Consider the following 204,794-nt stretch of genomic DNA (forward strand, 5'->3'; position numbering starts at 1 on the left):
ACTCAAGCGACCGTCGGCTGAAAACAGAACGACCAAATGCAACAAACCCCGGAAAACCGGGGTTTGTCAGCAGTCTGTGCCGGGGCTTTGCCCCGGCTTTTTTACGCCTGTGGTAAGCTTGTGGGCCTGATCCTGCCAACACGCGCGCTACCATGTCTTTTGATACCACAGCACACAATCGCCAGCGTTTCTGCTTCGACGGCGTCGAGTCGGTGTGGCTGTTTGGCTACGGCTCGCTGATCTACAAGGTGGATTTTCCGTACCTGGAGCGGCGGCCGGCCCATATCGAGGGCTGGGTGCGGCGATTCTGGCAGGGTTCCCATGACCATCGGGGTACCCCGGAGGCACCCGGTCGGGTGGTCACGCTGATACCGCAGGCCGGCGCCCGTTGCCTGGGCATGGGCTACCGGGTGGCCCCGGCGGTGTTTGAACAGCTGGATGTGCGGGAGAAGAACGGCTACCTGCGGTTCCAGACGCCGATGACGTTTGCCGACGGCACCCGTGAGCAGAGCCTGGTGTACATCGCCACCGAGGACAACGCGGCCTTTCTGGGACCGGCGGACGATGAGGCGATTGCCCGCCAGATCGCCTCGGCTCATGGCCCCAGCGGCGCCAATGCCGAATACCTGCTCAACCTGGCCGCGTCCCTGCGGCAACTGGGGGACGACGATCCCCACGTTTTCACTCTGGCTGGCCTGTTGCCGGCGGTCTGAGTACCTTCAGCCCCGCCCCGACGCCATCCGGTACTGTGACGGCGTGGCGCCAAAGCGTTTGCGGAACGCCCGGCTGAACTGGCTGGGGTCGCCAAATCCACAGGCCAGCCCAACCGCGGTGATCTTGCTGCCCGGTGCCTGCAGCAGTCGTCGCGCTCGCAGCAGCCGCTGTTCCTGAATGTACTGATAGGGCGCGCAACCGAACGTGGCCCGGAACAGGCGGGCGAAGTGATAGGGACTGAGGTTGACCCAGCCGGCCAGGGTGGCCAGCGTCAGCGGCTGGTCCAGCTCGGCATCGATACGATCCTCCAACAGCCGCCGGTAACGCCGCGACAGCTGTCCCCGCACCTCTGGGGTGGCGCGCGGGGCGATGGCGTGGCGGCTGACCACCTGCACCAACAGCCATTGCGCCAGATGCTCCATCGCCAGTGCCTGCCCGGGCGCCTGCCAGTCGGTCATCGCCAGCAGCTGGCCGGCCTGGGCCAGCAGCGGGTCCTCGGCGTGGTAGCGTTCCTGCAGCTGCAGGTGACCCGGTTCGCAGTCCCAGGTCTGTTCGGCGCACTGGGCCAGGTCCCGGTCGTTGAAGTACAGGTGAACAAACTCGAACTGTCCCGAAATCCCCCAGGTTGAGCGACTGCCCGCCGGCAGCAGACACACCGCGCCGGAGAAGCCCCGGCTCACGGCGTGGCCGTTGACCAGCCGGCTGGCCCGGTCGCCGTGGCTGGTGTAGATGCTGAGGACGTGATGGCGGGGCCGTTCATAGTGCACCTGGCCCTTGCGGTTCTGCCACTGGGCCAGGGTCTGGCCACGGTCCAGCTCCAGCAAACGCTGCTGGTCGAGTCCGGCGGAACGCAGGACGTCGACAATGTCGAGCCGGGAGCTGGCTGGTGCCAGGGGGGAACAGGAATGGTCTTGCATAGCGGAGCCTCCGCAAGAATCATCCACGGAACCGCAGGATCTGACAAGCCCCGGGGATATCGGCGGTCGTAGACTGGCGGATTAGCCGTTAGGAGTGCCTGCCTATGCCCATCGCCCTGCATTATGGTTTGACTGTGTTGATCTGGGGTCTGACCTGGACCGCGATCCGTCTTCAGGTGGAAACCGCTGCCGTTGACCTGGCGGTGTTCTATCGATTCGTGATGGCGTCGGTGGTGGCCCTGGGGGTACTGGCGCTGTTGCGCCGGCTGCCGCGCCTGAGCCTGCGGCAGCATGGCTGGCTGGTGCTGCAGGGGCTGACCTTGTACAGCATCAACTTTCTGCTGATCTACCGGGCGGCGGAGACCATGACCAGCGGTCTGCTGGCGGTGGTGTTTTCCCTGGCGGCGCTGTTCAACGCCTTCAACGGCTGGGTGATCCTGCGCCTGCGACCGACCCGGCGACTGTATCCGGCGGTGGCGCTGGGTGTGACCGGGGTGGCGCTGTTGTTCTGGCATGACCTCAGCCTGGGCAACGCCACCCTGTCGAGCCTGCTGTTTGCCATGGCCGGAACCTTCTGGTTCTCCCTCGGCAACCTGATCAGCGTCAAGGTGCGGATGGCGGAGGTGCCGCTGCTGCCGGGCAATGCCTGGGCGATGGTCTACGGCGCGGTGTTTCTGGGCGGTTGGTGCCTGGTGCAGGGGGTGGAGTGGGTTGTACCGACCTCCACCACCTTCTGGGGGGCGACGGCCTTCCTGGCGATTCCCGGGTCGATCGTGGCGTTCTACTGCTACATTACCGTGATACAGACCCTGGGGGCGGACAAGGCAGGCTATGCCACCGTGCTGTTCCCGGTGGTGGCGTTGTCGGTGTCGACCTGGCTGGAAGGCTTCGAATGGACCACTCCGGCCATCGCCGGCGCCGCCCTGGCGCTGCTGGGTAATTGGGTGCTGTTCCGTAAATCCCCGTAGGTTCAGGTGCGTACGGACAGACGACAGGCAAGCCAGTAGCATGCACGCTTTAACCTGAAGGTAACCCGACCGATGTTTGCCGAGTTCTTCTCGACCTACCTGAGCAGTACTGTTCGATTCGTCTTCCTGCTGGCGCCGTTCTTCGTGGTGACCATGTTCCTGGCGTTGACCCGGGGCCAGCCCGCGGCTGAGAAGAACTCTATCATCCGGCGGGCCACCGTGGCGGCGCTGGTATTGGGGCTTATCCTGTTTTTCGCCGGCCCGGTGCTGTTCAATGCCATTGGCATTACTCTGAACTCGTTCCGTATTGGTGCCGGCTCGCTGCTGTTCCTGACCGCGATCAGCCTGGTCAATAGCGGTACCCGCAACCACGCCACCGGGTTGCCCCAGGAAGACCGCGACGACATCGCGGTGGTGCCGATGGCGATTCCGGTGATGATCGGTCCGGCCACCATCGGTGCCATTCTGGTGTACGGCGCGGAACTGAAATCGGTGCCGGAAGTGGTGGGTGGTGTGCTGGCCCTGGTGACGGGCCTGCTGTTGCTGGCGCTGTTGCTTTACCTGTCCGGCTACCTGGAGCGGATGCTGGGCAAGACCGGTCTCAACATCCTGTCCAAGGTCAGTGGTCTGATTCTGTCCGCCATGGCGGCGGAAATCGTGCTGACCGGCATCGCCGGCTTTATCAAATCGGCGGGGCTGGTCTAGCCGACCAGTTACCCCTCACCGACTTTCCATCATCCGTTAGCCATCCCCGCAGGGGCCTATAGCCCCGGTGCTCAGCCGGACGCGCCGTGATACTCACTGTCGGCGATGTAGTGGCTCTCGGCCCTGGCCTTGCGGCGATGCTGCAGGCCGATCAGGATCAGGGGCACCACGATCATCGTGCTGCCCAGCACGAACCAGGCGTCCGGTACCTCGCCGAACCAGATCCAGCCAATCGCCACCGCCCAGATCAGCCCGGTGTACTCGGCACTGGTGACCTGGTTGGCGTCCACCTGCTTGTACGCCAGCAGCACGGTGACGTTGTAGCCAAGGATAAACAGTGACGACCCCAGGGCACTGACCAGGATGGAAGGATCCCACTCGGCACCTTCCACCAGCGTCAGCACCGCAATGGCCGGCAACACCATCAGGTAGGTCAGGAACAGCTTGTGGACCGTGCTCTGGTCGCTGGGCAGCTTGCGCACCATCAGCGCGTTGATGGCAAGGGCGGCGGCAGACCCCAGGGCCGCGATAGCGCCCCAGTTGAACTCCATCGGCCGCAGGATAACGATGATGCCGAGAAATCCGCTGATCACCGCAACCACGCTCAGGGCGGTCAGCTGCTCCCGGAATACCAGCACCGACAGCACCATAACCAGCACCGGCGCGGCGTAGAAGATGGCATTGGCGGTGGCCAGGGGCAGGGCGCCGAGGGCCACGATCATGCAGAGGATGCCGCCGAGGTGGATATGGGCGCGGACAAAATGCGCCCGCCCGCCTTCAAACAGTTTGCGGTGGTTGATCTGCTTCCACAGCGGCAGCAGGAACAGCAGGGTCAGCGCACAACGCAGGAACGCGAACTGGAAAACCGGCGCGCCGGGCTCCAGCAGCTTGATGAAAACGTCGGAAATCAGAGCCAGGGCGTTGCCGATGACCAGGAGCAAGATGGCACTGCTGACGGTCTTTCCGGACATGATCGTTCCTCCATGATGGGGTGGCGGGTGAGCCTCTGAGTGCGGTGACGCTCGAAGTGCTGAGGGAGACAGTGTAGGGTGGGGCTATCATTGGATAAAATGATGTTTATTGATCTGGTATTAGGTTTTTAGATAATGAAGCTTCCTCCCCTCAAAGCCCTGCCGGTGTTCGAAGCCGTCGCCCGACTCAACAGTTTTTCACTGGCCGCGGAGGAGCTGGCGGTGAGCCAGAGCGCCGTCAGTCACCAGATCAAACAGCTGGAGACGTATCTGGGGGAGAAGCTGTTCCTGCGCAGTGGCCGTCAGTTGACCCTGACCGAGGATGGCAAACAGTACCTGGAGGCCGTGGGATCGGCGTTGTTGCAGATTGAACGGGCCAGTGAACAGATGCTGGGACGGGAGGAATCACGGCTGCGGCTGGCCTGCTTCAGCTCCTTTGCGGTGCGCTGGCTGATTCCGCGGTTGCCGGATCTGCAGCGGGCCCAGCCGCAACTGGACCTGGCGCTGGAGATGACGATCCAGAACCCGCAGCTGTCCGACCGGGTGGCGGACTGCTTCATCACCATTGATACCTCATCATCGGCGTTCAGCTACGAACTGCTTTACAAGGAGCGGCTGTTTCCGGTGTGCAGCAGCGACTACTGGCAACGGATCTGCCGGCAACTGGGGCTGGACCGGCAAGCCGGCGAGGACCGCGAGGGTCTGGCTCCAGAACAGCTGGCGGCCTTTCCGCTGCTGTCGACGCAAACCATCTTCAACCGCCAGGCCGGCGACTGGCAGGCCTGGTACGAAGTCGCCGGTATGGGCATTCCCGACAACGCCCGGATACAGCATTTCAGCCACATGCTGCTGGCCCTGGAGGCTGCCCGTTACCACCAGGGCATCGTCCTCACCAACGACTACATGCTCAGCACCCTGGAGGATGCCGACGATTTTGTGCGGCTGCCCTGCCACCACGTCATCACTGGCGACCGTTTCCACTTTGCCTGGAAGACCAGCCGGCGGCGGGAGCTGGGTATCCAGACCCTACGGCGCTGGCTGGTGGAACAGGCCGAGGCCGACGGTCTGCGGTGACCGTCATGCTGCCGCTGGCATTGGTGGCGCCGGGCTTTCTGCGGTTTTTCAGCGAGCTGGAACGATCATTACCGGAGCTTTACCGCACGGTAACCGTGGCGATGGCGGCAACCTGCTACCTTGAGGCCTTTCCGAATTCTGGCCTGCCGGAGGTCACCATGCCACCCCATTTGCGCCACTGCCTGGTTTGCCCACTGTTGCTGTTGCTGTCGTTGCCCGCCCTGGCCCTGCAACCGGGGCTGGCGCCCCCGGCGCCCAGTCTGCCGCCCGGGCTCCAGAAGGCCGCGCCCGGCGGTTCGGATGCCCGGGGCTGGACGCTGGAGCCGCCCCCGGAGGCCGGTGACAGCCTGCCGGATCACCTCTACCGGGGCGGCTACGTTCTGGATCTGGATGACCACCACCAGCGGGTGGCGGTGGAGGACCGTATCTACATTGTGTTGCGGGATACCCGGAAGATCCTCCGGGTGGTGGATCGGTAGACCGCGCTATTCCTCTTCCCGTGGTGGCCGTTCCACCACCTGTCGCTTGCCCTTGGCGCAGCGGGCCAGTTTCTTGATGCCCTCGGCGTCGAAGGCATCCACCCGAATCACGTCGTAGAGCGCTTCCAGCGCCTCCAGCAACAACGTCTGCTCGTCTTCGCGGATGATGTTCTGGGCCAGTGCCCAGTCCACCAGTTCCTTGCGCTGGTGCCCCATCAACAGCGCAATGGCATCCAGCTCATCCTCGTTGCGGCCGCGAATGGCGGTGTGCAGGCGTTCACGCATGTCGTGGGTTTCGTTGGCCAGGCGATAGGCGTTGAGCACCCGGCCCAGTGGGTCCTCCGGGTTGTCATTGACGTAGCAGCCCTGTGCGAGCCGCTGCCGCAATGGGGTGTCCCGGACAATGCTGGCGGCAACGTCGGTGCCGAGTTCGTCCTCCGGCCCCTTGTTGCCGATGGTACCGAGGGGGAACACCAGCAACCGCAGGGGCCAGCGCAGCAGCGGTACCGGGTAGTTGCGGATCAGTTCGTGCATCTGCCGCTGGAGGTCCCGCAGGCAGGTTTTCAGGCCCCAGGCCACCAGCGGGCGCTGGTCCGGCGGGTAGCCCTCTTCGTGCCACTGCTTGATGATCGCGGAGGCGTAGTACAGCTGCACCAGGCAGTCCGCCATCCTTCCGGACAGCCGCTGGCGGGCTTTCAGACCGCCGCCAACGCTGAGCAGGGTGACGTCGGTCAGCAGCGCAAAAGCCGCCGAGAACCGCACCAGCTGTCGGTAGCAGGGCTGGATGTCGCCCTGGCTGGGGACAGACTCCAGGCGACCCCAGGTCAGCGCCGAGACGAACGCCCGCAGGGCATTGCGGGTGGTGTGGGCAATGTGGCGATAGAACACGCCGTCGAAGTTGCGGACTGCCTGCTGCTGGTCGTCCAGACCGGCGGCCTCGATCTCCTCGACAATGTAGGGATGGCAGCGGATGGCGCCCTGGCCGAAAATCATCAGGCTGCGGGTGAGGATGTTGGCGCCCTCAACGGTGATGCCAATGGGCACCGCCTGATAGGCGCGGGCCAGGAAGTTGCGGGGACCGGTGATGACGCCACGACCGGCCACCACGTCCATGGCGTGGTTGATCACCTCCCGCATCAGGTCGGTGTTGCGGTACTTCAGCACCGCCGACGGTACCGATGGCCGTACCCCCCGGTCCAGCATGCCGGCGGTGAGACGACGGGCGGCGTCCATCATGTAGCTGTACCCGGCAATCGGCTCCAGGGCTTCCTGGACCCCTTCAAACTGGCTGATGGAGCGACCGAACTGTTCCCGCACCAGGGCGTAGGAGCCGGTGGCCAGGCAGGCCACCTTGCCTGCCCCGGTGCCCAGGGCGGGCAGTGAGATGGATCGGCCGATGGAGAGACACTCCAGCAGCATGGTCCAGCCCCGGCCCAGCATTGCCTGGCCGCCGATGATCTGGTCCATGGGAATGAAGACGTCGTTGCCCCAGGTCGGCCCGTTCATGAACACCGTGTTCATGGGCAGATGGCGGGCGCCGGCGTTAACGCCGTCCAGATCCTTGGGCACCAGCACGCAGGTGACACCGATTTCTTCGTCGCCTTCCAGCAGACGCTCCGGATCGTAAACCTTGATGGCCAGCCCGATCAGCGTCGCCACCGGCGCCAGGGTGATGTAGCGCTTGTTCCAGGTGACTTTCAGTCCCAGCACTTCCTCGCCGTTCCACTGCCCCCTGCAGACAATGCCCTTGTCGGGAATGGCGCCGGCATCGGAGCCGGCCACCGGTGAGGTGAGGGCAAAGCAGGGGATGTCCTTGCCGCTGGCCAGGCGCGGCAGGTAATGGGCCTGCTGCTGCTCGGTACCGTATTCCATCAGCAGTTCGCCGGGGCCGAGGGAGTTGGGCACCATCACGGTGACGGCGGCGGACACACTGCGGGTGGAGATCTTCATCACGATTTCGGAGTGGGCGGTGTGGGAAAAGCCCTTGCCGCCGTGTTCCCGTGGGATCATCAGCCCGAAGAATCCGTTGGCGCGGATGAACTTCCACACCGGTGCCGGCAGGTCATAGTCTTCGTGGGTGATGGACCAGTCATTGAGCATGGCGCAGAGCTCTTCCACCGGGCCGTCGAGGAAGGCCTGTTCCTCTTCACTGAGATGGCCGGGCTGGGCATCGAGCAGCTTTGACCAGTCGGGCCGGCCGGAGAACAGTTCGCCATCCCAGTCCACGGTGCCGGATTTCAGCGCTTCGGCTTCGGTGTCCGAAAGCTTCGGCAACCTGCTGCGGACCCAGCACAGCAGCGGCCGGCTGATGCGGTCACGGCGCTGGTCCCCGGGGAACAGCACCACCAGACTCAGCGCCAGCAGGCCACCCCCCAGCAGGATGCTGAGCAGGTGCCAGTGATCGCAGATCACCCCCACCAGGGTTGCCACGCTCATCACCACGGCGGCGGTGGTACCTCCGACGCCGAGGTAAACCAGTACCAGGATGCTTAACAGCAACAGCACAATGCTCATCCGGAATCTCCTTCTTCGGGTTGTCGCACAGCCACGTTGTCGTTCATTCGGCCGATCGTCTCAGTTTGGCAGGGCTTGCTTGCAGCCTGTCATCCTTTCTTTACCACTCCTTTAATCACTTTTTTGTCACTCCTTGATTGACCCGTGACGGAGGCGTGACAGGCTGCGGTCGGGCTCAGCGGGTCTGGATGTTGCCCTGTTCGTCGGAGATGACGATTTCGACCCGGCGGTTCTGCTGGCGGCCGCTGGCGTTGTCGTTGCTGGCCTTGGGGTAGGCCTCGCCGAAGCCGCGGGTATCAATGCGGCCCGGGCTCACGCCATTGGCTGCCAGGGCATCCCGCACCGAGCCGGCCCGGTTCTCCGACAGCCGCTGGTTGAAGCCCTCGTCGCCGGTACTGTCGGTGTAGCCCTCAATCAGCACCCGGCGTTCGGGATAGGCTCGCATAAATTCCGCCAGCCGGTCGATGGTGCGTTCCGCTGCCGGTTTCAGGTCGGCCTTGCCCACATCGAACAATACATCGCCCAGGGTCAACACCATACCGCGCTCGGTCTGTTCGGCCTGCATGGCTTCCATTCGCCGCCGCAGCGCTTCGGCTTCCTCGGCGCTGCGCTGCAATTCCGACTGCTTCTGTGCCAGCTCCAGTTCCTTGCGTTGCAGCTCCAGCTGTTTGCGGCGTTCCTCGGCATTGGCCACTTCCGCCTCCAGCTCCGAACGCAGGCCCTGTTCCCGGGCGATCTCGGCATGGCGCAGGGCCAGGTAGGCGCGGTGTTCAACGCTGGAGGTGTCGGCGTCATCCTCCAACAGGGCCTGGGCCTCCTCCAGGTTTTTGCGGGCACTGCGAAGCTGGGTGGACGCGCTGCGGGCCACCGCCGGGTCGTTCTTGATCTGGTCGTAGAGAATCTGCGCCTCGTCGACCACGGGGTTCTGCTTGGGCGCGCCGGCACAGCCGGTCAGCAGCACCAGGGCACCGAGAGTGGCGCTGGTGATCAGAGTACGTAACGTCATGGTTGGATCTCCTGTTCCGGTGCCTACTGAGCAGCCTCGTTCATCTGGGTCCGCAGGGACTCGATGTTGCGGTTGATCTCATCCACCGCCTGGCGGGCCTTGGCGGTTTCCGAGCGGGCGCCGGCGAGCTGGGCATCGACTTCGGCCTGATGCAGCAGGCGGCGGGCGCGATCATGCTCTTCCCGGTCCAGCAGTTCGCGAGCATCGGCGATCTTGTTCTGGGCCTGGTTGAGCAGCACCGGCTCGTACTGGCGGGCCTGGGAGGCCTCGGCCTGTTCGATCGCCGAGGCGGCGGACAGCAGTTCGGAATCCGGACGGGGCCCGGGACCCGCACAGCCGGCAAGGACGACAGTGCAGCCCAGTGCAAAGGCCGCGGGCCTGAGAGTTCGGTAGGCGTTCATGGGGCGACTCCTTGTTGCGATGTAAGGAACCGTGACCACCACTCGCCGTCACCGCAGCGCGGCGACGACGGACTGAACAGGATGACGGGTCTTTCTACTATAGCAGCCCGTGTTTGTAATGCCCGGTTATAGCAGACCCGCGCTGAACACCAGCCCCAGGGTGATGGGCATGACCGCGAGGCTGCCGAGGTTGCCGATCAGCACCAGCGAGGCGACCCGGTGGGGCTCCTGACGGTACTGTTCTGCCACCATGTAATTGAGCACCGCCGGGGGCAGCGCGGCGAACACCCACAGGGTGGCGATCTGCAGTCCCGGCAGGGTCATCATCTCGATCAGCGGCCAGGCCAGGATCAGGCCGCTGGCGGGGCAGGCGATTGCGCCCACCAGTCCCAGTTTCCAGTCCGAGAAGTCAACATCCAGCATGCGGATGCCGAGGGTGAACAGCATCAGCGGAATGCACACGCCGCCCAGCATGTTGAGGGATTCGAGCATCCAGGACGGCAGCGCCAGGCCGCTGAAGTTCACCGCCAGGCCGGCGATGCTGGCCAGCACCACCGGAATCTTCAGCAGTTTGCGCAGCGGCTCGTGAGGGTTGAGCATGTGCAGGCCGACGGTAAAGTGCAGCAGCATCTCGACGATGAACAGCACCACGGCGGCCGGCAGCGCGGCCTCACCAAACGCCAGTACCATCACTGGGATGCCCATATTGCCGGAGTTGTTGAACATCATCGGCGGCAGGAAGGTTTTGGGGCTCAGCCCCAGTACCCGGCACAGCGGCCACAGCAGCAACCCCGAGCCCAGCACCACCACCGTGCCGGCCAGTGCCAGCCAGCCATAGTCCTGTAACGGTGCCTGCTGATCCGCCAGAACCGCGAACACCAGCATGGGCACGAATAGCTCCATGTTGAGGGTGTTGATGCCCTGGATGTCGGTGCTGCGAAAGCGGCCATAGAGCGTGCCGCAACCGGTGATCAGGAACACCGGCAACAGGGTGGCAAGAATCTGGGTGAGCATGGAGTACTACCGTTAATTGTTGGTGTTGTAGGGAAAACTCTTAGCTTCGCAACTGTTGCCGGGACGGGCAAGCCTGGAGATGGCGACCTGCCACCAAGGTCGAAGTCGCTGCGTGGTAAGGTGTCAGCAGATCCAGGCCACAGGAGATGCTGGCTACAGGAGCTACATCGTGGCGCAGAAGGTGATACTGAGGGGAAACAGGGGGAGACACCGAGAGTGACCAAGAGAATGACGCAGGATGCCAACGGCGTGTCCACCGCCACGTTCGATTCCGTGGTACCCCGTGCCGGCAGTGGCGCGGTCAAGTACGACGCCCGCAAGGCGGTGTTTGGTACCGACCAGGTGATTCCGCTGTGGGTGGCGGACATGGATTTCGCCACCCCGGCGGCGATCACCCGGGCACTGGCGCAACGGGCAGAGCACCCGGTGTATGGCTACTCGATGTTCCCGGAGAGTCTTTACCAGGCGATGATGGACTGGTTCCGGGAGCGCCACCAGTGGTCTATCGAGCGGGAGTCGATTGTGCTGGTGCCCGGGGTGGTGCCCTCCCTGCACGCCGCCTGCCTGGCCTTTGCCGGGCCGGGTGAGGGGGTGATTATCCAGCCACCGGTGTATCCGCCGTTCTACAGTGCCATTGAGCAGACCGGTCGGCGGGTGCTGGAAAACCCGTTGCAGCTTCAGGACGGTTGCTACCAGCTGGATCTGGCGCACCTGGAGCACTGTGCCGCTGACGCCCGGCTGCTCCTGCTTTGCTCCCCCCACAACCCGGTGGGGCGGGTATGGCAACCGGAGGAGCTGGACGCCATCCTGGCGATCGCCCGGCGTCACCAGTTGGTGGTGCTGGCCGATGAGATCCATGCCGATCTGGTGTTCCCGGACAGCCATCGCCATACCCCGCTGGCATTGCGGGCGGGAGCGGAGGATGCCCTGGCGACGGCGGTGGCTCCGAGCAAATCCTTCAACATTCCCGGGCTGGGGCTGTCGGCGCTGGTGGTGCCGGATCGTGACCGCCGCCAGGCGCTGGCGCGGGAGTTCGACCGCCTCCATGTTCGCCACTGCAACCCGTTCAGTGCCACTGCATTCGAGGCGGGGTATCGCCATGGCGGGCCCTGGCTCGATGCCCTGCTGGGCTACCTGCAGGGCAATCGTGACCGGGTCTGTGAGCGGTTGGCGGCGGTGCCGGGCATCACCGCCCACTGTCCACAGGGAACTTACCTCAGTTGGCTGGATTGTCGGGATCTGGGGCTGGATGATGCGGGCCTGAAGCGCTTCTTCATTCACCAGGCCGGTCTGGGCCTGAACCCGGGCCGCAGTTTTGGTGCCGCCGGCAGCGGCTTCATGCGGCTGAACCTGGGCACCTCCTGGGCCCAGCTGGACCAGGCCCTGGACCAGCTGGCGGCGGCGCTGGCGTCTTAGAACCTGACCGGAGACTAGTCCGCCAGTTCGGCGGATTCCGGGGTCTGGGCCTCGGCGCCGATGTGGTAGGCGGCAAAGCCTGCCATCACCACCTGATCAACCGCCATGCCGATCACCCGGCCATCCCGCGGCGCACGGATCGGGTGCTGGGCGTTGGTGATGGGGTCGGCGACGTAACCCAGTACCTGGCCCTGGCTGATGGTGTCCCCCAGCTCCACATCGCTGAACAGGATGCCGCCGTGCTCCGCCCGCACCCAGAATGAGTTGTAGTACACCGGTTCAGGCTCACCCCAGACAAACATCCGCGACACCATGCCCTGTTTTTCCATCAGGCTGTTGAGGCTGTGCACACCAGCGTTGATCTGGTGTTCCTGGATACGCAGGGATTCCCCCGCTTCCAGCGTCACCGCCTTGATACCGGCGTCCACGGCGGCGGTGCGCAGCATGCCGTCGGAACCTGAGGAGTGCACCACCGCCATGCGATCAAAGCCGCGGGTGAAGTCCGCCACGTCGGGGTTGTTCATGTCTGCCCGCAGCTGTGGCAGGTTGGTGCGGCGCAGGGAGCCGGTGTGAATATCCACCAGCATGTCGCAGTGACGAATCACCTGGTTGAACAGCGAATGAGCAATGCGGTCCGCCAGGCTGCCGTCGGTGCTGCCGGGAAAGTGCCGGTTGAGGTCGCGACGGTCCGGCAGGTAGCGGGTGCCGCGTTGGAAGCCCTGCAGGTTGACGATGGGAATGCCGATCACCCGGCCTGACAGGGACTCCGGGTCAAGGTCATAGACGGTGCGGCGGACGATCTCGATGCCATTGAGCTCATCGCCATGGATGGCGCCGGTCAGGCACAGGTTGGGGCCCGGGTTGGCGCCGTTGACCACCAGCACCGGCGTGGGCTGGGACAGGCCGGCAATCTGGATGCCCGGTGCCCAGGCCAGGCGGGTGGAGGTGCCGGGCAACACCTCGGCGTTGAGCAGGGTGAGGCTGGTGGCCTGGGCCGGTTCCGGTTCTGGCTCTGGCTCTGGCTCGGCGGCCGGCGTCTCCGGCTCCACCGTGGCGGTATCGGGGGTGGCAGTTTCGGCTGGCTGGTCAGCATCGGTGGCCGTTTTGGCTTCCCCGGTGTCGCCGGTGGCGGTCGCCGGGGCGGTTTCCGCCTCCGGGGCCGGCGGTTGCACTTCCGGCGGTGGCGCTACTTCCTTGAGGTCGATGTTGGGGGCAATCACCTTGCTGCTGGTGTTGCCATTCTCGCTCTGGGCGTCGGATGAGGCGTCGCCGGTCCCGGCCGGCGTGGCCGTTGCGTCTGCCTGAGGGGCATCGGTTTCCGCCTCCGGTTCAGCGTCTGCCTTGGGAGCTGAGGCCAGCGGCTGTGACTGCTCGATGTCGGTTACATTCTCGTCCTCGGCGATGTCCTCCACTTCGAGGGTTTCGTCCGGGCCGCCGGTGGTTTCGGCATGCAAACTGGCTGGCGCCAGCGCGGCCAGGCTCAGCCAGGTGAAGGACAGCAGCGGTAGCAGCGGGTGTCGGGTCATGGTGTGACGACGTGCTCCTGGAAAGTCGATGGGTTGGGTGATCCGGATCTCAGCTTTCCTAGCATAGTGAAGCCCCATGACACTGGGTATGGGGCTAACAGAATGGTAACGGCGGCACTGCCCGGTGATCGCGGCTAGCGCAGCTGCCAGATCTCTCCCTGCTGCTGTACCCGGCCGTCGGCCACCAGTTTCTCCAGATGCGCCAGCAGCGAGCGTGCGGCCAGGCCGTGGATGGCCGCGGGCACATCGTCGTAGGCATGGGGTGTCAGTGCCTTGAGGGTGCCGGGGCCATGATGGTGCAGCGCCTGGATGACCTTATGTTCACGACTGAGGCGGTGAGTGGTGAGGAAATCGATCACCAACGCCGGGTTGCCCATCAGGAAACCGTGGCCCGGAGCGATGTAGGCCAGATCCTCCTCCAGCAGACGGGCCAGGGACGTCAGGTAGGCTTTCATGTCGCCGTCGGGGGGGTTAATCACCACCGTCGACCCCTGCATGATGTGGTCGCCGGAGAACAGCAGGCCCTGCGACTCCAGCAGATAGCACAGGTGGTTGGAGGCGTGGCCCGGGGTGTGTAGCACTTTCAGTGGGCCGGCGCCGGTGGCCAGCTGGTCGCCGTCACGGGGCTGCCACTGGGGCTGGAAACCGGCGTCCTGGCTGGCACCGGCAGGTGCCGGGTAGCCCACCAGGCGGGCGCCGGTGCGCTCGTGCAGCACCTTCGCGGCGGGGGAATGGTCAAGGTGGGTGTGGGTCACCAGCACCTGACGGATCTGGCCGTCGGTCACCGCCAGCAGCCGCTCCAGGTGGTCGTCCTGGACCGGGCCCGGATCAATCACCGTGTAGTCCCCCGGCTGGCCCAGCAGGTAACTGTTGGTTCCCGGCCCGGTCATGACGCTGGGGTTGCCGGCGGTCAGGCGATAGACACCGTCGCCGATGGCCACCAGCTCACCCGGCTCGATGGTGGCCGAAGCGTGGCCCAGGCGGCCCGGGTCCAGCTTGCGAACCTGATCGTAGGCCGGGGTACCGCTTTCCACCATGATGGTGCGGTCGCCCTTGCGGGCGGGCCAGGCACGGTCGTTGCTGGCGGCCGGTGGGTTGGCGCGGGCGTAGGCGATGGCGTCGTCGGCGCTGGCAAAGGCGCACAGTTCCCGCAGGGTCTTGAGGGTGGGGGCGCTGAACAGCCGGTCGCCCCGGCGATGGTCGGCCAGTGCCTGGTGAGGGTCGAGCCAGAGGTGGTCGATGGTTTCAGCACCGTCGTGCCGGGCCGCCTGCGCCGGTGCCCGGGCCAGGAAGAAACGGGTATCGAAGCGCCGTGGCGCCCCGGCCGGGGTCACCCAGTGGCTCAGGTAGGCCAGGCGGTCCAGGGGCAGTGACAACGCCAGGTCCTGGCACAGTCGGGCAAAATCCAGCTCACCGCGGCAGACTGCCTGGCGCCGGCTTAGGGCCTGCTGGTAGCGGTCGGTCGTCAGCGGCTGGCCCTGGCGGTCGGTGGCCAGCAGTACGCCGGCCTCCTCGAAACTTTCGCGAATGGCCGCGATCAGGTAATCGGCGCCGCCGCCGTCCAGGCTCATGGTCTGGTTGATGGCGGTGTCGTCGTAGCCTCCCGGGGTGTGGTTACCCAGATGATGGTGGTCGGCGCGGTCGCTGTCATCCACCGCGCCCCCGGGAAAAACGTAATAGCCGGGCAGGAAGGCGGCATCCCAGCTGCGTTGCAACAACAGGACTTCCAGGCCTGTGGGGCCATCCCTGAGCAGCGCCAGGGTGGCGGCCGGTCGAATATCCATGGGGCTCTCTCTATCTTTTTGCCGTCCGAACCGGAGCGGCACAGCTTTTGTTACTTTTGTTATGGGGAGCTTCTGATTGACTCCCGGTCCCTGTTTTACCACAACCATCATCGGGGTGGGCAGGGTGAACCCGGGTAGGGGGCAGGGTATGATGATGTCTTTCCCGAGCAAGCGACGAGGATGGCCGTGGCCCGTATCCAGCTAGAGTTTCCCGACGACGTATTCAGCTTTGAGACCGCCATGCCGGTGCGCATCACCGACATCAATGGTGCCCGTCACCTGGGCAACGACGCCCTGATTTCCATGCTGTCGGAGGCCCGGGCCCAGTTTCTGGCCCACCACGGCATTGAAGAAACCGACAACCAGGAAGTGGGCATCATCGTGACTGACCTGGCGACCATGTACCAGGCCGAGTCGTTCTTTCCGGAGATGCTGCGGTTCGAGGTCGGGATGATGGACTTCAACCGCTACGGTGGCGACATTGTGTTCCGGGTCAGCAAGCGGGAAGGCGGCGAGGCGGTGGCCCTGGCCAAGTACGGGTTTGTCTTCTTCGACTATGGCGAGCGTCAGGTCACGCCGATGCCGGCCTGGTTCCGATCCCGCTTTACCGCTCTCTAGTCCGCTATCAGGTGGCCGCTGAGCCGGCGGTGCGGGCCGTCAGGGCGTTCAGCCCGGCGCGGTAGAACTGATAGGCCATCAGCCCCGCCAGCAGGTTGCCTGCCAGAGCCCCGGTCATCAGGCCGGTGATGCCCGCCAGCTGACCGCCCAGCCACAGCAGCGGCAGGAAGCACAGGAACAGGCGCAGGGTGGACACCAGCAGCGCCCGCATCGCCAGCCCCAGGGCGTTGCACACCGACACCATCAGCATGCAGATGCCCAGGCCGGCGTAGCTGAGCGGCACCCGTACCAGATAGCTCTGCAGTACCGTCTGCACGCTGGTATCGCTGCTGAACAGTTGTGACACCAGCCCCGAGGCGGCCAGCCACAGCACCCCGATCACCAACTGCCACACCACCACAAAGCGCACCGCCAGCCGCACCAGGCGCCGGATCTGCTCGAGGTCACCGGCGCCCAGCAGTCGGCCGATCATCGGCGGCATCGACATGGTCAGCGCCAGCACCACCACGATGGAGAAAAACTCCAGCCGCGTGCCCAGCCCCCAGGCCGCCACCGCGGAGGCGCCAAACCCGGCGACCAGGGCGGTGGCCAGCATGGCGGCCAGCGGCGGCATCAACTGGCTCACCATCGCCGGGGCCATGATCCCGCCGAGCTGGCGCAGGGCGTTGGGCAGCGACAGACCGGCGAGGTCGAACCTCAGCCAGCCCTGGCTCAACAACCGGGGGTAGATGGCCAGGCAGCCGATGGCAAAGGCGGTGACCGTGGCCAAAGCCGCACCCGGCAGGCCCCAGCCGAACACGAAAATGAACAGCGGATCGAGGGCGATGTTGAGCAGGCTGGTGACCATCATCATGATGCCGGGCAGCTTGGTGTTGCCGTGGGAACGGCAGACGCTGTAGCCGAAGTACAGCATGGCCCCCAGCCAGGCGGACAGCAGCCAGGGCAGCCAGTAATCACGGATCAGTGGCAGCAGGTGGGCGTCGGCCCCCAGCAGCGTCATGATCGGGTTTCGTACCAGCCACAGGGCCAGGCACAGCGCCAGCACCATCACTGCACCGACCACCACCACCAGACCACCCAGGCGCTGGGCCCGGGCCTCGTCGCCGGCCCCCAGGGTGCGGGAGATGATGGCGGTGGTGGCAATCCCCAGCCCCACCTGCAGGCCGATGACCAGCTGCTGCATCGGCAGAGTGAAGCCCAGGGCCGCCAGAGGATCACGACCGAGCTGGCCGATGAAGGCGCTGTCCACCAGCTGGAACGTCATCAGCGACAGTACGCCGAACAGCATCGGCCAGGTCATGGAGAACAGCTGTCGGGGCAGACTTGCGTTGGAGGGCATGGTCACGGGAGTACGGCCGGTGGCATTAAGAAAGGGGCCATTATAGGGAGCGAAACGCCAAATGCCGAATCCGGCGGGGCGGCGTTTGCCAGGTACGGGTGGGTGGCGTCCCTGCCGACTGATGGCCGGCAGGGACGGGGTATCACAACGCCTTGAGGGCGGCGTCGTAATCCGGCTCGTTCTTGATCTCTGACACCAGTTCGCTGTGCAGCACCTTGTTGTGCTCATCCAGCACCACCACCGCACGGGCGCAGAGCCCGGCCAGCGGACCGTTCTGGATCGCCACACCGTAATCCTGCTGGAAGCTGTAGTTGCGGAAGGTGGACAGGGTAATCACATCCTTCAGCCCCTCGGCACCGCAGAAGCGGGCGGCGGCAAAGGGCAGGTCGGCAGAGACCACCAGCACCACGGTGTTGTTCAGGCCGCTGGCTTTTTCATTGAACTTGCGGGTGGAGGCGGCGCAGACGCCGGTGTCGAGACTGGGGACGATGTTCAGGACCTTGCGCTGGCCGGCGTAGGCGTCCAGCTTGACCTCCTCCAGGCCCTGGCTGGTGAGGGTGAAATCGGGCCCGGTATCGCCCGGGGCGGGGAAACTGCCGCTGATGTCCAGCGGATTGCCGTCCAGTGTTACGTCGCTCATGGGAGGCTCCCTGTAGCTGAGTGGTGACCCCGCGCGGGGCCGTTGGCTGAGACTCCCTTACTTGTAGCCCATCGCCGCCGGTTCGTCACCCCTGCTGGTCAGTTTGTGCGGCCTCAGCCCTGGGCTTCCGCTGTCGGCTCGAAACCGGGGGCGGGGAATCGCTGCACCAGCAACAGGTACACCACCAGGGCCGCCAGCGCCGCGATGGCGATGATCGAGGCCATCACCAGCGAGGTACCGGTGTGGAGATGGCCGACCAGGGCACCGACGCAGGCGGCCACCGTCATCTGTACGAAACCGAACAGGGCGGACGCCGATCCCGCCATACGGGGGAAGTTGGCCAGCGCTCCGGCCATGGTCTGGGGCAACACCATGCCCACCCCGGTCATGAAGATGGCCTGGGGGATGATCACCGCCCAGACGTTGAACACTTCCGCCATCGCCAAGCCGGCCATCAGCGAACCGCCGGCGACGGCGATCCCGAGCCCCCGCAGCAGCAGCTGGTCCGGCACCAGACGATGGCTCAGGCGCATGGCGGTCAGGTTGCCGGTGATGTAGCCGGCCACCATGAAGGCGAAGAACAGGCCGAAGTGCCGTGGCGACACCTCCAGGAAGTCGATCAGCACGAACGAGGACCCGGACAGGAATGCGAACAGGCCGGAGAACACCAGAGCATTGGTCAGGGTATAGCCGAGGAAGCTGATGTCCGAGGCGATGCTGCGATAGTTGTGCCAGAGGCTGCTCAGTCGCAACGGTTGGCGGTATTCCGCTTTCATCGGTTCGGGGATGCCGAAGGCCACCACCACCGTCATCACCAGGGCATAACCGGCCAGGGCGAGGAAGATGGAGGCCCAGCCCAGGGTGTCGAGCATCAGGCCACCGAGGGTGGGAGCAATGGCCGGTGCCAGCGCCATGATGCTGGCCAGCAGTGCCATGATGCGGGCGGCGTCCCGGGGAGCGTAGATGTCTCGAATGGCGGCACGACCCAGCACCGGGCCGGTGGAACCGCCCAGGGCCTGGAGGAAGCGGCACAGGGTCAGGGTCTCGATGTTGGTGGCCAGGGCACAGCCCAGGCTGGCGCCGGCGAACAGCACGAAGCCGGCAATCATCACCGGTTTGCGACCGAACCGGTCCGCCAGCGGGCCACACAGCAACTGGGCCAGGGCAAAGCCGGCCATGTACACGCTGAGGGTGAGCTGGACCTGATCGGTACCCGCCGCCATGGCCTCCCCGAGGGCGGGCAGCGCGGGCAGGTACATATCGGTGGCCAGGGGGCCGAGGGCCACGGCGGCGGCCAGCAGCACGGTGGTCCAGACGCTGGTAAGTGCGAGCATGGGTATCCTGAATAGCAAGTTGGGGTGACGCCAGGGCGACCGGAACCGTCATTGGGTCGATGAGGCCACAGTCTAACGCCCCGGCGTAGCAAGATAACGACCGCTGGCTGCATATCACCTATGAACAAAATCGATCAGTTGGTTTGAGGCCTCTCAGGGATGCTGGCGCGCCAGTGGCTCGGCTACCGCGACCAGTTGCTGCCGCAGCCAGCGATGGGCCGGGTCATCCTGGTTGCGCTGGTGCCACAGCATCAGCAGGGAGAACGGCTTGTAGTCGAAAGGCAGGGGGGCGGTGGCGAACGGCTTCAGCAACTGGTTCGCCATGCGGCTGGGGGCGGTGGCAATCAGCTCGCTGTCTTGCAGAAAGGCCGGCAAGCCGGAAAAGTTCGACACCGTGACGTCCACCTTGCGTTCCAGCCCCCGAGCGGTGAGGGAGCCTTCCAGGGCGGTGCGTTCGCCGGCGCCGAAGAAGATACCGATGTGGTGGGCCTGCAGGTATTCCGCCAGGGTGGCGGGAGGCTGACGGCGCCGGGCGTCGTAGAACATCACCATGCGATCATCCAGCAGCCGGCGCTGGATGATGTCGCTGGCCGACGGTGGGTGGGGCGAGATGATCAGGTCGCAGACATCCTTGCGCAGCATGTCGGCACTGGGGATGCCGGAGGGGATCACCTGCAGGTGAATGCCCGGCGCTGCGGTACGCAGCGCTGCGGCCAGGGGGGGCAGCAGCAGGTCGCGCTGGTAGTCGTTGGCGGCAATGGTAAAGGTGAACTCAGCCTGGCCCGGCTCGAAGGGCGGTCCGGAGGCCAGCGCCTGCAGATCGTCGAGGATCTGTCGCACGTTGGGCCCCACCCGCAGGGCGTAGCGGGTAGGAGCGATGCCCCTGCCGGACTTGACGAACAGCGGGTCCCCCAGCACCTGACGCAGCCGCTCCAGGGTATGGCTCACCGCCGACTGGCTGAGGCCCAGCCGTACCGCGGCCCGCGAGACACTGCCTTCATCCAGCACGGCGATGAACACCCGCAGACTGCGGGCATCCAGGTTTAATGTATCGATGGGATTCATGAGTCCCAGTGTAGGGGAAAAGCGACCGGCGCTGAAGGTGTCAGTTCGAGCGCTGCGCCAGCCATTCCGCCATGTCCAGCCAGCTACTGGACGGAGCCTTGCTGCCGGCGAGGATGCCCATGTGGCCGCCGGGTATCACCCGGAAGCTCTTGTCGGTGGAGCTGACGTGGTCCATGACCCGCTTGGCGGCGCCGGGGGTGGCCAGGGTGTCGCTGTCACCGGCGATTGCCAGCAGGTTTGCGCTGACGTTCTCCAGGCGGGCGACGTCGTCGCCGATCTGGATCTCCCCCCGGGACAGCTGGTTGTCGATCCAGATCCGCACCACCGTGTCCTGGATGATGCCGCCGGGGTAGGCCACCATGCGGTCGAGGAAGGCGGAGGTCGTGGCATGGTTGCTGACAAACTCGCGATCGCCGAGGCGCACCACCAGCTCCCAGTAACCCATGACGCTGCCGATGGGGTTGGTAAGCTTGAAGCCGATGGTGTTGGCCCAGCCCGGGGTGTGGAACCAGTGTGGCTGGAGGTCATGGAGCCGGAAGCCGGTGCGGCTGCGGACCACCTCGGCGACGCTGGAGATGCGCTGGTACAGCAGCCCCATCAGGCCGGAGGCGTGGCTGTCGATGGGCGAGCCCAGCACAATGGCGTTGCGGATGTGCTGGTCGCGGCTGAGGGCCGAGTAGAACAGGGTGAACATGCCGCCCATGCTCCAGCCGTGCAGCGACAGTTCCTGCTCGCCGCTGTGCTGGCGCACCCGGTTGAGGTACTCCGGCAGCAGTTCCGCGACATAGGTGTGCATGTTGTAGTGGCTGTGCTCACGGGTGGGCACACCCCAGTCGATCAGGTACACCTCAAACCCCTTGGCGCGCAGGAAGCGGACCAGGCTGCGTTGGGGAAACAGGTCGTAGATCAGCATGTTGACCGCCAGTGGCGGCACAATCACGATCGGTGTCCGGTGTGACTGGTGATTGACCTCGATGGTCCGGTCGCCGAGTTCGATGTGGTCTTCGGTCAGCGGCGGGTAGTAGCGCAGGCTGACCAGGCCGTCGCTGTGCAGGGTCTGGAACGGTGTCTGTCCGGCCTGCACCAGGCTGGCGGCGCGGAATACCCGGTCAAAGGCGTTGCCGGCATAGAGGGCGGACTGGCGGCCCAGGCCGGCGGCCCGCTTGAGGGTGGACTGGATCAGGTTTGGCATGCTCGGGTCCGTTGGCGCGTGAATCGTGGTAATCGCCGAGTATAGGAGGGTGGCGTCGGGGCGCCATGGCACAAGTGTCTCCGGCCTCGGGCACATCAGTCACCTTGGGCCAGCACTGCCCAAGCCCTGCCGGCGTTGTTATCATGCGCGCCGGAGATGGAGTCCGGCGGCGATCCGCACGGCGGCTCCCAACATCAACAACAACACGGATTCTCACCCATGCTCAGCTTTTTGCCTGCCCCGGTAATCGGCGTTATCAATGCCCTGCTGCTGGGACTCAACACCCTGTTCTGGTGTCTGCTGCTCTACATTCCCGCGGTGTTGAAACTGATTGTGCCGATCCACGGTTTCCGGGTGCTCTGTACCCGCCTGATCATCTGGATATCGGAATCCTGGGTCGCCTGCAACACCGGCTGGATGAAGCTGACCCACGCCACCGACTGGCGCATCAGCGGTGCCGATCAGCTGCAGCGTGAAGGCTGGTACCTGGTACTGTGCAACCATCAGAGCTGGGTGGACATCCTGGCCATGCAGCGGGTGTTCAACCGCCAGGCACCGTTTCTGAAGTTTTTCCTCAAGAAGGAGCTGATCTGGGTGCCGGTGATCGGCCTGGCCTGGTGGGGCCTGGATTTCCCGTTCATGAAGCGCTATTCCCGGGAGTACCTGATCAAACACCCGGAAAAGCGTGGCGAGGACCTGCGTGCCACCCGGGCGGCCTGTGAGAAATTCCGCTACACCCCGGTGAGTGTGATGAACTTTGTTGAGGGCACCCGCTTCACCCCTGCCAAACATCAGCGCCAGAAATCCTCCTACCAGAATCTGCTGACGCCCAAGGCCGGCGGGGTCGCCTTTGTGCTGGATGCCATGGGCGATGCGATGCAGACGCTGGTAAACGTGACCATCGCCTACCCCGGCGGGGCACCGACGTTCTGGGATTTCCTCTGCGGAAGGGTGCCGTCGATCACTCTGGAAGTGGAGACCGTGGAGATTCCCGCGGAACTCAAGGGGCGTGACTACGCCAACGACGCCGAGCACCGTCGCAACGTCAAAGACTGGCTGGCGGGCCTGTGGCAGGCCAAGGACCGCCGTCTGGCAGAGCTATTGGGAGACCGCAGCGGGGACTGAGTTGCCCTCAGTCCCGCCGGTCGTCGTCCTCTTCCACCTCATCCGGGTGGTCCTGCTTGAAGCGTTCCCAGTCCTCCCAGTCAAACGGGGTACCGGCGTGGGGGCGCTTCAGATGCTTGGCGTGCTCCATTGCGTTGTGGCGCAGGCTGTGGTCACGCTCTTCCTCATCCTTGTCGAAACCGTACTTGCGCAGAAATTCATCGGGGCTCATGGGCATCGTGGATCACCTCGTCTGGTGTGCTCACTTCTACTCTTACGATGCGCCTGGCCCCGCTGGATTTCAAGCGTTGGTGCCGGTGGACTCGGCAGCTGCCTCGGTGGTGTCGGTCGCGGCCGTTTCCACCAGACGGAACAGGATCTGCTTGCGGGTCAGGTCTACCTCGGCGAGGGCCACCGTGACCGGCTGTTCCAGCTGGAAGGTGCGGCCGTTCTTGTTGTGCACCAGACGCAGGGTCACCGGATCAAAGCTGTACTTGCCCTCCAGACCCTTGCAACTGACAAAGCCCTCCAGACCGTTGCTGTCCAGGCGCACAAAGAAGCCGGCGGGAATGGTACGGACAATGGTGCCACTGAGTTCGGCGTCACCCAGGCTGGGTGCGAACTCGCACTTGAGCCAGTTCTCCAGGCTGTTGGCGGCCTGGCGGGCGGTGATCTGGCTGCGCTGCAGGGCATCGAGCTGGTCGGCGTCGAGGGCCGGGGCCGGCTGCTGCCACAACGCCGCCTTGATCAGGCGGTGAACGTGGAAGTCGCTGTACTTGCGCAGCGGTGAGGTGAAGGTGGTGTAGGCCGACAGGCCCATGCCCTGGTGTGGCGCCGGCTGGAACGACAGCTCCACCCGGGCCAGCTGGCGGGCAACGATGGCCTTGACCGGAACCTCGGCGTCTAGCCCTTCGCTGCGCTGCATCAGCGTACGGAAATCCTCGGCCTTGGCCGGGTCCAGATCCGCCAGTGCGGGGGCGAAGTTGCCCAACAGGGTGCGAACATTGTCCAGACGGTCTTCCCGCAGGCCGGGGTGGGTGATGAACAGACCGCTGTCCTGCTGGCTGAGGAAGTCGGCGGCGCAGCGGTTGGCGGCGACCATGCATTCCTCCACCAGACGATGGGCTTCGGTCTGCAGGGCCGGCTCGATCTGGCGGATGCGCTTGTGTTCGTCCAGGCGCAGGCGGAATTCCGGCCGGTCGCTGCTGAGCAGGGCGTGTTCTTCGCGCCAGCGCCGCAGTGCAGTGGCGGCCTGGTGGAGCTGGTCCAGGCTGGTGGCGACGCCGTCGGCGAGGGCCCGGGTATCGTCACTTTCGCGGCCTTCAAGTACCTGTGCCACCAGCTCGTAGCTGAGCTTGCCGTGGGAACGGATCACCGCCTGACGGAAACGGTAGTCGCTGACGCTGCCGTCGTTGTTGACCTGCAGATCACACACCAGCGCCAGCCGGCGGCTGTCGGGCATCAGTGAGCACAGGCGAGTGCTGATGGCATCCGGGAACATGGGGCGCGGTTCGCCAGGGAAATAGATCGCAGTGGCACGGCTACGGGCTTCGAGCTCCGCCGGGCTGCCCGCCGCAATCAACGCGGTGGGATCGGCAATGGCGACGGACACGGTCCAGCCGGTGGCGTTGGCTTCCGCCATCAGGGCGTCGTCCATATCCTGGGTGCTGGGGCTGTCGATGGTGACGTAAGGCTGCGCGGTCAGGTCTTCGCGGTCACCGGTCTGGGCTTCCACCGCCTGCTCGTCCAGCGCCTCGGCCTGTTGTTCGACGGCCTGGGGCCAGGCATCGTCCAGATCAAAGCTGGCCAGGGTGAATGCCCGTTCCAGTCCCGGATCGCCGGCCTGGCCGATGATCCGCAGAACCTTGGCCTGACCTTTGCCATCCTTGATCGGATGCTTGTGGATGCGACAGTAGATGTAGTCGTCCGGCTGGGCGCCTTTGCGCTCCTTGGGCGGGATGAAGATCCAGCGATTGATGCCCGGGGTTTCCGGCACCACAAAGTGGCCCTTGCCCTTGACCAGGTAGCGGCCGACAAACGTGGTCAGCCCGCCGGACAGCAGTTCGTCCACCGCACCCTGGGTCTTGCCCTTGTCGTCCTGGGTCTCGGTGACATTGATGCGGTCACCCGGCAGCACCTTCTGCATCTCTTCCGGCGGCAGGAACAGGTCCCGGCCTTCGTCCAGGGCAACAAAGCCGAAGCGGCCGTTGGTGGCTTTGACGGTGCCGGGAAAGACAACCTTGTTCTGCTTGATATCGGTCTTGAGCTGGCGCAACTGGGTGAGCGCATCGGCATTGAGCATTGGGGGTATACCTGGCTGGACTGGCTGGATGACTTTGGCCGGAGAGTATACCGTTTTCCATCCCCAGCGTCAGACAGCGGCGCCTGAAATTGCCGCCATCCGACACCGGTGTGAGCTCAGGGGTAGCTGGCAAACACCCGGCTCTGGCCGTCATCATTGAACAGCAGCACCTGGTAGGCATCGCGCTGCTGGCCCACTTCCATGCCCGGGGAGCCCAGTGGCATGCCGGGGACGGTCAGGCCGCGGGCGTCCGGAGCCTGGGCGAGGAGGCGGTGGATGTCACTGGCCGGGACATGGCCTTCGATGACGTAGTCGTCGACAAAGGCGGTGTGGCAACTGGCCAGGGCCGGGGTCAGGCCGGCGTTGGCCTTGATGCGGTTCATGGCGTTGGAATCGATGGCCTTGACCTCAAAACCGTTATCTTCGAGATGACGCACCCAGTCGGTACAGCAGCCACAGGTCGGGGATTTGTACACGGTCACCTCCGGTGCCTCGTCGGCATGGCTGTGACCGGCAAGCATCAGGGTACTCAGGCCCAGGGCCAGGCTCAGTCGTTTCATCAGTGTTTGCCTCGTTGCTGGGGGGCGGAATCGGATTTGCCGGCACGGGGTGACAGCCAGAACCACCAGACGATGGCGGCCATCAGGGCCAGTCCTGCGGTATTGACCAGAAAAGTCGTCATCAGTTTCTCCCTGGTTTGCCCGGGCGGAACAGCCGCAGGCGGTTGGCATTGGTCACGACGGTAACGGACGACAGCGACATCGCCGCCCCCGCCAGAATCGGGCTCATCAGGATGCCCCAGACCGGGTACAGCAGGCCGGCGGCCACCGGGATACCAAGGCTATTGTAGAGAAACGCGCCGAACAGGTTCTGGTGGATGTTGCGGATGGTGGCGCGGGAGATCGCGATGGTGTCGGCGACCCCGTGCAGGGACCCTCGCATCAGCGTGACGGCGGCGCTTTCGATGGCGACATCGGTGCCGGTGCCGATGGCGAAGCCCACGTCGGCGGCGGCCAGCGCCGGGGCATCGTTGATGCCGTCACCCACCATGGCGACCCGGTGGCCCTTGCCCCGCATTTCTTCGACGATGCGGGCCTTGTCCTCCGGCAGGACGCTGGCGCGGTACTGGTCAACGCCGGCACTGCGGGCAATGGCGGCGGCTGTGGACTCGACGTCTCCGGTCACCATCATTACCTGGATGCCCGCGTCATGCAGCCGACGGATGGCGGCGGCGGAATCGTCCTTGATGGCATCGGCGACCCCGATCACCCCCAGCGGCTGATCACCGAGGGTGAGAAACAGCGGGGTGCCGGCGTCATTGCTGATGTCGCGCTCGGCGTCGGTCAGCGCGCTCAGGTCCAGACCTTCCTGCTCCAGCCAGCGGCGGTTGCCAAGACGCAGGGGCTGGCCCTGATAGCGGCCGGCAACGCCCTTGCCGTTCAGGGCCTCAAAATCCGTCACCTCGGCGAAACGCTGACCGGTGTTGTCGGCTGCCTGTACGATGGCCTGGGCCAGTGGGTGCTCGGAATGCCGTTCCAGGCCAGCAGCCAGGGCCAGCAACTCATCGTCGCTGCCGGTGAGGGCGTGGCTGTGAGTGACCGTGGGCTGGCCGCGGGTGATGGTGCCGGTTTTGTCGAGGATCACCAGGTCCAGCTTGCCGGCGGTCTGCAGGGCTTCGCCCTGGCGAATCAGCGCGCCGTATTCGGCGGCTTTACCCACACCCACCATCACCGACATCGGGGTCGCCAGGCCGAGGGCGCATGGGCAGGCGATGATCAGTACGGTGGTGGCGGCCACCATCATGTGGACCACGGCGGGCTCCGGCCCCAGGTTGTACCAGAGCAGCGCAGAGATCACCGCAATCAGCATCACCGTTGGCACAAACACCGCCGAGATCCGATCCGCCAGACGGCCAATGGAGGGCTTGGCGCCCTGGGCTTTCTTCACCAGCCGGATGATCTGGGCCAGGGCGGTGTCGCTGCCGACCCGGGTGGCCTGATAGACGATGGCGCCCTGGGTGTTGAGGGTGCCGGCGGCCACGGTATCGCCGATGGTCTTGCTCACGGGCATCGGTTCGCCGGTCAGCATGCTCTCGTCGATGCGGGTCTGGCCTTCGCAGATGTCACCGTCCACCGGCAGTTTTTCACCGGGGCGGACCCGGATGCGGTCGCCGACCACCACTTGTTCCACTGGCAGATCCACTTCCTCGCCGTTGCGGATCACTCTGGCGGTGCGGGCGCGCAGGTCCAGCAGCCGGCGCACGGCCTCGGAGGTCTTGCCCTTGGCGCGCAGTTCCAGGGCCTGACCCAGGTTGATCAGGCCGATGATCATCGCCGACGCCTCAAAGTAGACGTGGCGGGCCGCCATGGGCAGCGCCTCGGGCACCAGCGCTACGGCCATGGAGTAGAACCAGGCGGTGCCGGTACCAAGGGCGATCAGGGTATCCATGTTGGCGTTGTGGTGGCGGAACGCTTTCCAGGCGCCGGTGAAGTAGTGGCCGCCGGTACTGAGCATCACCACCAGCGTGGTCAGGCCCAGCAGTTGCCAGGTGGTCTGGTTGGCGGCGGAGATGGTCATCGATCCAAACCCCATGCCCCAGACCATCAGCCCCAGACCCAGCCCGAGGCTGACCGCCATCTTTGCCAGCAGGCTGCGATAACGCTGGCGCTCTTCGGCCTGACGGCGTTCGTCGTCGCGGTCCGGGTCCTCAATGGGGCGGGCGCCGTAGCCGGCGCTTTCCACGGCGGCCACCAGGGCATCGCTTTGGTCGCTGCCATAGACGTCGGCGGTGCCATCAGCCAGGTTCATGCGGGCCTGGGTGACACCCGGCACCGCCAACAGGGCCTGCTCGATGGTGCGGACGCAGGAGGCGCAGGTTGCACCGCTGACCGCCAGCTGGAGAGCAACTTCCTGCTCCGGCGCGGGCTCTGCTGCTGGCTCGGTCTCTGGACTGGTCTTGTTGGACTCGACGGATTTGGCAGCCTTGCAGCAGCTGGAACCTGTCCGTTGAGCGGGGTACCCGGCTTCGGTGATGAGCCTGGCGGCGGCGTCCGGATCGGTGCCGGCGGGCAGTTGCACCGTCTGTTGTTCCAGGTCGATGGTGACTTGCTCCGGGTCGGCGACCAGCTCTGCCAGGGCCTTGCGGATCTTGCGGGCACAGCCCTGGCAGGAAGCGCCGGAGATGGTCAGTTGTGGACGGGGCTGGCTGAGATCAGTCATGGTTCAGCTCCTTGCTGGACACCGGGGTGGCGCTGGCCGTTGCGGGGCCATCGGCATCGTCCCAGTGCTCGATCAACTGGCAGATGGTGTGGCCATCGGGAGTACCGTCGGGCATCGCCTGCCAGGCTTTGAGGGCGGACTGCATGCGGTCCCGCAGTCGCTGCAGTTCGGCGATTTCCTGCTCGACGTGATCCAGGCGCTGCTCGAACACCTCACGCACCATCGGGCAGGGTGAGTGATGATCGTCGGCGCGATGCAGGATGGTCTTGATTTCCGGCAGCGAGAAGCCTAGCTGGCGGGCCTTGCGGGCGAAGCGCAGCCGGCGCAGGTCGTCAGCGTCGAATTGCTGGTAGTTGTTGGCCGGGTTGCGGCTCGGGTTAAGCAGGCCTTCCCGGGTGTAATAGCGGACCGTGTCGGAGCTGGTGCCGGCGGCCTTGGCGAGTTCGTTGACCTTCATGGGCAATCCTCATCGCAGAGCGGGGGCCGTCATCGGCCCCTGGATGAGGATACCTTAAAACCTGTGAGCTACTCATGGGTCAAGGGTCAGGAATGATTCTGGCGGGCCCTGAGGAAAACGCCGCAGTGGCGGCACTGGTCAGGCGCCATCAGTTTGGCCTGCCAGCCGATCTTGACGCCGCAGGCGGGGCAGGCCAGTCGCAGCTGCAGGATGATGATGGGGGTGACCAGGGCCGCCAGCAGCAACCCCAGAGGTCCCCAGCTGTCACCACTGGACAGGCCCAACTGGCTGCTGAAAATCAGCACCACGATAAGGGCAAAGAAGGCGAAGATGAAATAGCCCTGGTTGCAGGCTTCCCAGCGGCGCAGGCGGCGGTCTTGTTCGGCGGTCAGGTATTGATTGGGCATGGTGCTTCCGTCGGTGTCTGACAGGGGATTGTGTGAGGTTGTACCGACAGATTCAATCTTCGGTTCACAGGATGGATTCTATTCGCTGACCAGCAGGCCCTCGTCCCGCAGCATCTGTTCCAGCAGCAGCGGCTGGATCGGGCGGCTGATCAGGTAACCCTGGGCCAGGTCGCAGTGGTTGTCTCGCAGGAACTGCAGCTGGGCGTCGGTTTCCACCCCTTCGGCGACCACTCGCACGCCCAGGTTGTGGGCCAGGTTGATCACCGCCCGGGTGATGGTGGCGTCGTCCCGGCGTTCGGTGACGTTGGTGATGAAGGAGCGGTCAATCTTCAGCAGATCCACCGGAAAGTCCCGCAGGTAGGCCAGCGAGGAATAACCGACCCCGAAGTCGTCGATGGCCAGGTGCACGCCCAGCTCATGCAGCCGCACCAACTGGTTACGGTTGTGTTCGATGTTCTGGATGAAGATCTCTTCGGTCAGTTCCACCTCCAGCCGGCTGGCCGGAACCTCGTGGTGGCTCAGGGCACGCTGGATGGTGTCCACCAGATCGTCCTCGTCGAGCTCCCGCCCTGAGAGGTTGATGGCGATGCGCAGATGACTGAGGGGGCCGTTGCGCCACTGAGCCAGCTGGCGACAGGCGGCATCGACCACCCAGCGGCCGATATCGGTAATGCGGCCATTCTCCTCCGCCAGGGGAATGAATTCGAACGGCGGGATCATCCCGCGATCCGGATGACGCCAGCGGATCAGTGCTTCGGCGCTGTTGACCCGACCGCTGGTCAGGTCGAGCTGGGGCTGCAGATGCAGCTCGAATTCGTCCTGGGCGAGGGCCTTGTTGAGGTCTTTGTCCAGCTCCAGGCGGCGGAGTTCCCGATCCAGCATGCCCTCGGTGTAGAACTGGTAGCCGTTGCGGCCGTTTTCCTTGGCCCGGTGCAGGGCGATGTCGGCGTTGCGCAGCAGTACATCGCCGTCGAGGCCGCTCTGGGGATAGATGGCGATGCCCATGGTGGCGGTGATGTGGTGGGTCTGGCCCTGGATGGCAAAGGGCTCGGCAAAGCATTTCTGGATCTGCCCGAGCAGGTGAATCACGTCGTCGATTTCTTCGACGTGCTGCTGGCATACCATGAATTCGTCGCCGCCGGAATAGGCCACCATCACCAGTTCGTCACTGAGGGCGTTGAGTCGGCTGGCGATTTTCACCAGTAGCTCGTCGCCAAACTGGTGGCCGAGGGAATCGTTGAGCATCTGGAAACGGTCCAGATCGATCATCAGCAGGGCCAGCTGGTGCTGTTGCCGCTCCGCCAGCATCAGGGTATGGGACAGGTCTTCCATGAAGAAGCGGCGGTTGGCCAGACCGGTGAGCGGGTCGGTGGACTCCAGCCGGGCCAGGTCCTGCTGGATGACTTCACGCTGGTGGATTTCCTGTTCCAGGGTATGGCGGGTTTTGAGCAGATCCTGATTACGTTTGAGCACCAGTTGCACCAGCAGCCCCAGCAGGCTCATCAGCAACCCCATCACCAGCAGGGTCACGAAGGTCACCCAGGGCAGGCTGCTCTGGTGCTGGTCCAGCCAGTGGGTGGTTGGTGTCAGGGTCAGTTCCCAGGTGACGTTGGCCAGGGGAATGGTCACGGTGTGGCTGTACTGGGAGCGGACCGGCGCGTCCGGACTCAGACGGTACGCCGGGCGGCCATTCTCGACGATATCCACATGGAACTGCTGGCGCACCCGGTCGGTCAGCAGCAGGGTGGCGAGGCTCTCCATCCGGAACACCCCGGCGATAAAGCCGCGGTTGTCCTCGCCGGCACCAATGGGGGCGTAGATCACCAGACCGGTGCCCCCCTGTTCCAGCTCGATGATGCCGGTGGTGTCCATCACCCCCTCGGTGGCGGCGTTTTCCAGTGCGGTGCGACGGGCTTCGGAGAAGGCGACGTTGAAGCCGATGGCGGAGCGGTTGCCGTCGAGCGGCTCCAGCCAGCGGATGATGAAGTTGCGGTCGATCCATTCGATGGCCTGGTAGACGTCAAAGTCGTCCAGGTAGTGGCGGGCATCCTCGCGCCACAGTCGTTCTTCCATGATGGCGGTGGCGGCCTGGCGGCTGGCCATGCGGTCAATGGCGTCGATGTGGGCGCGAAAGCGGGTTTGCAGTTCCCGCGACATGGCATCGGCCTCGGTGGCCAGCGCGCTCTGCAGTTGTTGTTGCTGTTGTTGGTCGGAGCCCTGTTTGAGGGCGATGGCGGTGATCAGAAACAGCAGCAGAACCAGGGCGGGCAGGGCCGGATTGAGCATCACGGCGGCAAGCTGTTGGGATCTTGGTCTGGGGAATTGCACGGAAGGCTCCACACCCGTGGGCTCAGGCGCCCTTACTCAGTCTGCTCAGGGGGCTGACGGGTCCATCCCGGCTTCCCGGCCTGCCACTGTCCCGGTATCGGGACGGTATCAATCAATCGTTGCCCTGAATCACTGCCATCAATCGATCACTACTATTATAGGACATCTAGTATAAGACAACTCGTATAGGACAACTCGTATAGGACAACTCGCGTACAGGGCACAAGCGTTGTATCTATATAAGATCAAACAGTTAGAAGTCGCAACCGTTTTTTGACGGGATTTTGATACGACGTGTAAGGTGCTATCCGGGTGTGGTGTCCCGCTGCTCCAGTCCCAGCCGGGGAATTTCCCGCTTGGGGCAGCGATCCATCACTACCGTCAGCCCGGCCGCCTCGGCACGGGCGGCACCGGTCTCATTGATCACGCCAATCTGCAGCCACAGAGCGGGAATGCCCAGTTCGATGGCCTCGTCGATCACGGCATCGGTGCGTTCTGGGGCGAGGAACACATCCACCAGGTCCGGACGGCACGGCAGCGACGCCAGATCGGTGGCGACGGTTTCGCCCAGCAGCGGCTCGCCCGCCAGCCGCGGGTTGACCGGCAGTACCCGGTAGCCCTGCTGTTGCAGGTACGCCATCACCTCATGGCTGGGGCGCTGGGGTTTGTTGCTGGCGCCCACCAGGGCAATGGTGCGCACGGACTGCAGCAGCGATCGAAGCTGCTCTGGCTGGTTACTGGGCATGGTCAGTGGTCCCGATGGGCCTCCAGAGAAACGGATACCGATTCGGCGTAACGTAACGCATGGGGCTTGTCGATTTCCACCCGCGCCCAGCACACCGGCTGGTGGTCCATGACAATCGCCAGCACCTCATGGGTCAGGCGCTCCAGCAGGGCGAAGCGGTTGCCGTCCACGTGATGGATGATCTGCTTGGTGATGGTGCGGTAGTTCAGCGCCGATTCGATTTCGTTACGGTGGATGGCATCGCTGGCGTCGTAGGTCAGACAGACGTTGATGCGGACATCCTGCTGGTTGTTGATCTCTTCGTCCTTAATGCCAATGTAGGTTCTCAGCAGCAGGTCTTTAATACGGACGGTGGCCAGTTGGCTGACATCGGATACGGCCATGGTGTCTCCCGGGTTAGCGTTTTTGGATCAGGGTAAGGAATTCGGTGCGGGTGGCCTGGGACTGACGGAAAGCCCCCAGCATCACCGACGTTTTCATCAGCGAGTTCTGTTTCTCCACGCCCCGCATCATCATGCACATGTGCTGGGCTTCAATGACCACTGCGACGCCGCGGGCGCCAGTCACCTGCTCAATGGCTTCGGCGATTTCGCGGGTCAGGTTTTCCTGGATCTGCAGGCGCCGGGCGTACATGTCCACAATGCGGGCGAATTTTGACAGCCCCAGAACCTTGCCCTGGGGCATGTAGGCGATGTGGCACTTGCCGATGAATGGCAGCAGGTGGTGCTCGCACAGGCTGTAGAGTTCGATATCCTGGACCACCACCATCTCATCCATGGTGGACTCGAAAATGGCGCCGTTGACCAGCTCATCGAGGGTCTGCTGATAGCCGCGGGTGAGGAACTGCATGGCCTTGGCTGCCCGCTTGGGGGTGTCCTGCAGGCCTTCACGCTGGCTGTCTTCGCCCAGGTGTTCGATGATCTGGCGGTAGTTGTCGGTCAGTTGGTCGAGTGAGTCGGTCATGGCCGTGACGGTGTCCTGTCTGTCGTTGTCAGCTCTACAGCTTAAGCGAAACCATTCGCGGGCTCCATGCAGGAGCTGCTTATTAATTACGGTGCTCCGGAACAATCCGACCACGCCAACAGGGCCTTAATTGGCAAAATGCCTCTGGCAATGATGACGTCACATGTCCATTGGACTAAAGTGGCAGCTTAACAATTGTTCGGGGAGAGACTTGATGGAACAGGAATTTCCCGTCGTTCTGGAGCGCAGCCCGGCCCAGGCCGATGCCCTGACCCTGGAGGCCTGGCAACAGGGTGGCAAGTGGTTCCGTTACGACGGGCACGCCATTTTCAGCCGTATGGAAGGTCAGGGCGAAGATCTGGTGCTGGTGCACGGCTACCCCACCGCGAGCTGGGACTGGTCCCGGCTATGGCCGTTGCTGGTGCCCCACCATCGCGTGCTGACCCTGGACCTGCTGGGCTTCGGTTTCTCCGACAAGCCGCCTCACCACAAATACTGCATCGAAGACCAGGCCGACCTGATGCAGGGCTGGCTGGAGGGGCTGGGGGTGTGCGAGGCTCACCTGCTGGTGCACGACTATGGCTGCAGTGTGGCCCAGGAGCTGTTGGCGCGGGAGCAGGAAGGCCTGCTGCCGTTCCGCATCGCCAGTGTCTGTTTTCTCAATGGGGCGCTGTTCCCGGAAGTCCATCGGCCGCTGCTGATCCAGAAGCTGCTGGTGGGGCCGATGGGAGGGCTGGTCAGCCGGGGGCTGTCACGACGCACCTTCGACAGCCAGTTCCGGCGTCTGTTCGGGGGCCGGCACTGGCCGTCCCAGGCGGAGCTGGACGACTTCTGGCAACTGCTTACCTACAACAACGGCCGTGGCATCCTGCACCGGCTGATCCGTTTCATGGAGGAGCGTCGCTGCCACCGCAACCGCTGGGTCAGTGCGTTGCTCAAGGCCGACCAGCCGATCAAGGTGATCTATGGCCGCTCCGATCCCATCTCCGGCGTTGCCATGTGCCGGCGGTTTCAGGAACTGGACGCCAACGTTGACAGCCTGGCGCTGCGGCGGGTGGGGCACTACCCCCATTACGAAGCTCCGGTGGAGGTGTTCGAGGCCTATCAGGCGTTCCGTCAGCAGCGCGACTGATCAGATCGGCGTGGCGTCCGTGGGCAGTCCGTTCCGGCGATTGACCAAGTCGCGGCTGCTGACCATCCGGTTGCGGCCCTGCAGCTTGGCCTGGTAGAGCGCCTGGTCGGCGCGATTGAGCCAGGTGGACCAGGTCTCCCCCCGTTTCACCTCGGTGACGCCAGCACTGGCGGTGACCTGGATTTCCCGCAGGAACGGCGCCGCGCTGATGTTGCCAATCAGTTGCTGAGCCAGCTGTTCCGCATCCTTCTGTCGGGTCTCCGGCAACACCAGCATGAACTCCTCGCCGCCAATGCGGAAGGCCTGATCGCTCTCCCGCAACCGCTTGCGAATCCGCTCCGCGACTTCCTTCAGCACCTGATCGCCCGCGACATGACCCCAGCGGTCGTTGATGTGCTTGAAGTGGTCCAGGTCCAGCAGGATCATGCTGGATACCCGCTCGTACCGTTCCCGCATCTGGATCTGGCTGTTGAGGATGTCCGCCAGTTGCGAGCGGTTGAGGCAGCCGGTCAATGGGTCGGTGGTGGCGAGGTGGATCAGCTCTTCTTTCAGCCGACCCACCAGCCAGGCAAACACCAGAACAAACACGCAGGTCAGGCCCAGAGAGAAGGTGATGCGCCAGAACGCCGGCTCCGGAAAGGTGAGGAAGGAAATGCAGGCCATGATCGCCACGAACACCACGTTGCAGGCGGTGGATTCCCGCAACGGCAACAGGAAACAGCAGGCGGCGATGCCGGGATAGGCCCAATAAAGCCCGGTGTGGCCATTGATTGCGGTGGAGTAGGCGGATGACGTCAGCGCCAGCAGCACAAACGGCCAGCCCCGCAGGAAATACACTTGCCACCAGCGCAGACAGACGATCACCAGCACCGAGTTCAGGCTGAACAGTGCCAACAGAATGGCCAGCAGGGTGTGATCCTGACGCCACTGCACCAACACCAGGGGGGCCACCGCGATCAGGGCCCAGAAATGGATGTGGTAGATGATCTGGCGACGGAATCCGAGGATCACCAGGGTGGGGTTGGTGGTTGCTTTGGTGAATGCAACGTTTGGAAACGCCAAGGGATACTCCTGACTGTCGGTTGTGACACCCTCTTCCGCGCTGAGGGCTCGCGATGAGTCTAGCACGGCCTTGGAGGGTGGACGATGTTTGAAATGGCGCTGGTTCACGGTCACAAAGGCCGGGCAACGGTCGCGTTGAGTCGTGTTGATCAGTGCGACCGGGCCGATGGTGGCGTAGCAGGAACCGTCTTTGCTTGGTTACACTCGTCGGTTAACCTGGAGGAAGTGATATGACCGCAATTCATACCCGGCCACCGGCGCTGACCGTTCGTGCCGGTCGGCGGGCCCTGGCGCGTCTCAAGGCCGAGCCGCTGACGCCAGCGGACGTGCACGTGGTTCCCGGCGCTGCCGGTGGTCCCAAGGCCCTGGGGTTGACGGGCCTGGATAAGGCAATTTTCGGCGACTGGCTGCCGCGGGCGCCCCAGGAAAGGGCATTGATCGGTTCGTCCATTGGCAGCTGGCGGTTTGCCGCGGTGGCGTCCAGCGACGACCCCAAGGCCCAGTTGGCGACGCTGGCGGAGCTTTACACCTGCCAGCGCTTCTCCAAGGGGGTCAGTGCCGCCGAGGTCAGCCGTAAGAGTGTGCAGTTCCTGGAGCAGTTGCTGGCGGGGCGAGAGGACTTCCTGCTCAACCATCCCCATTACCGCCTCAACATTGTGGTGGTGCGCAGCCGTGGGCTGCTGGAGCACGATAGCCGTGGGCGTCTGGGTCTGGGGCTGATGAACGCCATCAGCGCCAATATGGTGAGCCGCCGGCACCTGGGGCGTTTCATGGAGCGGGGCATTGTCCACGACGCCCGCCTGCCGCTGCCGATGGCCAAGCTGGTGGATTTCCCCAGTCACCAGGTGGAGCTGAATCGGGACAACCTGTTGCCGGCCCTGCTGGCGTCGGCGTCGATTCCACTTGTGATGTCCGGGGTGCGCAACATTCCCGGTGCCCCGGAGGGCGTCTACCGTGACGGCGGGCTGCTCGACTACCACCTCGACCTGCCCTACGAGCAGCCCGGCGTGGTGCTTTACCCCCACTTCACCGACCGGGTGATCCCGGGCTGGTTCGACAAGTCCCTGCCCTGGCGCCGTGGCGACGCCACCCGGCTGCAGGATGTGCTGCTGATCGCGCCTTCGCCGGAGTACCTGGCGTCGTTGCCAGACCGCAAGCTGCCGGACCGCAAGGACTTCGAGCGTTACCTTGGTGACGATGCCGGCCGTGAGAAGGCCTGGCGGGGCGCGGTGGCCGCCAGCGATCAGCTCGGCGAGGAATTCCTGGAACTGGTGGACAGCGGTCGCCTGAAGGACGTGCTGCGGCCGCTGGAAGGGCGTTAGTCTTCCCTGGCAGGGCTGTGCCGCGGTACGGCGCTGAGGCGGTATCCGGTGCAACCGTCGACCGGATGCAGTTGGGCCAGCACCCGTACCGTGACCGGGACGGGCTGGTCGTCAGCTCCCAGCAGGTCCAGATCAATGCGTTGCATCTGCCGCTCTTCCCGTGCGGCTTTCAGGGTGGCGATAAAGTTGTCCCGGTAGGATGGCGCAACCCGTTGCAGCAGTGAGTGTCCACTGAGCTCGGCCACCGCAATCCTCAGCATGTCGGTGGCGGGCTCGGAAACAAACCCGATCCGCAGGTCTTCGTCCAGCTCGCAGACAAACCCACCCACCAGCCGGACCAGGTCACGGCTGCGGTCGCCGCTTTCCGCCAGTGCCTGGTGCAGAATGTGTTTTTCCACGCCAATGTTGTCGAGGCGCTGAGTGAGCTGTTGTCGGCTCTGATCCGCCAATGCCCGCTGGCGCTGGTCCCGGCGTCGGCCTGCCAGCAGCCAGGCCACCAGTATCGCCGCGAAGGCAGAGCTGGCCAGCCCCACCAGCCAGATGGTTTGCCGGCTGCGGGCGGTGGCCTGCTGGAACAGCCCGTGGGCGGGCACGGTGGTGACCATCCACTGACGGTTACCGACCCGGACCTCGGTACGCAGTGTCTGTGCGGGCAGGGCTTCACCCGACAGCGGGTATTCGAACAACGGGGCTTTGGTGTGCTGGGTCAGGTCATGGACCTTGACTCCCAGCTGGGCGGTGAGTTGACCGCCAAGGGTGGCACCCAGCCAGCGCTCCGGGGTGATGGCGACGGCGATCACCTCGTTGCCGGAGGCGGGCACAAACAGTCGAATGGTCTGGGCCGGCGTGCCATCGAGCTCCAGGCTGGCCAGCGCGGTGGCGGTGAGGGTCTGCTCGCTCAGGGTAGTGGCCAGTTCCTGTCGCCACAGCGGCACCGAATCGGCGAGGATGCCGGCGGTGGTGCCACTGGTGCTGCGGGCCAGGGCCCAGCGTACCACCAGGTACTGGTCGCTCTCGGGAGCGGCATCGTCCGTTGCTTCGGACTGCCAGTCGCGGAAGCGTACCGGTTGCTGGGCTTCCTGACTGAGCTGGGCCTCGATAAGGTCCCGCAGGGCATCGGGGATGCGGCGAATCACCTCCACGCCCCGGACATCGGGGTACTGTTCAAGGAAGCCGGTGGCCTGGTGACGAAACTGCTGTAGCGAGTTGATCCGGGCGTCGGCCAGGCGGCGGGCGCTCTCCTGCATCAATGCCAGGCGTTGTTCCAGCACCAGGGTATAGCCCAACTGCTGGGCCGCCAGCCAGCGTTCGGTCTGGCGGCGGGTATCGTCCCGACTGCTGACATCCACTTGCCAGGTCAGTAGGGCGCCGGCAAGCACCAGCGCCAGGGGTAGCAGAGTCAGGGGGGACAGCAGGGGTTTGATGCGCGCCAGGCTCATGGTCGTCTCCGGAGAATCCTTTCTCACTGTAGACCAGGCCTCCGGGCTAGGGAAATGGCGGTGGCGCGGTTCAGGTCCGGGGCTGGCGCACCACGCCGTAAACCAGCACGAACAGGGCGAAGGCGGACACCACCACCGATGGCCCGGCAGGGCTGTCGGCAAACCAGGACAGGCTCAGGCCTCCGGATACCGCCAGCATGCCAATCACCACCGCCAGCAGCACCATCGCCTCCGGGGTCCGCGCCAGCCGTCGGGCGGTGGCGGCGGGAATGATCAGCAGCGCGGTGATCAGCAGTACGCCGACGATCTTCATCGCCACCGCAATCACCAGTGAGAACATCAGCATCAACGCCAGCCGCAGTCGTTCCACCGGAAAGCCTTCCACCCGCGCCAGTTCCTCGTGGATGGTGGCCATCAACAGGCCGCGCCAGAGCCGGTACAGCAGGATCAGAATGAGGGTGGCGCCGCCGTAGATCCAGCCCAGGTCGTTGCGGCTCATGGCCAGCAGGTCGCCGAACAGGTAGCCGCTGAGATCCACCCGCACCTGGGGCATGAAGCTGAGGGTGACCAGGCCAATGGCCAGGGCGCTGTGGGCGAGGATGCCCAGCAAGGTGTCAGTGGCGAGGGTGCGGCTGCGGGCCAGTACCACCAGCACCAGCGCCAGGGCAACGCAGGTGCCGGCAATGGCCAGGTTCAGCGGCAGCTGGAACAGGAAACCCAGGGCGATGCCCAGCAGCGCGGAATGGGCCAGGGTATCGCCGAAATAGGCCATCCGCCGCCACACCACAAAGCAGCCCAGGGGACCGGCAACCAGGGCGACGCCGAGGCCACCCAGCAGCGCCCGCCAGAAGAAATCGCCCAGAATCGCATCAATGAACGCCATGGTGACTGCAGCCCTCGGCAGGTTGGGACTCGACCACGTCTCCGTGAAGGTCGTGACGATGGTTGTGATGGTGGTGGTAGACCGCCAGGCTTTCCGCCACGGTCTGGCCGAAGGTCTCGATAAACGCCGGATCGGTGGAGATGTCGGCAGGGTAGCCACTGCAGCAGACATGCTGGTTGAGGCAGATGACCCGGTCGGTGGCGGCCATCACCAGGTGAAGGTCGTGGGAGATCATGATGACGCCGCAGTTGAGCCGGTCCCGGAGGGCGCGGATCAGGTCGTAGAGGGCGGCCTGACCGTTGATGTCGACGCCCTGGGCCGGTTCATCCAGCACCAGCAGGTCGGGGCTGCGGGCCAGGGCGCGGGCTAACAGCACCCGCTGTTTTTCACCGCCGGAGAGATGGTGGACCGAGGCCTCGAACAGGTGATCAACCCCGGTCTGGGCCAGGGCCTGGCGGCAGGTATCGGCGGACTCACCGGTGAGCATCAGAAAGCGGCGCACGCTCAGGGGCAGTGTCGGTTGCAACTGCAGATGCTGGGGCACGTAGCCGATGCGGGCCTCCGGTTTACGCCAGATGGTGCCGCTGGTGATGCGCTGGATGCCCAGTACCGATTTGATCAGGGTGGTTTTGCCAGCACCGTTGGGGCCGATGATGGTGACAATGTCCCCGCGGTTGAGGGTCAAGTTGATGTGGTCCACCACCGGCGGGCCATCGAAGCGGACACAGACGTCGCTCAGCGTTACCAGCCGCTCAGTCATCGTCGGTGTCCGCACGGCAGTTGGGGCACTGGCCGGCAATTTCGATAGTGGTGTCTTCAGGCTGGAAGCCTTCGCCGGCTGCTGCGCTGCGGACGGCGTTACTGACGTCCGGTGCGGTCAACTCCAGAGCGTTGCGGCAGTGCCGACAGATCAGGAACACACTGGTGTGGTGTTCGCCAGCGTGATTACAGCCGATGAACGCGTTCAGCGAGGCAAGACGATGCACCAGCCCGTGCTGCAGCAGAAAATCCAGCGCCCGGTAGACCGTGGGTGGCGCGGCGTTGTGGCCGTCCTCGGCCAGCGCTGCCAGCAGGTCATAGGCGCCCAGCGGTTTGTGGGATTGCCAGATCAGCTCCAGCACCCGCTCCCGGGTCGGCGTCAGCCGCGCGTTCTGCGACTGGCAGATACTGCGGGCGTCGGCCAGCGCCTGACTGACGCAGGCGGCGTGGTCGTGAGGGCGATAGGGCAAGGCGTTGCTAGACATGATGACCGCACGTTTGGGGAAAGATGAAACATTATAACATCCAGCCCTACGGTCGTCATGACAGCGTCGCCATCGTTCCCGATCAGTGGGTCCGCGCGGCTTCCAGTGCCAGCTGCTCGAGGTATTCCAGGTTGGGAATGCTGACGTGCTCGCCTTCCACGGTCACCATCATCAGGTCGGCGGGGCCGGCCTCGTCATCCACCGTCTGCACCTGATCGCTGGCCAGCCGGGTCTGGCTGGGAATGCCCTGGGTCACCACCGCCAGAAACGGCAGGCTGCCATGGTTCTTGCCAATGGTGTTGAGTACCGCAATACGGCCGCGGTTGCCGGTGGGCATCCGTGCCTCACCGCCGTTGGCGGCGTCATAGGAGATCACCGGCAGCCGCTGGCCCCGCCAGTCCAGGTCGCCCAGCAACCAGGCCGGAGAGTCGTCGCGGGCCTCAATGTGGTTGCAGTCGACAATCTCCGCCACCGAGACGTTGGGCAGCAGCAGTTGCCGCTCACTCATCGGGATCATGACGCAGGGGAGGATGTGGCTGGTGTCATTCATGGTTCGGTTCCTCAGGCGGAATCCCGTTGGTGCCGGCGCTTGAGCAGGCAGGATTCTTCAATGGTTTTGACGAGTTCACGGGCCAGTTGCGCTGGCGTCCCGGTAAAGCTGGTGCAGCCGGTTTCCGCCACCGAGTCCGGCATGGAGCTGTTGGCGCAGCTGGCGCTGTCCTGGACCCAGATGCGACCACCGTGGGCACGCAGCAGTGGCGCCGCGATGGCGCCATCGTTACCCATGCCGGAGAACAGGATAGCGTGACAGCGGGGGCCGAAGTGATCGCCGACGTTCAGCAACACCTGGTCGATTGAGGGACCATAGGGGCCGGGCCAGGGAGTGTCTTTCTCGGTCAGGGTTCCCTGATGGCTGAAGGTCCACTCATGGTCCACTGGCAGCAACACCACGTCGCCGTTGTTGACGGTCATGCCCTCCTCGGCGTGGCGGAGGCGGTAATGGGCGTGTCGCCCCAGCACCCGGGTCAGCACCTCGGTAAAGTTGCCGTCGATGTGCTGGGCGTAGACGAAGCCCACCGGCAGGCCGGCGGGCAGATGGTCGAGAAAGTCCTTGACCGCAGCAGGTCCACCCAGGGACGCGCCCAGTACCCAGACTTCCTCTGCCGGCCGGTCCTTGGCTCCGGGGGTGATCCAGTGCGGCAGTTCCAGGTTGTCGGCAGGGGCCGGGTCGGTGCTGGCGAGTTCTTCCAGGCTGTCTTCGGAATCCAGTTCCTCCAGCGACCCCAGGTGTTTCTCCAGCTTGTGCTGCAACCGCCGTTCCCAGCGGAAGTAGTCGGTGCCGCCGGGCCTGGGCGCCGGGTCGACGCCGAACAGTACCGGGGCGTCGGTGTTGCCCAGTAGGTGATCAAACAGTGCCGGATGGTCGGCCTCGTCCTCCAGGGTGATCAGCCACAGCTGCGCGTCGGGCAGTGGTGAGTACACCAGCAGGCGGCTGGGGTCGCCGCTGAAGCCGCCGGCCAGGCCGAACTTGGCCAGCGCCTCCTGCAGCCGGTGGCGCTGGAGAACGCTGTCGGAAACCACCGCCACCGTGGGACGGCCGCACCGGCTGGCCATCAGTTGTCACCGGTCAACCGTTCAATCGTGTCAAGCAACTCGGATTCCTGGAACGGTTTGCCCAGGTATTCGTTGACACCGATCGACAGGGCCCGCTCCCGGTGCTTCTGACCGGTTCGCGAGGTGATCATGCAAATCGGGGTGTCCCGGAGAGCCTCGTCGTGGCGTACAAAACTGGCCACTTCGAAACCGTCCATCCGCGGCATCTCGATATCCAGCAGGATGATATCCGGCCGGTGGTCCTGCAGTTGGGCGACCGCATCGAGGCCGTCTTTCGCGGTGACCACCTCCATGCCGTTGCGTTCCAGCAGGCGTGAGGTCACCTTGCGAACCGTGACCGAGTCGTCCACCACCATGACGACGGTTGCGCTCTCGTCGCGGCGGCCGGATTCCTGGGCGCCTTCCTGCTCGGCCAGACGCTGGCGCTCGGACAGAATGTCGGAACGGATCATCGCCGGCAGATCGAGGATCACTACCACGTTACCGTCACCGAGGATGGTTGCCCCGGATACGCCCCGGACTGAACTGAACTGCGGTCCGAGGGATTTTACAACGATCTCGCGGGAGCCCATCAGGCTGTCCACCTGCAGCGCCATTGGCTGCTCGGCGCCGCGCACCAGGATCACCGGCAGCGGCAGGGCCTGGCCCTGGAGCTTGGGCTGGTGGTCACTGTTGAGCAGGCTGCCGAGGTACTGTAGGCGGTACTGCTGGCCGGCGTATTCGTACATTGGCGCTTCCGGCTTGTAGTACTCCTCCAGCTCGTAGGTGCTGACCCGCACGATGCCTTCGATGGTATTCAGCGGGATGGCGTAGAAGTCCTCGCCGGTGGACACCATCAGGGCGCGGTTGACCGATACCGTGAACGGCAGGCGCACGGTGAAGGTGGTGCCACGGCCGACCGCCGATTCGATGTCGAGGGCGCCGCCCAGCTGCTTGATCTCACTGGCAACCACGTCCATTCCGACACCACGGCCGGAAATCTGAGTCACCTGCTGGGCGGTGGAGAAGCCCGGCTGCAGGATGAACTGCAGGATCTCACGATCGCTGAGATCCTCATCCTCCCGCATCATGCCCTGGCGCACCGCCTTGTCGCGAATCACGCTGGTGGGGATGCCCTTGCCGTCGTCGACCATCCGCAGTACCACATCACCGCCCTCACGGGTCAGTGACAGCACCACCTGACCGGTGTCGGGCTTGCCGGCGGCCTGACGGTCGGCGGGGGCTTCGATGCCGTGATCGAGGGCGTTACGCAGCATGTGCTCCAGCGGGGCAATCATCCGTTCGAGGATGTTGCGGTCCATTTCGCCCTCGGCGTTGCGAACGTCGAATTCCACTTTCTTGCCCAGCTCGCCGCTGATCTGACGCACGATCCGCCGCAGTCTTGGCACCATCGACGCGAACGGAATCATCCGCGTCTTCATCAGGCCTTCCTGCAGTTCGGTGTTGATGCGGGACTGCTGCACCAGCAGGGTTTCGGTATCGCGAATCCGGTCCGCCAGGGTTTCCCGCAGGTCCGCCAAATCCGATGAGGACTCGCTCAGGGCCCGGGACAGCTGCTGGATGGAAGAGTAGCGGTCCATCTCCAGCGGGTCGAAGTCGTCGCCGTAGTCGGGGCCATGCTCGCGCTCGGTGCGGAACAGAATCTGGGCCTCGGTCTCGATGTCCATCCGCCGTAGCTGCTCGCGCAGACGCTCGATGGTGGCGGCCATCTCGTCCAGAGTGTGGCCGAAATCACTGGTCTGCTGTTCCAGGCGGCCACGGGTAATACTGGTTTCCCCGGCCAGGTTGACCAGCTCGTCCAGCAGCGGCGCCGATACCCGGATCGACTCCTGATTGCCGCCACGGTTGGCGGCCTTGGCTTTCTTGGCCGCCGGCTGAGCCGGTTTGGGCGCCGCCGGTGCCTTGGCCTTGGCAGGCTTGGCCGGGACCTGGGTGGCTGCCGGCGCCGGCGCTGGCTGGGTTGCCGGCTTGGACGCGGGTGTTTCCGGGGTCGCGGCCTGGCTCTGCTGCTCGTAACGGTCGCGAACGTCGCCGACCTGGGCGACCAGGGCGTCGTAATCCCGGGTAATGGTCTGCCAGGTGGCCTCGTCCGGTGCTTCCCCGCCGAGCGCGATCAGCTGGGATTCCAAGCCATGGGCCTGATCCCCCAGTTTTGGCAGCTGCGACAGGCGAGCGCCGCCCTTGAGGGTGTGAAGTACCCGCTGGGCTTCCTGGTTGAAGTGGTTATTGGCCGGCTCCTTGTGCCAGTCGGCCAACAGTTGCTCGAGCTGATCGATCAGCTCGCCGGCTTCTTCCAGGAAGATCTCGATCACTTCCAGATCGGGCGCGTCGTCGTCCTGGGCGGTGGCGTCACTGGGCGCAGACACTTCGTTACCGCCGCGGACCTCACTGAACGCCTCCAGCAGGGTGGTTTCCGGGGGTGGCTGGTGGCCTTCTTCCAGGGTCGCCAGCATGCGCTTGAGGGCGAGGTTGGCACGACTGCTCAGTTGCAGCACGGTGTCCTGGTTGCCGGTACCACTGATCAGCGCTTCCAGCGTTTCTTCCCAGCCCTGGGCCAGATCGGCCACGCTGTCGACGTCCGCCAGGCGGGCACCGCCCTTGAGGGTGTGCAGTTCCTGCTGCAGCTGGGTAATGCCAGTGAGCTGTTCGGGCTCTTCGCGCCATTGCGCCAGGCACTCGTTGATGGCCTCGTGAATCTCCAGGCCTTCATCGAGGAAGATACCAATCAGGTCTTCGTCCACCGGCTCCAGATCCGTCACCGGTGACTGCTCGCGGCTGGCCGCGGCTTCGGTTGACGCGGCAGGTGCATCCTTCACCGAGGGAGCTTCAACCGGGGCACCGTCCATCACCGCACGGACCTCGGCCACCAGCTCCTGGGCTGGTGGGCAGGGCTTCTGGGTGGCTACCTGTTCCACCATCTGGGCCAGCCGATCGTGGCAGGCAAAGAGCAGGTTTACCATCGGCTCGGATGCGGCCAGGCGACCTTCCGCCACCTGCTCGAACAGGTCCTCCAGCACGTGGGTGAGGTCGCCAATGGCATCGACGCCGGCCATGCGGGCGCCACCCTTGAGGGTATGGACGTCACGCTGCAGCTCGGCGGCGATGTCCCGGTTGTCCGGGTTCTCGCTCCAGCTGTGCAGGGCACTGCCGGTGGAGTTGATCAGGTCGTAGGCTTCTTCCAGGAAGATGCCCACCAGTTCCGGGTCCAGCTCGGAGAGATTGAACTGGTCGTTGTGGGTCTCTTCCGGGATTTCCGCCGCTTCCGGTTCGGCCGCAGAGGCCGGCATTTCGGGGAGCTCCAACTCGATCTCGGTGTCCCCCACCGGTGCCGGGCTGTCGTCGCTGAGGGCATCACGCAGCGCCTGCAGCAGTTCCGGCGCAGCCGGACAGGCGCCCCGATCGGCGATGGTCTCGACAAAGGCGGCCAGTTGATCGTGGGCACGCAGGGCCAGCTCGGTGCGGGCCGGGGTCGCCGCCAGACGGCCCTCGACGATACGCTCGAACAGCGTTTCCATCTCGTGGGCGATGTCGGCAACCGGGGTAATCTCGGCCATGCGGGCGCCACCCTTGAGGGTGTGCAGCTCCCGCTGCAGTTCTTTCACCAGATCGGCCTGTTCAGGCTGCTCCTGCCACTGGTACAGCAGTTCGGCACTGGTGTTGATGATCTCGCCGGCTTCTTCGAGGAAGATCTCCGCCAGCTCCGGGTCCAGACCTTCCAGACCGCTGTCGCCGGACTCGGCGCTCTCGGTGGCTGCGGAGTCAGCGTCTGCCGCCCCTTCACCGGCACCGGGACCGGCATCAGCGCTGGCATCCGCATCGGGACTGGCTTGTGGTTCCGGCTGCTCGCCCCGCAGGTAACCCTGGATGGCGGCGATCAGTTCGTCGGCCGGTTCCGGGGACTGTTGCTGTTCAATGCCGTCCACCATGTTGGCCAGGCGGTCGTGGCACAGGAACAGCAGGTCGCCGAGGGTGTCATTGGCTGTCAGCTGGCCGTCGGCCAGGCGCTCGAACAGGGTTTCCAGCTCGTGGGCAAGATCGCCCACCGGGGCGATGTCGGCCAGCCGTGCGCCACCTTTGAGGGTGTGCAGGTCCCGTTGCAGGCCGCGCAACAGCTCGTTGTTGTCCGGCTCGGACTGCCACTGCTGCAGTGCTTCGCCGGTGCTGTCCACCAGGTCGCGGGCCTCTTCCAGGAAGATGGCTGCCAGTTCCTGGTCGTCGTCTTCGTCCAGTGCCGGCAGCTCCGGCAGCTCATCGTCCTGCTCCGGCAGGGTCAGCTCAAGGCTTTCGTCGATGGCTTCCAGGTCGCTGTCGAAGGCGTCGCTGAGTTCGTCACTGGCGGCGCTGTTCGCCAACTGCTCCTGCAGCTGCTGCAGTTGCGACATCAGCGCTTCATCCGGCACCGTCGCCAGGCCAGCGGCAACCTGATCCATCATATCGATGAGGTGGTCATGGCCGGCCTTGGTGGTGGTGAAGAAATCGGCGTCCGGTGTGACCTGGCTGAGTTTGGCGTGTTCGTAGACCGCGGCCAGGGAACCGGCCAGATCGGTGACGTCGTTGAGGCCAACCTCGCGCCCGCCCTGGGCCAGGTGTTGCAGCTCCTGGATCAGGGTGTCGAGACGGGCGTTCCGGTCCGGATGACCGGCCCAGTCATCGAGAATGTTGTCGGCATCCAGCAGGATGTCCAGCCCCTCGTTGAGGAACAGCTGCACCAGTTGTGGATCGGTCTTGGGTTTGACTTCGCTGACTTCGGTCTCACGCAGGTTGCCGACGGTGTGGGCCGCCAGTTGCGCCAGGCGCTCCAGGAAGTCGTCGGTGCCGGCCAGTTCCGCCTGCGGGTTCTCGCGGATCTGGGCCAGGCCCTGCATGATGAATTCGCAGGCGTCGGCCATCAGTGCCAGGGCTTCGCGGTCAGCCTTGAGATTGGCGGCACGGGCGTCTTTGACAAAACGTTCCAGCGGCGTAATGACCCGGGCGATGGGGTCGATGGACGCGGTGTGGGCGCTGCCCTTGAGGGTATGCAGCGCGCGGGAGACGTCGTCGGTGTAGCTGGCGGTGGCCTTGTCGCCGGCGGATTCGAGGAAGTCCTGCAGGGTTTTGAGGTGGGTTTCCGCCTCACTCTCAAAAATGTCCAGCAGCACCGGATCGGCCAGATCGTCTTCGTCCAGGCTCAGATCGCTGCCGTCCGCCGCCATGGTTTCCGCCGGCTCCTGCTCGTGCTCATCGTCGTCGGCGCCGGGCATGCTGCGGGTATCGGGGATATCACCATTGGCCAGGGCGTTGGCCCGGGACTCCAGCGGCGCGGTGTCGATCGAGGCCGGCCGGCGTAGCTCGAAATCTTTGACCAGACCGGGCACTTCCTCGGTGACGTCGGTCAGCAACCGGGCAACATTCTCGTTCATCAGGATGCTGCCATCGATGACCCGGTTGAGCATGTTCTCCACCGCCCAGGCCAGTTCGCCCACGGCGTTGGCGCCGACCATCCGGCCACTGCCCTTGAGGGTATGGAAGGCACGGCGGATTTCGGTGAGGGCGCTGCGGTCATCAAGCTGACGCAGCAGCATGGGCAGGAACTCACGGATGGTGTCGAGCACTTCCGCGGCTTCCTCGATGAAAATCTCGACAATCTCATCGTCGATCAGGTCGTCTTCTTCGGCCTCCGGTGCGCTGACGGTTGCGGCTTCCGCCTCGTCGGCGGTGTCCGGCTCGGTGACCGGGGCCTCGACTGTTTCGTTGGCGGCTTGCGGCGCTGCGGCAGGCGCCGTATCCGCGCTGATCTTGCTGGTGGTGGCAAGGGCTTCGGCGCGTTCAATCAGCCCGGCGACATCGCCGTCGGCTCGACCCTGGCGGAAGTCCTGGATCAGCTGGGGCAGGCGCTCGTTGACTTCGTCCACCAGGGTGAACAGGTCATCGCTGGCGCGGACTGTCTGGTCGATGACCCGATTGAGCAGGTTTTCCACCGACCAGGCCAGTTCCCCAAGGCTGCTGGCGCCCACCAGGCGACCACTGCCCTTGAGGGTGTGGAAGGCGCGACGGACTTCGGTCAGCGCTTCGTGATCGTCATGGTGCTGGCGCAGGCGAGGGTAATAGTTGCGGATGGTGTCGAGCACTTCCTCCGCCTCTTCCACGAAGATGGCAAGGATCTCGTCGTCCAGCAGTTCGGCGTCCGATTCCTTGGCCGTGGTGGCAGCCAGTGCTTCCGCGGGGGTTTCTTCCTCGCTATCAGCGGCTTCCGCCACCGTCGCCTCAGCCTGCCAGGTTGGCTCGGCGCCAACCGGGAAGCCCAGGCTGGCGAGGCTGTCGGAGGCGACGGAAAGAATGGAATCGCTATCGCCCATGCCTTCGGCCAGGTGCTCGAGGTAGTACTCGATGCTGGTGATGGCGTCGGCCAGGGAATCCAGTTGTTTCCAGTCCGGTACCTGTTTGCCGGTAAGCAGTACATCGGAGATGTAGCGTTCTGCGGACGCCAGCATGTCGGCCACCCGGTCCAGCGGCACCAGCCGGAGACCGCCACAGATGCTGTGCAGCAGTCCGGGAACGTGCTCGATTTCGCGCTGGTCCCATTGGGAGGCAATGAAATTGACCACAGCGGTCTTTACCTGCTCCAAGGTGTTGCGGGATTCCCGCAACAGGGCAGTGTTGGCTTCGCCCAGTTCCTGGCTGCCCAGGTTGAGGCTGCCACTGTCGGAGCTGGCTGGTGTCTCCACCGCCCGGTCGCTGTCGAGGCCGGCAAGGCTGGCTTCGACGTAGAGCAGGGCGCCGGCAATGTCCATCAGGGTGCCGTCATCGACGGTGGCGACCTGCTGGCTGAGTCTGCTGACCAGATCGATCTGGTCGTTGACCACCTGGCGGGGAATGCCCAGCCCCAGGACGGCGAGGGTGTTGGCCACCTGGCGCAGGCCGGGCAGCAGCTCACCGAGCTCGTCGTTCTGGCGGAATTCGGCGCGGACGAACAGGTCAAGCTGGTCTTTCAGCTTGGCCAGCTCTTCGTTGAGGGCGCTGACCACTGAATGAATCGCTTCCCGTCCCGGGCCGGAAACCCGGTGACGGGCTTCGGAGACGTCGTCTTCGGAGGGCAGGGCGTCGTCCAGCTTGAAGGTCTTGCGCAGTTCCCGGACAAAGGGCGTGTCCAGGCCGCGGGCGCGGGCGACGTAGTACAGCAGGTGCTTGAACATCGCTTCCGGCAGTGGCTGCTGGAGGATGTCCACGTGCTCTTCGATCAGTCGGCGCAGCTCGTTGTCCAGCTCCCGCAGGATGGACTTGGCCGCGGTGTTGACCGGGTTGTCGCCACTCTGCAGGGTTTCCACCAGGCCGCCGGCGGCGCGCCAGAGCTGCTCCCGGGGGGTGCGCTGGCACAGTTTCACCAGCCGCTGGATTACCTTCTGCAGGTAATCGAACTGGGCGCCGAGGTTCTCTTCGCGCACCACGCCGGCGAGGGCGAACTGGTACATCTGCCGCAGTTTGCGCAGATGGCCGAGCACCTTGGGGTCCTGCAACCGCTGCACCGCGCTGTCGGACACTGGCTGTTGCACCGGACTGAGGTCCGGTTTGAACAGCGAGGTGTCGGACAGCAGGGCCTCGCCGCGGGCAGCCCGCAGATCGTTCAGTAGTGGCAGCAGTACCAGCGGGAAGTCGTCCCGGCTGCTGCCCAAGTGTTCCAGGTATTGCGGTAGCTGCAGGATGGCCTGCATCAGCACTTCAACGGCGTCGTCGACGTTGGCCACGCTCTCATTGAGTACGGCGGTGGTCAGCTGTTCCATCTCTTCGGTCAACAGCGCAGCGCCGTAGAGCTCCACCATCTTCAGGGTGCCATGCACCTGATGGAGGTAGTTCAGGCAAAACCGCAGGCGTGCGGTGTCGTCGCGATTTTCGACGAATGCCTCAAGCGCCTGCTGACCCTGAATCAGCGTGTCCTGTATTTCTCCCCGAACCCAATCCAGGGCGATGCTGTCATGGTGATTGCCCATAACCACTCCGGTTATTCTTCGTCAGACTGGCGACGAATCCACGCCAGTACATTCTCCGAGGGAACCCGTTGCAGGCCAGGAGGCTGCCAATCGGTCAGCTCTCCCTGGCCGAGGACGAGTAAACCCCCGGGCGCCAGCCGCTCTGCTAGTCGTTTCACGATCTCCCGCCGCCGCCAGCGGCGGAAGTAGATCAGCAGATTCTGGCAGTAAATAATGTTCATGCCGTGCATGGGCGCGTGTTTCAGGTCCAACACGTTGAGGCGGGTGAAACACACCCGCTCCCGTATGCGTTCGACGATCTCCACGGAATTCCGCTCGGCGGGGCGGAAATACCGGGTTTTCAGCGCCTCATCCATACCCAACAGCTTGCGGGCGTTGAACAGTCCCCGCTGGGCCTTGTCGATGGCCGGTTTGCTGATGTCCGATCCGGTGATGCCAAACAATGGCGGCAATTCCAGCTGGTTCATGCTTTCGTTGAGCAGCATGGCCAGGGTGTACGGCTCTTCTCCGGTAGAGCAGCCGACACTCCAGGCTTCCAGCGGACGCTGTTTCAGCACTTCCCGCGGGCGGGTGAGGATGTAGTCCGCCACCAGCTTGAAGGCATCCGGATCACGGAAAAACCGGGTTTCCTGGACGGTCAGCCGGTCCACCAGAGTGGACCACTCGACCACGGCGTCCGGACTGGACACCACTTTCTCGTAATAGGCCTGATAGCTGCTGCAGCCGATCTCGCGCATGCGAATCCCGAGGTTGGTTTCGAGAAACGACTTGCGCTCGGGCGCCAGGGAAATGCCGGTACGGTGCTCAAGCAACGTCTGCCACTGGTCGAACTGCGCCTCGTCCATATCGGGGAGTCGGCGCATCGACCAGCTGCCGGGAGCGGTGGACAGGTCGTTGCGGGTGGCAGCCATATACCGTCATTCGCCCTGGTGCGGCAATCAGCTGACCACCGGCACGTCTTCCAGTTCTTCGGCTTCGTGCTCGGCGGACTCTTCCTCCGGCAGGGTGAAACCAGCCACCGAGGAACGCAGTTCGGATGCCATTTCCGCCAGGTTCCCGATCGATTTCGCGGTGGCGTTGGTACCGGACGACGTCTGCGAGGTGATTTCCTGGATGACGTTCATGGTGTTGGAAATGTGGGCCGCGGACGACGACTGCTGACGTGCGGCGTTGGAGATGTTCTGGATCAGCTCCGCGAGGTTCATCGATACGTTCTCGATTTCCTCGAGGGCGATACCCGCATCCTGAGCCAGGCGTGCACCACGGACCACCTCGGCGGTGGTGTGTTCCATGGAGATAACCGCCTCGTTGGTATCGGACTGGATCGTCTTAACCAGGGCTTCAATCTGCTTGGTTGCTGCGGAGGAACGTTCCGCCAGGCGCTGAACCTCGTCCGCAACCACCGCGAAGCCTCGACCGGCGTCACCGGCCATACTCGCCTGGATAGCGGCGTTCAGGGACAGGATGTTGGTCTGGTCGGCAATGTCGTTGATCAACGATACGATGTCACCGATCTCCTGGGAGGACTCACCCAGACGCTTGATCCGCTTGGAGGTTTCCTGGATCTGCTCACGGATGTTGTCCATGCCGCGGATGGTGTTCTGTACCACTTCCGCGCCTTTCTTCGCGATCGCAACCGACCGCTCCGCAACCGCGGAAGACTCGGCGGCGTTGGAGGATACCTGGTCGATGGACACCGCCATCTCGTTCACCGCCGCAGAGGCGCCGGCGATTTCCTGAGCCTGGTGCTCGGAGGCGTCAGCCAGGTGCATCGCAGTTGCCTGGGTTTCCTGGGCGGCTGAGGAGACTCGTACCGCGGTTCCCCGAATCGCCTGTACCAGGCCACGCATCTGGTCGATCGCGTAGTTGATGGAGTCGGCGATGGCACCGGTGAAGTCCTCGGTTACCGTGGCCTCAGTGGTCAGGTCACCGTCCGCGAGGTCGGCGAGTTCGTCCAGCAGTCGCAGGATCGCGTTCTGGTTCTGTTCGTTCTGTTCCTGGGTGGTGGACAGACGGTCCTGGGCTTCGCGGTAGATGGTGATACCGATCAGTACCACGATACCGATCATGCCGGCCAGGATGATGAAGGCCAGAGTCGGGCTGACCAGACGGGAGCCGGCATCGCTACGGAACTGGTCGGCCAGTACCGAGATGTCGTCCAGCAGGGTCTGGGAGTTCTGGAAAATGTCGCTGGCTGCGGTACGGACCTTGAAGAGGTCGGGAGAAGCTTCAAGGATCGCGTCTACGTTCTGGCGTACGAATTCGAACAGCTCAGATACGGCTTCCAGGCCGTAGATGGCGTCTTCATCGCTTACCATGGTGATGCCCATGGCGGGGTTACCGTCCACCTGGCCTTCCAGTACGCGACCGAACAGGCTGGCGTCGCGACCGAAGCGGTCAGCGGCGATAACGGCGTCTTCATCACCGGACAGTACGTTGTTGACCGAGCGCACGATCCGCTCTGCCAGCAGGGACTGGCGTTGGGCCAGGGCGATCTGTTCCGCCGGGGCGTCGTTGTCGAGCAGGATCTGTACGATGTCGTCGTACTCCACCTGCAGCTGCGGAATCGTTTCGTTCAGGGTCTGGGCGACCTGGTGCAGGCCGAGCACGGCATCCTGGGTGGAGAGGATGCTGTCAGCGTTGGCGCGAACCGCGTCCCATTTGGCCTGGACGCCACTGTTGGCGGCCAGCTCACTCGCCGGCAGGCCGGTTTCCGGGTTACCTTCGACGATGTAGCTCCAGAGCTGGGCAAACTCGTCACGGGAGCGGCGCAGCTGGTCGAAGGCTTCCTCGGTACCGCCGGCGGCCTCCGTGGCGTTTTTGGCGATCTCCTGGGACAGTACCCGCAGCTCCGCGGCGTGGGCGATGTATTCCTGGTCGTGCTGGCTTTCCCTGTTGATAATGAACAGGACCACGACGAGCAGGACGGTTAATGCGATCAGCGCCGCGATCAGGCCGGCAACCAGCTTGTTGCCTCCCTGTCCCATGCTGATACTTCCGGCTCTCTTTTTCATCTTCTGGCTCCCGGCCTTTTCGTTGGCAAGTTAGGTTCTGTGGTTAGCTGGATGGGTGATGGTGTTCCTGCCATTGCCATCACCACTGGGCAACATCCAGAAAGCGTTCGTCGTTAACCAGTCCGGTGGTCGAGAACACTTTCCAGGTCTCGTCGTTGCGTTCATAGCCTCCCTGAACGAAAGGCTGAACGACTTGAGGAACATTGCTCGGCTCGGCGTCGAAGCTGTCTACCGCGAAGTACTGCATGCCGGAGACGCCATCGACCACCAGGCCACTGAACACGTCGCCCTGTTCAATCACCAGTACCCGGCGTTCCCTGACGCTGCGGGCACTGCGTGGCAGATCGAAGAAATGGGCCAGATCGATCAGTGGCAGCAGGCGGCCACGGACATTGGCGGCCCCCATCATGAACGAACGAACCCCCGGTATATGGGTGTACCGGGGGACGTGAAGGATCTCGACCACTTCACCCATCGGGGCGACATAGCGTTCGCCGGCGAGGGTAAAACCGATGCCGTTCCATAGCTCTATGGCTTCCTGCTGTTCCGGCAGGCCTGCCGCCATGGAGCGGCTACGTTGGGCGATATCCGTCAGAACGGCAAAGGGGGCGGCCTGGGCGGACATGCTTACTCCATTCGAAGAATCAGGCGATCAGACTGTTGATGGTTTTGATCAGATCGTCTTCGTTCACGGGCTTGACCAGGTAACCCTTGGCACCCTGGCGGGTACCCCAAACCCGGTCGGTTTCCTGATCCTTGGTGGTAACGATAACCACCGGGATAGATGCGGTCTCCGGCGCACGGGTCAGCTGACGGGTAGCCTGGAAACCGTTAAGGCCAGGCATGACCACGTCCATCAGGACCAGGTCCGGGCTGTCGGAGCGGGCACGAGCCACGCCGTCGGCGCCGTTGTCGGCGGTCAGGACCTCGTGGTTGTGCTTCTCAAGGATGCTGGAGATCTTCTTAACCTCGGTGGGGGAATCGTCAACGATCAGAATGCGGGCCATGGTTTCCTCAAACTAGTTCTGGGTGTCAGCAGCGATCACTGTTCCGCCTGGGGAACGTACTGACGGATGGTATTGAGCAGTTCGTCTTTGCTGAACGGCTTGGTCAGGTACTGATCCGACCCGACAATGCGACCTTTGGCCTTGTCGAACAGGCCGTCCTTGCTGGAGAGCATGATCACCGGCGTTTTCTTGAAGGCAGAGTTGTTCTTGATCAGGGCGCAGGTCTGGTAACCATCCAGCCGGGGCATCATGATATCAACAAAGATGATGTCCGGTTGGGAATCGGCGATCTTGGCGAGAGCGTCAAAGCCGTCGGTAGCCGTGATGACTTCACAGCCCACCTTCTTGAGCAGTGTTTCGGCGGTTCGACGAATCGTTTTGCTGTCGTCAATCACCATGATCTTCAGATTCTCGAAGTTGTCATCCATTGTCCAACTGCCTTGCGCTCAATAACATGATTTGGATCGGGGTTTTAACACACTCTGGAAGGGTGATCTATAAGCCCCGCTTCTTTATAGAGTATCGATGGCCGGAGAAAAAGCATAAGTTTGTGACCAAATGTACCCATGACGCCCGGTTCACGCGCTGGCCCGATGCATTCACCGAGTGCATTCAGAATGCGGGTACACTACCATCTGTGCTCTCAGCATAGCACTTATTGTTGGCGCCGCTCTGCTGACCGGTTCCTGTTTTCGACAAACGATCTGAAGAGGCATTATGACAGTCCGACTCGGCATAGTAATGGACCCCATCGAGGCCATCCAATTCAAGAAAGACAGCTCCCTGGCCATGCTTTGGGCGGCCCAGCAGCGGGGCTGGCAGATCGAGTACATGGAACTGCCGGATCTATACCTGGCGGGCGGCCAGGCCCGAGCCCGGACACGGGATCTGACCGTGGCGATGGACCCGCAGGACTGGTACACGTTTGGTGACAGCCACGACCGGGCGCTGGGCGAGCTGGACGTGATCCTGATGCGTCAGGACCCGCCGGTGGATCGCGAGTTCCTGATGGCCACCTACATCCTGGAAGCGGCCGAGCAGCAGGGCGCACTGCTGGTCAATCCGCCGGCGGCCCTGCGGGACTGCAATGAGAAGCTGTTTGCCACCCAGTTCGACGATCTGACCCCGCCTCTGGTGGTCACCCGTTCCGCCGAACGGCTGCGGGCATTCTATGCCGAGCACGGTGACGTTATCATGAAGCCTGTGGATGGTATGGGCGGTCGTTCGATCTTCCGGGTGCGGGAGAACGACGCCAACCTGGGGGTCATCATTGAAACCCTCACCAACCACGGTGCCCACCAGGCGATGGCGCAGAAGTTCGTGCCGGAAATCAGCGACGGCGACAAGCGCATCCTGATGATTGAGGGAGAGCCGGTACCTTACGCGCTGGCGCGGATTCCGTCCCAGGGTGAAAACCGGGGCAATCTGGCCGCCGGTGGTCGCGGCGAAGGCCGGGAGCTGACCGCGCGGGATCGGGAGATCTGCGCCCGGGTTGCGCCGGTGATCAAAGACAAGGGGCTGATTTTTGTCGGTCTGGATGTGATTGGCGATTACCTGACCGAGATCAACGTCACCAGCCCCACCTGCATCCGTGAACTGGACGCAGCGTTTGGCATCGACATTGCCGGTCAACTGATGGATGCCATCGCCCGCCGGCTGGATGCCGGACGCCAGGCTGGCTGAACAGTCAGCACATTATATAGATGCAGGAACGCAGGAAGTACTGAGCAATGGCAGCGCAGGTCAGCGATTTCGATCGCTTCACATTTACCCTGTTCATGGCGCTGGCGTTTCACGCGGTGGTGGTGCTGGGCATCACCATTGCGCCGGAATCGCCGCGATCGTCGGCCCAGACCATGGAGATCACACTTTCCCAGTTTGACGATCAGCAAGCCCCGGAACAGGCGGATTTCCTCGCCCAGACCAGCCAGCAGGGCAGCGGCAGCGAGGACGAAGTGCGGGAGCTTACCAGCCCCCAGCCTTCCCCGATGAATCAGCAGGCGGAGCAGCCGGTCCAGCCGCAGGCGCCGGCCCGGTCCGAACCGGTCCGTCAGCAGCAGCGCCAGGTGGTGCAGACCCAGGGCGAGAGCCGGCGCCAGGTGGCTCTGGCGGAAGATGCCGAGCCGACGCCGGAGCCGGATCAGCAGCGTCGCAGCCTGATGGAGCGCAGCCTGGAGATCGCCAGCCTGGAAGCGCGTTTTGACGCCCAGCGCCAGGCCTACGCCCGCAAGCCGCGGGTGCTGCGGGTGACCGCAGCCTCGACCCTGCGTTCCGACAACGCCTGGTACGTGCAGAACTGGGTCAGCAAGGTGACCCGCATCGGCAACATCAACTACCCGTCGGAAGCTCGCAGCAACAGCCTTTATGGTTCACTGCGGATGCTGGTTTCTCTGCGCAAGGATGGCACAATCAAGGAAATCGCCATTCTCAACTCCTCCGGCAGTACCGTGCTGGACGATGCCGCGATCAATATCGTGCGGATGGCGGCGCCGTTCCCGGCCTTTACCGACAAGATGAAGGAGCAGACCGATGAGCTTGAGATTATCCGTACCTGGTCCTTCCAGCGCCGGGGGCTGACATCGGGATGAGCGAGACCACCGCGACAGAAACGTCACTGCGCGATCATTTCCTGATCGCCTCACCCTACCTGGAAGATCCCCGCTTCCACGGTACCGTCATCTATCTGTGCGAGCACTCCGACGAAGGCGCGCTGGGGCTGGTGATCAACCGTCCGCTGGAAATCCAGCTGGGAGAAATCCTGGAACAGCTGGACATGGAAGGCGGCGAGCTGGAACAGCCGGTGCTGATGGGCGGCCCGGTGCAGAACGAACGTGGCTTCGTACTGCACCGTCCGGGCAACACCGACTGGCAGGGCAGCATGCTGGTCAGCGACCAGGTCTGCCTGACCACCTCCCGCGACATACTGGCGGCCATTGGTGAGGGTGAGGGCCCCGGCGAGTTCCTGGTGGCTCTGGGTTACTCCGGCTGGGCCGAAGGCCAGCTGGAAGAAGAGCTGGCTGGCAACTCCTGGCTGACCTGTCCCGCCGACGCCAACATGATGTTCCAGACCCCCTGGCAGGACCTCTACAAGGCCGCGCTGGCCGGCATGGGCATTGACCTGAACCAGCTCAGCGAGTCCACCGGCCATGCCTGACCCCCGCAGCGAACAGGTGCTGGCGTTTGATTTTGGCACTCGCCGGATTGGTGTTGCCTTTGGCCAGCAGCTGCTGGGCACCGCTCGTCCGGTCACCATGCTGCCGGCCCGCGATGGCATTCCGGACTGGAACCTGATCACCCGGCTGCTGGACGAGTGGCGTCCCCAGCGCCTGGTGGTGGGCCTGCCACTGAACATGGACGGCAGCGAGAACGATATGTGCGCCCGGGCGCGGAAGTTCGGCAAGCGTCTGCATGGCCGCTACCATCTGCCGGTGGAAATGGTGGACGAACGACTGACCAGCTTTGAGGCCAAGGGCGAAGTGATGGCGGAGCAGGGCAGCCGGGACTTTGGCCGTCACGGCGTCGATGACCTTGCCGCCGTACTGATCCTGGAAACCTGGTTTAACCAACAGACAGACCGGGCACCGGACTGATTACCCTGTTCAGAGGCATCTTCAATTACCCAAGCGAGGCATCAATGACCGCACTGCTGAATATGGATGAGTTACTGGACCAGCTGGAGGCCGGGGTACGCAAGCACCTGCAGGACCGGCAGATCGAACGGCCGGCGCTGATCGGTATTCGCACCGGCGGGGTGTGGATTGCCGACGTGCTGCAGAAGCGCCTGGGCCTGGACGAGCCCTATGGTGAACTCGATATCTCCTTCTACAGAGACGATTTCAGCCGTCTGGGCCTGAACCCCCGGGTCAAGCCCTCGCATCTGCCGTTTGAAACCGAGGACCGGGACGTCATCCTGGTGGACGACGTCATCATGAGCGGCCGCACCATCCGTGCAGCGATGAACGAGATCTTCGATTATGGCCGGCCAGCGAGTATCATCCTCGCCACCCTGATCGACCTCGGCAACCGGGAGCTGCCCATTCACCCCGATGTGGTGGCCCAGACCCTGACCCTGAAGGAGTCCCAGCGGGTCAAGCTGCGGGGTCCGGACCCGCTGCGGATCGAAATGCGGGAGACCTGATGCCGCCTGGAGCGAAGGCAACCGGCGCCAGCCCCGCACGGGTGGCAAGACAGAACCGACACAGGCGACGACATGATCCCAAATGACCCATTCCCATCCCTGCAATTGACCGCCGCTGGCCAGCTCAAGCACTTCCTGACCCTGGACGGGCTGGATCGGGCGCTGCTCACCGACATTCTCGATACCGCCGATTCCTTTATTGAAGTGGGCGAGCGCCGGATCAAGAAGGTGCCGCTGTTGCGGGGACGCACGGTGGTCAACCTGTTCTTCGAGTCCAGCACCCGTACCCGCAGCACCTTCGAGCTGGCCGCCAAGCGGCTGTCCGCTGACGTGCTCAACCTGGACATCAGCACCTCCGCCACCTCCAAGGGCGAATCCCTCTCCGACACCCTGCTCAATCTGGAAGCCATGGCCAGCGATATGTTCGTGGTGCGCCATTCCCAGAGCGGGGCGCCTCACTTCATCGCCGAATCGGTGACCCCGGGGGTGGCCATCATCAACGCCGGCGACGGCCGCCATGCCCACCCGACCCAGGCGATGCTGGACATGCTGACGATCCGCCAGCACAAGGGCGGATTTGAGGGGCTCAAGGTGGCGATTGTGGGGGACATCCTGCATTCCCGCGTGGCCCGGTCACAGATTCGTGCGCTCAATACCCTGGGGGCCGAGGAGGTCCGGGTGATTGCGCCGGGCACCCTGCTGCCGACGGACGTCGAGGCACTGGGCTGCCGGGTCGAGTACGACATGGCCGCCGGCATGAAGGACCTGGATGTGGTGATCATGCTGCGGTTGCAGAAAGAGCGGATGGAAGGCGCGCTGCTGCCCAGTGAGCGGGAGTTTTACCGGCTCTACGGCCTGAGTCAGGACAAGCTGGCGCTGGCCAACCCGGAGTGCATCGTGATGCATCCGGGACCGATCAACCGCGGTGTGGAAATTGAGTCGGCGGTGGCCGACGGCCCGCAATCGGTGATCCTCAATCAGGTAACCAATGGCATCGCTGTGCGGATGGCAGTGATGTCGATGGCAATGAGCGGCCAGGTGGCCGAGCGGGGACAGAACCAGGCAGCAGGAGAACAGGCGTAATGACTCAGCCCCAAGGCACCCTTCGAATTATCCATGGCCGGCTGGTGGACGCCCGCGGCGACAGCGGGTCGCCGCAGACCCTGCTGGTCCGTGATGGCCGTATCGAGGCCGTGGGCGCGGACGCTGAACAGGGCCCGGCGGACCGGGTGCTGGACGCCAGCGGCTGTGTGGTCACGCCCGGTTTCTTCGATCTGCACTGCAACCTGCGGGAGCCCGGCAATGGCCAGAAAGGCAACATTGCCAGTGAAACCCTGGCCGCCGCCCATGGTGGTTTCACCACCGTCTGTGCGTCGCCGGAGACGTCACCGGTCAATGATTCCAGCGCGGTGACCCACGTCATCCTCGACGTCGCCGCCAGCCGGTCACCGATCCGGGTGCTGCCGGTGGGAGCGGTGACTCGGGGCCTGGCTGGTGACCTGCTCAGTGATATGGCGGGCCTGAAGAAGGCCGGCTGTGTGGCGCTGGGCAATGGTGCCCGGCCGGTGGCCAACGCCCGGGTGCTGCGCCGCTGCATGGCCTATGCCCGCACCTACGACATCCCGTTGATGATGACTCCGATCAACGAGGCGCTGGCGGCCGATGGCTATGCCCACGACGGCCTGGTGGCGTCCCGTCTGGGGCTGTTGGGCATTCCCGAGGTGGCGGAAACCACCGCGCTTATGGAACTTCTGCTGCTGGCCGAGGAAACCGGCGTACGACTGCACCTGGCGCAGTTGTCGTCGGCCCGCAGTGTGGCCATGGTGGCGGACGCCCAGGCCCGTGGCGTCGCGGTCACCGCGGATGTGGCCATGCATCAGCTGCTGTTCACCGAAGCGGCCCTGGCGGGCTTCGACAGCCGTTTCCACGTTCGTCCGCCGCTGCGCACCGAAGCCGATCGGCAGGCGCTGCTGGCCGGTCTGCGGGATGGTGTGATTGGCGCCATCGTGAGCCAGCACCAGCCTCACGATTCGGCTGCCAAGCAGGCCCCGTTGGGGGCCACCGAGCCTGGTTTGTCCACCATTGAGAGCGTGCTGCCCCTGGGGCTGCGGCTGGTGGCGGACGGCCAGCTGACCCTGAGCCAGCTGGTGGCAGCCCTCAGCCATGGCCCGGCTGCGGTTGTGGGTGAACAGGCCCTGCTGGCCCCGGGCCAGACGGCGGATCTGTGTGTGTTCGATCCGCGGGCACCGTGGCAGGCCAGCGATCACGCTCTGCGGTCGGCCGGCAAGCACGCCCCGGTGCGGGACCAGGTGCTGATGGGGGCGGTCCGCTACACTCTCCGCGAGGGTCAGGTGGTCTGGCAGGCGGTCGACTGACCCCTGCAATCGAGACCTTTCGCCGGCCGTCCCTGTCCAGGGGGCGGCCCTGTTGCCACCGCCCGGAATGAGGCAGGCGTTACGGGACGCCTGTCGAATACGTCACACTTTCTCTCCTTTTTGCCTCAACGCCCTTGAAGCCAGGCACCTGTGCCAACGTATTCTTTGCGGGGCCGCTCTAGGCTCGAACCGGAACAGGTCGGATGCCACCAGCGACGGTCGCCTCCCGTCCGGTGTCTCACAACAATAATCAGGAGTTATCCCGTGAAACCACGCAATGCCCTTCGCAGGGTGGTGGCGGCCTCCGCGCTGCTCGCCAGTCTAGCCCTGCCCGCCCTGGCGGAGACCACCGCCGAACCCATCGAACGCAGCTTCTGCGTGTTCGACCCCGTGGGCGCCAATGGCCCCCTGTTCGCCATCACCAAGACTTTCCAGCCGGTGGCCCTGCGCGAGGGTATCAAGCTGGAACTGCGCGCCTACACCGATGAAAAGGTGGCGGCGGAAGACTTCAAGGCCGGCCAGTGTGACGCCGTGCTGCTGACCGGCACCCGGGCGCGGGAATTTAACCGCTTTACCGGCAGCCTGGAAGCCATGGGGGCGGTGCCCGGTGAAGAGGAAATGCGACTGCTCTACAACACCCTGGCGCAGCCCAACGCCCGCCCGTTCCTTATCGAAGGCAACTACGAAGTGGCCGGGGTGTTTCCCGGTGGCGCGGTCTACCTGCACACCCGTGACCGCAGCATCGATACCGTCGAGGAACTCCAGGGCAAGAAGATTGCCACCCTCGATTTTGATGATGCCTCGCTGCGGATGGTACGCCACGTCGGTGCGTCGGTGGTGGGCGCCAACACCGCCAGCTTCGCCGGCAAGTTCAACAATGGCAGTGTCGATCTGGCCTATGCCCCGGCCGTGGCCTACACGCCACTGGAGCTCTACAAGGGCGTGAGCCCGGACGGTGGGGTGTTCAAGTATGCCCTGGCCTACATGAACTTCCAGGTCATCATCCACCGCGATCGTTTCCCGGAGGACGCGGGCCAGATGGTGCGCAATGAAGCGATCAAGCGCATCGATGAGGCCTACGAGATTATTGCCCAGGCCGAATCCGAAATTCCGCAGGACGTGTGGATGCTGCCGCCGGAGGCGGATGTGGTGGAGTACGACAAGATGCTGCGGGAAGTGCGGCTGTCGCTGCTGGCCGAAGGCGTCTACGACGAGCGGGCTATCAAGCTGATGCGGGCCATCCGCTGCCGGGTTGATGGCAGCCGGGCGGAATGTTCCTCCTGAATGGCATTGGGGCAGGGCGGGAACGGCCTGCCCCGACGGGACTCAGTTGACGGCGTCCTTGAGGGCTTTGCCCGGTTTGAAACCGACTGTGCGGGAAGCCGGAATCTGAATGGTGGCTCCGGTCTGCGGATTGCGCCCTGAACGGGCTTCCCGACTGCGGACGTTGAAGGTGCCAAAACCGATCAGGGTGACGTCATCCCCTCGGGCACTGGCGGCGGATATCTGGTCGGTAAAGGCGGTGATCACTTCACTGGCCTTCTCCTTGCTGAGTCCGGTCTGCTCCGCAATGGCGGCGGCGAGTTCAGGTTTGCGCATCAAAGGCTCCTTGTTGTTTTGCCGAGACCAGGGCGGAACCGTTCCACCCCGACAGATCAAGGTTTAGTGGAATCGCCGCCAAAGTCAATTACCGGCCCGGGCCCGGCGCTCACAGCAATGGCGCTTTGAGCGGCTGGTCTCATTAAAACATCTGATTTGCGACGATAATTCTTACCATTGTTACATCGTGTAACGAATCCTGCGGGTTCGCTGCATGGGCATGACTCCACAACGATCCACAACAACGATCCACAACAACAACGTAAAAGGTGATACAGCTATGACGGCTCTCCAGGGCTTCGTACAACGTTCCGGTCGCGGGTTTGCACGACTCCGCGGTGTGGCCGCCAGCGTCGCAGTCAGCCTGGCATTGGGTGGCTGTGGGGTGGTCAATAACATGATCTACAAGACCACTGGCGATGTCATGCAGGGCTTTGCCAAGAGCCATACCGTGCCCTACCTGCTGGAATCCCAGGATCTGGCCATGGGCTGTGCCATGAGTCAGGCCACCGCGCCGCTGCTGATGTCCTTCGGCCGGGTCACCTCCGAGCCGGACCAGCTGGCGGTGATGCTGTACCTCACCTCCGGCGCCTGCATCGAGGAGCAGGCGCGGGAGTACGAACTGCAGGGGCTGGCGCAGCTGCGGGCGATGTCGGCCGAGGGAGCGGAAGACGCCATGATCCGCCAGAAGCGCGCCTACGCGCTGGCTTCCGAGCGTTACTTCAAGGGCTGGCAGCACCACAACGCGTTCTATGGCAAGCCGGACGAGAGCGAATGCCCGGATTTTGACGAGGACCTGGACGAGTTCGTCTACTTCGCCGGCCTGCTGACCGGGTTGCAGGCGCTCAATGCCGAGATTCAGTCAACCTCCTCCATTGGCGTTCCCAAAAACGTCGGCTCCACCGTCGCCAGGGCCACCAGCTGTCTCGACAACGACAAGTGGTGGGGTGCCCCGATGGCGCTGCGGGCCACGGTCTGGGCGATGATCCCCGGTGCCCTGCCACAGGGTGAGGATGCCTTCCACCGACTGGAAATTGCTGACCGCCAGGGGGAACAGGCCGGCGTTCGCATCAGCCATGTGTTCCATGCCATGGCGGCGATGAACCGGGGCGACACCGAGCGCCTGCGGGGCATCATCCGCAGCCACGCCGAGTCCATCAAGGAAACGCCGTCCAGCGACCAGTGGCGCATGGTGGATGCCATGGCGACTCAACTGATTGTGGCGATGTCCGATCGCATGTGGATGGAGAATACCGGCCATCGCACACCGTTTGGCCAGCTCGGAACCTTCTGGGATGACCAGCCGGAAGCCACCGAAGTCATGGATCTGGATGATCTGCTGTAATTCCACGAGTCTGCCGAGTTCCACACTATGTCTGCACTAACCCTGAACCGCAGTGGCCGGGAGTGGTTTTCCTCCCTGCCGGCCTGCCTCCTGCTGCTGGCGGTCGTGCTGTTTTCGACCTCCAGTGACATTCACAACCAGATGCTTCGTCTTGGCGAGCAGTTCTGGACCGGTTACTACAAGCTGCGGGTGGACATTGCACCGCCGGAATGCAATCCCAGCCGGGACATCGATGCCGCGGTGGCGGCGGAACTGGCCAAGGAGAGCGACCTGGGGGATATGGCGGCGCTGCTGGGCAGTGTCGAGAAGGACCCGGCGGACGTCCGGCGCTCCATTGAGCGCTCGGTGGCGGACTGCCAGGCGAGTCACGCCAGTTACCAGCAGCTGCGGGATCAGCTGACACCAACGGTGAAGGCCTATCGGGCGGTGGAGCTGTTCGTCGCCGATGTCATCGCCCTGGGGCTGGAGTCCCAGCGCTATATCCTCATTGTGGTGGTGATGCTATGTGCAGTGACCGCCACCCTGACCCGGCACCACATCGCCATGCGGCCGATGGAGACCCGGCTCGACTACACCGTCTCGCTGACCCTGCAGACCATCGCCAATGCCATGCTGCTGGGTTCCAGCGTGATCTTCCGCCAGACCACACTGGCGTCCGAGGCAGCGGTGTCGGCGGAGGAAATGATGCTGCACAACCTGTGGATCACCGGCTTCGCTGCGCTGACCCTGGCCAGCCTGTACCGGCTGTTCCGGGTGCCGGCTGACCTGGCGGACGGTGGTAGCCTCAACAAGGCCCTGCTGGCGGTGCCGCTGTATACGGTGATGTGCCTGATTTCCGGGACCTATTTCGGACTGATCGGACACGCCTCGGGGATCGGTATCTACCTCGGCAAGATGATGGAACTGTCCGACATGTTCCTCAACGTCGGGCTCTACGTCTGGGTCGGGATGATGCTCAAGCAGACCCGGTTGGCGACCCTGGTGTTCAACGTATTCCGGCCCTGGCGTCTGCCGCCAGAGATGCTGGCGGTGGTGGCGGTCCTGGTGGCGGCGATACCGACGGCCTACACCGGGGCCTCGGGGATCTTCGTCATTGCTGCCGGTGCGGTGATCTACAGTGAGCTGCGGGCGGCCGGTGCCCGCCGTCAGCTGGCACTGGCGGCCACCGCCATGTCCGGGTCACTGGGGGTGGTGTTACGGCCCTGCCTGCTGGTGGTGGTGATTGCCTACCTGAACCGGGAAGTGACCACCGACGAGCTGTTCGGCTGGGGTATCTGGGTATTCGTACTGACGGCGGTGATGTTCACCGCTGTGGCGCTGGCGGTCAATCGCCAGAGCCGCTTCGAGCTGGCACCGGCCAGCGAGGCCTGGCCCGCCACCCTGGCGGCGCTGCGGTCATTGCTGCCATACGTGGCGGTGATTGTGGCGGTGGTGCTGTTCTATCGCTGGGCTCTGGACGTACGGATGGACGAGTTCTCGGCGCCGCGGCTACTGCCGGTGATCCTGCTGGCGATCCTGGTGTTTGAGCATATCAGCCTCAAGGGCCGCAGCCACCGCGATGCGGAAGGGCTGGAGGTCAACCACCAGGGCCTGGAGCGCAGTGTCCGCACCGCCACCAATGACACCACCGCGGAGATCGGTGCGCTGTTGCTGCTGCTGGGCCTGTCGGTAAGCATTGGCGGGGTGATCGAGCGCTCCCACCTGATGGAAACCTTCCCCCAGTCCTTCGACAGCGCCTGGTCGGCAATGCTGCTGATGGTGGTGATCCTGGTGGTCCTGGGGATGATCATGGACGCCTTTGGCGCAGTGATCCTGGTTTCCGCCACCGTGGCCACCATCGCCTACGGCAGCGGCATCCACCCGATCCATTTCTGGATGGTCACCCTGGTGGCGTTCGAACTGGGCTACCTCAGCCCGCCGGTGGCGCTCAACCACCTGCTCACCCGCCAGGTGGTGGGGGAAGCGGAGGTGACCGCGGCCCAGCAGGAAGGCGGCACCTTCTACCAGCGCCATGAGCGCATCATCATGCCGCTGATCGCCATGGGCCTGTCGTTGTTGCTGGTGGCCTTCGTACCCCTGCTGTTCTACTGACGGCTCAGCAGAACGCCTGCAGGCCGGTCTGTCCACGCCCAAGGATCAGGGCGTGGACATCGTGGGTGCCTTCGTAGGTGTTCACCGCCTCCAGGTTCATGGCGTGACGGATCACGTGGTATTCGTCGCAGATGCCGTTGCCGCCGTGCAGGTCCCGCGCCACCCGGGCGATGTCCAGGGCCTTGCCACAGTTGTTGCGTTTGAGCAACGACACCGCATCCGCAGACGCCTCCCCCTGATCCATCAGCCGGCCCAGTTGCAGCACCGCCTGCAGGCCAAGGGTGATCTCGGTCTGCATGTCCACCAGCTTCTTCTGCACCAGTTGATTGGCCGCCAGCGGGCGGCCGAACTGGTGCCGCTCCAGGGTGTACTGACGGGCCGCATGCCAGCAGAACTCGGCCGCCCCCAGCACGCCCCAGCAGATGCCGAAGCGGGCCTTGGTGAGGCAGCTCAGGGGACCCTTCAGGCCCTGCACCTGGAGCCGGTTCTCCTCCGGTACGAACACCTCGTCCATAAAGATGGAGCCGGTCTCCGAGGCCCGCAGCGAGAACTTGCCGTCGATGGCGGGGGTCTCCAGGCCATCGCTGCCGCGCTCAATCACGAATCCGCAGACTTCGCCGTCGAGCTTGCCCCAGACCACCAGCACATCGGCGATGGGGGCATTGGTGATCCAGGTCTTGGCGCCACTGAGCCGGTAGCCGCCTTCCACCGCCCGGGCCCGGGTTTCCATGCCGCCGGGGTCGGAGCCGTGATTGGGTTCGGTGAGACCAAAGCAGCCCACTTTTTCGCCGCTGGCCAGCAATGGCAGCAGCCGCTGTTTGAGGGCCTCCTGGCCGTAGCGCTGGATCGGATACATCACCAGCGACGACTGCACGCTCAGGGCGGAGCGATAGGCCGAATCCACCCGCTCGACCTCCCGTGCAATCAGACCGTAGCTGACGTGGCTGAGACCCGGGCCGCCGTACTCCTGCGGTACCGTGGCACCCAGCATGCCCTGTTCGCCCATCTTCAGGAACAGGTTGCGATCAAAGCGCTCGTGACGATTGGCCGCAGTGATGCCGGGCATCAGCTGCTGGTCGCAGAAAGCGCGGACACTGTCCCGAACCTGGCGTTCGGTGGTGTCGAGTTGGCGGTCGAATAGCAGCAGGTCGTCCCAGGGGGCAGCCATAATGAGGTCCTCTCGCGGTCGGTCGGATGTGGGGTGGCTGGCGTCTCGGCTTGGGTGCCGATTTGCGTGTCGACAGGGGGCCGGCCGCCAGCGGGTCTGGAGCTATCATAGCGATGCCGGCGGGGCCGGGGGAAGCGTTGGCTCAGGCCGCTGCGGTCTGGCCGCCGAGCAGGATGCGCACCGCGGTGCAGGCATCCTCGAGCTCCTCGTCGCGGGGAGGGCGTCCGCTGATGATGTCGCTGTAGAGACAGGACTCTGCCAGTCGCACGATAAAGTAAGCCAGGCTGCCAATGCCCATGGCCGGGGTCAGTTGGCCCCGATCCACCTGGTCCTGGAGGATACCGGCAAAGGCGTCCACGGTGCGGCTGTGCAGTGGCGACTGGGAGGAGGTGAGAATGCGCAGGGCGTACTCCGGGTCCTGGCCGATAAAGCGCTGCAGGGGCTGGGAGTGCAGCAGGGTGGCGTTGATGTGGCGATAAACGCCCACCACATAGTCGACGCCCTGGCCCGGGGTTCTGGCCTGGGCCTCCTGACACAGTTCGTTGTACAGGGTCCACAGCGCCTCGCCCAGCAGCTTGTCCTTGCTGCCGACCCAGCGGAACAGAGTGGCCCGGCCGATGTTGAGTTCCGACGCCAGTTCCGCCAGGTGTATGCGGCGGCCTTTGACCCAGTGGCGGCGGGCACAGCGGATGGCATCGGCAGGGGTCACCCGGGGCGGGGTTGGCTTCTCGGACACGCGAACCTCTTGTTGGACGTTGCTGGCATTGTAGCCACAACCGTCAGGCGCCGCCACGGTGGCACCTGGCGTGATGGATTTGTGAAGTCTGGCACTTACACTGTGTTCAGGGTGCCACCCCGCAAGCCAGTGAGAGACAACATGAGCCGAACGGTACTGATCATCGAAGACAATCCCGGCATTGCCCAGTTGGTGCGGATGCACGTGGAGGACCTGGGCATGACCGCGGTGCACGAACCGCGGGGAGACAGTGGGCTGGCGCGTTACCGCGCCGGTGGTGTCGACCTGGTGGTGCTGGACCTGATGCTGCCCGGGCTGGATGGCCTGTCGGTGTGCCGGGAGATCCGTCAGGACAGCGGCTATGTGCCGATCCTGATGCTGACCGCCAAGACCACCGAACTGGACCGGGTACTGGGGCTGGAAATGGGCGCCGATGACTACCTCACCAAACCGTTCAGCGTGGCGGAGCTGGCGGCCCGGATCAAGGCGCTGTTTCGGCGGGTGGATGCGCTGTCGGTAACGGCAGAGCCCGAGACCGCCAGCGACGTGATCGACAGCGACGGCCTGCACATCGACCCGACCCGCCGCAAGGTGCGCATTGCCGATGCCGAGGTGGATCTGACCGCCCGGGAGTTCGATCTGCTGTTGCACTTTGCCCGTCATCCCGGCCGGGTGTTCAGCCGGGCCCAGCTGCTGGACGCGGTCTGGGGTTACAACCACGAGGGTTACGAACACACCGTCAATACCCATATCAACCGCCTGCGCAACAAGATCGAGCGCGATCCCGCCAAACCGGACTTTATCCAGACGGTGTGGGGCGTGGGTTACCGCTTCCGGGACTGAATGATGGCCAAAACCCTATACACCCGCCTGGCCCTGGGCCTGTTCATGCTGCTGGTGACCGTCGGTGTGCTGTACAGCGTGATCAGCTGGTACTCGCTGCGGGGCTACGTCACCTCGGTCAATCAGCAGCTGCACCGTGATCTGGCAGCCAACCTGGTGCAGGACCGCAACCTGGTAGACGAGGGCCGGCTGAACCAGGCGGCGCTGAAGGAGCTGTTCGATCTCTACATGACCATCAACCCCTCCATTGAAATCTACCTGCTGGACCCCCGGGGCGAGATTCTTTCCTACTCCGCCGATCCCGCCAAGATCAAGCGCAAACGGGTATCGATGGCACCTATTCGTGCCCTGTTGGCGGACAAGGGGGCCTATCCGATTCTCGGGGATGACCCCCGCAGTCATGAGCGTCGCAAGGTGTTTTCGGTGACGCCGATTCCCTCGGCCCGTCAGCCGGAGGGCTACCTTTACGTGGTGCTGCGGGGTGAGGAATTCGATATGGCGGAAGTGATGGCCCGCAATGGTCACTTCATCGAGATGAGCGCCTGGGCGGTGGGCATCGCGTTGACGGTGGGGATGCTGGCGGGGCTGGCGGTGTTCCGGCTGCTGACCCGCCGCTTAAGCCGGCTCACCGGTCTGGTGGAGCGGTTCGAGACCGCCGACCATGGCCATCTGCCGAGTGAACGCTGGCAGCAACTGCGGCCGCAGGTTCGGGACGAGATTGATTACCTGGGGGTGGCGTTTGATCGCATGGCGGAGCGTATCGCCAGCCAGATTGACCAGCTGCAGGAGAAAGACGCCCTGCGCCGGCGCCTGGTGGCCCAGGTGTCCCACGACCTGCGTACCCCGCTGGCGTCGATGCAGGGCTATGTGGAAAGCCTGCGAATGAAGCGCCAGAGTCTCAGTGAACAGGAGCAGGAGCAGTTTCTGGACATCGCCCTGGCCGAGGGGCGACGACTGAGCCGGCAGGTGGACGAGCTGTTTGAGCTGGCGGCGCTGGAAGCGAAGGAGAAGCGGCCCCAGCCGGAACCGTTCCCGTTGCCGGAGCTGATTCACGACGTTGCCCAGAAGCACGGCGCCAGTGCCGCTGAGAAAGGCATTACCCTTGCGGTGGCCGGTATCCAGGCGATGCCGCTGGCCTACGGTGACCTGGGTATGACCGAACGGGTGCTGGACAACCTGATCGGCAACGCCATCGAATACAGCCCCGCCGACAGCCAGGTCACCCTGACCCTGGCCCAGCGGGATGGCCAGCTGGAGTTGGAGGTGCGCGACCAGGGACCGGGCATCCCCGATGCCGATCTGCCCCATGTCTTCGACGCCTTCTACCGCGGCGATTCCGGCAATGCGCCGGGGCATGCCGGGCTTGGGCTGGCGATCGCCAAACGCATCATGACCCTGCAGGACGGTGCGATCCGGGTTGCCAACCGGCCCAGCGGCGGCAGTGCCTTCACCATCACCCTGCCACCGGCGCACTGAACGGAAGCTGTGATGAATTCGTAACAAACCCCAGACGTTGCCGTGAATCTTTCCGGGCACAGTGACTCCAACCAGTAACCAGTTGGGTATGAGAGGTAACAGTATGAAACGCATTGTGCAGAGTTCCGCCCTGGCGCTTGGGCTGGCGGCCGCTGGCTGGGCCTTCAGTGCCAGTGCCCCCAACCCGCCCACCTCCGAGTACGCCCCGACCGACGAGGGGCTGGCCATTGCCACCTTCGCCGGCGGCTGCTTCTGGTGTGTGGAAGCGGGCTTTGAAAAACTGCCGGGGGTGGTGGAAGCCGTTTCCGGCTATACCGGCGGTGACGAGGCCAACCCCGATTACCAGCAGGTGTCCTCCGGCCGTACCGGCCACACCGAAGCGGTGCAGGTGTACTACGACCCCGAGGTGATCACCTATCAGGGGCTACTGCAGGGCCTGTGGCGGATGATGGACCCCACTGACGCCAACGGCCAGTTCGTGGACCGTGGCCAGCAATACCGCCCTGGCATTTTCTACCACGACGAGGCCCAGCGTCAGGCGGCGGAAGCGGCCAAGCAGGCGTTGATCGAGGCGGATCGCTACGACAGTCCGGTGGTCATCGACATTGCGCCGTTTCAGACCTTCTACGACGCCGAGGGCTACCATCAGGACTACTACAAGAAGAATCCGATCCGCTACAAGTTCTACACCTTCAATTCCGGTCGCTACCAGTTCATCGATGAAGTCTGGGGTGAGGAGCGCGAGATCGACTATGGTCAGTTCCGGCCCATGGCCGGCCCGGCCGAGGGATTCGACCCTGCCGGCTTCCAGAAACCCGGCGATGACGAACTCCGGCAACGGCTGACGCCGCTGCAGTACCGGGTCACCCAGGAAGACGCCACCGAACGGGCGTTCAACAATACCTATTGGGATGAGAAACGGGCCGGCATTTACGTCGATGTGGTGTCCGGCGAGCCGCTGTTTTCCTCGGACGACAAGTACAAGTCCGGCACCGGCTGGCCCAGCTTCACCCGCCCCATCGAGCCCGGTGTGCTGGTGGAGCGGGAGGACAGCAGTTTCTTCATGACCCGGGTGGAAATCCGCAGCCGCTATGCCGACTCCCACCTGGGACATGTCTTTGAGGACGGTCCGGCCCCGACGGGACTGCGTTACTGCATGAACTCCGCCGCCCTGCGCTTCATTCCCCGCGAACGCATGGTTGCCGAGGGTTACGGTGACTACCTGGATCGGGTGGCCGAACCGGGTGGTACCGAAATGTAAGTGGTGTCGCAGGGTGGGCCGACGTCAAACCGTGACGCGGCCTGCCCTCAGCGAATGCTTCCCTTGAGAATGGCCAGCCACCGTCCCAACCTGAGCATGTCCATCAATGCCGCCGCAACGTAGGTCAGCGCCGCGGCCTTGAGTACCTGGCGGGCGGCGTCGTGCAGCTCGGGCGGCAGGTAGTTGCCCTTGATCAGGATCGGCATAGCCTTGTTGAAGCTGGCGTCCCACTCCAGTGGCAGAATAACCAGCTGGATCAACACCGCGACCAGCATGGCGGCCACGCCGATCACCGCCGTCAGTAGCGCGGCATGGGGTACACGGAAAATGGCGACGACCAGCGGAATGGCGAACAGCAGCGTCACGGCCAGTCGCTGGATGGTGGTGGCCAGAGGCAGGTAGCGCTGCCGCAGTCGGGTAATCGCCTCCTGGCGGTGATACTGGATGGCGTGGCCCACTTCATGGGCCGCCACCGCGACGGCGGTGACGGAGCGACCGTGGAAGACCTCATCGGAGAGTCGCACAGCTCGGTTGGCCGGGTCGTAATGATCGCCCTGCGGGGTGGTTTCCACCGTCACCCCGTGGATCTCAAAGCGGTCGATCAGATGCTGAGCCAGCTCACCGCCGGTGCCGGGCATACTGGCGACGGGGGTGTCATGTTTGCGCATCACCCACCGGATCCACAGTTGCGGGCCGAGAATCAGCGACAGAACGAGTAGCAGGGCAAGTAGAAAAAGCATGTCCGTTGCTTCGTGGTGGAGGATGGCAGAGTATACCAGCCAGCGAGGACAATTCGGGGGTTCCTCGGAGACGATTCAATTCGAGGAGTGAGCGATGAACCTGCTGTTTGTCTGCACCGAGAACAAGCTTCGCAGTGCGACCGCAGAAGTCGTGTTCTCAGAGTATCGCGGTGTTAATGCGATTGGCTGTGGAACCAACAAAGATGCGCTGACTCCAATCAGCGGTGACTTGGTGGAATGGGCGGACGTCGTGTTCGTGATGGAGCCGGTTCACCGGCGCAAGATCGTGGATCGCTTTGGGGATTTGCTTCGGGGGCGGAAGCTGGTGTGTCTGGACATTCCCGATCGCTTTGAACGAATGGCACCCGAACTGATCCGGTTGTTGCGTGACAAAGTGGCCATGCACATTCGTTCCGTGACCAGCTGAGTCTTACGATCTGCTACACCAAGGTTAGGCCGAACCTACAACCACAAATCCCGGATCGGCGTCTCGGGGGTAAAGTGGTGCTGTAGCTGTGCCTGCAGCAGCTCCGCCGTGGCCAGGGCGTCGGTGAGGGCGTGGTGGGGAGCATAGTGGGGCAGGTGGTAGCGGCCGCGACTGTCGGCCAGGCGGATGGACACCGGTTGCTGGCCCAGCAGTTTTTTCCACCAGTTGGGGGTGCGATTGGGGTGCAGGTGCGCCTCGATGGCCATGGTGTCGATCACCGGGAAGGTGATGCCTTCCTGCAGCCGCCAGCGCAGGGCAACGTCCAGGAACGGCCGCTCGATCTGGCGGTAGTGCACCACCACAATCCGGCCCGCCAGCGCCTCCAGCACATCCCCCAGAATATCGTCCAGGTCCGGCGCGTTGTCGATATCGGAATGGGTGATGCCGTGGATGGTCACCGAGTCCTGTCGCAGTGGCAGCTTGGGCCGCACCACCCAATGACGGGACTGGGCACACTGGATGCGCTGGCTGGTGAACGGCACCAGACCGATGCTGACGATGGAGTGCTTGTCCGGATCGAGGCCGGTGGTCTCGAAATCCACCGCCACCATCGGCACCTCGCGGATGGGCGTCTCCGCCGCGGGCCAGTCGGCCTGGTAGAACGCCTGCAGGCGCGGGTCCCGGGCCATGCGACCGGCATTGGCCATGCGCAGCGGCCAGGGGGTGTCGGTGATTTCCTGCTGGGAGCGTTGAACCATGCCGAGACCTATTGCAGGTGCCGCCCGGCGGGGGCGTTGTAGCGGTAGCGCAGGAACTTCTGGGCACTGCTGACCACCTGGAAGGCGTCCTTGAGGTGACTGCGCTCAAAGGGCGACAGGTCTTCCGGTCGCACGTTGTTGTCGGGATCACGGCCATCCTCGATGGCCAGCGCCTGGTGGCGGATGCGGACAATGGCAATGAACTCGAGGGCGTCCCGCAGGTTCTCGGCACTGCCGTCCGGCAGCAGCTTGGTGTCGGCAATCGCCCGCAGCCGTTCAAAGGAGTTCTGGGCTTTCGAGCCACAGGCCAGGGCATGCACCCGGATCAGGTCCGAAATCGGCGCCGTGCCCCGGCGTTTAAGGTTGAATGTGTTGTTCTGCTTGCCGTCCTGTTCCATCACAAAGGTGCGGAAGAAACCCAGTGGCGGCGTCCGGTTGAGGGCGTTCTTGGCCAGGAAGGCGAGGAACCGCTGACTCTGGCTGGCTTTGCTGGCCACCAGGGTCTTCAGGGTTTCCGCCATTTCGGTGGCACCGTAGATGCCATCCAGATCGAAGAAGATGTTGCTGTTGAGCAACGCCTCGGCCTTGGGGTTGTCGATCCAGTCTGTGAAGTACTCTTTCCACACCCGCAGCGGTTGGCGCCACTTCTTGTTGGTGGCCATGATGTCGCCGGTGCAGTAGCTGTAGCCGCAGGTGGCGAGGCCGTCACTGACAAAGCGGGCCAGGGCCAGGAAGTAGTCATCGTGCTGCTCCGGGTCGAAACTGTCGTCCAGAATCATGGCGTTGTCCTGGTCGGTCACCACCAGCTGTTCGTCCCGGGCCATGGACCCCAGGGCCATGAAGCAGTAGGGCACCGGCGGTGGTCCCAGTTGTTCCTCGCCCAGCTCCAGCAGGCGTTGGGTAAAGCTGCGGCCGATGCCGGCCATGGCGCTGCCGATCATGTGGGAGTTGGCGTCTTCATTGACCATGCGCACAAAGCTGTCGCGAACGTCCTTGCTGACGCGCTTTAGCCCCTTGACGGTCTGTTGGTGGAAGATATTGCTGACCAGGAACACACTGCTCTGGGATTCGTACTTGATCACGTCCGCCAGCGAGATCACCCCGCGAGGCTCTTCCTGGTACTTGTCCATTACCGGCAGGTGGTGGACGTTGTTGTGCAGCATCAGCAGCATCGCCTCGAAGATGTAGGCGCTGGAGCGGATGGTGATGAGCCCGGTGGACATGATGTCGCTGATCGGGGTTTCCGACGGCAGCGCCTCAGTCAGCGCGCGGGTGCGGAGGTCACGGTCGGTGATGATGCCGGTCATCTTGGGCGGCGTGGCGGTTTCATCCATCAGCACCAGCGACGAGACGCCTTCCTCGGTCATGATCCGCGCCGCTTCCTGCAGACGGATGGTGGTGGAGGCGATCACCGGTTTGCGGCCGATCAGCCGGGTGACCTTGGCGGTCATCAGGTCGTTGCCTTTCTCCCGCCGGGAGATGGCAGTGCGCAGCCGGGTCTGGTCCTCGATCTCAACGAAATCGGCAAAGGTTTCGTCGGTTTCCCACAGTTTCTGGAACACCTCGGCCGGAATCAGGTAGAGCAGGGTGTCCTCGAGCGCCTGGGCGGGAAAACGCACGGTCTTGTTCATCATCAGCCCGAACTGGCCGAAGAACTCGCCCTCGCTGAGACGGTTGTACAACTCGCCGGAGCGGCGGTAGATTTCCACCGCGCCACTGCGGATGTAGAACAGATGGTTGCTGGGATCGCCAAATTGGGCGATCGGGCTGCCGGCGCGGTAGTACGCCACCTCAATGTGTGAGACAACCTCATCCACCAGGTCATCCTCCATCTCATCGAAGGGAGGGTACTGGATAAGGTGATTGCGGATTTCGATCAGTTCGGCCTGCATGGTTCCGTCCAGAGTCAGTCGCGGGTCCGGTTTGTAGGCAATATAGCAGTTGCGGTGTTCGGGTTCAGTCCGACCCGCACGGATTCAGGGAAAATACCCATGCAGGCAACCAGAACCCATGCCCTGGTGTTGGGGGGCATTCGCTCCGGCAAGAGTGCACTGGCAGAACAGCGGGCCACCGCCTCGGGCGGCCCGGTGACCTACATCGCCACCGCCACGGCTGGCGATGGTGAAATGAGTGAGCGCATCCGCCGCCATCGCCAGCGTCGCCCGGCGGACTGGGGGCTGGTGGAGTGTCCGCTGGCACTGGGGGCGGAGCTCACAGCCCAGGCCCAGGCCGGGGCACCGTGTCTGCTGATTGACTGCATGAGTCTGTGGCTCAGCAATCTGCTCCATGCCGGCGATGAGGTGTTCCAGCGTGAGCAGGCGGAGTTTGTGGACGCCGTTGCGGCCTATCCGGGCAGCCTGGTGATCGTCAGCAACGAGGTTGGCCTCGGCACCATCGGCATGGACCCGCTCACCCGGCGCTTCTGCGACGAGCTGGGCTGGCTCAACCAGGCCCTGGCGGCGTCGTGCGACCAGGTAGTACTGACCGTGGCTGGTCTGCCGATGGTGCTGAAAGGCGAGTGACCGGAACTCCTCAGAAGCGATGCTGGCCCCGGTCAATCTCCTGCTGGCGGGTCTGATCCAGACGGCTGTAGGTCTGGGTTCCTGGGAGCCAGACAAACACCGGATCGGCCACCTTGGTGAGGTCATAGCCCTGGGCTTTGAGCGGGGCCTTCTTGTGCTTGAAGGTGCCGGTCTTCTCAACGTCCTTGCTGATGCGCAGGAACACCGGCACCGCGTAGGCAGGTAACTGCTGGCGCAGGCTCTGCAGCAACTGGTCGAAATCGAAGGCGTCGAGGTTGCAGTCCAGGCGGATCGAAGCCATACCGGCGCGACCGTTGGTGCCCGGGATCTCCACCCCGTAGACCACCGATTCGCTGACGTGAGCGCAGCCGTCGGTAATCTGTTCCACCTCGGTGGTGGACACGTTCTCGCCCTTCCAGCGAAACGTATCCCCCAAGCGGTCGACAAACTGGGCGTGCTTGAAGCCGATGTCCCGCATCAGGTCGCCGGAATTGAACCACTGATCGCCCGGCTCGAACACATCCCGCAGCACGCTGCCCTGGGTTTTCTGCTGATCGGTGTAGCCGTGGAACGGGGTCTTGGCGGTGATCTGGCCGATCAGCAGGCCCGCCTCGCCCCGGGCGACGCGGATCATCCGGCCACGCTGGTCGCGCAGCGGCGCCTCCTGTTCCCGGTCGTACTTCACGATGGCGTAGGGAAACGGACACAGGCCAACCGTGTTGTTGAAATTCAGCAGGTTGGTAAACCCGATGTTGCCCTCACTGGAGGCGTAGAATTCCATCACCCGGGCCACGCCAAAGCGGGTTTTGAACGGCTGCCAGATCGAGGGCCGCAGGCCATTGCCCACCATGATGCGGACCTCGTTGCGGCGGTCCTCCGGCGATGCTGGCTGTTCCATCAGGTAGCGGCACAGCTCGCCAACGTAGCCAAAACCGGTGGCGTTGTGCCGGCGAATGTCGGCCCAGAAATTGGAGGCGCTGAAACGGCGGGCCATGACCAGCGCGGCATTCCCCGCCAGTACCGAACCCCAGCACACCGCCAGCGCGGTGGCGTGGTAGAACGGCAGGCACACATACAGGCGGTCACGGGCCGTCAGTTTGACAGCGGCGAAGCCGAACGAGCCGTAGGCCTTCATGAAGCGGCCGTGATTGAACACCACCGCCTTGGGCATGCCGGTGGTGCCCGAGGTGTAGATGTAGAAACACGGATCGTCGGCGCGGATCTCGTCAACGCTGGCGGGGGTGGTCTCGGAACACGGTGCGATCAGGTGTTCCAGATTCTGCCAGTCAATCGGCGGCTCGGCGCCGTTGCGGTACACCTCGGTGTCCGGCACGTAGTAGCAGTGCTCGCCGGGCAGCGATACCGCGTCTGCGACGTCGTTGTAGGCGCCGACCAGCTCCTCACCGACGATGGCCCGTTTGGGGGCAACCAGGTTGATGCTGTGGGCGAGCACCTTGCCACGCTGGGCGGTGTTGACCAGGGCGCTGACGGCGCCAATCTTGGCGCACCCGGCAATCACCGCGAGCAGTTCCGGGCGATTCTCCATCATCACCACCACCGCGTCGCCCTTGCGGATGCCGCTGGCGTGGAGAAAGTTGGCGATGCGGTTGGACCAGCGACTGAAGGCCTCGTAGGAAATCTCCCGCCCCTCGAACACCACCGCCGGCCCCTCGGGATTGCTGGCGCGGCAGCGCTCGAGGCACCGGCCGAGGCCAACCGCCCGGGTCTTGTCGGTGGTGTTGCCGATCCGCAGGCCTTTGACCAGGCCCGGGAGTCCGGACACCAGTTGCGGCACCTTGGCGGCGAGCTGGGGCAGGGTTATTACATCCTCGTGCTTCATCGACAGTCTCCTCGTTTGCGCTTTCGTCGGTCCCGGGCGGAGGCAGGTCTGCGCCCGCCGGGGCGTTGTTATGGGCTTGTTGTGATTGAGAAAGGGCGGGTTGTTGTTCTGGGGATCTATTCTAGGTCGCTGTTAACTTTGGAATTAATGTCGACTTGTCTTGTCGGGGTGGCAATTTGTCTCACGGTTGTGAACCAGGACGCGCGCCGGTCAGCGCCGTTGCGATTACCATGGTGTCTGGTGAAGATCGCGATAACCCCGGAGGCGTAGCTTGAAGGCAACAGAGTCGTTAACGGTTTCGTCGGTATCGGTGTTGGATCTGTATGAGTCGCTCCGTGACGAGGGTTACGTCGGTGAGAGTGACGTGGCCGACCTGCTTCAGGCCCGCTCGGCACTGCTGGATGTGGAAGGCCGCTGGCCCGCCGAGACGGTGGTGCGGCTCTGGCAACTGGCGATTGCCCGTGGCGCCAGCTGCGATGTGGGTCTGCGGGTGGGGGAGCGCCTCAACGACAATCACCGGGGCATGCTCTCCAACCTCATCATCAGCGCGAATACCCTGGGTGAGGCGGTGCGTCTGTTCCAGCGCTACCTGCCGGTGATGAGTCAGGTGGATACGGTGACGGTGCAACCGGTAGCGGCGGGCCTCAAGCTCAGCTACGGCTTCCGTGACTCACGTCTCTACAGCAGTGTGTCGGTGGCGCGCAGCATGAGTGCGGCGGTGGCCTGGGCCCGATACCTGACCGGTCAGCCGATTGAACCCGTGGCCGCTTACTTTTGCGCCGATAACGTTCGCCGGCCGGAAGAGTACCGCCGTGTGTTCGGCGATCACTGCCGCTTTGCGATGACGGAAGATGCGCTGGTGCTGGCCACTGACGACCTGCAGCGGCCGCTGCGTCAGGCCAATCACTACGTTCACACCATCATCCGCGATCGGGTGGAGGATGTGCAGAAACTGCTGGTCAGGGGCGACGGCCTGGCGGACGTGGTCCGGCAGGTGATCGCGGACGATCTGCACCGCGGTGGCGTGACCTCAGAGTACGTCGCCAGCCGGCTCAACATCAGTCGTCAGACCTTGCACCGGCGACTGAGCCGTGACGGCGTCAGCTTCCGGAGCCTGCTGGCGGACACCCGGCGAGAGCGCGCGCGGCGTTATCTGAAGCAGGGCGACGGCAAGATCGAACACCTCAGCGAGCTGCTGGGTTACAGCGAGCCGAGTGCCTTCTTCAAGGCGTTCCGGAGCTGGTTCGGCTGCTCACCCCGACAGTTCGCCCTGATCGAGGCGCAGCGGCGCTTATCCGGGCTGGAGGGCTGATCCTCACTCCGTTGACAGCGCTTCACCGGAATCGATCATGACCTGGTTGCGACCCTGCTGCTTGGCCCGGTACAGCGCCTGGTCGGCCCGCTTGAGCACGCCGTCCAGGGTGTCCTCGGCGCTGGCCTGGTAGCCGCCGATGCTGACCGTCACCGGCAGTGCCATGGCCCGTCCCTGCTGCTCGATGTTCACCCGCACCCGCTGGGCGGTGTGTTCCAGGGTGAGGGCGTCGCAGGGCGACAGAATCACCAGGAACTCGTCGCCACCCCAGCGCCCGGCAATGTCGTAGGGCCGCAGGCAGGCCCGCAGCCAATGGGCGACGTCGCAGAGAATGGCGTCGCCGGTCTGGTGACCACGTTCGTCGTTGATGGCCTTGAAGTGGTCCACATCCATCCACAGCACGCCGAAGCCGCTGCCCTGGCGGTAGGCCCGCTCGATTTCAGTGGCCAGGGCCTCGTCCAGCGCGCGGCGGTTGCCCAGGCCAGTCAGGGCGTCGATCCGGGCCAGTCGGTGTAACTCCTCGGTGCGGCTGGCGACCTGGGCCTGCAGGTCCTCGGTGGAGGCTTTCAGCGTGCTGGCCATGTCTTCGAAATGGCCGCTGAGGCGGCCGATCTCATTGTCTGGCTTGGGCAGGTTGCCAGTGCGGAAGTCGCCCTCACGCACCTGCTTGACCGCCCGTTCCAGCGCCACGATGGGGGTGAGCACCCAGCGCCGGACCAGGCCGTGGAACAACAGCAGGGATATCAGCAGCGCAGCCAGGAACACCGCCACCAGCGGCCACAGGTAACTCACCGGCAGCAGGGTGTCCAGATCCAGCAGGGTGATCTCGAACCAGCCGATGGCCGGCAGGTAGGCCATGCCCGCCAGGTGGCGGTGACCGTCTATGGTGACGAAGCTGCTGGCCACGGCGCCGCTGTCGCCGCCGCGGTTCTTCAGCATCTGCAGCATGCCCAGTACTTTCTGCTGATTCTCCGGCGCCTCGAACAGCAGATCCACGGTGTTCTTCTGGCCTTCGGGTTTGATGATGCTGGCAAAGTCGATGTAGTTGCGATCCCGATACAGCTGGATGGCGCCGTTGAAGTCGACGAACAGGGTGGTGATGCCCTTCTGGCCGATGTCGACAATGTCCTGCAGAAAGCGATCCAGCTCCAGGCCGGTGCCCACCATGCCGAGGATCTGGCCACTGTCATCGCGCACCAGCACATCAATCCACAACTTGGTGACCCCCAGTTCTTCGTCCGGGTTGACGTTGAGGTGGAAATCCCGGCCCTCCTCAATCAGCCGGAAGAACCAGGCGTCGTCCGGGTCGTTGGGGTCAAGCTGGTAGCGCAACTGCTGGCCACTGAACTCGTTGTTGGCGTTGTTAAAATAGTACTGCCGGTTCTTGCGCAGGGCGACGAAGTAGGTGTTGTCGCGGAAGTTGCTGCGGAAGCTCTCCATCTGGCGAATGGCGGCGGTCTTGAGGGCCGGGTTATCCGGCGTTGCGGCCCACTGCTGGATCGCCACCGAGTCCGCCATCTGCCGTGCCAGGCCGATTTCCCGCTCCAGCGACTGCAGCAATCGGGCGCTGTCGTAGCGTACCTGGATTTCGGCCACCTGTTGGCCCCAGCGCTCAATGATGTCCTGGGACAGCGCGCGGTAGGCCAGCCAGGAGGCGGCAGCGGCCACAACCAGCAGAGTGGTGGCCAAGGTCAGGATGCGGGCGTTGAGGCTCAAATGGTTCGTCCCCGGAAAATGCGGTTGTTTTCATCATAGTCCACGGTCTGGCCGCGAGTGGCCGACGGTTATGGCGAAAGTCGTGGCTGAGGCGATGGTTGCAATCGTGTCTGGATACGTGACGTAACGAAAGGCTAACGATTTCATTCCTGAAATAATAGTTTCATGTCGATTGATGCGGCAGAATTGGCCCTGACAGAACATGACAACTTGGTAAGGAATCCAGGCATTGAAACATAATAACGACACCAAACTGATGACACTGCTGGCGGCAGCGCTGCTCAGCGCCTGCGGTGGAGAGAGCGATTCAACGACAACGGACACGGCGCTGGATCAGCAGGTGCGGGCGCTGGCAGACAGCCAGGGCCTGACCGGTGACCCCAGTCAGGGGCGGGCCCTGCCCAGCATTGAGTCGCCCCAGGCCCAGCTGGGCATGCAGCTGTTTTTCAGCAAAGGCTTGAGCGGTACCCTGGACACCGCCTGCGTTTCCTGCCATCACCCGTTCCTCGGTGGTGGTGATGACCTGCCGCTGTCGGTGGGTGTGGAGGCAGACCTGCCGGACCTACTGGGTCCCGGGCGACTGCATTCCAGCGCCGGCCATCATTTCGACGGCGGCCCCACGGTGCCTCGTAACGCCCCCTCCACCTTCAACATTGCTTTTTACGACGATGTGCTGTTCCACGACGGCCGGGTGGAGAGTCTCGACAAGACGCCGGGCCTCAGCGGTGCCGGTGGTGGCATCCGTACCCCGGATTCGCCGTTTGGCGTGGCGGACCCGACCGCCGGCGATAATCTGGCTACGGCCCAGGCCCGTTTCCCGGTGACCTCGAAGGAGGAAATGCGGGGCTTTGAATTTGAGGCCGACGGCGATAACACCAGTGTGCGTGATCACCTGGCGTCACGGCTGCGGGGCGAGGTGGTGGCGTTGAGCGGCAACACCTGGCTGGAGGCCTTCCGTACCGGCCTGGAGCAGCCGGCGGCCAGCGCTGAGACGTTGATCACCTATGACAATGTGGCTGCGGCCCTGGCCAGCTACCAGAACTCCCAGGTGCTGGTGGACAACCCCTGGCGGGCGTTCCTGGCGGGAGATGATGACGCCATCGGTTCCGACGCCAAACAGGGTGCCCTGCTGTTCTTCACCGAGGTTGCCAATGGCGGCGCCGGCTGCAGCGGTTGCCACCAGGGCGATTTCTTCACCGATGAGCAGTTCCACGTGGTGGCAATGCCGCAGATCGGTCGCGGCAAGGGCGATGGCGCGGATGGCACGGACGACTTTGGACGCTTCCGGGAAACCGGTAATCCCGATGACCGCTACGCCTTCCGCACCCCGCACCTGCTCAACGTGGCGGACACCGGCCCCTGGGGCCACGCTGGCGGGTATGGCTCACTGGAGGCGGTGGTGCGCCATCACCTGAACCCGCGCCAGGCCATGGCCCGGTACGACGCCAGTCAGCTCGATCCCTCGATCCAGGTCAGTAACCTGCAGGCCAACACCGGGCGTGCCCTGGATCAGCTGGATGCGCTGCAGGCAGCTGGCAAGTCAAAACTGGTGACGGCGGCGCTGGATGATGACCAGGTGCAACAATTGGTGGCGTTCCTGAACGCCCTGACGGACCCCTGTGTCACCACCCCGTCGTGCATGGCCCAGTGGATCCCTGATGATGCCCTGCTGGACCCGGACAGCCTGCGGTTGCACGCCGAGTTTCAGTAACGCCGACGCTGTTGCGGTTGCGGTCTAACCGTGCCGCAACAGGCTCTGGTAGCAGCTGGTATCGGTGTGGTCGACCCGGACCTGGCTACGGCAGGCGTAGGGCACCGCCAGGCCGGCGAAGGAGCGGGCCAGGGGAATGCCCAGCACATCCGCCAGGATCATTCGGATGACCCCGCCGTGGCACACCACCAGCGCCCGCTGGCCGGCCAGTTCGGTGCGCCAGTGCTGCCAGCCCGCCAGCACCCGCTGCTGGAAAGCTTCCAGGGCTTCGGCTCCGGGCGGGGTATTGGCCACCGGGTTGTCCCAGAACCGGGATAAGCGGTCGCCATCGCGCGCCAGGATCTGCTCCGAGGTCAGCCCCTCCCAGTCACCAAAACCAATCTCCCGCAGCCGTGGTTCCACCTGCAGCGGCAGCCCGCGCTGTTGCGCGACCTCCTCGGCAAAGCGGATACAGCGCAGCATGGGTGACGCCACCACCACATCCCAGTGATCGTCCGCCGCCACCGCTGCCCGCATCTGCTGCCAGCCGGTGTCGCTGAGTGGGTCGTCCTGGCTGCCGCGGAATTTTGGTCCACCCTCGGGCTCGCCGTGACGCATCAGATCCAGCCAGGTGGTGATCGGGTCCATCGCCATGATCAGTCCTCCCGGTTGCTGACGCCGGCATCGCGGAACGTCGCCATGCTGTTGTGCAGGCTGCAGGCCGCCCGCAGCAGGTTGACCGCGACCGCGGCACCACTGCCTTCGCCGAGCCGCATGTCCAGATCCAGCAACGGCCTGGCCTCCATCGCTGCCAGTACCCGGTCGTGGCCGGGTTCGGCGGAGCGGTGGGCGAAGTGCAGCCAGGCCCGGGCACCGGGCCGTTGCCGTACCGCCACCAGGGCTGCCACCGAGACGATGAAACCATCCACCAGCACCGGAATGCGGCGGGCCGCGCAGCCCAGCAGGGCACCGGTGAGGGCGGCAATCTCCAGACCGCCGAGGGAGGTCAGCACCGCCAGTGGGTCGCGATTGTCACCATGACGCTGCAGGGCACGGCGGATCACCTCGGCCTTGTGGCTGACGCCGGCAGCGTCCAGTCCGGTACCGGGGCCGGCCAGCGCCTCCGGATCGTCACCCAGCAGCGCACAGGCCAGTACCGCGGCGGTGGTGGTGTTGCCAATGCCCATGTCGCCACCGATGAACAGCTGCGCACCGGCACTGGCGGCGCGTTCCGCTACGGCGTCACCGGCGCAGAGGGCGGCGGTAACCTGATCGTGAGTCATGGCCGGCTGTTGCGCCAGGTTGGCGGTGCCTGGCGCAATCTGCAGGTTGTTGACACCGGGCAGGTGTCCCAGGGGTTCCACCGTGCCCAGGTTGAGCACTTCCAGGGTGGCCTCGAGGTGGCGGGACAGCACGCTGATGGCGGCGCCGCCTTCGGCAAAGTTGGCGATCATCTGCCCGGTGACCGCCTGGGGAAACGCCGAGATACCTTCGTCACAGACGCCGTGATCGCCGGCAAACACCGCCATGTGCACCTGGTCGGCTCGCGGGCGGTGAGTGGCCTGCTGCGCCGCCAGGTCAACCGCCAGCTGTTCCAGCCGGCCCAGGGAACCGGGAGGCTTGGTCAGCAGCTGTTGGCGATCGAGGGCCTGTTGGCGATAGGCAGCGTCGGGAACAGGAACGGGGGAGGTCCAGCTTGCAGGCAGGGTCATGGCAGGTTTGCTTCCGGAAAGATGTAAACGATTGATGGTCGTATCCGTGCCGGGGAGTGTCAAGGCCGATCACCTCTCAGTTAAACTGGGCGACTGTTTCGCCTCCGGGAATTCCGCTGTGTTGTCGCTCACCGCCACCGCTCTTGCCTGTGTCATTGCCCTTGTTCTGGACCGTCTGTTGGGAGAGCCCCGACGCTGGCATCCGCTGGTGGGATTTGGCTGGCTGGCCGGGCGGCTCGAAGCCCGGCTCAATCGGCCTGGATCGGCGTCGGTTTGGCGGGGCCTGGTAGCGGTCCTGCTGGCGGTGGTGCCGCTGACAGCGGCGGCAACGTTGTTGTTTGTACTGTTACCGCCCAGCGGTCAGCTGGTGTGGGCCAGCGTGGTGCTGTGGCTGGCGCTGTCATTGCGGGGACTGACAGAACATGGCGAGGCGGTGGCGATTCCGCTGGCTGCGGGGGAGTTGGCGCAGGCGCGTTGCCAGGTGGGCCGCATTGTCAGTCGCCAGGCAGAGGCGCTGGATGACCGTGGGGTCGCGGCGGCGGCCACCGAATCGATGCTGGAGAACGGTGCCGATGCGGTCTTCGCCAGTCTGTTCTGGTTCCTGGTGGCGGGAGTGCCCGGGGTGGTGGCTCACCGGCTGGTCAACACCCTGGATGCCATGTGGGGCTATCGCAACAACCGCTTCCTTTACTTTGGCCGCGTCGCGGCGCGGCTGGATGATGCCATGAACTGGCTGCCGGCCCGGCTTACCGCGCTCACCTACACCCTGCTGGGCCAGTCGGCCACCGCCTGGCGCTGCTGGCGTACCCAGGCCGCCAGCTGGGACAGCCCCAATGCCGGACCGGTGATGGCCGCCGGTGCCGGCGCCCTTGCGGTTACTCTGGGCGGGCCGGCACCTTACGCCACCGGCATCAAGTCGCGGCCAGTACTGGGCACGGGTGGGCCTCCTTCGGCAGCCTCCATCACCGCCGCCATTGCCCTGGTGCGGTGGGGAACCTGGCTGTGGCTGGCTGCCCTGGTGCTGCTGGCGGCGATGGCGGAGTTCATGCAATGAGTGAGCTGCACCATGGTGGTCGCCTGAATCAGGCGGTCCGGGACTGGGGCATTCCCCGCGATCAGTGGCTGGACCTGTCCACTGGCATCAATCCGGTGGGCTGGCCGGTGCCGGCGCTGCCTGCGGCGGTGTGGCAGCGTCTGCCGGAGCCGGACGACGGTCTGGAGCGCCAGCTGCAGGACTGGTTCCAGGCGCCGTCCCGGGCCGCCCTGCTGGCCGTGCCCGGCAGCCAGTGGGCGATCGAAAGCCTGCCCCGGTTGCGGGCACCGTGCCGGGTTGGGGTGCCGGAGCCCGGTTACGCCGAACATCGTCACCACTGGGCCAGCGCGGGCCACCAGGTGGTGCCGGTGCCGCTGGCCCAACTCGATGAAGAGGACGACCGCTGGCTGGAGGCACTGGACGTGCTGGTGTGGATCAACCCCAACAACCCCGGCGGCCAGGCCTGGCCCGCCGCCGCTCTGCGGCGCTGGCATCGGCAACTGGCGGCCCGGGGCGGCTGGCTGGTGGTGGACGAAGCGTTCGCGGACGGCCAGCCGGCGCTGTCCCTGGGGCCAGCCACCGGCGTACCGGGGCTGGTGGTGCTGAAATCCCTGGGCAAGTTCTTTGGTCTGGCGGGGGTGCGGGCCGGTGCCGTGGCGGCTGATCAGGCGTTGATTGACCAACTGGCTGCTCGCCTGGGGCCCTGGGCCCTGAGTGGCCCGGCACGCTGGGTCATGGCCCGTGCGCTGGCGGACCGGCGCTGGCAGCAGGCAACCCGGCAGCGACTCGGGGCGGACAGCGAGCGTCTGGGGCGGTTGTTGCGGGAGCGGGGACTGACGGTGACTGGCCGCACCCTGCTGTTCCAGACGGTGCACTGTGCTGGTGCCGCGGAATTGGCGCAGCGACTGGCGGCGGCAGGCATTCTGGTGCGGGCGTTTCCGCCCTCCGCGGTGCTGCGGTTCGGACTGCCGGGCAAGGAAGCCGACTGGCAGCGGCTCGATGACGCCCTGGCCCAGTGGCAGGCAGAGACGCGCTAACGCGCCTCTGCCAGTGGTGACGTTTTACTCGTCGTCGATTTCAGTGAACGCCACGCCGGTAGGCAGCAAGGTGGTCTGGATGAAGGCCTGTTCGCTGTTGTCGGCGGTGGCGAGGATGCGGATGCCCGGGTTGTTGGCAGTGGCATCGGCCAGCCACAGGTTGCCTTCGGGGCTGAGTTCGATGTCGCGGTAGTCGCCACCGGCGTAGCTGGCGACAGTGGTGAACTCGATGGTGGCGGCGGACGGGTTGAAGCTCTGCAGCGTGGTGTTTTGCCAGTCGGCGTAGCTCAGCACGTAGCCCTGGGTGTCGCTGACGATCACCAGATCACTCAGCAGATCGTCGGTGTCGGCGTCAGCAATCAGCGGCTCAATGGCAAAGGTCTCCGGATCGATGCGGTCGACACCGGTCTGTTCCTTGGTGTCGTAGCTGCCGGTGTTCTTCACCAGAATACCCAGGTCTTCGTGGTACTGAATGCCGCCGGGGTTGCGACCAATCAGCGGAATGCCCTTGAGGCCATTCTCGCCCATGCCGGTGTCGATTTCAGTGTCAGTGTCGGTGTCGAACACGGCCACGTAGGCGGTGTTGGTGGGGTCGTATTCAGAGTCCAGCCGCTGCAGGGTGATAAACAGCTTGCCGTCCACCACCACGCCGGAGGCCATGTTGGGCGCGCCCTGGGTGTTGTCAGGCAGGTAGCCGGAGAGATCCAGGGTCTCGCCGGAGAAGAACTCGTCCTCGCTGGTGGCGGACGGATTCACGATCCACGCTTCGCTGGTGTTGTAGCGCAGCAGGTAGGCCTTGGTGTCGTTGACGAACACCAGGGCGTAGGGGTTGGAGGAGGCGGTGTCGCCGGCACTCAGGGTGGAGTACTGCCAGATCTCCTGGGCCGGGTTTGCCACGTCCACTTTCTGCAGGGTGTCGATGTTGAAGCGGCCAAAACGGTAGTAGTGCTGGCCGCGGGCGGTGACACCAATGTCGGAGCCGGTGGGGAAGTAGGCACCGGAAGCCACCGGGTCCGTCTCGCTCATGTCGATCAGTTCGACGGCGCCGGAGGTGAAATCAGATGCTACGGTGGAAACCACACCAACAAGGCGGGCGTCCTGGCCTGGCTTCAGCGGTGTGCTGTCGTCAGAGGAACCACAACCGGCAAGGGTCAGGGTGAGGGCAAGGCCGCCGGTGCCGAGCAGGCTGCGCAGGGAAATGGGTGTGTGCATGGATGTCTCCTTGGAATAGGTATCGTTAGAGGGTGTGTGTCAGATTGAGGAACCAGCTTCGGCCCTGGCCGGGGAAGCGGTTGAAGTCCTGGTACAGCTCGTCGGTGAGGTTACGGACTTCCAGGCGAACGTCGGTCTGCTGGCGGTTGTGCCAGGTGTGGCGCCAGCTGACGCCGGCGTTGACCAGCTGGCGGGCGTCGGCGGCCAGCAGGTTGGCGGCGTCATAGTAGAGATCGTCGTCGTACTGATAGGACAGGTCGACTTCGAAGGGGCGCAGCTGCCAGCGGCTGCTCACCAGCAGGGACTGGTGATAGACCCCCGGCAGCTGCTTGTTGTGACGATCCCGCACCGAGGCCGAGGTGTTTTCGGAATCCTGGACGGTGGCGTTGGCGGCCAGGCGCCAGTCAGGCGTCAGGTGCCAGGCGGTGTCCACCTCCACTCCCATCACGTCGGCGGACAGGTTGACGTAGCGGCCCACGCCACGGGCGTCGTAGATCGCTGCCACCGCCGGGTCCAGTTCGCGCCGGTACCCGGTCACCTCGATGTGACCCCAGCCCCGGTCGGTACGCACCGACAGTTCGGCATTGTTGGACTCTTCCGCCGCCAGGTCCGGGTTGCCCACAAACAGGCCTTCCTGGCCGTACCGCTCCTGCAGTGTGGGAACACGGACCTGCCGCGACAGATTGGCAGACACTACCCAGCTGTCGCCCAGGTAGCGGCTCAGACCGAGCTGCCAGCTGTGGTAGGCGTCGTGGCTGGAAACCCGCTTGGTGCTGCCGTCTCCCTGGCTTTCATCGGAGGTGTCGTTGACATCAAACCGCCGCAGCGACACCTGGGTGCGCCAGCGATGGTCGTCGCTCTGCCACTGGTGGCCGAGGGCGGTGGTGAGCTGGCGGCGTTCGCGCTCATCGGCGCGGTCGGTGTCCAGGCGGTCGTCCTGGTCGTAATCAAACTGGCTGATGTCGACGGTGGCACTGACGGTGTGGCTACCCAGCAGCAGGCTCGCCGTGTTCACCAGGCCCAGTCGTTGGCTGTCGGTGCGGACATCGGCGGTCCCCAGCCCAACCAGACCATCGCGATTGTCGTAGCGGTCGCTGGCATCGCTCCAGATCAGCCGGTGGCTGGTATGGAGGCGGCCATCGGCCCAGCCCTGCTGGCGGTAATGCAGTTGGGTGCGGACGGTGTGGCCGCTGAGACGGGCGTGGTTGTTGCGCCAGTTCTGGATGGTGGGCACGCCCTTGTCGTGATCACTCCACTGGATCAGGGCGTCCAGCGTACTGGTGTCGCTGATGGCCCAGCCCAGCTTGGTGCTGGCGTCGGTCTGTTCGTAGTCGGCATTGCGACGGGTGGTCTCGTGGCCGTCGTTGGGGTTGAACCAGTCGCGCTCATTGGGGTAGCGGAAGTCGTTGTCGCTGCTCTGACGATTTAGCGACACCCAGTAGTAGACATCGTCATGGCTGCCGCTGTTGAACACCCCGGCCTTGTCGGTGCCGTTGGCGCCGAGGCCCAGGTTGAGGCGGGTCTGGGTCTCGGTGTCCCGGCCCAGGGTTTCCATGATGACCACACCGCCGATGCCGGCGTGGGCAAACTGGGCGGGGGCGTTGCCGGGATAAACCTGGACCCGGCGGATGTCGTTGAGGGTCAGCTGGCTGATATCCACACCGCCGGTAACCGGGTCGTTCAGCAGCATACCGTCGACCACCACCTGCACCTGGCGGCTGGTGGAGCCCCGCAGCGACAGCGCCGAGTAACTGCCCAGACCGCCGCTCTGGCGGATCTGCACACCGGTCTGGTCCCCCAGGGCGTCGGCCAGAGTGACGGTGCGGTTGGCGAAGTGGTCCCGGTTGATGATCCGTACCGGGCCGGTGGCCTCGGTCGGATCAATGTCGGCGGCGGAATTGATTCGGGCCCCTTCCACCACGATGAACGGCAGTTCGTCGGCGAAAACGGGCAGGGCCGCTGCACTCAGCAGCAGGCCGGCAGTTAGACAACGCATATGGACAGCAGCACCCAGGGCAAGCCGGTCGATAGAACGGTGACGGCTCCGTGTGTCACCAACCAAACAGCTACCAACAGAGGCGGGTGCCGGCGTTCGCCAAGGCCACAACCCCGTGCCGCTGACCCTCCGTCAGCGGGCACTGATAGCCGGTAGCAGGCCGGTCTCCGGGCTTGCGGCTGGCCGAGGGGCCAGAGTACGATGCCTTCCCACAGAATGTCTGCAGTGGCTGGCTGATTGACCTATCGTACTCGTCTCAGGGTGTCCTGAGCCGCTCACCGTTGCGGGGGCAGCGTCGGTTTTACACCGAACTTCCCGGTTTCACTCCATGGTTGGGCCGCCGGCCCCTGTTTGGGCGGGTGGCGGCTGGAGCACCTGCTACGGATAGATTAAAAATTGGCAAAAATGATAAGGGGGCGGCTGGCTGTGAGTCAATGTTGGGCCTTTGAAAGGCATGGCAACCCGGGACGTCGGCGGGTGCATCAACGTGCGCTGCTGGTGCTGTTGATGCTGGTCTCCAGCCTGGTGCGGGCGGAGATCTGCGAGCGCGACGACCGTGGCCAGACACTGTGCCTGGCCCAGCCTGCGATGCGGATTGCCACGCTGTCGCCGGGCGCCACCGAGCTGGTGTTTGCCGCCGGTGCCGGCGACCGGGTGGTGGCGGTGGTGGAGTTCAGCGACTACCCGCCGGAGGCCAAGGCGATCACCTCGGTGGGCAACCACGGCCGCATCGACCTGGAAACCCTGGTGGCACTGAAGCCCGACCTGGTGATCGACTGGGTCAGCGGCAATACCGCCCAGAAGGACAAGCTCGACGTCCTCGATTTCCCGGTCTTTTCCATCGAACCCCAGACCTTTGAGGGGGTCTCTACCGCTCTGGAACGGTTGGGGCGGCTCGCCGGCACGGCAGCGGCCGGCCAGACTGCAGCGGATGACTTTCGCGATGGCATTGCCGATCTGGCCCGCCGCTACCGCGACCAGCCACCGGTGACGGTGTTCTATGAGGTCTGGGAAGAACCACTGATGACCGTCAGCGATCAGCAACTGATCGGCAAGGTGATCACCCTGTGCGGTGGCGACAACGTCTTTGGTGACCAGGACAGCCTGATCCCCCGCATTGATGTGGAATCGGTGCTGGCCGCCAACCCCGAAGCCATCCTGGCCGGCGGCATGGGTGAGGCCAACGACCGCTGGCTGGAGCCCTGGCGCCAGTACCCCGGACTGCTGGCGACCCAGCGGGACAACCTCTTCTTCGTGCCGCCGTCGCTGGTGCAACGGCCAACCCCCCGTCTGCTCGAAGGCAGCCGTATCTTCTGTGACCACCTGGAGCGTGCCCGTGGCCGTCGCTAGCCCTCGATTGGCCGCTGCCGGGCGGGTGTCGGGATGATCCAGCGGCGGGCCTGGTGGCCACCCTTGCTGGTGCTGGCGCTGGTCAGCCTGGCGGCGATGGTGGTGGCGGTGGGGCTGGGCAGCGTCAACGTGGCGCCGGCGGATACCCTGGCGGTGCTGGCGGGGCAGGGCAGTGAACTGCAGCGGACGCTGATCCTGGAGCTGCGACTGCCCCGGGTGATCGCCGCCTTTGGCACCGGCGGCCTGCTGGCGGTGGCCGGCGCGCTGATGCAGGTACTGCTGCGCAATCCCCTGGCCGATCCCTACATCCTTGGTCTGTCCGGCGGCGCCGCCCTGGGTGCGCTGCTGGCGATGCTGGTGAGTGCGGCGGCGGTGCTGGTGTCGGCGGCGGCCTTTGGTGGGGCTCTGCTGGCGACGTTGCTGGTGTTCGGTCTGGCCCACGGTCGTGGCAGCTGGACGCCGTCACGGCTGTTGCTGACGGGGGTGGTGGTTGCCGCCGGCTGGGGTGCGGCCATAACGCTTATCCTCGCCATCGCACCGGCCCAGAAGCTGCCGGGCATGCTCTACTGGCTGATGGGGGACGTCGCCTACGCCCGCCTGAGCTGGCCATCGGTGCTGGTGTTGGTGCTGACCTGTCTGGTGGTGTTGCCGCTCGGCCGCAGCCTCAACGTGCTGGCCCGTGGCCCGGTGCAGGCGGCCGCGCTGGGGTTGTCGGTGCGGCCGCTGGAATGGCTGGTGTACGTGCTGGCGAGCCTGCTGACCGCCACCGCAGTCACCACCGCCGGCAGCATCGGTTTTGTGGGTCTGGTGGTGCCCCACATCTTGCGGCTGGTGCTGGGCAATGACCAGCGCCTGATCCTGCCGGCCAGCGCCTTTGCCGGCGGAACCCTGCTGGTGCTGGCGGATACCGCCGCGCGCACGGTGATCGCTCCGGAACAGTTGCCGGTGGGGGTCTTTACCGCGCTGATCGGCGTGCCGATGTTCCTCTATCTGCTGCACCGGAGCCGCTGATGCAAACCCTCAACTGCCAGCAGTTGCTGATCGACATTCCCGGGCGGCCGTCCGGACGGCCGCTGGACCTGCGCATCGAGGCCGGCCAGGTATGGGGCATTCTGGGTCCCAACGGCGCCGGCAAGTCCACACTGCTGCATACCCTGGCGGGTTTGCGAAATGCCCGCTCGGGCCGGGTTTTTCTGGGTGAGCGGGCGCTGACTGACCTGCCGCGAAAACAGGTGGCCCAGCAGCTGGGCCTGGTGTTCCAGGAGCGCCAGGACGGCTTCCCGGCGACGGTGCTGGAGACCGCGCTGATCGGTCGTCACCCCTGGCTGTCGCCCTGGCAGATGGAAACCGCGGACGATCTGGCGCTGGCGGAGCGGTCATTGCAGCGCCTTGATGTCGACCACCTGGCGGATCGCCTGGTGAACACCCTGTCCGGCGGCGAACGCCAGCGGGTGGCGATTGCCACCACCCTGACCCAGTCGCCCCACACCTGGCTGGTGGACGAGCCCACCAACCACCTCGATCTGCACCATCAGGTGGCGGTGATGGAACTGCTGACGGAACAGGCGGCTGGCGGCTGCGCGGTGCTGATGTGCCTGCACGACCTCAACCTGGCCGCGCGCTGGTGCGATCATCTGCTGCTGCTGTTCCCCGACGGTGAGGCCTGCTGGGGCGAGGCCGCCAGCATGCTGGTGCCGGAGGCTCTGGAACAGCTTTACGACCAGAAACTGGCCACCGCCGAAGTGGACGGCGCCCCGGTGTATGTGCCGGTACGCTAGTCTCCCGACAAACACAGATTTTACGAACCCAGGAGAGTCCCGATGAAAGAACGCGCCTACGATCCCGAACGTCACGCCGCCCGCATGGCCGCCAAGCAGAAAATTATGCAGGAACGCATCGCCCGGGCCCAGAACGAAAAAGGCATCCTGCTGGTGCTGACCGGCGCCGGCAAGGGCAAGAGCAGCTCCGGTTTTGGCATGGTCGCCCGCGCCCTTGGCCACGGCATGAAGGTGGGCATCGTTCAGTTCATCAAAGGCTCTTTTACCACCGGCGAGCACACCTTCTTCAAGGACCTGCCCAATGTGGACTATCACGTCATGGGTGAGGGCTATACCTGGGATACCCAGGACCGGGAGCGCGATGTGCAGACCGCCGAGGCGGCCTGGGAGATCGCCAGCAAGATGCTCAAGGACCCCAGCTACGACATGGTGCTGCTGGACGAACTCAACATTGCCCTGCGCTACGACTACCTCAACCTGGATCGGGTGATGGACGATCTTCATAACCGCCCGGAGATGCAGCATGTGACCGTCACTGGCCGCTACGCCCCGGACGTATTGATCGAACTGGCGGACACCGTCACCGAAATGAAGCCCCTCAAGCACGCCTTCAAGGATCAGGGTGTGAAGGCCCAGAAGGGCGTGGAACTGTAACGCCATGACCACCCTGATGATCCAGGGCACCACCTCCGATGCCGGTAAAAGCACCGTGGTGGCCGCCCTGTGCCGGTGGTTGCAGCGCCAGGGCGTGGCGGTGGCACCGTTCAAACCCCAGAACATGGCCCTCAACAGCGCGGTTACCGTGGACGGTGGCGAGATCGGGCGCTCCACCGCGCTGCAGGCCCTGGCCTGTGGTGTGGAGCCCCACAGCGACATGAATCCGGTGCTGCTCAAGCCCCAGAGCGATTGCGGTGCCCAGGTGATCCTGCGGGGGCAGGTCTACGGCAATATGAACGCGGTGGACTATCACGCCTACAAGGCCGAGGCCCGGCAGGCAGTGTACGACGCCTGGCAGGCTCTGAGCGCACGCTACGATGTCATCATCGCCGAAGGCGCCGGTAGCCCGGCGGAGGTGAACCTGCGGGCCAACGACATCGCCAACATGGGGTTCGCCGAGATGGTGGATTGCCCGGTGCTGCTGGTGGGCGACATCGACCGTGGCGGCGTGTTTGCCCAGCTGGTGGGGACTCTGGAACTGATTTCCGAATCGGAGCGCAACCGTACCCGGGGCTTTATCATCAACCGCTTCCGCGGTGACCTGGCCCTGCTGGAACCCGGGCTGGACTGGTTGACCGAACGTACGGGCAAGCCGGTGAACGGCGTGCTGCCATACCTCCACGGCCTGGTGCTGGATGCCGAGGACTCGGTGGGCACGGCCAGTGAGCACCAGGCCGGTGCCCTGCGGGTGGTGGTCCCGGTGTTGCCACGCATCAGCAACCACAACGATTTCGACCCGTTACGGCTGCATCCCGGGGTGGAGCTGACGTTTGTCGGCCCCGACCAGACCCCGCCGCCGGCGGATGTCATCCTGCTGCCCGGCAGCAAGCATACCCGCGGCGATCTGGCCTGGTTGCGGGCCAACGGCTGGGAGGCGGTCATCGAACGTCACCTGCGGTACGGCGGCCATGTCTTTGGCATCTGTGGCGGTTTCCAGATGCTGGGACAGCAGGTTGACGACCCCGAGGGCCTGGAAGGTGAACCCGGCATCACCGCCGGGTTGGGCTGGCTGGATACCCACACCCGGATGGTGGCCGGCAAACAGCTCACCCGCGTTAGCGGTACCTTGACGGTTCCCGGCGCCGAGGCGCCGGCTGCGGTTTGCGGCTACGAAATCCACAACGGCGTTACCACCGGTGCGGACCTGACGCGCCCGCTGGTGACCCTGGCCGACAAGGTGGACGGCGCCATCAGCGCCGATGGCCGGGTGATGGGCACCTACCTCCACGGCCTGTTCGACGACCCCGCCGCCTGCGCCGCCCTGCTGGCCCACTGGGGGCTGCGGGACCAGGGCCAGGCTGTCGACTACGCCAGTCACCGGGAACGGCAGCTGGATCGGCTGGCGGACGCGGTGGAGGAGTGTCTGGATACCGACTGGTTGAAGCGGTTGTTGGGGGTGGCCTGACCGTGCCTGGGTATGCCGCACGGGGTCGGTAACACCGCATTTCGTCATCGTCTACATCTGCATGACAAGGGCAAGAACAGGGTTAATCAGAGGTTTCCTAAATGACAATGGCTGATCGGACATTGTCCGGGACTCAAGTCTACTGCCAACCGTAGTCAAGGTACTCAGGATTGACCGAGAACTCAGCCGCCCCGATGTCCAGCTCGGGGCGGGCAAAAGGAATCCGGAATTCACCCCAGTTTGCATCAAGGGCGCTGGCCGACGATTCTTGTATCCAGACGCCGGCATATAGATTGTCTCCCCGCAGGTAGCGATCATTGCCCACATCATTTCGTGTGATCGAGCCATTTTCCATTAACATCCAGGTTACTCGATTGCGCCCCCGCAGCGTTCCGGCGCAGTTTTCGGTGCCCATGGTCTTAAGTGAAAAGGAGCCGAATACAAATCCCTGGCGACTGATCCCTGAATTCCGGTGTTCATTGTCCACGCCAAAATCCAGCCGCTTCAGGTCGTGGCTATGCTCAACGTGGATGGTACCCTCCAGATTACAGTGCAGCGCTCCCCTCCTTAGATACCCTGAGACTAATACCTTGGTTTCTGCTTCCTCAACAGGGCGCACTTCGGTGAATCCGATATGCAAACGGTAATAGTCAGATCCCATATATCCCAGAAACTCCCCTTCCGGCTCAACCAGTTGGGCGAAAACCTCCGACGTCATAAAATCCGCATCGATTGCAGTGGTAAGGCGCTCCTTTTCCCAGGGGGCCATATCGAAAAAGACAGGGATGTCCTCTTCGGAATTAGCGTTACTCACTATGGAGGTAAGACCCAGAAACACGCCGACTAACACTGCGTAGACTGTCATATTTTTTGCACCCGCGAATGGTTGGAAGCTTTTTATCACAATCGATGCCCCGCTTTCGATCATGGCATTGTTCTGGGCCCTCCACCGCATTACTCTAATCGTTGGCTCGTTGAAACTAGGGAGGAAACATGTCAAAGGAGTTGAAAGCCTCATCCGTGAAAGTACAGGAGTTCCTGTCTCAGCATGGCCAGGACTTTGTGGTTCAACAGATGCCGGGCTCAACGCGTACGGCGGAAGAGGCCGCCGAGTCGATTGGTTGTACGGTTTCGCAGATAGCGAAGTCCCTGATTTTTAAACACGGCGAGACCGGTGAGCCCGTGCTGGTGGTGGCATCGGGTACCAACAGGGTGTGCACTGACAAGGTCAGGGAAGCGACGGGTATTGTGCTCAAGAAGGCCGATGCGTCGTTTGTACGAGAGAAAGTGGGCTACGCGATCGGCGGTGTTCCGCCCGTGGCGCATAATGCCTCGGTTCAAACCATCCTGGACCAGGACTTACACCAGTACAGCGAGATCTGGGCGGCGGCTGGAACACCGAACTCCGTGTTCCGACTGAACCCACGGCATTTGGGCGAGCTCACTCAGGGGCAGTGGGTAGACCTGGCACAATAGGGTTAGTCGCTCTCTGATTAACGATGCTTGTCCAGTTAATCCGAGGTTCCTTGATCCCCCAGATAGCCCTGAAGCAACGATTCCAGCGTGCCATCCGCAGCCAGTGCCTCGAACCCATGATTGAGCAGTTGCACAAGCTCTTCCGCTCCCGGGTATTGCCGGGAAATCATCATATGGAACTGATCTGCCTCCACCCCTGGAATGGGTTCTGCGGTCAGGCCCTCCCGCAGGTGATTCTGGCCAAGAGCCGAGAAGCCGGCGAGTATCTCATAGCGGGCAAGAAACGCATCGCAGCGACCGGCAAGCGTCTTGTTGACGACCTGATCAAAGGTGTTGGTGCCCTGATCCACATTTTCGTTCGCAACGCCAAAGCCCGTGTAGTTGTAGCCCCTGAGGCCACATAGCCTGTAGTTCATCAGATCAGCGGGCTCGCTGACATTCAGCCCATTCGGATAACGATTCCTGTCGAAGATATAGCTGGGCTGTACGGTGTAGTAAGGCTCCGTTAACAGGTAGGTTTGCGCCCGTTCATCACTGTACGAGGCACTCAATGCTATGTGATAGGCGCCGGTTTCGGTGAGTCCCGTGCAACGTGCCCAGGGCTGCATTTCCACCGTAAAAGACACGCCCGCGGGCGTGAGTATTCTCTCGAGTACATCCACGTCATAACCGGCGACCTCTCCGTCCAGTTCATAGGTGTAAGGTGGCCACCCTGCGCCGTCTCCACACACTCTGATCTCTTCGCCGTCCATCGCCAGCGCGTTCAGTGACAAGCCGGCGGCAAGCGCGATGAACCAACGGATAGGGCCCAGTGTCATAACAGCAACCTCCAACTCAACATGCGTTTACGGCCCACCCATTCCGAGGGCTGTCACCTTTTCTGTGTCAGTCAACCGATAGCAGTAAGGACACACTCTGCTGCAGGGAAAGTCCCGTGGCTCCTGTCAGTACCTAATCAACCGAGCGAAGTGATATCCTCTCGAACCGCTATCAAGTAAGCAAATCAAGCCTGAATGCCGAGATCCGGCCGGCAACCTTCAATTTGGAGTTTGAGCCTTACCCATGAAATTGATTGTACGTCTTTTTTTCCGCACCCTGCGCCTGGTCCTGACACCGTTCATGCTGCTCAGTGAAAAGCTCAGTACGCCTAAAAGCGTGACCCGCACCCCTGAAGAGCAGGCAGTCGTTGACCAGGCCAGCAAAGCTCTCGCGCTTTACCAGTTCAGTGCCTGTCCGTTCTGTATCAAGGTACGTAAGGAAATCGCCCGACTTGGCCTGAACATTGAAACCCGCAATGCCCAGCATGACCCCGAGCATCGTGCGGCACTGGAGGCCGGTGGCGGCCGCATCAAAGTGCCCTGCCTGAAGATTCGACAGGATGATGGCAATGAGCGTTGGCTGTATGAATCCTCCGAGATCAACGCATGGTTGCAGGAACGATTCGAGCCGAGTTAATCAGCAGTCGCTGATATTCGATCATTGGTCGAACTCCCCTCGGTTTATTGTTCGTTGCGCTCATCACTTGCCCGGGGAGTCGTTCGGACGCGCACGCGCACCCCGGCTACACGTTGACCGAATACTTCAGGTCACGGGCCTCGTCGCCGGTCATGCCGCGAAAGCCCCAGCAGTGGGCGGGTTGTTCCTTGATGGTGATTTCCACATCCACCGGTGAGATGCCGATTTCCGCCTGGATACGTTGGAACAGGGCCTTGATCAGCGCTTTCTGGGTGTCGGCGGTGCGGCCTTCCATCATGTTGATCTCGATCACCGTGTAGGCCGGTGTGCGGCCGCCGGGATAATAGAAGTCCTCGGCATCCAGGGGGATGAAGCGATGAGCCCGTTTGTCCTCAGGCATCCCCAGCACCGATTGCATGCAGTTGTGGATAACATCCGAGAGTTTGGGTTTGATCGGGTTGAGGTATTCCCGGATTCCGTAGATGACGATCACGTTGCCTCCTGGCGTTGTGTGGGTGTGCCCGTCGGGCGCCGGCGTTGAGGGCTAGCCGGCCTGGCCCTGCATCGCCCGCAGATCCTCAAGATCCACCGGGCGCGAGAGTGCGGATTTATAGCTCACCAGATCTTCCTTCATCATCAGGGGCAGCTCAAGCCCCAGCAACGTGACCGCCACACTGCGGCTCAGGTCGATGGACAGTGGTATCCAGCGCTGCCGGCGGGCATCGAAGATGCGGGGCTGGTCGGTGCTGCCCACCTCAATCTTGACGCCGCTGTGGACAAACTGCACGTAGGTCAGGTCCCAGCCTTCCTCGCAGTAGTGGCCGGCGGGTTTGGAGATGTGCGCGTCGCCATCGGCCACCACCGTCTGAAAATGCTCGCCAGGCACAAACAGGTCGATGTCGTTGAGTGCACGGCTGGCGCCATAGCCCCGGGCGGCCAGTCCACCGCAGATCTGGAAGGGGATGCCCCGGGTGTTGAGAAGGGTGACGATCCAGTACAGGGCCTGCCGATGCATGATGTGTCCTTTCTGAGGTTGCTTATCGTTCCGTCTGGCCTGCCGTGGCCCGCTCCACCACGCCGTCCCGCTCGGTCATTACCGCAATCACCTCGGCATCGCCGTCGCCTTCGGCGAGGTAGATGTGGCCAATCTCGCTGTTGAAGTAGGCGGTTTCCCGTTCTCCCAGGCTGATGTGCTCGCCATTTTCGAAATGGATGCGCACCCGGCCGGACAGCACCATGGTGAACTCCTGCCCCGGGTGACGGATGAAGTCATCGAACTCACTGAGGTCCCGGGCCATGATGCGGGCGTAAAGCGGGCTCATGGTGCGGCCGGGAAACTCGCCGGCAATGGGGTGGTACTCGTAGTTGCCGGTGCCGTAGCCGGTGGTATCGGCAATCCGGTTGACCACGGCGGTGGGCTGGTTGGTGCCGTCGGTGTCGCCGTCGTCGGGGGTGAATAGCTGGGACAGGTCGATGTGGAGGGCGCGGGCGGCGGCGGCGAGCTTGTCGTAGCTCACCGTGGCCTGGCCCAGCTCCATCTTGGACAGGGTCGACAGCGCGACCCCGCAGCGTTCTGACAGCTGCTTGAGGGTCAACTGCTGGCGTTTGCGATGGGCCCGGAGTCGGGCGCCCACCAGGGCCCGATCGATCAGCGGGTGGGCGGTCTGCGATGGGGGAGTGGTCATGGTGGCTGGTGCGGAGTCCGGTGGAGCATGAGGTGGTAGTTTATCCCGAGAGCGGCTTGACTCTAAAGTTCTCATATCTGATATTCTCTAATCAGAGAATTTATTAAAGCCACCCAGTGAGTGATAACCATGACTGAAAGCATAGTGCGATACCCCAGTGAACTGCCGTTTCCGTTCTCCCGGGCGATCCGGGTTGGCGGCTTCCTGATGCTGTCGGGCCAGGTGCCGATGACCACGGACGGCACCGTGGTGAAAGGTTCCATCCAGGAGCAGACCGAGGCCGTGATGAGCCGCATCGGTGACACCCTCCAGCATTGCGGTGCGGATTTCTCCCAGGTGGTAAAAGCCACGGTCTGGCTGTCTGACATGGCTCACTTTGCCGGCTTCAACGAGGTCTACCAGCGCTATTTCGAGGGTGCCCTGCCGGTGCGATCCACGGTCACCGCCGGGCTTGCTCTGGGGGTAGACGTGGAAGTGGAAGTCCAGGCCTGGGTCGGTGAGGCCTGATTAAGACGCGGCTCAGGGATCTCCAACAACAAGAAAAAATGGGGTGAAAACATGAAAGATGTGATCAGAATCGCCGGTGCCTTTGTCGGTGTGCTGGTGGGCGCCGGATTTGCATCCGGCCAGGAAATCCTGGTGTTCTTCGTCAACTTCGGCCTCTGGGGGCTGCTCGGAACGTTGCTCAGTGCGGCGGTGTTCGTGTTTCTGGGGATGGCGTTGGCGGGCATGGGCAGTCGGTTGCAGGCGCAGTCCCACAAGGTGGTGGTGGAGGCGATCTGTGGGCCCTATTTGGGCCGTTTGGTGGACGGGCTGATCACCTTTTTCATGTTTGCGGTCACTGTGGTGATGCTGGCTGGCGCCGGGGCGTTGCTGGAGCAGCAGTTCGAGTTCCCCGCAGCCCTGGGCAGTGCCCTGGTGACGGTGGCAGTGGTGGCGGCCGTGTGCCTGGACGTGCGACGGGTGATCACCCTGATTGGCGCGGTCACCCCGCTGTTGGTGCTGGTGTCCGTGGCTGTGGCGGCCTACGCGGTGTTCACCCGGGAGGCGGACACGGCGACGCTGGAAACGATCGCCTCAGAGCAGACCGCCGGCGCCCGTTACTGGTGGCTTGGGGCCTTGCTCTATGTGTCCTACAACATCGTTGCCGGTGTGCCGATTCTGGCGATCATGGGCGGCACCGCCCGCAACGAACGCACTGCAGCCTGGGGCGGTCTGTTGGGTGGCCTGGTGCTCGGTGGCCTGATGCTGGCTATTGCCCTGGGCTTGCTGTCGCGGCTGGACACGGTGGCCGGAGCGCCCATGCCGATGCTGATGCTGGTATCGGAAGTGTCGCCAATGTTGTCGCTGCTGGTGGCCCTGGTGATCCTGGGGATGATCCTCAACACCGCGGTGGGAACGCTGTATTCCTTCTGCGCGCGTTTTTTGCCGGCCGGTACGTCCCGTTTCCGTCTGGGTACGGTGGTGATCGGTCTGGCGGCCTATGGTTGCAGCCTGCTGGGCTTTGTCAGCCTGGTGGGTAAGGTCTACCCCATCTTTGGTTATCTGGGTTTCTTCCTGATGGCGGCCATTCTGGTGGCCTGGATACGCCAGCGGCGGTCACCGTTGCTGGCTAACCCTGACGATGTGAGAGCTACGTAATCGCTATGTCCCGTAACATTCTGGTCCTTGGCGCCGGCATGGTCGGCGTCTCGGTGGCCTGGCATCTGGTGCAGCGGGGTCATCGGGTGACCCTGCTGGATCGTTGCCAGCCAGGCCGTGAAACCTCTTTCGGCAATGCCGGCATCATCCAGCACGAGGCGGTACGCCCCTACGCGTTCCCCAGAGACCTGGCCACCCTGTTGCGGGTATTACCCAACCGCCAGGTGGATATCCGCTACCGGCCTTCTGGCCTGCTTGATGCCGCGGCGGCCCTGTTCCGCTACTGGCAGAACTCGGCGCCGGCCCGCTATGAACGGCTGGTGCCGGCCTACGCAGCGCTGATCGGTCGCGCCCTGGAGGCTCACCGCCAGATGATTGCGGCCACCAACAGCCAGCGGCTGATCCGTCGCCAGGGCTATGTGAAGGCATTTCGCACCGGTCGCGCCCTGGCGGAGGAAAGCCGTCAGGCGGAAACCATCCGGGAACGTTTCGGCGTTGCCTACCAGGCACTGGATGGTCGCGCTCTGGCGCGGCTGGAGCCGGATCTGGCGCCGGGACTGGCTGGTGCCATCCACTGGACCCAGCCCTGGACCGCAACCGATCCCGGTGGGCTGGTGGCGTCGTATGCCGATCACTTCCAGGCCAGTGGCGGTACGCTGGTGCGGGCATCGTTACAGAAACTGAGCCGTCAGGGTTCAGGCTGGCAGGCACAAACCGACACTGGAACGTTGCAGGCCGAGCAGGTGGTGATGGCGATGGGGCCCTGGAGCGCCCACTGGCTGGCGCGCCAGGGGCTGTCGGTGCCGCTGTTCGTTAAGCGGGGTTACCACATGCATTACGGTTGCCGGCCCGGGGCGTCGTTACGGCACTGGGTGATGGACGCCGAGGTCGGCTATCTGCTGGCGCCGATGCAGGCCGGCATCCGCTTGACCACCGGTGCCGAGCTGACCCGTGAGGACGCGCCACCGGACCACCGCCAACTGGTGGCCGCTGAAACCGTAGCCGGCCAGTTCTTCCCGCTGGGTGAGCGGCTCGATAACGAACCCTGGATGGGGGGACGGCCCTGCACCCCGGACATGAAACCGGTGATCGGACCGGCACCGGGGCAGCACGGCTTGTGGCTGGCATTTGGCCACGGTCACCAGGGCTTTACCCTGGGCCCGGTTACCGGCGAACTGCTGGCACAGATGATGGACGGCGATACGCCGGCGGTGGATATGAGCCCTTACCGGGCCAATCGTTTTTGATTGCGAGAGCCAATTCGGAGTTAATCGGCAGTATTCTGGTGGACAATTGGCGGTAGCTTGGCCACCAAGCCTTCGAGCTCCCGGGTGATTTCAATCAGCTCTTTGAGCAGTTGCGGGTTAACGTCCACCTGCCCCTCATACTCAGCCAGGTTGCGGGCCGCGTGACATTTGTCCAAAACACGCCACTTTGCGCTCGGAAGCTCAACGGTGTGCTGCAGACACTGGAAGACCACATAGCGGCTATCTGATCGGTAGCCATGCCAACGCAGAGCGGCCAGGGATAGGGCATGCGCTGCACTGTAGGCCAGTGCAAAGCGACTGTCTTCCGAAAGGCCCCTAATGCCAGCGTCTTGTAACTTGGTTTGTCCGGCTCTGAGCATGCCGGCGAACTCTTTGGCGTCTGGAGGCTCGGGCTTCAGTTTTCGGATTCGTACCAGGTTGTCGAGTGCGTCCATGCATCCGTCCTGTCGTTATTGTTTGAACTTCAGGTTGATTCGGGGTTGGTCCATGACCCGGGTGACGAAACTTTGCTGCTCTTCGATGCGTTTCGTCAAGTCATCGGGTGAGTACAGGGTAGGATTGATGGTGCGGCGCAGTCTTTTTTCGACAGGCTCCAGCAGCTCCATGATTGCACTGTAGCTCAGATCATGCCCAACCAGCATGAGATCCACATCACTGTCCGCGTGGGCTTCTCCCTTGGCGATTGAGCCGTAGATAAAGGCTTGCTCAAGGCTGGTTGCTATTGGCTGCAAGGCTGCGTGAATCAGGTCTGTGATTCCGAATGTCTTTTGTACAATTTGTGTCAGCTCATCGTAGATTGGATTGGCGTCGTTGGCCTGATAGTGAACCTGGTTTCCTCTTCGAGTTGTGTTCACCAGCCCTGAATCTTTCAGCTTGGCCAGTTCACGACTCACCGCGCCGCGACCGACCTGGGCCAGCCCGACCAACTCATTCAGGTAAAAGCTTTGGTCCGGTTGGCCATACAGCAGAGTCAGCAGGCGTTGCTGTGTTTTGGTGAATAGAGCGTCTCCGATACTGGTTGCTGACATTTTTGTATGTCCTTTAAGCCCTAAATTGGGGATTATAGTACCCAATTTGGGGATTGTCGGCCCCTTTTTGGGGCCGTTTGCCGGATCAAAGGCCCCTAGCCCGCCGCCATCAGCAGCAGCCACACCAGCTCAGACAGCACCACGCTGGCGCCGAGGGCATCCCCGGTATAGCCCCCGAGTTGACGCTTCAGCAGGCGCCCCCACACCAGTGCGGTGCCGGCGATGGCCAGCAGGGCCCACAGCACCAGATAGCCCTCCCAGGCACTGGCGATCAGCGCCACGGTCAGGGTGAAGAGGGTGGCGACCAGCAGCCGGTCGGCACTGAAGGTCTCGGCCACGGGCTTGCTCTTGCTGCGGTCCGGATCGGAAACGTAATCCAGATAGCGCATCAGCAGCAGTGGTGTCAGCCGGGCCAGGCAGGGAGCCAGCAGCAACGCCAGAGCGATGTGGGCGCTGCCCAGCAACAGCACCAGCTTGAGCCCCAGGGCCACCACCAGGGTGGCGGTGCCGTAGGTGCCAATGCGGCTGTCTTTCATGATCCGCAGTTTGTCCTCAACGGTGTAGCCGCCGCCAAGGCCATCGGCACAGTCCGCCAGACCGTCCTCGTGGAAACAGCCTGTGAGCCAGAGGTGGAACGCCAGCACCAGGGCAATGGCGATCACTGGACTCCAGAACTGACCCAGCAGCAGGAAAAGCCCGGCGTAGAGTGCGCCCAGCAGCAGACCCACCAGGGGGAAATAGAGGCTGCACTGGTTCATCAGTTGGGGGCTGTAGTCAATCCGCACCGGCATCGGGATGCGGGTAAGGAACCCCACGGCCAGCCAGAAGGCTTGCCATTCCCGCTGCAGGGTCGGTGAGGGTGAGGACACGGAGAACTCCCGTATGGTGGCTGTTGCCAGGCATTCTACCGGCAAATGGCCGCCGGATCAGGCTCCGCGGGCAGGCTGATCTGAACACACAGGCCAGACTGGCCATCGTCGCGGTCTGACAGCATCAACTGACCGCCGTGGCGGTCGACAATGCGTTGGGCAATGGCGAGGCCCAGGCCAGCGCCAGTACCCTGGCGCTGATCCAGGCGAACAAAGCGGCTCAATGCCCGTTGCCTCTGTTCTGGCGCAATTCCCGGTCCCTGGTCACAGAGTCTCAGTACCAGTTGGTTGTGGTCATGGCGGATGCTGGCCTGAAGTTCCGTTGCAGCCGGGCTGTACTGCACGGCGTTGGCCAGCAGGGAGCGGATCAGGGTTCCCAGCAGCACCGGATTGCCGTGGCACCAGCTTGGCTGATCTCCGCTATCCAACACCGGTGTGATGCCCCTGGCCATCGCCAATGGCGCTATGCCTGCCAGCTCGTCCGCCACCAGCTCCGCGAGGTTGACCGGTTGACGCTCCAGTGCGGCGTCGTGGTCCACCCGATTGAGCAGCAGCATCTGCTCCACCAGGTGGGACATCCGGTCGACGGAGCGAATCAGGCCGTCGTATTTTTCCGGCGCCTCGGCGCTGACTTTCTCCAGGTTCAGACGCAGGGCCGCCAGCGGTGTCCGCAGTTCGTGTGCGGCGTCGGCGGAGAACCGGCGTTCCCGGTCCAGGGCATCGTCGAGCCGTTGCAGCAGGCCATTGATCGCCTGTACCAGGGCCTGCACCTCTTTCGGAGCGGCGTGTTCGTCCAGCGGGTGCAGGCGCTCCGGGGCCATGTGCCGTAACGGTGTCGCCAGTCGTCGCAGTGGTCGCAGGCCCAGGCGGATCGCGAGCACCAGGGCAATGGCCAGCAACGGCAGCGCCACCAGCAGCGGCAGTACGTTGCTCACTGCCAGTTCCTCGCTCAGCTCCTGGCGAATGTCGTTGCGTTGTGCCGCCCGTATCCATACGCCGGTGGCGGGGTCCTGCAGGGTGAACGTGCGCCAGGCAAAGCCCTGGGACTCCGCCCAGGCGTAGCCGGGCCGGGGACTGAAACCGGTGTCGTGAAGCTGGGTGCTGAGGTACAGCTCGCCGTCGGCAGACCAGATCTGGAAGGCAATTTTTTTCTCATATTTGTGGCCGGAGCCGTCCGGCAGTATCTCCTCAAAATCGCCTTCCTGGCGAGCGCCCGGCGGCAGCGCCAGGGTGTCTTCCAGAATCTGTTGCATGGACGCCAGGGACTGGCTCTGAACCAGGTGGCGGACCAGCCCCTGGACAATCCGGGTACTCTGGGCCAGCTCGGCGTCGAACAGTTCCTCCAGTTCGTGGTTGCTCTCCACGTAGCTCCAGATGGCGGCCAGCCCGGCGATCACCAGCACGGTGGCCAAGATCAGCAGGGTCAGGGTTCGGGTCAGGGACATGGTGTGGACGCAACCTCCGTTGCTGCCTGGCTGTCCAGCAGGTAACCAACCCCCCGTACCGTGCGGATCAGCGACTTGCCTATGCGCTTGCGCAGGTGGTGGATGTGGACCTCCAGGGCATTGCTTTCGGCGCCGGCTTCCCAGCCATAGAGTTGCTCCTCAAGCCGCCGGCGGGTGGCGACCTGGTCGGGGTGGCGCATCAGGTAGTGGAGGATCTGGAACTCGCTGCGGGGGAGCGACATCCGGGTCTCGCCGATCTTGAGCAGGTAGTGGGCCGGGTCCAGGGCGAGGGCGCCCACTCGCAGTTCCAGCTCGGCCTGGCCCTGGGCGCGCCGGCTTACGGCCCGAATACGGGCTTTCAGTTCCGCCATCACAAACGGTTTGGTGAGGTAGTCGTCAGCGCCGGCATCCAGCCCCTGCAGTTTCTCCGTCAGGTCACCGCGGGCGGTGAGAATGATCATCGGCGTACCCACGTTCCGCTGCCGGCTGCGCCGCAGAATATCCAGCCCATCGACCCGCGGCAGGGTCAGGTCGAGGATCACCAGGTCAAAGTGTTCCTCGGCAATGGCTGCTTCGGCCTGTTGGCCATCGTCCAGCCAGTCGACGGCGTAATGATCCTCCCGCAGCATTTCGAGCATGGTTTGGGCCAGGAGGTGGTCGTCTTCCACCAGCAGGATGCGCATGGCGTGTTCCTCTAACAGCACAGTGACTCGAATTAACAGCACAGCTTTTCGAATTCTGGCACACAAACCTTAAGGTCGGCTTAAGGATTTGGCGGGCCCGGCTTAAGGCTGGGTTAAGCCCGCACCGCTAGCGTGGAAACCTGAAATGTTTCCAGAGGCCAGGGAGCTGCTGCGATGTCTGATCCGATGACCCTTTCCACCACCTGCTCAGTGCTGTCCGATGAGGTCCAGCCGCGTTTTCGTTGTGCCGGGCGCCTGCTGTGCGAGGTGGCGCCGGGCTCTGCCACCGAGGCCGCCGCGGTGGCGTTTATCCAGCGTCGCTTTCACCAGGCGTACGGGGCAATGCCGGCACTGCAAGTACCCCGCCTGCTGGTTCTGACCAGCCGCCAAGGTTCGTTGCTCGCCGCCGTCGGGGTCCGCCAGGCGGCAGCAGAACCATTGTTTCTGGAGGCTTATACCGGTCAGCCAATCGAGCAGCTGTTGCCGGGATCACCCCGGCCATCGCGGGAGACTGTGGCAGAGATAGCCCACCTGGCCGGCGTGGAAGCGGGCGTGTCCCGCTATCTGTTCCCGCTGTTGACGGTCTGGTTGCAGGCCCAGGGCTACCAGTGGATCGGCTTTACCGGTACCGACCAGTTGCGCAACAGCTTTGAACGCCAGGGTATCCAGACCCACTGGCTGGCACCTGCGGACCCGGCACGTCTGGCGGACGGTGGGCAGGGCTGGGGCCGTTACTACGATCATCACCCCCAGGCGATGGCCGCCGCCGTGGCAGAGGGGTACCGCAGCCTGGCCCGGCAGGGTGTGCTGCAGCGGGTACAGGCCTGGAATCTGGCTGACCGGGAGGCCCGCTATGACTGGATTGCCTGAACGGCTGGCCCGGTTGGCGGCCGAGCAGCCCGGTCGGCGGGCCCTGGAGTCCGCCACGGAGTGCCTGAGTTATCGGCAGTTGTGGACGGAGGTGACGGCCCTGGCGGCGCGTTTGCAGGCGCAGGACGGGCAACGTTTGGGGTTGGCGGGAGACAACAGCGTTAACTGGGTGTTGGCGGATTTGGCCTGCCGTCTGGCTGGCCGCGTCTGCGTGCCGATTCCCGGGTTCTTCTCCAGCGCGCAGCGGCAGCATCTGGTAGTCAGCGCCGGTCTGGACGCCATCCTCCAGGTTGCGGACACGGGCTCCGGCCAGCCGTTGCGAGCGGGCCTCTGGCTGCAGCCGGTGGCCAAGACCGGTGAGCCACAGGCGATGCCGGAGGGCACGGGCAAAGTCACCTTCACCTCCGGCAGTACCGGTCAGCCCAAGGGGGTTTGCCTGGCCCACCAGCAACTGGATGCCACGGTCGCTGCCCTAGCTCGCCGGCTGGAGGGCGTGGTGCTGTCGCGGCATCTTTGTGTGCTGCCCCTGGCCACCCTGCTGGAGAACATCGCCGGGGTCTACCTGCCGCTGTTGCTGGGCGCCACCGTGGTGTTGCGGCCCCTGGCGGAACTGGGGTTTCACGGCAGCAGCGCGCTGGATACGGCACAGCTGGTGGCCGCGCTGGCCGCGGAGCGGCCGGACTCGCTGATCCTGGTGCCGGAGTTGGCGATGGTGATCGTGCAGGCGGTGGCCGAGGGTCAGCTTGATCCCGAGTGCTTCCGCTTTCTGGCCGTCGGCGGGGGCCGCGTGGCGCCGGAGCTGATCCGTCGTGCCCGGGCCCTCAGCGTTCCGCTGTATCAGGGTTATGGGCTGTCGGAATGCGGCTCGGTGGTGGCCCTGAACGTGCCCGGTGACGACCACCTGGAACGGGTGGGGCGACCGCTGGATCACCTGTCGGTGAGCATCCGCGAGACGGGCGAGATCCTGGTGCAGGGGCAGGCCTACCTGGGCTACCTCGGCGAGCTAGCCAACCGTTGTGGGGAGGTGGCAACCGGGGATCTCGGTGCGCTGGACCAAGACGGCTTCCTGTCGGTGAGCGGCCGCCAGAAAAATCTCATCATCACCAGCTTCGGTCGCAACATCAGCCCGGAATGGCTGGAAAGCGAACTGTTGCAGACCCTGGCCGTGCGACAGGCGCTGGTGTTTGGCGACGGCGAGCCCCAGCCCTCGGCGCTGCTGGTGCCACGGCCGGAACAGACGCCGGAGGCAATCCGTGAGGCGGCGCAGCGGCTGAACGCCCGGTTGCCGGACTATGCCCGCCTGCGTTGCCTGTATCTGTTGCCCTGGTCACTCACGACCGATCAGGGCCATGTCACCGCCAATGGCCGACTGGTCAGGCAGCGCCTGCTCGCCGACCTGCCAACGCTGCTGGCCCCGGCCGCCCGGGTGTTGCTGGTGACGCCAGCGTCATCGTTTCCACCGGACGGCGACCCGTCGGCCGGACTTTCCATCCTTTCAGAGTGAGGAGTCTCACCATGGCATTTTTCGAAACCCTGCAAGCCGCCACCGCCGATGCGCGTCGGCACGTCACCGAAGCCCCGGTGCTGACCGCCATTCCCCAGGGCCGGTTCGATCTGGACAGCTACCGCTACTTCCTGACCCAGGCCTACCATCACGTCAAACACACCGCGCCGCTGATGATGGCCTGCGGTGGACGGTTGCCGGAGCGGCTGGAGTTCGTGCGCAAGGCGCTTGTGTCCTACATCGATGAGGAGTATGGCCACCACGAGTGGATACTGGCCGACCTGGCGGCCTGCGATACGGCGCCGGAGCCGGTGCGTCGGGGGCAGCCCGATCTGCCGATCCGGCTGATGGTGGCTTACCTCTATGACCTGATCCAGCGCGGCAACCCGGTTGGGCTGTTTGGCATGGTGCAGGTGCTGGAAGGCACCAGCATTGAGCTGGCCACCAGCATGGGGCAGATGATCCAGCAGCATCTGGGATTGCCCAACGAGGCCTTCAGCTACCTCTACTCCCACGGCGAGCTGGACCAGGACCATTTCGAGTTTTTCCGGACCCTGATGGATGGCATCACCGACCCGGACGACCAGGCTGCCATCATCGATACCGCGCGGATCTGCTACCGCCTGTACGGCGACATGCTGCGGGCGATTCCTCTGCCGGAGGTGAGCCATGCAGCTGCGTGATCGCACCTTCCTGTTGCTGGGAGGCACTGGTGGTATTGGTCGGGCCCTGATCGAGCCGTTGCAGGCCGCCGGTGCCCGCCTGGTGGTGGCCAGCCGCTCCCAGCCTGTATTGCCCCTGCCGGATTGCGACTGGGTTCAGCTCGATCTGGCGGCGGCGAACCTTGGCGCCGAACTGGCCCGGGTGTCGGAGCAGCATCCGCTGATTGATGGCGTCATCCATTGTGCCGGACAGAACCGGTTCTGCCGGCTGGACGCCCTGGCGATGGCGGACTGGCAACAGTTGATGGCGGTCAACCTGACCAGCGCCTTTGCCGTGTCGGCCCACTTTGTGCCGAGGTTCCGGGAGCGGGGGCAGGGGGGCATGGTGTTTGTTGGCTCGACCTTCGGCAGCATCGGCTTTCCGGGCTACAGCGCCTATTGCGCCACCAAGTTCGGCTTGCGCGGATTCACCGAGGCGTTGCGACGGGAGCTGGCGGACACCCCGATCGACGTCCTTTATGTGGCCCCCAGGGCCACCCAGACCGCGATGAATCCGGGGGCAGTGGACGCGCTCAACCAGGCCCTGGGCAATCGGGTTGATCCGCCGGAGGCGGTGGCCAGGGACATCGTGGATACCATGGCCCGGAGCCAGACTCGGCGTTTTCTGGGCTGGCCGGAGCGGTTCTTTGTGATGCTGAACGGTCTGTTGCCCCGGTTGGTGGATCAGGCCATGCGCCGGCAGCTGCCGGTGATCCAGCGGTTTCTGATGACGGAGGGTTCGAAATGAAGCGGTTGTTGGTGATCCTGGTAGTGGCGCTCTGGGCGAGCGCGGCGGTGGCGGATGAGTTCGCGGATCAGCTGCTGTCGATCCAGCATCGCTGGGCGGAGATCCAGTACCAGTTGCCGGAAAAGCAGCGGGAGGCGGCCTTTGAGCAGCTGGTGGCTGAGGTGACGAGCTGGCGCGAGGCCCACCCGCAACGGGCCGAGGCCTGGATCTGGCAGGGCATCGTGCTGAGCACCTACGCGGGTGCCAAGGGCGGACTGGGGGCTCTGTCGCTGGTGGGTGATGCCCGGGAGGCGCTGGAGCAGGCCCTGGCGCTGGACGGAACGGCCCTGGCGGGCTCTGCCCACACCTCCCTGGGCAGTCTCTACTACCAGGTGCCGGGCTGGCCATTGTCCTTTGGCGATGACGAGGAGGCCCGGAACCATCTGCAGGCGGCGTTGCGGCTGAATCCGGATGGCATCGATCCGAACTACTTTTACGGCGATTACCTGATGCAACAGGGCGAACCCGAACGGGCCCGGAGCTACCTGGAACGGGCTCTGCTGGCGCCGGCCAGACCGGACCGGCCCCAGGCGGACGCCGGCCGACGGCAGGAGATCCAGGCCCGGCTGGATGAGCTGATGGCCCGGTGAGTGAAAGCCGGGGCCGTTTCTTAATCGATAAACAGTTCCTTAGCTTTTTGTATGATCGATCTGGTGGATGACAAATATCGAGAAGCTCCGTTTCAGAGCGGTTATTTCAAAATGTTATAAATCTATAACCTTTTGATTGGCGTCCTGTCGGCGCTGATGGTTGTCTCTGATTCAGGTTGTTGCCATGTCGATCCAGCGTTTCCTGCCCTGCCTGCAATGGTTGCCCCACTATCACCGCGACACCTTCGCCAGCGACCTGGTCGCGGCGGTGGTGGTCACCGTGATGCTGATTCCCCAGTCCCTGGCCTATGCCCTGCTGGCAGGTGTGCCGGCGGAGTATGGACTCTACGCCAGTATCCTGCCGCTGGTGCTGTACGGCATCTTTGGCACCAGCGGGGCACTGTCGGTGGCGCCGGCGGCGGTGGCGTCGCTGATGACCGCGGCGGCCCTGCAGCAGCTCTTTGTGGCGGGCAGTCCGGAGTACCTGGCCGGGGCCATCGTGCTGAGTGTGCTGTCGGGCCTGTTGCTGGTGCTGATGGGGGTCTTCCGTCTCGGCTTTCTGGCCAACTTCCTCAGCCATCCGGTGATCTCCGGCTTTGTGTCTGCCTCCGGGGTCATCATCGCCACCAGCCAGGTGGGGCACCTGATCGGCGTTGAAGCTGCCGGCCACAACCTGCTGGGCATGGGGCAGCAGTTGCTGGGTCACCTGCACCAGGTGCACTGGCCGACCCTGGCCATCGGCGTGGCGTCGCTGCTGGCGCTGGTGGCGGCCAGGCGGGGACTGGTACCGGCGTTGGTGGCCCTGGGCCTTGGGCCGCGCAGTGCCGGTCTGGCTGCGAAGGCGGCCCCGGTGATGGTGGTGGCGCTGGCGACCCTGGCGACCTGGGCCGGGGATCTGGCCGGGGACGGTGTGGCGGTGGTCGGTCAGGTGCCGTCCGGGCTGCCGACCCTGGTGATGCCGTCGCTGGAGCCGGGGTTGTGGCAGCAGCTGTTCCTGGCCGCGCTGTTGATCGGCGTGGTGGGGTTTGTGGAATCCATTTCCATTGGCCAGACCATGGCGGCCAAACGCCGCCAGCGGATCGATCCGGATCAGGAGCTGGTGGCCCTGGGGGCGGCCAACCTGGGGTCCGGGTTTTCCGGTGCGATGCCGGTGGCGGCGAGCTTTTCCCGTTCCGCGGTCAATTTCGAGGCCGGAGCGGCGACGCCGGCGGCCGGGGTGTTCACCGCCATTGGCATCGTGCTGGCGGCGCTGTTCCTGACACCGTTGCTGACGGAGCTGCCGAAAGCTGCGCTGGCGGCGACGATAATCGTGTCGGTGTCCAGTCTGGTGGACCTGCCGGCGCTGGTGCGGACCTGGCGCTATTCCCGGGCGGATTTTCTCGCCATGCTTGCCACCATCCTGCTGACTCTGGGCCACAGTGTGGAGGCGGGCATCCTGGCCGGTGTCAGCCTCTCCATTGCGCTGTTCCTGTACCGCACCTCCCGGCCTCACACCGCGGTGTTGGGGCGGGTGCCGGGTACCGAGCATTTCCGCAACGTGCGCCGCTTTGAGGTGGAAACCAGCGAGCGCCTGGCGCTGCTGCGGATCGATGAGAGTCTTTACTTCGCCAATGCCCGCTTTCTGGAGGAAACGGTGCTGGAGCTGGCCGGTGAGCGCCCGGAGCTGCACGACGTGGTGATGGTGTGCCCGGCGATCAACCAGATCGACGCCTCGGCGCTGGAAAGCCTGGAGGCCATCAACGATCGTTTGGCGGACGCCAATGTGCGGCTGCACCTGTCAGAAGTGAAGGGGCCGGTGATGGACCGGCTGCGGCAGACCGACTTCCTGCAGCGACTCAGCGGCGAGGTGTTCCTCAGTACCTACCAGGCCTGGCGCAAACTGGCCGCGGCCTGATCGCAATGCCGCTCCTGGCCATCGCGGCCGTGGCACCGAATGGCGCTGAGACCGTATCATAGGGTGTTTCGAGTGGTTTCTTGCTGAACGGGATGTCGTCATGGGGATGACCCTGCAGATCTTTTCCACAACCCAACTGGTGGTCACGGCCGCGCTGTTCTGCCTGATTCTGGCTGCTGCGGTGCGTCAGGCCGACTGGGCCCGGCTGAAGACGGACCAGGCGCTGCAGCACAGTCTGTTCGGGGCCGCGGTGGCACTGGGGTTTCTGTGGCAGTTGCGGGCCGGGCTGTCGCCGGGGCTGACCATCCACATCTTCGCGATGACGGCGGTGACCCTGATGCTGGGCTGGCCACTGGCGGTGATGGCGGGGCTGATGGCGCTGGTGATCGTGGTGGTCACCGGTCGCGAGCCCTGGCAGCTGTTTGCCGCCAACGGTCTGATCACGGTGATGGTGCCGGCGCTGGTCAGTCACGGCATCATGCTGTGGGAGCGTCACAAGGACTTCCGCAACTTCTTTGCCTACATCTTCTTCTGTGGTTTTTTCGGCGCCGCCGGGGCGGTATTGGTGGCCGGCGGCACCATGGTGCTGATGCTGTGGTCGTCCGGTTCCTACAGCTGGGATGAGCTGGTGCACGAGTACCTGCGGTATTTGCCGCTGATCATGCTGCCGGAAGCCTTCGTCAACGGCACCGTGGTGTCCGGGCTGATGGTGTTCAACCCGGAACGGCTGCTGACCCTGGACGAACGCCGCTACCGCCGCTGAGGCGGGGTGGGGTAGCGCTGGCGCCAATCCCGGAGCCAGTGCAGGAAGTCGGCGGCGGGCAGCGGTTTGGCGATGCCATAGCCCTGGATCTGCTCACACCCCATCTGCCGCAGTACGTCGGCGTGGTCGAGGGTTTCCACCCCTTCGGCCAGCACCGGGCGCCGGAACTGCTTGGCCAGGAAAATCACACTCTCGACAATCGCCCGGTCGCTGGTGTCCGCCATCATGTTGCGGATGAAGCTCTGGTCGATCTTGATCAGATCGATGGGCAGGGCGCGGAAGTAGGTCAGTGACGAGTAGCCGGTGCCGAAATCGTCCAGCGCCACCTGGAAGCCCATGCCCCGGCATTCGCCGATCACGTTACCGGCCCGCTGCATGTCATCGAGGGCGGTGGATTCCAGCACTTCCAGGGTCACCATGGCAGGGTCCATCTCCGGGTGGTCCAGCAGGTGGCTGCGCAGGTAGTCGGTAAAGCCCGGGTCCATCAGGTGGTTGGCACTGATGTTGATGCTGACCTGGAGGTTGAGGCCGGCCTGTTGCCAGGCATCAAGCTGGGTCAGGGCGTTGCGGATCACCCACTGGCCCATCGGTACTTCCAGCTCGCTGCCGGTGACCACCGGCAGGAATTCCCCGGGGGACAGCAGACCATGGCGGGGGTGGCGCCAGCGGATCAGCGCTTCGGCGCCGATGACGGCGTTGTCCGCCATCTGCACCTGGGGCTGGTAATGCAGCTCCAGCTGGTCCTGGCGAATGGCCTCGCTGAGTTCTCCCAGCATCTGCAGCCGCAGTTCCCGGTGGCGGATCACGCCCGGGTCAAACCGATGGCAGCCGTCGCCGCCATTCTCTTTCACCAGGTACATGGCCTGGCCGGCGTGGCGGATCAGCCGGTCCGGCTCCGAGGTGTCTTCAGGGTAGAAGGTGACGCCGGCGCTGGCGGTGATGGACACCGTGGTGGGCCCCACCGCCACCGGGCCGCGTACCTGGGCCAGCAGCCGCTGGCAGGCCTCGAGGTCGTCTTCCAGATCCGGAAGCAGGAGCACGAACTCATCGCCACTGAGGCGGGCCAGGGTGTCTTCCTTGCGCACGGCGGCCTTGAGGCGCTTGGCGATGGTGGCAAGCACGTGGTCGCCGGCGGCATGGCCAAAGCGGTCGTTGATCTGTTTGAACTGGTCCAGGTCCAGTTGCATCACCGCCAGCGCGGTGCCGCTGCGATCCGCCTCCGCCAGCGCCCGGTACATGCGGGACGTCAGCAGGCGCTGGTTGGGCAGGCCGGTCAGGTCGTCGTAATTGGCGACCCGATCCATGGCCTCGGCGTGGTTCTTCAGCGCGGTGATGTCGGAAAACACCGCGACGTGGTACCACTCGTCGGGATGGTCCAGCTGTACCCGGTTGATGGACACCAGCTCGGTAAACAGCTCGCCGTTCTTGCGCCGGTTGGTGATCTCGCCCCGCCAGCTGTGACGGCGCTCAATGGCGCCCCACATGGCCTGGTAGAACTCCCGCGAGTGCTGGCCGGAACTCAGCACCGCCGGACTCCTGCCCATCACCTCGGCCTTGCTGTAACCGGTGATGCGGCTGAACGCCGGGTTGATGTCGATGATCCGGTTGTTCTGGTCGGTGATCATGATGGCATCGTGGCTGCGTTCAAACACGCTGGCGGCGATGCGCAGTTCGCGCTGGGATTCCTTCAGCCGGGTGATGTCGTTCTGGATTGCGATAAAACCGTCGTGGCCACAATCGTCCCGGTCCAGCGGACTGCAGTTGATGCGGAACCAGATCGGGTCGCCGTCGCGGGTGTAGTTCAGCACTTCCTCGTCAAAACCTTCGCCCCGGGCCAGGCCGTCCCGCATCCGGGCAATGGTGCCGGGATCGGTGCCGGTGCCCTGCAGCAGGTCACCGGGCTTGCGGCCGATGGCCTCCTCCTTGCTGTAGCCGGTGGAGCGGACAAAGCTGTCGTTGACCCAGCGGATGTGGCCGCCGCGATCGGTGATCAGCACCGAATTCCGGGTGTACTGGGTCAGGATGGCCAGGCGGTTGGGGCCAACGGACAGAAGGTCGGGCAGATCGTTGTCGGAGCGGTCGGTCATGCTGGGCTGAAGCCGTTGGGTTCGGTCTGAGCGGCAAAAAGGTACGGGATTCTATAGGGAATGCCATCCGTCCGAAGTCGTAAGGTGTACGTATTATGATCGAAAGTTGAGCTTAATCAATTTGATAGCACTCATTACCTTGACCGTACCAGAGGCTCCCAAGCAAAAAAGGCCCGTCGCCGGGGCGGCGCGGGCCTTTTTTCGCCTGCTGGCTTAGTTGGCGGCTGCGCGGGCCTGCTCCAGCCAGCCGTCGAAGGTGTCGCGGTGGCTGTCGATCCAGGCCCGGGTGTGGGCCTGGATGTCGCGCTGGCTGTCTTCGCCGTTGCGGATCTGCATGTTCTCGGCGCTGACGTCGTTGACCGACAGGGTCATGATCTCAAACAGCTTGGCGGCTGCCGGGTTGGCTTCGGCCCAGTCCTTGTTGGCCACAATCCGCTCGCTGTTGATTTCGAAACCGTAGTTCTTGCCGTTGGGCAGCTCGGTGTCGGCGCCGTTGGGGTTTGAGGAGAACGGCACTTCCAGCCAAACCACGTCCTTGCCCGGCACCAGGATGCCGGAGACCCAGTAGGGGGTCCAGGTGTAGTAGAAGATCGGATCGCCGTCCCGATAACGGGTGATGGTGTCGGAGATGATGGCGGCGTACTGACCCTGTTTGTGAGTGACGGTGTCACGCAGGTCGAAGGCGTCCAGTTGGTGCTCAATCACCCCCTCGCAGCCCCAGCCGGCCTGGCAGCCGGTCAGGTCGGCCTTGCCATCGCCGTCGGTGTCAAAGATGGCGGCGATTTCCGGCTTCTTGAAGTCCTCGATGTTGTCGATGTCGTGGGCTTCGGCGGTTTTCTTGTCGATCAGGTAGCCCTGGGCCGCGCCGCTGATGTAGTGGCCCTGACGGAAGAAGACGTCGTCGCCGCCGGCATTTTCGTACATGGCGTTGTGCAGCGGGTACCAGTTCACCGCCATATAGGTGGCATCACCGTTGGCGATGGAGGTGTAGCCGGCGCTGTAGTCCACTTCCTGGATCGGCTGAACGTCGTAACCCAGCTCTTTCAGGGCTTCGTTGACCAGCATGGTCTGGAAGGTTTCCTCGGCGATCGGGCTCTGGATCGCCTGGACCGTGACGCCCTTGCCGGGCATGGTGTCAGCCGAGACGTTGACGCTGATGCTGCCGGCGAGGATCGCTGCAGCCAGGGTAGCTTGCGTTTTCATCGTTCGTGCTCCTGCTCTTTGAGTGATTGGCGAGGCGGAAGTGCCGGCGTGTGGCGCCGGTCAGGCCTCTTTTTTATTTTTGATCAGTGCATGGATCAGCCCGGCCGGGCCGGACTCGTACCAGTGACGGACGCCGCGTTCGCGGGCGTCTTTGCCCAGCGCTTGGGTCATCCGGTCGAGGATGATGGCGAGGATAACGATGCCGATGCCGCCGACGGTGGCCAGCCCGATGTCGAGCCGGCCAATGCCCCGCAGCACCATCAGCCCCAGGCCCGGCACCGCAATCATCGAGGCGATCACCACCATCGACAGGGCCAGCATCAGGGTCTGGTTGACCCCGGCCATGATGGTGGGCATGGCCAGTGGCAGCTGGACCTTGAACAGCAACTGTCGCGGGCTGGCACCGAAGGAGCGCGAGGCCTCTACCAGATCCCCCGGCACCTGGCGGATGCCCAGGTTGGTCAGGCGGATCACCGGGGCCACGGCAAAGATGATGGTAACGATGACTCCGGGCACATTGCCGATGCCGAACAGCATTACGATCGGTACCAGATAGACAAACGCCGGGGTGGTCTGCATGGCGTCGAGGATCGGCCGCACCACGCCGGCAACCCGGTCGCTCTTGGCCATCCAGATGCCGGTGGGAATCCCCAGCGCCATACAGAACAGCACTGAGGTAATCACCAGCGACAGGGTGGTCATCGCCTGTTCCCAGGCGCCGATGGCCCCCATCGCGATCATCCCCACCATGGCGGCAATGCCAAGGCGCAGGCTGGAGAGCTGCCAGGCCAGCAGGCCGAACAGCAGCACCATCACCAGCGGGTGAATGCTCAGCAGGGCGGTGTCGAAGACCGTCAGCGCTAGGTCCACCGGCTGCTTGACCAGTTGGAAGAACAGCCGGAAGTTTTCCACCACCCAGTCGATGCCGGTTTCGACACCACCCTGGATGTCGAACCATTCGGTCTGGAACGGGTCGCTCCAGGTGTTCTTCGGGGCCTCCTGGAGTGCCGACTGGGACAGCCAGTCGCCGCCGGTGGGCTCCGGTTCGCTGCCGGCACTGCCCCAGGGGTCCGCCGCGCTATTGGCGTCGGTGGCGGGTTCCGTTGCCGGAGCGGTGACATCCGCCCAGGGGTTGGCGCCGGTGGAGGTGTCGTAGGGGACCGGCTCGTGGCCGGTGTCATTCTGTTGGTCTGCCATGGTCAGTCTCCCTCCCGGTCAAGGGCCTGTAGCAGGGAGGCCTTGGAAATCACCCCCAGGTACGTGCCGTTGTCGTCGGTTACCGGCAGGCCGCAGGGCGCGGCGGCCACGGTGCCAATGATGTCGTGTAGCGAGCTGTTGCCCTTCAGCGCTTCCACCTCGCTCAGGAAGGCGCTGTTGAGGCTGCCTCCGTTCTTTTCCGCTGCCAGCAGGGAATCCAGGGAGATGGTGCCCTGGTAACGCTGCTGCCGGTCGATCACATAGCCGAAGTCGCGCTCGTTCTGGCGCAGCCGTTCCAGTGCGGCCGGCACACCGGCACCCTCGCGCTCGATCACCGTCACCTGCTTGCGACGGGCGGCATCGGCCGCGGTGAACACGGTGGATTTGTCGACCCCTCGGAAGAACGACCGCACATAGTCGTCCGCCGGGTTCTTGAGAATCTCATCCGGTGTGCCCACCTGAACCACCCGGCCGCCTTCCATGATGGCGATGCGGTCACCGATGCGCATGGCTTCGTCGAGATCGTGGGAAATGAAGATCACGGTGCGGTCGGAGTCCTGTTGCAGCTTGACCAGCTCGTCCTGCATCTCGGTGCGGATCAGCGGGTCGAGGGCGGAGAAGGCCTCGTCCATCAGCATGATGTCGGGGTCGTTGGCCAGTGCCCGGGCCAGCCCCACCCGCTGCTGCATGCCGCCGGACAGCTCATCCGGGTAGCTGTTGACGTTGGCTTCCAGGCCGACCTGGGCGAGGGCGTTGCGGGCGCGTTCATGGCGCTGCTCCCGGGGCACCCCGGACAGTTCCAGGCCGAAGGCGGCGTTGTCGATGACATTGAGGTGGGGCATCAGCGCGAACGACTGGAACACCATGCTGATCTTTTCCCGCCGCAGCTGGTTCAGATCTTTTTCGGACAGCGAGGCGATGTCCTGATCGTCGATCCAGACTTCGCCGTCGGTGGGTTCGATCAGGCGATTGAGCAGACGCACCATGGTAGACTTACCGGAACCGGAAAGCCCCATGATGACGAATATTTCGCCCTCAAATATTTCGAAGGAGGCGTCCATGACGCCGATGGTCTGTTGGGTTTTTTCGAAGATTTGCTGCTTGGGGATCCCCTGGCGAACCATGGCCATGGCTTCATCCGGGCGATCTCCGAAGACTTTGTACAGGTTTTTGACTACAACCTTGGGCTTCATTGGGGATCACTGCCTTTGGGTTTTTTATTGTGTACGTAGCAAGAAGCGGACCTGGATCCCTCCCCATCCGGATAATTGCTTATAACTCTAATAGTAGCATGACGTGATCCGTCGTAATTTTCTATAGATGGACAATAGATCTCTAGTTCGGCGGTAGATCTCTGGATAGGCGATCAATCATGGCTTCCTGCCGGCAGATCATGACTTTTTACCCATAGGAAAGTCCGGAGGTTGTTGGCAAGCTGTGCTGGCGCATCAGCGCGATGGCCAGTTGCGTTGCATCTCCACGAACAGGAACGAGGCGCTCCAGGTGATCAGGATCAGGCCGGTCAGCGCTTCGATGCCGGTGAGGTAGCGGATGTGGCCGAACGGCTCGATGTCGCCGAAGCCGAGGGTGGTGAAGGTGGTGAAGGAAAAGTAGGCGCAGTCCATCAGGGTACCGCTGAAGTTGCCGGTCAGGTGACCCCAGGTATCGGCGTGGTGCATCAGGTAGTAGGCGCCAGCGAAGATCCACACCTCGACGGCGTGGGCCACCAGGGTACCGAGCACCGCCAGGGAAATGCGCTCGCGGTGAAAATGTTCACCAAATCGGGGCAGCAGGCGGCCCATTTCGTGCAGGAACTCGTAGTGCACTGCAACTACGATGACGACAATCAAGCTGTTGATCAATATGACCTGGAGCACGGCACTGGATTCTTTCTGGCAACAAAATACGTTCAGTCTAACATCCATCTGTCGGGTCGCCCGATCACTCGGCTGCAAATAACGACGTGCTGTTTTCCAAAGCTGAAGGGGCCGGCCGTGGCTCCACTGGATTTCAAGGAGTCCCCATGCGACGACGTCTGATCGCCCTCGCCATCCTGGCCCTGGGTATTGCCGGCTTTCTGCTGCTCAAGTACACCCGGCCGGAACCGGTCGAGGTCAAGGCCGAGGAGCGCAGCTGGCGGGTTGAAACCCAGACCGTGCGTCCCGCCCGTCATCAGCCGGAGCTGTCGCTCTACGGTCAACTGACCGCTCCCCGGCAGGTTACCCTGTCAGCGCCGGTGGCGGCGGTGGTGGCGGAACGCCCGGTGCAGGAGGGTGAAGCAGTCCGGCGCGGGCAGGTACTGCTGCGGCTGGCGGATGCCGACCTGCAGCCGCTGCTGGCGGACGCCGAGGCCGATGTCGCCGACAGCCGGGCGCAACTGACCTCGGAGCGGGTGCGTCACCGGGCCGATCAGGCCGCGCTGGAGAGTGAGCAGGACATCGTCGCCAACGCCGAACGTCAGTTGTCCCGCATTGCCACCCTGGTGGAGCGCAATCTGGCGTCCCGGGATCAGCTGGAGGCCGCCACCGATGCGCTGGCCCGAGCCCGGTTGGCGCTGGTGGCGCGTCAGCAGGCACTGGACGACCATCCCAGCCGGCTGCAGCGGTTGCAGGCGCAACTGCAACGGGCGAACGCCCGCCTCAGTTCGGTACAGCGGGATCTGCGGCGCAGTGAGGTGGTGGCGCCGTTCGACGGGCGGGTCACCAACCTGCAGGTGGCACCGGGGGATCAGGTCAACCGCTACCAGGCACTGCTGACGGTGTACCCCGACGAGGGCCTGGAGTTGCGGGCCCGCGTTCCCCAGGGCTATCGCCAGGAGCTGGCAGCGGCACTGGCCGAAGACACTCCGTTGCAGGCGAAGGCGGTGGAGGGCGATGCCCGCTTCCGTCTGGTGCGCTTTGCCGGCCAGAGCGACCCCACCGGCACCGAGGCCATCTTCCGGCTGCAGGGCCGCGCCGATGGTCTGCGTCCCGGTGCCATGGTGCCGGTGATTCTGCAGCGTCCCGCCGTGATCGACGCCGTGGCAGTCCCCTTCAGTGCGCTCTATGGCAACGACAGTGTCTACGTGGTCAATGACCAGGGGCGCATGCAGCGAATCGCCGTGACCCGCCTGGGTGAGCTGCGCCAGGGCCGGTCACGCCCCTGGACCCTGATTGCCTCACCCGAGCTGGCGGCGGGCCAGCAACTGGTGGTGACCCACCTGCCAAACGCCGTCAACGGCCTGCGGGTGGACGTGGTCAAGGGGGCGGATAGCTGATGGCCAATCGACGGGGTGTCATCGGTTTCTTTGTTCACCACCGGGTCGCCGCCAACCTGGTGATGCTGGTGATGCTGCTCGGCGGTGTGCTGGCGATGAGCCGGATGAACATCCAGTTCTTCCCCACCTTTGCCCTCGACATCGTCAGTGTGCGGGTGCCCTGGAGCGGGGCGTCCGCCGAGGACGTGGAGCAGGGCATCACCGATCCCCTGGAGCAGCGGCTGCGCAATCTGGAGGGGCTGAAGAAAATGACCTCCACCTCGGCCCAGGGCATCAGCAACATCTCCCTGGAATTCCATGAGGGCACCGATCCGATCCAGGCACTGGACGATGTCCGTCAGCGGGTGGACGAGTTCACCAACCTGCCGGTGGATGCCGAGGAGCCCCAGGTGGCCCGGATCGAGCGGTATGACCCGGTCGCGCGGCTGCTGGTGTTCGGCGATCTCACCGACGACGAGCGGCGGGCGCTGGCCTACCGTTTTGAGAACGAACTGCTGGACGCCGGCATCGACCGGGTGGACCTCAAAGGCCTGCCGGAGCTGCAAGTCAGCATCGAGATCCCGGCGGCCGAGCTGGACGGCCTGGGTCTGTCGCTGGACCAGATTGCCGACCGGGTGCGCTCGGTGTCGCGGGACCTGCCGGCGGGACTGCTGGGCCAGCAGGACGCCACCCGCGAACTGCGTTCGGTGGAACAGCGGCGAACCCCGGACGCCTTTGCAGCCGTGCCGCTGGTCAGCAGTGACCGGGTGCGCATTACCCTGGGGGACGTCGCCATTATCCGCCAGGAACCGCGGACCGGCCAGGTGATGCTGAGCCGCGATGGCCAGCCCGCGGTGGAGCTGTTGCTCAGCCGCTCGGAGGATGGCGACTCGCTGAAAGCGGCTGAGGTCCTGGCGCGCTGGCTGGAACGGACTGGTCCGACGCTGCCGCCGACGGTACAACTGGAGGTGTACGACGAGTCCTGGCAACTGATCGACGACCGCATTTCGCTGCTGATCAACAATGGTCTGGGCGGCCTGGTGCTGGTGATCCTGCTGTTGTACCTGTTCCTGCCGGGGCGGGTGGCCTGGTGGGTGGCCGTCGGTATCCCCACCGCGTTTCTGGCGTCGATGATCGTGCTGTGGCTGATCGGTGGCTCCATCAACATGATTTCGCTGTTTGCGCTGATCATGGCGCTGGGGGTGATTGTGGATGACGCCATCGTGGTGGGGGAGGATGCCGATGCCCACGCCCGCATGGGGGAGGGCTCTATGCATGCCTCCGAAGGCGCCGCCCGGCGCATGGTATGGCCGGTGCTGGCGTCGTCGCTGACCACGGTGGCGGCGTTCATGCCGTTGCTGGTGGTGGGGGGCATCATAGGCAACATCCTGCAGGACATCCCGCTGGTGATGATCTGTGTGCTGGCGGCGTCGCTGGTGGAGTGTTTCATTGTGCTGCCCGCGCATCTGCGCCACGCCTTTGTGCCGGCCGATCAGACCCCGAGGCGGCGACCGTCACCGGTGGCACGGCTGCGGGGCCGCTTTGAGCAGGGCTTCGAGCGTTTCCGCGAAGGGCCGTTCCGGCGGTTTTCCCGGTTCACCCTGCATTACCGTGGCGCCACCCTGTGCGGCGCGCTGGCGCTGGGGCTGTTCACCGTCGGGCTGCTGGTAGGCGGGCGGCTGCCGTTCAACTTTTTCCCGTCGCCGGAGCCGTCGATCTTCTATGCCAACGCCAGCTTCGTTACCGGCACCAGTCGGGCGACGGTGGACCGCTTCCTCGCCGAGATGGAGGCGACTCTCAACGACACCGAACAGGCCCTGGGCGGCAATCTGATCCTGCACGCCGTTACCAGCCACGGTCAGACCCTGGCGGCGGAGGGCGGCAGTCGTCAGGGCGATGAGGTTGGCGGGATTATGGTGGAGCTGGTGCCCTCGGACCAGCGCAGCGTCCGCAACCCCGAGTTCATTCGCGCCTGGCAGTCACGGCTGACGCTGCCGGCGGGGCTGGAGAGCCTCAACCTGGAGGCCCGCAATGCCGGCCCACCGGGCAAGGATCTGGCGGTGCGACTCACCGGTGACAACGCCGGTGAGCTGAAACAGGCGGCGGAAGCGTTGAACGAGGCCATTCGCGGTCTGCCCGGAGTACTGGACAGCGGCGACGACATGCCCTGGGGGCGGGAGCAGCTGATCTACGCGGTCAATCCTTTCGGTGACGCCCTGGGACTGACCACCGAAAGCCTGGGGCGGCAGTTGCGGGCGGCCTTCGATGGCCGCATTGCCCAGGTCTACCAGGACGGTCGCGACGAGATTGAGGTGCGGGTGCAGCTGCCACGGGACCAGCGTGAACAACTGGCGACGCTGTCGCGGCTGACGGTGCGGGTGCCGGATGGACGATTCGTGCCCCTCGACCAGGTCATGACACTGGATCATCGTCAGGGCTTCCAGGCCCTGCGCCACGCCGATGGTCAGTTGGCGGTGGAGGTGGGTGCCTCGCTGGACACCCGCATCAGCACCGCCGACCAGGCCAAGGAAAGTCTGGAGGAAACGGTGTTGCCGGAGCTGGCCAGCCGCTACAACCTGCGTTACAGCTTTGAGGGACGGCTGGCGGACCAGCGCGAGACGCTTGCGGACATGCGCACCGGCCTGGTGATCGGTCTGGGGCTGATGTATGTGGTGCTGGTGTGGGTGTTTGCGTCCTGGAGCCTGCCGCTGATCGTGATGGCGATCATCCCGTTTGCGTTGGTGGGGGCGCTGCTGGGCCACTGGATTATGGGGCTTCAGCTCACCATTTTGTCGCTGTTCGGGTTGTTTGGGCTGTCGGGCATCGTGGTCAACAACGCCATCATCCTGGTGACCTTCTACAACCAGCAACGGGCAAAGGGACTGACCATCCTGGATGCGCTCAACGAGGCGGTGGTGCAGCGGGTACGGGCGGTGGTGCTGACCTCGCTGACCACCATTGGCGGCCTGTTGCCGCTGCTGTTTGAAACGTCACTGCAGGCCCAGTTCCTGATTCCCATGGCGACCTCCATCGCCTTCGGCCTGGGGCTGTCGACCCTGCTGGTGCTGGTGGTGATCCCAGCGCTGCTGTCCTACCTGGAGCAGTTCCGGGTGTGGCGTCAGCAGCGCCGGGGAAGGCCGGCGGCCGTGGCGGAGTAACACCGCCACGGCGGGGGATCATTCCATTGAGGTGGCGCCGATGCGGTGAATGCTGACGTCGGCGCCGTTGAACTCTTCTTCCTCGCTCAGGCGCAGTCCGGAGATCGCCTGTATGGCGCCGTAGACGATCAGGCCACCGGCCAGAGCGATGGCGACACCGGCGAGAGAGCCGACGATCTGTGCCATCAGGCTGACCCCGCCAAGGCCGCCGAGGGCCTGCTGGCCGAAGATGCCGGCGGCGATGCCACCCCAGACCCCGCAGATGCCGTGCAGCGGCCAAACCCCCAGCACGTCGTCCAGGCGCTCGATCTTGGCCTGGGCCCACTCAAACAGGTAAACGAACAGGGCACCGGCAATGCCACCGGTGACCAGGGCGCCCACCGGATGCATCAGGTCCGAGCCGGCGCAGACCGCCACCAGGCCGGCCAGCGGGCCGTTGTGGATAAAGCCCGGGTCCTTGCGGCCCAGCAGCATCGACACCAGCACGCCACCCACCATGGCCATCAGGCTGTTGACCGCCACCAGGCCGCTGATGCCGTCCAGGGTCTGGGCGGACATGACGTTGAAGCCGAACCAGCCAACGGTGAGAATCCAGGCCCCCAGCGCCAGGAAGGGAATGTTGGACGGTGCGAACGCCACCACCCGGCCATTGCGGTAGCGACCGTTACGGGCGCCCAGCAACAGGACGGCGGCGAGGGCGATCCAGCCACCGACGCCGTGCACCACCACCGAGCCGGCAAAGTCGTGGAAGCCTGCACCAAACTGGGCCTCCAGCCAGGCCTGGAAGCCGTAGTTGCCGTTCCAGATCAGACCCTCGAAGAACGGGTAGACCAGGCCCACGATCAGCCCGGAGGCGATCAGCATGGGGTAGAAGCGGGCGCGTTCGGCAATACCGCCGGAGACAATGGCAGGAATGGCGGCGGCAAAGGTCATCAGGAAGAAAAACTTCACCAGATCATAGCCGTTGCCTGCGGTCAGCTCGCTGGCGCTGGCCATGAAGTGGTTGCCGTAGGCGACGTAGTAGCCGATAAAAAAGTAGACCACGGCGGAGATGCCGAAGTCGGTCATGATCTTGACCAGGGCATTGACCTGGTTCTTGTGACGGACGGTGCCGACCTCAAGGAAGGCAAAGCCGGCATGCATGGCCAGCACCATAATGGCGCCGATGAGAATGAACAGGGTGTTGGCACTGGCGGTCAGCGTGTGCACTGCGCTGGTGATATCCACGTGTGATCGCTCCTGAAGTTATAGGTTGCCCGTTTGACAGGCATTTTTTGGAATCAACGTGGAGAGTTGCCAGCAATTAGTGTTCCAGTTTGGCGCATTTAGCGGCAGAAGCGGTGGTTAACGCCAAACAATGGGGCAAGCTGGAATATTCGAGTGTGGAGACTCGCGTAATCTGCACCGGACTGGTGCGGTCCGGTGCGAAATGTCACGCCAGGGCTCTCTCTTGGTGCGAGCTTGGCGGGCTGGTGCGAGCCCGGTGGGTGCGAACCCGTACGCAGGGTTACCAGGTAAAGTCGTTGTTGTCCGCGGGCTCGGTGTCCTGATTGGGTTCTGCCGCCGGTTCAGGTGACGTTTGGGCCGGCTCAGGCGCCGGGGCTGGCATGGTTGTCTGGGGCGCCGGTTGGGGCCGGGGCTGCTCACTGTCGGTCGGCGAGATCGATTCCATGTCGGGTATCAGCAGGCCGGTGTCGCCGCTTTCGATCAGTTCCCGCAGACGGGCTTCCTCCTCCCGCATCGGCCCGGACAGGTCGATGATGATCTCCACCCGCCGGTTCAGCGCCCGGTTCTCCGGGCTGTCGTTGGCGGCCCGCGGCTGGGTGGCGGCGAGGCCCTTAACCACCAGCCGCTCCTGTTCCACCGCGCCGCTTTCCAGCAGCACATTGGCGACGGTGGCGGCTCGCACCGCCGACAGGTCCCAGTTGCTTTGGAATCGGGCACTGTTGATGGGCACGTTATCGGTGTGGCCTTCGATGGTGAGCTTGCCGGGAATGTCGGCGAACACCTCCGCCATGTCCAGCAGCAGGCCCTCGAATTCCCAGGTCAGCTCCGCTGAGCCTGACGGGAACGAGCCCCGCTCCTCAATGCGGATGATGATGCGATGCTGGTCCTGATCCTCTGCCAGTTGCACGCGGCCGTCACGGATGGCGTCGTCCAGTACCTCGGCAACCTGGGCGGTGGTCTCCGACATCTGCTGTTCGATCTGATCGTCGATCTGCTGCTGGATCTGGCTACGCAGGGTTGCCAGCTGCGGGTCCTGCTCCGAGGTGGTCTGTTTGACTTCGTTCACCAAAGTCGGTTCCGGGGGAGCCGGGGAGAAGGTGTCGAACACCGGACTGGTTCCCATAGGAACCTCCAGGGCCGGCACATCCCGCTGTACGCCGAAGGCTTTGGCCAGTTCACCGGCGATCTGCTTGAACTTCTGGGCGTCGATCTCGGAGAACGACAGCAGCAGCACGAAGAAGCACATCAGCAGCGACATCAAGTCGGCGAAGGTAACCACCCACGCCGGGATGCCCGGTTTTTCCTCTTCCGGTAGTTCGTCCATGGTTCCTACCCGGCAGCCTGCTCAGCGCCGTTGCCATTGCGGTCGCGTTTGTTGGGGGGCAGGTAGCTGGTCAGCAGCTGTTCAATGATGCGGGGGTTCTTGCCTTCCTGAATCGCCACCAGGGCGTCGATGTACAGCGACTGCATGCGGGCCTCTTCAGTCATCCGCAGGGTCAGCTTGTCAGCGATCGGGCCGGCGATCATGGTGGCGATCATGGCACCGTAGAGGGTGGTGAGCAGCGCCACCGCCATCGCCGGGCCGATGGATTTTGGGTCTTCCATGTTGGAGAGCATCTGCACCAGACCGACCAGGGTACCAATCATGCCCATGGCGGGAGCGACATCTCCCAGAGCGGTGAACACCTTGGCACCGGAGCGATTGTGATCCAGCGTCATCAGCCGTTCCTTGGACAGCAGCTCCTTGATGGTGTCGGCGGTCTGGCCGTCCACCAGCATCTGGATGCCCTGTTGCAGGAACGGCGAGCTGACCTCTCGGCCTTCCAGCCCCAGAACCCCTTCCTTGCGGGCCACCTGGGCGATCTCGATGATTTCGTCGATGCTTTCTTCGGTATCGGGCAGTTTGAACTTGAAGGCCCGGGCCGCCACCTTGAAGGCACCGAGGAACTGGCCAAAGCTGAACTTTGCCAGCACCACCAGCAGGCTGCCGCCTACCACGATCAGCAGTGACGCGCCATTGATGAACACGCCCGGGGAAACCCCGAGAATGATGGCAGAGGCGATAAGCAGGATGGCCCCGACCAGGCCAATAAGGGTGGCGAAATCCACGACAACTCCAAGGTTGGAAACACAGGGACAGAGCAAGGATAGTGCGCCGCCGGCCAGGCCGCAACGACCGGGCGTCGCCTTTTGGTGGAAGTGTGGCCTGGCGAGCGTCGTTTCAGCTGAGCCCGCGAACCACGGCGGCAGCGCCGGCAATGGCGGCAATCCCCAGGATTACCGGGCGTAGCGCGGTAAAGGGAATGCGGTGTACCAGCACCCCGGACAACAGGTAGCCGGCAAACACTCCCGGCACGGTAACGGCAAACAGCATCAGCTCCCGGGCCTGGATATACCCGGACAACACCAGGGCGACGATGCTGGCGGACGAAGCGAACAGGAAGAACGCCGACAGGTTGGCCCGCACCAGCGGCCCGGACTCGTTCTGGTAGATCAGCGCGATGGGCGGGCCGCCGACGGCAGTGATGGTGCCCATGTAGCCCGACGCCGCACCAGCCAGCACGCTGCTACGGGGCGACAGCGGTGGTCGCAGACCGGCGACACTGAGCCCGACGGCGGTGAGGATCAGTAGACCAAAGGCCAGCTCGAAGCCATCCGCCGACAGCACCACCAGGGTGCCCGCTGCCAGCAGGGTGCCCACCACATCGCCGCCGATGGCGAAGCGGACTTCGCGGAAACTGAGATTGGCGCGGTTGCGTAGCAGCAACAGCACCGTCAGCACCATGGCATTGAGGGTCAGCGGGCCGGGCACAAACAGCGGGCTGATCAGGAACAGCAACGGCGCCGACAGGGTGCCGATGCCATAGCCGGCGACGCCCTGCAGGCAGGCGCCGGCTGCCACCGCCAGGTTGGCCAGTACGATCTGCAGCAGGGTGACGTCGGTCATTGCGGCTGCTCGTCGCGCAGCTCACGCCAGGCGGCGTAGCGGTGAAGGTCGGTTTCCACCAGTTTGAGGCAGGCCGCCACCACGGTGGCGTCGTCCAGCAGGCCGAAGCCGAGGATCAGGTCCGGCACCAGATCCAGCGGGTTAAGCACGTAGAGCAGGGCGCCGGCGACCGCGGCGATGGTTTTCCAGGGCACCGCACGATAGTCCCCCCGCACGTAGTCCCGTACCATGGCAAACATCAGTCGGATGTCGGTGCCGAAGCGGGCCAGCTTGCCGCTCTGCTTGAGCTTTTTCTCAATGGCCTGTTGCCGGGTCAGCAAGTGGTCGAGGTCGGCGGCGCCAACTTGGGCGGCTTCCTGGTCCAGCTGCTGGCGGGCTTTCCTGGGATTGATGGGGTCGATGGGCGACACGGCGGACTCCAGAGTGTCAGGTGGCATTGATCGCCAACGGTTGCCGGCAGAGTATTGCATTGGAGGAATGATGTCACTGCACCGAAAGGCGAACCAGACGACCTACGACAACGCCCTGCAGGTGGAGGCCGAAGGTCTGGAACGGTTGCGTCAGGCCCTGGCCGGGGTGCCGGATGCCCGGGTGCGGATTCCGGTGGTGCACCGGGTGGATCAGCACTCGCTACTACTTGACCGTATCGACGCCGGCCCCGGATCGGCGACGAAGATGGCGGAACTGGGCCGGGACCTGGCCGGGATGCACCGGCTGCGCCAGCCCTACTATGGTCTGGATCACGACAACTACATTGGCCTGGCGCCCCAGCGCAACGACCCGGACCGGGAGTGGGGGCGGTTCTTTCTCGATCGTCGCCTCGGCGACCAGTTGGCCCGTATTACCGAGGCGGCGGTGAAGGCGGAGTTTGAGGCGGTGATCCGCCGCCAGCGTGACCGACTGCGGGCGTTCCTCAACGACCACTGCCCACAACCCAGCCTGCTGCACGGCGATCTCTGGTCTGGCAATGTGCTGTGTGACGCCACCGCGGCCTGGCTGATCGATCCGGCGGTCTACTATGGCGACCGTGAGGCGGACCTGGCGATGACCGAGTTCTTCGGCGGCTTTCCGGCCAGCTTCTACCACGCCTATGATCAGGCCTGGGCCCGGACCGGCGCCTACCCGGTGAAACGGGATATCTACAACCTCTACCATGCCCTCAACCACTACAACCTGTTTGGCGCCGGCTACCTGGGCAGCTGCCGGCGCGCGCTGGCGGTGATCGAAGGGCTGTAACGATCGCCTCAAGCCAGGCTGGACACCACCTGGTGGTCGACGCTCACGCCCTTGTCGACAAAGATCCGTTTGGCCAGACCGGCGCCGCGCCAGCCCTGGATGCTCAGGGTGGTGACCAGACCGCCAATCATCGCCCCCACCACACCACAGGTGAGAATGTCCTGACCGGTGAGGTAGAGCCCGTCAATGGCGGTCTTGGGGCGCAGCCAGCTCTGGTCGAAGCGTTCCGGGGTATGGTCCAGACCGTAGATTTCCCCGCGGCCGTAACGGCAGAACCAGGCGGTGGAGAGTGGCGTCGAGGTCTCGACATAATCCACCCGGCCCTGGAGCTGCGGTAGCTTGTCGTACAGCACCTGCATCAGCCGTTCGGTGATGGCGTGCTTGCGGGCCTCATAGTCTTCGCCGCGTTTGCCCCAGACTGTGCCTTCCCAGGCCTCGAACTGCTCGTAGGTACAGGGGGCCACGATTTCGATGGCGGCGGTGCCAGGGCAGCGGTTCTGGTAGTCCGGGTCCTTGGCGGACGGGAAGGAAATGTACACCACCGGAAACTCGCTGTCGGGATCGGCAAGGAAGCGTGCCACATTGGCGTCGTGGTGGGCGCTGGGGTAGACCCAGAAGTTGGTTTTCGGCAGCTCCAGTTCCTCAGCGGTGCCGCGTACGCCAATGTAGAGGCCGATGTGGGGCATCGAGGGCTCAATGTGACGGCGCTTGCGCGGATAGCCGCAGCGGCGGGCGGCCTCGGCCGGCAGCAGGGATTCGAAGGTGTTGATGACACCGGCATTGCTGATCACGATGGGGGCGTGAATTTCTTCACCATCGCTCATCCGCACGCCGGTGGTCTTGCCTTTGGAGACCATAATCCCGGCCACGTCGGCGTAGGTGAACACCTCGCCACCGCTCTGCTGGATCACCGGAATGATGGTCTTGGCCATCTCCGAGGCGCCGCCCACCGGGTAGTAGCCACCGTGGATGTAGTGCTTGGCGATCAGCGCGTGAATCATGAAGCTGGACTGTTTTGGGGGTACCCCGCAGTCCCCCCACTGACCTGCCAAAGCGCCGATCAGCTCCTCGTTGCTGGTCAGCTCGGACAGCACCTCGTAGGTGGTGCGGTTGAAACAGTCCGGCAGCACCTTGCTGAGGCCCTTGCCCAGCAGGGGTGCCACCACGCCCGGCGACAGTTTCGACAGGGTGTACCACTGCATACCTCCGGCGACCTTGCCCAGCAGGCGAATGTACTGATCAATGGCCTGTTCCTCGCCGGGGAATGCCTCGACCAGTGAGTCCCGGAAACCATCGCGGCCACTGCGCAGGCTCACCACCTTGTCACCCAGGAAGAAACGGTCGTAGCAGTCGTCCATCGGCGCCCAGCGCAGCTGATGGTCGGTGATGTAATCAAACAGCTTGCGGCCCAGGGTGTGGGGCGAGCCCATGTCACCGATGTAGTGCACCCCCACGTCCCATTCGTAGCCGTTGCGGGCATAGCTGTGGGTATAGCCGCCGGCGGTGTAGTGCTGCTCCAGCACCAGCACCTTCTTGCCCGCCTTGGACAGGCAGGCGGCGGTGGTCAGCCCGCCAATGCCGGAGCCGATGACGATGGCGTCGTAGGGCCCGTCGAGGCGATTGGCGCGATAACGCCGGCCGATGCGGATGGTGCTGGGTTTGAGTTTGGGGGTGGTCTTTACACTGTCCATGATGGCTCCTGTTGTTGTTATTGGTGCTCTGAGTTGCCTCACCAGCGGGCTTTGTCCCACATGTGGGGGTTGGCCCAGTGATCCGGATTGTTCCAGCGTCGGCGCGGGTTGTAGTGGTCGAGATTGTAGCTGTACAGGGTGAGTTCCCGGTCTCCGTCATTGACCAGCCCCTGGCGCTGGAAACCCAGGGCGATGAACTCACGGAAGGGCCAATCGTCACCGGCCGCGACCACGATGCGATGGGTGCCGTAGTTACGCAGTTGGCCTAACAGCAGCTCACCGGTTGTCTGGGGATGGTGCTCCAGGGTGTCGCAGACCAGGGCCAGGTCGGCGGTGCCAGGGAGTGGGAAGCCGTCGTTGGGGTGGGCGCTGTCGAGGCGGTAGTGGTGGCAGTCATCGTGCTGACGCTGCCAGGCGTCCGCCAGGTTGGCGGCGGTGGTGCCGCAGCTGACCAGGGCGTCGGGGTGGCAGTCCTCGATGATGGTGGCAAAGGCCTGCTGGATACTGGTCACGTTGCTCTCCGGGTGAAGGGTTGCTGCCGCGAGTACGGGTTTTGGACATGGTAACGCGACGTGGCGATATTACATACCGGAGTAGATCACGATTTCCATCTGTAACGCTATCGGCGTGCTGCGACGCTATTGGCCCGGGCTGTCGTGGTTTTCACGCTGGCTGCGATAGCGCCGTTCCGGTCGGCCGACGCTGCCGTAGCTCACCTCCGCCTGCAATTCACCGCTGCTGACCAGGTACTCCAGGTAGCGGCGGGCGGTGGTGCGAGAGGCGCCCATCTGTTGGCCGACGGCCTCAGCGCTCCAGTCGTCACCGCCGGCCACCACGTCGCGAATCTTGTCCAGGGTGAGGGCGTCGATGCCTTTGGGCAGGCGTGGTGTGGGCCTGCTGTCACCCTCCTGGCCGGCCCGGGGCAGCAACTGGTCCACCTCTTTCTGCGCCACCCGGCTCAGCCCTTCCAGTCGTTGCCGGTGCTGATGGTAGTTGGCAATGGCTTCTTCCAGCCGCTCAAATACCAGGGGCTTGAGGATGTAGTCGAACACCCCGCCCCGCAGGGCGCTGCGCAGGGTGTCCACTTCCTTGGCGGCGGTGATCAGAATCACGTCGCTGGCGCTGTCCGCCGCCCGAAGCTGGCGCAACAGATCCAGCCCGCTACCGTCGGGAAAGTGCACGTCCAGCAGGATCAGGTCCGGCGCCAGCACCTCGATCTGGTCGTGGGCATCGGCCAGGGAGTGGGCAATGCCACACAGCTCCACCTGGTCGATGCGGTCCAGGAACCGGCGCTGGATTTCGGCAATCTGGGCATCGTCCTCAACAATCAGCAGACGGTAGGGCATCAGGGCGGGGTCTCCGGGGGCGGCGACTGGGTGGATGACTGCTTGTGCAGATACAGTGTAAACCGGCTGCCGCCGGACTGCCGGTTTTCCACGGTGATGGTGCCGCCCCAGCGGTTGACGAACTGGCGCACCAGGAACAGGCCAATGCCATGGCCTTCGCTGGGCTTGCTGGAGACCCCGCGCTCGAAGATGCGTTGCTGCTGGTCGTCGGGGATGCCGGGCCCCTGATCGTCCACCTCGAAGATGAGATCATGGCCCAGATCGGTCATGGTCAGGCTGACGGTCCCACCGGCGCCGTGGTGCTGGCGGGTGGCCTCCAGGGCATTGTCGATCAGGTTGCCCAGCACGCTCACCAGCTGGTCCCGGGGCAGGGTGTCGGGCACGTCGGCCATCTGGCTGTCCGGATCGATTTCCAGTCGCAGCCCCATTTCCCGGGCGCGGTTGTATTTGCCCAGCAGGCAGCCGGCGATCACCGGGTCGGGCACCGCCTCCAGCAGCAGCTGGATCAGCGCCTGATGGTCGCTGACCTCGCTGCCAATCAGCGCCAGGGCTTCATCGCGGGCGTCGATCTGGATCAGCCCGGCGATGGTGTGCAGCTTGTTGGAGTACTCGTGGGTCTGGCTACGCAGGGTGTCGGCGTACTGGCGGATACGGGTGAGCTGCTGGCTGATCTGGTCCAGCTCGTCGCGCCGGCGGAAGCTGGACACCACCCCGATGATGTCATCGCCCTGGCGTACCGGCAGGCGGTTGACCACCATCTGCTGGCCCTGGAACCACACCTCCTCGTCAAAATCCGGCTCGCCGCTGGTCAGCACCGACATCAGGTTGTTCTCCGGCAGCACCCGGTTGATGGGCTGGCCGGTCAGCGGAAGCTCCGGGTCCAGCCCCAGGGTGTCGATGGCGGTCCGGTTAAAGGTGGTGATGTGGCCGTGACGGTCGATGGCGATGATGCCCTCACGAACCGACTGCAGGGTGGCTTCCCGCTCCTCGAACAGGCGGGCGATCTCTTCCGGCTCCAGGCCGAAGATGGCGCGCTTGAAGCGGCTGGCGATGATCACTGCGGCGATCACGCTGGCCACCAGCATCAGCCCCATCACCCCGTACAGCACCCACTGGTAGCGCTGGATGGTCGCCAGCACCTGGTCCAGGGCGTAGCCCACCGAGACGATGCCAACGATCTCGCCGTTTGCCGGGTCTACAATCGGCGCCTTGCCCCGCATCGAGAAGCCCAGGCTGCCCCGGGCCAGGGCAACGTAGCCTTCGCCGTCCACCAGTGCCTGTTGGCCATAGTCGCCGTCGTCGTCGCCCATGGAATGACCAAGGCGGTCCGGGTCGGGGTGGGCCAGGCGAATGGCGTTGTGGTCACCGATGACAATAAACAGGGCTTCGTTGGTGGCCGCCACCCGGCGACTGAGGCGGTTAAGCAGGGCCTGGTCACGGCTGCGAACGCCGGAAATGACCGCTGGCATGGCGGCGACGGTCTTGGCCACCATCAGCGCGCGCTGGCCGATCTGATCGTGCAGCGAATCGCTCAGGTAGTGGCCGGCAAAGCCGCCAATCAGCAGCGTTTGCAGCGCGCCCACCAGGCCCAGCGCGAGAATCATCCGGGTTTTCAGTTTGAGCTTGCGGAACACGGTATGGCTGGTCGGTTTTTGGTTTGTTGTGGTTATCCCTTCAGGTTACTCCAGGCATCAGGGAATTGCCCGTGAACAATATGACCAAAACGCCCGCAACGTTCTTTAAAGGCATTACGCCCACAAGCTTTCCGCCGTGGCTGATCACTATTTAACCTCGTGACTGACCCTGTCCCCCGGGCCGCATCGCTCGGCCCAGCCTCCGGGATGGCGATAAAAACAATTGTGAGGTGACAACGATGCTGATTAAACGAACCCTGTCCTTCGTGGCGGCCGCCGCCGTCAGTCTCCAGGCCCTGGCCTGGGAACCTTCCGGAAAAGTCGAATGCATTGCCCCGTCCGATCCTGGCGGTGGCTGGGACTTTACCTGCCGTAGCGCCGGCCAGGTGCTGCAGGAACTCGAACTGGTGCCCGGCTCGGTGCAAACCATCAACATGGCCGGCGCTGGCGGCGGCGTGGCCTACGCCCACACCGTGAGCAAGCGGCGCAGTGACGACAAACTGCTGGTGGCCGCCTCCAACGCCACCACCACCCGCCTGGCTCAGGGCCAGTTCCCGGGGATGGATGCTGACATGGTGACCTGGGTGGGCACCGTGGGGGCCGATTACGGGGTCATCGCGGTCAGCAAGGATTCGCCCTACCAGAGCCTGAACGACCTGCTGGCGGATATGAAGGCCAACCCGCGGTCGGTGAAGTTCTCCGGTGCCAGTGCCCGCGGCGGCTGGGATCACCTCAAGGTGCTGATCGCTGCCAAGGCCGACGGTGTGAGCAATCTGCCCCACATTCCCTACCTGTCCTACAACAACGGCGGTGAGGCCCTGACCCAGGTGGTTGGTGGCCAGGTGGACGCCTTCACCGGCGACATCTCGGAAGTGACCGGCTTCCTGGAGTCCGGCGACATCCGCGTGCTGGCGGTGCTGGCAGAAGAGCGCCTGCCGGGCCGTTTCAGTGACATCCCCACCGCCCGCGAGCAGGGCGTCGACGCCCTGGGTGCCAACTGGCGCGGCTTCTATATGCCAAAGGATGCCTCCGATGAGGCCAAGGCCTACTGGCGCAATGCCGTTGCCACTCTGTACGACAGCGAACAGTGGCAGGCGGTGATGGCGAAGAACGGCCTGATTCCGTTCCAGCCGGAGGGCGATTTTCGCGCCTTCATCGCGCGTCAGGTGGCTGACGTGGAGGCCCTGTCCCGTGAAATCGGTCTGCTGAAATGACCGCCCGCGGTGACCGAGTCCTCGGCCTGGTCCTGCTGGTGCTCGCCGTGGCCTATGGCTGGGCGGCACAGCAGTGGCCGGAGCCTTTCGGAGGCGCCGAGGCCGTGGGACCGGAGACGTTTCCCACGCTGTTGGCCATCGTGCTGGCACTGTCGAGCCTGTACCTGATGGTGAAGCCGGACCCGGACCAGGGCTGGCCCCTGGGCCGCACCGCCGGTGAGCTGGTGCTGGCGCTGGTGATTCTGGTGGTGTACGCCGCGCTGATTGAACCGCTGGGCTTTGTCGCCGCCACCACCCTGGCGGTGGGCTCGCTGAGCTGGCGCATGGGCGCCAAGCCGTCGACGGCGTTTCTGTCGGGTCTGGCCAGCGCCGTGGTGGTGTTCGTGGTGTTCAACTACGGTCTGTCCCTGAGCCTGCCCGCCGGGCCGCTGGGAGGTGAATGATGGAAACCCTGCAGTTTCTGATGGACGGCTTTGCCGTCGCGTTGACGCCCTACAACCTGATGTTTGCACTGTTTGGTGCCTTCATTGGCACCCTGATCGGCGCGCTGCCGGGACTGGGGCCGGCCAATGGCGTGGCGATCCTGATTCCGCTGGCGTTCACCCTCGGGCTGCCGCCGGAAACCGCGATGATCCTGCTGACGTCGGTGTACGCCGGGGCCATGTACGGTGGTCGGATCTCCTCGATCCTGCTGAACATCCCCGGCGATGAGCCGGCGATGATGACCTGCCTCGATGGCTACCCGATGGCGCAGAAGGGTCGGGCTGCCGACGCCCTGGCAATCTCTGCCATCGCCTCGTTTGCCGGCGGCCTGATCGGCACCATCGGATTGATCCTGCTGGCACCGGTACTGGCCCGGTTCGCGCTGACCTTCGGGCCGGCGGAGTACTTCGCGCTGTTCCTGCTGGCATTTGCCACCCTCGGTGGCATCACCGGCAAGAACCCGATGAAGACCGTGGTGGCCGCGACCCTCGGGGTGATGATCTCCACCGTTGGTATCGACATCGCCACCGGCACCCAGCGCTACACCTTCGGGGTGCTGGAGCTGTACGAGGGCATCGACTTCATCCTCGCCATTGTCGGCCTGTTTGCGATCTCGGAGCTGCTGTTCTTCATCGAGTCCCGCGCCGGGGCCGGTCGCAAGCTGATCCAGGTGGGCAAGCTCAGCCTGAGCCTGAAGGAAGTGATTGCCACCATCCCCACGCTGTTCCGTGGCGGTATCCTCGGTTTCATCTCCGGGGTGTTGCCTGGGGCGGGGGCTTCTCTGGGCAGTTTCATCAGCTACACCCTGGAGAAGCAGTACCTGGGCAAGAAAGCGCACTTTGGTGACGGCGACAGCCGCGGTGTGGCGGCGCCGGAAGCCGGCAACAACGGCGCTTCCTCCGGCGCCCTGGTGCCAATGCTGACCCTCGGCGTGCCCGGCAGTGGCACCACCGCGGTGCTGCTGGCGATGCTGATCTCCCTCAACATCACCCCGGGTCCACTGATGTTCACCCAGAACGCCGACATCGTCTGGGGCGTGATCGCGGCGCTGCTGATCGGTAACGTGCTGCTGCTGGTGCTGAACATCCCGCTGGTAGGCTTCTTCGTGAAGCTGCTGTCGGTGCCGCCGATGTACCTGCTGCCCGTTGTCACCATGGTGGCGTTTGTGGGCATCTACTCCATCAGCCACAGCACCTTCGACCTGTACTTCATGATCGCCTTCGGGGTGGCCGGGTATGTTCTTCGTAAACTGGACATCCCGCTGGTGCCGATCATCCTCGGCATGTTGCTGGGACCGGAAATGGAGAAGAACCTGGGCCACGCTCTGGTGCTCTCCGACGGCGACTGGAGCACGCTCTGGGGCTCGCCGCTGGCCATCGGTCTGTGGGCCTTCGCCGCCCTGGGGCTGGCGCTGCCCTACATCGTCGGCCCGCTGCTGCGCCGGCGCATGAAAGTGGCCATCACCGAGGGCCCGGAAAGCGACTGATCGCCACACGAGCGATCGTCCAGCCAACAACAGACTCTCCTTTGGGGCACACGGCGACCGGCCGGTGCCCCTTTTTTCTATGGTTCCTGAGCCGCGGTGCTCACGTTGAAGCGCTTTTCTGTTCACCTCCGGTCAAAAGTTCACAAGGCGTCAAATTCGCTGGATTCGGCCTTGATACATTGCCCCGTCGTTTGAGTTGTAACTTTGGGTGATGAGATGAAAGGACTGATTGGGATCGCAGCGGTGCTGGCGTTAACGGCCTGTGGCGGTGGAAGCGATACACAACCGGCGCAGCTGGTGGTAGAAACCGAAGGTCGCTGGTTTAACGGAGAACTGGTGTTGGCGGATGACGCCGGTAATGGACTGACCATGTCGGGGCCTGGCGACTACGACGTTGACATTCTTGATACGGGAACCCTAAGGGTTGAGCAAAACCCACCGGGGCTGATTTGCGGCATCGGCAACACCAATGGCCAACCCACGGTGACCTGTGTTGCGGTGTTCGACCATCGCTCGCAGTGCAATACCGGCACGGACTCGGATAAAGATGGGGTAACCGATTGCCAAGAGATGCTGGACGATGACACGGACCCCTGGGATCAGTTCGACCACAAGGGCATCAAACCCGGGCTAACGGTTTACCATTTCGGCGAGTGGCAGGGCAGTTCCCTGCTGATCAAAGATGGCCTCGGACGAGAGCTTGCCATTAGCCAGAAAGGTCATCACCAGTTGGGAGACCTGGACCTCAACTCGCTCTACGTCAAGGCGAATCCCCGAAATGCCTTCTGCGAATTGAAAGCGGTCGACGATTTTGTAGCTGTCAATTGCCATGACACTACCCTGTCGGCGGATGCCTGTGTGTTCAGTACGGACTCAGATGGCGATGGCATCAGCGACTGCCAGGAAAAGTTTGAGGATGGCACCGATCCATGGGACTCACTGGATCACAGCGGCAACCTGCCCGAACTGACGGTGCATCAGGTTGGTGAGTGGGAAGAGGGGTCCCTGGTGATCCGCGATGGCTTTGGCGGGCATCTTACTATCAACCAGGGTGGTCACTATCAGTTGGGAGAGCTGGACCGAAGTTCTCTGTATGTCAAAACCAATCCCCGGCAAACCTTCTGTGAGCTGAGAGCTGAGGACTCCCGCATTTTGGTCAGTTGCCATGACAAGACCATTGCTGCTGAAGCCTGTGTGTTCAGTACGGATTCGGATGGTGACGGTGTCACAGACTGTACTGAGTACTTCAGTGATGGCACCGATGCCTGGGACGCGGAGGATCACTCGGATGTACAAAGTTTCTTGACCATTCTGCAGCAGGGCACCTGGGGCCACGGCAGTCTATCGCTTCAGGACGCCCTGGGCGAAACAAGACACTACAATCAGGATGGCATCTACCCTTTGCGCGGGATCGACCTGGAAACCGCCGAAATCGTGGCGGCACCCTATGGCCTTTTCTGTACCTTAACGACCGCACCCAGGGAACTTACCGTTCACTGTGGTGACACCATTGTGGGTGAGTGCAGCCACCAGGTGGACTCGGATGCCGATGGGCTCAGCGACTGCGACGAATTTGAGAAAGGCACCAACCCTTGGCTGGCCGATACCGACGGTGATGGCAAGAATGACCTGATCGAGGTCAACCTCTATAGCCAGTCCAGTGGCATTCGCAACAATCCGCTGATTGCCAACACCCCCGAGTTGGGCGTGCAGATCGTCACCAAACCGAAAGCCACGATTCACTACTCGCAGGGGCAGAGTGTCAGCACCGGTGAGTCGACGTCGCAGGAAACCGCGTTCTCAGCCAGCCAGACCCGCACCACCGGCAGTGAGCGCTCGATCGAATATGCCAACTCGGAAACCCTGGCGCATGCCCATTCCATCGATGTTGGGCTATCCTTCAAGGCCAGCATTATTCCTTCGACAGAAGTCACCATCAGCAACTCCTTTAGCCGTGAACTCAATCACACCACCACGGAGGGAGCTGCGTTTTCCTACAGCGCGGCACAAAGCACGGAAAACTCGGCCTCTTACCAGCAGGCGGTTGATCGTTCGCAGCAGTCCAATGTGGATATGACGTCGGCTGAGCTCCAGGTGGGATTGCGTCTGAAGAATCTCAGCTTTACCGATTACAGTGTGGCTGACCTGGTACTGTCCGCCTACTGGATTGATCCGGCCAACCCCCACCGTCTGGAAACCATCGGTAATCTGACGTTCGACAACGCCGCTGATAAAGGCATCACCATGATCGGCAACTCGACCAGCGAACTGCTGATCTTCAGCATCACAGATTTGCCGCTGGACAAGGCGTTACGGATCATGCGGCGGTCGGAGCAGATCATGGTTCGTCCGGCCAGCTACGCTCTGCGGGTCGCCGATGGCTCCAATGCGTTGCTGGGGGATGAGGACGTCGCCGAGCGGACCGCGCGGGTGGAAATGGATTTCGGTGCTGGCGGGTTCGGTACCATCAACAAGCGGGTGGCCGTTAACCGTGGTGTTACCGACTTCACCTCTGCCTATGACATTCTCCACCAGGTATTTGGCATGCCCTTTGAGCAGGGGCGTCGCTCTTGGGCCAACAGTAACGGTTTGAACGCACCGACCGTTGAGAGTGCTCATGGACTGGTTGCGCTCAATGGTCTGGACATGAACAGTGATCTTGGGAGCTACTGGCAAGTCTCCCACGAACGGCTCACGGGTAATGGCTACGGGCAACGGGAAGTCATCAACTACAACCTGTTGGAGAGCGGTTACGATCTCCGGGATATTGAGGTCCACACAGGCGATGTGCTGGTGTTCAGCTACGTCACGGATACCGACCGGGATGGATTGACCAACCAGGTGGAAGCCAATATTGGCACCAGCTCTACTGACATAGATAGCGATGGAGATGGCATCAGCGATGGTCTGGAAGTGACCGGCTGGTACTACAGCACTGAACCGGATGGCCATTGCTACGGCAAGGCCGAGGTGCCGGACTATCGGATATTCAGTGATCCATTACTGGCCGATTCCGACGACGATGGGATCAACGACGGTGATGAGGTTCTCGACTGCACCGCCCCGTCCTTCAAAACGAACGTCGATGTTAGCGCTTCCGCTGATTACCTGAGTGAAGGCGATACCCTGATGCTGCAAGCGGACTCTACCCAGTTTCCACCCTCGGCGAGCTATACCTGGCAGTTGATCGAAGGGCCGCGAAATTCCGGTGGTGGTTTTGATCAGGTGGTCGAGGTCGCTACCGGTGCGAGAGTTCAGTTTGCGGTCAATGGTGTCGGCAAACAGCGTTGGCAGCTGTCGGTGGTTTCCGATGGCGAAGAGCGCCTGGCCGAAGTCGAGGTCCTGGTGGTGAAAGACATCGCCAAGGCAGTGTTTGTCGATACCGCCGCCGATCCGGGGGTAAAGACGGGAAGTTATGAAGCCCCCTATCCCAGCTTGGCCGAAGCGCTGGTAGGGGCGTCGGGGCCAAACGCGCGAACGGACATCTATATGGTGGGCAGCCAGCAACACGACCACCGCGGGGCAACGATTGACCTGAGTGAGGCGGTCAGTTTCTACGGCGGCTTCGATCAGGACTGGTACTACACCGGGGGTAAAACGGAACTTCAGCTACACAGCCCCGGATTACGCTATGCCGATGTCGATCCCTACGCCACCATTACTGTAAAAGGGATGAAACTCACCCAGGTGGATGCCGATCAAGCGGTCGCTTTGCAGGTTGATGGTGCCGGTGCCGGCCAGTTGAACATTGTCGACAGTGATATCAGCGCGGGTAATGCTACCGGTCAGGCCAAACTGTCAGCAGGCGTCGACAAACGTCAGGGGCTGAGCTCGTATGGCTTGCACCTGCTGGCGCCGGTGAAGGTTGCCATTACCAATAGCCGGATTGTGGCTGGTTCGGGAGCAACCGGTCTGGATGGTCAGGCTGGTCAGCACGGCATGGATCTCGGTGGCTATCTGGCCGGGTTCACCAAGAACAAGGGCCGAGGGGTGTGTAACAATCCTGTTCATCCTGATGGTTGGCGTCATGCTCCGGATGATATCCGGCACACTGACAAGATCTGGTGGGGGTGTGGACCGGATGCCGTGTGGGATTGGGGAAAAAGCGCTCGCCCGGCCAATGGCGGAGCAAGCGGTGAAAGTGCGCGCGCCAGCAATGACATTTTTAGTCATTACTACGTTCCGGCCAGTGGCGAGGATGGTGGACTCGGTGAGCCAGGCTCTGGTGGCTCAGCCGCGTGGGATTCTGGCCCCAGTTTTGGTGGCGTCGGTGGCGGCGGTGGCCAGGGCGGTACCGGGGGTTCTGGTGGCGGTGGCTCGTTTGCGATCTGGGCCAATAACCAGCAGGCCGGTGGAAGCGTCGTCATCGATATCCGGTCCGGGTCCAGAATTGTCGCCGGTGGTGGTGGCGATGGTGGTGCCGGAAAAATCGGCGGCAAAGGAGGCAAAGCTGCTGATGGTTGGGACGGTGGTGGTAAAGGAGCCAAAGGCGGGCATGGTGGCCACGGTGGTGGCGGTGTCGGTGGCACGGTTGCTGCGATAGCGTTGTCGGGCTCTGCCAGTGTTTCGGTTCATGATGCCCTGATTGAGACGAGTGCACCTGGCAAGGGTGGTTTTCATGCAGTGCCGCTGGTGACTGGAGGGGACAGGGGGAATGCCTTTTCCTACTACTACATTGATGCGGGTAATGGTTACAACCGGGTCAGCGAGTCAAGCAGCGTCCGTCACAACATAAATGGTGAGCCTTCAAAAAAGGAGAATGTGCAGTAGCACCATTCCTACAATGACGAGTTAACCCTTAAGGGCTTAGGTCCCCAAAGTGTTTGGGGACCTGGGGTCGAAGTCTGGCCCCAGCTTGCTGTAATCCCGGGGAGACATACCGACCTGTTCCCGAAAGGCGCGGCTGAATTGGCTCAGCCCCCGGAACCCGCAGGCCAAGGCAATGTCGGTCAAGCTTGCAAGTTCTCGAGTCTGGAGTCTATGACGCTGCTGCAGACAACGTTTGGCATAATCAATCCGGCGTCGCTTTATCTCCCGCCGCACGGTCGTCTGGTGCTGACGAAACAGACGATGAACGTAGGATGATGACACCCGCAGTGCCTTGGCCATCTTATCGACGGAGAAATCCGGGTCCGTGAAATTCTCATCAATACACTCGAGGTAGATCTGCCAGCGTTTCCCGGCCAGCGGGCGGCTTTCAATGGGCTGCTTGGTCAGACATGCGTTGAGCAGTTCCGCCACGGATAGCAGGTAATGTTCCCTTTCCGCCTCCGGAATATTGGTGATGGTTAATGGCAGTAATTGCAGATAGCAACGCAACGCCGAACCAACCGATTGGTGACCATTGATGATCTGGAGGTGCAGGTCTTTTCTGTTACGCAACGCCGGTGCGAGTTTGCTTCTAGGGATATGGCAGTTGATGGCTTTCCCTTGATTCATCAGGGCAAATGCAAATTCCTGCTGCATATCCAGCAACAACAAATCACCGGGACGTAACTGACGGCGTTGAAAGTTATGCTCAACGATTGCCCGGGAGCCGCTCAGACAGATCAGGACCAGATGCTGATAGTTGTCTGCCAGGTGTCGTTGACTACGCTGCACAATGTTGGGCTGAAACTGACTAGCACTGAGTAGAATGCCGTGTTTCCGGTCCTGGTAATAGCGGATGTTGGCATCAAAGTCACACGGGGTGGCAGCGTAATCATTGGCCGCTATGATGTCGCAATTGTAGGGCACAAACTGGGTTGCCCGCTGTTTCCAGAGCGACCAGCGTCTTGCCGCAGGCCATGTCTGACTGGAAAGTTCCGTATTTTTCACGAGCAGCGGTTCAGGTTTCTTGTTTGTCATAATTTATCCGTGAAACCGATGAATCAAATTCTTGGGCAGATGGCTCTGCCCTCCAGAGAACACTCCCCTTGTTTACCCCCAATCATACCCAGGGTTGTGGGGGTTACCAGCGATTGGCCATCATCAGTTGCCCTCGAAGGTCATCACGCTGGTGCCAGCCAACCCGCTTAACTCGATGCTGGAAAGTAGCATGTTTCAGATGGTCGTCTTCGCCATGATGGTGAGGGTGGCCCTGGCCATGCACCGCCGCCCCAGGCCAACCGGTGAGGATGTGCTGATTCGCAACGACGGGTCCGACTAGCGCAGGATGGGGGCTGGCCACCAACGAGCATCAACGGTACACCATCACTCACGGGTGTGGGCGTACAAGCCGCCAATCAGAACGAGCAATGGAAGGTTCTTGGTCAACGGTCCGAACGGGTGGGTCCAGAAACCGGGGTCGATGACGGTGAGCAGCAGGGTGTAGGTGGCGATGACCATCAGTTGAACCAGATAGCACGGTTTCAGCTTGCGCCCCGACAGCAGCCACAGGCCGATCGCCGCGTCCACCAGGCTGCCCGAATAGAGACACACGTCGGCGAAGGTGCCGGTGATACCGCCGCTGGCCAGTACCTGGTAGCCAATGTCCCTGGCCAGGAAGGCTGAGGTGACGGCGGTGAACAGCCACAGAAAGCTGAGGCTTAGGCGGGCGGCGAGGTGGAATCCGTCGGTCATCTAAACCACCGGCAACGGCTTGAACACCATCAGCCAGAACAGCACCACAATGGCGGCAAAGGCGGGGATGCCCAGCGCGGTCCAGTAGCGCATCAGGCGGTGGAACCCGGGAGCCGGCACGCCGGTGGTGAGGGCCTGTTCCGCCAAGGACCTGAGCCGGTACTGGATGGCAATTACCGGCAGCCAGCACAGCCCGATGAAGCCAAACAGCGACCCCACCAGCAGGAACCAGGCCGAGGTGAAGGCGTAGCCTAGCCGGTCCATCAGCAGCACACCAGTGACTGCCTGGGTCACCACCGCCGGTGCGGTAAACAGCCAGTCGGCCAGCACTACATGGCGAGTGGTCACCGCCAGGGCGGCAACGTTGCCTGATCGGTTGGCCATGAACATGAAGAAGGCGATGCCGGTCCCGGTGCCGGCCACCACCACCGCGCTGAGAATATGTACCAGTTTCAGCAGCAGGTAGTTATCCATCGGTCACCTCTGTTCGGTGGTGGATGGCCAGTGAGCGGATTTCCTGGTCAAACTCCGCCAGCGAATACAGGCCCAGGCAGGGCGTGGCGCCGCGGGTGGTGAGTGATCCGGCGATAAGTTTCCTGGCAAGAATGATGGTGGAGATGGTCGGAATGTACGGGCCTTCGCCGTTCTCGGCACAGAGTAGCCAGTTGATGTGCCTGGCCTGGCCGCTGTGGTCCCGCCCCGACAGGTTGATCTGCATGCCGCCAGTGTCGGTCCCGCGACGGATGAACCACTCGCTGGCGCGAACAATGGGCCGGGTGTAGGCCGACCAGTCCCTGACCAGGCCCACCTTCGCCAGCCAGGCCATCATCACCATGCCCAGGTGCAGCACGGGCAGCTCCAGCCCGGCCTGGAAGTGAACGGTTTTGACCGGACGATAGCGCTCGGGGAACAGTTCCAGATCGGGGATGTTGATATTGGCAAGCCAGCGTCGGCCGATGGTGGGGCCGAAATCCTGCTTCCGGGGCGCCATCCAGCCATACTGGTTGCGCCATTCACCGTCATCGAACACCGGAAACGGATGACCGGTGTAGGAAAGAATGCCGTGGACGGTCGCTTCACCCCGCTCAGCCTGGTTTCCGGGGGCAATGGCAAAATCGATGCGCTCAAGCTCCGAGAACTGGTCGGTGAAGTGATCGATTACCGCGGACGACAGCCCCGGCACCGAGCTGGCGCCGGCAACCACCAGCACATCACGGGCGCGGGCCTGGTCGTCCAGACTGTCGATGTCACACACGAAGCGGCGATCGTCCGCCAGGTCGATGTAGTGGCTGCCGATGGCAATGCAGGCCTGTGGCACCCGGTAGTCCTGTCCCTGGAACGGCCCGCCGGTGTGGATAACCAGGTCAGGCGCAAACGCTCGCAGGTCATCCACGAAAGACGCCCGATTGATGTCGAGCACCGCCGGCTCCAGGGTGGCCGGCGAGCCCCGGGCGGCCAGTTGCCGACACAACGCTTCTGCCTTGTCGGCATTACGGCCGGCAATCAGCAGGACGATGCCTGCTGTTCCCGACAGGTTCTCGGCAATGCGTTTGCCGAAGTTTCCATAGCCCCCGAGGATCAATACCCTGCGTAACGTCATATCTTTTTACACACTCTCGTATGTTTTCCAATGCCCAATACGGTAGCTTCCTATACCCGGCCGTTTGATCGAAAGCATTAGGGCACGCGGATAATTTCAGCTCAGGAGGCTCTGATTAATGTGTGTTTTTCGCAACACACATAATGACATCCATTTTACTATTTTCAGCTTGCATGCAAAATGGGATTGACGTGGCATACTCTTTGAACCCGGCTGCCGTCATTGCGGATTCAATCTGCTGTTTTGAAAAACCGGCCCCTTCGTCACTTTCATCTTTTAACCAGTCCCACTGGAGCAGGTGACCATCAACTTTAAGCAGTTGTTTCAGAAGTTTTAGCGTCGCGGGATAGTCCGTTACAAAGGCCAGTGAAGACGAAGCCACGATCAAGTCGAAATCTTGTTTCAGAAGGTCATTACTGTGAATTAGGTTTTGATTCAGCTCGGATGCAATAGTTGAAACATTGCTCAACCCTTTGTTTTTGAGGGCAGAAGCCATGTTGGGTGATGGATCAAGTGCAACTATTGACTTTGCTGACGAAGATAGCCGTTCTGAAAGTAACCCGGTGCCACAACCAAAGTCTAGGATGCGATATGAATCCGGGTTAACTTCTTGTCTCAGGGAGTTGTAGGCATTATCTGCATATTCAATGACAGCGGGATTGCTATCCCAATCAGCTGCGTAATTATCCCAGTTTTCGCTCATACCAAAAATACCTGCCCAAGCTCAATTTGCTGAGAAAACCCAGCGTGTGCACTCTATGCTGTTTTCTGTGATGTCCTTTTTCGTGACAAGCTCAAATCCAGCATCTTTTAGGAGATCTATTATTTTCTTTTCGTAGTCGCTTCTGGCTGGTAGGCCGCCGTCCTTTACGAGAACCAGTTGTCCTCTCGCTTTTAGGATTCGTCGAACTTCAGTTAACCCCTGTTCTTGATCCTTCCAGTGATCAAATGAGTCGAAAGCAAAGACGATATCAGCCAGACTATCTTCAACCGGAAGGTGCTCGGCCGAGCCCTCGCGAAACGTAATACGATGACTGGCTGGATGGTTCCCTGTTTGCTGTCTCGCAATCTCGATCATGCGAGGGACTGGATCGATACCGATCAACACTCCATCTGTTACGTAGTTGGACGCATGCCTTAAGGCACAGCCCGTGCCGCAGCCTATGTCAACTATGGTGGAGTCTGTAGCGAGATCTATGTTTTCAACTCCGAGCCGGTTTGTGGCGTACTCCCCATAGTTTTTTGCGTACCACTCGGCGGTTTCCGTATCCCACTGATTCATCTCTTGCGGCTCCATTTGGTATCTCAACAATGCCTCCCCGTTGTTGGCTCCATACTAACGATCCACGCTGGATTGTTGCAGGGACACTTCTTCAGTTTCCCATTTTTGCCCGGGAGATGGCCGCTGCAACGGTGGCTCGGGCCTGTGGGCTGTTCTTCCAGCAGGTGGTGCCCAGCATCGAGGCGACCCGTTCGGCGATCTCGCCGGCCTCACAGGTGGCCAGATCCGCCAGGGTGTCGATGCCGATCTCCTCAAACCGCTTCACCACGGTAGGGCCAACGCCTTTCACCGCCAGCAGCAGGTCTCTTTCTGAATCCGAAAACGCCATGGGTTTACTCCGAGTAATTGGGCGGAACGTAGCAATAATGCCCGGTGATGTGGTGGGAAAACAGCGGCTTCCCGGATCAATGTGGATCAAAGAACGTCCAGATGTTGTGCTTGCGGGCGTACCAGAGCATCAATGGAATTTCGATCACCAGGTAGGTCAGCAAACTGAACCAGAACCAGTTGACGGACCAGAACAGCAGGCTGAACTCCGTGCCGCTACCCCAGAACTTCGAGCCAGCCACCGCCACTGCGACGCCGCTGGCGATGAGATCGTTCACGGCGATCCGGTGGGTGTTGGCACCACAGAACCTTGGATAGACAAAGAAGTACGCGATGACAATGATGATCGCGTTGATGGTGAGTATGACGAATTCGGGTGTGTTCATACATTCGGCGTTGAGTGATGGTTGCTGCCGGATCTTATCAGTATTAACTGGCATCCTGCATAATCAGAGGCTCCTTATGGAATCGAGAACCCAGGCCCTGGTTGACCAGAGTGGACATAACGTTTCACATGGTCCTTCGCTGACTGCAAGGAAGATACATGCGGACTCCCGGAATCTCCTATTGTGATTGTGTGCTTCGACTGATCTTGTCGAATGGCAAGGCATACGAAAGAACGGTGGACGAGCTGAAGATTCTCTACGGCATTATCTCCGGTTCTGAGGTTCTCTCGAATGACTCTGTTTCTTTCCTTTTTCTGTTTGATTCGGAGGCCTGGCTTGTGCCGAAGTACACCAACGGTCTTCGCAGTGTGAGCACTGGGGCCCTGGCCAGGTTGCTGGTTGATAACAGCTGCGTGGTCTCCGTTGACTACCTACCCAGGCGTTGGAGGCGAGGTTTTGGGCCGTTTAAGGGAGTTGAGCCCAAATTTGGTGTTTACGAGGCGGCGGATGCTGTTTTCATTGAACACAATGCCCATGTACATCACGCACTGAACGCTTTGGACTATGTGTAGTTGTCGGTTCGGTCCAGCATCTTCATCAACAAGCCGGTGACACCAGAAACAGGCCAATGCTCTCGTAATCATGCACGCCGACGCCGTTGATTCCTTTTATCCTCAGTATCGTGTGGTTGCTATTCAGGGCTTCAGGGCCAGTGCGCCTGCGTTCCTGGCGCGCTCGAAGATCTGTTCCAGCAGCGTTGAAAACTCGGGATCGGCGGCGGTGGTGCGAAGCTGCTCCAGTGCATCGGCCGCCTGTTGCGGATCATCGCCGAGCTGCTCACTGATGGTGGCCAGTTGCTGGTAGTTGGCCACTCGCGCTGCCAGTCGCCGGGCGTCAAGATCCATCGCAATCCGGTAGGCCCGGTCGAGGTAATCCTGCAATCGGGAGGCGTCAACGCCGCTTTCTTCGCCATGCAAAAGCAAGGATCGGGCGGCCAGCAGCAATACCTGGGCGTGCTCATAGGGCTGTTGCAACCGGGCGATGACGGCCAGCGCCTGCTCCAGATAGCCGTGTTGTTCCTTCGGTGACAGTTCCGGGTGTTGCGCCAGGGTCACCAGGTTCAGGAACAGCGCGGGCTGATAGCCTTTGATGGTAAGGCGGCGTACCTGTGTCTGCAGTTCAGAGACCTCGGCGGGCAGGGCGGTTTCACCCAGCGGAAGCGCCGGAAAGCTGCCAATAAAGTGATTCGGTACTGGTTTGTCCGCCATCGCAACGCCCCCAGCGCCTATGCCCGATTGCAGGTCGGCAATGTGAGCCGACAGCCGATCCGCGAGCTGTGCCAGTGGGGTGTCGTGACTGGCGGAAGCTTTCGACGTCTTTACTGTTTGCAGCAGTCGGGCAGCCTGCGGCAGGTTGCCCCGTCGGTACTCGATCAGCGCGCGCCAGTAGCTTACAAAGTCTCGCAGTGTGGGTTCCGAATCCTGCTGCAGGGCTTGCTCGAAACGTGCATCCGCTTCGGCCCACTGGCCCAGATAAAGCTGGCAGACGCCCAGGTAGGCGACCGACCAGGCATGGCTGGCATCGATCTGGGCGGAGGCGCCAAAGTAGTAACGCGCCAGTATCGCCCCCTCGTTATTCAGCGCCTGCACTCCGCGTGCGTATTCATGCATGGCGCTGGGGATGTAATCGTAGCTGGGCAGGTCCGGTGTGCCGCCGTTGGGTTGGAGCTGGCGGTACAGTTCGCTGACTACGCTGGTCATCGACACCGCCAGATCCTGCCGCTCAATCCGGCCGGCAACCGGGTCGTTCTGTTGTGGTATCAGCTGGTACTCCAGGGCCTGCTGATCGTTCGCGAACCGCACTGTGCCCTGGATGGCCACATCAACCGACGTGTCTGCCAGTAACTGGCGTATTTGGGTCGGGCTGGCCTGGAGGTCACCGCTGTCGGTGAGCAATTGGCTGCTGATCTGGGCTGGTGTGATTACCTCCAGACCATCAATCAGCATCAGGTCACTGGCCATCATGTCCGCCAGGCCCAGCTCCACCCAGTTCATGGATGAGGTCCCGGTCTGGTTCTGGAACGGCAGCACCAGCACCGTCATGCCCTCGGCGGATGCGTCCTCCGGCGTTGGCTCGAACAGAACCACAATCAGTGCCACCAGCAGCAGGACAATGGCCGCGCCGGCCAGCAGTCCCGGCGGTATGTGGAGGCTGAGAGTGCGAAGGTTAAGCGTACGAAGGTTAAGAGTACGGAGGTTAAGAGTGTGGGGGGACGCCGCTTCCACCTCGGTCACCGGGCAGATCCACTGGAATCCCTGGTTGGGCACCGTGCGAATGTAGCTGGGAGACGCGGCGGCGTCGCCGAGCACCTTGCGCAGTTCGAGAATGCTTTGTGACAGCGAGTGTTCCCGATACTGGCCATGCTCCCAAAGGGTGCCCAGCAGCTCCTCTTTGCTGACGATGCGTTCCCGGTGGGTCAGCAGGTAGGACAGCAACTGGATGAGCTTATGGCGCAGAGCCACCGGCTCATTGCAGTCTTTCTGCCACAGGCGGCCGGCCTGGGGGTCAAACCGGAACCCCTCGAATTCGATCATGCTGGCTTCAATTCCTTCATTCGAATTACCGGCCGCTTCCAATGGGAGGCGAAGTAACTTATTGAATAATAATATTTTTGAGATGATTTTAAGGGCATTTTATACGAATTTTATTGTCTCAGGGAGGTGCGGATTGCCACGCTTCGGTCCGTTTTCAAATCCAACCGAAGAGGTCTGAATGATGAACGGATTACTGAAGAAAAGTCTTTCCTGTCTGGCGCTTGGCTGCACATTCGCTACCGTCCCTGTGGCCCAGGCGGCCGATGCACCGGCGATGGTTCTGGTGCATGGCGCCCATTTTACGGCAACCGCCTGGGAACGGGTTCAGGCACAGCTGGGCGATCGCATCGACAGCCATGCCATCGACCTGCCGGGGCGTAACGATCACTTCCTGCCGGAAAAAGTGTCACTGGAGCTGTCGGCGGCATCCCTGTGCTCCTTCATGTCGACCATCCCGGGCGACAAGGTTGTGGTTGCGCACAGCCAGGGTGGCGCGGTGGTGAATGCGTCACTGAGCCTGTGCCCGGACGAGAACATCAGCAAGCTGGTGTATGTCACGGCGGTGGCGCCCCTGGATGGTGAGGGCGTGTTCAGCAAACTGAGCGAGGCCGATGAAACCTATTACTTCGCGGGCGTGAGTTTCAACGAGCAGGCCATGCGGATGGATATCAGCAATCCCGACAGCTTCGCCAACAGCTTTGCCCAGGATGCCAATGCCGAACAGCAGCGATGGCTGAAACAGCAGGCCGTTGCCGAGCCGGCGCTGATCGGGGAGGGCACCATTGACCTGAACCGGGAGCGGTTTGAGGCGCTGGAAAAGTACTATGTGTTTGCCAAGCGCGACCAGATCATCTCACTGGAGTCCCAGCAACGGACCGCCGGCGATCTTGACCTCGCCGCCTCGTTCGAGATCGACAGCGGTCATCTGCCAATGCTCACCCACAGCAAGACCCTGGCAGACCTGCTGGTTCGGATCAGCGAGCGCTGACTTCTCAGGGACTCGATAGGGCTCGACAGGGCCGAAACATCGCTGGCAGTGAGAGCCTGCTCTCGCTGTTCAGCGATTCATTGTCGGGCTTTCAACCTGGCTGCGATGGACGGAGCCAGCACTGTTACTGCAAGCACCAGAGGCCAGAGATTGCCGTCTTTGAAGGTGTAGGGCATCAGCAGTTCTGCCCGGGATTTACCCTGCCACAGCCCGAATGAGAACTCGAACATCAGGGTCAGCACCAGCCAGCCCAGGCCAACCGCCAGGCGTTGCCAGGTTTGGCGCAGCCGCAGCCAGGGCAGCGATGCATACGCGACAGCAAGGATCAGCGCCGAGAGCAATACGCCGCTCAGGATCAGCGCACCGGGGGCACCAAGCCAGGGTAGCAGTACCGTCTCCCGCAATACGCCATTGGCCATCGCCAGGACCAGAATGCCAAGCCAGATGGCCAGTCCCTTGAGGATAACGGTTAGGGGCATTCGGTGTGTCTCCAGGCTTTTGGATCACCAGGCAATGTCGATCGGGGTGCCGACCTCGACCAGCGCCATGAACTCGTCCATCTCGGTGTTCGTCAACGCAATGCAGCCGTTGGTCCAGTTGAAGCGCTGGGTGATCGGTGCCAGCCAGCCCAGCCAGTTGCGCTGGCCGTGAACCATGATAAATCCGCCGGGCGAGACGCCGAGTTGCCCGGCATTGGCAACGTCGGCAGCGTTCGGGTAGCTGAAGTGCATCGCCCGATAGAACGCCGAGTCTTCTTTTCTGTAATCGAGGGTGTAGCGGCCTTCCGGCGTTCTTTCATCGCCTTCCTGGACTTTGTGTCCCTGCGGATTGGCGCCGAACGCAACGTGGTATTCCCTGACCACGACATCCCCTTCCAGGAGATACATTCGATTCTCCGACTTATCTACCCGGACCAGATCCACCGCGGCAAAAGCGGGTGTCGTCAGCCAGGCAATGAGCAACCAGGCGAGCGTTTTCATGGCTCCTTAAGGCTCCTGTGTTTCAAGCGCCAAGTAATGGCAGATGCTTCAGGCGTTGGTATTTCAGCGCCAGTTCGATGCAGTGGCGTAACGGTCTGTCGTCAGTATCCGACTGCAGCGGGATGAGTAGTGCCCGGTTGCCCTCGTACTCGAAGCCGCCCGGGTAGATTTCCCGGAAAGTCTCGACAAGCCTGGTCTGGCAGTGGAAGAACAGCTTGACGACGTCTGGCGATTTGGGCTTCCAATCGATCCGAATGGTACTGCCACCCTTCACACGGAAACTGGCCTCGCCCCACTTGACGGTTTCTTCGACCGCGCCGAGAGAGTGCGCTTCTGCCTCGGCAAGGATAAGACCTCGCACCCTCGCCAGCTGCTGCTGTGCGTCTGGCGGGTAGCTGGCAAACCTGGCCAGTATTTCAGGCGTCATCTTACCTCCGACGTTCTGGCTGTATCAGTTGGTCACGGAGTAGTCAGCCCGATAACAACCGTTCCAGCGATAAGAATCACCGTGCCCCCGGCCAAAAACAGTAAGAAGCGAAACAACTGCCGTCTCCCCAGCCGCTCTTTGCAGCGCCGGCACATTCTGGTGCTGCTGGGTGGAACGCCCGACTCCTGCAAATAGACGGCATTCTCGTGGGTAAGCGCGACACCGCAACTGGGGCAGATGCCGAGTTTGTCCGCCCTGTGTTCCCGCCAGAACTTGTAGCCGAGCAGTGCCACCACGGGCGAAAACAGAACCAGTAGTAACAGTTCAGTGTTCATGCGGCTCCACAGTTGATCATGAGTCGAACGCCCTTTCCTGACAAGAGTGTCTTGGCGGTCGTGAGATGGTGAATACGGTACCGGACCAGCGTTCCGATACCAACCCGATGCAGCGGCTCCCAAACTCCTCCAACCGTCCAGTTATTCCCGCCGCCACTAAACCAGCGGCCACCGGGATCGGTATACTCCTCCAAGGAGTCGGTCAGAGGCTCCTTAAACGCCCATCGCCATTGGAGATCGCCATGACCCAACGTACGCCACGGATTGAGGACGTGATTCCTGACGTCCGCGACGGCCTGACCCGGCTCGACCGCACGGTGCTGTTTGTGCTCAATGAGGCGCGGCGGGAGCGGCAGGATGGCTGGGTGCCCACGGCAATGTTGTACGGGCGGGTGCTGGAGTACGTCAACATCAGCGAAGCGGAACTCCAGGCCAGCCTGCAACGGCTGGGGGTGAGTTCATGACCCCGGACCAGAATGACCTGTGGTTCCTGCCCCTCGGCGGCACCGGCGAGATCGGTATGAACCTGAACCTCTACGGCCACGACGGCCAGTGGCTGATGGTGGACTGTGGTGTCACCTTTCCCCGGCCGGGGCGGGTGATTGCCGATGGCAGCGTCCACCGGGCCGGTGAGCCGCCGGTGCAGATGGCGGACCCGGCGTTTATCGCCGACCGTCGGGAGCAACTGGCGGGGCTGGTGATCACCCACGCCCATGAGGATCACATCGGCGCGGTGCCGTACCTGTGGCCGCTGCTGCAGTGCCCGGTGTACGCCGGCCGCTTTACCGCCGAGATCCTGCGGCGCAAGCTGGCGGAGTTTGATCTGCTGCACCGGGTGCCGATCATCGAAGTGGCGATGGGGGAACGGCGCCGCATTGGCCCCTTTGAGGTGGAATGGCTGGCGCTGACCCACTCCATTCCCGACCCCAGTGCGCTGATGATCCGCTGCCCGGCGGGCAACATTTTCCACAGTGGCGACTGGAAGCTGGACGATGATCCGGTGGTGGGCCATGGCTACTCGCCGAAGACCTTCCAGGCCCTGGCGGAGGAGGGTGTGGACGCCATGGTCTGCGATTCCACCAACGCCACCGTCAGTGGCCACTCCACCTCGGAGCGGGCGTTGCAGGAAGGCTTGCAGGCCGCGGTGGCCGAGGCCGAGGGCCGGGTGGTGGTGACCTGTTTCGGCAGCAACATTGCCCGTCTCCACACCCTCGCCGGGGTGGCCCGGCAGACCGGTCGTTACATGGGGCTGTTGGGGCGCTCACTGATCAACATGAGCGGGGCGGCACGGGCGACGGGGGTGTGGGCCGACGGCGACCGACTTATCAATTCCGCCCACCTGGGCTACCTGCCCCGCCATGAGGTGCTGGCGGTGGCCACCGGCAGCCAGGCCGAACCCCGCACCGCGCTGACCCGGCTGGCGGCGGGCAATCATCCCGATCTGGAACTGGAGGCGGGCGACCGGGTGATCTTCAGCGCCCGAGCCATTCCCGGCAACGAGGAAGCGATTGCGGCGCTGATTGCCAAGCTCGCCGGCCAGGGGGTCAGTGTGGTCACCGCCGAGGCTGCCAACCTGCCGATTCACGCCTCGGGCCACCCTGCCAGCGAGGAGCTGGAAGCAATGTACCGCTGGGTCCGCCCGACCCTGGCGATCCCGGTCCATGGTGAGGCTGAGCATCTGGCCGCCCACGCCCGGCTGGCGCGGGACACCGGCATTGCCAAGAGCCTGATCGGTCGTAATGGCGACCTGTTCATGGTGCGCCCGGTGCCTGGCATTCGCCGCCAGCTGGTGGCGACGGGACGCCTGGGGTTTCAGCGCGGCGAGCTGGTTCCGGTGGTCTGATGGCCGGCGGCCGGATGGTCGCTGGCCGCTGAGGCTCGCAGACCGATCAGCCACCACAGGCTGGCCATGGCCAGGGTGGCCAGCACCACACAGGTGCCGGCGGGCAGGTCCAGGGTGGCGGACAGTGCCAGTCCCAGGGCGTGACCGGCAAGACAGGTCACCACCGCACCGCCGCTGCGACCATGGCGGGCGCAGGCCACCAGCGGGGTGGCGATCAGGCTGACAAACACCACGTAGATGCCCGCCAGGGTCACCGCCACCGCCACCGCAACGGCGAACAGTGGCAGAAACAGCCGCTGTTGCCAGCTGTGGTTGAGACCGTGCTGCCACAGTTGCACCAGCAGCGCCATCAATGCCAGTGCCGGCAGTTGCCCGGTGGTGGTCCACAGCAGGTCACCGTCCAGGGTCTGGGCCAGGCGTTGGGCACCGTGGGGGTCCTGGCTGACCACCAGGGTGGCGAGGCTGGCGCCGAGCACATAGAGTAGGCCGATCAGTGCTTCCCGGTGCCGTGGCTGGTTGCGGACCAGGGTGTGCACCAGGGCCACGCACACCAGCGCGGCGGCCAGCGCCGTCAGCGGCAGGCCCGCCAGGGTCAGGCTGGCGGTTCCCCCAATCAATGCGCCCAGCGCCGCCCACTGGGCGATGGCCAGGTCGGCGAACACCACCCCCCGTTGCAGCACGGTGATGCCCAGAGGCACCAGCGCCAGGGTGATCAGCAAACTGGCTGTCAACGGTGCCAACAGCCAGCTCCACGCCATCATCTCAGCGCTCACCGGCGGTTGCCTCCATCGCCTCGACCAGTCCCTCGACAATGTGGCCAATCAGTGCTGCCAGGGTGTCGGTACCGGCCTCGTCGGTCACCGTGCCGGGCACCACCAGCACGGGCAGTTGCTGGCGGTCTGCCAGCCAGTCCGCCGGCCGCCTGTCCTGATGGCGGGCCACCAGGATTGCCAGGGCGCTCTCCAGTGCCGGATCGTTGGCCAGCTGATGCAGGTGGGCGGTGCTGGGGGGCAGGCCGGGTTTGGGTTCCAGATCCAGCGCGGCATCAACGCCCAGCCAGCGCAGCAGGTAGTGGAAGCTGCCGTGCTGCACCACCACCGCTTGGCCGGCGAGCGCGGCGGCCTGTTGGCGCCAGCCTTCCCGCGCCAGATTCCAGTTCACCCGCCACCGCAGCAGCCGTTGCTGGATGACTTTGGCCTCGCCGGGGAAACGCTGCTGCAGACGCTGCGCCAGGTGACCGGCAATCACCGGCACCGCGTCCGGGTCCAGGTGGATGTGGGGGTTGCCCTCGGGGTGGACGTCACCAAGGCTGCGGTCGACGTGCTGGTGGGGCTGGTGCAGCGGCACCGTTTCCGCCGCCAGCAGCAGCCCGGGGCCGCCGGGACGAATGTCCGGATTGGCGGCCTTGCGCAGCAGCGAGGGCAGCCAGCCGGCTTCCAGCGAGGCGCCGCTGCATACCGCCAGGTCGGCGTCCCTCAGGGCGGCGATCAGACTGGGGCGGGCTTCGATGTAATGCGGGTCCTGCCAGGCGGTGGTGGCGACGGTGAGGTCGGCCTCCGGCAGCAGGGCACGGGTCAGTACTGCCCACTCCGGCTCGCAGGCGAACACCGCAGGTCTGGCCTGGCCCAGCGCCGGGGCGATGGTCAGTACCAGCAGGGCCGGTGTCAGCCATCGCCGCAGCGAGCGCCAGGTCATGCTGCATCGGCAATCAGTAATCATGGGCACCGTGGGCTCCAAAACTCATGACGTACTGCACGGTGACGGTATTGTCGTCGGCTTCGAAGCCGTCCGTGCTCTGGTGGGTGTACTGCAGGCGCAGGGTGGAGAAGTGGGAGTGGGACCAGGCCAGCATCACTTCGGTTTCTTCCAGGGACTGGTCGTGGAAGTGATCACCATGGGCCTCCTTGAGATCCACTTCGCCGTAGCGCACGCCGGTGCTCCACTGCGGGGCGAACTGGTAGACCGCCGAGGCATACCAGCCTTCCTGGGTGTCGTCAGAGCTGGCGTAGCGGTTGAGGTCATCGGCGTAGAGGTACTCCCCGCTCAGCGTCAGCTGACTCTGGCGGGTGTTGCCCTGGGGCGCCCACTTCCACACCAGATCGGTGATGTAGAGGTTTTTGCCGGTGTAGCTGGCGCCGTGGCTGTGGCCGGCGTGGTCATGGCCGTGATCGTGGTCATGATCGTGCTCCGCGTCACCATCGCTGGCGACGTCGGTGAGGCGGTTGCGCAACCAGGCAAAGCCGGCCTGCCAGCTCTGGGACGCGGACAGGTCACCGCCAAGCTTGGTGCTGAGGGTGTAGACGCCGATGTCCTCGTCGCCGTCGGTGTCGCCCAGGCGGTCACCGGCCAGGGCCTCGGCGCCGACGCGCCAGTAGAAGGGGGTCGGCAGCAGCAGGTTGACGCGTACGCCGTCGTCAAAATAGTGGCTGCCCAGCAGCGCGCGGTAGGCGGCGGGACGCTCGACAAAGTCATCGGCGTGCAGGTGCTGACCGTTGAGGTAGCCGACCTGGGACAGGAACCGCCCGGCCCGCAGGTTGAGGTGCCAGGGCAGGCCGGTGGTCTGGATGTAGGCTTCTTCCAGGCCCAGCTCGGTGTCACCGGCGTGGTCTTCCAGCACCGCGGTCAGACGGCCTTCGAAGCGGTCGTCGATGGGCGATGACAGGGTCAGTTCGGTATGGCCCAGGCCAAAGCCTTCCTCACGGTGGGACAGTGCCTGCTCGCCACTGCGGTAGTAGCCGTCGAGGGTGACGCCGATGTCGGGGTTGAGTTCATTGGCCAGCAGGGCCGGGGAAGCAAAAGCGGACGAAAAAAGGGCCAGCGCGCTGGCGCCGGCGAAGTGACGCAAATCGGTCATGGTGGTGATGGCTCCGGTTGCCGCCGCCCCTGCGCGCTGGGGTGCAGGGAGCGCAGGGGTGGACGGTGGTATCAGTGGTTGTGGTCGTCGTGGCCGTGGTCGTCCTCGGCGAAGCCGAGCCAGGTAACGGCGGTGGCGGTGTAATCCAGGCTTTGGGTTGCCAGCAGTTCGCCGTCGTGACTGTCGATGGTCTTCAGGCTGCGCTCACCCGGCACCAGCACGTACAGGTGCTCTGCCGACGCGGTGATGCTGGGGGCGGCATCGTCTTCGCCGAAGGGCCCGGCGACGGTCACTTCGGCGACCTGTTGCCAGTCACCTTCGGCATCAAACAGCCGCAGGACGCCGTCGCTGCCAAGCACATAGAAGTGATGGCCATGGGGATCGAAGTCTCCGACCAGGGGGCGGACGCCCTGTGGCAGGCTCAGCGCCTGATAGGCCGAGGCGGCGTCGCCGGCCTCCGGGTCGACCACAAAGTACTGTTGGCTGGCGTAGGCGTAGGCCACCATCTGTTCCAGCGCCGGGTGGCTTCGAAGCGTGCCGATGCGGGCATCGTCTGCCAGCGCAGCGGGGTTGGCGAGCTTGCGGGCAGGCTGGCCATCCTGTGCCAGGTCGATCACCAGCAGGCCATCGGTGCAGCCGAACGCCAGGGCGTGATGGTTGGCCGCCGCGCCATGCAGGCCCGGACAGGTGAGGTCGTAGCGGGTTTCCAAGGTGAAGGCATCGCCGTCGAAGTGATAACGCTCCACCTCGGCCGGCAACGTGGTGTCGGTGATGGCGGCGTCGCGATAGGTCACAAACAGCTTGTCGTCCAGCAGCTTGGCAACGCCGTGCATGTTGTTCTCCAGATCCAGGCTGGCGACCACCTGACCGCCACCAATGCCACTGTCAGACAGCACGGAGACGCTTGAACTGGCGGCGTCGGAGCCGTCAAAGAACACCGCCGCGTGGTCGTCGTGGACAGTGTAGTGGGTGGGGCGGGTCGCGTTGAGGGTCAGCCCCACCCACTGCGGGCTTTCGGCGTAGTCGTGCATGTGGTCGCCGTGGTCCTCGGTGTAAAGACCGCCGTCGAGGAACGAAACCTTGTTGTCCTCGCGCTGGATGACCACCGCGTAGCGCTTGTCGGGGCTGCTGTAGAGCCGTGGCGTGCTGCCGTCGAGCGCAAAGCGATCAAGCTCGTCGCCGGAATCCAGATCCAGCACCCGCAGGTCGCCGGAGTCGGCATCGAACAGCGCCAGACGACCGGCAGAACTCAGGTCGGTGTGGTCGTGATCGTGGTCGTGGTCGCTGTGATCATTGTCCGAGTCGCTGCCGCCGCAACCGGCCAGCAGGGAACTGAGGGCCAGTGCCAGCAGGCTGTGGCGGGCGAGGGAAGACGTCAGTGGCATGTTATCTCCTTAATGTTATAACGTAACTTTCAGGGAACGTTTATGAGCAACGTTCATGAGTGGCTTGCAGAAGCCACTTTCAACGCTGCGTTCCGGGTGTTCACGGTCTGGGCTGTCATGTTCCGGAGGGGTGGCCGCGCCTTGCAGAATCGAGGCTGCTGGGCCATCCGCCCGGGTTTGGAAATGTCGGTGGCGTTCTTCTTCGCCATGAATGTTATGTTATAACGTTTTAATTGTGAAGCCCGTCTCCTTACCAGGGAGCGGACGCCCTAAGACGATAACGCGATGAGAGGAACCCCATGAGCCAATCCCCTGCCACTGCGCAACCTGTAGCGGATACCGACGCACGGCTGCCGGTAACGGTGCTGTCCGGATTTCTTGGTGCCGGCAAGACCACGGTGCTGAACCACATCCTTAACAACCGCGAGGGCCGCCGGGTGGCGGTGATCGTCAACGACATGAGCGAGGTGAACATCGACGCCAGCCAGGTGCAGCGGGAGGTCACCCTCAACCGCGCCGAGGAAAAACTGGTGGAGATGAGCAATGGCTGCATCTGCTGCACCCTGCGGGAAGACCTGCTGGTGGAAGTGCGCCGGCTGGCGGCCGAGGGCCGGTTTGATTACCTGGTGATTGAGTCCACCGGTATCTCCGAGCCATTGCCGGTGGCGGAGACCTTCACCTTTGAGGATGAGACCGGTGTCAGCCTGTCCCAGGTGGCACGGCTGGATACCCTGGTGACGGTGGTGGATGCGGTGAACTTCCTGACCGATTTCGATCGGGCCCAGTCTCTGCAGGAAACTGGAGAGCACCTGGGAGAGGAGGACGAACGCAGCGTCGCGGACCTGCTGGTGGATCAGGTGGAGTTCTGCGATGTGATCCTGGTGAGCAAGACCGACCAGGTTGAAGCGGCAGAGCTGGATCGCCTGCGGGCAGTGCTGCGGTCGCTGAACCGGGACGCGGAACTGATTCCCATCCAGCACGGAGCGGTGGCGCTGGATCGGGTACTGGATACCGGCCGTTTCAGCTTCGAACGCGCCGCCGAGGCGCCGGGCTGGCTGCAGGAGTTGCGGGGTGAGCACACCCCGGAAACCGAGGAATACGGCATCGGCTCGGTCACCTACCGCGCCCGGCGGCCGTTCCATCCCGCCAAGTTTTTCGATTTCCTGCACCAGGACTGGCCCCGGGGCCGGCTGATCCGCTCCAAGGGCTATTTCTGGCTGGCGTCCCGGCCGGAGGTGGCGGGGCACTGGAGCCAGGCTGGCGGTATGGCGCGCTACGGCCGCGCCGGGCTGTTCTGGCAGGGGGTGCCGGAGCAGTACTGGCCTGCGGATGCCGAGTCCCGCCAGGCCATTTTGTCCGGCTGGGAGGAGCCGTTCGGCGACCGGCGCCAGGAACTGGTGTTCATCGGCCAGAACCTGGACACCGAGTGGTTGCGACAGCGCCTGGATGACTGTCTGCTGGACGATGACCAACTCGCCGCGGGCGAGGCGTTCTGGCGCACCCTCAACGACCCGTTCCCGAGCTGGGATGGTGAGTGATTGTCCCTGCCCAGGTGATTAGCCGAGGGGAATGGTTAGCTTTGCTCATTGATTAAACGGCGCCGGCGGGCAGAATAACGGCCACAACTAAAATTTGGGTCACGCCTGCCGGCGTTCCCGATCAGGAGAGAAACTATGGCGATTTGGGCAACCACCCCGAACCTGGAGATGCTGGCGGCATCCAGTGAAAACACCGCGGTCAGCACTCTGGGTATCGAGTACCTGGAAATCGGCGACAACTTCGTTCGTGGCCGCATGCCGGTGGACCATCGCACCCACCAGCCCTTTGGCATCCTTCACGGCGGTGCTTCGGTGCTGCTGGCGGAAACCCTGGGTAGCATGGCTGCCAACTGCTGCATCCGTGAGTCGGGCAAGGTGGCGGTGGGTCTGGATATCAACGCCAACCACATCCGCTCGGTGGCTTCCGGCTGGGTTTATGGCACTGCCCGCCCGGTCCATATCGGCAGCAGCACCCAGGTGTGGGAAATCATCATCGAAGATGAGAACGAGAAGACCGTTTGTGTCTCCCGCCTCACCATGGCGGTGGTGGCGCGGCGTTGATGGCAACGCCCGCCAGCGCCGACTGCTCCTGCGGTTCCGGGGCCGCTTACGGTGACTGCTGCCAACCCCTGCATCAGGGCCAGCCGGCGGCCTCGCCGGAGGCGCTGATGCGTTCCCGCTATTGTGGCTTTGTGCTCGGATTGAGTGACTACCTGCAACGCAGCTGGCATCCGGACACCCGCCCGGCCCAGCTGGATCTGGCGGATTCCCCCGACTGGTGCGGCCTGCAGGTACTGTCCGCCGACAGCCAGGGCGATGTCGGTCGGGTGCATTTCCGGGCCCTGTACCGGCTCCCTGGCGGCTTCGGTTATCTGGAGGAGGCGTCGGACTTCCGGCGCCAGCAGGGCCACTGGTTCTACCTCAGCGGCACGCCCCACGAGGGGGTGCTGAAACCGGGCCGCAATGATCCCTGCCCCTGTGGCAGCGGCCGCAAGTTCAAGGCCTGCTGCCGATAACGTTCACCGCTAGGCGCGACCGGGTTGGCCCTGAAAGACTGCCGGGACGGCCCGGTTGTGAGGCTTTCTGGTTTGCAAATGTGAATGGGTGCTATTAGATTTCGCGTCTCTGATACCGCTGAGGTGACCCATGCCCTATTCACGAGATCCGTTTGTTCCAGGCCTGCCAAGGACGCGACTTGGCCTGATGTCGATTGCCCTGGTGCCTGCCGTGTTGATGACAACCGGCGCCCAGGCTGCCGAGGGGGACGCTGCGACCCAACTGCAGGCCCTGGAAGTGGTCAGTACCGCGCTCAAGGTGGACGTACCGCTGGTGGAGACACCGCGTCCGGCGGCGGTCGTGAGCGAGGAGGAGTTGGCAGAACGCAACGTACAGTCACTGGATGAAAGCTTCCGCTACCGGGCCGGGGTGCTGTCCGGCCTGTACGGCGCTGACAACGATACTGACTGGTTCCGAATCCGCGGCTTCGACAACTCCACCTACCAGGATGGCCTGCGCATCTACCGCGAAGGGTTCTATCAGTGGCTGCCGGAGCCATTTGGTCTGGAACGGGTGGAACTGCTCAAGGGGCCGGCCTCCATTCTCTACGGCGAGGCGCCTCCCGGTGGGGTGATCAATGCCATCAGCAAGCGGCCGACCGACGAACCCCAGGGGCTGTTGCAGCTGCAGGCGGGCAATCGCGAGCATCGCCAGCTGGGCGTGGATCAGTCTGGCGAGCTCAGTGACCAGGCCCGTTACCGCATCGTGGGAATGTACAAGTACCGCGAAGGCGATCTGGATCGTACCGAGAACGAACGCTTCTACGTCGCGCCCAGTCTGCAGTTCGATCTCGGCGAAGCCACCACGCTGACGCTGCTGTCGAGTTTCCAGAAAGACGACGCGGTGCCCACCAACGGTTTCAAGCTGCCCTACGGCACCCTCCAGAACACGCCCTATGGCAAGGTGGACCCGTCCACCAACCTGAGTGAGCCGGACTACGACCAGAACAACCGCACCCAGGCGTCCATCGGCTATGAGCTGGAGCATCGCTTCAACGACACCTGGACCGGCATCCAGAGCCTGCGTTACCAGCGTCTGGACGTGGACCTGCAAAGCACCTACGCGCTGATGGTGAACCCGGAAAACGATCGTGAAGCGGTGCGGGGACTCGTCTACCGTGACGGCCGCACCCGCAGCTGGACCGTGGACTCACGCCTGGTGGGCCGGTTCTACAGCGAGCGGACCGAGAACACCCTGTTGCTGGGCATTGACTACCAGAACCTTGGTACCAACGGCCAAGAGGCCGATCCGTTCCCGTTTGGGGCGCCGCTGGACATGTTTGATCCGGTCTACGGCAACTTCACCCCGGTGGCGGATGCCGATCTGCTGACCCGCGACATCGACAAGCAGCAGACCGGTCTCTACCTGCAGAACCAGCTGCGCCTGGATGACCGCTGGGTGGTGCTCGCCGGTGCCCGTTACGACCACGCCGAAACCGACAACCTCAATGCCAGCAGTGGCGCGATGCAGCGCTCTGATGACGAGGCGGTATCGCTGTCCGGTGGTCTGATGTACCTGGCAGACAATGGCCTGTCGCCGTACCTGAGCTACACCGAGTCGTTCCAGCCGCTGACCCGCACTGACGACGATGGCCGTCTCTACGATCCCCGCGAAGGCAAGCAATTAGAGGTGGGCCTCAAGTACGCTCCCCGTGGCTTTGACGGATACCTGACGGCGGCGGCGTTCGATCTGGAGGAGGAAAACTCCCTGGTGACGGCCCCCGGCGGTTTCCAGGTTCAGGAAGGCGAGCGTCGTTCCCGAGGTTTTGAGCTGGAAGGGGTGGGGTACCTGACCGATCAGCTGCAGGCGACGCTGGCGTATGCCTACACCGACACCGAGCGCAAGAACAAGGCTTCCGGTGACGAGAGTCGGGCCGCACTGATTCCCCGCCACCTGGCGTCCGCCTGGCTGGACTACCAGTTCCAGGGCCCGCTTGACGGTCTCAAACTGGGCGGTGGGGTGCGTTACGTCGGTGAGAGTGTCGATGGCGACACCGAGGTCCCGTCCTACACCCTGATGGACCTGATGGCCAGCTACGCGATTACCCCGCAATGGCTGGCCCAGCTCAACGTCAACAACGTGGCGGACAAGGAGTACGTTGCCAGTTGCGACTACTGGTGTTACTACGGTGAGTCCCGCAGCATCATCGGCAGCCTGAGCTACCGCTGGTAAGCTTGCGGCAGCAACCGATGAGCTGAGGGAGTGACGACGTGCTGCAGCCGATGACCGCATTCCACCGGGATCAGGAAGGCCACTGGGTGGCTGAGCTGGCCTGCGGCCACAATCAGCACGTCCGTCACGATCCTCCCTGGATCAACCGGCCCTGGGTGACCACCGGGGCCGGACGCCAGGCCCGTCTGGGCCAGTGTCTCGACTGCCTGAAATGCGATCGCCACGAACCTGCTGACCGGTCCGCCTGAGGCCCGTGCCCGCCCGCCACCAAGCATCTCCGCTGTGGCAAAAATTGCGACAGGTCAATAACCTGCGATTCTCCTGCCAATGCTTTGGTATCAATTTGTTCCCCGTTTTCAGGGCCATTTCCGGACAGATCGAGACAAAAAACCGTTTTGTTTCAGTTGCCTGCTAACGTTTCGCTGAGGGTCGCCCGTGTGGCGTCTGGCGCGAGCGTATTTTTCCGTTACAAACAATAACATCCGTCAAGGATGGGCCATGCATAATGTCGATAAAACAAAAGACTAGGGGCGCGGCTGATGCGCTCCCGGATTCCCGCGTGGAGAGACATTGATGCACTATCTGAACAGACTGCGTATTCGTTCACGTTTGCTGCTGGCGGTTATCGTGCCGGTGCTGATCACCGCCATGGCCGTGGCCTGGATCTCCGTCAGTCAGGTCCGTAGCAACGGTGAGGCGGAACTGGCCCGGCTCGAGCAGAACCTGCTGGATGCCCGCAAGGAAGGCCTGCGGGGCCTGATTACCTCGGCCCGGGAGCTGATCGAAGAGGTCAAGAACCGTCCCGGTCTCAGCACCGAGGAGGCCAAGCTGGAGGCCCGTGCCCGCCTCCGTTCGATGACCTACGAAAACGGCAACTACGTCTACGCCTACCGCATCAGCGACCAGTACAACCTGGCCTTCCGTCCCGATCCATCGAAAGAGGGGCCGAGCGACAATCCCAAGGTTCGTGAAATGGCCCAGACCCTGATCGCCAGTGCCCGTAACGGTGACGGCTTCTACAGCTACGACTGGCCCAACCCCACCAGTGGCGAGATCGAGCCCAAGGTGTCCTACACCATCCTGATTGATGACTGGGGCTGGATGGTGGGCACCGGTGTCTACGTCACCAACATTGACCGGGTGGTGGCTGCTGCCGCCGAGAAAGTGGATGAACAGGTGGCCGCGGCGCTGACCAACGTGGTCATCGCCACCCTGGCGGTGGTGGTGATTTCGCTGTTGCTGGGGGCCTTTGTCGGACGCAGCGTGACCACGCCGCTGAACCGGGTGATCGAGATCATGCGGGAAATTGCCGAGGGCGATGGCGATCTGCGTCAGCGCCTGCCGGATGAGGGAGACGATGAGCTGGCCGAGCTGGGCCGACGTTTCAACGCCTTCGTGGTGAAAATCCAGAACACCGTGCAGCAGGTGGGTGCTACCACCGATCAGCTGGCCTCCGCCGCCGAGGAGCTTAGCCGGGTGGCCCAGGAAACCCGTCAGTCGGTGCAGGAGCAGGGCTCGGAAACCGACCAGATCGCCTCTGCCATCAACCAGATGGCCGCCACCATCCAACAGATATCCGGCAATGCCAACGAGGTGGAGAGTTCAGCCTCCGACGCCGACCGGCTGGCCCGCGAGGGTGGTGAAACCATCACCAACGCCCAGGGCTCGGTCAACGAGCTGTCACGGGAGATCGAGCTCAGTGCCGGCAACATTGATGCCCTGGCGAAGAAATCCGACGACATCCAGCAGGTGCTGGACGTGATCCACGCGGTCACCGAACAGACTAACCTGCTGGCCCTGAACGCGGCCATCGAGGCGGCCCGGGCCGGCGAACACGGCCGCGGGTTCTCGGTGGTGGCTGATGAGGTTCGGCAACTGGCCAAACGCAGTGCCGAATCGGCGGACCAGATCCGTGAGATGATCGATGGTTTTGTCACCGAGTCCCGGGCGGCGGTGGAACGCATGCGCCAGTCTGAAAAACGCTCCGGTGAGACCGTGGAGCGGATTGATCATGCCGCCACAGCCCTGCGTACCATCGAGAACTCGGTCGGCCATATTCACGATCAGGTAACCCAGATCGCCGCCGCTTCGGAAGAACAGAGCCAGGTGGCCGAGGAGATCAACCAGAACGTGATCCGCATTGTCGATGCCGCCCAGCGCAGCGACACCGGCGTTACCCAGACCTCCGACGCCAGCCACGAACTGGCGCGTCTGGGCGAAAGCCTGCGGGAGCTGGTGGGCCAGTTCAAGGTCTGAGTTTCAACGCTTTCGGGCGTTTACCCCTGCCTTTGCCAGCGGCCCGTCCGGGCCGTTGGCCCTCGTTATCCAGAACGTCAATTAATGGCCTGATTTCAGGCTGTTGACTATGGTTAGTCGTAGGAATCAACAACGACAATACCTACGGTTCTGGAGTTCCCCCATTGATGAACGTGCTTACCCGACTTCGTATTCGCTACCGTCTGCTGCTTGGCGTCCTGATACCGGTGCTGGTCACCGCCTTGGTGATTGCCTGGATCTCGGTGGGGCAGATTCGCCACAACGGTGAGATGGAACTGGAACGTCTGGAGAAGACTCTGCTCGAGGCCCGCAAGGAAAGCGTCAAGGATGTGGTTGATACCGCCCGCTCCGTGGTGGAGGAGGTCATGGCCATGCCCGGACTGACCGAGGCGGAAGCCAAGCTGGAGGCCCGCAAACGACTTCGCGCCATCAGTTTCCGCAACGGCAATTATGTGTTTGCCTATCGTGTCGACGATCTCAACAATCTGGCTTACCGCCCTGACCCGTCGCGGGAAGGGCCCACCACCAACCCGGATGTGCGCAAACTGATCGAAGCCATCATCCAGGCGGCGCGACAGGGTGGTTACCATGGCTACGAATGGCCCAATCCGGCCAGTGGCGAAGTGGAGCCCAAGGTGTCCTATGCGGTGATTCTGCCGCAATGGAACTGGATGATGGGCACCGGGATCTATGTCACCGATGTTGCCGATGTGGTGGCCAAGGCCGCCGAAGAGGTTGAGGCGGATGTCGCCTCGACCCTGGTGACTGTGCTGATTGCGGCCCTGGTTGTGGTGGTGCTGGCGTTGCTGATTGGCCTGCTGGTGAGCCGCACGGTGACGGTGCCGCTGAACCGGGTCAGCGCCATCATGCACGAGATTTCCGAGGGCGAGGGAGACCTGCGTCAGCGCCTGCCGGACGAGGGCAGCGATGAGCTGGCGGAACTGGGGCGGGGGTTCAATGCCTTCGCTGGCCGTATCCAGGACACTGTGCGTCAGGTTGGCGCTACCACCGAGCAGCTGGCGTCTGCAGCTGAACAGCTCAGCCGGGTTGCGGCCCAGACCCGGCAATCGGTCCAGGAGCAGGGCTCGGAAACCGACCAGATCGCCTCGGCAATCAATGAGATGGCGGCCACCATCCAGCAGGTGTCTGGCAATGCCAGCACCGTGGAGAGTTCCGCCTCCGACGCTGACCGGCTGGCCCGGGAGGGCGGTGAGACCATTGCCCAGGCCCAGGGTTCGGTTAATGAGCTGTCAAAGGACATCGAGCTCAGTGCCGCCAACATCGACGCCCTGGCGAAGAAATCCGACGACATCCAGCAGGTGCTGGACGTGATCCAGGCGGTCACCGAGCAGACCAATCTGCTGGCGCTGAACGCGGCCATTGAGGCCGCCAGGGCCGGCGAGCACGGTCGCGGTTTCTCGGTGGTGGCGGACGAAGTACGGCAACTGGCCCAGCGCAGCGCCGAATCGGCGGATCAGATCCGGGAGATGATCGAGGGCTTTGTCAGTGAATCCCGCACCGCAGTCGAGCGGATGAAGCTGTCCCAGGCGCGCACCGGTGAGACCGTGGAGCGGATCGATCACGCCACCATGGCGCTGCGGACCATTGAGTCCTCGGTGGGCAGCATCCACGACCAGGTGACCCAGATTGCCGCCGCCGCCGAGGAGCAGAGCCAGGTGGCAGAGGAAATCAACCAGAACGTCACCCGCATTGTCGACGCCGCCCAGCGTAGCGATTCGGGGGTTAGTCAGACTGCTCAGGCCAGCGAACAACTGGCCAGCCTGGGGGAATCCTTGAAAGCACTGGTTGGCGAGTTCAAGACCTGAATCGACAAGGAGAAAATTGGCCAGCGCTCGGGCTGGCCGCCTATTGTACAGAGGCGTATAGGCGCCGGATGCCCGTAGCGGCAAAGGAGGACGTGTGAGTCGGATGTTATGGGTCGCGAGAGTCGGTGTGGTGATCGTGACCCTGATTGGGGTTCTGGTGCTTGATCACTTCTATAACGCGTCTTACGTCAGTCATCACCGGTTGGATGTTGCACGTCAGGTATCGCTACTCCGAGCAAGGCTTGAAGGCGTCATTAATGAAAACATCCAGACCGTTAGGGGGTTGCAGGCGGTTGTGGCTACAGAGCCTGATTTGGATCAACAACGCTTTGCCGAGGTAGCCAGCATTGTCATGACGCAGCGAATGGAGCTGCGTAATGTGGGAGGCGCACCCGATATGGTTATCCGCCTGATGTACCCACTGGAGAGCAATGAAGCTGCAATTGGTTTGGATTATCGGACGAATGTTGCACAGTGGCCAGATATCCGGCATGCAGCGGAATCAGGGCGCCTGGTGTTAGCAGGCCCGATCGAGTTGGTTCAGGGCGGCTATGGGTTTATTGGGCGAATTCCTGTTTTCACGACAGGCCCTGGGCCGGCCTCTGACCGGTTCTGGGGAGTGATCTCCGCAGTGATCGATCGCGATCGGCTCTACCAGGCGGTCGGCTTCCATAAGTTCAATGACCTGGATTTTTCGATCCGCCGTCTGACGCCAAGCGGTGAGGAAGGGGCAATTTTCTACGGAGACGAGACGGTATTTGAGCAGCGTCCGATTCAACAGCGTGTGTCTGTCCCGGGAGGACAGTGGCAACTGGCGGCGATACCAACAGGAGGCTGGCCCGCACAAGCTGATAATGTTGCAGCGTTTCGAACATTGCTGGTTGTTGCTGCGGCGGTGATTTTGTTGCCTGGCTTATGGCTGACGGTGTCATTGGCGCGGGAGCGCGCCAGCCAGCACCGGTTGCAGGCTCTGTTTGAGTTGGCCCCGCTGGGCATTGCCTTGATTGACGCTGAGGATGGCCGCTTTCTGGGTATCAATCAGGCGTTGTACTCCATGACTGGCCACGCCGAAGGTACTCTGGGGTCTTTGGGTATTGCCTCGTTGCTGGGGACGGAACAGCCCTGGCAGGGCTTGGCCCATCGACAGCGGTTTGGCCCCGAGGAAGTGCAGTGCCGCTGTCAGGACGGTGCTGGCATCTCGGTACTGCTGGCCGGAGCCAGGGTGCAGGAGGCTGATGACCATGGTCTGGTGTGGCTGGTGTTCCAGGACATTACTGAACAGAAACGGGTGGCGAGGATGAAGTCCGAGTTTGTTTCAACCATCAGCCATGAACTGCGTACGCCACTGACCTCCATCTCTGGCGCCCTCAAGCTGATGTCGGCTGGCAAGGCCGGTGATCTGCCGGAGTCAGCCCGGCCTCTGGTAACCATGGCAATTCGTAACAGCGAGAGACTGACCCGGCTGATCAACGACCTGCTGGACATGGACAAGCTGGTGGCGGGCAAGATGAGCTTTGAGATTGAAGTGCAGTCAGTGTCGGATCTGCTGGCGACGGCGTTGGATAATGTAGCCACTTATGCCCGCGAGCAGGAGGTACGGTTGACCAGCCGCCTTCACGGCGAAGTATGGGTGAGGGCGGATGAGCATCGCTTTCAGCAGGTGATGGATAATTTATTATCCAATGCCATCAAGTTTTCACCGCCCGGGGAGAGTGTGCGGGTGGCTGTAGATGTGCGCAATGAGGCCGTTACCATTTCGGTGTCGGATCGGGGACCGGGGATTCCGCAGTCGTTTCAGGGCCGGCTGTTTGAGAAGTTCAGTCAGGCAGACAGCTCCGATCGACGTGCGAAGGGAGGCACCGGCCTAGGGTTGGCCATTGCTCGCGGACTGCTGGAAGGCATGGATGGCAGCATTCATTTTGACACCAGCCCCCAGGGCACCAATTTCCACATTACCCTGCCACGAGCCGAGGCTCCTGTGATTGTGGATCAGGTATGATATTCCGCCGTTGAAGCGGCTCTCTCCAGCAACTGCCGTTGCTTGCGACTCCTGCGGGCACGGGCGGTGACCGTCGTCACCAGATAATCTGCTGCTACAGGTTTGGGCATGAATTCATCGCCTCCAAGCCCAACAGTCATCATTTTACGCCAGGGGTCGGTCTCTGCTGACATGAAGAGTATGGGCAGCGGATCGTTGACATCGTCTTCGCGGATGAGTGCAGCAAGCTCCGTGCCGCTGACATCGGGCATAAGCAGATCCAGAATCAGCACTTCTGGCTTGAACTCGGATAGCTGAACCAGCGTTTCCATTGGGCGATTGACAGTAAGTACTTTCATTCCCGCCCGGCTGAGCACGAGACCGTAGGCTGCCAGTGTACTGGGGTCGTCATCCACCAGCATGACCCGATAGGGAGACGGCGGTACCCGCAGTGTCAGCTCATCGGCAAGGCGTACCAGGTGACTGGGAATCAATGGCTTGGCCAGATACCGAGTGGCTCCGGCTCGTAGTGCCGCCAGTCTTGCCTGGATGTCTGTCATGGCTGATATGAAAACTACCGGTGGCAGGTTCTGGTACTGTTCCTTCAGGTTACTGATGATGTCTGCACCGGCGAACTGTGCGCCGTCAAAGCGCATGTCCATGAAAATAATGGCCGGTTCCGGTAGTCGGTCGAACAGATCCGCATAAACCATCACAGAGTTGAACACTTCCACCGTGTAGCCGTTTTTTTTCAGACTGTGCTGAATAAGCTCTACCTGCATGGGGTCGTCGTCGACAACGTGGGCAACTATGCCTCTTTGTCGTGCCCTATTGACACTTTGTTTGGTGCTGGAAACCGGGGTGTCCGAAAACATGCCCTGTTCAAACTGTTGTTGCAGCAGGTCGTCGGCCATTGTGATGAGTTGGGTGATTTTCTCCTGGGAGGGTCTGCCTGAGTTGCGAAAACTGTCATTGACCAACTCTGCCATGTCTCTGGCTATCAGGCTTACCCGAGAAACGCCGAACGTACCGGCAGCGCCGATCAGCTTGTGTAATCGTTGATGAAGAGTTTCCAGATTGGCCAGTACATCGGACATCTGCTGCTCCTGAACGCTGGTCGCAAGCTGGGCAATGATAACGCGGATTCCGTCGACCCTACTGGGTAGTTCCCGTAAAAAGCCCGACCGGAGATTATCCAATTGAGTTTGTATTGCGTTCAGTTCTGATGGGCCGGGTTTGTGACAATCATCCATGTTGCAGGCTCACAGAGGCACGTGGCTCGAGTTTATCAGTGGTTCTCTAAGCATAGACGAGAGGGGGGCAACTTGGCAGTCTTGTAACGTATCCGGCAAGCCCTTTTGGAACCCCTCCAGGATGGTTATCATGGCCGGTTCACCCGATGGACAATAAAAATCAACGAGGAAGCTATGAAACGACTCCTGCTGCTGGCCATCACCTGGCTGGCCCTGGCTGCCGCGCCGGCGGTTGCCGAACGCACCTACACTCTCAAGCTGGCGGAAACCTGGGGCCCCAATTACCCGATTCTGGGGGAGACTACCCGCAATATGGCGGCGATGGCGGAGACCATGTCCAACGGCCGCCTGCGCATCCGCATCGACTCCTCCAACAAGCACAAGGCGCCGTTTGGCATCTTTGACATGGTCAAGGCCGGCCAGTACGACATGGGCCACACCGCGTCCTACTACTACAAGGGCAAGATCCCCAACGCCATGTATTTCACCACCGTACCGTTCGGCATGATCGCGCCGGAGATGTACGCCTGGTTTTACTTCGGCGATGGCATGGCGCTGATGGAGAAGGTCTACGCACCCCACGGCCTGCTGTCGTTCCCCGGTGGCAACACCGGCAACCAGATGGGTGGCTGGTTCCGTGAGGAAATTACCTCCCTCGATGATCTCAAGGGCCTGAAAATGCGCACCCCGGGCTTTGCCGGCGAAGTGATGTCGGAGCTTGGCGTGGCGGTCACCAACATTCCGCCGGGTGAGCTGTACACTGCCCTGGAGCGGGGCACCATCGACGCCCTGGAGTGGGTAGGGCCGGCGCTGGACTTCAGTATGGGCTTTCACCAGATCGCGGATTACTACTATTCCGGCTGGCAGGAGCCGGGGGCCGAGGTGCAGTTTCTGATCAACCAGCGCAGCTGGGAGCGGCTGCCGGAAGATCTGCAGGAAATTCTCCGGGTCGCCATGCGCACCGCCGCCTATGACATGTACATCCAGAGCACCCACCAAAGTGGCGAAGCCTGGGCACAGATGAAGGAAGCCTACCCGGACGTTGCGCACCGCACCTTCCCGCCGGAGGTGATCGCGGCCCTGCGTGAGGCCACCGACCGGCTGTTGACGGAAGCGGCAGAGGCCGACCCGCTGGCCCGGGAGATCATCGATTCCCAGCACGACTATCTGCAGCAGGTGCGGCGTTGGACCAACATCTCCGACCGGGCCTATCTCAACACCGTGGCGCCGGTGGAATAATAGTCAATCGGAACGGCGGTCAGATTCCAGTTTTGGCCGCTGTTCCAGACAAGCTTCCAGGCTGGTGACGAGGACATCCAGTGAGGTCTGGGACTTGGTGAAGGTTGCTTCAACCTGATCCAGCTGATTGGGATCAAGCGACTTGCCGGAAAGTATCACGATATGAGCCTCAGGCTGGTGCAGGCTCATGTCCGGCAGCAATTGCCAGCCGCTGCCATCTGGTAAACCAATATCTAGGATAATCAACTGGAAGTTCAGGTTCTGGACGTGTTCACGGGCTTCTTCCAGGTTGGCAGCCCAGATCAGCTCGAAACGGTGGGCGGTTGCGGTTCGAATGACGCTGTGCAGATCCTGGTCATCCTCGACATGCAGTACCAGCGGACGCTCAGGTGGCTCTTCCGTTGAACTGTCCACGCTTGCCTGGCCTGATATGGCCTGAACGGGTGTGGCTACTGTCGACTGGGGGGCGCTGGACAGGGGTAAAACCACTCTGAATGTGGACCCCCGGCCCTCTTCGGAGTGAAAGCTGACCTGCCCTCCCATTCGCTCTACCAGTTCCCTGGTGATGGCCAGACCCAGACCTGTGCCGCCTTTGCTTCGTGTGTCGGAGGCATCGGCCTGGGCGAATCGCTGGAACACCCGGCTGTGGAACTGACTGGGAATGCCGCAGCCGTGGTCCTCAACTTCTACGGTGACATTACCTGTTGCAGGATTGACGTTGGCTCGTACTTCAACGGCTGCGTCTTCCGATGAGAACTTGATGGCATTGGACAGCAGGTTTGCCATGACCTGCAGCAGCCGTTCCCGATCAACATTGACGGTGATATCTGTAGCGCAAGGTTCAAGATCAATGGAAACCCGCCGCTCCTGGCCGTACGGTCGATTTTGTTCAACCGCTTCGGAGAGTAGTTGATCAAGGGGATGAGGGGTGATCTGGAACTCCATCTTGCCAGAGGCAATTTTTTGCAGGTCCAGCAGATCATTTACCAGATGGATCAGACGGGTGGCGTTCTTATCTGCAATCGTGAGCATGGGTTTGAGGGCAGGGGGAATCTTGCCGACGGTTTCGTTCAGCAAGAGTGACAGTGATCCTGAAATGGATGTTAACGGGGTGCGGAGTTCGTGGCTGACCGTAGAAATGAACTCATCCTTTAACTTATCCATGCGTTTACGTTCGCTGATGTCGAGTGCAACACCGACGTATCCTGTTGTTTTGCCTTCGCCATCTATGATGGCTGTTACGATCAGTGAAACCGGAAACCTGCGCCCATCGCGGTGGATGTATGTCCAGTCATGGATGTCTGCATGACCATCTGCTGTCCGGGCGGTAAACACATCGAATCCGGCAACCGGACGACCGAGCTGGTCGCTCAACTCCTGCCCTCGCTGCTGCATTTCCTGGGGATCGTGGATCAACGTGGGTGTGCAGCGGCCAACCATCTGGCTGGCGCTGTAACCAAGCATCTGCTCCGCTCCCCGGTTGAAAATGGTGATAATGCCGTCGGTATCAGTGGCAATAATTGATACTTCGGTGGCGGCGTTGAGAACACTGTCAAGCAGGATGCTGGTGTTGGTGATTTCCCGGGTTTGGTCATCAACCCGTTGGGCGAGAGCATCACGGGTCTCGCTCAGAGACTGGAAGGCTTCACCAAGCGCGCCGGACACATCATTCAAGGTGCTTGCGAGATTGTTGTACTCCCGAAAAAGGCTGCCAGGCAATTGGGGCCGCTGCCCTGTTGTAATTCGATGGGTGAGATCCTGACTGTGTTTTGTCAGTTTCACCAGAGGTCTGGTCAGCAGGGCGCTCAGGAACCAGGCTGCGACCGTGCCGCACATGACAATCGCAAACAGGCAAACCAGCAGCCGTAACTGGTTAGTGCGAATGCGTTCCACCAGGGGGGCTGCCGGCAGTTCAAGTATGACCTCGGCAATGCCCGGAGTGTCGTGAACAGGATGTCGGACATTGTAAGCGCCTGCCTGCCAGCGTTGCAGTGCATGCCTTGCATCGTCTGGCAGCCACAGTGACAGGCCATCCTCCCGGGGCATTGTGGTTCCGCCATTCAGCCCCAGACTCTTGACACTACCCTGACGGGCAAGAGGCTCTCCCTGCTGGTCAAGAATGGCAAGCCCCAGGTCGGGGCTGGTTTGTGATTGTCTCAGGTATTGGTCCAGAGGAATGCGGTTTTGACGGGCATTGCGTTGCAGTCGCTCCGCAAGCAGGTCGGCCTGCTGGTTGAGGCGCTGGGAAACGAACGATTCCTGAACGTCCTGATCGCGGTGTCCTTCAATAGCTATCGGTGTCGTGCCGGCAATCGCTATGCCGAGCACCAGGGTGACAAAAACCGTATCTGTGACTGCCAGTTTCGGTGTGTTCGACGGTGATGCTCTGTTTCCGCTAATGGCTTGAACAGCAATGAAAATAAGGGTTGCCAGTATGGCGTTCAGTACTCCGTTCAGGGACTGTTTCAACACGATCAAACCAGTCGTCGTGGCTTCGTTGCCCAACTGGTAATAGTAGCAAAACGCGATAAAGGGAATTCCAAAGACCAGCCAGTACAGCATGCTGGCGATGATTAGGTTCTGGCGCCAATGACGATGCAGAAAGCCAACCACCAGCACTTCCAGAATGCCATTAATCAGCACATATGGGTGACTCCAGAGAAAACCGGTGACGGCTCCGGCTGTGATGGCTGCGAGTACTGCCGTTGGCATGCCAGCCATCATCAGTGCCAGCATGGCAGCCGTCGAGCCGAAAATCAGATAGACATCGAACAGGATTGGTACGTGCAGAAGGTTGCCCAATGGCGCTACCAGTACCAACAGCACGCTTGGCCACAGTGAGCCTGGGGGGGCGCCAAATCGGGCGGCAATGCCATTCATATCGGTTCCTGCTGCAGTAACGAAAAGGTTCATCGTAGACTGCCTTTGCATTGCAGGCATGGCAAGTCTTGGGCAGCGCAGGCAGGTCTCTCTGCAAGCGTAGCAAATAAAAGCGAGAACAAACGGTTTGTTACGTGAGCAAGGAGGATTTCTGCCTGGGTCGTACTGACACTGACATTAATTTTTGGAAAAATAGGCGCCCGATTTCCGGACTCAATTGCAGTTCCTCACTCAATTGCGGCTCTTAAGGGTTCCGTGCCGATGCAACAGACTTTGCTTTCCCTCCGGAATGTCAGCAAGCAATTTGATGGCAAAACGGTACTCGATGCGCTCGACCTGGATATCCGGGACGGCGAATTTCTCACCCTGCTGGGGCCTTCCGGCTGCGGCAAGACCACCCTGCTGCGACTGCTGGGCGGTTTCGAGCATCCCGACAGCGGCACGTTGACGCTTTCCGGGCAGGACATCACCGACCTGCCGCCGGAACAGCGGCCCCTCAATACGGTGTTCCAGCAATATGCGCTGTTTCCCCACATGACGGTGTTCGACAACGTCGCCTATGGTCTGAAAATGGAGAAACGGCCCCGGGACGAAATCCGTCAGCGGGTTACCGAGGCGCTGGCGCTGGTGCAGCTGGAGGATTTTGCCGGTCGCAAGCCCCATCAACTGTCCGGGGGCCAGCAACAGCGGGTGGCGATTGCCCGGGCGGTGGTCAAGCGCCCCAAACTGTTGCTGCTGGACGAGCCGCTCTCCGCGCTGGACTACAAGTTGCGCCGGACCATGCAGATCGAACTCAAGCGGTTACAGCGGGAGCTGGGCATCACCTTCGTGTTCGTTACCCACGACCAGGAAGAGGCGCTGTCGATGTCGGATCGTGTCGTGGTGCTCAAGGACGGTCGCGTCCAGCATCTGGGCACGCCGCGGGAGATCTACGAGCGGCCGGCGAATCTGTTCACCGCCCGCTTCGTGGGGGAGACCAACTTCTTTCCGGGACGGCTGACCGAGGTCACCGACACCAGCATCACCGTGGCTATCTTCGGGCTGTCCCGTACCCTGCGCCGGCCCACCTTCCCGGTAACGGTCGGGCAGGAGGTGCATGTGCTGCTGCGGCCGGAGGACATCCGGGTGCTGGAGCCCAGTGACGATCATGGCTTCGTTGGCCATGTTATCGAACGCAACTACAAGGGCAGCACCCTGGACTCGCTGATCCGTCTGGAGAACGGTCTGGAGATTCTCGCCAGCGAGTTTTTCGATGAGGACGATCCCACCTTCGACTACCGCCTCGGGGAGCCGGTGCGGGTCAGCTGGGTGGATGGCTGGGAATGGCTGTTGCCGGAAGAACGGGACGAAGCCGAGGTACTGAACGACGACATCAACGCCGAGGCACCGGCCAGTGATGCATAACAGCCATCGCCAACCGTTCCGGACCGCGGTGCTGGTCCTGGTCTGGGGCTGGCTGCTGGTGCTGGTGCTGGCCCCCAACCTGCTGGTGGTGGGCACCAGTGTCCTGACCCGCGATCCCCTCAGTTTCCTGTCGCTGCCGCTGACGCTGGAGAATTACGCCCGGCTGATCGATCCGCTGTACCTGGAGGTATTTCTACACTCCCTGTACATGGCGGCGGTGACCACCGTCTGCTGCCTGGTGATCGGCTATCCCTTCGCCTGGGCATTGTCACGGCTGTCCAAACGCCAGCAGACGCTGCTGATCTTCCTGCTGATCGTGCCGTTCTGGACCAACTCCCTGGTGCGCACCTACGCCCTCAAGCTGCTGCTGGCCACCAACGGACTGATCAACAACGGCCTGCTGGCGATAGGCCTGATCGATGAGCCGCTGACCCTGCTGTACACCGAACTGGCGGTGATCATCGGCCTGGTGTACCTGCTGCTGCCGTTCATGATCCTGCCGCTGTACAGCGTGTTCGAAGATCTGCGGGACGAGCTGCTGCTGGCATCCCACGATCTGGGCGCCGGTCGCTGGCCCACATTTATTCACGTGGTGGTGCCGCTGACCCTGCCGGGGGTGCTGGCCGGGGTGTTGCTGGTACTGCTGCCGGCGATGGGGCTGTTCTTCGTGGCGGACATTCTCGGTGGCTCCCGTAACCTGCTGGTGGGCAATGTCATCAAGAGCCAGTTCCTCGACGCCCGGGACTGGCCCTTCGGCGCCGCGGCCAGCGTGTTGCTGACTGCCGCCATGGCGTTGCTGCTGTTTGCCCACCGCCTCAGCCGTCGCCGTCTCGGCGAGGAGGCTGAGGTATGAGCCGGTGGCTGCCCAAGGTGTACCTGGCGCTGGTGTATGGCCTGCTGTACCTGCCGATCCTGGTGCTGGTGGTGTTCTCCTTCAACCGTTCCCGCACCGGTTACAGCTGGGACGGCCTGAGCCTGCACTGGTACCAGTCACTGTTCAACAACCACGCCATGGTGCAGGCGATGTGGAACTCGCTGTGGCTGGCACTGGCGGCGGCGACGGTGTCCACCCTGATTGGCGCGCTGACGGCGCTGGCGCTGCACCGTTACCGCTTTCGCGGCAAGCGGGTGCTCAACGGCATGCTGTTCGTGGTGATGATGTCGCCGGAAATCGTGCTGGCGATCTCGCTGCTGGCGCTGTTCCTGCTGGTGGGCCTGCAGCTGGGGTTCGTCTCGCTGTTGCTGGCACACGTCACTTTTTGCCTGCCGTTTGTGGTGATCACCGTGATGGCCCGGCTTAGCGGGTTTGATGAGCGCCTGCCGGAGGCGGCCCGGGATCTGGGCGCCAGCGAGTTCACCATGACCCGCACGGTGTTGATCCCGGTGATTGCGCCGGCGCTGCTGGCGGGCTGGCTGCTGGGGTTCACCCTATCCCTGGACGATGTGGTGGTGAGCACCTTTGTCAGTGGTCCGAGCTATGAAATCCTGCCCCTGCGCATCTATTCCATGGTGCGGGTGGGGCTGAAACCGGAAGTGAACGCCCTGGGCACACTGCTGCTGGTGTGCTCGCTGATGATGTTGATGTTGTCCCAATGGATCCTCACTAGGAGCAAACGATGAAGAAACTGGCACTGGCCGGCCTGCTGGCCGTGACGCTGAGCGGCTGTGGTTCCGACGACCAGCAAGTGCTCAACCTGTACAACTGGTCCGAGTACATGCCCCAGGAAGTGCTGGACCGGTTCCAGGAGGAGACGGGCATCCGGGTGGTCTATACCACCTACGACAGCAACGAGGCGATGTACGCCCGCATCAAACTGCTGGACGACAGCGGTCAGTACGACCTGGCGGTACCGTCCACCTACTACGTCAACAAGATGCGTAACGAGGGCCTGCTGACCCCGATCGACCACAGCAAGCTGAGCAACTATGGCCAGCTGGACCCGGAGCTGACCAACCTCAACATTGATCCGGACAACGCCTACAGCATTCCCTACCTCTGGGGCACCACCGGCCTGGCCTACGACGCCAGCGATGTGGGCGAGGCGCCGGTCACCGCCTGGGCCGACCTGTGGAAAGACGACTACAGCGGCCGGGTGATGCTGACCAACGACATGCGGGAAGTGTTCCACATTGGTCTGCGGGTGCTGGGCTACTCCGGTAACAGCACCAACCCGCAGGAGATCGAAGCGGCCTACAACAAGCTGACCGAGCTGATGCCAGCGGTGCGCACTTTCAACTCCGACGCGCCGCGGATGCCCTATCTGGAAGGGGAGACCGACATTGGCATGATCTGGAACGGCGAAGCGGTGATGGGCAAGGCCGATATGCCGTCGCTGGAGTATGTGTACCCGCAGGAGGGGGTGATCGTGTGGCTGGACAGCTTCGTGATCCCCAAGAACGCCAAGAACGTCGATGCGGCCCACCAGTTCATTGATTTCGTCATGCGTCCGGACATTTCCGCGCTGATCAGTGAAGACATCGGCTACGCCACCCCGAACCTGGCCGCCCGAGAGCAGCTGGACCCGGCCGTGGCCAACGATCGCGCCAGCTACCCGACCGCGGTGGATCTGGAGCAGTCGGAATTCCAGGAAGATGTGGGCGACGAGGCGTTGCAGGTCTACACCAAGTACTGGGAGCTGCTGAAAGCGGGACGTTGATCCCCGTTAGCCCTATCGACTGGTAGTGCTATTGCATTTTATAAGGAAGTGAGTATCATTCTCATTTCGTCGGGCTGGCGGCGACACATCCGAGTGGGGGTGTGATGCCGATGGGTGTGATCGTCGCCAGCTGTCGATCCCGGGTCAGCATGACCGGTCACGGTCCGGCTGATGGCTTCGGGGCCTGTCAGGGACTGACCGGTACAGACTCAGGATTGACCGTCGTGATCTCCAGGGCGGTCGTTTTTCCGGCCTGCCACTCGTGTTTCTCCCCCGCCCGCCACCTGTGTTTTCGCCGCTGTTTTCTGCCAGCGTCAACAACGACTTCTTTTTCAGGGCTTCACAAAACTGTCATATTTGGTCTATAACGTCCTGATATCCATGGGGCGGCTCCGCGCCCGAATCGACTCTGGAAACAAGGATTCAGTATGGCCAGCACGTATCGGACAGCTCGCAAGACCGCCTGGGCCGCCGCCCTGGCGATGGGATTCATCTCCTCGACCGCGATGGCGGAGGAACTCCGACTGATCACCTGGGGTGGCTACGCCCCTGACGATGTGGTGGCCCAGTTCGAGGAAGAGACCGGCATCGATGTGCAGGTCACCCTCTCCAACAACGAAGACATGATCTCCAAGTTGCGGGCCACCGGCGGTGCCGGCTTCGACCTGGCACAGCCGAGTCAGGACCGCATCCTCGGCGTTCAGCGCCAGTTCAACCTCTACCAGCCCATCGACCTGGCCCGTATCGACAGCGACCGTATCCAGCCGTCGATGCTCAAGGCCACCGGTGAAGCCACCGGCATGAACGGCAAGGTCTACGGCGTGCCGGCGGTGTGGGGCACCAGCGGCCTGATCGTCCATGACGACGTCGCAGACACCGTGACCGATTATACCGACCTGTGTGACAGTGCCGTCGCCGGCGATGTGAGCTACCGCCTCAAGCGTCCGACCCTGATCGGCTTTGCCTTCGCCATGGGTAAGGACCCGTTCGCGGCCTACAACGACCGCGACGCCTATCAGTCCATTCTCGATGATGTCCAGCAGGCACTGATCGACTGCAAGGCCAACGTCAAAACCTACTGGACCGGCGGCGACCAGCTGCTGTCACTGCTGCGCACCGGCGAAGTAAAAGCGGCCATGGCCTGGGATGCCGGTGGCTGGAAACTCAACGCCGAGAACCCGGCGATTCGCTTTGTGGCGCCGGCGTCCGGTGCCCTGGGCTGGATTGATACCTTCGCGCTGCCGCGCCGGGCCGAGAACCTGGATGCCGCCTACCAGTGGATCAACTTCGTGATGCAGCCGGAAATTGCCGCCAAGATCACCAACCAGTCCGGCAATTTCACCGCCTCCGTGGGTGCCGATGAGCACGTTCGTGCCGAGCTGCGGGATGCCTACCGCACCAGCTTTGACGACGACGCCCTCAACAACATCAAGTGGTACCCACCGGTACCGCCGGGTCTCGAGGCGATGGAAGGTCAGGTGCTGGACCGCGTCCAGGCGGCCAACTGATCCATGGCTGATGCAAACGCGGCCACGGAGACGGCCGATCTGGTGTGTGACCGCCTGGTGCGCCGCTTTGGCGACACCCGGGCGGTGGACGAGATCTCCCTGTCGGTTCCGGCAGGCAGCTTTTTCTCCATCCTGGGGCCGTCCGGTTGTGGCAAGACCACGCTGTTGCGGCTGCTGGCAGGGTTTGACCGTCCCGACGACGGCGACATCCTGATCCGCGGCGAGCGCATGAACGAGGTGGCCCCCAACCGCCGGCCGGTCAATATGGTGTTCCAGCACCTGGCGCTGTTCCCCACCATGTCGGTGGCGGACAACATCGCCTATGGTCTGAAACGGCAGAAGGTGGCGGCCCCGGAGCGCCGCCGCCGTATTGCCGAGGTGCTCGAGCAGGTTGGCCTGCCGGGCATGGAGGACCGCAATCCGCAGCAGCTTAGTGGCGGCCAGCGGCAACGGGTGGCGCTGGCGCGCTGCCTGGTGCTGCGGCCGACGCTGCTGCTGTTGGACGAACCCCTGGGAGCGCTGGACCTGAAGCTGCGGGAGCAGATGAAGGTGGAGCTCAAACACCTGCAGAAGGCGTTTGGCACCACCTTTGTGTACATCACCCACGATCAGTCCGAAGCCATGGTGATGTCGGATCAGGTGGCGGTGATGCGCCAGGGCCGGTTCGATCAGGTGGCGTCGCCGGAAACCCTCTATCGCCACCCCGAGACCCCGTTTGTGGCCGGCTTCGTCGGTGACAACAACTGCCTTGCCGGCACCGTGGTGGCCCAGGACGATGGCCAGGTCACTCTGGATCTGGCCGATGGCAGCCGGGTGCGGGGCATGGCCGCATCTCCCGACCTGCAGCCGGGCCAGCCGGCGCAACTGTTTGTGCGTCCGGAGTCCCTGAGCCTAGTGGCGACAACCGCCGCAGGCGAAGCTGCGTTGCCGGCCCAGGTGGTCACCACGTTGTTTGATGGTGCCAACAGCCGGGTGGAACTGACCGCCGCCGGCCAGGTGCTGTTTGCGCGCCTGCCCCAGGACGGCTCCGCCCCCAGTCTGGATGCCGGCCAGACCCTGGCCCTGCAGTGGCAGCCATCGCTGGCGCGGGTGTTCGCCGGAGCCCCGGCATGACTCCGGGTGCCGGTCGATTGTCGCTGGCGTTGTTGCTGACGCCGTTCCTGCTGTGGATCGTCTTGCTGGTACTGTTGCCCCACGCCGAGATGCTGCGGGTGTCGTTCCAGGTGCGGGAAAGCTGGGACACCCTCGACTGGGGCCTGACCCAGTACCGCAACTTCTTTGAAGAGGCCTACTACTGGCGCACCTTTCTGCGCACCGGGTTGATGTCGCTGTTCACCACCGCGCTGACGCTGCTGGTGGCCTTCCCCATCGCCTGGTACATCGCCCGGCTGGCCCGGGGCCGCAGCCGGGGTGTGCTGTTTCTCGCCTGTCTGGTGCCATTCTGGGCCAGTGAGCTGGTGCGCACCTATGGCTGGATGATCCTGCTGCGGGAAAGTGGCGTGTTCAGCGCCCTGCTGCAGGGGGTGGGACTGGCGGACGGTCCGGTGGAAATGCTCTACAACGACGCCGCGGTCATCATCGGCCTGGTCTACAACGGCCTGCTGTTCATGGTGGTGCCGCTGGTAACCACCCTCGATGGCCTGGATGAAAACCTGGTGGAGGCCGGCTACGACCTCGGTGGCGGGCATCTCACCGTGCTGCGGGAAGTGGTGGTGCCCTGGGCTATGCCCGGTATAGTCTCCGGCAGCATCGTGGTGTTCATGCTGACCCTGGGCAGCTACCTGACGCCGATCCTGATGGGCGGCAAGGACAGTGCCTGGTTCACCCAGCAGATCTTCACTCAGTTCATCACCCGCTTCAACTGGGAGCAGGGCGCCGCGCTCGGGGTGCTGCTGCTGGTGCTGTCATCGCTGATGGTGTGGCTGGGGCTGAAGCTGACCGGCCAGTCGCTGCGCAAGGTCATGGGGTGATGGCATGATTCCCTCGGTACCCCGCTCACGTCTGTTCGATGGCCTCTACCTGGCCTATCTGGTGGCGTTCTTCATCTACCTGGCCCTGCCGCTGCTGGTGACCGCGGTGTTCGCGTTCAACGATGCGCCGTTCCCGTCGCTGCCCTGGCAGGGCTTTACCCTGGACTGGTATCTCGCCGACGGCGAGCAGGGCCGCACTGGCCTGTTCCACGACGACGGCCTGCTGTCGGCGCTGTGGGTCAGCGTCCAGGTGGCGTTCTGGGTCACTCTGGTGAGTGTCGCCCTGGGCTGCTTCAACGCGGTGCTGTTCGAGCGTCTGCAGTTCCGCGGCAAGGAGTTGCTGTACATCGTGATGCTGCTGCCACTGGTGATTCCGGGGGTGATCCTCGGGGTCTCCATCCTGGTGTTCTACAGTGGCATGGCCAATTCCGTGTCGATGCAGTGGCAGATCGAGCTGGACCTGTTTCGTCCCGGGTTGCCACTGGTGGTGATGGGGCAGGTGGCGTTCATCACCACCCTGTCGACCCTGGTGATCGCGGCGCGCCTGCGCAAGTTTGATCGCCAGCTGGAAGAGGCCGCCCTTAACCTCGGGGCCACGCCCATCGTGGCTTGGTTCACCGTGACCCTGCCCTGGCTGCTGCCCGCCATTGGCGGCGCGGCGGCCATGGCGTTCCTGATGTCGTTCGAGAACTTCAACACCACGGTGATGCTCACCGGCAGCGATACCCCGCTGACGGTGGCACTGTTCAACCGCCTGCGGGAAGGTTCCACCCCGGTGCTGAACGCGGTGGCGCTGCTGTTGATGGTGGCCTCCGCCGTGCTGGCGCTGCTGGCTATGGGACGGTCACGCCCGGGACACTAGGGCTGACCCGCGCCCCCAGGCGCCAGCTCAGCACCACCACCAGCGCCAGTCCGGCGGCCAGTGCCAGCAGCAGGCCGCTGTAGCCGCCGGCGTCCAGTACCAGCCCCGCCAGCATCGGCACCACGATGCGAGACAACGAGAACACACTCGACTGCAGGCCATAGTCCAGCGCGGTCCAGCCCGGGCGGGTGTGGTGCATCATCAGCCCGAACATCACGCCGGCTGCGGCACCCATGGCCAGTGCCACCAGCAAGGCGGCACCCTGCAGCAACACTGGGTGCGCCAGCCGGGTTGCGATCAGCAGGGCCAGGGTCGCCAGCAGTCCGGTCGCCGCCAGCAGCGGCAGCGCCCAGGCGGTGCCGATCCGGGCCACCAGCCGCGCGGCGGCGAGACTGGCCAGTGCCGCCAGGGCGCCGCCGGCGATCCCCACCACCGCGGCAATGCGGTCTGCGGCCAGGCCGTGATCCAGCAGCAGGGGCTTGAGGTAGACCCAGGCGGCCCCGATGAACGGAAAGTACAGCGCCACCAGCAGACACCAGGCTCGCCGCACCGGCGACTGAAAATACCCCCGCCAGCTTGCCCAGGTGGTGGCAGCCACCAACTGGCGGGTGGCGCTGCTGTGGTCAGCGGTCGGGGCCAGCCACAGCAGTCCCATTGCGCCCAGCGCCAGGCCGCCGGTCAGCAGCAGGAACGGCCAGGCCCACCCCAGTTGGTTGTGGACTAGCAGCATCACGCCGCCCCCCAGGATTGCCCCCAGCGACGTCGCCGCCGAACGGATGGCGCCGGCGCGCCAGCGTTCATCTGGCGGCAGCCGGCGAATGGCAAGGGCGTTGATGGGAATGTCCGCCCAGGTGCCCAGCAGACTGGTGATCAGCGCAGTGGTGAACAGCAGACCCCAACTGCTGCGGTCGATGGCCAATGCCGCCAGCGCCAGCAGCCCGAGACCGTAGCCGAGGATCAACACCAGGCTCCAGCGGCGGTAGCGGTCGCGCCCCGCCCCGAAACGGTCAATCGGGGTGGCGAGCAGGAACTTGATCACCGCCGGCAGGCCGGCGAGCTGGAACAGCCCGATTTCGGTGCCGCTCCAGCCTTCGGCGCGCATCACCAGCGGCAGGCCGATGTAGAGGTAAATCACCGGTGCGGTGAGCACCAGGTTGAGCCAGCCCACCAACAGCTGGAATCGCCAGTGACCGCCGCTCATGCCGGTCGTGTCCCGCTGTGCAGCCATAACGGCGCCATCGGGAAGCGGTGGCTGAGTGTCGAGCGGCGGTCTTTTAGCCCCAGTTGCCGCAGCGCTGCTTCGATGGCGCCCGGTTCCGGCAAATAGCGGCCCCGCAGCAGCATCGGACTGTAGAACGGCAGTACCGCCGCCGCCGCTTCGGCACTGGCGGGGCGTTCGGCGTGGGCGCAGATCAGTCGCCCGCCGGGCGCCAGGGCTTCCACCAGTCGGGCCAGCATCGCCAGGGGATCGGGCAGGAAGTGCAGCACCGAGGAACACCAGATCAGGTCGTAGGGGCCTTGCAGGTCATCCTCGTCGGCCTGTCCGCCCACCGCGGCCAGCCGCCCGGTCAGCTCTGCCTGGCGAATGTTGCCGGCAGCCACCGCCGCACTGGCAGGCAGATCGAACACCACGCCGGTCAGGCTCGGGTAGTGCTGTGCCAGGGCGATGGCCACCAGCCCGGGGCCGCCGCCGAGGTCCAGCAGCCGGGTTGCCGGTGCCAGCGGTGGCAGGGTGGTCAGGTGCTCCAGCACTGCCGGCACCGTCACCGCCCGCTGTTCGGCGGCAATCTGCTGTTGTGCCGCCCGGGCCCAGGCGGCCTGGGCATCCACCGGCCCCTGTGCCGGGGAGGCCGTGGCTTGCGGTTCCGCTTCGCCGCGCAGTCGCGCTTCCAGGTCCTGACGACTCTGGGCCAGGGCCTGGTGGCGGAACTGCCAGGCCTGGCTGCAATCGTCCGGGCTGTCGGGGCTGAAATAGCGGGCTGCCAGGGCGCTGCTCTGGTAGCGGTGGCCGTCGGGGCCGGGCCAGCGCTGTAGCAGGCCCAGGCCCCAGAGCTGGTCGAGCACCACCCGGGTGGGCTGTGACTGCCAGCCCAGCGCGGCGGCGAGGTCGTCGGCGGTATGCGGCTGCTGCAGTCGGTGGGGCAACTGATGGGCCAGTGCCAGATCGAGAGTGGCACCCTGGACGGCGGCGCCGGCGAGCTGCCAGTAAGGCTGCAGGGGATGGTTGTGGGACGTCGGCATGGGGAAGTCCTTGCGTAGTTGTTGAAAGATTATTGAGAGATTGTTGAAAAGTGGTTGGCATGGCGTTGTGGTCGTGGCGCCGGAGCCGGCGCATCAGGGTTGCCAGGTCAGCGCCAGACGCCAGCTGCGGGGTGGGCTGTACACCGTCACGAAGCCGTTCTGATAGCCCACGGCGTCGTAGTGCTGGTCGCTGAAGTTGTCCACCTGCAGGTCCAGTGACCAGTCGCCGAAACGGTAGCCGGCGCTCAGGTCGAGGCGACCGTAACCGCTGCGGCGATACTGGTTGGCGGCGTCCAGGTAGGTCTTGCTGCTGGCCAGCCACTGCAGCTGACCGTGCCAGCCCGTGGGGTGATCAAAGCCCAGACCCAGATGGCCATTGAGATCGGGGGCAAAGGGGTTGCGATGGCCGTCGTAACGGGCTTCGCCATCACGGAAGCGATCGAAGCGCAGGTGATTCCAGGCCAGCCCGCCCTGCAATGACCAGTGGTGGCTGAGGCGGTATTCCAGATCCAGCTCCAGGCCCTGGCCGCTGCCGGAGGCGGCGTTGGTGAGGTACATCCGGCCCGGTACAGGCATCTGCATGACCTGCATGTCGTCCACCGTCATGTGGTAGACGGCGAGGGCGTAGCGACCGCGCTGCTGGTGAAAGCGGCCCTTGGCGCCAAGCTCATAGGACCAGACCTGTTCCGGCTCGAACGCCGCCGGCCCCACTCCGGGCGAGATGGTATTGAAACCGCCGGCGCGCACCCCGTGGCTAACGCTGCTGTAGAGCTGGTGATCCGGTCGCCGGCGGTATTGCAGCGACAGTTTGGGGCTGAGGTGAAGCCACTGGTCCTGCTGGCGCTGGCCAGTGGCGAAGTGGACGCGGGCCTGCTGCTGTTCCAGCCTCGCTCCGGCCGCCAGGGCCCAGCGCTCCGCAATGGCTTGCTGCCAGTGACCGAACAGCGCCAGGGTGCGCTGGCTCTGGTCGGCCTGTTGGCGTTGGCTTGCCATGGGGGTGACCGCGAGGTTGTCGAGCGCGTTGTCCTGCCAGTCGCCGTAGAGGCCCGCGAGCCAGTCTGCGGTGCCGCTCTGGCCCTGCAGCCGCAGCTCCTGGGACCACAGTCGCAAGTGGTGGTCGCGACCGATCAGCATCCGCTCTGGGGGCTGGAAGTCGGTATCCTGGCGGACCTTGTCGCGGTAGTCGTTATAGGCGCTGATGCTGCGTAACTGCAGCCCGGGCGCCAATTCCTGATGCAGGTCCAGAGCCCAGGTTTCGCCGTGGGAGCGGTTCCAGCCGGGACTGTCGGAGGCAACGGCACGAGCGCTGGCCTGCCCCGGGCCCCAGAGGGCGGCGCCGTCATCATAGCGCTGGCGACTGTGGCGCAGCACCAGATCGGTGGTGTCTGTTGGCAGCCAGCGCAGCGATACATTGAGGTTGTGACGCTGGCGATCGTCCGCCTCGTCGCCCCGCAGGGTGTTGTCGATGAAGCCGTCCTGGCGTTGCCATTCGCCACTGATGCCGGCAAACAGGGTGTTGTCCACCAGCGGCCGGGCCAGCACCACACGGGCCTGTTGCTGATGGCGATCACCTGCGGCCAGGCTCAGGCGGCTGCGGGGCTGGTTGGTCAGGGGCCGGCTGTGGAGGGCAATCACCCCGGCCTCGGCGTTACGGCCGTAGAGGGTGGACTGGGGCCCCCGCAGCACTTCGATCCGTTCCAGGTCCAGCAGGCGGTTGTCGAACCCCTGGGCGGTCAGGGTGGGGACGCCGTCCACCAGTAGCAGGGTGGAGGTGGCAAAGCTGTTGAAGTTGGCGGTGAGCCCGCGCAGTACCGGTGAATGCACTCCGGACTGGCCGAAGGGCTGGAAAGCCAGGCCGGGCACCCGCGCCTCCAGCTGTTCAATAGTGTTGACGCCCTGCTGGCGGAGGACGTCCGCGTCGATGGACAGCACATTACCGGCAACGTCGTCGAGGTCGCGGGCGACTTTGTCGGCGGTAACGGTCACCGGTGGCAGGGCCAGCGGGGTGTTGCTGGCGAAGGTGCCAGGGCTGATGATCAGGGCCAGCAGGCCGAGGGTTATGGTGCGATGGCGATACCGTGGCGGGCTCATGATCGTCTCCCTTCAAAGTTGAATGCGCGGTTGAATGCGCGTTGGACCAAAGCTGAATGAGCGTTGGGAATCTGGAGGCGTCATTGTATGATCAGGATGAGATTCATTATCATTTGATTCGTATGCCAAACGGAGCAAGACGTATGCAATCCGGAAATCGGAGCCTGGCAGATGGTGAAGGTGGCGGTGGCGGTGGAAGTGGAGGTGGAGAGCAGTGAGCTATCGGATCGACAGCGGTGAGGCCATTGCGACGACTCGTCCCGGGGCCTGGCAACGGCGCTGCCTGCCGTCACGGGTCGGTGCCTGTGTGGTGGATCGGCTGGCGCTGGCGGACGGTGTGGCGCTGGTGTGCTCCGATTACCGGCCCCGGGAGGATCTGGTGGAGGTAAGTGAGCTGGCGTTGGCGGACCCGGTGGTCACCCTCACCGTCGGTCTGGAAGGTCGTTCCGGATATCGTGGCGACCAGGCCGACCTCGGTTTTGTGGCCGGCCAGACCACCGTGACCCGGTTCCAGCAGGCCCGCGGCGAGCGCCGTTACCGGGCCGGTGAGCGGGTACGGCAACTGCGGCTGATGGTGGCTGCCCCGGCGCTGGCCCGTTACCGGCTGGACGATTTGCTGGGTGGGCCGGGCAGGGCGGCGGTGCAGCAGCTGGAACAGGCGGCGACGCCGGTGCCGATGCAGCCGTTGGTGGCGCAGCTCGAAGCGCTGTACCGGCAGTCACCGGAACAGCGACTGGAGCTGGAGATTGCCGCCCTGAGTCTGCTGTCGGCGCAGGTTCAGCGGCTTGTGCCGCCAGCGTCTGTGGCGCGGTCGCCACGGGATCGTGAGGCGATTCGCCAGGTGCGGGCGTTGATGGTGGCTCAGCCGGAGCGGCCGTGGACGCTGGCGATGCTGAGCCAGGCGGTGGGGATCAATGAGGCCAAGCTGAAGGCGGGGGTGCGCGCCGAGTATGACACCACCCCGTTCCGGTTGCTCACCACCATTCGCATGCAACGGGCGCGGGAGCTGTTGCAGCAAGGCCATCCGGTGGCGACGGCGGCCTACCGCAGTGGCTACAGCCATCCCGCCAATTTCAGTCTGGCGTTCAAGCGCTTCTTCGGCGAGTCCCCGAAGGTGGTCGCGCAGCACCCTGACGACTGGCAGGTGAGTCACCGCTGAGGGCGTCTTCGATGTGAGCCGGCAGCAGCGCGCTATGGGTGATCCTGGGTCAGGTTCAGGATCAGGTGACCAGGCCGTTCCTCGATACCAAGCCGAATACCGCTTAATTGCTCGATCAGTGCCCGATTGGTGCGGGCATGTTCCGACAGCGGGGAGCAGGATAGCTCCCCACCACCGGCCACCAGCAGGGGCAGCATGGCCTGATCGGTGAGGTATTCGCACAGTGCCGCCTGGCTGGTGAGAAACCGCTGGACCCGGCGGGCGAGCCGGGCGGCCAGGGTTTCCGCCCTTAACCGGTGCTGACCCAGGGCGGTAAAACAGGCGTTCAGGCCGTCGAACGACAGGGTGTGACTGAGCTGGTTGCCGGGGCAGTCGGCGTCGGCGTGACGAATCGCATAGCGGCTGTCCGGCAGCGGGCAATGCTCACGGTAGCTGTCGATTTCCCGGGTGCCGATGGTGTGGCGGACGTTGCTGAGATGCGCAACCACCTCACTGTCACTGATGGCGGGCCGGCGATCGATGACGATGGGGGACAGGGTGCTGGGCTGGATATGGGCGACCCATTGGCCGCCGCCGGCGGGCATGTAGCCCCAGCGTTCCACCTCAATCTCGATGCTGGCCCCGAACCGCCTCAGCAGCGGCAGGAATGCCGCTTCCAGAAACGTCAGCGACGGTGCCATCGGGTTGTGTGTGCCCCCGGAAAAGCGCACCGTGGAGGGTTCGGCGGCCTGCAGCAGTGGCAGCACAATGGTCTGGAAGACCAGCGTGGTGCTGCCCGCGCTGCCGACATCAAAATGGTAGTCGCCGCCACGCACCGGGCCTGGCACGAAGCTGAGCCGGTCGGAGCCCAGCTCGGCCCCCTCGACGGTGGCGCCGGAGATGGCCTGCGCGGCGCGCACGCAGGCCAGGTGCTGACGCATCAGCCCGGGCTTGGGACGCTTGCCCCGGATGTGTCGGATCGACAGCGGGTGGCCGTGGAGCAGGGCGAGGGTCAGGCTGCTACGCAGGATCTGGCCGCCCCCTTCGCCCTGGCGACCATCAACGTCCTTGTGGTTGTTATGCATAGGGCCTCCAGTGTCCCGTCTGGCTAATGCCTTAGCCTACTGAGCTTTTGAAAAGCCGAAGAGCTAGGCGTGCTGGTGAAGGTTTGGTGGTTCCAAATCGAGACAGCAGAACGACGCTGTTCGGCTTTTCAGAAGCTCCCGAAGGGCTTGCCTCTGAGGACTCTGAGCCTGTGTTGCCAGTACTTGATGTGGAACCACCACACCTGCGCACTGGCGCCTTGGTCAAAGTCCTCAGAGGCAAGCAGTAGGCTAAGGCATTAGCCAGACGGGACACTAACCTTTCACGCAGACGACTTGCTTGAGTGTGTAGACAATCTCGACCAGGTCGCTCTGTGCCGCCATCACCGAGTCGATGTCCTTGTAGGCGGACGGCGTCTCATCCACCACACCTGCATCCTTGCGGCATTCCACATCCCGGGTTGCCTCACTGTGTTGCGCCACCGACACCCGCTTGCGGGCCTCGGTGCGGGACATGACCCGGCCGGCGCCGTGGCTGCAGGTGCAGAAGCTCTCCTGATTGCCCAGACCACGAACAATAAATGAGCGGGCGCCCATGCTGCCGGGGATGATCCCCAGTTCGTCCTTGCGGGCCGACACCGCGCCCTTGCGGGTCAGCAGCACATTCCGGCCGTAGTGGTGTTCACGGCTGACGTAGTTGTGGTGGCAGTTCACCGCTTCTTCTTCACCGATCACCGGGCGTCCCAGTGTGGCTGCCAGGGCATTCAGGGTGTACTGCATCATGATCTGGCGGTTCAGCCGGGCATAGTCCTGGGCCCAGCCGACGGCCTCGACGTAGTCGTTGAAGCTTTCCGCGCCCTCCACCAGATACGCCAGGTCCTTGTCTGGCAGCTGGATGAACATGCGCTCCATGTCCTTCTTGGCCAGTTCAATAAAGTGACTGCCGATCCGGTTGCCAACCCCCCGGGAGCCCGAGTGCAGCATGACCCAGACAGCCTGGTGTTCGTCCAGGCACACTTCGATGAAATGATTACCGGTGCCCAGTGTGCCCAGGTGGTGGGCGTTGTTGGTGTTCTTCAGCACCCGGTGTTTGTCGGTCAGTACTTGGAAGCGCTCCGCCAGTTGGGTCTGCCACAGCCTGGCGACCGCTTCCGGCAGCTCGCCCCAGGCCCCCTTGTCCCGCTTGCCCCGGGACAGGGAGCGGCCATGGGGCACGGCCTGCTCAATGGCACAACGCAGTGGCGCCAGGTTGTCCGGCAGGTCCCGCGCCTGCAGGTCGGTCTTTACCGCCATCATGCCGCAGCCGATGTCGACGCCAACGGCGGCGGGAATCACCGCGCCCAGGGTCGGGATCACCGAACCGATGGTGGCACCCTTGCCAAGATGGACATCGGGCATGGCGGCAACCCACTGGTGGATAAACGGCAGTGAGGCGATGTTCCGCAACTGCTGGCGGGCCTTGTCCTCAAAGGGCACGCCACGGGTCCAGCTCTTGATTGGTACGCCGCGCTCGACGGTGGTTACTTCGTAGTTCATGTCCAGCATCCTTGTTGTGATGGAATTGCTCCGGTGAGTATCAAATTGGATGCCAGGTCTTTCGATTTTATATAACTGATTGATTTTAGGTTGTTTGTTTCTTTTGCTTGCCGGTTGGAGGTGAAGTGAAAGTGATCCTTGAATGTTGTTTTAGATCATTTTCGATCAACCAGATCCTCGAACGACAGCGCGTACTTGGCCAGTATCTGGCGCAACCGGTGCGAGTCGTTGTTGGAGCGCTTGCGGGTGCGGGAGCGGTCGAACAGGGTGCGGCCGGCCTCGGACAGCGACCGGCTCTGCCGGCACACGGCAATGATCTTGAGCAGTTGCCATTGATCCAACTGATCAATCTCTTCCAGTGTGGCGGCTGACAGGTAATCGCTGAGCTCTATGTTCGGGGCCTGGTTTGTTGCCGGCCGGGGCCATTGCCGGTTCAGGCGGTCGATCTCGTCGATTACGTGTTGCTCGTTGATGCGGCCGCCGTCCGCCAGCGTGGTCATGCGTTGCACCGCTGCATTGAGATCGCGGAAGTTACCGCGCCAGCTCGCTGCGGGGCTGAGGGCGAAGGCCAGGAAGCGGGTGCGGGCGGCCTTGTTGAAGCTGACCTTGTGGCCCATCTGGATTTCGGCTTTCTGCAGTTCGTAGTCGAGGTTGGGCTCAATGTCCTCGCGACGGTCCTTCAGTCCGGGCAGCTGATAGCTCCACAGGTTGATGCGCGCCAGCAGGTCTTCCCGGAAGGTGCCCTGGGCAACCTGGGCGTGGAGGTCGCGGTTGGTGCCGGCGATCAGTTGGAAATCGCTTTCGCAGGGGCTGTCGGAGCCGACCGGGTAGTAGCGTTTCTCCTCAATGGCATGCAACAGCATGGCCTGTTCATCCAGCCCCAGTTCGCCCACCTCATCAAGAAACAGCAGGCCCTTGTCCGCTTTCGCCAGCAGCCCCCGGCGGGCCTGCTGGGCGCCGGTGAAAGCGCCGCGGGTGTGGCCGAACAGTGCCGACATGGCACCGTCGCCGCGAATGGTGGCGCAGTTGACGGCCACGAAGTCGCCGCGAATCAGTGACCGTTTCTGCTTCAGCTCGAAAATTCTCCGCGCCAGCTGGGACTTGCCGGCGCCGGTCGGCCCGGTGATCAGCAGTGGCGCGGTGGAGCGGATGGCGACCTTCTCAATTTGTTGAATCATGGCGTTGAAGGTCGGGTTGCGGGTGGCGATTCCGGATTTGAGGAACGCCGTGCCCTCCAGATGCTGGTTGCGGAACCTTGAGCTGATGACGTCGTACTTGGACAGGTCAAGATCGATGGTCTGGCAGCGGCCGGCAGCCCGTTGCTCGCCTCGGGCCGGCGATGTCTGCAGGATCTCGGCGGGGATGTAGTTGGCTTCGCATAGTAGGAACCAGCAGATCTGGGCCACGTGGGAGCCGGTGGTGATGTGCAGCAGGTAGCGTTCCTCGTCCGGCCGGAAGGGGTAACTCTCGGCGAAGTCCAGCAGGGTGCTGTAGACGTGCTCAAAATCCCAGGCATCGGTGAAGTTCAGCTCGGTCAGGCGGACCTCGGTGTCCGGCGAGACGGTCGCGATGTCGGCGCCGACGTTGTTGGCCAGTCGGGTGTCGCGCTGGTCGTGGATCAGCTCCATGCGATCCACCAGCAGGTCTTCCTGCATGAAGATGCCGACCGTCGGTCGCCAGGTTTCCCAGCGTTTGACGCCCTTTCCACGCTTGTCCATCACGGAGCCCAGCAGGCCAATAACCACTGTTTTCATATGATCGAATTCGATTGAGTTGAATTTATTTGGATCATTGTTGCTGATGCGGTTGAGCTTGGCAACCATGGGTTGAATTGGTTTGAGTAATATTTTTTTAGCTAAAACAATTGGATAAAAGTTTTGTCTGACTTCAGGTGAAGTCTGGCACGGCGATTGAAATAGCCAGGGGGAATGCCAACAGAGGCTCCCTGGGGTCCTGGCTCTGGTCCAGGCCGGTATCGGTTTCGCTGAAACTGGATATTCCGCCCCACCGTGCATTCAGCCAGCTTGTTAGCTCAGTGGTAGAGCAGTCAGTGACAACTGACAGGCGCAGGTTCGACTCCTGTGCAAGCTTCCGGAAAGCCGCAAGGCCGGGGTTCAACTCCCCTCTCTAAATGACATGGCAGGAGCAAACGCTCCGCAACCGGCGTGAATACCGGGAACCGTATCCCGGCCAGTAACGCCAACACTGACGGGCCTGCGTGTCAGGCTGCGAATCTGGTCAGGTCAATGGTGGTCAGGGAATGCCATGCCGACACCGGGGCCGTCCGCATCCGCCATCTGGAGCCGCTGTAACAGGGGTTCAGGTGCTGGTTCGGGCGCGAACGGCGAGGCCCATCGTGCCGCCACGATTCAATCCTGGCACCCCCCGTCAGCCCAATAAATGATGGAAGTGCGTAAGCACGATCGAAGGAGAATTGATATGTGGAAGATCATCAATCAGGTTCAGGTCGCCAATGATGAGCGGGTACTGGTATTCAGGGATCGTCAGTTCCAGCGGGTGCTGGCGCCCGGCTGCCACCGTATCGTCAGTCTGTCCAACCGATTCTCGTTCGATGTGCTGACGATTGGCAAGGACGGTATCCGCCATCCGCAGTTGGATGTACTGCTCAAGGAAGACGCTTTTCTCCAGGAAGTTGAGGTTCGTCGCATGGCCGAGGATGAGGTGGGCGTGGTCTATGTGGATGGCGAGCTGGTCCAGGTGCTAGAGCCCGGGGAACGGCTGGTGACCTGGAAAGACCTCCTGAAAGTGCAGATCCGGAGCTTTCCGCTGGCTGCGCTGGCGCCGGTGCCTGAGCCGATGCTGTCGCAGCTGGTGCGTGCCGGACTGGATCGTTGCGGTCGGGGTTCACGCCTGGTTCATACCCTGGTTCCAGATGGTCACCTCGGGCTGCTGTTCGACAATGGCCGGCTGGTGCAGACGCTGAAGGCGGGCCGCTACGGCTACTGGGCCTTCAGTCGGGACATCAAGATTCAGCTGTACGATCTGCGGCTGCAGATGCTGGAGGTTGCCGGTCAGGAAATCCTGACCAAGGATCGCGTCAGCCTGCGTATCAACCTCAATGCGGTCTACCAGTTGGCGGACGTGGAACAGGCGGCTGGCCGTCTGACCAACGTCGCGGACTACATCTACAAGCGCCTGCAACTGTCGCTGCGGGAAGTGGTGGGTACTCGCACCCTGGATGAGCTGCTGGCGAACAAGAGCCTGGTGTCTGAGGTGATCTTCGCGGATTGCCACGATGCCCTGGCCGGGTATGGCATTGCCCTGGAGCGGGTGGGCGTGAAGGACATCATTCTGCCCGGGGAGATGAAAGAGATCCTCAATCAGGTGGTGCAGGCCCAGAAAGCGGCCGAGGCGAACCTGATCCAGCGTCGGGAGGAAACCGCCGCCACCCGGTCGCTGAGCAACACCGCCAAGATGATGGACAACAACCCAACGCTGTTGCGGCTGAAAGAGTTGGAAACCCTGGAAAAGGTGGCTGACCGTATCGACCGGATCAGCGTCTACGGTGGCCTGGACTCGGTCATGAACGACCTGGTCCGGCTGACGGACAAGCCGGAGCAAGCCCCGACGGGCGCCCGGCGGTGAGGGAGCGCAGACATGAAAGATCGAATACTGGAAGCGCTGGACCGATACATCAACCAGAACCTCTGGGCGCTGGCTGAGCGTGTACCTGAGGCGGTGGAGAAGCCGCCGGTGGCGCCGTTCAATGACCTGTTGCGGGTATCGGTTGGCGGTTGAAGCGAGGATGCCGGCAATGGGTGGAAATCCACCCATTGCCGGTTCGGGGCGAGTGGAATCTTACCCATGTCAGGCCGGGGGATTGGCCGGGGAGGAGCCTGCCTGGTGCCGGGTCCGACCCGTGTTGATGATTCTGTTGTTGCGGTAACTACTTACCCGGGCGCGTTTTTTTGTCTCGCTGGGGGCTGGCTGAGGACGTTCTTTTGTAGCGATTTCGAAGACTTGGCCCCGGAGTTGCTTTGGCTGCTGGGACAACGCCCGGTTCGCCGGGACACGCTTACAACAAACAGACGCTTGCCAACCTGGAGTTCAACATGAACAACAAACTCAGCCTGATGATCGCTGCCGCCAGCCTGTCCATCACCCTGACCACCAGCGCCGTTGCCGCCGACCGCTCCGACTGGCCGGAAAGCTTCACCGTCGGCACCGCCAGTCAGGGCGGTACCTACTTTGCCTATGGCTCTGGCTGGGCCAACTACATTGCCGAGAACCTGGGCATCTCCGGCGGTGCCGAAATCACCGGCGGCCCGGTTCAGAACATGGCGCTGGTTCACACCGGTGACCTGTCCTTCGGTCTGACCACCATGGGGCCGGCCCGTGAATCCCTGGAAGGCAAGAGTCCACTGGCACCGGGCATGCAGATGGACAACGTCTGCGCGATGTTCCCGATGTACCAGACCCCGTTCTCCGTAACCGTGCTGGCGGATTCCGGCATTACCAGCATCGCGGACATCCCGGACGGCGCCCGCATCGGCTTCGGTCCGGCCGGTTCCACCTCCGACACCTACTTCCCGAAAATGATGGAAACCCTGGGGGTGAACTTCGAGCGCCGCAACGGCAGCTGGTCTGACCTCGGTGGTCAGCTGCAGGATGGCCTGATCGACGTGGTGGCATTCGCCGCCGGTATCCCGATTCCCGCGGTGAGCCAGCTGGAAGTCCAGTCTGAGATCAACATCATCGAGTTCAACCAGGACGAGCTGGCGCAGATCACCGAGTCCTACCCGGTAGCGCCGTTCACCATCCCGGCCAGCACCTACAAGACTCTGGAAGCCGACTCCCAGGCGGTGTCCATGTGGAACTTCGCCATGGCCAACTGTGACATGCCCGAAGACATGGTGTACGAAATGACCCGTCTGACCATGGAGAACAACGACAAGATGGTCTCCATCCACAAGGCGGCCCGCACCACCATCCCGGAGAACTACGTCAAGAACAACGTACTGCCCTGGCACCCGGGCGCGGCGCGCTGGTTCAACGAAAACGGTTTCACCATCGAAGCCAGCCAGATCAAGTAACGGACCCGGTTTCGCGCCGATACCGAAAAGTCACCGGGGCCGAACGCTGGCCCCGGTAGGATTTCTCTGACCCGGGCCGGTCCTTTCCGACCGGCTCTTCCCCGGGATGCACACGCCATGACTTCTGAAAACCAACACTCCCAGAACACCCCATTGCCAGACGATGATCACATGCTGGCCCATGGGGTGGACGAAGAGCCGGTAGAGGCCAATCGTCGCCTGTACGGCTCCTGGCTGCTGTGGGCGGTGACCGCCCTGGCCATTGGCTATTCGGCCTTTCACCTGTTTACCCTGAACGTCACCCCCCTGGAGACCTGGTCGTTCCGCATCGTGCACGTCTGCGGCGCGCTGATCCTGGGGTATCTGCTGTTTTCCGGTGCCGCCTTCAGTGACGACGAGCGCCGTGGCGAGCTGCGCTGGACCAGCTGGGCCGCCATTGTGCTGCTGGCGCCGGCGGGATACAGCCTGTTCCAGACCCTGAACATGTACCAGATGGTACTGGAGGGCGCCATGCGCCTGCCGCCGGAGCTGGAAACCTGGCACTTTGGCTGGCCGCTGCTGGCGGCCACCGGCCTGGGCATCGTGCTGAGCTGGGTTCACCGTCGCCAGCGTTCCGCCTTCAGCCTGCCGGATCTGGTGCTGGTGCTGTGTTCCATCGCCACCGCCAGCTACCTGTTGGTGGTGTACAACACGCCCATGCGGATGAGTACCGGCACCTCCTTTGCGCCGGTGGGAATCTCCTTCGCCGCCATTGCCGGTACCGCGCTGATCATGGAAATGACCCGTCGGGTGGCCGGTCTGGCGCTGGTGATCATCGCCGGTGTGTTCCTCGGTTATGTGTTTGCCGGTCCTTACCTGCCCGGTTTCCTGGGTTACCCGGGGCTGTCGATCCAGCGTTTCTTCAGCCAGGTGTACACCGACGCCGGGGTGCTTGGACCCACTACGGCGGTGTCGTCCACCTACATCATCCTGTTCATCATCTTTGCCGCCTTCCTGCAGGCGTCCAAGGTGGGGGACTACTTCGTCAACTTCGCCTTTGCCGCTGCCGGCCGTTCTCGCGGTGGTCCCGCCAAGGTGTCGATTTTCGCCTCCGGCCTGATGGGTATGATCAACGGCACCAGTGCCGGTAACGTGGTGTCCACCGGTTCCCTGACCATTCCGCTGATGAAGCGGGTGGGCTACAGCAAGCAGACCGCGGGTGCGGTGGAAGCGGCCGCGTCCACCGGGGGCCAGATCATGCCGCCGATCATGGGGGCAGGGGCCTTCATCATGGCGGAGATCACCGGTATCCCGTACACCGAGATTGCCATTGCCGCGATCATCCCGGCGATTCTGTACTTTGCCTCGGTTTACTTCATGGTGGACTTCGAAGCCGCCCGCACCGGCATGCGTGGTATGCGCGACGACGAGCTGCCGTCGCTGAAGCGGCTGGCCAGGCAGGCTTACCTGTTCGTACCGATCCTGATCCTGATCGTGGCACTGTTCATGGGCTACTCGGTGATCCGCGCCGGTACCCTGGCAACGGTATCGGCGGTGGTGGTGAGCTGGTTGTCACCCCACAAGATGGGATTGCGCTCGATTCTCAATGCGTTGCAGTTGTCGGGCATCATGTCGATCCAGATCATCGTGGTGTGTGCCTGCGCCGGGGTGATCGTGGGTGTGATCTCGCTGACCGGCGTCGGTGCCCGCTTCTCCTCGCTGTTGCTGGGTGTGGCGGAAACCAGCCAACTGCTGGCGCTGATCTTTGCCATGTTCATCTCCATCCTGCTGGGAATGGGGATGCCCACCACGGCGGCCTATGCCGTGGCGGCCTCGGTGGTGGCACCAGGCCTGGTACAGCTGGGAATTGAACCGCTGACCGCGCACTTCTTCGTGTTCTACTTCGCGGTGGTGTCGGCCATTACCCCGCCGGTGGCGCTGGCCTCCTACGCGGCGGCCGGTATCTCCGGTGCCAATGCCATGGAAACCTCGGTGGCCTCCTTCCGGATTGGTCTGGCGGCGTTCATCGTACCGTTCATGTTCTTCTACAACGGCGCCCTGTTGATGGAAGCCGGCTGGTTCGAGATCGCCCGGGCCCTGGTGACCGCCACCTTTGGTGTTTACCTGCTGTCGGGTTCGGTGCAGGGCTGGTTCGCCCGCCAGGCGGCGGGGGCTCTCACCCGCATCCTGCTGCTGGCGGCGGCGCTGCTGATGATCGAAGGCGGGCTGATGACCGACCTGGCCGGGGTGGTGGCTGTGGTTGTGGCCTACCTGACCCAGAAGAAACTGGGGCCTGCCAAGCAGGTCACCCAGGCCTGAGCCAGGTCGGGGAGGGCAATTCCGGTAACCCCGGAGTTGTCCCGCCCCGCCCATGCTCTAAACTGACACCTCCGTGGCGGTTGCCGTTGCGGAGGTGTTGTCGTTTTGAGGCGAACCCATGACCCGGAAACTCTGGCCCCTGGCCCTGCTGTCTGTTGTTGCCCTGCTGAGCTGGAAGATCGGTGGCTGGTATGGCTATCACAGCCTGGAACAGGAAAGCCTGAAAGAATCCTTCCGCTACAGCCAGCTGGTGGCCAATGAACTGCGGCGCTACCGGCCGATTCCGGAACTGGCGGCGGAGCACCCGCTGATGCAGCATGCCCTGGAGCAGTCCGGCAACCCGGCGCTGGTGCTGCAGGCCAACGAGGAACTCAAACGCATGGCGGAGATCGCCGGCGCTTCCGACGTCTACCTGCTGGACCTGTCCGGGCGCACCATCGCCCACAACAACTACGGCACCGCCAACAGTTTCATCGGTCGCCGCTTCGACTACCGGCCCTACTTCAGCGATGCCGTGGCGGAGCGGGACACGGCGATCTACTTCGCCCTTGGCATCACCTCCAACGTGCGCGGGCTCTACTTTTCCCACCCCATCCGCTCGCCCCGTGGCGACATCCTCGGGGTGCTGGTGGTGAAGATGCTGGTGGACGACCTGGAATCCCAGTGGCAGCGTCCCGCCAGCTTTGCCGATGCTGAAATGGTGGTGCTGGATGGTGACGGTGTCAGCTTCCTCACCAGTAGGCCGGAGTGGCTGTTCCGCAATTTTGGCAGTGCGCCGGTGCAGCATAAGATCCGGGTTCAGGAGCGCTACCCGCGGATGGCGTTACTGCCGGTGCGGCTGGTGGACCAGGGCCGGCCCTGGGGGGTCTCCGAGCGATCACGGTTGATGGGCTTTCCCGCCGGTGACCGCGAATTGCTGAGTGTGGAAACGCCCTTGCCGCAGCTGGACTGGACCCTGCGGGTAATGCTGGGCACCGGTCCGGTGTGGTGGACCCGGCTGCAGTTTCTGCTGACCGGTGTGGTGCTGTACTTTGGCGTGTTCCTGGCCTGGCTGTACCTGCGCGAGCGCTCCCGCCGCGAAGCCGAGCTGGCGGAACGGGGGGTGCAGCTGGAACGGCGGGTGGCGGAGCGTACCGCCGACCTGGAAAACTCCAACCGCCGGCTGCAGGATGAGGTGAGCCAGCGCCAGCGCGCCGAAGACGAACTGAGGGAAACCCAGCAGGAACTGATCCAGGCCGCCAAACTGGCGGTGCTGGGGCAGATGTCGGCGGGCCTAAACCATGAGATGAACCAGCCGCTGACCGCGATCCAGAGTTATGCCCGCAACAGCCGGCGTTTCCTGGAGCGGGGCGACACCGAGATTGTGGCCGGCAACCTGGCGGAGATTGAGGGGTTGTGCCAGAAAATGGCGGAGCTGACCCGTCAGTTCAAGGTGTTTGCCCGCAAGTCTGAAGGTCCTCCGGCCGCTGTGGACCTGCGCCTGCCGATCGATGCCGCACTGAAGATCATCTCCGCCCAGGACGCCAGCACCGGTATCGATTTCGACTGGCCACGACCGTCATGGCCGGTCATGTGTCATGGTGATTTGATTCGGGTCGAGCAGGTGGTGGTGAACCTGTTGGCCAATGCCGTACAGGCGGTGGAATCCACCACCGCCCCGCGGATTGAGATCCGCATTGTTGATGGCGACGACCGCTGGTTGTGCCTGGTTCGGGACAACGGTCCCGGCCTGCCCGGCGACAGCGACCAGATGTTCGAACCTTTCTTTACCACCAAGTCCATGAGTCAGGGCCTGGGCCTGGGGCTGTCGATCTCCCGCCAGATCGTGGAAGCCCTGGGCGGCAGGCTGACCGGCCGCAATCGCGGCGACGGCGAGGGCGCTGAATTCATGGTGGAACTGATCAAGCGGGAGACCGTGGAATGACCGAGCCAGCCGTACTGTTTGTCGATGACGACGCCGATATCCGCCGGGTGATGGCCCAGACCCTGGCGCTGGAAGATCTGCCGGCGGAATGCCTGGCGGATGGCGCCAGCGCCCTGGCGCGGATCAACCCCGAATTCGAGGGGGTGGTGCTGTGCGATTACAACATGCCGGAGCTGGACGGGCTGGCGGTGCTGGACCGGGTCCGCGCCATCGACGATGCCATTCCGGTGATCATTCTCACCGGCCAGGGCGATATCAGCACCGCGGTGTCGGCGATGCAGAAGGGGGCCTACGACTTCATCGAGAAGCCGTTCGATCACGATGAACTGATGGAACTGCTGCGCCATGCCCTGGAAAAACGCCAGCTGGCGTTGGAGAACCGGCGCCTCAAGGCCCAGGTCCGCCACCTGGCCAAGCCCGGGCCGCGGTTGCTGGGGGAATCGAAGGCGATGCAGCGGGTGATCGCGACCATCGATCCGCTGCTGGGGACCTCCGCCAACATCCTGCTGCGGGGTGAAACCGGCGCCGGCAAGGATGCCATTGCCCGCTACATTCATGAAAACAGCCCCCGCCGGCAGCAGAACTACGTCGCCATCAACTGCGGTGCGGTGCCGGAGAACCTGATCGAGAGCGAACTGTTCGGCCACGAAGCCGGCGCCTTTACCGGCGCCGACAAGCGCCGTATCGGCAAGTTTGAACACGCCGACGGCGGCACCCTGTTCCTGGACGAGGTCGAGAGCATGCCGCTGGCCCTGCAGGTGAAGATTCTGCGGGTGCTGGAAGAGCGGCGGCTGGAACGCCTGGGCAGCAACAGCTCGGTGGCGGTGGATGTGCGGGTGGTGGCGGCCACCAAGGCGGACCTGAAACAGCTCAGCGAGGCCGGTGAATTCCGGGCCGATCTTTACTACCGGCTGCATGTGGTGCAGGTGGATATCCCGCCACTGCGGGAGCGCAAGGAAGACATCCCGCTGCTGTTTCATCACTTTGCCCTCATTGCCGCCGCCCGCTACGACCGCGAAACAGTGCCGCTGGACGCCACTCAGGCGGCCCAGCTGATGCAATACGACTGGCCCGGCAATGTCCGCGAGTTGCGCAACCTGGCGGAGCGTTACGTGCTGCTGGGGGCGCTGGCCTTCGAGGATTCCGGGGTGGCGATGCCGGCCGCGGACGCCGGTCGCCAGAATCTGGCGGAGATGGTGGACGCGTTTGAGCGCACCGCCATCATCAGCGCGCTCAATGCCAATCGCGGCAGCCTCAAGGACACCATGGAGCAGCTGGGGGTGGCCCGGAAAACCCTGTATGACAAAATGAAGAAACACGGCCTCGATAAGAGCGATTTCCGCGAATAGTGCCAGGTGCCCCGGAGCGGCGTTGTAGGTCCGGAATCCGCCGCGCGGGGCTTTTGTTCACTGCCGGAGCCGGCCTGAAAAGGTGATCTGGAGCAAGTTCCGGCGGATCTCCTCACAAATGTTAATGATTATTGTTTGAATAATGCGCCAGCTTGGCCCATATTTTTGTCTCAGCGGTCAATCACCCGGGAGGCAGGGTCATGAGCAAGTCAATCATCCTGATGGCAGGGAACAGCCAGTCACTGTGCAGCGCCTGGCAACAGCTGCAAACCGAAGGCTACGTTCGCCAGGGGCGGCGGCGCAGTCACCACCGTCGCAAGAAATCGGACCCGGGCAAAGCCTCGCCGGACCAGTAGAACCATGCGTTAACCAGAGGCTCGCCAGTCCCGTACAGTGGTTGTAGGTTAAATGTTGTGGCAGGGCGGCAGGCGGTTGAAAAAGTTTCATTGAGCTGACCTATACTCAGGATACCCTGACGTTCATTGGTACGTATTCCTATGCTCGATGTGCTCCGCACACTGATCCTGCTCGCCTGCCTGCTCCCCGTTTCCATTGCTCAAGCCCAACCCGGTGGGGTCGATCTCGATCAGGGATGGCAGTACCGCTGGGGGGATTCGCCGCGCACTGACCAGGGGCAGCCGCTCTGGGCCCTGGGCGATGATGGTGCCGCCACCGACCCTGCGGATCGCTGGCAGGCGATCGGCTTTCCCTCCAACCCGCCCGGGCGGGCGGGCCGCACCAACGCCTGGTTTCGTGTCACCCTGCCGGCTACCCCGATGAGTGATCCGGTGCTCTACATCTACAGTGTGGATCTGATTGTCGAGGTCTACGCCGGGGGGGAGCGCATCTACCAGTACGGCACCTTCGATGAAGAGGGCCAGGGTCGCTTTGAGGGCTGGCCCTGGCACATGGTGCCACTGGCCCGGGAACACCTGGGCCAGCCGCTGTATTTCCGGGTGTTTTCCAATTACAGCGACATTGGCCTGTGGGGCGAGGTGAAGCTGTTTGAGCGCTCGGAGCTGTCGCTGTACATCCTCGACCGTTCCCTTGATGCCCTGGTGGTGGGGGGCTTCTCGCTGCTGATTGCACTGTTGGCGCTGGTGTTTGCCCTGGTGCAGACCGAGAAGCGCAGCTTTGCCAGTATTGCGCTGTTCTCGCTGGCGGTGAGTGTGATGCTGCTGGCGGAAAGCCAGGCTGGCCAGTTGCTGTGGAACCGGCCGCTGGTGTGGGACTACCTGGCGGCGGGCGCCTATTACCTGATTCCGGTGGCGATCGCGTTGCTGCTGTCGCAATGGCTGGAGGACACCCGGATGCGGGTGATCCGCTGGATCTGGCGCGGCCACCTGGCCTACGCAGTGCTGGCGCTGTCGGCATCGTTGCTGGGTTGGGTCAACCTGTCGAGCACCTTTCCGGTGTTTGATGCGCTGTATCTGGCCAGCAGCCTGGTGTTGTTTACCACCGTGCTGCCGCGCTTCCGCCACGTCAACGGCGAACAGCGCACCATCTTGGTCTGTTACGCACTGCTGACCGGGTTACTGCTGGTGGATATGGCGGTGGCCCATGGCTTTCTGCCCTGGGGCCGGGTGCCGGTCAGTTGGGGGGCGCTGGTGTTTGCCATCGCCATCGTGATGATCAGTCTGTGGCACTACACCCGCATCCAGACCGCCCTGCGCAATCTCAATCGCGATCTGGAACACAAGGTCAGCGAACGCACCGCTTCCCTGGAGAGCCTGGCGCGGCGGGAGCAGATCCGGGCCAATCAGTTGATGCTGGAGAACGAACGCACCCGCCGGCTCAACGACCTGATTGCCGAACTGCAGGACTGCTGCAGCCTGAAGGAGGGCCTGGGATTGTTCTCCTCCCGCCTGCCGACTCTGTGTCAGCCCCTGCATGGCCGTTTCTACGGCCGCCTGGACCAGGACTGTACCTTTGAGCTGCTTTGCCGTTGGGGCGATACCCAGGCTGGCCTGGACCAGGCCTTTCCCAGCCTGCTGCCGCCGGCTACCCGGATGCTGTTGTCTCCGAACGAGCAGCAGGCCTCGGTGGCAGCAGTGGACGCTGGCAGCAACGGCGCGCCGACCCTGCCCTGGTGCCTGCACCTGCGGTTGCAGAAGACCGAGCGGGGCTCGTTTGTGGCTGGTGCGTTGATGCTGGATGCGCCGGACGTGACCCGCAGTGACCCCCATTTTCACCCCATCAAGCTGTTTCTGGCGCTGGAACACGCGCTGCAGAACCTGGCCCTGACGTTGTCGACCGTAGGGCTGCGGGAGGAGCTGGAAGCCTATTCCTACGAGGACGCGCTCACCGGGCTGAAGAACCGCCGCTTCTTCGACGGCATCCTGCGTCATGAGATCGCCATGGCCCGCCGCCATGAACTGCCGCTGTCGGTGCTGGTGATTGACATCGATTTCTTCAAGCGCTTCAACGACCGCTACGGTCACCAGGCCGGGGATGCCGCCCTGCAGACCGTTGCCACGGCGCTGATGGAGGAGACCCGGGACAGCGACGTGATTTGCCGCATCGGTGGCGAGGAGTTTGTGGTGATCCTGCCCGGGGCGGCGGAGTTCCCGGCGCTGGACCGGGCAGAACTGCTGCGACGGTCGGTGTCCGAGCGCGTGATCGAGGTGGAGGGACAGACCCTGCGGGGGCTGACGGTTTCGATCGGGGTGGCGTCCTGGCCCGGCACCACCGACTCGCCGGAGCAGTTGGTGCGGGTGGCCGACGAGGCCCTGTACAAGGCCAAACAGCAGGGCCGCAACTGCGTGGCGGCTTAGTGTCTGGTCCGGACGGGATACTCGCGCCATAAAAAAACCACCGGCGTTTGCCGGTGGTTTCAGACTGCTGACAAACCCCGGTTTTCCGGGGTTTGTTGCATTTGGTCGTTCTGTTTTCAGCCGGCGGTCGCTTGAGTCAGCCTTCCTCGTCGATACTTCCTATCAACCCGTTTTTGAGTCCATGCCAGGATTGATGCCTGT

General features: G+C 63.3%; 182 protein-coding genes, 1 tRNA gene and 1 riboswitch. Of the genes, 85 read left to right on the top strand and 98 right to left on the bottom strand.

All coding sequences use genetic code 11. The features are described 5' to 3' along the window. Nucleotides 1-152 precede the first annotated feature (152 nt). Entirely contained in the window at nucleotides 153-713 is a 561-nt protein-coding gene (locus MLD24_RS06510) for a gamma-glutamylcyclotransferase (protein WP_248165446.1), read from the top strand. Between the two features lie 6 nt (nucleotides 714-719). Here the strand turns inward: MLD24_RS06510 and MLD24_RS06515 are convergent, their stop codons facing one another. Next, on the bottom strand, nucleotides 720-1,631 hold the full coding sequence (locus tag MLD24_RS06515) for a helix-turn-helix domain-containing protein (RefSeq protein WP_248165448.1): 912 nt from the start codon (nucleotides 1,629-1,631) through the stop codon (nucleotides 720-722). Nucleotides 1,632-1,735: 104 nt separating this feature from the next. Here MLD24_RS06515 and MLD24_RS06520 point away from each other — a divergent pair, with 104 nt between their 5' ends. Then, the gene (locus tag MLD24_RS06520) at nucleotides 1,736-2,599 is read left to right on the top strand and encodes a DMT family transporter (protein WP_248165449.1); all 864 of its coding nucleotides are present in this window, start codon (nucleotides 1,736-1,738) and stop codon (nucleotides 2,597-2,599) included. A 72-nt stretch (nucleotides 2,600-2,671) separates the two neighbouring features. Then, nucleotides 2,672-3,304, top strand: coding sequence for a MarC family protein (locus MLD24_RS06525; protein WP_248165450.1), 633 nt, complete (start codon nucleotides 2,672-2,674; stop codon nucleotides 3,302-3,304). A gap of 71 nt (nucleotides 3,305-3,375) precedes the next feature. Here MLD24_RS06525 and MLD24_RS06530 read toward each other — a convergent pair whose 3' ends face one another. Next, complete coding sequence (locus MLD24_RS06530) at nucleotides 3,376-4,275, bottom strand: DMT family transporter (RefSeq protein WP_227173182.1); 900 nt, start codon at nucleotides 4,273-4,275, stop codon at nucleotides 3,376-3,378. Between the two features lie 135 nt (nucleotides 4,276-4,410). Here MLD24_RS06530 and MLD24_RS06535 point away from each other — a divergent pair, with 135 nt between their 5' ends. Both MLD24_RS06535 and MLD24_RS06540 read left to right on the top strand, forming a co-directional pair. After that, the gene (locus MLD24_RS06535; RefSeq protein WP_248165451.1) at nucleotides 4,411-5,349 is read left to right on the top strand and encodes a LysR family transcriptional regulator; all 939 of its coding nucleotides are present in this window, start codon (nucleotides 4,411-4,413) and stop codon (nucleotides 5,347-5,349) included. A 5-nt stretch (nucleotides 5,350-5,354) separates the two neighbouring features. After that, nucleotides 5,355-5,828: a hypothetical protein gene (locus MLD24_RS06540; protein WP_248165452.1), complete on the top strand. Its 474-nt coding sequence runs from the start codon at nucleotides 5,355-5,357 to the stop codon at nucleotides 5,826-5,828. Nucleotides 5,829-5,834: 6 nt separating this feature from the next. On the opposite strand, the gene MLD24_RS06545 is transcribed toward MLD24_RS06540, so the two are convergent. The 4 genes from MLD24_RS06545 to MLD24_RS06560 all read right to left on the bottom strand — a co-directional run bounded on the left by MLD24_RS06545 (nucleotide 5,835) and on the right by MLD24_RS06560 (nucleotide 10,763). Continuing rightward, nucleotides 5,835-8,342, bottom strand: coding sequence for an acyl-CoA dehydrogenase (locus MLD24_RS06545; protein ID WP_248165453.1), 2,508 nt, complete (start codon nucleotides 8,340-8,342; stop codon nucleotides 5,835-5,837). 175 nt (nucleotides 8,343-8,517) lie between these two features. Beyond that, nucleotides 8,518-9,348, bottom strand: a complete 831-nt coding sequence (locus tag MLD24_RS06550) for an OmpA family protein (protein ID WP_227173186.1) — start codon at nucleotides 9,346-9,348, stop codon at nucleotides 8,518-8,520. A 23-nt stretch (nucleotides 9,349-9,371) separates the two neighbouring features. Beyond that, nucleotides 9,372-9,749, bottom strand: a complete 378-nt coding sequence (locus tag MLD24_RS06555) for a DUF4398 domain-containing protein (RefSeq protein ID WP_227173187.1) — start codon at nucleotides 9,747-9,749, stop codon at nucleotides 9,372-9,374. 126 nt (nucleotides 9,750-9,875) lie between these two features. Further along, entirely contained in the window at nucleotides 9,876-10,763 is an 888-nt protein-coding gene (locus MLD24_RS06560) for an AEC family transporter (protein WP_227173188.1), read from the bottom strand. 249 nt (nucleotides 10,764-11,012) lie between these two features. Between MLD24_RS06560 and MLD24_RS06565 the strand changes: the two genes are divergently transcribed. After that, on the top strand, nucleotides 11,013-12,179 hold the full coding sequence (locus MLD24_RS06565) for a MalY/PatB family protein (RefSeq protein ID WP_248165745.1): 1,167 nt from the start codon (nucleotides 11,013-11,015) through the stop codon (nucleotides 12,177-12,179). Between the two features lie 14 nt (nucleotides 12,180-12,193). On the opposite strand, the gene MLD24_RS06570 is transcribed toward MLD24_RS06565, so the two are convergent. Together MLD24_RS06570 and MLD24_RS06575 are read right to left on the bottom strand one after the other, a co-directional pair. After that, nucleotides 12,194-13,705: a succinylglutamate desuccinylase/aspartoacylase family protein gene (locus MLD24_RS06570; protein ID WP_248165454.1), complete on the bottom strand. Its 1,512-nt coding sequence runs from the start codon at nucleotides 13,703-13,705 to the stop codon at nucleotides 12,194-12,196. 134 nt (nucleotides 13,706-13,839) lie between these two features. Beyond that, nucleotides 13,840-15,489, bottom strand: coding sequence for an MBL fold metallo-hydrolase (locus MLD24_RS06575; RefSeq protein ID WP_248165455.1), 1,650 nt, complete (start codon nucleotides 15,487-15,489; stop codon nucleotides 13,840-13,842). A 186-nt stretch (nucleotides 15,490-15,675) separates the two neighbouring features. On the opposite strand from MLD24_RS06575, the gene MLD24_RS06580 reads away from it, so the two are divergent. Further along, nucleotides 15,676-16,107, top strand: a complete 432-nt coding sequence (locus tag MLD24_RS06580; protein WP_227173192.1) for a thioesterase family protein — start codon at nucleotides 15,676-15,678, stop codon at nucleotides 16,105-16,107. Between the two features lie 7 nt (nucleotides 16,108-16,114). On the opposite strand, the gene MLD24_RS06585 is transcribed toward MLD24_RS06580, so the two are convergent. The 5 genes from MLD24_RS06585 to MLD24_RS06605 form a co-directional block, all read right to left on the bottom strand. Then, entirely contained in the window at nucleotides 16,115-17,446 is a 1,332-nt protein-coding gene (locus MLD24_RS06585; RefSeq protein WP_227173193.1) for an MATE family efflux transporter, read from the bottom strand. A 142-nt stretch (nucleotides 17,447-17,588) separates the two neighbouring features. After that, entirely contained in the window at nucleotides 17,589-18,086 is a 498-nt protein-coding gene (gene tpx, locus MLD24_RS06590; RefSeq protein ID WP_248165456.1) for a thiol peroxidase, read from the bottom strand. Nucleotides 18,087-18,199: 113 nt separating this feature from the next. After that, nucleotides 18,200-19,420: a multidrug effflux MFS transporter gene (locus MLD24_RS06595; protein ID WP_248165457.1), complete on the bottom strand. Its 1,221-nt coding sequence runs from the start codon at nucleotides 19,418-19,420 to the stop codon at nucleotides 18,200-18,202. A 153-nt stretch (nucleotides 19,421-19,573) separates the two neighbouring features. Further along, complete coding sequence (locus MLD24_RS06600; RefSeq protein WP_248165458.1) at nucleotides 19,574-20,485, bottom strand: LysR family transcriptional regulator; 912 nt, start codon at nucleotides 20,483-20,485, stop codon at nucleotides 19,574-19,576. Between the two features lie 40 nt (nucleotides 20,486-20,525). Further along, nucleotides 20,526-21,677, bottom strand: a complete 1,152-nt coding sequence (locus MLD24_RS06605; protein ID WP_248165459.1) for an alpha/beta fold hydrolase — start codon at nucleotides 21,675-21,677, stop codon at nucleotides 20,526-20,528. Nucleotides 21,678-21,896: 219 nt separating this feature from the next. On the opposite strand from MLD24_RS06605, the gene MLD24_RS06610 reads away from it, so the two are divergent. After that, entirely contained in the window at nucleotides 21,897-22,802 is a 906-nt protein-coding gene (locus tag MLD24_RS06610) for a 1-acylglycerol-3-phosphate O-acyltransferase, YihG family (protein WP_248165460.1), read from the top strand. Nucleotides 22,803-22,809: 7 nt separating this feature from the next. Here MLD24_RS06610 and MLD24_RS06615 read toward each other — a convergent pair whose 3' ends face one another. From MLD24_RS06615 to folE, 11 genes are all read right to left on the bottom strand, one after another. Further along, nucleotides 22,810-23,019, bottom strand: a complete 210-nt coding sequence (locus MLD24_RS06615) for a hypothetical protein (RefSeq protein WP_227173199.1) — start codon at nucleotides 23,017-23,019, stop codon at nucleotides 22,810-22,812. Nucleotides 23,020-23,082: 63 nt separating this feature from the next. Next, nucleotides 23,083-25,083: a ribonuclease R family protein gene (locus MLD24_RS06620; protein ID WP_248165461.1), complete on the bottom strand. Its 2,001-nt coding sequence runs from the start codon at nucleotides 25,081-25,083 to the stop codon at nucleotides 23,083-23,085. 116 nt (nucleotides 25,084-25,199) lie between these two features. Continuing rightward, the gene (locus tag MLD24_RS06625) at nucleotides 25,200-25,643 is read right to left on the bottom strand and encodes a DUF411 domain-containing protein (RefSeq protein WP_248165462.1); all 444 of its coding nucleotides are present in this window, start codon (nucleotides 25,641-25,643) and stop codon (nucleotides 25,200-25,202) included. Beyond that, a complete protein-coding gene (locus MLD24_RS21530) occupies nucleotides 25,643-25,765 on the bottom strand; it encodes a hypothetical protein (protein ID WP_267461605.1) in 123 nt (40 codons plus the stop codon). The genes MLD24_RS06625 and MLD24_RS21530 overlap by 1 nt, the downstream gene beginning before the upstream one ends. Further along, nucleotides 25,765-28,302: a heavy metal translocating P-type ATPase gene (locus MLD24_RS06630; protein WP_248165463.1), complete on the bottom strand. Its 2,538-nt coding sequence runs from the start codon at nucleotides 28,300-28,302 to the stop codon at nucleotides 25,765-25,767. Before MLD24_RS06630 ends, MLD24_RS21530 begins: the two co-directional genes overlap by 1 nt. After that, entirely contained in the window at nucleotides 28,295-28,759 is a 465-nt protein-coding gene (locus tag MLD24_RS06635) for a MerR family transcriptional regulator (protein WP_248165465.1), read from the bottom strand. The genes MLD24_RS06630 and MLD24_RS06635 overlap by 8 nt, the downstream gene beginning before the upstream one ends. Before the next feature lie 86 nt (nucleotides 28,760-28,845). Continuing rightward, on the bottom strand, nucleotides 28,846-29,166 hold the full coding sequence (locus MLD24_RS06640) for a hypothetical protein (protein WP_248165468.1): 321 nt from the start codon (nucleotides 29,164-29,166) through the stop codon (nucleotides 28,846-28,848). Between the two features lie 78 nt (nucleotides 29,167-29,244). After that, nucleotides 29,245-31,494: a putative bifunctional diguanylate cyclase/phosphodiesterase gene (locus MLD24_RS06645; RefSeq protein ID WP_344816785.1), complete on the bottom strand. Its 2,250-nt coding sequence runs from the start codon at nucleotides 31,492-31,494 to the stop codon at nucleotides 29,245-29,247. A gap of 304 nt (nucleotides 31,495-31,798) precedes the next feature. Further along, complete coding sequence (locus MLD24_RS06650; protein WP_248165470.1) at nucleotides 31,799-32,239, bottom strand: CoA-binding protein; 441 nt, start codon at nucleotides 32,237-32,239, stop codon at nucleotides 31,799-31,801. 2 nt (nucleotides 32,240-32,241) lie between these two features. Then, entirely contained in the window at nucleotides 32,242-32,622 is a 381-nt protein-coding gene (folX, locus tag MLD24_RS06655) for a dihydroneopterin triphosphate 2'-epimerase (protein WP_227173212.1), read from the bottom strand. Between the two features lie 13 nt (nucleotides 32,623-32,635). After that, nucleotides 32,636-33,202 (bottom strand): GTP cyclohydrolase I FolE, encoded by a 567-nt coding sequence (folE, locus tag MLD24_RS06660; RefSeq protein ID WP_227173214.1) that lies wholly within the window; start codon nucleotides 33,200-33,202, stop codon nucleotides 32,636-32,638. Nucleotides 33,203-33,416: 214 nt separating this feature from the next. Here folE and MLD24_RS06665 point away from each other — a divergent pair, with 214 nt between their 5' ends. Then, nucleotides 33,417-34,334 carry an alpha/beta fold hydrolase gene (locus MLD24_RS06665; protein ID WP_248165472.1) on the top strand — a complete coding sequence of 306 codons (918 nt, stop codon included), beginning with the start codon at nucleotides 33,417-33,419 and terminating at the stop codon, nucleotides 34,332-34,334. Here MLD24_RS06665 and MLD24_RS06670 read toward each other — a convergent pair whose 3' ends face one another. Continuing rightward, nucleotides 34,335-35,396 (bottom strand): GGDEF domain-containing protein, encoded by a 1,062-nt coding sequence (locus MLD24_RS06670; protein ID WP_248165474.1) that lies wholly within the window; start codon nucleotides 35,394-35,396, stop codon nucleotides 34,335-34,337. Between the two features lie 230 nt (nucleotides 35,397-35,626). Here MLD24_RS06670 and MLD24_RS06675 point away from each other — a divergent pair, with 230 nt between their 5' ends. Beyond that, nucleotides 35,627-36,718: a patatin-like phospholipase family protein gene (locus tag MLD24_RS06675; protein ID WP_248165476.1), complete on the top strand. Its 1,092-nt coding sequence runs from the start codon at nucleotides 35,627-35,629 to the stop codon at nucleotides 36,716-36,718. Here the strand turns inward: MLD24_RS06675 and MLD24_RS06680 are convergent. The 12 genes from MLD24_RS06680 to pilG form a co-directional block, all read right to left on the bottom strand. Then, nucleotides 36,715-38,157 carry a PAS domain-containing protein gene (locus MLD24_RS06680; protein WP_248165478.1) on the bottom strand — a complete coding sequence of 481 codons (1,443 nt, stop codon included), beginning with the start codon at nucleotides 38,155-38,157 and terminating at the stop codon, nucleotides 36,715-36,717. The two genes, MLD24_RS06675 and MLD24_RS06680, sit on opposite strands and share 4 nt — an antisense overlap. Nucleotides 38,158-38,227: 70 nt before the next feature. Beyond that, the gene (gene znuB, locus MLD24_RS06685) at nucleotides 38,228-39,040 is read right to left on the bottom strand and encodes a zinc ABC transporter permease subunit ZnuB (protein WP_248165480.1); all 813 of its coding nucleotides are present in this window, start codon (nucleotides 39,038-39,040) and stop codon (nucleotides 38,228-38,230) included. Continuing rightward, nucleotides 39,027-39,800, bottom strand: coding sequence for a zinc ABC transporter ATP-binding protein ZnuC (znuC, locus tag MLD24_RS06690; RefSeq protein WP_248165482.1), 774 nt, complete (start codon nucleotides 39,798-39,800; stop codon nucleotides 39,027-39,029). The genes znuB and znuC overlap by 14 nt, the downstream gene beginning before the upstream one ends. Continuing rightward, nucleotides 39,793-40,284 (bottom strand): Fur family transcriptional regulator, encoded by a 492-nt coding sequence (locus MLD24_RS06695; protein ID WP_248165484.1) that lies wholly within the window; start codon nucleotides 40,282-40,284, stop codon nucleotides 39,793-39,795. The genes znuC and MLD24_RS06695 overlap by 8 nt, the downstream gene beginning before the upstream one ends. Nucleotides 40,285-40,366: 82 nt before the next feature. Continuing rightward, nucleotides 40,367-40,834 carry a chemotaxis protein CheW gene (locus tag MLD24_RS06700; protein WP_248165486.1) on the bottom strand — a complete coding sequence of 156 codons (468 nt, stop codon included), beginning with the start codon at nucleotides 40,832-40,834 and terminating at the stop codon, nucleotides 40,367-40,369. A gap of 11 nt (nucleotides 40,835-40,845) precedes the next feature. Beyond that, nucleotides 40,846-41,898: a chemotaxis protein CheB gene (locus tag MLD24_RS06705; protein WP_248165488.1), complete on the bottom strand. Its 1,053-nt coding sequence runs from the start codon at nucleotides 41,896-41,898 to the stop codon at nucleotides 40,846-40,848. Then, complete coding sequence (locus tag MLD24_RS06710) at nucleotides 41,898-49,862, bottom strand: hybrid sensor histidine kinase/response regulator (protein WP_248165497.1); 7,965 nt, start codon at nucleotides 49,860-49,862, stop codon at nucleotides 41,898-41,900. The genes MLD24_RS06705 and MLD24_RS06710 overlap by 1 nt, the downstream gene beginning before the upstream one ends. Before the next feature lie 11 nt (nucleotides 49,863-49,873). Continuing rightward, the gene (locus MLD24_RS06715; RefSeq protein WP_227173231.1) at nucleotides 49,874-50,773 is read right to left on the bottom strand and encodes a CheR family methyltransferase; all 900 of its coding nucleotides are present in this window, start codon (nucleotides 50,771-50,773) and stop codon (nucleotides 49,874-49,876) included. Nucleotides 50,774-50,800: 27 nt separating this feature from the next. Further along, complete coding sequence (locus MLD24_RS06720) at nucleotides 50,801-52,876, bottom strand: methyl-accepting chemotaxis protein (RefSeq protein ID WP_227173233.1); 2,076 nt, start codon at nucleotides 52,874-52,876, stop codon at nucleotides 50,801-50,803. Between the two features lie 79 nt (nucleotides 52,877-52,955). Next, on the bottom strand, nucleotides 52,956-53,501 hold the full coding sequence (locus tag MLD24_RS06725) for a chemotaxis protein CheW (protein ID WP_227173234.1): 546 nt from the start codon (nucleotides 53,499-53,501) through the stop codon (nucleotides 52,956-52,958). A gap of 19 nt (nucleotides 53,502-53,520) precedes the next feature. Continuing rightward, the gene (gene pilH, locus MLD24_RS06730; protein ID WP_227173236.1) at nucleotides 53,521-53,883 is read right to left on the bottom strand and encodes a twitching motility response regulator PilH; all 363 of its coding nucleotides are present in this window, start codon (nucleotides 53,881-53,883) and stop codon (nucleotides 53,521-53,523) included. 35 nt (nucleotides 53,884-53,918) lie between these two features. Next, nucleotides 53,919-54,311, bottom strand: coding sequence for a twitching motility response regulator PilG (gene pilG, locus MLD24_RS06735; RefSeq protein ID WP_227173238.1), 393 nt, complete (start codon nucleotides 54,309-54,311; stop codon nucleotides 53,919-53,921). A gap of 289 nt (nucleotides 54,312-54,600) precedes the next feature. Between pilG and gshB the strand changes: the two genes are divergently transcribed. The 8 genes from gshB to MLD24_RS06775 all read left to right on the top strand — a co-directional run bounded on the left by gshB (nucleotide 54,601) and on the right by MLD24_RS06775 (nucleotide 61,680). Continuing rightward, on the top strand, nucleotides 54,601-55,566 hold the full coding sequence (gene gshB / locus MLD24_RS06740) for a glutathione synthase (RefSeq protein WP_227173239.1): 966 nt from the start codon (nucleotides 54,601-54,603) through the stop codon (nucleotides 55,564-55,566). Nucleotides 55,567-55,613: 47 nt separating this feature from the next. Continuing rightward, entirely contained in the window at nucleotides 55,614-56,471 is an 858-nt protein-coding gene (locus MLD24_RS06745; RefSeq protein WP_248165498.1) for an energy transducer TonB, read from the top strand. Further along, nucleotides 56,468-57,037, top strand: a complete 570-nt coding sequence (locus tag MLD24_RS06750; RefSeq protein WP_248165506.1) for a YqgE/AlgH family protein — start codon at nucleotides 56,468-56,470, stop codon at nucleotides 57,035-57,037. Before MLD24_RS06745 ends, MLD24_RS06750 begins: the two co-directional genes overlap by 4 nt. Further along, nucleotides 57,030-57,473, top strand: a complete 444-nt coding sequence (gene ruvX / locus MLD24_RS06755; RefSeq protein ID WP_248165509.1) for a Holliday junction resolvase RuvX — start codon at nucleotides 57,030-57,032, stop codon at nucleotides 57,471-57,473. Before MLD24_RS06750 ends, ruvX begins: the two co-directional genes overlap by 8 nt. Nucleotides 57,474-57,517: 44 nt before the next feature. Continuing rightward, nucleotides 57,518-58,021 (top strand): bifunctional pyr operon transcriptional regulator/uracil phosphoribosyltransferase PyrR, encoded by a 504-nt coding sequence (gene pyrR / locus MLD24_RS06760; protein WP_248165511.1) that lies wholly within the window; start codon nucleotides 57,518-57,520, stop codon nucleotides 58,019-58,021. A 72-nt stretch (nucleotides 58,022-58,093) separates the two neighbouring features. Next, nucleotides 58,094-59,104: an aspartate carbamoyltransferase catalytic subunit gene (locus tag MLD24_RS06765; RefSeq protein ID WP_248165513.1), complete on the top strand. Its 1,011-nt coding sequence runs from the start codon at nucleotides 58,094-58,096 to the stop codon at nucleotides 59,102-59,104. Beyond that, nucleotides 59,104-60,396, top strand: coding sequence for a dihydroorotase (locus tag MLD24_RS06770; RefSeq protein WP_248165515.1), 1,293 nt, complete (start codon nucleotides 59,104-59,106; stop codon nucleotides 60,394-60,396). Before MLD24_RS06765 ends, MLD24_RS06770 begins: the two co-directional genes overlap by 1 nt. A gap of 264 nt (nucleotides 60,397-60,660) precedes the next feature. Then, nucleotides 60,661-61,680 (top strand): putative solute-binding protein, encoded by a 1,020-nt coding sequence (locus MLD24_RS06775; RefSeq protein ID WP_248165517.1) that lies wholly within the window; start codon nucleotides 60,661-60,663, stop codon nucleotides 61,678-61,680. Nucleotides 61,681-61,722: 42 nt separating this feature from the next. On the opposite strand, the gene MLD24_RS06780 is transcribed toward MLD24_RS06775, so the two are convergent. Continuing rightward, nucleotides 61,723-61,995 (bottom strand): HU family DNA-binding protein, encoded by a 273-nt coding sequence (locus MLD24_RS06780; protein ID WP_248165519.1) that lies wholly within the window; start codon nucleotides 61,993-61,995, stop codon nucleotides 61,723-61,725. A 280-nt stretch (nucleotides 61,996-62,275) separates the two neighbouring features. Between MLD24_RS06780 and MLD24_RS06785 the strand changes: the two genes are divergently transcribed. Further along, the gene (locus tag MLD24_RS06785) at nucleotides 62,276-63,340 is read left to right on the top strand and encodes a hypothetical protein (RefSeq protein WP_248165521.1); all 1,065 of its coding nucleotides are present in this window, start codon (nucleotides 62,276-62,278) and stop codon (nucleotides 63,338-63,340) included. Between the two features lie 27 nt (nucleotides 63,341-63,367). Further along, entirely contained in the window at nucleotides 63,368-65,431 is a 2,064-nt protein-coding gene (locus MLD24_RS06790) for a TRAP transporter large permease subunit (RefSeq protein WP_248165523.1), read from the top strand. 4 nt (nucleotides 65,432-65,435) lie between these two features. Here MLD24_RS06790 and MLD24_RS06795 read toward each other — a convergent pair whose 3' ends face one another. Both MLD24_RS06795 and MLD24_RS06800 read right to left on the bottom strand, forming a co-directional pair. Further along, nucleotides 65,436-66,599 (bottom strand): acyl-CoA dehydrogenase, encoded by a 1,164-nt coding sequence (locus MLD24_RS06795; RefSeq protein WP_248165525.1) that lies wholly within the window; start codon nucleotides 66,597-66,599, stop codon nucleotides 65,436-65,438. Between the two features lie 142 nt (nucleotides 66,600-66,741). Next, nucleotides 66,742-67,335: a QsdR family transcriptional regulator gene (locus tag MLD24_RS06800; RefSeq protein ID WP_248165527.1), complete on the bottom strand. Its 594-nt coding sequence runs from the start codon at nucleotides 67,333-67,335 to the stop codon at nucleotides 66,742-66,744. Nucleotides 67,336-67,476: 141 nt separating this feature from the next. On the opposite strand from MLD24_RS06800, the gene MLD24_RS06805 reads away from it, so the two are divergent. From MLD24_RS06805 to msrB, 3 genes are all read left to right on the top strand, one after another. Further along, nucleotides 67,477-68,178: a response regulator transcription factor gene (locus MLD24_RS06805; protein ID WP_248165530.1), complete on the top strand. Its 702-nt coding sequence runs from the start codon at nucleotides 67,477-67,479 to the stop codon at nucleotides 68,176-68,178. Nucleotides 68,179-68,181: 3 nt separating this feature from the next. Next, entirely contained in the window at nucleotides 68,182-69,654 is a 1,473-nt protein-coding gene (locus MLD24_RS06810; RefSeq protein WP_248165532.1) for a sensor histidine kinase, read from the top strand. A gap of 103 nt (nucleotides 69,655-69,757) precedes the next feature. Further along, nucleotides 69,758-70,915, top strand: a complete 1,158-nt coding sequence (gene msrB, locus MLD24_RS06815) for a peptide-methionine (R)-S-oxide reductase MsrB (RefSeq protein WP_248165534.1) — start codon at nucleotides 69,758-69,760, stop codon at nucleotides 70,913-70,915. A 47-nt stretch (nucleotides 70,916-70,962) separates the two neighbouring features. Here the strand turns inward: msrB and MLD24_RS06820 are convergent, their stop codons facing one another. After that, nucleotides 70,963-71,655, bottom strand: a complete 693-nt coding sequence (locus tag MLD24_RS06820; protein WP_248165536.1) for a zinc metallopeptidase — start codon at nucleotides 71,653-71,655, stop codon at nucleotides 70,963-70,965. A gap of 94 nt (nucleotides 71,656-71,749) precedes the next feature. Here MLD24_RS06820 and MLD24_RS06825 point away from each other — a divergent pair, with 94 nt between their 5' ends. Next, nucleotides 71,750-72,082 carry a low molecular weight protein tyrosine phosphatase family protein gene (locus MLD24_RS06825; protein ID WP_248165538.1) on the top strand — a complete coding sequence of 111 codons (333 nt, stop codon included), beginning with the start codon at nucleotides 71,750-71,752 and terminating at the stop codon, nucleotides 72,080-72,082. A 35-nt stretch (nucleotides 72,083-72,117) separates the two neighbouring features. On the opposite strand, the gene MLD24_RS06830 is transcribed toward MLD24_RS06825, so the two are convergent. Both MLD24_RS06830 and MLD24_RS06835 read right to left on the bottom strand, forming a co-directional pair. After that, nucleotides 72,118-72,840, bottom strand: coding sequence for a 3'-5' exonuclease (locus MLD24_RS06830; RefSeq protein ID WP_282450505.1), 723 nt, complete (start codon nucleotides 72,838-72,840; stop codon nucleotides 72,118-72,120). An 8-nt stretch (nucleotides 72,841-72,848) separates the two neighbouring features. Further along, nucleotides 72,849-74,732: a putative nucleotidyltransferase substrate binding domain-containing protein gene (locus tag MLD24_RS06835; protein WP_227173271.1), complete on the bottom strand. Its 1,884-nt coding sequence runs from the start codon at nucleotides 74,730-74,732 to the stop codon at nucleotides 72,849-72,851. A 99-nt stretch (nucleotides 74,733-74,831) separates the two neighbouring features. On the opposite strand from MLD24_RS06835, the gene cobU reads away from it, so the two are divergent. Then, entirely contained in the window at nucleotides 74,832-75,362 is a 531-nt protein-coding gene (gene cobU / locus MLD24_RS06840) for a bifunctional adenosylcobinamide kinase/adenosylcobinamide-phosphate guanylyltransferase (protein ID WP_248165540.1), read from the top strand. A 10-nt stretch (nucleotides 75,363-75,372) separates the two neighbouring features. Here cobU and MLD24_RS06845 read toward each other — a convergent pair whose 3' ends face one another. Continuing rightward, on the bottom strand, nucleotides 75,373-77,202 hold the full coding sequence (locus MLD24_RS06845; RefSeq protein ID WP_248165542.1) for a long-chain-acyl-CoA synthetase: 1,830 nt from the start codon (nucleotides 77,200-77,202) through the stop codon (nucleotides 75,373-75,375). Between the two features lie 271 nt (nucleotides 77,203-77,473). On the opposite strand from MLD24_RS06845, the gene MLD24_RS06850 reads away from it, so the two are divergent. Further along, nucleotides 77,474-78,514 carry an AraC family transcriptional regulator gene (locus MLD24_RS06850; RefSeq protein ID WP_248165544.1) on the top strand — a complete coding sequence of 347 codons (1,041 nt, stop codon included), beginning with the start codon at nucleotides 77,474-77,476 and terminating at the stop codon, nucleotides 78,512-78,514. A gap of 3 nt (nucleotides 78,515-78,517) precedes the next feature. Here the strand turns inward: MLD24_RS06850 and MLD24_RS06855 are convergent, their stop codons facing one another. Continuing rightward, complete coding sequence (locus MLD24_RS06855; RefSeq protein WP_248165546.1) at nucleotides 78,518-80,230, bottom strand: sensor domain-containing diguanylate cyclase; 1,713 nt, start codon at nucleotides 80,228-80,230, stop codon at nucleotides 78,518-78,520. A gap of 229 nt (nucleotides 80,231-80,459) precedes the next feature. Here MLD24_RS06855 and MLD24_RS06860 point away from each other — a divergent pair, with 229 nt between their 5' ends. After that, a complete protein-coding gene (locus tag MLD24_RS06860) occupies nucleotides 80,460-81,941 on the top strand; it encodes a cytochrome-c peroxidase (protein WP_248165548.1) in 1,482 nt (493 codons plus the stop codon). 24 nt (nucleotides 81,942-81,965) lie between these two features. On the opposite strand, the gene MLD24_RS06865 is transcribed toward MLD24_RS06860, so the two are convergent. Beyond that, complete coding sequence (locus MLD24_RS06865; protein WP_344816762.1) at nucleotides 81,966-82,574, bottom strand: histidine phosphatase family protein; 609 nt, start codon at nucleotides 82,572-82,574, stop codon at nucleotides 81,966-81,968. A 2-nt stretch (nucleotides 82,575-82,576) separates the two neighbouring features. Further along, nucleotides 82,577-83,632, bottom strand: a complete 1,056-nt coding sequence (cobT, locus tag MLD24_RS06870; protein WP_248165550.1) for a nicotinate-nucleotide--dimethylbenzimidazole phosphoribosyltransferase — start codon at nucleotides 83,630-83,632, stop codon at nucleotides 82,577-82,579. Nucleotides 83,633-83,750: 118 nt separating this feature from the next. On the opposite strand from cobT, the gene cbiB reads away from it, so the two are divergent. Beyond that, nucleotides 83,751-84,686, top strand: coding sequence for an adenosylcobinamide-phosphate synthase CbiB (gene cbiB, locus MLD24_RS06875; RefSeq protein ID WP_248165552.1), 936 nt, complete (start codon nucleotides 83,751-83,753; stop codon nucleotides 84,684-84,686). Then, nucleotides 84,683-85,702: a threonine-phosphate decarboxylase CobD gene (gene cobD, locus MLD24_RS06880; protein WP_248165554.1), complete on the top strand. Its 1,020-nt coding sequence runs from the start codon at nucleotides 84,683-84,685 to the stop codon at nucleotides 85,700-85,702. The genes cbiB and cobD overlap by 4 nt, the downstream gene beginning before the upstream one ends. Nucleotides 85,703-85,726: 24 nt before the next feature. On the opposite strand, the gene MLD24_RS06885 is transcribed toward cobD, so the two are convergent. After that, entirely contained in the window at nucleotides 85,727-86,914 is a 1,188-nt protein-coding gene (locus MLD24_RS06885; protein ID WP_248165556.1) for an NHL repeat-containing protein, read from the bottom strand. A 25-nt stretch (nucleotides 86,915-86,939) separates the two neighbouring features. After that, the gene (locus tag MLD24_RS06890) at nucleotides 86,940-88,910 is read right to left on the bottom strand and encodes a TonB-dependent receptor (protein ID WP_248165557.1); all 1,971 of its coding nucleotides are present in this window, start codon (nucleotides 88,908-88,910) and stop codon (nucleotides 86,940-86,942) included. Nucleotides 88,911-89,051: 141 nt separating this feature from the next. Then, nucleotides 89,052-89,304, bottom strand: a riboswitch (cobalamin riboswitch). Nucleotides 89,305-89,387: 83 nt separating this feature from the next. On the opposite strand from MLD24_RS06890, the gene MLD24_RS06895 reads away from it, so the two are divergent. The 5 genes from MLD24_RS06895 to MLD24_RS06915 are packed head-to-tail and all read left to right on the top strand — an operon-like array spanning nucleotide 89,388 to nucleotide 94,160. Beyond that, nucleotides 89,388-90,260 (top strand): cobalamin-binding protein, encoded by an 873-nt coding sequence (locus tag MLD24_RS06895; RefSeq protein WP_248165559.1) that lies wholly within the window; start codon nucleotides 89,388-89,390, stop codon nucleotides 90,258-90,260. A gap of 33 nt (nucleotides 90,261-90,293) precedes the next feature. Further along, nucleotides 90,294-91,271, top strand: a complete 978-nt coding sequence (locus tag MLD24_RS06900) for a FecCD family ABC transporter permease (RefSeq protein WP_248165561.1) — start codon at nucleotides 90,294-90,296, stop codon at nucleotides 91,269-91,271. Continuing rightward, on the top strand, nucleotides 91,271-92,038 hold the full coding sequence (locus MLD24_RS06905; RefSeq protein WP_248165563.1) for an ABC transporter ATP-binding protein: 768 nt from the start codon (nucleotides 91,271-91,273) through the stop codon (nucleotides 92,036-92,038). Before MLD24_RS06900 ends, MLD24_RS06905 begins: the two co-directional genes overlap by 1 nt. Nucleotides 92,039-92,080: 42 nt before the next feature. Beyond that, nucleotides 92,081-92,692: a cob(I)yrinic acid a,c-diamide adenosyltransferase gene (gene cobO / locus MLD24_RS06910; RefSeq protein WP_227173294.1), complete on the top strand. Its 612-nt coding sequence runs from the start codon at nucleotides 92,081-92,083 to the stop codon at nucleotides 92,690-92,692. A gap of 4 nt (nucleotides 92,693-92,696) precedes the next feature. Continuing rightward, nucleotides 92,697-94,160 (top strand): cobyric acid synthase, encoded by a 1,464-nt coding sequence (locus MLD24_RS06915; RefSeq protein ID WP_248165565.1) that lies wholly within the window; start codon nucleotides 92,697-92,699, stop codon nucleotides 94,158-94,160. Nucleotides 94,161-94,299: 139 nt separating this feature from the next. Here MLD24_RS06915 and MLD24_RS06920 read toward each other — a convergent pair whose 3' ends face one another. Next, the gene (locus MLD24_RS06920) at nucleotides 94,300-95,088 is read right to left on the bottom strand and encodes a hypothetical protein (protein ID WP_248165567.1); all 789 of its coding nucleotides are present in this window, start codon (nucleotides 95,086-95,088) and stop codon (nucleotides 94,300-94,302) included. A gap of 65 nt (nucleotides 95,089-95,153) precedes the next feature. On the opposite strand from MLD24_RS06920, the gene MLD24_RS06925 reads away from it, so the two are divergent. Beyond that, nucleotides 95,154-95,636, top strand: a complete 483-nt coding sequence (locus MLD24_RS06925; protein WP_248165569.1) for a YbaK/EbsC family protein — start codon at nucleotides 95,154-95,156, stop codon at nucleotides 95,634-95,636. A 35-nt stretch (nucleotides 95,637-95,671) separates the two neighbouring features. On the opposite strand, the gene MLD24_RS06930 is transcribed toward MLD24_RS06925, so the two are convergent. Continuing rightward, nucleotides 95,672-96,454, bottom strand: coding sequence for a substrate-binding periplasmic protein (locus MLD24_RS06930; protein WP_248165571.1), 783 nt, complete (start codon nucleotides 96,452-96,454; stop codon nucleotides 95,672-95,674). Between the two features lie 244 nt (nucleotides 96,455-96,698). Between MLD24_RS06930 and MLD24_RS06935 the strand changes: the two genes are divergently transcribed. After that, entirely contained in the window at nucleotides 96,699-97,091 is a 393-nt protein-coding gene (locus MLD24_RS06935) for a glutaredoxin family protein (protein WP_248165573.1), read from the top strand. A gap of 106 nt (nucleotides 97,092-97,197) precedes the next feature. Here MLD24_RS06935 and MLD24_RS06940 read toward each other — a convergent pair whose 3' ends face one another. Genes MLD24_RS06940 through MLD24_RS06950 form a run of 3 tightly spaced genes read right to left on the bottom strand, consistent with a single transcriptional unit; the run spans nucleotide 97,198 to nucleotide 98,776 of the window. Continuing rightward, nucleotides 97,198-97,584 (bottom strand): tautomerase family protein, encoded by a 387-nt coding sequence (locus MLD24_RS06940; protein WP_248165575.1) that lies wholly within the window; start codon nucleotides 97,582-97,584, stop codon nucleotides 97,198-97,200. Nucleotides 97,585-97,635: 51 nt separating this feature from the next. After that, nucleotides 97,636-98,106: a nucleotidyltransferase gene (locus tag MLD24_RS06945; protein WP_248165577.1), complete on the bottom strand. Its 471-nt coding sequence runs from the start codon at nucleotides 98,104-98,106 to the stop codon at nucleotides 97,636-97,638. Between the two features lie 22 nt (nucleotides 98,107-98,128). Further along, the gene (locus MLD24_RS06950; protein WP_227173306.1) at nucleotides 98,129-98,776 is read right to left on the bottom strand and encodes a helix-turn-helix domain-containing protein; all 648 of its coding nucleotides are present in this window, start codon (nucleotides 98,774-98,776) and stop codon (nucleotides 98,129-98,131) included. A gap of 129 nt (nucleotides 98,777-98,905) precedes the next feature. On the opposite strand from MLD24_RS06950, the gene MLD24_RS06955 reads away from it, so the two are divergent. Genes MLD24_RS06955 through MLD24_RS06965 form a run of 3 tightly spaced genes read left to right on the top strand, consistent with a single transcriptional unit; the run spans nucleotide 98,906 to nucleotide 101,664 of the window. Further along, a complete protein-coding gene (locus MLD24_RS06955) occupies nucleotides 98,906-99,283 on the top strand; it encodes a RidA family protein (protein ID WP_227173308.1) in 378 nt (125 codons plus the stop codon). Nucleotides 99,284-99,334: 51 nt separating this feature from the next. After that, nucleotides 99,335-100,417 (top strand): YkvI family membrane protein, encoded by a 1,083-nt coding sequence (locus tag MLD24_RS06960; RefSeq protein ID WP_248165579.1) that lies wholly within the window; start codon nucleotides 99,335-99,337, stop codon nucleotides 100,415-100,417. Between the two features lie 5 nt (nucleotides 100,418-100,422). Then, nucleotides 100,423-101,664, top strand: a complete 1,242-nt coding sequence (locus MLD24_RS06965; RefSeq protein WP_248165581.1) for an NAD(P)/FAD-dependent oxidoreductase — start codon at nucleotides 100,423-100,425, stop codon at nucleotides 101,662-101,664. 20 nt (nucleotides 101,665-101,684) lie between these two features. Here MLD24_RS06965 and MLD24_RS06970 read toward each other — a convergent pair whose 3' ends face one another. The 5 genes from MLD24_RS06970 to MLD24_RS06990 form a co-directional block, all read right to left on the bottom strand. Beyond that, nucleotides 101,685-102,119 carry a hypothetical protein gene (locus tag MLD24_RS06970; RefSeq protein ID WP_248165583.1) on the bottom strand — a complete coding sequence of 145 codons (435 nt, stop codon included), beginning with the start codon at nucleotides 102,117-102,119 and terminating at the stop codon, nucleotides 101,685-101,687. A gap of 15 nt (nucleotides 102,120-102,134) precedes the next feature. Beyond that, complete coding sequence (locus tag MLD24_RS06975; protein ID WP_248165585.1) at nucleotides 102,135-102,713, bottom strand: nucleotidyltransferase domain-containing protein; 579 nt, start codon at nucleotides 102,711-102,713, stop codon at nucleotides 102,135-102,137. Nucleotides 102,714-102,808: 95 nt separating this feature from the next. Continuing rightward, complete coding sequence (gene cobS, locus MLD24_RS06980) at nucleotides 102,809-103,582, bottom strand: adenosylcobinamide-GDP ribazoletransferase (RefSeq protein WP_248165587.1); 774 nt, start codon at nucleotides 103,580-103,582, stop codon at nucleotides 102,809-102,811. A 35-nt stretch (nucleotides 103,583-103,617) separates the two neighbouring features. Further along, on the bottom strand, nucleotides 103,618-105,027 hold the full coding sequence (locus MLD24_RS06985) for an ATP-binding protein (RefSeq protein ID WP_248165589.1): 1,410 nt from the start codon (nucleotides 105,025-105,027) through the stop codon (nucleotides 103,618-103,620). Further along, on the bottom strand, nucleotides 105,018-105,710 hold the full coding sequence (locus tag MLD24_RS06990; protein WP_248165591.1) for a response regulator: 693 nt from the start codon (nucleotides 105,708-105,710) through the stop codon (nucleotides 105,018-105,020). Before MLD24_RS06990 ends, MLD24_RS06985 begins: the two co-directional genes overlap by 10 nt. A 174-nt stretch (nucleotides 105,711-105,884) precedes the next feature. On the opposite strand from MLD24_RS06990, the gene MLD24_RS06995 reads away from it, so the two are divergent. The 7 genes from MLD24_RS06995 (at nucleotide 105,885) to MLD24_RS07025 (ending at nucleotide 112,819) form a co-directional block, all read left to right on the top strand. Then, nucleotides 105,885-106,580: a thermostable hemolysin gene (locus tag MLD24_RS06995; protein WP_248165593.1), complete on the top strand. Its 696-nt coding sequence runs from the start codon at nucleotides 105,885-105,887 to the stop codon at nucleotides 106,578-106,580. Then, entirely contained in the window at nucleotides 106,564-108,084 is a 1,521-nt protein-coding gene (locus MLD24_RS07000; protein WP_248165595.1) for an AMP-binding protein, read from the top strand. Before MLD24_RS06995 ends, MLD24_RS07000 begins: the two co-directional genes overlap by 17 nt. A gap of 11 nt (nucleotides 108,085-108,095) precedes the next feature. Next, complete coding sequence (locus tag MLD24_RS07005) at nucleotides 108,096-108,767, top strand: iron-containing redox enzyme family protein (protein ID WP_248165597.1); 672 nt, start codon at nucleotides 108,096-108,098, stop codon at nucleotides 108,765-108,767. Continuing rightward, nucleotides 108,754-109,533 carry an SDR family oxidoreductase gene (locus MLD24_RS07010; RefSeq protein WP_248165599.1) on the top strand — a complete coding sequence of 260 codons (780 nt, stop codon included), beginning with the start codon at nucleotides 108,754-108,756 and terminating at the stop codon, nucleotides 109,531-109,533. Before MLD24_RS07005 ends, MLD24_RS07010 begins: the two co-directional genes overlap by 14 nt. Beyond that, nucleotides 109,530-110,162, top strand: coding sequence for a tetratricopeptide repeat protein (locus MLD24_RS07015; RefSeq protein ID WP_248165602.1), 633 nt, complete (start codon nucleotides 109,530-109,532; stop codon nucleotides 110,160-110,162). The genes MLD24_RS07010 and MLD24_RS07015 overlap by 4 nt, the downstream gene beginning before the upstream one ends. 184 nt (nucleotides 110,163-110,346) lie before the next feature. Beyond that, entirely contained in the window at nucleotides 110,347-112,056 is a 1,710-nt protein-coding gene (locus tag MLD24_RS07020) for a SulP family inorganic anion transporter (protein WP_227173333.1), read from the top strand. A gap of 100 nt (nucleotides 112,057-112,156) precedes the next feature. Next, the gene (locus tag MLD24_RS07025; protein WP_248165604.1) at nucleotides 112,157-112,819 is read left to right on the top strand and encodes an energy-coupling factor ABC transporter permease; all 663 of its coding nucleotides are present in this window, start codon (nucleotides 112,157-112,159) and stop codon (nucleotides 112,817-112,819) included. Here MLD24_RS07025 and MLD24_RS07030 read toward each other — a convergent pair. From MLD24_RS07030 to MLD24_RS07050, 5 genes are all read right to left on the bottom strand, one after another. Further along, complete coding sequence (locus tag MLD24_RS07030; protein ID WP_248165606.1) at nucleotides 112,807-114,906, bottom strand: EAL domain-containing protein; 2,100 nt, start codon at nucleotides 114,904-114,906, stop codon at nucleotides 112,807-112,809. The genes MLD24_RS07025 and MLD24_RS07030 overlap by 13 nt on opposite strands. Before the next feature lie 213 nt (nucleotides 114,907-115,119). After that, nucleotides 115,120-116,109 carry a glycine betaine/L-proline ABC transporter substrate-binding protein ProX gene (gene proX / locus MLD24_RS07035; RefSeq protein WP_248165607.1) on the bottom strand — a complete coding sequence of 330 codons (990 nt, stop codon included), beginning with the start codon at nucleotides 116,107-116,109 and terminating at the stop codon, nucleotides 115,120-115,122. A 60-nt stretch (nucleotides 116,110-116,169) separates the two neighbouring features. Further along, a complete protein-coding gene (gene proW, locus MLD24_RS07040) occupies nucleotides 116,170-117,306 on the bottom strand; it encodes a glycine betaine/L-proline ABC transporter permease ProW (protein ID WP_248165609.1) in 1,137 nt (378 codons plus the stop codon). A gap of 2 nt (nucleotides 117,307-117,308) precedes the next feature. Continuing rightward, a complete protein-coding gene (proV, locus tag MLD24_RS07045; protein WP_227173340.1) occupies nucleotides 117,309-118,499 on the bottom strand; it encodes a glycine betaine/L-proline ABC transporter ATP-binding protein ProV in 1,191 nt (396 codons plus the stop codon). A 255-nt stretch (nucleotides 118,500-118,754) separates the two neighbouring features. Further along, nucleotides 118,755-119,183, bottom strand: a complete 429-nt coding sequence (locus MLD24_RS07050) for a potassium channel family protein (RefSeq protein WP_227173342.1) — start codon at nucleotides 119,181-119,183, stop codon at nucleotides 118,755-118,757. Nucleotides 119,184-119,329: 146 nt separating this feature from the next. Between MLD24_RS07050 and MLD24_RS07055 the strand changes: the two genes are divergently transcribed. Both MLD24_RS07055 and MLD24_RS07060 read left to right on the top strand, forming a co-directional pair. Then, nucleotides 119,330-120,562 (top strand): efflux RND transporter periplasmic adaptor subunit, encoded by a 1,233-nt coding sequence (locus MLD24_RS07055; RefSeq protein ID WP_248165611.1) that lies wholly within the window; start codon nucleotides 119,330-119,332, stop codon nucleotides 120,560-120,562. Beyond that, on the top strand, nucleotides 120,562-123,699 hold the full coding sequence (locus MLD24_RS07060; protein ID WP_248165613.1) for an efflux RND transporter permease subunit: 3,138 nt from the start codon (nucleotides 120,562-120,564) through the stop codon (nucleotides 123,697-123,699). Before MLD24_RS07055 ends, MLD24_RS07060 begins: the two co-directional genes overlap by 1 nt. Before the next feature lie 18 nt (nucleotides 123,700-123,717). Here the strand turns inward: MLD24_RS07060 and MLD24_RS07065 are convergent, their stop codons facing one another. From MLD24_RS07065 to MLD24_RS07085, 5 genes are all read right to left on the bottom strand, one after another. Then, complete coding sequence (locus tag MLD24_RS07065; protein WP_227173347.1) at nucleotides 123,718-124,926, bottom strand: ammonium transporter; 1,209 nt, start codon at nucleotides 124,924-124,926, stop codon at nucleotides 123,718-123,720. Nucleotides 124,927-125,206: 280 nt separating this feature from the next. Continuing rightward, nucleotides 125,207-126,250, bottom strand: a complete 1,044-nt coding sequence (locus MLD24_RS07070; RefSeq protein ID WP_227173348.1) for a MotB family protein — start codon at nucleotides 126,248-126,250, stop codon at nucleotides 125,207-125,209. Between the two features lie 5 nt (nucleotides 126,251-126,255). Continuing rightward, the gene (gene pomA, locus MLD24_RS07075; protein WP_227173349.1) at nucleotides 126,256-127,035 is read right to left on the bottom strand and encodes a flagellar motor protein PomA; all 780 of its coding nucleotides are present in this window, start codon (nucleotides 127,033-127,035) and stop codon (nucleotides 126,256-126,258) included. A 112-nt stretch (nucleotides 127,036-127,147) separates the two neighbouring features. Further along, on the bottom strand, nucleotides 127,148-127,873 hold the full coding sequence (locus tag MLD24_RS07080; RefSeq protein ID WP_248165615.1) for a sulfite exporter TauE/SafE family protein: 726 nt from the start codon (nucleotides 127,871-127,873) through the stop codon (nucleotides 127,148-127,150). Beyond that, entirely contained in the window at nucleotides 127,870-128,310 is a 441-nt protein-coding gene (locus tag MLD24_RS07085) for a YkvA family protein (RefSeq protein WP_282450508.1), read from the bottom strand. The genes MLD24_RS07080 and MLD24_RS07085 overlap by 4 nt, the downstream gene beginning before the upstream one ends. A gap of 43 nt (nucleotides 128,311-128,353) precedes the next feature. Here MLD24_RS07085 and MLD24_RS07090 point away from each other — a divergent pair, with 43 nt between their 5' ends. Continuing rightward, a complete protein-coding gene (locus tag MLD24_RS07090) occupies nucleotides 128,354-129,109 on the top strand; it encodes a fructosamine kinase family protein (protein WP_248165617.1) in 756 nt (251 codons plus the stop codon). An 8-nt stretch (nucleotides 129,110-129,117) separates the two neighbouring features. Here the strand turns inward: MLD24_RS07090 and MLD24_RS07095 are convergent, their stop codons facing one another. The 4 genes from MLD24_RS07095 to MLD24_RS07110 all read right to left on the bottom strand — a co-directional run bounded on the left by MLD24_RS07095 (nucleotide 129,118) and on the right by MLD24_RS07110 (nucleotide 133,750). Next, the gene (locus MLD24_RS07095; protein ID WP_248165619.1) at nucleotides 129,118-130,800 is read right to left on the bottom strand and encodes a phytoene desaturase family protein; all 1,683 of its coding nucleotides are present in this window, start codon (nucleotides 130,798-130,800) and stop codon (nucleotides 129,118-129,120) included. 38 nt (nucleotides 130,801-130,838) lie between these two features. After that, entirely contained in the window at nucleotides 130,839-131,312 is a 474-nt protein-coding gene (locus MLD24_RS07100; RefSeq protein WP_248165621.1) for a DUF6231 family protein, read from the bottom strand. Between the two features lie 126 nt (nucleotides 131,313-131,438). After that, the gene (locus tag MLD24_RS07105; protein WP_227176015.1) at nucleotides 131,439-132,149 is read right to left on the bottom strand and encodes a response regulator; all 711 of its coding nucleotides are present in this window, start codon (nucleotides 132,147-132,149) and stop codon (nucleotides 131,439-131,441) included. Then, on the bottom strand, nucleotides 132,146-133,750 hold the full coding sequence (locus MLD24_RS07110) for an ATP-binding protein (protein ID WP_248165623.1): 1,605 nt from the start codon (nucleotides 133,748-133,750) through the stop codon (nucleotides 132,146-132,148). The genes MLD24_RS07105 and MLD24_RS07110 overlap by 4 nt, the downstream gene beginning before the upstream one ends. A 269-nt stretch (nucleotides 133,751-134,019) precedes the next feature. Here MLD24_RS07110 and MLD24_RS07115 point away from each other — a divergent pair, with 269 nt between their 5' ends. The 4 genes from MLD24_RS07115 (at nucleotide 134,020) to MLD24_RS21535 (ending at nucleotide 141,733) form a co-directional block, all read left to right on the top strand. Then, nucleotides 134,020-134,994 (top strand): Bug family tripartite tricarboxylate transporter substrate binding protein, encoded by a 975-nt coding sequence (locus tag MLD24_RS07115; RefSeq protein ID WP_248165632.1) that lies wholly within the window; start codon nucleotides 134,020-134,022, stop codon nucleotides 134,992-134,994. Beyond that, the gene (locus tag MLD24_RS07120) at nucleotides 134,991-135,437 is read left to right on the top strand and encodes a tripartite tricarboxylate transporter TctB family protein (protein WP_248165634.1); all 447 of its coding nucleotides are present in this window, start codon (nucleotides 134,991-134,993) and stop codon (nucleotides 135,435-135,437) included. Before MLD24_RS07115 ends, MLD24_RS07120 begins: the two co-directional genes overlap by 4 nt. Beyond that, nucleotides 135,437-136,963 carry a tripartite tricarboxylate transporter permease gene (locus tag MLD24_RS07125; RefSeq protein WP_248165755.1) on the top strand — a complete coding sequence of 509 codons (1,527 nt, stop codon included), beginning with the start codon at nucleotides 135,437-135,439 and terminating at the stop codon, nucleotides 136,961-136,963. Before MLD24_RS07120 ends, MLD24_RS07125 begins: the two co-directional genes overlap by 1 nt. Before the next feature lie 216 nt (nucleotides 136,964-137,179). Next, the gene (locus MLD24_RS21535) at nucleotides 137,180-141,733 is read left to right on the top strand and encodes a hypothetical protein (protein WP_282450510.1); all 4,554 of its coding nucleotides are present in this window, start codon (nucleotides 137,180-137,182) and stop codon (nucleotides 141,731-141,733) included. A gap of 36 nt (nucleotides 141,734-141,769) precedes the next feature. On the opposite strand, the gene MLD24_RS07135 is transcribed toward MLD24_RS21535, so the two are convergent. The 8 genes from MLD24_RS07135 to MLD24_RS07170 all read right to left on the bottom strand — a co-directional run bounded on the left by MLD24_RS07135 (nucleotide 141,770) and on the right by MLD24_RS07170 (nucleotide 147,119). After that, nucleotides 141,770-142,810 (bottom strand): helix-turn-helix transcriptional regulator, encoded by a 1,041-nt coding sequence (locus MLD24_RS07135; protein WP_248165636.1) that lies wholly within the window; start codon nucleotides 142,808-142,810, stop codon nucleotides 141,770-141,772. A gap of 345 nt (nucleotides 142,811-143,155) precedes the next feature. Further along, nucleotides 143,156-143,524 (bottom strand): DoxX-like family protein, encoded by a 369-nt coding sequence (locus tag MLD24_RS07140; protein ID WP_248165638.1) that lies wholly within the window; start codon nucleotides 143,522-143,524, stop codon nucleotides 143,156-143,158. Further along, nucleotides 143,525-143,998 carry a DUF2269 family protein gene (locus tag MLD24_RS07145; protein ID WP_248165640.1) on the bottom strand — a complete coding sequence of 158 codons (474 nt, stop codon included), beginning with the start codon at nucleotides 143,996-143,998 and terminating at the stop codon, nucleotides 143,525-143,527. Beyond that, nucleotides 143,991-145,124 carry a saccharopine dehydrogenase family protein gene (locus MLD24_RS07150; protein ID WP_248165642.1) on the bottom strand — a complete coding sequence of 378 codons (1,134 nt, stop codon included), beginning with the start codon at nucleotides 145,122-145,124 and terminating at the stop codon, nucleotides 143,991-143,993. The genes MLD24_RS07145 and MLD24_RS07150 overlap by 8 nt, the downstream gene beginning before the upstream one ends. Before the next feature lie 115 nt (nucleotides 145,125-145,239). Further along, nucleotides 145,240-145,827, bottom strand: a complete 588-nt coding sequence (locus MLD24_RS07155) for a class I SAM-dependent DNA methyltransferase (protein ID WP_248165644.1) — start codon at nucleotides 145,825-145,827, stop codon at nucleotides 145,240-145,242. A gap of 21 nt (nucleotides 145,828-145,848) precedes the next feature. Then, on the bottom strand, nucleotides 145,849-146,406 hold the full coding sequence (locus MLD24_RS07160; RefSeq protein WP_248165646.1) for a class I SAM-dependent methyltransferase: 558 nt from the start codon (nucleotides 146,404-146,406) through the stop codon (nucleotides 145,849-145,851). A gap of 91 nt (nucleotides 146,407-146,497) precedes the next feature. Further along, nucleotides 146,498-146,734, bottom strand: coding sequence for a helix-hairpin-helix domain-containing protein (locus tag MLD24_RS07165; RefSeq protein ID WP_248165647.1), 237 nt, complete (start codon nucleotides 146,732-146,734; stop codon nucleotides 146,498-146,500). Between the two features lie 76 nt (nucleotides 146,735-146,810). Beyond that, on the bottom strand, nucleotides 146,811-147,119 hold the full coding sequence (locus MLD24_RS07170; RefSeq protein WP_227173370.1) for a hypothetical protein: 309 nt from the start codon (nucleotides 147,117-147,119) through the stop codon (nucleotides 146,811-146,813). Between the two features lie 236 nt (nucleotides 147,120-147,355). Between MLD24_RS07170 and MLD24_RS07175 the strand changes: the two genes are divergently transcribed. Then, nucleotides 147,356-147,691, top strand: a complete 336-nt coding sequence (locus tag MLD24_RS07175) for a hypothetical protein (RefSeq protein ID WP_248165649.1) — start codon at nucleotides 147,356-147,358, stop codon at nucleotides 147,689-147,691. Between the two features lie 123 nt (nucleotides 147,692-147,814). Here the strand turns inward: MLD24_RS07175 and MLD24_RS07180 are convergent, their stop codons facing one another. Beyond that, on the bottom strand, nucleotides 147,815-149,713 hold the full coding sequence (locus tag MLD24_RS07180) for a winged helix-turn-helix domain-containing protein (RefSeq protein WP_248165651.1): 1,899 nt from the start codon (nucleotides 149,711-149,713) through the stop codon (nucleotides 147,815-147,817). A 178-nt stretch (nucleotides 149,714-149,891) separates the two neighbouring features. Here MLD24_RS07180 and MLD24_RS07185 point away from each other — a divergent pair, with 178 nt between their 5' ends. Then, nucleotides 149,892-150,701, top strand: coding sequence for an alpha/beta fold hydrolase (locus MLD24_RS07185; protein ID WP_248165653.1), 810 nt, complete (start codon nucleotides 149,892-149,894; stop codon nucleotides 150,699-150,701). A gap of 77 nt (nucleotides 150,702-150,778) precedes the next feature. Here the strand turns inward: MLD24_RS07185 and MLD24_RS07190 are convergent, their stop codons facing one another. From MLD24_RS07190 to MLD24_RS07205, 4 genes are read right to left on the bottom strand one after another with little or no spacing between them, the layout of a single operon-like run. Beyond that, the gene (locus tag MLD24_RS07190; protein WP_248165655.1) at nucleotides 150,779-151,180 is read right to left on the bottom strand and encodes a hypothetical protein; all 402 of its coding nucleotides are present in this window, start codon (nucleotides 151,178-151,180) and stop codon (nucleotides 150,779-150,781) included. Nucleotides 151,181-151,204: 24 nt separating this feature from the next. Then, a complete protein-coding gene (locus tag MLD24_RS07195) occupies nucleotides 151,205-151,681 on the bottom strand; it encodes a L,D-transpeptidase family protein (RefSeq protein WP_248165657.1) in 477 nt (158 codons plus the stop codon). 22 nt (nucleotides 151,682-151,703) lie between these two features. Then, nucleotides 151,704-152,108 (bottom strand): DUF1801 domain-containing protein, encoded by a 405-nt coding sequence (locus tag MLD24_RS07200; protein ID WP_248165659.1) that lies wholly within the window; start codon nucleotides 152,106-152,108, stop codon nucleotides 151,704-151,706. Between the two features lie 32 nt (nucleotides 152,109-152,140). Beyond that, nucleotides 152,141-152,443 carry a hypothetical protein gene (locus MLD24_RS07205; RefSeq protein WP_248165661.1) on the bottom strand — a complete coding sequence of 101 codons (303 nt, stop codon included), beginning with the start codon at nucleotides 152,441-152,443 and terminating at the stop codon, nucleotides 152,141-152,143. A 242-nt stretch (nucleotides 152,444-152,685) separates the two neighbouring features. Between MLD24_RS07205 and MLD24_RS07210 the strand changes: the two genes are divergently transcribed. Further along, nucleotides 152,686-152,907: a hypothetical protein gene (locus MLD24_RS07210; protein ID WP_227173388.1), complete on the top strand. Its 222-nt coding sequence runs from the start codon at nucleotides 152,686-152,688 to the stop codon at nucleotides 152,905-152,907. After that, nucleotides 152,904-154,286, top strand: a complete 1,383-nt coding sequence (locus MLD24_RS07215; protein WP_248165663.1) for a ribonuclease J — start codon at nucleotides 152,904-152,906, stop codon at nucleotides 154,284-154,286. Before MLD24_RS07210 ends, MLD24_RS07215 begins: the two co-directional genes overlap by 4 nt. Here the strand turns inward: MLD24_RS07215 and MLD24_RS07220 are convergent. From MLD24_RS07220 to MLD24_RS07235, 4 genes are all read right to left on the bottom strand, one after another. Beyond that, on the bottom strand, nucleotides 154,256-155,059 hold the full coding sequence (locus tag MLD24_RS07220) for a metal ABC transporter permease (RefSeq protein ID WP_227173391.1): 804 nt from the start codon (nucleotides 155,057-155,059) through the stop codon (nucleotides 154,256-154,258). The two genes, MLD24_RS07215 and MLD24_RS07220, sit on opposite strands and share 31 nt — an antisense overlap. Beyond that, complete coding sequence (locus MLD24_RS07225; RefSeq protein ID WP_248165665.1) at nucleotides 155,049-156,005, bottom strand: metal ABC transporter solute-binding protein, Zn/Mn family; 957 nt, start codon at nucleotides 156,003-156,005, stop codon at nucleotides 155,049-155,051. The genes MLD24_RS07220 and MLD24_RS07225 overlap by 11 nt, the downstream gene beginning before the upstream one ends. After that, a complete protein-coding gene (locus MLD24_RS07230; protein ID WP_248165667.1) occupies nucleotides 155,995-157,140 on the bottom strand; it encodes a hypothetical protein in 1,146 nt (381 codons plus the stop codon). Before MLD24_RS07230 ends, MLD24_RS07225 begins: the two co-directional genes overlap by 11 nt. A 71-nt stretch (nucleotides 157,141-157,211) precedes the next feature. After that, entirely contained in the window at nucleotides 157,212-158,525 is a 1,314-nt protein-coding gene (locus tag MLD24_RS07235) for a hypothetical protein (protein ID WP_248165669.1), read from the bottom strand. A gap of 42 nt (nucleotides 158,526-158,567) precedes the next feature. On the opposite strand from MLD24_RS07235, the gene MLD24_RS07240 reads away from it, so the two are divergent. From MLD24_RS07240 to MLD24_RS07280, 9 genes are all read left to right on the top strand, one after another. Then, nucleotides 158,568-158,750, top strand: coding sequence for a hypothetical protein (locus MLD24_RS07240; RefSeq protein ID WP_248165671.1), 183 nt, complete (start codon nucleotides 158,568-158,570; stop codon nucleotides 158,748-158,750). Between the two features lie 74 nt (nucleotides 158,751-158,824). Next, nucleotides 158,825-160,063 carry a zinc metallochaperone GTPase ZigA gene (gene zigA, locus MLD24_RS07245; RefSeq protein ID WP_248165673.1) on the top strand — a complete coding sequence of 413 codons (1,239 nt, stop codon included), beginning with the start codon at nucleotides 158,825-158,827 and terminating at the stop codon, nucleotides 160,061-160,063. A 135-nt stretch (nucleotides 160,064-160,198) separates the two neighbouring features. Next, the gene (locus MLD24_RS07250; RefSeq protein ID WP_248165675.1) at nucleotides 160,199-160,624 is read left to right on the top strand and encodes a hotdog fold thioesterase; all 426 of its coding nucleotides are present in this window, start codon (nucleotides 160,199-160,201) and stop codon (nucleotides 160,622-160,624) included. Beyond that, on the top strand, nucleotides 160,624-161,079 hold the full coding sequence (locus MLD24_RS07255; protein ID WP_248165677.1) for a YchJ family protein: 456 nt from the start codon (nucleotides 160,624-160,626) through the stop codon (nucleotides 161,077-161,079). Before MLD24_RS07250 ends, MLD24_RS07255 begins: the two co-directional genes overlap by 1 nt. 130 nt (nucleotides 161,080-161,209) lie before the next feature. Continuing rightward, nucleotides 161,210-163,291, top strand: coding sequence for a TonB-dependent siderophore receptor (locus tag MLD24_RS07260; protein ID WP_248165678.1), 2,082 nt, complete (start codon nucleotides 161,210-161,212; stop codon nucleotides 163,289-163,291). 38 nt (nucleotides 163,292-163,329) lie between these two features. Further along, complete coding sequence (locus MLD24_RS07265; RefSeq protein WP_228752830.1) at nucleotides 163,330-163,539, top strand: DUF3565 domain-containing protein; 210 nt, start codon at nucleotides 163,330-163,332, stop codon at nucleotides 163,537-163,539. A 325-nt stretch (nucleotides 163,540-163,864) separates the two neighbouring features. After that, nucleotides 163,865-165,547, top strand: a complete 1,683-nt coding sequence (locus MLD24_RS07270; protein ID WP_248165680.1) for a methyl-accepting chemotaxis protein — start codon at nucleotides 163,865-163,867, stop codon at nucleotides 165,545-165,547. A gap of 167 nt (nucleotides 165,548-165,714) precedes the next feature. Further along, complete coding sequence (locus MLD24_RS07275; RefSeq protein WP_248165682.1) at nucleotides 165,715-167,394, top strand: methyl-accepting chemotaxis protein; 1,680 nt, start codon at nucleotides 165,715-165,717, stop codon at nucleotides 167,392-167,394. 103 nt (nucleotides 167,395-167,497) lie between these two features. Then, on the top strand, nucleotides 167,498-169,393 hold the full coding sequence (locus MLD24_RS07280; protein WP_344816806.1) for an ATP-binding protein: 1,896 nt from the start codon (nucleotides 167,498-167,500) through the stop codon (nucleotides 169,391-169,393). Here MLD24_RS07280 and MLD24_RS07285 read toward each other — a convergent pair. Then, the gene (locus tag MLD24_RS07285) at nucleotides 169,384-170,625 is read right to left on the bottom strand and encodes a response regulator (protein ID WP_248165684.1); all 1,242 of its coding nucleotides are present in this window, start codon (nucleotides 170,623-170,625) and stop codon (nucleotides 169,384-169,386) included. The two genes, MLD24_RS07280 and MLD24_RS07285, sit on opposite strands and share 10 nt — an antisense overlap. Nucleotides 170,626-170,799: 174 nt before the next feature. Between MLD24_RS07285 and MLD24_RS07290 the strand changes: the two genes are divergently transcribed. After that, nucleotides 170,800-171,864: a TRAP transporter substrate-binding protein gene (locus MLD24_RS07290; RefSeq protein WP_248165686.1), complete on the top strand. Its 1,065-nt coding sequence runs from the start codon at nucleotides 170,800-170,802 to the stop codon at nucleotides 171,862-171,864. A 3-nt stretch (nucleotides 171,865-171,867) separates the two neighbouring features. Here the strand turns inward: MLD24_RS07290 and MLD24_RS07295 are convergent, their stop codons facing one another. Then, nucleotides 171,868-174,777: an ATP-binding protein gene (locus MLD24_RS07295; RefSeq protein WP_248165695.1), complete on the bottom strand. Its 2,910-nt coding sequence runs from the start codon at nucleotides 174,775-174,777 to the stop codon at nucleotides 171,868-171,870. Nucleotides 174,778-175,005: 228 nt separating this feature from the next. Between MLD24_RS07295 and potA the strand changes: the two genes are divergently transcribed. The 8 genes from potA to MLD24_RS07335 all read left to right on the top strand — a co-directional run bounded on the left by potA (nucleotide 175,006) and on the right by MLD24_RS07335 (nucleotide 183,145). Continuing rightward, entirely contained in the window at nucleotides 175,006-176,148 is a 1,143-nt protein-coding gene (gene potA, locus MLD24_RS07300) for a spermidine/putrescine ABC transporter ATP-binding protein PotA (protein WP_248165697.1), read from the top strand. Further along, on the top strand, nucleotides 176,141-177,001 hold the full coding sequence (gene potB / locus MLD24_RS07305) for a spermidine/putrescine ABC transporter permease PotB (RefSeq protein WP_227173418.1): 861 nt from the start codon (nucleotides 176,141-176,143) through the stop codon (nucleotides 176,999-177,001). The genes potA and potB overlap by 8 nt, the downstream gene beginning before the upstream one ends. Continuing rightward, nucleotides 176,998-177,768 carry a spermidine/putrescine ABC transporter permease PotC gene (gene potC / locus MLD24_RS07310; RefSeq protein ID WP_227173420.1) on the top strand — a complete coding sequence of 257 codons (771 nt, stop codon included), beginning with the start codon at nucleotides 176,998-177,000 and terminating at the stop codon, nucleotides 177,766-177,768. The genes potB and potC overlap by 4 nt, the downstream gene beginning before the upstream one ends. Further along, on the top strand, nucleotides 177,765-178,805 hold the full coding sequence (locus MLD24_RS07315) for an extracellular solute-binding protein (protein WP_248165706.1): 1,041 nt from the start codon (nucleotides 177,765-177,767) through the stop codon (nucleotides 178,803-178,805). The genes potC and MLD24_RS07315 overlap by 4 nt, the downstream gene beginning before the upstream one ends. A 482-nt stretch (nucleotides 178,806-179,287) precedes the next feature. After that, nucleotides 179,288-180,313, top strand: coding sequence for an extracellular solute-binding protein (locus tag MLD24_RS07320; protein WP_248165766.1), 1,026 nt, complete (start codon nucleotides 179,288-179,290; stop codon nucleotides 180,311-180,313). Nucleotides 180,314-180,316: 3 nt separating this feature from the next. Beyond that, nucleotides 180,317-181,426 (top strand): ABC transporter ATP-binding protein, encoded by a 1,110-nt coding sequence (locus MLD24_RS07325; protein ID WP_248165708.1) that lies wholly within the window; start codon nucleotides 180,317-180,319, stop codon nucleotides 181,424-181,426. Further along, nucleotides 181,423-182,283, top strand: coding sequence for an ABC transporter permease (locus MLD24_RS07330; RefSeq protein ID WP_248165710.1), 861 nt, complete (start codon nucleotides 181,423-181,425; stop codon nucleotides 182,281-182,283). Before MLD24_RS07325 ends, MLD24_RS07330 begins: the two co-directional genes overlap by 4 nt. Nucleotides 182,284-182,287: 4 nt before the next feature. Continuing rightward, complete coding sequence (locus MLD24_RS07335; RefSeq protein ID WP_248165712.1) at nucleotides 182,288-183,145, top strand: ABC transporter permease; 858 nt, start codon at nucleotides 182,288-182,290, stop codon at nucleotides 183,143-183,145. On the opposite strand, the gene MLD24_RS07340 is transcribed toward MLD24_RS07335, so the two are convergent. From MLD24_RS07340 to MLD24_RS07350, 3 genes are all read right to left on the bottom strand, one after another. After that, a complete protein-coding gene (locus tag MLD24_RS07340) occupies nucleotides 183,117-184,373 on the bottom strand; it encodes an MFS transporter (protein WP_248165714.1) in 1,257 nt (418 codons plus the stop codon). The two genes, MLD24_RS07335 and MLD24_RS07340, sit on opposite strands and share 29 nt — an antisense overlap. Continuing rightward, on the bottom strand, nucleotides 184,343-185,386 hold the full coding sequence (locus MLD24_RS07345) for a methyltransferase domain-containing protein (protein ID WP_248165716.1): 1,044 nt from the start codon (nucleotides 185,384-185,386) through the stop codon (nucleotides 184,343-184,345). Before MLD24_RS07345 ends, MLD24_RS07340 begins: the two co-directional genes overlap by 31 nt. A gap of 93 nt (nucleotides 185,387-185,479) precedes the next feature. Further along, the gene (locus tag MLD24_RS07350) at nucleotides 185,480-187,477 is read right to left on the bottom strand and encodes a TonB-dependent receptor (RefSeq protein ID WP_248165718.1); all 1,998 of its coding nucleotides are present in this window, start codon (nucleotides 187,475-187,477) and stop codon (nucleotides 185,480-185,482) included. Between the two features lie 214 nt (nucleotides 187,478-187,691). Here MLD24_RS07350 and MLD24_RS21650 point away from each other — a divergent pair, with 214 nt between their 5' ends. Continuing rightward, nucleotides 187,692-188,636 (top strand): helix-turn-helix transcriptional regulator, encoded by a 945-nt coding sequence (locus MLD24_RS21650; protein ID WP_248165720.1) that lies wholly within the window; start codon nucleotides 187,692-187,694, stop codon nucleotides 188,634-188,636. A gap of 32 nt (nucleotides 188,637-188,668) precedes the next feature. On the opposite strand, the gene rtcA is transcribed toward MLD24_RS21650, so the two are convergent. The 3 genes from rtcA to rtcR all read right to left on the bottom strand — a co-directional run bounded on the left by rtcA (nucleotide 188,669) and on the right by rtcR (nucleotide 192,948). Further along, nucleotides 188,669-189,700 carry an RNA 3'-terminal phosphate cyclase gene (rtcA, locus tag MLD24_RS07360; protein ID WP_248165721.1) on the bottom strand — a complete coding sequence of 344 codons (1,032 nt, stop codon included), beginning with the start codon at nucleotides 189,698-189,700 and terminating at the stop codon, nucleotides 188,669-188,671. Nucleotides 189,701-189,973: 273 nt separating this feature from the next. Then, entirely contained in the window at nucleotides 189,974-191,203 is a 1,230-nt protein-coding gene (locus MLD24_RS07365) for an RtcB family protein (RefSeq protein ID WP_282450511.1), read from the bottom strand. A gap of 146 nt (nucleotides 191,204-191,349) precedes the next feature. Further along, nucleotides 191,350-192,948, bottom strand: a complete 1,599-nt coding sequence (gene rtcR, locus MLD24_RS07370) for an RNA repair transcriptional activator RtcR (RefSeq protein ID WP_248165725.1) — start codon at nucleotides 192,946-192,948, stop codon at nucleotides 191,350-191,352. A 267-nt stretch (nucleotides 192,949-193,215) separates the two neighbouring features. On the opposite strand from rtcR, the gene MLD24_RS07375 reads away from it, so the two are divergent. The 9 genes from MLD24_RS07375 to MLD24_RS07415 all read left to right on the top strand — a co-directional run bounded on the left by MLD24_RS07375 (nucleotide 193,216) and on the right by MLD24_RS07415 (nucleotide 204,593). Beyond that, nucleotides 193,216-193,285, top strand: a tRNA-OTHER gene (locus tag MLD24_RS07375). A 348-nt stretch (nucleotides 193,286-193,633) separates the two neighbouring features. Then, complete coding sequence (locus MLD24_RS07380) at nucleotides 193,634-194,800, top strand: slipin family protein (protein WP_248165727.1); 1,167 nt, start codon at nucleotides 193,634-193,636, stop codon at nucleotides 194,798-194,800. A gap of 12 nt (nucleotides 194,801-194,812) precedes the next feature. Next, nucleotides 194,813-194,953 (top strand): hypothetical protein, encoded by a 141-nt coding sequence (locus MLD24_RS07385; protein ID WP_227173439.1) that lies wholly within the window; start codon nucleotides 194,813-194,815, stop codon nucleotides 194,951-194,953. 314 nt (nucleotides 194,954-195,267) lie between these two features. Further along, the gene (locus MLD24_RS07390) at nucleotides 195,268-196,248 is read left to right on the top strand and encodes a TAXI family TRAP transporter solute-binding subunit (protein WP_248165729.1); all 981 of its coding nucleotides are present in this window, start codon (nucleotides 195,268-195,270) and stop codon (nucleotides 196,246-196,248) included. A 117-nt stretch (nucleotides 196,249-196,365) separates the two neighbouring features. After that, the gene (locus MLD24_RS07395; protein WP_248165731.1) at nucleotides 196,366-198,546 is read left to right on the top strand and encodes a TRAP transporter permease; all 2,181 of its coding nucleotides are present in this window, start codon (nucleotides 196,366-196,368) and stop codon (nucleotides 198,544-198,546) included. Nucleotides 198,547-198,664: 118 nt separating this feature from the next. Next, a complete protein-coding gene (locus MLD24_RS07400) occupies nucleotides 198,665-200,470 on the top strand; it encodes a sensor histidine kinase (protein ID WP_227173444.1) in 1,806 nt (601 codons plus the stop codon). After that, nucleotides 200,467-201,819, top strand: coding sequence for a sigma-54-dependent transcriptional regulator (locus MLD24_RS07405; protein WP_248165733.1), 1,353 nt, complete (start codon nucleotides 200,467-200,469; stop codon nucleotides 201,817-201,819). The genes MLD24_RS07400 and MLD24_RS07405 overlap by 4 nt, the downstream gene beginning before the upstream one ends. A 200-nt stretch (nucleotides 201,820-202,019) precedes the next feature. Then, entirely contained in the window at nucleotides 202,020-202,175 is a 156-nt protein-coding gene (locus MLD24_RS07410; protein ID WP_248165741.1) for a hypothetical protein, read from the top strand. A 141-nt stretch (nucleotides 202,176-202,316) separates the two neighbouring features. Further along, nucleotides 202,317-204,593, top strand: a complete 2,277-nt coding sequence (locus tag MLD24_RS07415; RefSeq protein ID WP_248165743.1) for a sensor domain-containing diguanylate cyclase — start codon at nucleotides 202,317-202,319, stop codon at nucleotides 204,591-204,593. The last annotated feature ends 201 nt before the right edge of the window (nucleotides 204,594-204,794 follow it).

It is taken from the genome of Marinobacter xestospongiae, from assembly GCF_023156385.1.
Classification (GTDB): Bacteria; Pseudomonadota; Gammaproteobacteria; order Pseudomonadales; family Oleiphilaceae; genus Marinobacter; species Marinobacter xestospongiae.

Coding starts and splice junctions, on each gene's coding strand:
- cobD (WP_248165554.1), top strand. CDS start 84,683: ATGAGTGAGCTGCACCATGGTGGTCGCCTGAATCAGGCGGTCCGGGAC.
- znuB (WP_248165480.1), bottom strand. CDS start 39,040: ATGGCGTTCATTGATGCGATTCTGGGCGATTTCTTCTGGCGGGCGCTG.
- MLD24_RS07225 (WP_248165665.1), bottom strand. CDS start 156,005: ATGATTACTGATTGCCGATGCAGCATGACCTGGCGCTCGCTGCGGCGA.
- potB (WP_227173418.1), top strand. CDS start 176,141: ATGCATAACAGCCATCGCCAACCGTTCCGGACCGCGGTGCTGGTCCTG.
- MLD24_RS07120 (WP_248165634.1), top strand. CDS start 134,991: ATGACCGCCCGCGGTGACCGAGTCCTCGGCCTGGTCCTGCTGGTGCTC.
- MLD24_RS07170 (WP_227173370.1), bottom strand. CDS start 147,119: ATGAACACACCCGAATTCGTCATACTCACCATCAACGCGATCATCATT.
- MLD24_RS06905 (WP_248165563.1), top strand. CDS start 91,271: ATGCAAACCCTCAACTGCCAGCAGTTGCTGATCGACATTCCCGGGCGG.
- MLD24_RS06680 (WP_248165478.1), bottom strand. CDS start 38,157: ATGAGCCTGGCGCGCATCAAACCCCTGCTGTCCCCCCTGACTCTGCTA.
- MLD24_RS07110 (WP_248165623.1), bottom strand. CDS start 133,750: ATGATTCTCGCGCTGGGCCTGGTGGGCGCGCTGCAAACGCTGCTGATT.
- MLD24_RS06635 (WP_248165465.1), bottom strand. CDS start 28,759: ATGAAGGTCAACGAACTCGCCAAGGCCGCCGGCACCAGCTCCGACACG.
- MLD24_RS06885 (WP_248165556.1), bottom strand. CDS start 86,914: ATGCACACACCCATTTCCCTGCGCAGCCTGCTCGGCACCGGCGGCCTT.
- MLD24_RS06710 (WP_248165497.1), bottom strand. CDS start 49,862: ATGGGCAATCACCATGACAGCATCGCCCTGGATTGGGTTCGGGGAGAA.
- MLD24_RS07115 (WP_248165632.1), top strand. CDS start 134,020: ATGCTGATTAAACGAACCCTGTCCTTCGTGGCGGCCGCCGCCGTCAGT.
- pilG (WP_227173238.1), bottom strand. CDS start 54,311: ATGGATGACAACTTCGAGAATCTGAAGATCATGGTGATTGACGACAGC.
- MLD24_RS07210 (WP_227173388.1), top strand. CDS start 152,686: ATGACCCAACGTACGCCACGGATTGAGGACGTGATTCCTGACGTCCGC.
- MLD24_RS07350 (WP_248165718.1), bottom strand. CDS start 187,477: ATGAGCCCGCCACGGTATCGCCATCGCACCATAACCCTCGGCCTGCTG.
- potA (WP_248165697.1), top strand. CDS start 175,006: ATGCAACAGACTTTGCTTTCCCTCCGGAATGTCAGCAAGCAATTTGAT.
- MLD24_RS07135 (WP_248165636.1), bottom strand. CDS start 142,810: ATGACAAACAAGAAACCTGAACCGCTGCTCGTGAAAAATACGGAACTT.
- MLD24_RS06605 (WP_248165459.1), bottom strand. CDS start 21,677: ATGCCAAACCTGATCCAGTCCACCCTCAAGCGGGCCGCCGGCCTGGGC.
- MLD24_RS07400 (WP_227173444.1), top strand. CDS start 198,665: ATGACCCGGAAACTCTGGCCCCTGGCCCTGCTGTCTGTTGTTGCCCTG.
- MLD24_RS06695 (WP_248165484.1), bottom strand. CDS start 40,284: ATGTCTAGCAACGCCTTGCCCTATCGCCCTCACGACCACGCCGCCTGC.
- MLD24_RS07340 (WP_248165714.1), bottom strand. CDS start 184,373: ATGGCTGCACAGCGGGACACGACCGGCATGAGCGGCGGTCACTGGCGA.
- MLD24_RS07410 (WP_248165741.1), top strand. CDS start 202,020: ATGAGCAAGTCAATCATCCTGATGGCAGGGAACAGCCAGTCACTGTGC.
- MLD24_RS06525 (WP_248165450.1), top strand. CDS start 2,672: ATGTTTGCCGAGTTCTTCTCGACCTACCTGAGCAGTACTGTTCGATTC.
- MLD24_RS07285 (WP_248165684.1), bottom strand. CDS start 170,625: ATGGATGATTGTCACAAACCCGGCCCATCAGAACTGAACGCAATACAA.
- MLD24_RS07155 (WP_248165644.1), bottom strand. CDS start 145,827: ATGAGCGAAAACTGGGATAATTACGCAGCTGATTGGGATAGCAATCCC.
- MLD24_RS06545 (WP_248165453.1), bottom strand. CDS start 8,342: ATGAGCATTGTGCTGTTGCTGTTAAGCATCCTGGTACTGGTTTACCTC.
- cobU (WP_248165540.1), top strand. CDS start 74,832: ATGCAGGCAACCAGAACCCATGCCCTGGTGTTGGGGGGCATTCGCTCC.
- znuC (WP_248165482.1), bottom strand. CDS start 39,800: ATGACTGAGCGGCTGGTAACGCTGAGCGACGTCTGTGTCCGCTTCGAT.
- MLD24_RS06955 (WP_227173308.1), top strand. CDS start 98,906: ATGACTGAAAGCATAGTGCGATACCCCAGTGAACTGCCGTTTCCGTTC.
- MLD24_RS07015 (WP_248165602.1), top strand. CDS start 109,530: ATGAAGCGGTTGTTGGTGATCCTGGTAGTGGCGCTCTGGGCGAGCGCG.
- MLD24_RS06575 (WP_248165455.1), bottom strand. CDS start 15,489: ATGGATATTCGACCGGCCGCCACCCTGGCGCTGCTCAGGGATGGCCCC.
- MLD24_RS06985 (WP_248165589.1), bottom strand. CDS start 105,027: ATGTCCCTGACCCGAACCCTGACCCTGCTGATCTTGGCCACCGTGCTG.
- MLD24_RS06600 (WP_248165458.1), bottom strand. CDS start 20,485: ATGAATCCCATCGATACATTAAACCTGGATGCCCGCAGTCTGCGGGTG.
- MLD24_RS06930 (WP_248165571.1), bottom strand. CDS start 96,454: ATGACACTGGGCCCTATCCGTTGGTTCATCGCGCTTGCCGCCGGCTTG.
- MLD24_RS06530 (WP_227173182.1), bottom strand. CDS start 4,275: ATGTCCGGAAAGACCGTCAGCAGTGCCATCTTGCTCCTGGTCATCGGC.
- MLD24_RS07320 (WP_248165766.1), top strand. CDS start 179,288: ATGGGATTCATCTCCTCGACCGCGATGGCGGAGGAACTCCGACTGATC.
- MLD24_RS06935 (WP_248165573.1), top strand. CDS start 96,699: ATGAAATTGATTGTACGTCTTTTTTTCCGCACCCTGCGCCTGGTCCTG.
- MLD24_RS07295 (WP_248165695.1), bottom strand. CDS start 174,777: ATGAACCTTTTCGTTACTGCAGCAGGAACCGATATGAATGGCATTGCC.
- MLD24_RS07160 (WP_248165646.1), bottom strand. CDS start 146,406: ATGAATCAGTGGGATACGGAAACCGCCGAGTGGTACGCAAAAAACTAT.
- MLD24_RS07270 (WP_248165680.1), top strand. CDS start 163,865: ATGCACTATCTGAACAGACTGCGTATTCGTTCACGTTTGCTGCTGGCG.
- MLD24_RS06510 (WP_248165446.1), top strand. CDS start 153: ATGTCTTTTGATACCACAGCACACAATCGCCAGCGTTTCTGCTTCGAC.
- MLD24_RS07085 (WP_282450508.1), bottom strand. CDS start 128,310: ATGCCACCTGACACTCTGGAGTCCGCCGTGTCGCCCATCGACCCCATC.
- MLD24_RS06585 (WP_227173193.1), bottom strand. CDS start 17,446: ATGCCCTCCAACGCAAGTCTGCCCCGACAGCTGTTCTCCATGACCTGG.
- MLD24_RS07020 (WP_227173333.1), top strand. CDS start 110,347: ATGTCGATCCAGCGTTTCCTGCCCTGCCTGCAATGGTTGCCCCACTAT.
- MLD24_RS06675 (WP_248165476.1), top strand. CDS start 35,627: ATGACCGCAATTCATACCCGGCCACCGGCGCTGACCGTTCGTGCCGGT.
- tpx (WP_248165456.1), bottom strand. CDS start 18,086: ATGAGCGACGTAACACTGGACGGCAATCCGCTGGACATCAGCGGCAGT.
- MLD24_RS07195 (WP_248165657.1), bottom strand. CDS start 151,681: ATGAAAACGCTCGCCTGGTTGCTCATTGCCTGGCTGACGACACCCGCT.
- MLD24_RS07325 (WP_248165708.1), top strand. CDS start 180,317: ATGGCTGATGCAAACGCGGCCACGGAGACGGCCGATCTGGTGTGTGAC.
- ruvX (WP_248165509.1), top strand. CDS start 57,030: ATGCCTGACCCCCGCAGCGAACAGGTGCTGGCGTTTGATTTTGGCACT.
- MLD24_RS07415 (WP_248165743.1), top strand. CDS start 202,317: ATGCTCGATGTGCTCCGCACACTGATCCTGCTCGCCTGCCTGCTCCCC.
- MLD24_RS06845 (WP_248165542.1), bottom strand. CDS start 77,202: ATGAAGCACGAGGATGTAATAACCCTGCCCCAGCTCGCCGCCAAGGTG.
- MLD24_RS06720 (WP_227173233.1), bottom strand. CDS start 52,876: ATGAAAAAGAGAGCCGGAAGTATCAGCATGGGACAGGGAGGCAACAAG.
- MLD24_RS07030 (WP_248165606.1), bottom strand. CDS start 114,906: ATGACCGACCGCTCCGACAACGATCTGCCCGACCTTCTGTCCGTTGGC.
- MLD24_RS06785 (WP_248165521.1), top strand. CDS start 62,276: ATGACGGCTCTCCAGGGCTTCGTACAACGTTCCGGTCGCGGGTTTGCA.
- MLD24_RS06920 (WP_248165567.1), bottom strand. CDS start 95,088: ATGATCGAAAGCGGGGCATCGATTGTGATAAAAAGCTTCCAACCATTC.
- MLD24_RS07255 (WP_248165677.1), top strand. CDS start 160,624: ATGGCAACGCCCGCCAGCGCCGACTGCTCCTGCGGTTCCGGGGCCGCT.
- MLD24_RS07280 (WP_344816806.1), top strand. CDS start 167,498: ATGTTATGGGTCGCGAGAGTCGGTGTGGTGATCGTGACCCTGATTGGG.
- MLD24_RS07010 (WP_248165599.1), top strand. CDS start 108,754: ATGCAGCTGCGTGATCGCACCTTCCTGTTGCTGGGAGGCACTGGTGGT.
- MLD24_RS07365 (WP_282450511.1), bottom strand. CDS start 191,203: ATGCTGGACATGAACTACGAAGTAACCACCGTCGAGCGCGGCGTACCA.
- MLD24_RS07235 (WP_248165669.1), bottom strand. CDS start 158,525: ATGCCACTGACGTCTTCCCTCGCCCGCCACAGCCTGCTGGCACTGGCC.
- potC (WP_227173420.1), top strand. CDS start 176,998: ATGAGCCGGTGGCTGCCCAAGGTGTACCTGGCGCTGGTGTATGGCCTG.
- MLD24_RS07055 (WP_248165611.1), top strand. CDS start 119,330: ATGCGACGACGTCTGATCGCCCTCGCCATCCTGGCCCTGGGTATTGCC.
- MLD24_RS06520 (WP_248165449.1), top strand. CDS start 1,736: ATGCCCATCGCCCTGCATTATGGTTTGACTGTGTTGATCTGGGGTCTG.
- rtcA (WP_248165721.1), bottom strand. CDS start 189,700: ATGCATAACAACCACAAGGACGTTGATGGTCGCCAGGGCGAAGGGGGC.
- MLD24_RS07140 (WP_248165638.1), bottom strand. CDS start 143,524: ATGACCGACGGATTCCACCTCGCCGCCCGCCTAAGCCTCAGCTTTCTG.
- MLD24_RS06995 (WP_248165593.1), top strand. CDS start 105,885: ATGTCTGATCCGATGACCCTTTCCACCACCTGCTCAGTGCTGTCCGAT.
- MLD24_RS06665 (WP_248165472.1), top strand. CDS start 33,417: ATGGAACAGGAATTTCCCGTCGTTCTGGAGCGCAGCCCGGCCCAGGCC.
- MLD24_RS07190 (WP_248165655.1), bottom strand. CDS start 151,180: ATGCCCCTAACCGTTATCCTCAAGGGACTGGCCATCTGGCTTGGCATT.
- MLD24_RS07395 (WP_248165731.1), top strand. CDS start 196,366: ATGACTTCTGAAAACCAACACTCCCAGAACACCCCATTGCCAGACGAT.
- MLD24_RS06915 (WP_248165565.1), top strand. CDS start 92,697: ATGACCACCCTGATGATCCAGGGCACCACCTCCGATGCCGGTAAAAGC.
- pyrR (WP_248165511.1), top strand. CDS start 57,518: ATGACCGCACTGCTGAATATGGATGAGTTACTGGACCAGCTGGAGGCC.
- MLD24_RS07205 (WP_248165661.1), bottom strand. CDS start 152,443: ATGAACACTGAACTGTTACTACTGGTTCTGTTTTCGCCCGTGGTGGCA.
- MLD24_RS07090 (WP_248165617.1), top strand. CDS start 128,354: ATGTCACTGCACCGAAAGGCGAACCAGACGACCTACGACAACGCCCTG.
- MLD24_RS06925 (WP_248165569.1), top strand. CDS start 95,154: ATGTCAAAGGAGTTGAAAGCCTCATCCGTGAAAGTACAGGAGTTCCTG.
- MLD24_RS07025 (WP_248165604.1), top strand. CDS start 112,157: ATGGGGATGACCCTGCAGATCTTTTCCACAACCCAACTGGTGGTCACG.
- MLD24_RS06865 (WP_344816762.1), bottom strand. CDS start 82,574: ATGGCGATGGACCCGATCACCACCTGGCTGGATCTGATGCGTCACGGC.
- MLD24_RS07230 (WP_248165667.1), bottom strand. CDS start 157,140: ATGACCGATTTGCGTCACTTCGCCGGCGCCAGCGCGCTGGCCCTTTTT.
- gshB (WP_227173239.1), top strand. CDS start 54,601: ATGACAGTCCGACTCGGCATAGTAATGGACCCCATCGAGGCCATCCAA.
- MLD24_RS06990 (WP_248165591.1), bottom strand. CDS start 105,710: ATGCGCATCCTGCTGGTGGAAGACGACCACCTCCTGGCCCAAACCATG.
- MLD24_RS07315 (WP_248165706.1), top strand. CDS start 177,765: ATGAAGAAACTGGCACTGGCCGGCCTGCTGGCCGTGACGCTGAGCGGC.
- MLD24_RS07335 (WP_248165712.1), top strand. CDS start 182,288: ATGATTCCCTCGGTACCCCGCTCACGTCTGTTCGATGGCCTCTACCTG.
- MLD24_RS06835 (WP_227173271.1), bottom strand. CDS start 74,732: ATGCAGGCCGAACTGATCGAAATCCGCAATCACCTTATCCAGTACCCT.
- MLD24_RS07150 (WP_248165642.1), bottom strand. CDS start 145,124: ATGACGTTACGCAGGGTATTGATCCTCGGGGGCTATGGAAACTTCGGC.
- MLD24_RS06810 (WP_248165532.1), top strand. CDS start 68,182: ATGGCCAAAACCCTATACACCCGCCTGGCCCTGGGCCTGTTCATGCTG.
- MLD24_RS06820 (WP_248165536.1), bottom strand. CDS start 71,655: ATGCTTTTTCTACTTGCCCTGCTACTCGTTCTGTCGCTGATTCTCGGC.
- MLD24_RS07405 (WP_248165733.1), top strand. CDS start 200,467: ATGACCGAGCCAGCCGTACTGTTTGTCGATGACGACGCCGATATCCGC.
- MLD24_RS07180 (WP_248165651.1), bottom strand. CDS start 149,713: ATGATCGAATTCGAGGGGTTCCGGTTTGACCCCCAGGCCGGCCGCCTG.
- MLD24_RS07000 (WP_248165595.1), top strand. CDS start 106,564: ATGACTGGATTGCCTGAACGGCTGGCCCGGTTGGCGGCCGAGCAGCCC.
- MLD24_RS07145 (WP_248165640.1), bottom strand. CDS start 143,998: ATGGATAACTACCTGCTGCTGAAACTGGTACATATTCTCAGCGCGGTG.
- MLD24_RS21535 (WP_282450510.1), top strand. CDS start 137,180: ATGAAAGGACTGATTGGGATCGCAGCGGTGCTGGCGTTAACGGCCTGT.
- MLD24_RS06595 (WP_248165457.1), bottom strand. CDS start 19,420: ATGCTCGCACTTACCAGCGTCTGGACCACCGTGCTGCTGGCCGCCGCC.
- MLD24_RS06950 (WP_227173306.1), bottom strand. CDS start 98,776: ATGACCACTCCCCCATCGCAGACCGCCCACCCGCTGATCGATCGGGCC.
- cobO (WP_227173294.1), top strand. CDS start 92,081: ATGAAAGAACGCGCCTACGATCCCGAACGTCACGCCGCCCGCATGGCC.
- MLD24_RS06625 (WP_248165462.1), bottom strand. CDS start 25,643: ATGAAACGACTGAGCCTGGCCCTGGGCCTGAGTACCCTGATGCTTGCC.
- msrB (WP_248165534.1), top strand. CDS start 69,758: ATGAAACGCATTGTGCAGAGTTCCGCCCTGGCGCTTGGGCTGGCGGCC.
- folX (WP_227173212.1), bottom strand. CDS start 32,622: ATGGCCGTATCCGATGTCAGCCAACTGGCCACCGTCCGTATTAAAGAC.
- MLD24_RS06830 (WP_282450505.1), bottom strand. CDS start 72,840: ATGGTTCAACGCTCCCAGCAGGAAATCACCGACACCCCCTGGCCGCTG.
- MLD24_RS06890 (WP_248165557.1), bottom strand. CDS start 88,910: ATGCGTTGTCTAACTGCCGGCCTGCTGCTGAGTGCAGCGGCCCTGCCC.
- MLD24_RS06725 (WP_227173234.1), bottom strand. CDS start 53,501: ATGTCCGCCCAGGCCGCCCCCTTTGCCGTTCTGACGGATATCGCCCAA.
- MLD24_RS07385 (WP_227173439.1), top strand. CDS start 194,813: ATGAAAGATCGAATACTGGAAGCGCTGGACCGATACATCAACCAGAAC.
- MLD24_RS07200 (WP_248165659.1), bottom strand. CDS start 152,108: ATGACGCCTGAAATACTGGCCAGGTTTGCCAGCTACCCGCCAGACGCA.
- pilH (WP_227173236.1), bottom strand. CDS start 53,883: ATGGCCCGCATTCTGATCGTTGACGATTCCCCCACCGAGGTTAAGAAG.
- MLD24_RS06550 (WP_227173186.1), bottom strand. CDS start 9,348: ATGACGTTACGTACTCTGATCACCAGCGCCACTCTCGGTGCCCTGGTG.
- MLD24_RS07215 (WP_248165663.1), top strand. CDS start 152,904: ATGACCCCGGACCAGAATGACCTGTGGTTCCTGCCCCTCGGCGGCACC.
- MLD24_RS06975 (WP_248165585.1), bottom strand. CDS start 102,713: ATGTCAGCAACCAGTATCGGAGACGCTCTATTCACCAAAACACAGCAA.
- MLD24_RS07005 (WP_248165597.1), top strand. CDS start 108,096: ATGGCATTTTTCGAAACCCTGCAAGCCGCCACCGCCGATGCGCGTCGG.
- MLD24_RS07060 (WP_248165613.1), top strand. CDS start 120,562: ATGGCCAATCGACGGGGTGTCATCGGTTTCTTTGTTCACCACCGGGTC.
- MLD24_RS06770 (WP_248165515.1), top strand. CDS start 59,104: ATGACTCAGCCCCAAGGCACCCTTCGAATTATCCATGGCCGGCTGGTG.
- MLD24_RS06620 (WP_248165461.1), bottom strand. CDS start 25,083: ATGCTCAATGCCGATGCGCTCACCCAGTTGCGCCAGCTCAAGACCGAT.
- MLD24_RS06515 (WP_248165448.1), bottom strand. CDS start 1,631: ATGCAAGACCATTCCTGTTCCCCCCTGGCACCAGCCAGCTCCCGGCTC.
- MLD24_RS06805 (WP_248165530.1), top strand. CDS start 67,477: ATGAGCCGAACGGTACTGATCATCGAAGACAATCCCGGCATTGCCCAG.
- MLD24_RS07275 (WP_248165682.1), top strand. CDS start 165,715: ATGAACGTGCTTACCCGACTTCGTATTCGCTACCGTCTGCTGCTTGGC.
- MLD24_RS06650 (WP_248165470.1), bottom strand. CDS start 32,239: ATGCCCAGTAACCAGCCAGAGCAGCTTCGATCGCTGCTGCAGTCCGTG.
- MLD24_RS07250 (WP_248165675.1), top strand. CDS start 160,199: ATGGCGATTTGGGCAACCACCCCGAACCTGGAGATGCTGGCGGCATCC.
- MLD24_RS07345 (WP_248165716.1), bottom strand. CDS start 185,386: ATGCCGACGTCCCACAACCATCCCCTGCAGCCTTACTGGCAGCTCGCC.
- MLD24_RS07185 (WP_248165653.1), top strand. CDS start 149,892: ATGATGAACGGATTACTGAAGAAAAGTCTTTCCTGTCTGGCGCTTGGC.
- rtcR (WP_248165725.1), bottom strand. CDS start 192,948: ATGAAAACAGTGGTTATTGGCCTGCTGGGCTCCGTGATGGACAAGCGT.
- MLD24_RS06570 (WP_248165454.1), bottom strand. CDS start 13,705: ATGACCCGACACCCGCTGCTACCGCTGCTGTCCTTCACCTGGCTGAGC.
- MLD24_RS07095 (WP_248165619.1), bottom strand. CDS start 130,800: ATGGACAGTGTAAAGACCACCCCCAAACTCAAACCCAGCACCATCCGC.
- MLD24_RS06540 (WP_248165452.1), top strand. CDS start 5,355: ATGCTGCCGCTGGCATTGGTGGCGCCGGGCTTTCTGCGGTTTTTCAGC.
- MLD24_RS07070 (WP_227173348.1), bottom strand. CDS start 126,250: ATGGACGAACTACCGGAAGAGGAAAAACCGGGCATCCCGGCGTGGGTG.
- MLD24_RS07390 (WP_248165729.1), top strand. CDS start 195,268: ATGAACAACAAACTCAGCCTGATGATCGCTGCCGCCAGCCTGTCCATC.
- MLD24_RS06560 (WP_227173188.1), bottom strand. CDS start 10,763: ATGCTCACCCAGATTCTTGCCACCCTGTTGCCGGTGTTCCTGATCACC.
- MLD24_RS06960 (WP_248165579.1), top strand. CDS start 99,335: ATGAAAGATGTGATCAGAATCGCCGGTGCCTTTGTCGGTGTGCTGGTG.
- MLD24_RS06780 (WP_248165519.1), bottom strand. CDS start 61,995: ATGCGCAAACCTGAACTCGCCGCCGCCATTGCGGAGCAGACCGGACTC.
- MLD24_RS06965 (WP_248165581.1), top strand. CDS start 100,423: ATGTCCCGTAACATTCTGGTCCTTGGCGCCGGCATGGTCGGCGTCTCG.
- MLD24_RS06970 (WP_248165583.1), bottom strand. CDS start 102,119: ATGGACGCACTCGACAACCTGGTACGAATCCGAAAACTGAAGCCCGAG.
- MLD24_RS07260 (WP_248165678.1), top strand. CDS start 161,210: ATGCCCTATTCACGAGATCCGTTTGTTCCAGGCCTGCCAAGGACGCGA.
- MLD24_RS06795 (WP_248165525.1), bottom strand. CDS start 66,599: ATGGCTGCCCCCTGGGACGACCTGCTGCTATTCGACCGCCAACTCGAC.
- MLD24_RS06555 (WP_227173187.1), bottom strand. CDS start 9,749: ATGAACGCCTACCGAACTCTCAGGCCCGCGGCCTTTGCACTGGGCTGC.
- MLD24_RS06705 (WP_248165488.1), bottom strand. CDS start 41,898: ATGGCCAGCCGGTGCGGCCGTCCCACGGTGGCGGTGGTTTCCGACAGC.
- cobT (WP_248165550.1), bottom strand. CDS start 83,632: ATGACCCTGCCTGCAAGCTGGACCTCCCCCGTTCCTGTTCCCGACGCT.
- MLD24_RS06750 (WP_248165506.1), top strand. CDS start 56,468: ATGAGCGAGACCACCGCGACAGAAACGTCACTGCGCGATCATTTCCTG.
- MLD24_RS07380 (WP_248165727.1), top strand. CDS start 193,634: ATGTGGAAGATCATCAATCAGGTTCAGGTCGCCAATGATGAGCGGGTA.
- MLD24_RS06700 (WP_248165486.1), bottom strand. CDS start 40,834: ATGAATGACACCAGCCACATCCTCCCCTGCGTCATGATCCCGATGAGT.
- MLD24_RS06535 (WP_248165451.1), top strand. CDS start 4,411: ATGAAGCTTCCTCCCCTCAAAGCCCTGCCGGTGTTCGAAGCCGTCGCC.
- MLD24_RS07125 (WP_248165755.1), top strand. CDS start 135,437: ATGGAAACCCTGCAGTTTCTGATGGACGGCTTTGCCGTCGCGTTGACG.
- zigA (WP_248165673.1), top strand. CDS start 158,825: ATGAGCCAATCCCCTGCCACTGCGCAACCTGTAGCGGATACCGACGCA.
- MLD24_RS07080 (WP_248165615.1), bottom strand. CDS start 127,873: ATGACCGACGTCACCCTGCTGCAGATCGTACTGGCCAACCTGGCGGTG.
- folE (WP_227173214.1), bottom strand. CDS start 33,202: ATGACCGACTCACTCGACCAACTGACCGACAACTACCGCCAGATCATC.
- MLD24_RS06745 (WP_248165498.1), top strand. CDS start 55,614: ATGGCAGCGCAGGTCAGCGATTTCGATCGCTTCACATTTACCCTGTTC.
- proX (WP_248165607.1), bottom strand. CDS start 116,109: ATGAAAACGCAAGCTACCCTGGCTGCAGCGATCCTCGCCGGCAGCATC.
- proW (WP_248165609.1), bottom strand. CDS start 117,306: ATGGCAGACCAACAGAATGACACCGGCCACGAGCCGGTCCCCTACGAC.
- MLD24_RS07240 (WP_248165671.1), top strand. CDS start 158,568: ATGAGCAACGTTCATGAGTGGCTTGCAGAAGCCACTTTCAACGCTGCG.
- MLD24_RS06825 (WP_248165538.1), top strand. CDS start 71,750: ATGAACCTGCTGTTTGTCTGCACCGAGAACAAGCTTCGCAGTGCGACC.
- MLD24_RS06715 (WP_227173231.1), bottom strand. CDS start 50,773: ATGGCTGCCACCCGCAACGACCTGTCCACCGCTCCCGGCAGCTGGTCG.
- MLD24_RS06945 (WP_248165577.1), bottom strand. CDS start 98,106: ATGCATCGGCAGGCCCTGTACTGGATCGTCACCCTTCTCAACACCCGG.
- MLD24_RS06630 (WP_248165463.1), bottom strand. CDS start 28,302: ATGACTGATCTCAGCCAGCCCCGTCCACAACTGACCATCTCCGGCGCT.
- MLD24_RS07165 (WP_248165647.1), bottom strand. CDS start 146,734: ATGGCGTTTTCGGATTCAGAAAGAGACCTGCTGCTGGCGGTGAAAGGC.
- MLD24_RS06765 (WP_248165513.1), top strand. CDS start 58,094: ATGATCCCAAATGACCCATTCCCATCCCTGCAATTGACCGCCGCTGGC.
- MLD24_RS06640 (WP_248165468.1), bottom strand. CDS start 29,166: ATGCCCAATCAATACCTGACCGCCGAACAAGACCGCCGCCTGCGCCGC.
- MLD24_RS07290 (WP_248165686.1), top strand. CDS start 170,800: ATGAAACGACTCCTGCTGCTGGCCATCACCTGGCTGGCCCTGGCTGCC.
- MLD24_RS06610 (WP_248165460.1), top strand. CDS start 21,897: ATGCTCAGCTTTTTGCCTGCCCCGGTAATCGGCGTTATCAATGCCCTG.
- MLD24_RS06790 (WP_248165523.1), top strand. CDS start 63,368: ATGTCTGCACTAACCCTGAACCGCAGTGGCCGGGAGTGGTTTTCCTCC.
- proV (WP_227173340.1), bottom strand. CDS start 118,499: ATGAAGCCCAAGGTTGTAGTCAAAAACCTGTACAAAGTCTTCGGAGAT.
- MLD24_RS07330 (WP_248165710.1), top strand. CDS start 181,423: ATGACTCCGGGTGCCGGTCGATTGTCGCTGGCGTTGTTGCTGACGCCG.
- MLD24_RS06900 (WP_248165561.1), top strand. CDS start 90,294: ATGATCCAGCGGCGGGCCTGGTGGCCACCCTTGCTGGTGCTGGCGCTG.
- MLD24_RS06615 (WP_227173199.1), bottom strand. CDS start 23,019: ATGCCCATGAGCCCCGATGAATTTCTGCGCAAGTACGGTTTCGACAAG.
- MLD24_RS21530 (WP_267461605.1), bottom strand. CDS start 25,765: ATGACGACTTTTCTGGTCAATACCGCAGGACTGGCCCTGATGGCCGCC.